This is a genomic window from Bordetella sputigena, assembly GCF_965137885.1.
GTDB lineage: Bacteria > Pseudomonadota > Gammaproteobacteria > Burkholderiales > Burkholderiaceae_B > Bordetella_C > Bordetella_C sputigena.
This window is the reverse complement of the sequence record NZ_CBCSCA010000006.1, coordinates 114018-340084: the sequence shown is the minus strand read 5'-3', so window position 1 is coordinate 340084 and position 226067 is coordinate 114018. Positions and strand designations below refer to the sequence as shown.

General features: G+C 66.1%; 207 protein-coding genes, 2 tRNA genes and 1 pseudogene (2 of these 210 cut by a window edge). 106 read left to right on the top strand and 104 right to left on the bottom strand.

Annotated features, from left to right (window positions below; all coding sequences use genetic code 11):
• Window positions 1-256, bottom strand: the start of a protein-coding gene (mpl, locus tag ACNA0R_RS14460) for a UDP-N-acetylmuramate:L-alanyl-gamma-D-glutamyl-meso-diaminopimelate ligase (RefSeq protein WP_415826703.1). The gene continues 1121 nt to the left of window position 1, outside the view; only the first 256 of its 1377 coding nucleotides appear in the window; its start codon is at window positions 254-256; its stop codon lies beyond the left edge, outside the window.
• 77 nt (window positions 257-333) lie between these two features.
• Here mpl and ACNA0R_RS14455 point away from each other — a divergent pair, with 77 nt between their 5' ends.
• The 9 genes and pseudogenes from ACNA0R_RS14455 to ACNA0R_RS14415 all read left to right on the top strand — a co-directional run bounded on the left by ACNA0R_RS14455 (window position 334) and on the right by ACNA0R_RS14415 (window position 7742).
• The gene (locus tag ACNA0R_RS14455) at window positions 334-870 is read left to right on the top strand and encodes a TlpA family protein disulfide reductase (protein WP_415826702.1); all 537 of its coding nucleotides are present in this window, start codon (window positions 334-336) and stop codon (window positions 868-870) included.
• Between the two features lie 197 nt (window positions 871-1067).
• Entirely contained in the window at window positions 1068-1502 is a 435-nt protein-coding gene (gene aroQ / locus ACNA0R_RS14450; protein ID WP_415826701.1) for a type II 3-dehydroquinate dehydratase, read from the top strand.
• 100 nt (window positions 1503-1602) lie between these two features.
• A pseudogene (locus ACNA0R_RS14445) lies at window positions 1603-1811 on the top strand (acetyl-CoA carboxylase biotin carboxyl carrier protein); the annotation flags it as partial.
• A gap of 1 nt (window position 1812) precedes the next feature.
• Window positions 1813-2058 (top strand): acetyl-CoA carboxylase biotin carboxyl carrier protein (accB, locus tag ACNA0R_RS14440; RefSeq protein ID WP_415826700.1); only part of this gene is annotated, 246 nt, incomplete at its 5' end.
• An 8-nt stretch (window positions 2059-2066) separates the two neighbouring features.
• Complete coding sequence (gene accC / locus ACNA0R_RS14435) at window positions 2067-3413, top strand: acetyl-CoA carboxylase biotin carboxylase subunit (RefSeq protein WP_415826699.1); 1347 nt, start codon at window positions 2067-2069, stop codon at window positions 3411-3413.
• 161 nt (window positions 3414-3574) lie between these two features.
• On the top strand, window positions 3575-4504 hold the full coding sequence (gene prmA / locus ACNA0R_RS14430) for a 50S ribosomal protein L11 methyltransferase (RefSeq protein ID WP_415826698.1): 930 nt from the start codon (window positions 3575-3577) through the stop codon (window positions 4502-4504).
• Between the two features lie 24 nt (window positions 4505-4528).
• Complete coding sequence (locus ACNA0R_RS14425; RefSeq protein WP_415826697.1) at window positions 4529-6007, top strand: DUF3426 domain-containing protein; 1479 nt, start codon at window positions 4529-4531, stop codon at window positions 6005-6007.
• 30 nt (window positions 6008-6037) lie between these two features.
• On the top strand, window positions 6038-6973 hold the full coding sequence (locus ACNA0R_RS14420; RefSeq protein WP_415826696.1) for a carbohydrate kinase family protein: 936 nt from the start codon (window positions 6038-6040) through the stop codon (window positions 6971-6973).
• A gap of 247 nt (window positions 6974-7220) precedes the next feature.
• Window positions 7221-7742: an outer membrane lipoprotein gene (locus ACNA0R_RS14415; protein ID WP_415826695.1), complete on the top strand. Its 522-nt coding sequence runs from the start codon at window positions 7221-7223 to the stop codon at window positions 7740-7742.
• 90 nt (window positions 7743-7832) lie between these two features.
• Here ACNA0R_RS14415 and ACNA0R_RS14410 read toward each other — a convergent pair whose 3' ends face one another.
• The 6 genes from ACNA0R_RS14410 to ACNA0R_RS14385 form a co-directional block, all read right to left on the bottom strand.
• Window positions 7833-8393, bottom strand: a complete 561-nt coding sequence (locus ACNA0R_RS14410; RefSeq protein WP_415826694.1) for a YggT family protein — start codon at window positions 8391-8393, stop codon at window positions 7833-7835.
• A gap of 250 nt (window positions 8394-8643) precedes the next feature.
• Window positions 8644-9147 carry a histone H1-like DNA-binding protein gene (locus ACNA0R_RS14405; protein WP_415826693.1) on the bottom strand — a complete coding sequence of 168 codons (504 nt, stop codon included), beginning with the start codon at window positions 9145-9147 and terminating at the stop codon, window positions 8644-8646.
• A gap of 264 nt (window positions 9148-9411) precedes the next feature.
• Window positions 9412-10593, bottom strand: a complete 1182-nt coding sequence (locus tag ACNA0R_RS14400; protein ID WP_415826692.1) for a ribonucleotide-diphosphate reductase subunit beta — start codon at window positions 10591-10593, stop codon at window positions 9412-9414.
• A 22-nt stretch (window positions 10594-10615) separates the two neighbouring features.
• The gene (locus ACNA0R_RS14395; RefSeq protein WP_415826691.1) at window positions 10616-13549 is read right to left on the bottom strand and encodes a ribonucleoside-diphosphate reductase subunit alpha; all 2934 of its coding nucleotides are present in this window, start codon (window positions 13547-13549) and stop codon (window positions 10616-10618) included.
• Between the two features lie 324 nt (window positions 13550-13873).
• Window positions 13874-14887, bottom strand: coding sequence for a Bug family tripartite tricarboxylate transporter substrate binding protein (locus ACNA0R_RS14390; protein WP_415826690.1), 1014 nt, complete (start codon window positions 14885-14887; stop codon window positions 13874-13876).
• A gap of 41 nt (window positions 14888-14928) precedes the next feature.
• Entirely contained in the window at window positions 14929-15759 is an 831-nt protein-coding gene (locus tag ACNA0R_RS14385) for an alpha/beta hydrolase (protein WP_415826689.1), read from the bottom strand.
• An 87-nt stretch (window positions 15760-15846) separates the two neighbouring features.
• Here ACNA0R_RS14385 and ACNA0R_RS14380 point away from each other — a divergent pair, with 87 nt between their 5' ends.
• Window positions 15847-16743 carry a LysR substrate-binding domain-containing protein gene (locus ACNA0R_RS14380; protein ID WP_415826688.1) on the top strand — a complete coding sequence of 299 codons (897 nt, stop codon included), beginning with the start codon at window positions 15847-15849 and terminating at the stop codon, window positions 16741-16743.
• 258 nt (window positions 16744-17001) lie between these two features.
• The gene (locus ACNA0R_RS14375; protein WP_415826687.1) at window positions 17002-17505 is read left to right on the top strand and encodes a hypothetical protein; all 504 of its coding nucleotides are present in this window, start codon (window positions 17002-17004) and stop codon (window positions 17503-17505) included.
• A 6-nt stretch (window positions 17506-17511) separates the two neighbouring features.
• Here the strand turns inward: ACNA0R_RS14375 and gltX are convergent, their stop codons facing one another.
• Complete coding sequence (gene gltX / locus ACNA0R_RS14370; RefSeq protein ID WP_415826686.1) at window positions 17512-18924, bottom strand: glutamate--tRNA ligase; 1413 nt, start codon at window positions 18922-18924, stop codon at window positions 17512-17514.
• A gap of 58 nt (window positions 18925-18982) precedes the next feature.
• On the opposite strand from gltX, the gene ACNA0R_RS14365 reads away from it, so the two are divergent.
• Window positions 18983-21424, top strand: coding sequence for a bifunctional acetate--CoA ligase family protein/GNAT family N-acetyltransferase (locus ACNA0R_RS14365; protein WP_415826685.1), 2442 nt, complete (start codon window positions 18983-18985; stop codon window positions 21422-21424).
• A 29-nt stretch (window positions 21425-21453) separates the two neighbouring features.
• Here ACNA0R_RS14365 and ACNA0R_RS14360 read toward each other — a convergent pair whose 3' ends face one another.
• Window positions 21454-22137, bottom strand: coding sequence for an alpha/beta hydrolase (locus ACNA0R_RS14360; protein WP_415826684.1), 684 nt, complete (start codon window positions 22135-22137; stop codon window positions 21454-21456).
• A gap of 7 nt (window positions 22138-22144) precedes the next feature.
• Window positions 22145-22693 carry a ribosome biogenesis factor YjgA gene (yjgA, locus tag ACNA0R_RS14355; RefSeq protein WP_415826683.1) on the bottom strand — a complete coding sequence of 183 codons (549 nt, stop codon included), beginning with the start codon at window positions 22691-22693 and terminating at the stop codon, window positions 22145-22147.
• Between the two features lie 60 nt (window positions 22694-22753).
• Here yjgA and pmbA point away from each other — a divergent pair, with 60 nt between their 5' ends.
• The 11 genes from pmbA (at window position 22754) to erpA (ending at window position 32361) form a co-directional block, all read left to right on the top strand.
• On the top strand, window positions 22754-24118 hold the full coding sequence (gene pmbA / locus ACNA0R_RS14350) for a metalloprotease PmbA (RefSeq protein WP_415826682.1): 1365 nt from the start codon (window positions 22754-22756) through the stop codon (window positions 24116-24118).
• Between the two features lie 237 nt (window positions 24119-24355).
• A complete protein-coding gene (locus ACNA0R_RS14345) occupies window positions 24356-25507 on the top strand; it encodes an ABC transporter substrate-binding protein (RefSeq protein ID WP_415826681.1) in 1152 nt (383 codons plus the stop codon).
• A gap of 96 nt (window positions 25508-25603) precedes the next feature.
• Window positions 25604-26485 (top strand): branched-chain amino acid ABC transporter permease, encoded by an 882-nt coding sequence (locus ACNA0R_RS14340; RefSeq protein WP_415826680.1) that lies wholly within the window; start codon window positions 25604-25606, stop codon window positions 26483-26485.
• Between the two features lie 6 nt (window positions 26486-26491).
• Window positions 26492-27358, top strand: a complete 867-nt coding sequence (locus ACNA0R_RS14335) for a branched-chain amino acid ABC transporter permease (RefSeq protein ID WP_415826679.1) — start codon at window positions 26492-26494, stop codon at window positions 27356-27358.
• Window positions 27351-28136 (top strand): ABC transporter ATP-binding protein, encoded by a 786-nt coding sequence (locus tag ACNA0R_RS14330; RefSeq protein ID WP_415826678.1) that lies wholly within the window; start codon window positions 27351-27353, stop codon window positions 28134-28136. Before ACNA0R_RS14335 ends, ACNA0R_RS14330 begins: the two co-directional genes overlap by 8 nt.
• On the top strand, window positions 28133-28843 hold the full coding sequence (locus ACNA0R_RS14325) for an ABC transporter ATP-binding protein (RefSeq protein ID WP_415826677.1): 711 nt from the start codon (window positions 28133-28135) through the stop codon (window positions 28841-28843). The genes ACNA0R_RS14330 and ACNA0R_RS14325 overlap by 4 nt, the downstream gene beginning before the upstream one ends.
• A gap of 207 nt (window positions 28844-29050) precedes the next feature.
• On the top strand, window positions 29051-29479 hold the full coding sequence (rplM, locus tag ACNA0R_RS14320) for a 50S ribosomal protein L13 (RefSeq protein WP_086067027.1): 429 nt from the start codon (window positions 29051-29053) through the stop codon (window positions 29477-29479).
• Window positions 29480-29488: 9 nt separating this feature from the next.
• Window positions 29489-29881: a 30S ribosomal protein S9 gene (gene rpsI / locus ACNA0R_RS14315; protein ID WP_066355857.1), complete on the top strand. Its 393-nt coding sequence runs from the start codon at window positions 29489-29491 to the stop codon at window positions 29879-29881.
• 192 nt (window positions 29882-30073) lie between these two features.
• Window positions 30074-31138, top strand: a complete 1065-nt coding sequence (gene argC, locus ACNA0R_RS14310) for an N-acetyl-gamma-glutamyl-phosphate reductase (protein ID WP_415826676.1) — start codon at window positions 30074-30076, stop codon at window positions 31136-31138.
• Window positions 31139-31185: 47 nt separating this feature from the next.
• The gene (locus ACNA0R_RS14305) at window positions 31186-31866 is read left to right on the top strand and encodes a DUF6776 family protein (RefSeq protein ID WP_415826675.1); all 681 of its coding nucleotides are present in this window, start codon (window positions 31186-31188) and stop codon (window positions 31864-31866) included.
• A 123-nt stretch (window positions 31867-31989) separates the two neighbouring features.
• Complete coding sequence (erpA, locus tag ACNA0R_RS14300; RefSeq protein ID WP_415826674.1) at window positions 31990-32361, top strand: iron-sulfur cluster insertion protein ErpA; 372 nt, start codon at window positions 31990-31992, stop codon at window positions 32359-32361.
• Window positions 32362-32482: 121 nt separating this feature from the next.
• Here erpA and ACNA0R_RS14295 read toward each other — a convergent pair whose 3' ends face one another.
• Together ACNA0R_RS14295 and ACNA0R_RS14290 are read right to left on the bottom strand one after the other, a co-directional pair.
• Window positions 32483-33601: an anhydro-N-acetylmuramic acid kinase gene (locus ACNA0R_RS14295; RefSeq protein ID WP_415826673.1), complete on the bottom strand. Its 1119-nt coding sequence runs from the start codon at window positions 33599-33601 to the stop codon at window positions 32483-32485.
• 23 nt (window positions 33602-33624) lie between these two features.
• Window positions 33625-35043, bottom strand: coding sequence for a M23 family metallopeptidase (locus ACNA0R_RS14290; RefSeq protein ID WP_415826672.1), 1419 nt, complete (start codon window positions 35041-35043; stop codon window positions 33625-33627).
• A gap of 149 nt (window positions 35044-35192) precedes the next feature.
• Here ACNA0R_RS14290 and tyrS point away from each other — a divergent pair, with 149 nt between their 5' ends.
• The 18 genes from tyrS to ACNA0R_RS14200 all read left to right on the top strand — a co-directional run bounded on the left by tyrS (window position 35193) and on the right by ACNA0R_RS14200 (window position 56041).
• The gene (gene tyrS, locus ACNA0R_RS14285; protein ID WP_415826671.1) at window positions 35193-36422 is read left to right on the top strand and encodes a tyrosine--tRNA ligase; all 1230 of its coding nucleotides are present in this window, start codon (window positions 35193-35195) and stop codon (window positions 36420-36422) included.
• 57 nt (window positions 36423-36479) lie between these two features.
• A complete protein-coding gene (locus ACNA0R_RS14280) occupies window positions 36480-37133 on the top strand; it encodes a YbhB/YbcL family Raf kinase inhibitor-like protein (RefSeq protein WP_415826670.1) in 654 nt (217 codons plus the stop codon).
• A gap of 320 nt (window positions 37134-37453) precedes the next feature.
• Window positions 37454-38698, top strand: coding sequence for a serine hydroxymethyltransferase (glyA, locus tag ACNA0R_RS14275; protein WP_415826669.1), 1245 nt, complete (start codon window positions 37454-37456; stop codon window positions 38696-38698).
• Between the two features lie 22 nt (window positions 38699-38720).
• Window positions 38721-39203: a transcriptional regulator NrdR gene (gene nrdR / locus ACNA0R_RS14270; RefSeq protein ID WP_415826668.1), complete on the top strand. Its 483-nt coding sequence runs from the start codon at window positions 38721-38723 to the stop codon at window positions 39201-39203.
• Between the two features lie 7 nt (window positions 39204-39210).
• Window positions 39211-40344 (top strand): bifunctional diaminohydroxyphosphoribosylaminopyrimidine deaminase/5-amino-6-(5-phosphoribosylamino)uracil reductase RibD, encoded by a 1134-nt coding sequence (gene ribD / locus ACNA0R_RS14265; protein ID WP_415826667.1) that lies wholly within the window; start codon window positions 39211-39213, stop codon window positions 40342-40344.
• A gap of 194 nt (window positions 40345-40538) precedes the next feature.
• Entirely contained in the window at window positions 40539-41177 is a 639-nt protein-coding gene (locus ACNA0R_RS14260; protein WP_415826666.1) for a riboflavin synthase, read from the top strand.
• Window positions 41178-41471: 294 nt separating this feature from the next.
• Window positions 41472-43397 (top strand): PrkA family serine protein kinase, encoded by a 1926-nt coding sequence (locus ACNA0R_RS14255; RefSeq protein ID WP_415826665.1) that lies wholly within the window; start codon window positions 41472-41474, stop codon window positions 43395-43397.
• A gap of 10 nt (window positions 43398-43407) precedes the next feature.
• On the top strand, window positions 43408-44673 hold the full coding sequence (locus tag ACNA0R_RS14250; protein ID WP_415826664.1) for a YeaH/YhbH family protein: 1266 nt from the start codon (window positions 43408-43410) through the stop codon (window positions 44671-44673).
• A complete protein-coding gene (locus ACNA0R_RS14245; RefSeq protein ID WP_415826663.1) occupies window positions 44670-46202 on the top strand; it encodes a SpoVR family protein in 1533 nt (510 codons plus the stop codon). Before ACNA0R_RS14250 ends, ACNA0R_RS14245 begins: the two co-directional genes overlap by 4 nt.
• A 98-nt stretch (window positions 46203-46300) precedes the next feature.
• On the top strand, window positions 46301-48151 hold the full coding sequence (locus tag ACNA0R_RS14240; protein WP_415826662.1) for an ABC transporter ATP-binding protein: 1851 nt from the start codon (window positions 46301-46303) through the stop codon (window positions 48149-48151).
• Between the two features lie 65 nt (window positions 48152-48216).
• The gene (locus ACNA0R_RS14235; protein WP_415826661.1) at window positions 48217-49746 is read left to right on the top strand and encodes an ABC transporter substrate-binding protein; all 1530 of its coding nucleotides are present in this window, start codon (window positions 48217-48219) and stop codon (window positions 49744-49746) included.
• A gap of 91 nt (window positions 49747-49837) precedes the next feature.
• Window positions 49838-50761, top strand: a complete 924-nt coding sequence (locus tag ACNA0R_RS14230; protein WP_415826660.1) for an ABC transporter permease — start codon at window positions 49838-49840, stop codon at window positions 50759-50761.
• 4 nt (window positions 50762-50765) lie between these two features.
• Window positions 50766-51629: an ABC transporter permease gene (locus ACNA0R_RS14225; protein WP_415826659.1), complete on the top strand. Its 864-nt coding sequence runs from the start codon at window positions 50766-50768 to the stop codon at window positions 51627-51629.
• Between the two features lie 3 nt (window positions 51630-51632).
• Window positions 51633-53390 (top strand): M14 family metallopeptidase, encoded by a 1758-nt coding sequence (locus ACNA0R_RS14220; RefSeq protein WP_415826658.1) that lies wholly within the window; start codon window positions 51633-51635, stop codon window positions 53388-53390.
• 146 nt (window positions 53391-53536) lie between these two features.
• Window positions 53537-54130, top strand: coding sequence for a cysteine hydrolase family protein (locus ACNA0R_RS14215; RefSeq protein WP_415826657.1), 594 nt, complete (start codon window positions 53537-53539; stop codon window positions 54128-54130).
• A 161-nt stretch (window positions 54131-54291) separates the two neighbouring features.
• A tRNA-Ser gene (locus ACNA0R_RS14210) sits at window positions 54292-54382 on the top strand.
• A gap of 248 nt (window positions 54383-54630) precedes the next feature.
• On the top strand, window positions 54631-55035 hold the full coding sequence (locus tag ACNA0R_RS14205) for a RidA family protein (protein ID WP_415826656.1): 405 nt from the start codon (window positions 54631-54633) through the stop codon (window positions 55033-55035).
• Window positions 55036-55300: 265 nt separating this feature from the next.
• Window positions 55301-56041: a lipopolysaccharide kinase InaA family protein gene (locus tag ACNA0R_RS14200; RefSeq protein ID WP_415826655.1), complete on the top strand. Its 741-nt coding sequence runs from the start codon at window positions 55301-55303 to the stop codon at window positions 56039-56041.
• Here ACNA0R_RS14200 and ACNA0R_RS14195 read toward each other — a convergent pair.
• Window positions 56022-56417 carry an HVO_A0114 family putative DNA-binding protein gene (locus ACNA0R_RS14195; RefSeq protein WP_415826654.1) on the bottom strand — a complete coding sequence of 132 codons (396 nt, stop codon included), beginning with the start codon at window positions 56415-56417 and terminating at the stop codon, window positions 56022-56024. The two genes, ACNA0R_RS14200 and ACNA0R_RS14195, sit on opposite strands and share 20 nt — an antisense overlap.
• A 135-nt stretch (window positions 56418-56552) precedes the next feature.
• Between ACNA0R_RS14195 and ACNA0R_RS14190 the strand changes: the two genes are divergently transcribed.
• Window positions 56553-57194: a DsbA family oxidoreductase gene (locus ACNA0R_RS14190; protein ID WP_415826653.1), complete on the top strand. Its 642-nt coding sequence runs from the start codon at window positions 56553-56555 to the stop codon at window positions 57192-57194.
• A gap of 44 nt (window positions 57195-57238) precedes the next feature.
• Here the strand turns inward: ACNA0R_RS14190 and ACNA0R_RS14185 are convergent, their stop codons facing one another.
• Together ACNA0R_RS14185 and ACNA0R_RS14180 are read right to left on the bottom strand one after the other, a co-directional pair.
• A complete protein-coding gene (locus tag ACNA0R_RS14185; RefSeq protein ID WP_415826652.1) occupies window positions 57239-57973 on the bottom strand; it encodes a glutathione S-transferase family protein in 735 nt (244 codons plus the stop codon).
• Window positions 57974-58016: 43 nt separating this feature from the next.
• Window positions 58017-58955 (bottom strand): LysR family transcriptional regulator, encoded by a 939-nt coding sequence (locus tag ACNA0R_RS14180; RefSeq protein WP_415826651.1) that lies wholly within the window; start codon window positions 58953-58955, stop codon window positions 58017-58019.
• Between the two features lie 388 nt (window positions 58956-59343).
• Here ACNA0R_RS14180 and ACNA0R_RS14175 point away from each other — a divergent pair, with 388 nt between their 5' ends.
• The 14 genes from ACNA0R_RS14175 (at window position 59344) to ACNA0R_RS14110 (ending at window position 75215) form a co-directional block, all read left to right on the top strand.
• Entirely contained in the window at window positions 59344-60909 is a 1566-nt protein-coding gene (locus ACNA0R_RS14175; RefSeq protein ID WP_415826650.1) for an ABC transporter substrate-binding protein, read from the top strand.
• Entirely contained in the window at window positions 60906-62798 is a 1893-nt protein-coding gene (locus tag ACNA0R_RS14170) for a CocE/NonD family hydrolase (protein ID WP_415826649.1), read from the top strand. The genes ACNA0R_RS14175 and ACNA0R_RS14170 overlap by 4 nt, the downstream gene beginning before the upstream one ends.
• 218 nt (window positions 62799-63016) lie before the next feature.
• Window positions 63017-63811 carry a citryl-CoA lyase gene (locus ACNA0R_RS14165; RefSeq protein ID WP_415826648.1) on the top strand — a complete coding sequence of 265 codons (795 nt, stop codon included), beginning with the start codon at window positions 63017-63019 and terminating at the stop codon, window positions 63809-63811.
• A gap of 8 nt (window positions 63812-63819) precedes the next feature.
• On the top strand, window positions 63820-64803 hold the full coding sequence (locus tag ACNA0R_RS14160) for a Bug family tripartite tricarboxylate transporter substrate binding protein (RefSeq protein WP_415826647.1): 984 nt from the start codon (window positions 63820-63822) through the stop codon (window positions 64801-64803).
• Window positions 64803-65951, top strand: coding sequence for an acyl-CoA dehydrogenase family protein (locus ACNA0R_RS14155; protein WP_415826646.1), 1149 nt, complete (start codon window positions 64803-64805; stop codon window positions 65949-65951). Before ACNA0R_RS14160 ends, ACNA0R_RS14155 begins: the two co-directional genes overlap by 1 nt.
• Before the next feature lie 16 nt (window positions 65952-65967).
• A complete protein-coding gene (locus tag ACNA0R_RS14150) occupies window positions 65968-66663 on the top strand; it encodes a dienelactone hydrolase family protein (RefSeq protein ID WP_415826645.1) in 696 nt (231 codons plus the stop codon).
• Entirely contained in the window at window positions 66660-67826 is a 1167-nt protein-coding gene (locus ACNA0R_RS14145; RefSeq protein WP_415826644.1) for a CaiB/BaiF CoA transferase family protein, read from the top strand. Before ACNA0R_RS14150 ends, ACNA0R_RS14145 begins: the two co-directional genes overlap by 4 nt.
• A 33-nt stretch (window positions 67827-67859) precedes the next feature.
• Window positions 67860-68855 (top strand): Bug family tripartite tricarboxylate transporter substrate binding protein, encoded by a 996-nt coding sequence (locus ACNA0R_RS14140; RefSeq protein ID WP_415826643.1) that lies wholly within the window; start codon window positions 67860-67862, stop codon window positions 68853-68855.
• Window positions 68855-69970 carry a mandelate racemase/muconate lactonizing enzyme family protein gene (locus tag ACNA0R_RS14135; RefSeq protein ID WP_415826642.1) on the top strand — a complete coding sequence of 372 codons (1116 nt, stop codon included), beginning with the start codon at window positions 68855-68857 and terminating at the stop codon, window positions 69968-69970. Before ACNA0R_RS14140 ends, ACNA0R_RS14135 begins: the two co-directional genes overlap by 1 nt.
• Window positions 69967-70428: a MaoC/PaaZ C-terminal domain-containing protein gene (locus ACNA0R_RS14130; protein ID WP_415826641.1), complete on the top strand. Its 462-nt coding sequence runs from the start codon at window positions 69967-69969 to the stop codon at window positions 70426-70428. The genes ACNA0R_RS14135 and ACNA0R_RS14130 overlap by 4 nt, the downstream gene beginning before the upstream one ends.
• Window positions 70425-71975 (top strand): long-chain-fatty-acid--CoA ligase, encoded by a 1551-nt coding sequence (locus ACNA0R_RS14125; protein ID WP_415826640.1) that lies wholly within the window; start codon window positions 70425-70427, stop codon window positions 71973-71975. The genes ACNA0R_RS14130 and ACNA0R_RS14125 overlap by 4 nt, the downstream gene beginning before the upstream one ends.
• A gap of 29 nt (window positions 71976-72004) precedes the next feature.
• On the top strand, window positions 72005-72982 hold the full coding sequence (locus ACNA0R_RS14120; RefSeq protein WP_415826639.1) for a Bug family tripartite tricarboxylate transporter substrate binding protein: 978 nt from the start codon (window positions 72005-72007) through the stop codon (window positions 72980-72982).
• A 15-nt stretch (window positions 72983-72997) separates the two neighbouring features.
• Window positions 72998-74170: an acyl-CoA dehydrogenase family protein gene (locus ACNA0R_RS14115; protein ID WP_415826638.1), complete on the top strand. Its 1173-nt coding sequence runs from the start codon at window positions 72998-73000 to the stop codon at window positions 74168-74170.
• 46 nt (window positions 74171-74216) lie between these two features.
• Window positions 74217-75215 carry a LysR family transcriptional regulator gene (locus ACNA0R_RS14110; protein ID WP_415826637.1) on the top strand — a complete coding sequence of 333 codons (999 nt, stop codon included), beginning with the start codon at window positions 74217-74219 and terminating at the stop codon, window positions 75213-75215.
• Here the strand turns inward: ACNA0R_RS14110 and ACNA0R_RS14105 are convergent.
• The 13 genes from ACNA0R_RS14105 to ACNA0R_RS14045 all read right to left on the bottom strand — a co-directional run bounded on the left by ACNA0R_RS14105 (window position 75199) and on the right by ACNA0R_RS14045 (window position 90831).
• Window positions 75199-76197: a Bug family tripartite tricarboxylate transporter substrate binding protein gene (locus ACNA0R_RS14105; protein ID WP_415826636.1), complete on the bottom strand. Its 999-nt coding sequence runs from the start codon at window positions 76195-76197 to the stop codon at window positions 75199-75201. The two genes, ACNA0R_RS14110 and ACNA0R_RS14105, sit on opposite strands and share 17 nt — an antisense overlap.
• 17 nt (window positions 76198-76214) lie before the next feature.
• A complete protein-coding gene (locus ACNA0R_RS14100) occupies window positions 76215-77675 on the bottom strand; it encodes a DUF4153 domain-containing protein (RefSeq protein ID WP_415826635.1) in 1461 nt (486 codons plus the stop codon).
• A gap of 146 nt (window positions 77676-77821) precedes the next feature.
• Complete coding sequence (locus ACNA0R_RS14095; RefSeq protein WP_415826634.1) at window positions 77822-79339, bottom strand: thymidine phosphorylase family protein; 1518 nt, start codon at window positions 79337-79339, stop codon at window positions 77822-77824.
• Entirely contained in the window at window positions 79336-80694 is a 1359-nt protein-coding gene (locus ACNA0R_RS14090; RefSeq protein WP_415826633.1) for an MBL fold metallo-hydrolase RNA specificity domain-containing protein, read from the bottom strand. Before ACNA0R_RS14090 ends, ACNA0R_RS14095 begins: the two co-directional genes overlap by 4 nt.
• Window positions 80695-80740: 46 nt before the next feature.
• Window positions 80741-81622: a ribose-phosphate pyrophosphokinase gene (locus ACNA0R_RS14085; protein ID WP_415826632.1), complete on the bottom strand. Its 882-nt coding sequence runs from the start codon at window positions 81620-81622 to the stop codon at window positions 80741-80743.
• A 208-nt stretch (window positions 81623-81830) separates the two neighbouring features.
• Entirely contained in the window at window positions 81831-82748 is a 918-nt protein-coding gene (locus ACNA0R_RS14080) for a LysR substrate-binding domain-containing protein (protein ID WP_415826631.1), read from the bottom strand.
• Complete coding sequence (locus ACNA0R_RS14075; protein ID WP_415826630.1) at window positions 82745-83593, bottom strand: ABC transporter ATP-binding protein; 849 nt, start codon at window positions 83591-83593, stop codon at window positions 82745-82747. Before ACNA0R_RS14075 ends, ACNA0R_RS14080 begins: the two co-directional genes overlap by 4 nt.
• A complete protein-coding gene (locus ACNA0R_RS14070) occupies window positions 83590-84453 on the bottom strand; it encodes an ABC transporter ATP-binding protein (protein WP_415826629.1) in 864 nt (287 codons plus the stop codon). The genes ACNA0R_RS14075 and ACNA0R_RS14070 overlap by 4 nt, the downstream gene beginning before the upstream one ends.
• Before the next feature lie 6 nt (window positions 84454-84459).
• Window positions 84460-85284, bottom strand: coding sequence for an ABC transporter permease (locus ACNA0R_RS14065; protein WP_415826628.1), 825 nt, complete (start codon window positions 85282-85284; stop codon window positions 84460-84462).
• Window positions 85281-86246, bottom strand: coding sequence for an ABC transporter permease (locus ACNA0R_RS14060; protein ID WP_415826627.1), 966 nt, complete (start codon window positions 86244-86246; stop codon window positions 85281-85283). Before ACNA0R_RS14060 ends, ACNA0R_RS14065 begins: the two co-directional genes overlap by 4 nt.
• A 13-nt stretch (window positions 86247-86259) precedes the next feature.
• The gene (locus ACNA0R_RS14055) at window positions 86260-87831 is read right to left on the bottom strand and encodes an ABC transporter substrate-binding protein (RefSeq protein WP_415826626.1); all 1572 of its coding nucleotides are present in this window, start codon (window positions 87829-87831) and stop codon (window positions 86260-86262) included.
• 34 nt (window positions 87832-87865) lie between these two features.
• Window positions 87866-89407, bottom strand: a complete 1542-nt coding sequence (locus ACNA0R_RS14050) for an FAD-dependent oxidoreductase (protein ID WP_415826625.1) — start codon at window positions 89405-89407, stop codon at window positions 87866-87868.
• Window positions 89404-90831, bottom strand: coding sequence for an MmgE/PrpD family protein (locus ACNA0R_RS14045; RefSeq protein WP_415826624.1), 1428 nt, complete (start codon window positions 90829-90831; stop codon window positions 89404-89406). The genes ACNA0R_RS14050 and ACNA0R_RS14045 overlap by 4 nt, the downstream gene beginning before the upstream one ends.
• 247 nt (window positions 90832-91078) lie before the next feature.
• Between ACNA0R_RS14045 and ACNA0R_RS14040 the strand changes: the two genes are divergently transcribed.
• The 11 genes from ACNA0R_RS14040 (at window position 91079) to ACNA0R_RS13990 (ending at window position 101876) form a co-directional block, all read left to right on the top strand.
• Window positions 91079-91720, top strand: coding sequence for a TetR family transcriptional regulator C-terminal domain-containing protein (locus ACNA0R_RS14040; RefSeq protein ID WP_415826623.1), 642 nt, complete (start codon window positions 91079-91081; stop codon window positions 91718-91720).
• Between the two features lie 92 nt (window positions 91721-91812).
• Window positions 91813-92802, top strand: a complete 990-nt coding sequence (locus ACNA0R_RS14035) for a PDR/VanB family oxidoreductase (protein WP_415826622.1) — start codon at window positions 91813-91815, stop codon at window positions 92800-92802.
• Window positions 92799-94073, top strand: coding sequence for an amidohydrolase family protein (locus ACNA0R_RS14030; RefSeq protein ID WP_415826621.1), 1275 nt, complete (start codon window positions 92799-92801; stop codon window positions 94071-94073). Before ACNA0R_RS14035 ends, ACNA0R_RS14030 begins: the two co-directional genes overlap by 4 nt.
• A gap of 21 nt (window positions 94074-94094) precedes the next feature.
• Entirely contained in the window at window positions 94095-95081 is a 987-nt protein-coding gene (locus tag ACNA0R_RS14025; protein WP_415826620.1) for an ABC transporter substrate-binding protein, read from the top strand.
• 25 nt (window positions 95082-95106) lie between these two features.
• On the top strand, window positions 95107-95931 hold the full coding sequence (locus tag ACNA0R_RS14020; RefSeq protein WP_415826619.1) for an ABC transporter ATP-binding protein: 825 nt from the start codon (window positions 95107-95109) through the stop codon (window positions 95929-95931).
• Entirely contained in the window at window positions 95928-96731 is an 804-nt protein-coding gene (locus ACNA0R_RS14015) for an ABC transporter permease (RefSeq protein ID WP_415826618.1), read from the top strand. Before ACNA0R_RS14020 ends, ACNA0R_RS14015 begins: the two co-directional genes overlap by 4 nt.
• Before the next feature lie 32 nt (window positions 96732-96763).
• A complete protein-coding gene (locus tag ACNA0R_RS14010) occupies window positions 96764-98152 on the top strand; it encodes an FAD-binding oxidoreductase (RefSeq protein WP_415826617.1) in 1389 nt (462 codons plus the stop codon).
• A 13-nt stretch (window positions 98153-98165) separates the two neighbouring features.
• Entirely contained in the window at window positions 98166-99848 is a 1683-nt protein-coding gene (locus tag ACNA0R_RS14005) for a CocE/NonD family hydrolase (RefSeq protein ID WP_415826616.1), read from the top strand.
• Window positions 99845-100669 (top strand): creatininase family protein, encoded by an 825-nt coding sequence (locus tag ACNA0R_RS14000; protein WP_415826615.1) that lies wholly within the window; start codon window positions 99845-99847, stop codon window positions 100667-100669. The genes ACNA0R_RS14005 and ACNA0R_RS14000 overlap by 4 nt, the downstream gene beginning before the upstream one ends.
• Complete coding sequence (locus ACNA0R_RS13995; protein ID WP_415826614.1) at window positions 100666-101448, top strand: cysteine hydrolase family protein; 783 nt, start codon at window positions 100666-100668, stop codon at window positions 101446-101448. The genes ACNA0R_RS14000 and ACNA0R_RS13995 overlap by 4 nt, the downstream gene beginning before the upstream one ends.
• On the top strand, window positions 101445-101876 hold the full coding sequence (locus ACNA0R_RS13990) for a cupin domain-containing protein (protein ID WP_415826613.1): 432 nt from the start codon (window positions 101445-101447) through the stop codon (window positions 101874-101876). Before ACNA0R_RS13995 ends, ACNA0R_RS13990 begins: the two co-directional genes overlap by 4 nt.
• A 20-nt stretch (window positions 101877-101896) precedes the next feature.
• Here the strand turns inward: ACNA0R_RS13990 and ACNA0R_RS13985 are convergent, their stop codons facing one another.
• The 4 genes from ACNA0R_RS13985 to ACNA0R_RS13970 form a co-directional block, all read right to left on the bottom strand.
• The gene (locus tag ACNA0R_RS13985; protein ID WP_415826761.1) at window positions 101897-102427 is read right to left on the bottom strand and encodes a hemerythrin domain-containing protein; all 531 of its coding nucleotides are present in this window, start codon (window positions 102425-102427) and stop codon (window positions 101897-101899) included.
• Between the two features lie 320 nt (window positions 102428-102747).
• Window positions 102748-104367, bottom strand: a complete 1620-nt coding sequence (gene groL / locus ACNA0R_RS13980) for a chaperonin GroEL (protein WP_415826612.1) — start codon at window positions 104365-104367, stop codon at window positions 102748-102750.
• 36 nt (window positions 104368-104403) lie between these two features.
• Window positions 104404-104721: a co-chaperone GroES gene (locus tag ACNA0R_RS13975; RefSeq protein ID WP_415826611.1), complete on the bottom strand. Its 318-nt coding sequence runs from the start codon at window positions 104719-104721 to the stop codon at window positions 104404-104406.
• Window positions 104722-104896: 175 nt separating this feature from the next.
• Window positions 104897-105541: a diguanylate cyclase gene (locus tag ACNA0R_RS13970; RefSeq protein WP_415826610.1), complete on the bottom strand. Its 645-nt coding sequence runs from the start codon at window positions 105539-105541 to the stop codon at window positions 104897-104899.
• 211 nt (window positions 105542-105752) lie between these two features.
• Here ACNA0R_RS13970 and ACNA0R_RS13965 point away from each other — a divergent pair, with 211 nt between their 5' ends.
• Window positions 105753-106574 (top strand): DUF2243 domain-containing protein, encoded by an 822-nt coding sequence (locus tag ACNA0R_RS13965; RefSeq protein WP_415826609.1) that lies wholly within the window; start codon window positions 105753-105755, stop codon window positions 106572-106574.
• 6 nt (window positions 106575-106580) lie between these two features.
• Here ACNA0R_RS13965 and ACNA0R_RS13960 read toward each other — a convergent pair whose 3' ends face one another.
• The 10 genes from ACNA0R_RS13960 to ACNA0R_RS13915 all read right to left on the bottom strand — a co-directional run bounded on the left by ACNA0R_RS13960 (window position 106581) and on the right by ACNA0R_RS13915 (window position 116221).
• Window positions 106581-107114, bottom strand: a complete 534-nt coding sequence (locus ACNA0R_RS13960) for a DUF2244 domain-containing protein (protein ID WP_415826608.1) — start codon at window positions 107112-107114, stop codon at window positions 106581-106583.
• On the bottom strand, window positions 107111-108712 hold the full coding sequence (gene ctaD, locus ACNA0R_RS13955) for a cytochrome c oxidase subunit I (protein ID WP_415826607.1): 1602 nt from the start codon (window positions 108710-108712) through the stop codon (window positions 107111-107113). Before ctaD ends, ACNA0R_RS13960 begins: the two co-directional genes overlap by 4 nt.
• A gap of 565 nt (window positions 108713-109277) precedes the next feature.
• A complete protein-coding gene (locus ACNA0R_RS13950; RefSeq protein ID WP_415826606.1) occupies window positions 109278-110624 on the bottom strand; it encodes a class-II fumarase/aspartase family protein in 1347 nt (448 codons plus the stop codon).
• A gap of 84 nt (window positions 110625-110708) precedes the next feature.
• Window positions 110709-111671 (bottom strand): Bug family tripartite tricarboxylate transporter substrate binding protein, encoded by a 963-nt coding sequence (locus ACNA0R_RS13945; RefSeq protein WP_415826605.1) that lies wholly within the window; start codon window positions 111669-111671, stop codon window positions 110709-110711.
• Window positions 111672-111718: 47 nt separating this feature from the next.
• Complete coding sequence (locus ACNA0R_RS13940; RefSeq protein WP_415826604.1) at window positions 111719-112390, bottom strand: 3-oxoacid CoA-transferase subunit B; 672 nt, start codon at window positions 112388-112390, stop codon at window positions 111719-111721.
• On the bottom strand, window positions 112387-113055 hold the full coding sequence (locus ACNA0R_RS13935) for a 3-oxoacid CoA-transferase subunit A (RefSeq protein WP_415826603.1): 669 nt from the start codon (window positions 113053-113055) through the stop codon (window positions 112387-112389). The genes ACNA0R_RS13940 and ACNA0R_RS13935 overlap by 4 nt, the downstream gene beginning before the upstream one ends.
• A gap of 22 nt (window positions 113056-113077) precedes the next feature.
• The gene (locus tag ACNA0R_RS13930) at window positions 113078-114247 is read right to left on the bottom strand and encodes an acetyl-CoA acetyltransferase (protein WP_415826602.1); all 1170 of its coding nucleotides are present in this window, start codon (window positions 114245-114247) and stop codon (window positions 113078-113080) included.
• On the bottom strand, window positions 114244-114663 hold the full coding sequence (locus ACNA0R_RS13925) for a Zn-ribbon domain-containing OB-fold protein (protein WP_415826601.1): 420 nt from the start codon (window positions 114661-114663) through the stop codon (window positions 114244-114246). Before ACNA0R_RS13925 ends, ACNA0R_RS13930 begins: the two co-directional genes overlap by 4 nt.
• A gap of 22 nt (window positions 114664-114685) precedes the next feature.
• Entirely contained in the window at window positions 114686-115597 is a 912-nt protein-coding gene (locus tag ACNA0R_RS13920; protein WP_415826600.1) for an SDR family NAD(P)-dependent oxidoreductase, read from the bottom strand.
• Window positions 115598-115783: 186 nt separating this feature from the next.
• Window positions 115784-116221, bottom strand: a complete 438-nt coding sequence (locus ACNA0R_RS13915) for a cupin domain-containing protein (RefSeq protein WP_415826599.1) — start codon at window positions 116219-116221, stop codon at window positions 115784-115786.
• 155 nt (window positions 116222-116376) lie between these two features.
• Here ACNA0R_RS13915 and ACNA0R_RS13910 point away from each other — a divergent pair, with 155 nt between their 5' ends.
• Together ACNA0R_RS13910 and ACNA0R_RS13905 are read left to right on the top strand one after the other, a co-directional pair.
• A complete protein-coding gene (locus ACNA0R_RS13910) occupies window positions 116377-116934 on the top strand; it encodes a LuxR C-terminal-related transcriptional regulator (protein WP_415826598.1) in 558 nt (185 codons plus the stop codon).
• Window positions 116935-117021: 87 nt separating this feature from the next.
• A complete protein-coding gene (locus ACNA0R_RS13905) occupies window positions 117022-117669 on the top strand; it encodes a hypothetical protein (RefSeq protein WP_415826597.1) in 648 nt (215 codons plus the stop codon).
• Between the two features lie 26 nt (window positions 117670-117695).
• Here the strand turns inward: ACNA0R_RS13905 and ACNA0R_RS13900 are convergent, their stop codons facing one another.
• From ACNA0R_RS13900 to ACNA0R_RS13885, 4 genes are all read right to left on the bottom strand, one after another.
• The gene (locus ACNA0R_RS13900) at window positions 117696-117932 is read right to left on the bottom strand and encodes a hypothetical protein (protein ID WP_415826596.1); all 237 of its coding nucleotides are present in this window, start codon (window positions 117930-117932) and stop codon (window positions 117696-117698) included.
• 50 nt (window positions 117933-117982) lie between these two features.
• Window positions 117983-118588 carry a YbhB/YbcL family Raf kinase inhibitor-like protein gene (locus tag ACNA0R_RS13895; RefSeq protein WP_415826595.1) on the bottom strand — a complete coding sequence of 202 codons (606 nt, stop codon included), beginning with the start codon at window positions 118586-118588 and terminating at the stop codon, window positions 117983-117985.
• 131 nt (window positions 118589-118719) lie between these two features.
• Entirely contained in the window at window positions 118720-118995 is a 276-nt protein-coding gene (locus tag ACNA0R_RS13890; protein ID WP_415826594.1) for a hypothetical protein, read from the bottom strand.
• Window positions 118996-119213: 218 nt separating this feature from the next.
• Complete coding sequence (locus ACNA0R_RS13885) at window positions 119214-119477, bottom strand: hypothetical protein (RefSeq protein WP_415826593.1); 264 nt, start codon at window positions 119475-119477, stop codon at window positions 119214-119216.
• Between ACNA0R_RS13885 and ACNA0R_RS13880 the strand changes: the two genes are divergently transcribed.
• Both ACNA0R_RS13880 and ACNA0R_RS13875 read left to right on the top strand, forming a co-directional pair.
• Window positions 119467-119634 (top strand): hypothetical protein, encoded by a 168-nt coding sequence (locus tag ACNA0R_RS13880; protein WP_415826592.1) that lies wholly within the window; start codon window positions 119467-119469, stop codon window positions 119632-119634. The genes ACNA0R_RS13885 and ACNA0R_RS13880 overlap by 11 nt on opposite strands.
• A 99-nt stretch (window positions 119635-119733) precedes the next feature.
• Window positions 119734-120000 (top strand): hypothetical protein, encoded by a 267-nt coding sequence (locus tag ACNA0R_RS13875; RefSeq protein ID WP_415826591.1) that lies wholly within the window; start codon window positions 119734-119736, stop codon window positions 119998-120000.
• A gap of 10 nt (window positions 120001-120010) precedes the next feature.
• Here ACNA0R_RS13875 and ACNA0R_RS13870 read toward each other — a convergent pair whose 3' ends face one another.
• From ACNA0R_RS13870 to ACNA0R_RS13835, 8 genes are all read right to left on the bottom strand, one after another.
• On the bottom strand, window positions 120011-121153 hold the full coding sequence (locus ACNA0R_RS13870) for a winged helix-turn-helix domain-containing protein (RefSeq protein WP_415826590.1): 1143 nt from the start codon (window positions 121151-121153) through the stop codon (window positions 120011-120013).
• A 50-nt stretch (window positions 121154-121203) separates the two neighbouring features.
• Window positions 121204-124734 carry a hypothetical protein gene (locus tag ACNA0R_RS13865; protein ID WP_415826589.1) on the bottom strand — a complete coding sequence of 1177 codons (3531 nt, stop codon included), beginning with the start codon at window positions 124732-124734 and terminating at the stop codon, window positions 121204-121206.
• A 234-nt stretch (window positions 124735-124968) separates the two neighbouring features.
• Window positions 124969-126567, bottom strand: a complete 1599-nt coding sequence (locus tag ACNA0R_RS13860; RefSeq protein ID WP_415826588.1) for an argininosuccinate lyase — start codon at window positions 126565-126567, stop codon at window positions 124969-124971.
• A gap of 85 nt (window positions 126568-126652) precedes the next feature.
• On the bottom strand, window positions 126653-128101 hold the full coding sequence (locus ACNA0R_RS13855; RefSeq protein WP_415826587.1) for an amidase family protein: 1449 nt from the start codon (window positions 128099-128101) through the stop codon (window positions 126653-126655).
• Between the two features lie 12 nt (window positions 128102-128113).
• Window positions 128114-129262, bottom strand: a complete 1149-nt coding sequence (locus ACNA0R_RS13850; RefSeq protein ID WP_415826586.1) for an MFS transporter — start codon at window positions 129260-129262, stop codon at window positions 128114-128116.
• 121 nt (window positions 129263-129383) lie between these two features.
• Window positions 129384-132113: a non-ribosomal peptide synthetase gene (locus tag ACNA0R_RS13845; RefSeq protein WP_415826585.1), complete on the bottom strand. Its 2730-nt coding sequence runs from the start codon at window positions 132111-132113 to the stop codon at window positions 129384-129386.
• Between the two features lie 11 nt (window positions 132114-132124).
• A complete protein-coding gene (locus ACNA0R_RS13840; RefSeq protein WP_415826584.1) occupies window positions 132125-133126 on the bottom strand; it encodes a hypothetical protein in 1002 nt (333 codons plus the stop codon).
• Window positions 133127-133436: 310 nt separating this feature from the next.
• Entirely contained in the window at window positions 133437-135719 is a 2283-nt protein-coding gene (locus ACNA0R_RS13835; protein WP_415826583.1) for an ATP-binding protein, read from the bottom strand.
• Between the two features lie 413 nt (window positions 135720-136132).
• Here ACNA0R_RS13835 and ACNA0R_RS13830 point away from each other — a divergent pair, with 413 nt between their 5' ends.
• Genes ACNA0R_RS13830 through ACNA0R_RS13820 form a run of 3 tightly spaced genes read left to right on the top strand, consistent with a single transcriptional unit; the run spans window position 136133 to window position 140078 of the window.
• A complete protein-coding gene (locus ACNA0R_RS13830; protein ID WP_415826582.1) occupies window positions 136133-136807 on the top strand; it encodes a (2Fe-2S)-binding protein in 675 nt (224 codons plus the stop codon).
• 9 nt (window positions 136808-136816) lie between these two features.
• Window positions 136817-137821: an FAD binding domain-containing protein gene (locus ACNA0R_RS13825; RefSeq protein WP_415826581.1), complete on the top strand. Its 1005-nt coding sequence runs from the start codon at window positions 136817-136819 to the stop codon at window positions 137819-137821.
• 16 nt (window positions 137822-137837) lie between these two features.
• A complete protein-coding gene (locus ACNA0R_RS13820) occupies window positions 137838-140078 on the top strand; it encodes a xanthine dehydrogenase family protein molybdopterin-binding subunit (protein ID WP_415826580.1) in 2241 nt (746 codons plus the stop codon).
• Between the two features lie 108 nt (window positions 140079-140186).
• Here the strand turns inward: ACNA0R_RS13820 and ACNA0R_RS13815 are convergent, their stop codons facing one another.
• Window positions 140187-141212, bottom strand: a complete 1026-nt coding sequence (locus tag ACNA0R_RS13815; protein ID WP_415826579.1) for an aldo/keto reductase — start codon at window positions 141210-141212, stop codon at window positions 140187-140189.
• Between the two features lie 347 nt (window positions 141213-141559).
• Between ACNA0R_RS13815 and ACNA0R_RS13810 the strand changes: the two genes are divergently transcribed.
• The 3 genes from ACNA0R_RS13810 to ACNA0R_RS13800 all read left to right on the top strand — a co-directional run bounded on the left by ACNA0R_RS13810 (window position 141560) and on the right by ACNA0R_RS13800 (window position 144672).
• Window positions 141560-142492 (top strand): NUDIX hydrolase, encoded by a 933-nt coding sequence (locus ACNA0R_RS13810; protein ID WP_415826578.1) that lies wholly within the window; start codon window positions 141560-141562, stop codon window positions 142490-142492.
• Between the two features lie 246 nt (window positions 142493-142738).
• Window positions 142739-143557 (top strand): carboxylating nicotinate-nucleotide diphosphorylase, encoded by an 819-nt coding sequence (gene nadC, locus ACNA0R_RS13805; protein ID WP_415826760.1) that lies wholly within the window; start codon window positions 142739-142741, stop codon window positions 143555-143557.
• 101 nt (window positions 143558-143658) lie between these two features.
• Entirely contained in the window at window positions 143659-144672 is a 1014-nt protein-coding gene (locus ACNA0R_RS13800; protein WP_415826759.1) for a tripartite tricarboxylate transporter substrate binding protein, read from the top strand.
• Between the two features lie 12 nt (window positions 144673-144684).
• On the opposite strand, the gene fabI (ACNA0R_RS13795) is transcribed toward ACNA0R_RS13800, so the two are convergent.
• From fabI (ACNA0R_RS13795) to gloB, 3 genes are all read right to left on the bottom strand, one after another.
• On the bottom strand, window positions 144685-145467 hold the full coding sequence (gene fabI / locus ACNA0R_RS13795) for an enoyl-ACP reductase FabI (RefSeq protein ID WP_415826577.1): 783 nt from the start codon (window positions 145465-145467) through the stop codon (window positions 144685-144687).
• A gap of 207 nt (window positions 145468-145674) precedes the next feature.
• A complete protein-coding gene (locus tag ACNA0R_RS13790) occupies window positions 145675-147099 on the bottom strand; it encodes a transglycosylase SLT domain-containing protein (RefSeq protein ID WP_415826576.1) in 1425 nt (474 codons plus the stop codon).
• Between the two features lie 7 nt (window positions 147100-147106).
• A complete protein-coding gene (gene gloB, locus ACNA0R_RS13785) occupies window positions 147107-147940 on the bottom strand; it encodes a hydroxyacylglutathione hydrolase (protein WP_415826758.1) in 834 nt (277 codons plus the stop codon).
• 19 nt (window positions 147941-147959) lie between these two features.
• Between gloB and ACNA0R_RS13780 the strand changes: the two genes are divergently transcribed.
• From ACNA0R_RS13780 to ACNA0R_RS13765, 4 genes are all read left to right on the top strand, one after another.
• A complete protein-coding gene (locus ACNA0R_RS13780) occupies window positions 147960-148721 on the top strand; it encodes a class I SAM-dependent methyltransferase (protein WP_415826575.1) in 762 nt (253 codons plus the stop codon).
• A gap of 25 nt (window positions 148722-148746) precedes the next feature.
• Complete coding sequence (gene rnhA / locus ACNA0R_RS13775) at window positions 148747-149217, top strand: ribonuclease HI (RefSeq protein ID WP_415826574.1); 471 nt, start codon at window positions 148747-148749, stop codon at window positions 149215-149217.
• Window positions 149218-149277: 60 nt separating this feature from the next.
• Window positions 149278-150024, top strand: coding sequence for a DNA polymerase III subunit epsilon (gene dnaQ / locus ACNA0R_RS13770; protein WP_415826573.1), 747 nt, complete (start codon window positions 149278-149280; stop codon window positions 150022-150024).
• Between the two features lie 78 nt (window positions 150025-150102).
• Window positions 150103-150177: transfer RNA gene (locus ACNA0R_RS13765), tRNA-Val, on the top strand.
• Window positions 150178-150412: 235 nt separating this feature from the next.
• On the opposite strand, the gene ACNA0R_RS13760 is transcribed toward ACNA0R_RS13765, so the two are convergent.
• The 8 genes from ACNA0R_RS13760 to ACNA0R_RS13725 all read right to left on the bottom strand — a co-directional run bounded on the left by ACNA0R_RS13760 (window position 150413) and on the right by ACNA0R_RS13725 (window position 160704).
• Entirely contained in the window at window positions 150413-151606 is a 1194-nt protein-coding gene (locus ACNA0R_RS13760; protein WP_415826572.1) for an acetate/propionate family kinase, read from the bottom strand.
• A 47-nt stretch (window positions 151607-151653) separates the two neighbouring features.
• On the bottom strand, window positions 151654-153081 hold the full coding sequence (locus ACNA0R_RS13755; RefSeq protein WP_415826571.1) for a bifunctional enoyl-CoA hydratase/phosphate acetyltransferase: 1428 nt from the start codon (window positions 153079-153081) through the stop codon (window positions 151654-151656).
• Between the two features lie 55 nt (window positions 153082-153136).
• On the bottom strand, window positions 153137-155473 hold the full coding sequence (locus tag ACNA0R_RS13750; protein ID WP_415826570.1) for a DUF3141 domain-containing protein: 2337 nt from the start codon (window positions 155471-155473) through the stop codon (window positions 153137-153139).
• A 56-nt stretch (window positions 155474-155529) separates the two neighbouring features.
• On the bottom strand, window positions 155530-156714 hold the full coding sequence (locus tag ACNA0R_RS13745; protein WP_415826569.1) for an acetyl-CoA C-acetyltransferase: 1185 nt from the start codon (window positions 156712-156714) through the stop codon (window positions 155530-155532).
• A 159-nt stretch (window positions 156715-156873) separates the two neighbouring features.
• On the bottom strand, window positions 156874-157620 hold the full coding sequence (phbB, locus tag ACNA0R_RS13740) for an acetoacetyl-CoA reductase (protein ID WP_415826568.1): 747 nt from the start codon (window positions 157618-157620) through the stop codon (window positions 156874-156876).
• Window positions 157610-158062, bottom strand: a complete 453-nt coding sequence (locus ACNA0R_RS13735; protein WP_415826567.1) for a hypothetical protein — start codon at window positions 158060-158062, stop codon at window positions 157610-157612. The genes phbB and ACNA0R_RS13735 overlap by 11 nt, the downstream gene beginning before the upstream one ends.
• Window positions 158063-158194: 132 nt before the next feature.
• Window positions 158195-158959, bottom strand: coding sequence for an enoyl-ACP reductase FabI (gene fabI, locus ACNA0R_RS13730; RefSeq protein ID WP_415826566.1), 765 nt, complete (start codon window positions 158957-158959; stop codon window positions 158195-158197).
• Between the two features lie 2 nt (window positions 158960-158961).
• Window positions 158962-160704 (bottom strand): PHA/PHB synthase family protein, encoded by a 1743-nt coding sequence (locus ACNA0R_RS13725; protein ID WP_415826565.1) that lies wholly within the window; start codon window positions 160702-160704, stop codon window positions 158962-158964.
• 308 nt (window positions 160705-161012) lie between these two features.
• Between ACNA0R_RS13725 and ACNA0R_RS13720 the strand changes: the two genes are divergently transcribed.
• Window positions 161013-161648, top strand: a complete 636-nt coding sequence (locus ACNA0R_RS13720; RefSeq protein ID WP_415826564.1) for a TetR/AcrR family transcriptional regulator — start codon at window positions 161013-161015, stop codon at window positions 161646-161648.
• 462 nt (window positions 161649-162110) lie between these two features.
• The gene (locus tag ACNA0R_RS13715) at window positions 162111-162557 is read left to right on the top strand and encodes an SRPBCC family protein (protein WP_415826563.1); all 447 of its coding nucleotides are present in this window, start codon (window positions 162111-162113) and stop codon (window positions 162555-162557) included.
• A gap of 61 nt (window positions 162558-162618) precedes the next feature.
• Here ACNA0R_RS13715 and ACNA0R_RS13710 read toward each other — a convergent pair whose 3' ends face one another.
• Window positions 162619-163488, bottom strand: a complete 870-nt coding sequence (locus tag ACNA0R_RS13710; RefSeq protein ID WP_415826562.1) for a YihY/virulence factor BrkB family protein — start codon at window positions 163486-163488, stop codon at window positions 162619-162621.
• Between the two features lie 59 nt (window positions 163489-163547).
• Window positions 163548-164279, bottom strand: a complete 732-nt coding sequence (locus tag ACNA0R_RS13705; protein WP_415826561.1) for an IclR family transcriptional regulator — start codon at window positions 164277-164279, stop codon at window positions 163548-163550.
• A 92-nt stretch (window positions 164280-164371) separates the two neighbouring features.
• Between ACNA0R_RS13705 and ACNA0R_RS13700 the strand changes: the two genes are divergently transcribed.
• The 7 genes from ACNA0R_RS13700 to ACNA0R_RS13670 all read left to right on the top strand — a co-directional run bounded on the left by ACNA0R_RS13700 (window position 164372) and on the right by ACNA0R_RS13670 (window position 171629).
• Entirely contained in the window at window positions 164372-165193 is an 822-nt protein-coding gene (locus ACNA0R_RS13700) for an enoyl-CoA hydratase/isomerase family protein (protein WP_415826560.1), read from the top strand.
• Window positions 165194-165260: 67 nt separating this feature from the next.
• Complete coding sequence (locus ACNA0R_RS13695; RefSeq protein ID WP_415826559.1) at window positions 165261-166244, top strand: Bug family tripartite tricarboxylate transporter substrate binding protein; 984 nt, start codon at window positions 165261-165263, stop codon at window positions 166242-166244.
• A 126-nt stretch (window positions 166245-166370) separates the two neighbouring features.
• The gene (locus ACNA0R_RS13690) at window positions 166371-167366 is read left to right on the top strand and encodes a Bug family tripartite tricarboxylate transporter substrate binding protein (RefSeq protein WP_415826558.1); all 996 of its coding nucleotides are present in this window, start codon (window positions 166371-166373) and stop codon (window positions 167364-167366) included.
• A 70-nt stretch (window positions 167367-167436) separates the two neighbouring features.
• Window positions 167437-168636: a CaiB/BaiF CoA transferase family protein gene (locus ACNA0R_RS13685; protein ID WP_415826557.1), complete on the top strand. Its 1200-nt coding sequence runs from the start codon at window positions 167437-167439 to the stop codon at window positions 168634-168636.
• Window positions 168633-169490, top strand: coding sequence for a citryl-CoA lyase (locus ACNA0R_RS13680; protein ID WP_415826556.1), 858 nt, complete (start codon window positions 168633-168635; stop codon window positions 169488-169490). Before ACNA0R_RS13685 ends, ACNA0R_RS13680 begins: the two co-directional genes overlap by 4 nt.
• 56 nt (window positions 169491-169546) lie before the next feature.
• A complete protein-coding gene (locus tag ACNA0R_RS13675; protein WP_415826555.1) occupies window positions 169547-170653 on the top strand; it encodes a mandelate racemase/muconate lactonizing enzyme family protein in 1107 nt (368 codons plus the stop codon).
• Between the two features lie 37 nt (window positions 170654-170690).
• The gene (locus ACNA0R_RS13670) at window positions 170691-171629 is read left to right on the top strand and encodes an SMP-30/gluconolactonase/LRE family protein (protein ID WP_415826554.1); all 939 of its coding nucleotides are present in this window, start codon (window positions 170691-170693) and stop codon (window positions 171627-171629) included.
• A 60-nt stretch (window positions 171630-171689) separates the two neighbouring features.
• On the opposite strand, the gene ACNA0R_RS13665 is transcribed toward ACNA0R_RS13670, so the two are convergent.
• The 7 genes from ACNA0R_RS13665 to ACNA0R_RS13635 form a co-directional block, all read right to left on the bottom strand.
• Window positions 171690-172364, bottom strand: a complete 675-nt coding sequence (locus ACNA0R_RS13665) for an amino acid ABC transporter permease (protein WP_415826553.1) — start codon at window positions 172362-172364, stop codon at window positions 171690-171692.
• A gap of 11 nt (window positions 172365-172375) precedes the next feature.
• Window positions 172376-173053: an amino acid ABC transporter permease gene (locus ACNA0R_RS13660; protein WP_415826552.1), complete on the bottom strand. Its 678-nt coding sequence runs from the start codon at window positions 173051-173053 to the stop codon at window positions 172376-172378.
• 21 nt (window positions 173054-173074) lie between these two features.
• Complete coding sequence (locus ACNA0R_RS13655) at window positions 173075-173845, bottom strand: amino acid ABC transporter ATP-binding protein (protein WP_415826551.1); 771 nt, start codon at window positions 173843-173845, stop codon at window positions 173075-173077.
• 25 nt (window positions 173846-173870) lie between these two features.
• Window positions 173871-174722 (bottom strand): transporter substrate-binding domain-containing protein, encoded by an 852-nt coding sequence (locus ACNA0R_RS13650; RefSeq protein ID WP_415826550.1) that lies wholly within the window; start codon window positions 174720-174722, stop codon window positions 173871-173873.
• A 133-nt stretch (window positions 174723-174855) separates the two neighbouring features.
• On the bottom strand, window positions 174856-176328 hold the full coding sequence (gene hydA, locus ACNA0R_RS13645; RefSeq protein ID WP_415826549.1) for a dihydropyrimidinase: 1473 nt from the start codon (window positions 176326-176328) through the stop codon (window positions 174856-174858).
• Window positions 176329-176359: 31 nt separating this feature from the next.
• Window positions 176360-177283 carry a dihydrodipicolinate synthase family protein gene (locus tag ACNA0R_RS13640; RefSeq protein WP_415826548.1) on the bottom strand — a complete coding sequence of 308 codons (924 nt, stop codon included), beginning with the start codon at window positions 177281-177283 and terminating at the stop codon, window positions 176360-176362.
• A gap of 101 nt (window positions 177284-177384) precedes the next feature.
• Entirely contained in the window at window positions 177385-178341 is a 957-nt protein-coding gene (locus ACNA0R_RS13635) for a LysR substrate-binding domain-containing protein (protein ID WP_415826547.1), read from the bottom strand.
• Between the two features lie 150 nt (window positions 178342-178491).
• On the opposite strand from ACNA0R_RS13635, the gene ACNA0R_RS13630 reads away from it, so the two are divergent.
• Entirely contained in the window at window positions 178492-179172 is a 681-nt protein-coding gene (locus tag ACNA0R_RS13630; protein WP_415826546.1) for an aspartate/glutamate racemase family protein, read from the top strand.
• Between the two features lie 2 nt (window positions 179173-179174).
• The gene (locus ACNA0R_RS13625; protein WP_415826545.1) at window positions 179175-180581 is read left to right on the top strand and encodes an FAD-binding oxidoreductase; all 1407 of its coding nucleotides are present in this window, start codon (window positions 179175-179177) and stop codon (window positions 180579-180581) included.
• A gap of 75 nt (window positions 180582-180656) precedes the next feature.
• Here the strand turns inward: ACNA0R_RS13625 and ACNA0R_RS13620 are convergent, their stop codons facing one another.
• The 7 genes from ACNA0R_RS13620 to ACNA0R_RS13590 all read right to left on the bottom strand — a co-directional run bounded on the left by ACNA0R_RS13620 (window position 180657) and on the right by ACNA0R_RS13590 (window position 189342).
• Complete coding sequence (locus ACNA0R_RS13620) at window positions 180657-182180, bottom strand: amidase (RefSeq protein ID WP_415826544.1); 1524 nt, start codon at window positions 182178-182180, stop codon at window positions 180657-180659.
• A gap of 4 nt (window positions 182181-182184) precedes the next feature.
• Window positions 182185-183198, bottom strand: coding sequence for an ABC transporter ATP-binding protein (locus ACNA0R_RS13615; RefSeq protein WP_415826543.1), 1014 nt, complete (start codon window positions 183196-183198; stop codon window positions 182185-182187).
• Entirely contained in the window at window positions 183195-184214 is a 1020-nt protein-coding gene (locus tag ACNA0R_RS13610) for an ABC transporter ATP-binding protein (RefSeq protein ID WP_415826542.1), read from the bottom strand. Before ACNA0R_RS13610 ends, ACNA0R_RS13615 begins: the two co-directional genes overlap by 4 nt.
• 15 nt (window positions 184215-184229) lie before the next feature.
• A complete protein-coding gene (locus ACNA0R_RS13605; protein WP_415826757.1) occupies window positions 184230-185150 on the bottom strand; it encodes an ABC transporter permease in 921 nt (306 codons plus the stop codon).
• 89 nt (window positions 185151-185239) lie between these two features.
• Window positions 185240-186175, bottom strand: a complete 936-nt coding sequence (locus tag ACNA0R_RS13600) for an ABC transporter permease (protein WP_415826541.1) — start codon at window positions 186173-186175, stop codon at window positions 185240-185242.
• Between the two features lie 94 nt (window positions 186176-186269).
• A complete protein-coding gene (locus ACNA0R_RS13595; protein ID WP_415826540.1) occupies window positions 186270-187847 on the bottom strand; it encodes an ABC transporter substrate-binding protein in 1578 nt (525 codons plus the stop codon).
• A gap of 55 nt (window positions 187848-187902) precedes the next feature.
• Entirely contained in the window at window positions 187903-189342 is a 1440-nt protein-coding gene (locus ACNA0R_RS13590; protein WP_415826539.1) for a M81 family metallopeptidase, read from the bottom strand.
• 342 nt (window positions 189343-189684) lie between these two features.
• On the opposite strand from ACNA0R_RS13590, the gene ACNA0R_RS13585 reads away from it, so the two are divergent.
• Complete coding sequence (locus ACNA0R_RS13585) at window positions 189685-191145, top strand: N-acyl-D-amino-acid deacylase family protein (protein WP_415826538.1); 1461 nt, start codon at window positions 189685-189687, stop codon at window positions 191143-191145.
• Window positions 191146-191378: 233 nt separating this feature from the next.
• Window positions 191379-191612, top strand: a complete 234-nt coding sequence (locus ACNA0R_RS13580) for a DUF3820 family protein (RefSeq protein ID WP_415826537.1) — start codon at window positions 191379-191381, stop codon at window positions 191610-191612.
• Between the two features lie 17 nt (window positions 191613-191629).
• Here the strand turns inward: ACNA0R_RS13580 and ACNA0R_RS13575 are convergent, their stop codons facing one another.
• The 5 genes from ACNA0R_RS13575 to ACNA0R_RS13555 all read right to left on the bottom strand — a co-directional run bounded on the left by ACNA0R_RS13575 (window position 191630) and on the right by ACNA0R_RS13555 (window position 197777).
• Window positions 191630-192460: an amidohydrolase family protein gene (locus ACNA0R_RS13575; RefSeq protein ID WP_415826536.1), complete on the bottom strand. Its 831-nt coding sequence runs from the start codon at window positions 192458-192460 to the stop codon at window positions 191630-191632.
• A 74-nt stretch (window positions 192461-192534) separates the two neighbouring features.
• On the bottom strand, window positions 192535-193530 hold the full coding sequence (locus tag ACNA0R_RS13570; RefSeq protein ID WP_415826535.1) for an NAD(P)-dependent oxidoreductase: 996 nt from the start codon (window positions 193528-193530) through the stop codon (window positions 192535-192537).
• Window positions 193527-194720 (bottom strand): LacI family DNA-binding transcriptional regulator, encoded by a 1194-nt coding sequence (locus ACNA0R_RS13565; RefSeq protein WP_415826534.1) that lies wholly within the window; start codon window positions 194718-194720, stop codon window positions 193527-193529. Before ACNA0R_RS13565 ends, ACNA0R_RS13570 begins: the two co-directional genes overlap by 4 nt.
• 8 nt (window positions 194721-194728) lie before the next feature.
• Complete coding sequence (locus ACNA0R_RS13560) at window positions 194729-196627, bottom strand: TRAP transporter large permease (protein ID WP_415826756.1); 1899 nt, start codon at window positions 196625-196627, stop codon at window positions 194729-194731.
• A 70-nt stretch (window positions 196628-196697) separates the two neighbouring features.
• Entirely contained in the window at window positions 196698-197777 is a 1080-nt protein-coding gene (locus tag ACNA0R_RS13555) for a TRAP transporter substrate-binding protein (protein WP_415826533.1), read from the bottom strand.
• A 261-nt stretch (window positions 197778-198038) separates the two neighbouring features.
• Between ACNA0R_RS13555 and ACNA0R_RS13550 the strand changes: the two genes are divergently transcribed.
• On the top strand, window positions 198039-199076 hold the full coding sequence (locus ACNA0R_RS13550) for a glycosyltransferase family 2 protein (RefSeq protein WP_415826755.1): 1038 nt from the start codon (window positions 198039-198041) through the stop codon (window positions 199074-199076).
• Window positions 199077-199101: 25 nt separating this feature from the next.
• The gene (locus ACNA0R_RS13545; protein ID WP_415826532.1) at window positions 199102-200673 is read left to right on the top strand and encodes an ArnT family glycosyltransferase; all 1572 of its coding nucleotides are present in this window, start codon (window positions 199102-199104) and stop codon (window positions 200671-200673) included.
• Here the strand turns inward: ACNA0R_RS13545 and ACNA0R_RS13540 are convergent.
• Window positions 200633-201028: a GtrA family protein gene (locus ACNA0R_RS13540; protein WP_415826531.1), complete on the bottom strand. Its 396-nt coding sequence runs from the start codon at window positions 201026-201028 to the stop codon at window positions 200633-200635. The genes ACNA0R_RS13545 and ACNA0R_RS13540 overlap by 41 nt on opposite strands.
• Window positions 201029-201112: 84 nt before the next feature.
• Here ACNA0R_RS13540 and ACNA0R_RS13535 point away from each other — a divergent pair, with 84 nt between their 5' ends.
• On the top strand, window positions 201113-201904 hold the full coding sequence (locus ACNA0R_RS13535; RefSeq protein WP_415826530.1) for a ChbG/HpnK family deacetylase: 792 nt from the start codon (window positions 201113-201115) through the stop codon (window positions 201902-201904).
• Here ACNA0R_RS13535 and ACNA0R_RS13530 read toward each other — a convergent pair.
• The 5 genes from ACNA0R_RS13530 to ACNA0R_RS13510 form a co-directional block, all read right to left on the bottom strand.
• Window positions 201865-202515, bottom strand: a complete 651-nt coding sequence (locus ACNA0R_RS13530) for a GntR family transcriptional regulator (protein ID WP_415826529.1) — start codon at window positions 202513-202515, stop codon at window positions 201865-201867. The genes ACNA0R_RS13535 and ACNA0R_RS13530 overlap by 40 nt on opposite strands.
• Window positions 202512-203432 carry a dihydrodipicolinate synthase family protein gene (locus ACNA0R_RS13525; RefSeq protein ID WP_415826528.1) on the bottom strand — a complete coding sequence of 307 codons (921 nt, stop codon included), beginning with the start codon at window positions 203430-203432 and terminating at the stop codon, window positions 202512-202514. The genes ACNA0R_RS13530 and ACNA0R_RS13525 overlap by 4 nt, the downstream gene beginning before the upstream one ends.
• A gap of 115 nt (window positions 203433-203547) precedes the next feature.
• Window positions 203548-204507: an alpha/beta hydrolase gene (locus tag ACNA0R_RS13520; RefSeq protein WP_415826527.1), complete on the bottom strand. Its 960-nt coding sequence runs from the start codon at window positions 204505-204507 to the stop codon at window positions 203548-203550.
• 54 nt (window positions 204508-204561) lie between these two features.
• The gene (locus tag ACNA0R_RS13515) at window positions 204562-205197 is read right to left on the bottom strand and encodes a LysE family translocator (protein WP_415826526.1); all 636 of its coding nucleotides are present in this window, start codon (window positions 205195-205197) and stop codon (window positions 204562-204564) included.
• Entirely contained in the window at window positions 205194-206120 is a 927-nt protein-coding gene (locus ACNA0R_RS13510; protein WP_415826525.1) for a DMT family transporter, read from the bottom strand. The genes ACNA0R_RS13515 and ACNA0R_RS13510 overlap by 4 nt, the downstream gene beginning before the upstream one ends.
• 148 nt (window positions 206121-206268) lie before the next feature.
• Here ACNA0R_RS13510 and ACNA0R_RS13505 point away from each other — a divergent pair, with 148 nt between their 5' ends.
• From ACNA0R_RS13505 to ACNA0R_RS13495, 3 genes are all read left to right on the top strand, one after another.
• Window positions 206269-207690 (top strand): aminotransferase-like domain-containing protein, encoded by a 1422-nt coding sequence (locus ACNA0R_RS13505; protein WP_415826754.1) that lies wholly within the window; start codon window positions 206269-206271, stop codon window positions 207688-207690.
• A 60-nt stretch (window positions 207691-207750) separates the two neighbouring features.
• Window positions 207751-208104, top strand: coding sequence for a protein tyrosine phosphatase family protein (locus tag ACNA0R_RS13500; protein ID WP_415826524.1), 354 nt, complete (start codon window positions 207751-207753; stop codon window positions 208102-208104).
• 85 nt (window positions 208105-208189) lie between these two features.
• Entirely contained in the window at window positions 208190-208654 is a 465-nt protein-coding gene (locus ACNA0R_RS13495) for a universal stress protein (RefSeq protein ID WP_415826523.1), read from the top strand.
• Window positions 208655-208802: 148 nt separating this feature from the next.
• Here ACNA0R_RS13495 and ACNA0R_RS13490 read toward each other — a convergent pair whose 3' ends face one another.
• The 6 genes from ACNA0R_RS13490 to ACNA0R_RS13465 all read right to left on the bottom strand — a co-directional run bounded on the left by ACNA0R_RS13490 (window position 208803) and on the right by ACNA0R_RS13465 (window position 216966).
• Window positions 208803-210470, bottom strand: coding sequence for an OFA family MFS transporter (locus ACNA0R_RS13490; protein ID WP_415826522.1), 1668 nt, complete (start codon window positions 210468-210470; stop codon window positions 208803-208805).
• A gap of 109 nt (window positions 210471-210579) precedes the next feature.
• Entirely contained in the window at window positions 210580-210837 is a 258-nt protein-coding gene (locus ACNA0R_RS13485; RefSeq protein WP_415826521.1) for a formate dehydrogenase subunit delta, read from the bottom strand.
• Between the two features lie 15 nt (window positions 210838-210852).
• A complete protein-coding gene (gene fdhD / locus ACNA0R_RS13480; RefSeq protein WP_415826753.1) occupies window positions 210853-211716 on the bottom strand; it encodes a formate dehydrogenase accessory sulfurtransferase FdhD in 864 nt (287 codons plus the stop codon).
• Between the two features lie 84 nt (window positions 211717-211800).
• Window positions 211801-214665: a formate dehydrogenase subunit alpha gene (fdhF, locus tag ACNA0R_RS13475; RefSeq protein WP_415826520.1), complete on the bottom strand. Its 2865-nt coding sequence runs from the start codon at window positions 214663-214665 to the stop codon at window positions 211801-211803.
• A gap of 55 nt (window positions 214666-214720) precedes the next feature.
• On the bottom strand, window positions 214721-216340 hold the full coding sequence (locus tag ACNA0R_RS13470; protein WP_415826519.1) for a formate dehydrogenase beta subunit: 1620 nt from the start codon (window positions 216338-216340) through the stop codon (window positions 214721-214723).
• A 71-nt stretch (window positions 216341-216411) separates the two neighbouring features.
• Window positions 216412-216966, bottom strand: coding sequence for a formate dehydrogenase subunit gamma (locus tag ACNA0R_RS13465; RefSeq protein WP_415826518.1), 555 nt, complete (start codon window positions 216964-216966; stop codon window positions 216412-216414).
• A 164-nt stretch (window positions 216967-217130) separates the two neighbouring features.
• Here ACNA0R_RS13465 and ACNA0R_RS13460 point away from each other — a divergent pair, with 164 nt between their 5' ends.
• The 3 genes from ACNA0R_RS13460 to mobA all read left to right on the top strand — a co-directional run bounded on the left by ACNA0R_RS13460 (window position 217131) and on the right by mobA (window position 220140).
• Entirely contained in the window at window positions 217131-218228 is a 1098-nt protein-coding gene (locus tag ACNA0R_RS13460) for a substrate-binding domain-containing protein (RefSeq protein WP_415826517.1), read from the top strand.
• Window positions 218229-218238: 10 nt separating this feature from the next.
• On the top strand, window positions 218239-219384 hold the full coding sequence (gene moaA / locus ACNA0R_RS13455) for a GTP 3',8-cyclase MoaA (protein WP_415826516.1): 1146 nt from the start codon (window positions 218239-218241) through the stop codon (window positions 219382-219384).
• Window positions 219385-219495: 111 nt separating this feature from the next.
• A complete protein-coding gene (mobA, locus tag ACNA0R_RS13450; RefSeq protein ID WP_415826515.1) occupies window positions 219496-220140 on the top strand; it encodes a molybdenum cofactor guanylyltransferase MobA in 645 nt (214 codons plus the stop codon).
• Here the strand turns inward: mobA and ACNA0R_RS13445 are convergent.
• Genes ACNA0R_RS13445 through moaD form a run of 4 tightly spaced genes read right to left on the bottom strand, consistent with a single transcriptional unit; the run spans window position 220135 to window position 222649 of the window.
• The gene (locus ACNA0R_RS13445) at window positions 220135-221340 is read right to left on the bottom strand and encodes a molybdopterin molybdotransferase MoeA (RefSeq protein WP_415826514.1); all 1206 of its coding nucleotides are present in this window, start codon (window positions 221338-221340) and stop codon (window positions 220135-220137) included. The two genes, mobA and ACNA0R_RS13445, sit on opposite strands and share 6 nt — an antisense overlap.
• An 18-nt stretch (window positions 221341-221358) precedes the next feature.
• Window positions 221359-221910, bottom strand: coding sequence for a molybdenum cofactor biosynthesis protein B (gene moaB / locus ACNA0R_RS13440; protein WP_415826513.1), 552 nt, complete (start codon window positions 221908-221910; stop codon window positions 221359-221361).
• Window positions 221907-222392 carry a molybdenum cofactor biosynthesis protein MoaE gene (locus ACNA0R_RS13435; RefSeq protein ID WP_415826512.1) on the bottom strand — a complete coding sequence of 162 codons (486 nt, stop codon included), beginning with the start codon at window positions 222390-222392 and terminating at the stop codon, window positions 221907-221909. The genes moaB and ACNA0R_RS13435 overlap by 4 nt, the downstream gene beginning before the upstream one ends.
• Window positions 222393-222397: 5 nt before the next feature.
• Window positions 222398-222649 (bottom strand): molybdopterin converting factor subunit 1, encoded by a 252-nt coding sequence (gene moaD, locus ACNA0R_RS13430; protein ID WP_415826752.1) that lies wholly within the window; start codon window positions 222647-222649, stop codon window positions 222398-222400.
• A 448-nt stretch (window positions 222650-223097) separates the two neighbouring features.
• On the opposite strand from moaD, the gene ACNA0R_RS13425 reads away from it, so the two are divergent.
• Window positions 223098-224336, top strand: a complete 1239-nt coding sequence (locus tag ACNA0R_RS13425) for a membrane-targeted effector domain-containing toxin (RefSeq protein WP_415826511.1) — start codon at window positions 223098-223100, stop codon at window positions 224334-224336.
• Window positions 224337-224356: 20 nt separating this feature from the next.
• Here ACNA0R_RS13425 and moaC read toward each other — a convergent pair whose 3' ends face one another.
• Window positions 224357-224848, bottom strand: coding sequence for a cyclic pyranopterin monophosphate synthase MoaC (moaC, locus tag ACNA0R_RS13420; protein WP_415826510.1), 492 nt, complete (start codon window positions 224846-224848; stop codon window positions 224357-224359).
• A gap of 176 nt (window positions 224849-225024) precedes the next feature.
• Here moaC and ACNA0R_RS13415 point away from each other — a divergent pair, with 176 nt between their 5' ends.
• A protein-coding gene (locus ACNA0R_RS13415) for a DUF748 domain-containing protein (protein ID WP_415826509.1) crosses the window boundary here: on the top strand, window positions 225025-226067 show its 5' portion. The gene runs 2815 nt beyond the window's last position; only the first 1043 of its 3858 coding nucleotides appear in the window; its start codon is at window positions 225025-225027; its stop codon lies off the right edge, out of view.

The following is a 226067-nucleotide window of genomic DNA, read 5'->3' as shown; positions in this document are numbered from 1 at the left end:
CGCCGGCATCCAGGATAGCTTCCATCAAGGGATTGCCGCGCGACACCACATTGCCGATCACATAAAGGTCGGGGCGCAGCGCCAGCTGTTCCGCGCCGTAGCCCTCGATCAATTCGATTCCCTGTTCCGCCAGTTGCGTGCTCATGGGCGGGTAGACGCCCGCGTCGCAGCCGGTGACCCTGTGGCCGCCCGCGCGGGCGATCAGCGCCAGGCCCCCCATGAACGTGCCGCAGATGCCTAGAATGTGCAGATGCATGTGCTGTTTTCTCCTGCGGGCATTGTAGATGCTCGATACGCGGCCAGCCCCCCGCCGACCGGCGGTAAGATGACACGATGAAACGACGCACTGTTCTACGTACGCTGCTGCTCGGCGGAATCCCGGGCGCTGCTCCGGCGCTGGTCCGCGCCGCGCCAGCCGCGCCAGCCGCCCCGGCCGACTCGTCCGCGGCCGACCCCGGCGCCGGCCTGCTGGCGCAGACCTATCCCGACCTGCAGGGCAAGCCCCAACCCCTGGCGCAATGGAAAAGCAAGCCGCTGGTGGTGAATTTCTGGGCGACCTGGTGCCCGCCCTGCGTCAAGGAGATGCCCGAACTAGACGAATTGCACAAGCGGCATCCGCAAGTCGGCTTTTTGGGGCTGGCGGTGGATACGGCGCCGAACGTCGTCAAATTTGTGTCTAAAGTGCCGGTCTCTTACACGCTATTGGTTGCCGGCCCGGGCGTGATCGACGTCATGCGCAAGCTTGGGAATGCGCCAGGCGGTCTGCCATTTACCTTGGTTTTAGCGGCAGATGGCAGAATTAGAAAGCAGATCCTGGGCCCGGTCGATATTGCCGACCTCGATCGCATGCTCAGCGCCGGCGTGGCTTAACCTCAATAGACAAATAGACGAAATTGTCGTAAAAAGCGGGGCTATTCGAGGTTTTCGCGACAAAAGCCCGCCGGCGTAACCGGCTGGTCATAAGCGCGGACGTTGTGCGGGCGGCACGGCCGTCCGTTTCCGATTCACCCCGGCATACATCGGACGGCGCTGCGGCGCGGCCGCGCCGGTCTTCCAGTTTGGCAGCAATGGCGCAACGCATATTGGTCTTGCACGGCCCCAACCTGAATCTGCTGGGTACCCGCGAACCGGGTATCTACGGCAGTCTCACGTTGGCGCAGATCAATGACGGCCTGGCCGCGCTGGCGGCGGATCTGGGCGTGTCCCTGACGGCTTGGCAAAGCAATCATGAAGGCGCCCTGGTCGAACGTATCCAGGCCGCCCGCGACGACGGTACGGATTTCATCGTCATCAATGCCGCGGCCTATACCCATACCAGCGTGGCCGTGCGCGATGCGCTGGCGGCCGTGTCCATCCCGTTTATTGAAGTACATTTGTCCAACTTGTATAAGCGCGAGCCATTCCGGCATCACTCTTACCTATCGGACCTCGCGGTGGGGCTGATTTCCGGGCTCGGGCCGGACGGCTACGAGGCCGCGGTCCGTTACGCGGCGCGTCACTGATCGCCGCGGCGTTCGACGATTTTCCCCTGTCTCTACAAAACATATCCAGTACGGCGCGGCAGCACGGCCGCCCGTCGTCAACATTCCGGGAAGCACTTCTATGGATCTCCGAAAACTCAAGACCCTGATCGACCTGGTGGCGGAGTCCGGCATCGCCGAACTCGAAATCACCGAGGGCGAAGGCAAGGTCCGCATCGTCAAGTTCTCGCAGACGGTGCAGCCGGTCGCCTACCATCATGTGCCGGAGTCCGCTCCCGCGCAGCAGGCAGCACCGGCCGCCGCGCCCGCCGCCGCCGCCCCGCCCGCCGCNCCCGCGGTGCAGGGCCATGTCGTCAAGGCACCCATGGTCGGAACGTTCTACCGCTCGCCCAATCCGGGCGCCGCGCCTTTCGTCGACGTCGGCCAATCCGTCAAAGAAGGCGATCCGCTGTGCATCATCGAAGCCATGAAGCTTCTGAATGAAATCGAGGCCGACAAGTCCGGCGTCATCAAGGAAATCCTGGTCGAAAACGGCGAACCCGTCGAGTACGGCCAACCTCTGTTCGTCATCGGCTGACTGTTCCCATGTTCGAAAAAATACTGATTGCCAATCGCGGCGAGATTGCCCTGCGCATACAGCGCGCGTGCCGCGAACTGGGCATCAAGACCGTGGTCGTGCATTCCGAAGCGGATCGCGACGCCAAATACGTTCGCCTGGCCGACGAGTCGGTATGTATCGGGCCGCCGCCGTCGCGCGAAAGCTATCTGAACATGCCGGCCATCATTTCCGCGGCCGAGGTCACCGACGCGGAAGCGATCCATCCGGGATACGGCTTCCTTTCGGAAAACGCCGATTTCGCCGAACGTGTCGAAAAAAGCGGCTTCGTCTTCATCGGGCCGCGGCCGGATTCCATCCGGCTGATGGGCGACAAGGTCAGCGCCAAGCGCGCCATGATCGAGGCCGGCGTGCCGGTGGTGCCGGGGTCGGAAGGCGCATTGCCCGACAATCCCCAGGAAATCATGCGCATCGCGCGTGAAGTCGGCTATCCCGTCATCATCAAGGCGGCGGGCGGCGGCGGCGGGCGCGGCATGCGCGTGGTCTATACCGAAGCCGCGCTGATCAATGCCGTCAATATGACGCGTTCGGAAGCGGGCGCCGCCTTCAACAACCCGGAAGTCTATATGGAGAAGTTCCTCGAGAACCCTCGCCATATCGAAATCCAGGTGCTGGCCGACGGCGGCCGCAACGCCATCTGGCTGGGTGAGCGCGATTGCTCCATGCAGCGCCGCCACCAGAAGGTCATCGAAGAAGCCCCCGCGCCGGGCATCGCCCGCCGGCTCATCGAGCGCATCGGCGACCGCTGTGCCGACGCCTGCCGCAAGATCGGCTACCGCGGCGCCGGTACCTTCGAATTCCTCTACGAGAACGGCGAGTTCTATTTCATCGAAATGAACACGCGGATCCAGGTGGAGCACCCGGTAACGGAGCTGATCACCGGCATCGACCTGGTCCAGCAGCAGATCCGCATCGCGGCCGGTGAAAAGTTCATGCTGCGCCAGCGCGACGTGGTCCTGAAGGGCCACGCCATCGAATGCCGGATCAATGCCGAAGACCCGTTCCGCTTCGTGCCCAGCCCCGGCCGGATCACCAACTGGCATACGCCGGGCGGTCCGGGCGTGCGTATCGATTCGCATGCGTTCAATGGCTACTTCGTGCCGCCCAACTACGACTCCATGATCGCCAAGGTCATCACCTACGGCGATACCCGGGAACAGTCGCTGGCGCGCATGCGCATCGCCCTGTCGGAAATGGTGGTGGAAGGCATTTCCACCAATATTCCCCTGCACAGGGAACTGCTGCAGGATGCGCGCTTCATCGAAGGCGGTACCAGCATCCATTACCTGGAACAGAAGCTGGCCCAGCGCCCCTGACGGCGCGATGGGCGCGGGGCTCGCGCGACCGAAAGGCGGCGCGCGGGGCACGTACAATACGGCAAGGCGGCACGGGACGGCATAAGGCGGCACAGGGCCGCGCGTCGAGGCCGCCGGGTACGTCCCCGCAGTCACCGAATACTCAGACGGAAGATCCTTTCATGCGTGAGCTGGTGCTCCATTCTTCGGAGGCGCAGGCCGAGGCCTTGTCCGATGCCTTGCTGGACGCCGGCGTGCTGTCGGTATCGGTGGAAGACGCCGACCGCGATACCGACGCGGAGCAGCCGCTGTTCGGCGAGCCGGGCACCGAGCCCTCCGTCCAGGCCTGGGAGCGCAACCGCGTGGTGGCCCTGCTGCCCGATGGTGCCGATCCGGCGCAGATCATCGAAAGCGTCGGCGCCGGACTTGGCGCCGATTACGCCGGCGCGCTGGCCGGCTGGTCGCTGCGCGACGTGCCGGACGCCGATTGGGTGCGGCTGACGCAGCAGCAATTCGGGCCTATCCATATCGCCGAACGTATCTGGATCGTGCCCAGCTGGCATCGCGACGATCCGGAGGTCCCCGGCCTGGGACGCCCGGAAGAGCAGGGCGGCGGCATCCATATCGAGCTCGATCCGGGCCTGGCCTTCGGCACCGGCAGCCATCCCACCACGCATCTTTGCCTGGCCTGGCTGGAAGCCCAGTTGCCGGCCGGCGCGACGGTGCTGGACTATGGCTGCGGATCCGGCATCCTGGCCATCGCCGCGCGCAAGCTGGGGGCGGGCAGGACGTGGGCCGTCGACATCGATGAACAGGCCGTCATCGCCACGCGCGACAACGCCCGCGTGAATGGCGTGGATCTGCAGGCCATGCTGCCCGACGAATTGGGCGACGGCGCCAGCGACGTGGTGGTAGCCAATATCCTGTCGAATCCCTTGAAGGTGCTCGCGCCCATGCTCTGCGGCCGCGTCGCGGCGGGCGGGTCGCTGGTTCTGTCGGGCGTGCTGGCGCGCCAGGCCGAAGAGGTCTGCGCGGTCTATGCGCGCTGGCTGCCCATGTCCGTCTGGCGCGAGCGCGACGGCTGGGTCTGCCTGCACGGACGCAAGGCCTGAGGACGAACCCGGACGGTAGCGCACATGGCCATGACCACCCGCTGCCCGCATTGCGGCACTGCCTTCAAGGTGGTGGCGGATCAATTGCGCGTACGCAATGGGCTGGTGCGCTGCGGGGTGTGCTCGCGGGTGTTCGACGGCCTGGCCTGCGCGGTCGATGGCCCGGCCGGTGAAGGCGCCTCGCCTCGACCGGTGCCGCGCTCGGCTGCCAATACATCCGTGCCGCGCGTGTCCGCCGACACGCCGGTGCAACTGCCCCCGGAAGCCTCCCCGGTATTGTCGGTCCAGGTCCCGACCGAACCGCCCCAGGCACCGCGGCCGTCCGCGCCGCCGTTGCCTTCGCCGCCCTCACCGGCGCCCGCCGTGTCCCCGCAGCCGCCGGCGCCTCAGCAGCATTTCGCCGAGCCCCCGCACGCCTATCAGCCGCCGCGGCCCTATACGCCGCCGCGCCATCAGCCCGCGCCGCCCGAACCTGCGCCGCCGCCCGACAACCGGGCCGTTCCGACGCCCGCGGCACCGCACCTCATCTCGGCGCCCGCGGCACGACCCGCGGCACCGGCCGCGCCGACGCCTCCGTTCACGCCCACGGCGGCGCCCACGCCACCGGCGGCCCACATGCCGACGGCCGCGCCCGTCGCCGCGGCGGCCGTGCTGCGCGGCCGCGACAACACGCGCCGCCTCGTCTCCGACCCGCGCGAGCCGGTGCTCGGGCCTTATGACCCGTCAGTCTCGCAGGATCCCGACGAAGAAGACACCATCGACTACCGCGAGCCCTATGCACGCGGCCGGTCCATGCCCCATCGCCAGGACGACCCCGATGATGCCCGGTCGCCACGCGATATGGACTTCTCGCGGGACGACCGCGTCCCTATCTATGCGGACCGCGATGCCGTGCAGGAAGACGAGCCCGACTTCGTCTCCATCCCCGGCGAATCGCGCACCCGCTACGACGACCTGACCGATGCCGGCATGGCGCCGCCCATTTTCATGGACGAAGAAGTGCAGCGGCGCCGCACGCTGCTTTCCCGCATCTGGATGGCCGGCGTGCTGATCGCGCTGATCGTCCTGGGCCTGCAGTGCCTCTATATTTATCGGACGCCGATCGCCACATCCATGCCCGCGCTGCGGCCCGCCCTGGAGGCCGTCTGCCGGCAGGTGGGCTGCCAGGTCGGTTATGCACGGCGGCTGGAGCGCATATCGATCACCGCATCATCCCTGCAGCCACAAAGCGGCGTCGCTTCGGAAGACGGCGTTATGCGCCTGACCCTGCGCGTGACCCTGCGCAATCGCTACGACAAGCCGCAACCCTGGCCCGGGCTGATCCTGCAATTGACCGACCTGTCCGACACCGTCGTCGTGCGCAAGGTGCTGCTGCCCGAAAACTACCTGCCGCCGGGCACGCAGGGTCCATTCCCCGCCGGCGGCGAACAGAGCCTGGTCGTGCCCCTGCAGGTCAATGGCCTGCACGTGAACGGCTACCAGCTCGATAAATTCTTCCCCTGACTTCTTTCCTGGATCAAAGGATTCTCTATCATGGCAGCTCCGGTTCTGGTGTGCGGTTCCATGGCGTTCGACACCATCGCCGTGTTCGAAGGCCGGTTCAAGGAACACATACTTCCTGACCGCATCCACGCGCTCAGCGTCTCGTTCCTGACGCCTTCGATGCGCAGGGAGTTCGGCGGATGTTCGGGCAACATCGCCTACAACCTCAAGCTCCTGGGTGGTAATCCCATACCGGTGGCCACCGTGGGCGAGGATGCCGGCGATTACCTGGAACGCCTGTCCGGACTGGGCATCGACACCCGCTTGGTCAAGGTCATCCCGCAGACCTTCACGGCACAGTGCTTCATCACCACCGATCTGGAGGACAACCAGATCGCCGCCTTTCACCCGGGCGCGATGTCGCACTCCGCGGAAAACGACCTGACCGGGACGGCGGCGCAATGGGCCATCGTCGCGCCCGACGCCAAGGAAGGCATGTTCGCCCATGCCGAGCGGCTGAACGCGGCCGGCATTCCCTTCATCTTCGATCTGGGCCAGGCGATGCCGCTGTTCGACGGCGCGGATATGCAGCGCATGCTGGGTCTGGCGCAGGCGTTGACCGTCAATGACTATGAAGCCAGTATTGTCGAGCAGCGCACCGGCAAGACGATCGCCGAGCTGGCGCGCGGCCTGCGCGCCGTCGTGGTGACGCGCGGCGCCGAGGGCGCTACCCTGTGGACGGAAGGCGTGGAGCACAAGATCGAGCCGGTCCGCGCGCAGGCGGTCGTGGATCCCACCGGCTGCGGCGACGCGCACCGCGCTGGACTGCTCTATGGCCTGACCAGCGGATGGAGCTGGCTGGACAGCTGCAAGCTGGCGAACGTCATGGGCGCCATCAAGATCGCCTCGCGCGGCCCCCAGAATCACCAGCCTGCCCGTGACGAAATTAGTAAGTTGCTGCAACAGGCGTACGGCCGGCAGCTGTAGCCGGCCTGTACAGGCCGGCCCCGGTCAGTATGGTGTTTTCCGGGCTCCTTGCAAAACGGGTGTGTGATCGTTTGAAGGAAAAAAACGGGAAAAATGGCGCGGCCTGAAACTTGCGGGCGTTACGGCGGACTAAGCTAAAACAGACGTTGCAACGTATTTCCCGGTGCGTAATTTCGGCAATCCCGCCGAATTCGCGGGAGTATCATCCGTAACGCTGGTATATACCGAACAAGGAGCCCGCATCATTATGAACAATACCGTTCCTTCCGTTTCCTTCAGCCTCGCGCGGGTTCGCGGCTCGCGCACGGCTCGTTGGGTCGCCATCGGCGCGGTGGCCGCATCCGTCGCGCTGGTTTCCGGTTGCGCCAACCGCAGCGCCTCCAGCGCCGTCTATAGCTATGATCAGGCGCAGCGCGAACAGATCGTCCGTACCGGTGTGGTCACGGGCGTGCGGCCTGTCACGATCCAGCAAGACAAGTCCAGCGGCGCGGGCCTGCTGGCCGGCGGCGCGCTGGGCGGCGTGGCCGGCAATGCGGTCGGCGGCGGCAGCGGCCGCACCATCGCCACCGTGGGCGGCGCCATCCTGGGCGCGCTGGCGGGCAATATGGTGGAGAACCGCGTCGGCACGACGTCCGGCCTGGAAATCACCGTGCGCCTGGATAACGGCGAAACCCGCGTCGTGACGCAGGAAGCCGATGTGCCGATCAGCGTAGGCCAACGCGTGCAGGTCATCAGCGGTAACGGACCGACCCGCATTACGCCGATGTAAGCGGCGGCGCGGCATACATGCCGCGCCCGCACCGCGGACTGAATACTTAATAAAGGATGCCTCTAAGTACTCAGAGGTACCTAGTGGCACCTAGAGCCCGAAAGCGGCGTAGGTGATGCGCGTGACCACCATCAGCGCCACCTGCGCCAGCACCAGCAGGACCAGGGGCGAGAAGTCGATCGGCGTGCGGGGCAGTATGCGCCGGATCGGATCAAGCAAGGGGTCGGTCATGGCCTGCAGCACCGGCATCAGCGGCGCGCCTGGATTCACCCAGGAAAGAATGGCCTGCGCCAAGGTCACCCAGACGATCAGGTTGAACACCCACTTGACCACGGTCAGGAAAGAAATCCCCAGCGCCATCGGCAGCGCGGACAGCGGGATGATCATTCCCAGCGACGTTACCCACATCAACAGCAGGTAGACCAGCGCGGTCAACCAGGCCGCGATCAGCGTCGCCCAGTCCACCGCGCCGCGTGACGGCACCAGGCGCCGCAGCGGATTCACCAGCCAATTGGTGGCCTGGTAGATGAATCGCGCAATGGGATTGAAGGGATGCATGCGCACCGCATGCATCCAGGCCCGCGCGATCAGCGCGGCGCCGAAAAGCGTGAAGAGCGTATCGAGCAAGAAACGGGAGATATCGCCGAACATGGCCGCCTGCTTTGTTGGAAAGAAGTATGAAAGGGGTCTTACGGCAGGCCAATTGTCGCACGATGTCATGACCGCGGGCGTTGACATGCATGCGGTGCGATGGCGCAACGCGCGTCTTGCGATCCGGGCGGGTGCAAAAAAGCCGCCTGGCATGGCCAGGCGGCTTCGGTACCACAGTACTGCGATAGCGACCTAAAGGACTTTGAGGACCTTGAGGACCATACGAATCGTACGGTCCTCAAGGAGGTCCTTAAGGACGGCCACCCGTCGGGAAGGGCCACGACGCCGCCGGATTCAGCGCGGTCTTCGCGCCCGGGGCGGCAGCGGTCGAAGGCGGCGTGGCCGGCTTCTTGGCGGCAGCCTTCTTCGCGGCAGGCTTTTTGGCAGCAGGCTTCTTGGCAGCAGCCTTTTTCGCAGGCGCCTTTTTGGCGGCCGCTTTCTTGGCGGGCGCTTTCTTGGCAGCCTTCTTGGCGACCTTCTTGGTTGCTACTTTCTTGGTCGCGGCTTTCTTGGCCGGGGCCTTTTTGGCAGCAACCTTCTTGACCGCCTTCTTTGCTACTTTCTTGGCGGGCGCCTTCTTGACGGCCTTCTTCGCTACTTTTTTGGCAGCGACTTTCTTGACGGCCTTCTTGGCGGCGACCTTCTTGACGGCGGTCTTCTTCACCGCCGCTTTCTTGGCGGGGGCCTTCTTCACAGCTTTTTTGGCTGCGGCTTTCTTAACCGCCTTCTTGGCGGCCTTCTTGGCAGTTGCCATGGCATTGCTCCTTAGGTTCAGGGGTCCCAGAACTTAAACCCGTGCGCCGCGCCGCCTTTTGGCGGAACGATGCCCGGGCTATTCATCGGCGCATACCGCTGCTCCGTACAGGCGACAGCTACTACGATGTGCGCTAATGAATGCGGCACTGCCATTTGATATGGCCCCCGCTCCTTTGGCGCGAGCCATTTCAAATGGCGCCGACAGGCGACACGGTCATCCGCGTCGCCTATCGCTACGTTGCTTCCGACACCCTGGACCGGTTCATTCCCAGCTCAGCGTGCCTCCGGTTTGGTATTCGATGACTCGAGTTTCGAAAAAGTTTCGCTCTTTCTTGAGGTCGATCATTTCCGCCATCCACGGGAAGGGGTTTTCTTCCTGCGGGAACAACGCTTCCAGACCGATCTGCTGGCAACGGCGGTTGGCGATGAAGCGCAGATACGACTTGAACATCGGCGCATTCAGGCCCAGCACACCGCGCGGCATGGTGTCTTCGGCGTAGGCGTATTCCAGTTCGACGGCTTTCACGAACAGAGCACGGATTTCTTCGCGGAACTCGGGCGTCCAGAGGTGCGGATTCTCGAGCTTGATGGTGTTGATCAGGTCGATGCCGAAGTTGCAGTGCATGGACTCATCGCGCAGGATGTACATGTACTGTTCGGCGGCGCCGGTCATCTTGTTCTGGCGACCCAGCGCCAGGATCTGCGTAAACCCGACATAGAAGAACAGGCCTTCCATCAGGCAGGCGAAAACGATCAGCGACTTCAGCAGTGTCTGATCGGCTTCCGGCGTGCCGGTGTGGAAGTTCGGGTCGGCGATCGCGTCGATGAACGGGATCAGGAATTCGTCCTTGGCGCGGATGGACGGAACCTCGTTATAGGCATTGAAGATTTCCGATTCGTCCAGGTCCAGGCTTTCGACGATGTATTGATAAGCGTGGGTATGGATGGCTTCCTCGAATGCCTGGCGCAGCAGGAACTGGCGGCATTCCGGAGCCGTGATGTGCCGGTAGGTGCCCAGCACGATGTTGTTGGCGGCCAGCGAATCGGCCGTCACGAAGAAGCCCAGGTTGCGCTTGATGATGCGGCGCTCGTCCTCGGTCAGGCCGGTGGGGTTCTTCCAGAGCGCGATGTCGCGCGACATATTGATTTCCTGCGGCATCCAGTGGTTGGCGCAGGTGGCCAGGTACTTTTCCCAGGCCCATTTATATTTGAACGGAACCAGCTGATTGACGTCGGTCTTGCCGTTGATGATGCGCTTGTCGGCGACCTTGACGCGCTGGGCGGCCGCGCCCGGCTGCACACCGGCGGCTTGCGCCGGCGCGGCCGCGGGCAGGGCGGCGTCGTCGAAGGCGCCCGTCGACGGGCGCGCGGTCATGCCGCCCGCCGGCTTGGCGGTGGGCTGGCCCGGTTGCAGTGCGACGTTATCGTCTTCCCAATTGATCATGTGAATTCTCCGGAGCGGTCGATTACTGGCAGGCTTCGCACTCTTCGAAGCCGGGGTCGCCCGGCCTCATGGTGCAAACCGCTCCGACGATTTCAGGTTCCGGCAGGGCGGGGGCGGCGGATGCCGTCACCGTACCGGGTTGGCTGCCCGACGCCACGGCATTCAATTCGCCGCCGCGACCGGTGGACTTTTCAGCGCTGGTGGCGCCCAGCGTGCGCAGGTAGTAGGTGGTCTTCAGGCCACGCAGCCACGCCAGCTTGTAGGTTTCGTCGAGCTTCTTGCCCGACGCGCCAGCCATATAGATATTCAGCGATTGCGATTGATCGATCCACTTCTGGCGACGCGAGGCGCATTCCACCAGCCAACGCGGTTCGACTTCGAACGCGGTGGCGTAGATTTCGCGGAGTTCAGCGGGCACGCGATCGATACGGGACAGGCTGCCGTCGAAGTACTTCAGATCGGCCACCATCACTTCGTCCCAGAGACCGAGTTTCTTCAAGTCGCGGACGAGGTATTCGTTAACGACCGTGAACTCGCCGGAGAGATTCGATTTCACGTACAGATTCTGATAAGTGGGTTCGATGCACGCAGATACGCCAATGATATTGGAAATCGTCGCGGTTGGGGCAATTGCCACGCAATTGGAGTTGCGCATGCCGTGCGCTTTGATGCGCGCACGCAACGCATCCCAATCCAACGAAGACGACATATCGACATCGACGCTGCCGCCGCGTTCTTCACGCAGCAGATTCAACGTGTCTTGCGGAAGGATGCCGCGATCCCACAGCGAGCCCTTGTAGGTGGGATAGTGGCCGCGTTCTTCGGCCAACTCGCTCGAGGCCCAATACGCGTAGTAGCACACCGCTTCCATCGAACGATCGGCGAACTCGACGGCGGCTTGCGACGCATACGGCACCCGCATCATGTGCAGGCAATCCTGGAAACCCATGATGCCCAGGCCCACCGGACGATGACGCTGGTTGGAATCCTTGGCCTTCTTGACGGCGTAGTAGTTGATGTCGATGACGTTGTCGAGCATGCGCATCGCGACGCCGATGGTGCGCTTCAGCTTTTCCAGATCGAGTTCGTAGCCGCCGTTGGCGCTGGGCTTCATGTGCGCGACCAGGTTCACCGAACCCAGGTTGCACACCGCGATTTCCTCTTCGTTGGTGTTCAGCGTGATTTCCGTGCACAGGTTGGAGCTGTGCACCACGCCGACGTGCTGCTGCGGCGAACGGATGTTGCACGGATCCTTGAACGTGATCCACGGATGACCGGTTTCGAACAGCATGGACAGCATCTTGCGCCACAAAGTGAGCGCGGGCATCTTTTTGTAGAGCTTCAGATCGCCGCTGGCCACGCGCGCTTCGTAACCCAGATAGGCCTGCTCGAATTCGCGGCCGTACTTGTCGTGCAGGTCGGGGCAATCGGACGGCGAAAACAGCGTCCACTCGCCATTTTCCATGACGCGCTTCATGAACAGATCGGGGATCCAGTTCGCGGTGTTCATGTCATGCGTGCGGCGGCGTTCGTCGCCGGTGTTTTTGCGCAGTTCCAGGAATTCTTCAATGTCCAGATGCCACGTTTCCAGGTAGGTGCATACGGCGCCCTTGCGCTTGCCGCCCTGGTTCACCGCCACCGCGGTGTCGTTGACGACCTTCAGGAAGGGGACCACGCCCTGGCTTTCGCCATTGGTGCCTTTGATGTGGCTACGCAAGGCGCGTACCGGGGTCCAGTCATTGCCCAGGCCGCCGGCGTATTTGGCCAGCAGTGCGTTTTCCTTGATGGCGTCGTAGATGCCTTCCAGATCGTCGGAGACGGTGGTCAGGTAGCACGACGACAGCTGCGAATGCAGGGTGCCCGAATTGAACAGCGTGGGCGTGGAGCTCATGAAGTCGAAGGACGACAGGATCTCGTAGAACTGGATGGCGCGCGCTTCGCGGTCGACGCCGGCTTGCGTTTCGCCCAGCGCCAGGCCCATGGCCACGCGCATGTAGAACACCTGCGGCAGTTCGATGCGGCGGCCGCGGATGTGCAGGAAGTAGCGGTCGTACAGCGTTTGCAGACCCAGATAGCTGAATTGCAGATCGCGCTTGGCGTCCAGCGCGGCGGCCAGGCGCGGCAGGTCGAATTGCGCCAGCTTGGCGTCGATCAGGCTGGCTTCGATGCCGCGCGCGATGAAGGCCGGGAAGTAGTCGGCGTAGCGCTGCTCCATTTGGGCCTGCGAAACTTCTTCGCCCAGGACTTCCTTGCGGATCGTGTGCAGCAGAAGACGCGCGGTGACCTGACTGTAGGCCGGATCTTTTTCGACCAGCGCGCGCGCCGACAGGATGGCGGATTTGAAGACTTCGTCGACGGGGATGCCCTCGTACAGGTTCTTGACCGTTTCCTTCAGGATGGTCTCGGCGTCGATGTAGTCGGACAGTCCTTCGCCCGCGGCTTCGATGGTCGCGCGCAGCGCGGCCAGATCCAGCGGACGCTTGACGCCCTGGTCGGTCACATTCAGGCCGTGGTCGGGCTGCGCGGCGGCGGCCGGCTTCGCGGGTTCCGCGGCGGCGCGTTCCTGCGAACGCTTTTCGCGATACAGCACATAGGCGCGGGCAACGTCGTGTTCGCCCGAGCGCATCAGCGCCAGTTCGACCTGATCCTGGATTTCCTCGATATGGAAGGTGCCGCCGTTGGGGCGGTTGCGCAGCAGGGCATTGACCGCCTGGCGCGTCAGGGTGTCGACCAGTTCGCGCACGCGGGCCGAGGCCGCGCCCTGTCCGCCGTTCACGGCCAGGAAGGCCTTGGTCATCGCGATGGCGATTTTGCTGGGTTCGAAGCCGACGACGGCGCCGTTGCGCCGGATGACCTGGTAACCGGCCCATTGGCCGGAGGCAGGTGTCGATTGGGCATTGTCAGACGGCGGCACGGCGCTCGGCCGGGTCACAGAGGCGATCGAAGTCTGCTGCATGGAAGCTCCTGTGCGTAGTAGAAAAGCGCGACAGACGCCGCGCCTGGATATTCGAAGAATTTGGGGGGAAGGAAGGCGGTTACCAGCGGACGCAGATAGGCCGGATATGCCCCGGCCCCGTCCTTAACCACAAGATGTTGTGTCTAACCCCGACCCCAGGCCCAATTCTAGTGGTCGATCGGGTTAGCTACAAGCTGGAATTGAATCGCGATACTTCTTTAAGTTGTTACGAAGTATATCGTGCTTGGGTTACCTAGTCTGACGGCGAAGTGCCCGCTTCGTACACGCTATTGTCGCATGCGGCTGGTAGCGGCGGCCTGTCGCCTACTGGGGCGTAATCCCCGCCGTCGCGATCCATTGCTTCCAGCGTTCGGCGTCCTTGCGCACAAAAGCGTCGAACTCGGCCGCGTCCATGCGCCTGGGCTGCAGCCCGAGCCGGGTCAGCTTGCCGCGCACCTCAGGATCGTCCACCGCCTGCGCCAGGTAGCGGTTCATGGCCTGGACGATGGGTTCCGGGGTGCCGGCGGGGGCCGACAGCCCCAGCCAGCCCAGGACCACGAAACCCGGATAGTAGGACGACATGGGTGGGACGTCGGGCCAGGCCGGATGGGCCGCTTCGCCCGTCACGGCGATGGCGCGCAAGCCCTTGCCGTCGATCTGCCCCATCGCGGTCAGGTAGTCCACGAAAGCGAAGTCGATTTGGCCGCCGCGCAGGTCGGTGATGATCTGCGTGACGTTTTTGTAGGCGGCGCCATCGATCTGCAGGCCGGCGCGCGCCTTCAGCAGGGCGGACGGCACCTGGGACGACGAGCTGTAGTAGCCGTAGAACACCTTGCCGGGGTGTTGCTTCGCATAATCGACCAGCTGCGGCATGTCGCGAAAGCTGCTGCCCGGGGATACCACCGCGACCGAACCGAAGGTGCCCAGCATCCCCACCTGGCGGAAGTCCTTGAGCGGATCGTAGGGCAGGGATTTATAGAGATAGGGATTGGCGGCCTGGGTGGAATTGGTCGACAGGAGGAAGGTGTAGCCGTCCGCCGGCGCGGTTTTGACCGAGTTGGTGCCGACGATGCCGCCAGCGCCGGGCCGGTCTTCCACGACGACGCTCTGGCCGGTTTTGGCGCCCAGGTATTGCGCGAAGGTACGGGCGGTCAGATCCGCCGCGCCGCCCGCGGCGGAGGGCACGATGATCGTCACGGTGCGATCCGGCCACTCCGCCGCGTTTGCCGCCGGCTCCGTCATCCAGACGCCGCACATCACGAGCGCTGCAAACAGCTTGGTATGGTGTTTCAAGGCAAGCCCCCTTTGGTTGGTGAAAGCCGCGTCGGGCGGCTCCATGTCTCTCTCTATATATATAGTGGGCGCTCAGTGGTGGCCGCTCACCGCGGAAACCGCCGCTCGTACCACTCGCGTATCGCCTGCGCGCTTTCCTGCCAGCCGCGCGCATACATCATGCAGTGCGGCAGCGCCGGCAACAGCCGGTATTCGAAGCCATAAAAATCCGCCACGGCCTTGTCCTGTCCGGCGGGATGGCGGTCGGGGTCGTCATCGCCAGCTTCCAGGCACAAGCCCGGGGCGTCGATGGCCTGCGGCGGAATAGGTACCCGCAGCAGGTAGCGGTCGTTCATCGCCTCGGCGCTTTCCGGGCACAACCTGGCGGCCACCGTCGCGATTTCCTGTTCGCTCATCGCGCCGGTGAAGCGCCGGCGGACGCCGTCCAGCCCCGGCGGCTGCCGGCTTGCGCCGCTCGGCACGGGCGCGATGGCGCGCGCGCCGGGCACATTGCCGGGCGGCGATGGCGCCATCAGCACGACCCCCGCGACCTCGCGCTGACTGGCGGCGTACAGCACCGGCAAGGCGCCCATGCTGTGTCCGGCCAGGACGACAGGCCCGTCGATCAGATCCATGGCCTGCGTCACGCACTCACCGAAGTCGCGCACGCCATGGCGATGGAATGCCGGCGTCTGCGGCAGCCATCCGTGTCCCGGCAGATCCAGCGCCGCGCAAGCGATGCCCAGGCCGGCGAAGTATTCCAGATAAGCCGCGTAGCACCATGCGCCATGAAAAGCGCCGGGCACGAACAGCAGCGACGGCATGCCGGGGCGCTGCGAGGCGCCGATGACGAGCCTGCCATCGCCGGCAGCCAGCGATGGCAAACGGTCGACCAGATCGAAGTCGGGAAGGGCGGCGGGCAGCACGGAGGAGTCCATGCGGCGAATGGTAGGGCGCCCGCCTCGATGAGAAAAATTTATTTTTTCTATCCGATAATAAGTGCGGCAAATATCAGGAAACGCCCGATGAGCCAGCTTCCCGACCTTTCCATAACGCACTATCGGCATTTCCTGCTGGTGGCGGAGCTGCGCAGTTTCCGCGCGGCCGCGGCGCGCGCTTTCCGGTCGCAGCCAGCCTTGTCGTTGTCCATACGCGAAATGGAGCAGCGCCTGGGGCAGCCCTTGTTCGAGCGCGGCGCGCGCGTGACGCTGACGCGGTTCGGCGAGTCCTGCCTGCCGCTGGCGCGCGAACTGGTGGATCATCATGATCGGGTGGCCTTGAGCATAGGCGGCATGGCGCGCAGCGAAACCGGCCTGCTCACCCTGGCCGCCGTGGCGACCGCGGCCTGGCAGTGGTTACCCGATCTGGTGGCGCGCTACCGCGACGCCCATCCGCGGGTGGCGATGCGGCTCTACGACGACAATTCGGAAGGCGTGGAACGCATGGTGCTGTCGGGGCAGGCCGAGTTGGGCGTATGCAGCCCGGTGCTGCGCGACAAGCGCCTGCTGTTCGAACCCATGTGGCGGGATGAGTTCGGCCTGGTGTGCCGCGACGATCACCCGCTGGCCGGCCGCGCATGGGTAACGTGGAAGGAAATCGCCACGCTGCCGATGATCGGCACCGTTGGGCATCGGCAGCTTGCCGGCCATCGCGCGGCCGCCTTTCTGATGGACCCGCCGCTTTTCGTGTCGCACATGATGTCGCTGACCGCGATGCTGGAACGCGGCGTTGGCGTCACTGTCCTGGCCGAACTCGGCAAACCGCCCGATGCGCGCGATCTGGTGTTCGTGCCGTTGCGCCGGCCGCGCATCGCCCGCTCCCTGGGCATCACGCGGCTGGCTGGTCGCACCCTGTCTCCCGCGGCCGCGGCGATGGAGGCGCTGTTGCGTGAAGCAGCAGCGGCGTCGGCGCGCGCGGCCTGAGCGCACGTTGCTGCTTCACGTACCCGGTTCGCGTTTCGACCGCGCGCGCCCCCGCATGCGCGACAGTAGTTCGCATGCATCCGCCGACGAGGCCCGTGGTGCGCTCACAGTGTTGCGCGCTTCGCACAAACCACGCGTGACATGCGCTTCACACAGGCGTGGTCGTTGCGTCTTGCCGCCGCGATATTCAGAATCGACATGTCGCACCGATGCTTTTTTCCGCGCCATGCGGACATCTCGGTCGCCTGTGAGGATTTCATGAGCAGTGCATTTTCGCGTTTCGCCGGCGTTGCCTGCGCCGCGTTCATTCTGGCCGGTTGCGCGACCAAAAAAGAAGTGCCCGCGCCGGCTTCCCAGCCGGCTCCGCCGCCCAAACCCGTGGCCTGCGCGGCCAGCGCCGGGGCCGAGGCATTGGCGGGGACCTGGTATTCGGTGTCGACGCCGCGTGGCGTGGCCGGCACGCAGCAGACGCTGCTGGTGCTCGCTCCGGACGGGAAAATGCGCTATCAGACCCAATTGAAGATACGCAACAAGCTGCGGCCGGGCCTGGACGAAACGGGCTGCTGGACGTTCTCCAACGGCGTGTACACGATGCAGACGACGGAGTCCAATGGCGACCCTGTGGATCCGTCGGACCCCATCTATACGAACCGCTACAGGGTGGAAAGCGTCAACAATTCCACCCTGGTGCTGCGCGATCAGAAAGCCAGCGGCGAGGTGCTGAAGGCGCGCCGGATGCCGCAGGGGTACGTGCTGCGCTGAGCGCGCTCAAGCCAGCGCGCGTTGCAGCCGTTGCAGCACTTTGTCCTTGCCCAGCAAGGCCAGCACCGCGTCGATGGCCGGCGTCTGCGTCTGGCCGGTGACGGCCACGCGCAGGGGAATGGCCAACTGCGGCATCTTCATGCCGCGCGCGGCCAATACCCGCTTGATGGCGGCCGACAACGCGTCCTTGGACCACTCCGCATTGCTCGCCTCGGCGGCGAAATCGCGCAGGGCATCGCGCGCCGTCTCGGTCAGGTGCTGCGCCGCCAGTTCCGCCGGCGCGCCCTCGAACGGACCGCAGAACAGCATCGCGCCGTCGGCCAGTTGTTCCAGCGTTTCCGCGCGGTCCTTCAGCAGCGCCATGACGGCCGTCAGGTCGGCCGCGGCCGGATCGCCGCCGCGGCTCACGATGCGCGGCGCGACCCGCGCCGCCAGCTCCGCATCGGCCATCTGGCGCAGGTAATGGGCGTTGACCCAGTTCAGTTTTTTCGGATCCCACTGCGATGCCGACTTCGACAGGTGCCGCGTGTCGAACCATTCCACCAGCTGTTCGCGGGTGAAAAGCTCGTCATCGCCGTGGCTCCAGCCCAGGCGCGCCAGGTAGTTGATCATGGCCTCGGGCAGATAGCCGTCCTTGTCGTATTCCATGACGCTGACCGCCCCATGGCGCTTGGACAGTTTTTCGCCATCCGGCCCCAGGATCATGGGCACGTGACCATACTCGGGCAGCTCGGCGCCCAGGGCGCGCAGGATATTGATCTGCCGCGGCGTATTGTTCACGTGGTCGTCGCCCCGCAGCACGTGCGTGATGCCCATGTCCCAATCGTCCACCACCACGCAGAAGTTGTACGTGGGCGTGCCGTCGGGGCGGGCGATGATCAGGTCGTCCAGCTCGCCGTTGTCGAAACTGATCGGGCCCTTCACCATATCGTTCCAGGCGGTGACCCCGGTCAGCGGATTCTTGAAGCGCACCACGGGCTGGCGGCCTTCCGGTATCGAGGGCAGGGTTTTGCCCGGCTCCGGCCGCCAGGTGCCGTCGTAGCGCGGCTTCAGGCCCTGGGCGCGGGCGCGCTCGCGCATGGCCTCCACTTCTTCGGGCATGCAGTAGCAGTGATAGGCGGTACCAGCCGCCAGCATCTGCGCCACGACCTCGCGGTAGCGGTCCATGCGGCGCATCTGGTAGAAGGGGCCTTCGTCGGGCTGCATGCCGAGCCAGTCCATGCTATCCAGGATGGCCTGCACGGCTTCCGGCGTCGAGCGTTCCACGTCGGTGTCTTCGATGCGCAGGATGAATACGCCACCGTGGTGGCGGGCGAATGCCCAGGAAAAAAGCGCCGTGCGCGCGCCGCCCAGATGCAGGTAGCCGGTGGGCGAGGGAGCGAAACGGGTGCGGACGCGGGATTTGGAGGTTTGAGTCATTGAAAAGGCCGGCGGTTATATTGCGCGATGGCGGCATTTTAGAATAGGGTAGGCGTCCATGCTTCGACACGCGCTGGCTTCTCTGTTCGATCCGCGTTCCCTGCTCATCATCGCGGACCGGCCCTTGCCGGGCGCGGCGATGCTGCCGGCGCGCCTGCGCGCGCGCACCACCTGCCTGGCTTGCGAACCCGGCGTCGCGCCGGATCTTCCGGAAACCTTGACCGGCCTGGCCGCGGACGAGCGCCCCGACCTGGCCCTGGTCTGCGTCGCGCCGTCCGTATTCGCCGAAACGCTGCGCCGCCTGACGCCACGGGCGCCGCGCGCGCTTATCGTCCTGCCCCACGAACAACCCGACCCCTATCCGCGCGGCACCGTGGCCTTGTGCCAGGCCTGGGCGCAGGAAAACCGCTGCAAGCTGCTGGGGCCGCGCGCCTTCGGCGTGCAGCGTCCGCATGCGGGCCTGAATCTGAGCCAGCATCCGACGCTGGCGCGCGACGGCCGGGTGGCGCTGGTGGCGCAATCGCGCTCCATCATCGCCGCCGTCATGGATTGGGCCGAGGACGTGCATATCGGCTTTTCCACCGCGATCGCGCTGGGCGACGAAGCCATTGTCGGCCTGGGGCCGGTGCTGGACTATCTGGCGACCGATCCGCGCACCGACAGCATCGCGCTTTATCTGGAGGACGTCGGGCCGGCCCGGCCCTTCATCAGCGCGCTGCGCGCCGCCGCCAGCGCCAAGCCGGTGGTGGTGCTGAAGGCCGGGCGCGGCGACGACGATGACGCCGTATTCGATGCGGTGCTGCGCCGCGCCGGCGCGGTGCGCGTGCGCTATTTCGTGCAGCTGTTTTCGGCGCTGAAGGTGCTGGGCTACGCCCGCCGCCCGCGTGGCCGGCGGGTGGCGCTGTTTTCCAATGGCAGCGGGCCCGGCCAGCTGGCGCTGGACCTGATCGGCCCCGACGCCGCGGTCGCGCGCGCCGAACTGTCGCAGGCCACCGTGCAGGCGCTGGAGGCGCTGCTGGAGCCGGGATCCGCGGTGGGCAATCCGGTCATTACCCATGCGCCGCTCACGCCCGACAGGACACAGGCGGTTCTCGATGCGCTGATCGACGATGCCGGCGTGGACGGCGTGCTGGTGCTGCTGGCGCCGGACGCCCTGGCGGACCTGCGCGCGGTGGCGGAAAGGCTGGCGCAGATCGCGCCGCGCGCGCGCAAGCCCATCGTGTCCTGCTTCATGGGCGATGCCGGCATGCGGCCCTTGCGGCGCATGCTGGACGACGCGGGGACGTCCGCCTTCCGCACGCCGGAATCGGCGGCCGACGCCTTCGGCGTGCTCTCCACGCACTACTACAACCAGCAACTGCTGCTGCAATCGCAGCCGCCGCTGCCCCAGGGGCCGCAGCCGGCGCTGGCCGACGCCCAGGCCATCATCGACGCGGCCCGGCGCGATGGCCGGCATGCGCTGACGCCGGCGGAAGCGCGCGACCTGATGGCGGCCGGCCTGGTGCCGATACACGACGCCATGCCCAGCGGCGCCTTCGAGCCGCTGTCGCGTCCCATGGCCATACGCGTCCATCGCGACGCGCGGTTCGGTCCCGTCATCCGCTTCGCCGCGGGCGGCCCGGACGCGGCGCTGGGCATTGCCGATCGCGGCATGGACCTGCCGCCGCTGAACGGATTCCTGGCCCAGCAGCTGATCGAACGCAGCCGCCTGTGGCGCAAGGTGCTGGCGCATCGCCTGAGCATCGCCGCTTTCGAGACGCTGCAGCAGGCGCTGGTACGCGTCTCCGAGCTGATCACCGATGTGCCGGACATCGAAGCGCTGGACATCGACCCGCTGTATGCCGGCGAGGCGCGCCTGTACGCGCGTTCCATGCGCGTCACGCTGACCGCCGAGGCCGCGACGCCATCCCTGCATCTGGGGGGCTATGCGCACATGGCCATCCATCCTTATCCGGCGCGGCTGGTGCAGGTGCGGCGCTTCGAAGACGGCACGCCGTGGGTGGTGCGCCCCATCCGGCCGGAGGACGCCGATTCCCTGCAGGCCTTCATCCGCGAGCTTTCCGAGCGTTCGCGCTATATGCGCTTCGTTTCGATGATGCGTGAGCTGACGCCGCGCATGCTGGCCCGGTATACACAGGTGGATTACGACCGCGAGCTGGCGCTGGTCGCCACCACCGAGCTGCCCAATCCCGCGCATCGCGGCCATCGCCACGATGCGGTGATCGGCCTGGCGCATTATCTGCGCAACCCCGACGGACGCGGCGCCGAATATGCCCTGGTGGTGGCGGATGCCTGGCAGGGACGCGGCCTGGGGCGGCAGTTGATGACGCTGTTGATCGACGCCGCCCGCGAACAGGGGCTGGAGTACATCGAAGGCCTGGTGCTGGCCGATAACCGGCCCATGCTGCGGCTGATGACCAGCCTGGGCCTGAAGAACGATCCCGATCCGGACGACCCGTCCTTGCGGCGGGTCTGGCTGGATCTGGGGCGGCCCGCGTAGGGCGGCCCGCGTAGGGCGGCCCTACGACGCTACTTGATGACTTCCACGAGGAAGTCGCGCATATCGGCGACTTCTTCCGCGCATACGGAATGCTGCATCGGATACGTGTGCCAGCGCACGTCATGGCCCAGCGAGCGCAGCATGTCGCGCGACGCCGTGGCGCGCGCGATGTCGACCACCGGGTCATATTCACCGTGGGCCAGGAAGATAGGCGTGTCGGCATTGGCACCCTGGCGTTCCGCCGCCGCCAGGTCCAGCAGGGGCAGGTAGCCGGACAAGGCCATCATCCCGGCCAGCTTTTCCGGCAGCCGCAGGCCGGTGTGCAGCGTCATGGCGCAGCCCTGCGAAAACCCGGCCAGCACGATGCGCGAGGTCGGAATGCCGCGGGCGTTCTCGCGCGCGATCAAAGCGCGCACGGCGGCTTCGGACTGGCGGATGCCGGCGGCATCCTCGCGGCGTACCAGATCCATGACCAGGATGTCGTACCAGGAACGCATACGCATGCCGCCGTTGATCGTGACCGGCTGCACCGGCGCGTGCGGGAATACGAAACGGATCGCCGGCGTCGCGGGCAGGCGCAGTTCCGGCACGATGGGCGCGAAGTCATTGCCGTCGGCGCCCAGGCCGTGCAGCCAGATCACCGCATGGCTGGGATTCGGGCCGGTTTCGAGTTCGATGCTGTCGAGCAGGTCGGAAGGCGTGTTGGCGGTCATGGGATTCTCAGATCTGCAAGGCTTTCAAGGCCTGGAACAGCGCCCGGTAATGCTTGCGCTTGGGCTCCTGGCCCTGCGCCAGGGCGGCATTGGCGCGGGCTTCCTTGCGCGCTTCGCGTATCAGCGTGCGCAACTGCTGGACATCCACGCCGGGATTGCGCGACAGCAGGTCCGTCAGCGCGTCGTCGTCTTCCAGCAGGCGGTCGCGCAGGTTTTCCAGGCGATGCATCGCCGCCGTTTCCTCGCGCGAGCCGTTTTCCCAGGCGTCCAACTGGCGGCGGATGTCGTCCGCGGGCGCGTCCCGCATGAGCTTGCCGACGTAATGCGTCTGCCGCCGCAGCCCTTCGCGGCTGGTGGTGCGCTGCGCTTCCCGTATCGCGTCGTACAGGCGTTCGGCCAGGGGCAACTGGCGCAGGCGCTCCGGCGACAGGCCAATCAACTGCTTGCCCAGGTCGGTCAGGGCGAGCATCTCTCGCTTGACCTGGGACTTGCTGGGACGATCGTAGCCGTCGTCCTCGTCGTCGGACGTGGCGGCCAGCTCGGTTATTTCTGACATTATGGGCACAGCGGGTTTGCGGACTTGGCTATGATACCCGTCTCTCTCAAGCGAGTTTCAATGGTCAACAATTCCTCCTCCCTGCCAGTCGCCGAAAACCAGGCGCGCTTCAGCGAACTGGTGCAGAGCGTTCTGGCCCATGCGCGCAAGGTCGGCGCCAGCGACGCCGTCGCGGAAGTCTCCGAAAGCCTGGGGCTGTCGGTTTCGGTGCGCAAGAACGACATCGAAACCGTGGAGCAGACCCGCGACCGGTCGCTGGACGTCACCGTCTATGCGGGACAGCGGCGCGGATCGGCCTCCACGTCGGATTTCTCCGATGCCGCCTTGCGCGAAACCGTCGAGGCCGCCTGGCATATCGCCAGCCACACGGCCGAAGATCCCGCCGCCGGCCTGCCGGACGAGGCCATGCTGGCGCGCGATTATCCCGATCTGGCCCTGCACTATCCCTGGACCATAGGCACGGAAGAGGCCGCCGAGCTGGCTTTGCGCGCCGAACGCGCGGCGCGCGCCGTCGACCCCCGCATCACCAATACGGAAGGCGCGTCCATCGGCACTTTCGAAGGCCAGTTCGTCATGGGCAATACCCGTGGCTTCCTGGGCGGCTATCCGTATTCGCGCCACAGCCTGTCCGTGGCGCCCATCGCCGGCCGCGGCAACGGCATGCAGCGCGACTACTGGTACAGCAGCGAGCGCAACGCCGCCAATCTGGCCGATCCGGAAGCCGTCGGCCGCTATGCGGCCGAACGCGCCTTGTCGCGCCTGTCCGCCCGCCGCGTGCGCACCGGCAAGTTTCCCGTCCTGTTCGAAGCGCCGCTGGCGCTGGGCCTGCTGGGGGCGCTGACCCAGGCCGTGAACGGCGGTGCACTGTACCGCAAGGCCAGCTTCCTGGTCGACAGTCTTGGCCAGCAGATCTTCGCGGATCACATCGATATCGCCGAAGATCCGCATATCGTGGGCGCCATGGGCAGCTCGCCTTTCGATGACGAAGGCGTGGTCACGCGTGCCCGCGACGTCGTCACGGCCGGCGTGCTGCAAGGCTATTTCCTGTCCACCTATACCGCGCGCAAGCTGGGCATGCCGACCACCGGCAATGCCGGCGGCTCGCACAACCTGGCCCTGCGCTCCCGGCTGACCGCGCCGTCCGACGACCTGCCGGCCATGCTGAAAAAGATGGGCACGGGTTTTATGGTGACGGAGCTGATCGGCCAGGGGGTCAACTACGTCACCGGCGATTATTCGCGCGGGGCGTTCGGCTATTGGGTGGAAAACGGTGAAATCCAGCACGCGGTAGAGGAAGTCACCATCGCCGGCAATCTCAAGGACATGTTCCGGCAAATCGTCGCCGTCGGCGCCGATACGATCGCCCGCGGGACCAAATCGACTGGCTCGATCCTGATCGAACAGATGGCCATCGCCGGGGCGTGACGGGCGCGTTGCCCGGGGGGGCCGACCGGGACGATGCCGGTCAATGCTGCGGAAAGGCCGCGCTTTGGCTCCCGTTTTGGGCCCTTTTGCTGCGCGTAAGCGTTGCAACCCGCAACAACTCTGGCAATTCGAGTAATAATGGCGGACTTGCCCGCGCCGGCCACGGCGCGGGCCTGCTCATCCAGCGAGGCGCAGATCCTCGCGTAAATACATAACGCCCGTGAGAGAGGCTTTCCCATGAAGACGACATATTCCCTGTTGGCCGCCGTGGTGGCCAGCGCCATCGTGCCCGCCGCCCACGCGGCCGACATCAAGCTGGGCGTGGCCGAGGCCCTGTCCGGCGGCGCCGCGCAGTACGGCATCTCGATCCGCAACGGCTTCCAGCTGGCGGCGGACCAGATCAACGCCGCGGGCGGTATCAACGGCAACAAGATCTCCCTGGTTATCGAAGACGAGCAGGGCAAGAAAGAAGAAGCGATCAACGTCTTCAAGAAACTGATTTTCCAGGACAAGGTCCTGATGACCTTCGGCCCGACGCTGTCGAACTCCGCGCAGGCCGCCGACCCGATCGCCCAGGCCGCCAAGACCGTGGCCTTCGGCACGTCGAATACCGCCGATGGCATCACGTCCATCGGCAACTACATCTTCCGCAATTCGGTCACCGAAGCCGACGTGCTGCCCGCCACCCTGACCACCGTCAAGAACAAGGTCGGCCTGAAGAATGTCGCCGTGCTGTACGGCAATGACGACGTCTTCACCAAGAGCGGCTACGACAACTTCAAGAAGGCTCTCGAAGACCTGAAAATCCCGGTCACCACCACGGAAACATTCGCCAAGGGCGACGTCGACTTCAAGGCGCAGCTGACCAAGATCAAGGGCACCAACCCGGATGCCATCGTGCTGTCCGCGCTGCTGGCCGAAGGCGGTCCCATCATGGTGCAGGCCCGCCAACTGGGCCTGAACGTGCCGGTCATCGGCGGCAACGGCATGAACTCGGTCAAGATCTTCGAACTGGCGCCGGGCGCGTCGTCGAACAATCTGTGGATCGGCAGCCCCTGGTCCATCGAGAACAAGACGCCGGAAAACACCAAGTTCATCGACGCCTACAAGGCCAAGTACAACGTCGCGCCCGACCAGTTCTCGGCGCAGGCCTATGACGCCATGTACATCGTGGCCCAGGCGCTGAAGAAGGTGCAGTTGAAGGGCGACCTGGCCGCCGACCGCGCCGCCGTGCGCGACGCGCTGCCGGACGTGACGTGGACCGGCGCCACCGGCGCCTTCAAGTTCCGCCAGGCCAAGGACCGTGCCGGCAAGCCGGCTGGCTATGACGCCGAACAGGCGCCCATCGTCAGCAAGACGGAAAACGGCAAGTACGTCATCGAGAAGTAAATCCTGTACGCGAGCGCGGCCTGACGGCCGCCTCCGACGCCTTGCGGGCTGCGCCGGCCGCGGTCCGCAAGGCGTTTTCGATTCGGAAGTCCCGGTATGTTGGAACAACAATTCGTCAATGCCCTGTCGCTGGGCTGCGTGTACGCCCTGTTCGCGCTGGGCTTCACGCTGGTCTTCGGCGTGCTCGGCATTATCAATCTGTCGCATGGCGCGGTATTCATGGTGGGCGCTTATGCGGCCCTGTCCATCATTACCAAGCTGGGCATTCCGCTGTGGATTTCCCTGATCCTGACTTTCATCGTCGCGGGAGTGCTGGGGGCGTTGATCGACTGGCTGGTGCTGAAACCCCTGCGTCGGCGCAACGCGCCGCACCTGATCCCGATGATCGCCACGATAGGCGTGGGCATCGTCCTGAATAACGGTATCCAGGGCATCTACGGCGCCAACAACCTGCGCTTTCCGCCGGGCGTGGTGCCCGACGACACGTTGGTCATCGCCGGTATCCACGTCACGGCCATCGAGCTTGCCATCATCTTCCTGTCCTTCGCGCTGATGGCGGTGCTGATGGTGGTCATGCGGCGCACGCAGTTCGGTCGCGCGCTGCGCGCCATCGCCGAATCGCCCAAGGCCGCCTGGCTGCTGGGCATCAATGTCGAACAGCTGTTCCTGCTGACCTCGTTCCTGGCCGGCGGGCTGGGCGGCGTCGCGGGCCTGCTGATCGGGCTGTATTCCAATGCGCTCTATCCGCTGATGGGGCAGCCGATGCTGCACAAGGGCATTGCCGTGATCATTCTGGGCGGCATGGGCGACATCCGCGGCGCCATGCTGGGCGGCCTGTTCCTGGGCTTCGCCGAAGTGCTGTCGGTGGCCTACATCGGCTCCACCATGCGCGACGCCGTGGCGTTCGGCCTGCTATTCCTGATTCTGCTGGTGCGCCCCCAGGGCCTGTTCGGCAAAGTGGTGCAACGCAAGGCCTGATTGATCATGACTGCATTCGATAGTTTCTGGGCCATCTATGGCAATGTGGTGCTGACGCTGGGCACCAACGCGCTGCTGGCATTGTCGATATGGCTGACGCTTGCCTGCGGCATGCTGGCCATGGCGAACGCCGCTTTCATGGGGATAGGCGCCTACACGGCCGCCATCCTGACGATGAATTACGACGCGCCGTTTTCGGTGGCCCTGGCCGGCGGCATGGCGGCCCCGGCGCTGGTGGCCGCCATCATCGGCCTGCCGACCATCCGGCTGTCCGGCGTTTACCTGGCCATGGCCACCCTGGGCTTCGGCGAAGTGGTGCGCGTGACGGTGCTGAACACGGAATCGCTGACCGGCGGTGCGCTGGGCTTGAACGGCATTCCGCAAGTGACCCAATGGTGGCACGTCGCGCTGGCGGTGGTGATCGTGCTGTTCCTGCTGTGGCGCGTGCGCGTGTCCAAGCTGGGGCGGGCCTTCGACGCGATACGGGGCGACGAGACCGCGGCCGGCCTCATGGGCATCAACGTGCGCGCCAATAAGATGCTGGCCTTCATCATCGGCGGCGCCATCGCCGGCCTGGCCGGCGCGCTGAACGCGCACCTGACTTTCTTCATCGGCCCGAACGAATACGGTTTCGACCGGGGCGTGGAAATCCTGACGATGGCGATTCTGGGCGGCATCGGCGGCCTGCCGGGGCCGATCCTGGGGAGCGCCATCATTACCCTGCTGCCCGAAGTACTGCGCGGCTTCAGCGATTTCCGCCTGGTCGCCAATGGATTGATTCTTGTGCTGATCGTGTTATTCCTGCCGCAAGGCATCTGGGATCCCGCGCGTTTCGCGCGCTGGATGCGCAAGGGGGGACGGCGCCATGCTTGAACTGTCCTCCATCTCCATGCGGTTCGGCGGCCTGCACGTACTGCAGGACGTCAATCTGCAGGTGCCCGAAGGCGCCATCTTCGGCCTGATCGGCCCGAATGGCGCCGGCAAGACCACGGTTTTCAACATCATCACCGGCCTGCTGCGTCCCAGCGGCGGTCAGGTGCGCTTCGCCGGCCAGAGCCTGGTGGGCGCGGCGCCGCACCAGATCACGCGCGCCGGCATCGCGCGGACTTTCCAGAACATCCGCCTGTTCAAGGAGATGACGCTGCTGGAAAACGTCGTCGTCGGCGCCTACCGCCATATGCACTACGGCGTGGCCGGCATGCTGTTCAGCCTGCCCGGCTTCCGGCGCCAAGAGGCCAGGGCGCGTGAGCGCGCCTTGGAACTGCTGTCGTGGATGCGCCTGGATCACAAGGCGAACGACCTGGCGGACAACCTTTCCTATGGCGAGCAGCGCCGCCTGGAGCTGGCGCGCGCGCTGGCCACGGAGCCGCGCCTGCTGCTGCTGGACGAACCGGTGGCCGGCATGAATACCGGCGAGCGGGCCGAACTGATGCGCGAAATCGAAGCCATCCGCGCGCGCGGCTACACGATCCTGATGATCGAGCACGACATGCGCTTCGTCATGGGCTTGTGCGAAACCATCGCCGTGCTGAACTTCGGCAAGATCATCACCAGTGGCCCGCCGGAGGCCATCCGTACCAATGAGCAGGTCATCGAGGCCTATCTGGGCCGCGATGACGACGATGACGCCGCGGGGGAGGTGCGCGCATGACCGCCATGCTGGAAATCCGTGGCCTGGAAGTGAACTACGGGCATATCGAGGCGGTGCGCGGCGTCGACATGAGCTTGCAGGCGGGCGAAATCACCGCCCTGGTCGGCGCCAACGGCGCCGGCAAATCGACCACGCTGCTGGCCTTGTCGGGCCTGCTGCCCAAGGCCAGGGGCTCGGTGCTGTTCGAAGGCGAGGACATCAGCCGCCTGGCCCCGCATCAGATCGTGGCCCGCGGCATTGTGCAGGTCCCTGAAGGGCGGGCCATCCTGACCACCATGACGGTGCGCGAGAACCTGGAACTAGGGGCATATCGGCGCGGCCGCGCCGATACCGGCGCCGACCTGGACTACGTGTTCACGCTGTTTCCGCGCCTGAAGGAGCGCCTGGACGGTATCGCCGGCAACCTGTCGGGCGGCGAGCAGCAGATGCTGGCCATCGGCCGAGCCTTGATGGCCAAGCCGCGCCTGCTGCTGCTGGACGAGCCGTCGATGGGCCTGGCGCCCATCGTCGTGCAGGAAATCTTCCGTGCCCTGCGGGCGATCAATGCGGACGGCCTGACGCTGTTCCTGGTAGAGCAGAACGTGCGGCAGGCGCTGAAAATCGCCGGCCACGGGTACGTGCTGGAAAACGGCGCCCTGGCGCTATCGGGCACCGGCCGGGAGCTGCTGGGGCATCCGCGCGTGCTGGAAGCGTACCTGGGCGCTTGACCGCCGCACCGCCCGGTGACGGGCCGGTGCAACACCGCCAGGCCGCAACGCTCATATTTTGAGCGTTTTCATGCTATGATCGACGACTTTCCCTTTCTCCGACCAAGCACGGGCGGCTGATAACGCTTAGGCAGGGCAGGTTAGCAAGGGAAAAACGCACCAGCCGATTTCCGGCGGCGCGAACCAAATTTAGTTCAGGAACCAATCATGAAGACCTTTGTGGCAAAGCCGCATGAAGTCAAGCGTGAGTGGTTTGTGATCGACGCGAAGGGCAAGGTCCTCGGTCGTGTGGCCAGCGAAGTCGCACACCGTCTGCGTGGTAAGCACAAACCCGAATTCACGCCTCACGTAGATACTGGCGACTACATCGTCATCATCAACGCGGCGGACATCGTCGTCACCGGGAACAAGGCGCAAGACAAGAAGTACTTCCGCCACACCACCTACCCGGGCGGCATTCGCGAGACCAACTTCGAGAAGCTGCAGCAGCGCTTCCCCGGCCGTGCCATCCAGAAGGCGGTCAAGGGCATGCTGCCGAAGGGTCCCCTCGGCTATGCCATGATCAAGAAACTGAAGGTGTACGCCGGTGCCGAGCATCCGCACACCGCCCAGCAGCCCAAGCCGCTGGAAATCTAAGGAATCGCCATGATCGGTAACTGGAATTACGGAACCGGCCGCCGCAAGACGTCGGTGGCACGCGTGTTCCTCAAGAAAGGCACGGGCAAGATCGTCGTCAACGGCAAACCCGTCGACGAGTTCTTCGCGCGCGAAACCGGCCGCATGGTCGTTCGCCAGCCGCTGGAACTGACCGGCCATCTGGAATCGTTCGACGTCAAGGTCAACGTCCATGGCGGCGGTGAATCCGGCCAGGCCGGCGCGGTCCGTCACGGCATCACGCGCGCCCTGATCGATTACGACGCCACGCTCAAGCCCGCCCTGTCGCAGGCTGGCCTGGTGACGCGAGATGCGCGAGAAGTCGAACGTAAGAAGGTCGGCCTCCGCAAGGCACGTCGGCGCAAGCAGTTCAGCAAGCGCTAATGTCCAGCAAAAAGGCCGCGAAAGCGGCCTTTTTGTTTATGTCCGGGAAGTCGTTCCCGAGCGTGTCCCCGAAGTTGTCTCTGAAGTCATCCACGTGAAATTCGGGCCCGCCAGCGTATCGGTTTGGTCCATGGGGCCGCCCCGCGCGGCGATACAATCAATCGTCTTTGGAACCAGCAGGAACCAGCAATCATGGCACAAGCATCCAACGCACGCGTCAAGGTCGGCATCGTAGGCGGGACCGGGTACACCGGCGTCGAATTGCTGCGCCTGTTGTCCCAGCACCCCAATGCCGAACTCACCGCCATCACTTCCCGCAAGGAAGACGGCATGCCCGTGGCGGACATGTTCCCCAATCTGCGCGGCCGCGTGAAGCTGGCGTTCTCGACGCCCGACAAAGCGCCGCTGACGGACTGCGACGTCGTGTTTTTCGCCACTCCCCACGGCGTGGCCATGTCGCAGGCGCAGGCGCTGCTGGAAGCCGGCACCCGCATCATCGACCTGGCGGCGGACTTCCGCCTGCAGGACACCGCGGTATTCGAGAAGTGGTACAAGATGCCGCACGCCTGCCCGTCCATCCTCGAGGAATCGGTCTACGGTATCCCCGAACTGAACCGCGACCGTGTGGCCAAGGCGCGCGTGGTCGGCAACCCCGGCTGCTATCCGACGACGGTGGCGCTGGGCCTGGCTCCGTTGCTGGAAAAGGGCGCTCGCCTGGTCGATACGCAGACCCTGATCGCCGACTGCAAGTCCGGCGTCTCCGGCGCCGGCCGCAAGGCCGAGGTCGGCCTGCTGTTTTCCGAAGCCAGCGACAATTTCAAGGCCTACGGCGTGGCGGGGCACCGCCATCATCCGGAAATCACGGAGCAGCTGGAGCGCATGGCAGGCGGCAAGGTCGGCCTGACCTTCGTGCCGCACCTGGTGCCCATGATCCGCGGCATGTATTCGACCATCTATGCCCGCATCCTGCCGGAAGCGCGCGGCACGGATTTCCAGGCCTTGTACGAGAAGCGCTACGAAGGCGAAGCTTTCGTGGACGTCATGCCCGCCGGCAGCTTGCCCGAAACGCGCTCCGTGCGCGCGTCGAACGACCTGCGCATCGCCTTGCATCGTCCGGAAGGCGCCGATCTGCTGATCGTGCTGGTCGTCCAGGACAACCTGGTGAAGGGCGCGGCCGGTCAGGCGGTACAGAACATGAACGTTATGTTCGGCCTGCCGGAAGGCACCGGGCTGGGTCATGTGGCGGTCCTTCCCTGACGGTGGTCGCGCGGCGCGTGCAGGCCCGACCGTAGCCGGAACGGCATATGGCGCGCTCACGTTTGGGGATGGTGGCCGGGGTGCTGGCCATCCTGGTGGTCGTCGGGGGTCTGGCTGCCGGGGTTACGCTGCTCTGGCCGGCCGTCAGCGACCGCGCGGCGGCTCAGGCCCAGATCGCTGCCTTGCGAGCGCAACTCGCCGCTGAACAGGCGCAGGTCCAGGCCCTGGGCGGCCAGTTGGCCGCCTCCGATGCCGACCTGGCCGTGGAGCGGGCAGCCCGCCGCGCCCTGGAAGACAGCCTGGCAGCGTTGCAGGTCCAGGCCGGCCAGTTGCGGGATCGGCTGGCCTTTTACGACCAGCTCTTGCCGGCAGGCCCCGCCGGCACCCTGTCCATACGGGCGGTCGAGATTACCCGGATCCCCGCCGGCCTGCGCTACCGGGTGCTGCTGATGCGCAGCGCACGTCCGGGCCTGGCCCCTTTTGTAGGCAGCTTGCGCTTCGTCGCCCTTGGCACCCGGGATGGCGCCGAAGTGCGATTGCCCTTGGCGCCCTTGCAGTCAGAACCGGGGGCGGATGCGGGAACCCTGGTGCCGCTGGAGGTCGACCAGTACCGCAGCAGTGAAGGGATCCTGGCGCTGCCGCCCGATTTCACCCCGGCGGAGGTCGCCGTCGAAGTGGTCCGTGACGGTATCGTGCAAGCCTCGCAGCAGGCGGCCGTCGCATTTTGATTCAGCGGGTCGCTGCGCTATAGTAAGACCATATCGGGGCGCGAAATATCAAGCAAAGCCCCTCTTTCGAAGCGAATACACCAGGCCCCGTTGGGCCACGCCCCAAAAGGGCAGGAGTCTCAAATGAACGCAGTAACCGAAACCGTCGACCTGCAGTCGGCGCCTCCGACGCCGCTGATCTTTACCGATTCCGCGGCCGCCAAGGTAAAGGATCTTCTGACCGAGGAAGGCAACCCTGAGCTGAAGCTGCGCGTTTTCGTGCAAGGCGGCGGATGCTCCGGTTTCCAATACGGCTTCACCTTCGACGAAGTCGTCAACGAAGACGACACGGTCCTGGACAAGGAAGGCGTGCAACTGCTCGTGGACCCCATGAGCTTCCAGTACCTGGTCGGCGCGGAAATCGACTACAAGGAAGATCTGGAAGGCGCGCAATTCGTCATCCGCAACCCCAACGCCACGACCACCTGCGGCTGCGGCTCGTCGTTCTCGGTGTAAATCGTCGGTGTGGGGCAGGGCGCACGTAGCGCCCGCCCGCATCGGAAACGCATGCCGCGGGATACGCTCAGGCGCGGCGACGCAGCCGCACCCAGGCGTTCGTCCTTGAGCTGCCTGCCTCTCAGGCGGGATACAGGGCGCCCAATACCCTGGGGCCGCGCGCTCCGGTCACATCCGGCAGGCCGGCTGCAATGCGGTGCACGTGCGCATGGGCCAGCCAGGCGAAAGCCAGTGCCTCCATTGATTGCGCCGGAACGCCGTGTGTATCCGTGGCGGCCACGGGCCGGCCCAGGCACTCCGCCAGGTCGCGCATCAGCCCGCTGTTACGCGCACCGCCCCCGCATACCAATATCTCGCTCGTCTCCGGCGCTTCCCGTTCGATGGCCTGCGCCACCGTGCGCGCCGTAAAGCGCTGCAGGGTCGCTTGGATATCCTGCGGCGTCAGGCGGCGGCAATAGCCGTCCCAGGCGTTCAGCCGGGTGTCGAGCCATGCCGCATTGAACAGGTCCCGGCCGGTGGATTTCGGCGGCCGCTTGACCAGCCAGGGTTCACTCGCCAGCAGGTATTCCAGGATATTGGCGTCGACGCGGCCGGCCGCCGCGAAGGCGCCGTCGTCGTCGTAGTTCTGTCCCGTATGGCGGCGGCACCACTCGTCCAGCAGCATATTGGCCGGGCCGGTATCGAAGCCAGTCACCGGCCGTCCCGGCGCCAGCAGGGTGACATTGGCGATACCGCCCAGATTCAGCACGGCGCGCGGCACGTCGGCGGCAAAAATCGCCGCATGGAAGGCCGGCACCAAGGGCGCGCCCTGGCCGCCCGCGGCGACGTCGCGCGTACGGAAATCCGCGACGACGGCGATGCCGGTACGCTCCGCCAGCAAGGCGGGTGCGTTCAATTGGATGGTGTAGCCCAGTTCGGGACGATGCCGCACGGTTTGTCCATGGGCGCCGATGGCCGTAATGTCGGCCGGCGCGTGCCCCGTCGCCGCCAGCAAGCGCCGCGCGGTTTCGGCATAGCATTCGGCAAGAGCCAGCGATGCGCGGGCCGAACGCTCCAGTTCATCGCTGCCCGGGGCATTCAGGGACAGCAGCGTGTCGCGCAGATCGTCCGGCATGGGGAGGCTGGCCTCCGCCAGGACGAGCGGCCGGCCATGTGGGGCGATCCGGGCCAGCACCCCGTCGACGCCGTCCGTACTGGTGCCCGACATCAGCCCGATGTACAGATCGCCCGTCGTGGTCATGGTGGGCTCGGGCGGACGCCGCGTCAGTTGCCGGCCGCGCTGGCCAGCGTCGTGCCGGGCATGGACTGCTGGAACTGCGCCAGCATATTCAGCTGCTGCTTGTAGACGCCGGTCTCCTTGGCGAACGCGACCTTGTCCTTGCCTTCCAGCGCCTGGGCGACCGGCAGATCCACCGACAGCGGATCGACCGGCTTGTCGCCGATGCGGAACTCGTAATGCAGATGCGGGCCGGTGGCCCAGCCGGTCGAGCCGACGTAGCCGATGACTTCGCCCTGCGTCACGCGCACACCCTTGCGGATGCCCGGCGCGATCCGGCTCTGGTGCGCGTACAGCGTGGAGAACTTGCTGTCGTGCTTGATGATGACCACGTTGCCGTAGCCGTTCTGCACGCCGGCGTATTCGACTTCGCCATCCGAGGTGCTATGAATGGGCGTGCCCGTGGGCGCCGCGTAATCCACACCCTTGTGGCCCGTCCACGTTTTGTGGATGGGATGCATGCGCATCCCGAAGGTCGAGCTGATGCGGCTGAACTTCAGCGCGGTGCGCAGGAAGGCGCCGCGCAGGCTCATGCCGTCGAAATCGTAGTAAGACCCCGTCGTGCCGCCGGGCGGCGTGAACCACACCGCGGAGTACATCTTGCCCTGGTTCTGGAATTCCAGCGCCAGCACGCGGCCCGCGCCGGCATAGCGGCCGTCGTGCGAACGGGTTTCGTACACCACGCGGAACTGGTCGCCCTGGCGTAGATTGCGCAGGAAGTCGATCTTGGCGCTCAGAATGTCCGCCATCTGCAGCGTCACCGAGTCCGGGATGCCCGCCGCGTCGGTCGCCGCGAACAGGGACGATTCAATCGTTCCCATGGCGACGCGCACCTGGCGGTCCGTATCCTCGGTCATTTCCTGGGCGACGTAGCTGTCGCCCTTGGGTTCCACTTCCAGGAAACGCGTTACGACCTGGCCGTCGGAATCGTTGCCCGGCGTGTGGATATAGCGCAGCCAGACCAGCTTGCCGTCGGCGTCGGTCGCCGCCTGTACCGACCGGCCCGGATACAGCTTGTAGATGCTGCGCGCGCTGGGATCGTGCGTCAGGAAGACCTGCAGCGCATCGTTGTCCAGGTGCAGGCGTTGCAGCACCGCCGCCAGGGTGTCGCCGCGGCGGATGCGCGTTTCATTGATATAGGGTGCCGGCGAGGCATCGCTGACGCGGTACTCGTCCGGCGACAGTGCCATGACTTTTTCGATGGTGCGCGTCGGCGGCAAGTCCGCGGCATCGGGATGCTGGACCATGCCGACCGCGGCGGCGGCGGCAAACAAACCCAGCGCGGTCGCGAGAATGGCCGCGCGGACGATGCGGGGACGGCGGGAAGGGGGGGCGTAGCTGGGCAGGGTGGGAAGCGTCGACGCGGACGGGCGGCCGCTCCCGGTTTCGTTGGGCCCTGTGATCATCTTCAGAAAAACCCTGGGGGCCACGATGCCCCGTGTGACAGTTGCGTATGATTAGGGCGGTATCCTAGCCGATTCGGCTAGAATTTTCGACAACTTTGTGCTTTTTACATCCTTCTCGTCCTGCCGGACGGGCTAAGCCGTCCCTCGATATGTCCCAATCCGAAGCCCCCATCACCCCCGAGGTTGAAGCCGATCTCCGCGTCGCCAAGCGCGGCTGCGACGAGCTGCTCGTCGAATCGGAATTCGTCCGCAAGCTGGCCCGCAGCCGGGCCACCGGCGTTCCCCTGCGCATCAAACTGGGGCTGGATCCCACCGCGCCCGATATCCACCTCGGCCATACGGTGGTCCTGAACAAAATGCGTCAACTCCAGGACCTGGGCCATACGGTCATCTTCCTGATCGGCGATTTCACGTCCATGATCGGCGATCCCAGCGGCCGCAATAGCACCCGTCCCCCTTTGACGCGCGAACAGATCGAGTCCAACGCGAAAACGTATTACGCGCAGGCCAGCCTGGTGCTGGATCCCGCTCGTACAGAAATCCGCTACAACTCGGAATGGTCGGACCCGCTCGGCGCCCGCGGCATGATCCAGCTGGCCTCGCGCTATACCGTGGCCCGCATGATGGAGCGCGAGGACTTCACCAAGCGCTTCAAGGGGGGAATCCCCATTTCGGTGCATGAATTCCTGTACCCGCTGATGCAGGGCTACGACTCGGTGGCCCTGAAGTCGGACCTGGAGCTCGGCGGCACGGATCAGAAGTTCAATCTGCTGGTCGGCCGCGAACTGCAGAAGGAATATGGCCAGGAACCGCAGTGCATCCTAACCATGCCGCTGCTGGAAGGCATCGACGGCGTGGACAAGATGTCGAAGTCCAAGGGCAATTACATCGGTATCTCCGAGGCCCCGTCTTCGATGTTCGGCAAGCTGATGTCGATTTCCGACACCCTGATGTGGCGCTATTACGAACTACTGTCCTTCCGGACGCTGGACGACATCGCCGCGCTGAAGGCCGCCACCGAAGCCGGTCGCAATCCGCGCGACGCCAAGGTCGAACTGGCGCAGGAAATCGTCGGCCGTTTCCACGGCGCCCAGGCCGGCCGCGACGCCCTGGCGGAGTTCGAGGCGCGCTTCCGCGATGGCGCAATTCCGGAAAACATGCCCGAGATCAAAATCGCCGGCGCCCCGCTGGGTATATTGAAAATACTGCGTGAAGCCGGGCTGGCCGCCTCCGGCGCCGAGGCGCAGCGCAACGTCGAGCAAGGCGGCGTCCGGGTCAACGGTGAAAAGGTGGAAGACAAATCGTTGCAATTGTCCCAGGGCGTGTACGTAATCCAGGTAGGAAAACGGAAGTTCGCGCGTGTTACCTTGGCGTCGTAGGGAATTATCCAGCGCCGCACACGACCCATCCTTTTGGTTTTCTTGAAGGAGGCTGCCATGAAGCTAGCGAGCTTGTCTTTTTCCGATAATGAGTCCATCCCCGAGCGTTATGCTTTCGCGCGGATCGACCCGCAGTCGCATGTCGCGCTGGCCGATAATTTCAATCCCCAGTTCTCCTGGGACGACGTGCCGGAAGGCACCCAGTCTTTCGTCATGGTCTGCCATGATCCGGACGTCCCCAGCAAACCGGACGACGTGAATCAGGAAGGCCGCGTCGTGCCCGCCGACCTGCCGCGCGTGGAGTTCTTCCATTGGGTGCTGGTGGACCTGCCGGCGGATATGCGGGAGATCGAAGAGGGCGCGTTTTCCAACGGCATTACGCCGCGTGGCAAGGGCGGGCCGCTGGCGCCGCATGACGCGCGCCAGGGTGTCAACGACTACACCGGCTGGTTCGCCGCCGACCGCGACATGAGCGGCGATTACTTCGGCTACGACGGCCCCTGCCCGCCGTGGAATGACGCGCTGGTGCATCATTACGTTTTCACGCTGTACGCCCTGAGCGTGCCGCGGCTGGATGTGGAAGGCACTTTCAACGGCAAACAGGTGCTCAGCGCCATCCAGGGCAAGATCCTGGCGCAAGCCTCGCTCACCGGGACGTATACGCTCAACCCGGCGCTGGCGCCGAAAGTCATCGGTACGACGTCGGCTTGACCCGACATAACCCGAAGGCGCCGCGCATGCGGCGCTTTTTTTTCGCCGGGGTATTGCCGGCCGGGGTATTGCCCTGGTGTCGCCCGGGTGTCGCCCTTGGTTCGGCCGTGGGGCGCCTCCCGGCCGGCCGCCCCCGCGGTCCACAGCATGAGCCGCGCTCACCCTGCCATGAGCCGCTTTTCCAGAGAAGCGTCGGTTCGCAAGAAAATCCCGCCGCAGCCCGGTTTTCAGCGCCGCGGCAGGCGAAAAGGCCGGTAACCGCACGGTAAACTATGCGCAATACGCGTTTCCCCGCTTTTTGACTCCGTTCAGGAACCTCCATGTTCGACCGTACCCGTACCATTTCCCAGGTTGATGAAGAAGTCTGGGCCGCCATCCAGAAGGAAAACACCCGCCAGGAACAGCACATCGAGCTGATCGCGTCGGAAAACTACGCCAGCCCGGCCGTCATGCAGGCCCAGGGCACGCAGCTTACGAACAAATACGCGGAGGGGTATCCCGGCAAGCGCTACTACGGCGGCTGCGAGTACGTCGACATCGTGGAACAGCTGGCCATCGATCGCCTGAAGGAGCTGTTCGGCGCCGAAGCGGCCAACGTACAGCCGAACTCCGGCTCGCAGGCCAACCAGGGCGTCTACATGGCGGTGCTCAAGCCCGGCGATACGGTGCTGGGCATGAGCCTGGCCGAGGGCGGCCATCTGACGCACGGCGCCTCGGTGAACGCGTCGGGCAAGCTGTACAACTTCCTGCCCTATGGCCTGGATGCCGATGAAGTACTGGACTACGCCAAGGTCGAAGCCCTGGCGCAAGAGCACAAGCCCAAGCTGATCGTGGCCGGCGCGTCCGCCTATTCCCTGCACATCGACTTCGAGCGCATGGCCCGCATCGCCCGTGACAACGGCGCGCTGTTCATGGTCGACATCGCCCACTATGCCGGCCTGGTCGCCGGCGGCGCCTACCCGAACCCCGTTCCGCACGCCGATTTCGTGACCTCGACCACGCACAAGTCGCTGCGCGGCCCCCGCGGTGGCGTCATCATGATGAAGGCTGAGTACGAAAAAGCCATCAATTCGGCGATTTTCCCCGGCATCCAGGGCGGTCCGCTGATGCACGTCATCGCCGCCAAGGCGGTGGCCTTCAAGGAAGCGCTGCAGCCGGAGTTCCGCGATTACGCCCACCAGGTGGCCAAAAACGCCAAGGTGCTGGCCGAAACCCTGGTCAAGCGCGGCCTGCGCATCGTGTCCGGCCGCACCGAAAGCCACGTCATGCTGGTCGACCTGCGCGCCAAGGGCATCACCGGCAAGGAGGCGGAAGCGGTGCTCGGCCAGGCCCACATCACGGTCAACAAAAACGCCATCCCCAACGACCCCGAAAAGCCCTTCGTGACCAGCGGCATACGCCTGGGCACGCCGGCCATCACGACCCGCGGCTTCAAGGAAGCGGAAACCGAGCTCACCGCCAACCTGATCGCCGACGTGCTGGACGACCCGCGCAACGAGGCCAATATCGCCTCCGTGCGTGAGCGCGTGAACGCGCTCACGGGCCGCCTGCCGGTCTACGGCTGAACGGGCGCGGCGGAGGACCACGGTGCGCTGCCCGTTCTGCGGCCATGCCGATACCCAGGTGATCGATAGCCGGGTGCTGGAAGAAGGCGAAACCATCCGCCGGCGCCGCCGTTGCCAGCACTGCGACAAGCGCTTCACGACGTACGAACGGGTGGAGCTGGCGATGCCTTCCATCGTCAAGCGCAACGGCAGCCGCAGCGAATACGACCAGGGCAAGCTGCGCGCCAGCCTGTCCCTGGCGCTGCGCAAGCGGCCCGTCAGTACGGAAGACGTCGATGCCGCGGTGGCGCGCATCGAGGAAAGCCTGCTGACCAGCGGCAAGCGGGAAGTCCCTTCCGCCTATGTGGGCGAATTGGTCATGAACGAGCTGCGCAAGCTGGACAAGGTCGCCTACGTCCGTTTTGCCTCGGTGTATCGCAGTTTCGAGGACATCGGCGAGTTCATCGAGGCCATCCGCGAAATGCAGGGGCCGCTGTTGTCCGGCAAGCTGCGCAAAGAACCCTGATGCGCCGATGACCGCGGACCAGGATCACCATTGGATGCGGCATGCCCTGGATCTGGCCAGGGGCGTGATCCACACCACCGCGCCCAACCCCAGGGTGGGGTGCGTGATCGTCCGGGATGGGCGCATTCTGGGCGAAGGCGCCACCCAGCCGCCGGGCGGCCCTCATGCTGAAATTTGCGCATTGCGCGACGCCGCCGCGCGCGGCGTATCGGTCGCCGGCGCCACCTTTTACGTCACCCTGGAGCCATGCAGCCATTTCGGCCGTACGCCCCCCTGCGTGGATGCCGTCGTCGCCGCGGCGCCCGGTCGCGTTGTGGTGGCCATGGGCGACCCGAATCCGCAGGTAAACGGAGCGGGCCTGGCCAGGCTGCGGGCCGAAGGTATCCCCGTCACGGTCGGCGTCTGCCTGCCGGAAGCGCTGGCCTTGAACGCCGGCTTCGCCGCGCGGATGAGCAGGGGAACTCCCTGGGTCTGGGCGAAGATGGCGGCCTCCCTGGACGGCCGCAGCGCCTTGCACAACGGGATGTCGCAATGGATTACGGGGCCGGAGGCGCGCGCCGACGGCCATGCGTGGCGGGCGCGGGCCGACGTGGTATTGACGGGCATGGGCACGGTGCGGAAGGACGATCCGCGGCTCACCGTGCGGGACGTCGCCGTGCCGCGACAGCCGCGCAAGGCGGTGGTGGACGGGCGCCTGCAGATCTCCGAAGCCGCCCGCCTGTTCGACGGCGAAGAAGTATGGGTCTTCACCGCCCATGATGACCCCACCAAGGCGGAGCGGCTGCGGCGCCGTAATGCCCGGGTGATCGTGTTGCCCGGCGCGGAGCCGGGACGGGTCGATTTGCCCGCCATGCTGCGCTGGATGGCCCGCAATCACGTGAACGAGGTCCACGTCGAAGCCGGCGCCGGCCTGACCGGGGCGCTATTGTCCGCCGGCTGCGTGGACGAGATCCTGGCGTACATCGCCCCCGTGCTGCTCGGCGACGCGTATGGCATGGTCAAGCTGCCCATGCTTTCCCACCTGGATGCCGCCCAGCGCTTCCAGTTCGTCGATGTGCAGCCGGTCGGCGGCGATGTGCGCCTGCGCGGCCGTTTCGCCGACCGCTGGCAGGCACTGCTGAGTGCTGCTACCCCGCGTTAAGGCCGCTCGCATCGAAGCTTGGCGTTGAAGCTTTATTCGTCGCGGCTATTCCTTTGGCGCTCAACCACCCGGTCCCCATCCGCGCCGTGCGCGTATCCTATCGTTAACCGGCCAACCGGCCTGGGCGCGCCGTATGCGCATATCCGGCGACGGCGCCGATATTCACGTTCAGAGATCTATCCAGGAGCTTTTTTATGTTTACCGGCATCGTCACGGCAGTCGGCCGCATCGTGCAAGTACAGCCTTATGAATCGGAGGACGGCGGCGCCGGCGCGCGCGTGCGTATCGAGGCCGGCACCTTGGGGCTGGCCGATGTGCAGTTGGGCGACTCGATCGCGGTGCAAGGGGCCTGCATGACCGTGGTGGCGCTGGAGGGCAACAGCTTCGACATCGACGTCTCGCGCGAAAGCCTGCGCCTTACCGTTGGTCTCGATCGCCCTGGCGAAGTGAACCTGGAGAAATCATTGCGTGTCGGCGATGCCCTGGGCGGCCACCTGGTTTCGGGCCACGTGGACGGCCTGGGAACCGTCGTGGCTTACGCGCCGGTTGGAGAATCGCGGGAGCTTATCATCCGCGCGCCGAATGAAATGGCGAAATACCTGGCCTACAAAGGCTCTGTTACGGTGAATGGCATTAGTCTCACGGTAAATGGCGTACAGGACGGCAAGGAGGGTAGTGAGATCACCATTAACGTAATTCCTCATACCCAAAACATGACCACGTTGCGTAACGTAAACGTAGGCGACAAAGTGAACTTGGAGATCGATACGATCGCGCGCTACGTCGAACGCATGATGCAGGTGTCCACCGTACCGGGCTCGCCGGACGCCTGAATCAAGCGACCGATTGCAGCAGTGGCGCGATGCTTATTCGATTCGGTATGAGGGAGAACCAAACGCTTTCCAAAAATAATTTCAGTCGCTTTCCCAAGCGGAACTTGAACCGCTTGGAATAGGACTAAATCCTAGGGCCGTAATACCGTTGCGATAGCTGTGTGTGGGGAAAGCAACATAGCGTCACCTCTAATCTGTGTATGGTGAACACCACTGACGACATGGATGCAAATAGGGCACACAATGGGGTTGACGGCCGGCTAGCCCTTTTCTGATGTTGTTGGAGGTATCCCGATGCTGAACATCGTCGAAGGCTTCAAATCGCAGTACGCCCGTGAACAGGAAACCGAGCTCTCGCTCGAGGAATACCTGAACCTGTGCAAGCGTGATCCGATGGCTTACGCCAGCCCCGCGGAACGGATGCTTGCTGCGATCGGTGAACCCGAAATCGTCGACACTCGCAATGACTCGCGGCTGTCCCGACTGTTTTCCAACAGGGTGATCCGGCGTTATCCGGCCTTCAAGGAATTCTTCGGCATGGAGGACGTGATCGCCCAGATCGTTTCGTTTTTCAAGCATGCCGCGCAAGGCCTGGAAGAACGCAAACAGATTCTCTATCTGCTGGGACCGGTGGGCGGCGGGAAATCTTCCATCGCGGAGCGTCTGAAGACGCTCATGGAAGCCTACCCGATCTACTGCCTGAAAGGCTCGCCCGTCAACGAGACGCCGCTGGGGCTGTTCAATCCCAACCGCTTCGCCGACACGCTGGAACAGGATTACGGGATAGCGAGACGCTACCTTAGCGGCATCATGTCGCCGTGGGCCGTCAAGCGCTTGCGCGAATTCGACGGCGATATTTCGCAGTTCCGCGTGGTGCGCGTGAATCCTTCGGTATTGCGCCAGGTGGCCATCGCCAAGACCGAACCGGGCGATGAAAACAACCAGGACATTTCTTCCCTGGTCGGCAAGGTGGATATCCGCAAACTGGACCGTTATTCGCAGGACGATCCGGACGCCTACAGCTACTCCGGCGGCCTGTGCCTGGCCAACCAGGGGCTGCTGGAATTCGTCGAGATGTTCAAGGCGCCCATCAAGATGCTGCATCCCCTGCTGACGGCCACGCAGGAAGGCAATTTCAAGGGCACCGAGGGCTTTTCCGCCATCCCGTTCAACGGCAGCATCCTGGCGCACTCGAACGAATCCGAATGGCAGACGTTCCGCAACAACCGCCATAACGAAGCCTTCCTGGACCGGATCTACATCGTCAAGGTGCCGTACTGCCTGCAGGTCACGGAAGAAATCCAGATCTACAGCAAGCTGCTGCATAACAGTTCGCTGTCGGAAGCGCCCTGCGCCCCCGGCACCTTGGACATGATGGCGCAGTTTTCGGTGCTGACGCGGCTGAAGGAGCCGGAGAACTCCAGCATCTATTCCAAGATGCGGGTGTACGACGGCGAAAGCCTGAAGGATGTCGATCCCAAGGCCAAGGCCCTGCAGGAATATAAGGATTACGCGGGGACGGATGAGGGCATGACGGGCGTTTCGACGCGCTTCGCGTACAAGATCCTGTCCAGCGTCTTCAACTACGACCAGACCGAGGTCGCGGCCAATCCCGTCCATTTGATGTACGTCCTGGAACAGCGCATCGCCCGCGAGGACTTCCCCGAGGACACGCGCCGGCGTTACCTGGAGTTCATCAAGGGTTACCTGGCGCCGCGCTATGCCGAGTTCATCGGCAAGGAAATCCAGACCGCCTACCTGGAATCCTATTCCGAGTATGGGCAGAACATCTTCGACCGCTACGTTACCTTCGCCGACTGCTGGATCCAGGATGAAGAATTCCGCGATCCGGAAACCGGCGAGAGCTTCGACCGGTCGGCCCTGAACGACGAACTGGAGAAGATCGAAAAACCGGCCGGCATCGCCAATCCCAAGGACTTCCGCAACGAGATCGTCAATTTCGTGCTGCGCGCCCGCGCCAACAATAGCGGCCGCAATCCGACCTGGACCAGCTACGAGAAGCTGCGCGAAGTCATCGAGAAGAAGATGTTCTCGAACACGGAAGACCTGTTGCCGGTCATTTCCTTCAACGCCAAGGCGTCGGCGGAGGACAAGAGCAAGCACCAAAGCTTCGTCGAGCGGATGGTCGAAAAAGGCTATACCGAAAAGCAGGTTCGCCTGTTGTGCGAGTGGTACTTGCGGGTGAGAAAGTCCTCCTGAGCGAGGTAGTATGAATTCACTTATCGATCGTCGTCTCAACGGACGCAACAAGAGCACCGTGAATCGCGAGCGGTTCCTGCGGCGCTACAAGACCCAAGTTCGTAAGGCGGTGCGGGACCTGATACGCGAGCGCTCGATCGAAGAGATGGACCAGGGCGGGGAAATCAACCTTCCCGCCCGGGATATCTCCGAACCCCGTCTGCGCCACGGCGCCGGCGGGGATCGCGAAATCGTGCATCCGGGCAACCGGGAATTCGCCAAGGGCGACACCATCGACCGTCCCGATGGGGGCGGCGACGGCGGCGGCCGCGGCGATCCGGGCGAAGGCGATTCGGTGGACCAGTTCACCTTTACCCTGTCGCGGGCCGAATTCCTGAACTTCTTCTTCGAAGACCTGGAACTGCCGCATCTGGCGCGCAATCAGTTGGGCGACGTGCATCAGAAGAAATGGCACCGGGCGGGCTACACCACCACCGGCTCGCCCAGTTCGCTGGCGGTGGGCCGCACCTTGAAGGCGTCCCTGTCGCGGCGCATCGCGCTGAGCATAGGCGCGCGCCGCGAACTGACCGAAGCCGAAGACAAGCTGGAGGACCTCGAAAAGCAGGGCGCCCCGGCGGCGTTGCTCGAAGCGGCCCGCGCGGAGGTCGAATCCGCCCGCGAACGTGTGGCGCGCGTGCCTTTCCTGGACGAAATCGATCTGCGCTACCGGCATCGCGTGTCCGTGGCGGTGCCCATGGCCCGCGCCGTCATGTTCTGCCTGATGGACGTGTCCGGGTCCATGGATGAGAACAAGAAAGACCTGGCCAAGCGGTTCTTTACGCTGCTGTACCTGTTCCTGATGCGCAAGTACGAGCGCGTCGAGCTGGTCTTCATCCGCCATACGGATAATGCCGAGGAGGTCGACGAAGACACCTTCTTCCACGACCCCAAGAGCGGCGGCACCGTGGTGCTGTCCGCCCTGGAGATGATGAACGACATCATCGAAAAGCGCTACTCGCCGTCGACCTGGAATATCTATGCCGCGCAGGCCAGCGATGGCGATTCCTTCGGCGCGGACGCGGCGCGCAGCGCCCGTTATCTGTCCGAGCATCTGCTGCCGGCGGCGCGTTATTTCGCCTATATCGAGATCCACGACACCCACGACGTGCGCAAGAGCAGCCTGTGGGCGGAGTACGAGCGCGAGCCGGCGGAACACTTTGTCATGCGGCGCATCTCCGAACGCGGCGAGATTTTCTCCGTCTTCCATGAGTTGTTCCGGAAGGAGGCCGTAGCATGAGTATCCTGAACAGCCTGGAAGCCCCGCGGGCGGGACGATCGGCGGCGCCGATCTCCACCGGATCGGAGTGGACTTTCGACCTGATCCGCCAGTACGACGAGGCCATCGCCGAGGTCGCGGCGGAATTCAAGCTGGACACCTATCCCAACCAGATCGAGATCATCACGTCCGAACAGATGCTGGACGCGTATGCGTCCGCCGGCTTGCCGGTCGGCTATCCGCACTGGTCGTACGGCAAGGAGTTCATCCGCAACGAACAGGCCTACCGGCGCGGCGTACAGGGGCTGGCGTACGAGATCGTCATCAACTCCAACCCCTGCATCTCGTACCTGATGGAGGAAAACTCCATGGCCATGCAGGCGCTGGTGATTGCGCATGCCTGCTATGGCCACAATTCCTTCTTCAAGGGCAACTACCTGTTCCGCCAGTGGACGGACGCGGAAGGCGTGCTCGATTACCTGGTGTTCGCGCGCAACTACGTCATGGCGTGCGAAGAGCGCTATGGCATCGAAGCGGTGGAAGAGATCATCGATTCCTGCCATGCGCTGTCGTCCCATGGCGTCGACCGCTACAAGCGGCCGAATCCGGTTTCGTACAAGGAAGAGCTGCAGCGTGTCGCCGACCGCGAGGAATACCAGCGCGTGCAGTTCAATGATCTGTGGCGCACCGTGCCCAAGGCGGAGCAACCGGATACCGCCAAGAGAGCGGTGTTCCCGGCCGAACCCGAGGAAAACATCCTGTACTTCATCGAGAAGTACTCGCCCAAGCTGCAAACCTGGCAGCGCGAATTGGTGCGCATCGTCCGCAAGGTGGCGCAGTATTACTACCCGCAGATGCAGACCAAGGTGATGAACGAGGGCTGGGCCACGTTCTGGCACTACACCATCCTGAACCGCCTGCATGAAAAAGGGCTGGTCGACGATGGCTTCATGATCGAATTCCTGCAGAGCCATACCAACGTGGTATGCCAGCGCGGCTTCGACCAGCGCGGCTACGGCGGCATCAATCCCTATGCTTTGGGCTTCGCCATGATGACCGATATTCGGCGCATCTGCGAAAACCCCACTGAAGAGGACCGCCGCTGGTTCCCCGACATTGCCGGCGGCGATTGGCTGAAGACGCTGGACTTCGCCATGCGCAACTTCAAGGACGAGTCCTTCATCTCGCAATACCTGTCGCCCAAGCTGATCCGCGATTTCCGTTTCTTCGCGATCGCCGATCACGAGGAAAATCCTCAGCTCGAGGTCGTCGCCATCCATGATGATGAGGGCTACCGCCACGTGCGCAAGCTGCTGGCGGAACAGCACAACCGCGACAATCTGGTGCCCGACGTCCAGGTGCTGCAGTACAACCGCGATTCGGATCGTTCGCTGGTCCTGCGCCATCAGCAGACGCGGGGCAGGCCGCTGGTGCCCGAGGACGCCGACCAGGTGATGAAGCATCTCGCCCGGCTCTGGGGCTTCAAGGTGCGCATGGAAGAGACGGATGCCGATGGCCAGACGCTGGCTTTCCGGGAATTGACGATCTGACAAGCAGGGTTTCCCCGAGGGCGCCGTGAGGGGCAGGTTGTTCAAGATTTACCGATAAATCGTTAACATCCTGGTTTCCTCACGGTTGCCTTCGTTCCTTGCCTACGCCCCCAGATACGATTTCGCCGCTGCTTTCATTGCGCGGGGTGTCGGTGGAGTTTCCCACCGAGGACGGTGTTTTTCGCGCCGTCGATGAACTTGACTTCGATGTCTACCCCGGCCGCACGCTGGCTATCGTCGGAGAGTCGGGTTCCGGCAAGTCGGTAACGTCCATGGCCATCATGCGGCTGACCGATTACACCGGCGGCCGCATCGTCGGGGGTGGCATCCTGCTGCGCGACAAGGAAGGGCGCGAGCGCGATCTGACGCGCGCTTCCGACGATGATATGCGCGCCATACGCGGCAACGACGTGGCGATGATTTTCCAGGAGCCGATGACGTCGCTGAACCCCGTGTTCACGATCGGCGACCAGATTACCGAGGCCATCATCCTGCACCAGCGGTTGTCGCGGGGCGCGGCGCGCGAAGCGGCGCGGGCCCTGCTGGAAAAGGTGCGGCTGCCCGACGCGGCGCAGATGCTGGACCGTTATCCCCATCAGCTTTCCGGCGGCATGCGCCAGCGGGTGATGATCGCGATGGCGCTGTCATGCCGTCCGCGCCTGCTGATCGCCGACGAGCCGACGACGGCGCTGGACGTGACCATCCAGGCGCAGATCCTGAACACCATCCGCGAGCTGCAGCGCGACCTGGGCACGGCGGTGATCTTCATTACGCACGATATGGGTGTGGTCGCGGAGATGGCCGACGATGTCGTCGTCATGCTGCGCGGACGCAAGGTGGAACAGGGGACGGTGGAGCGTATCTTTCGGGCGCCGGAGCACCCCTACACGCGCGCGCTGCTGGCCGCCGTGCCGCGCCTGGGCAGCATGACGGGCCGCGATCTGCCGCTGCGCACGCCGCAGACCGTGCTGGAAGGTGATGTGCTGCGCGAGGTCGGCGCCACGCACGAACAGGATACCGCCGACTATGGCCAACCCTTGCTGAGCGTCCGCGGCCTGACGACGCGCTTCGACGTGGGCCGCGGTTTCCTGGGCCGCGTCACGCACCGGGTGCATGCCGTGGAAGGCGTCAGCTTCGATATCTATCCTGGCGAGACGCTGGCGCTGGTGGGCGAGTCGGGCAGCGGCAAGTCGACCATAGGCAAGACGCTGCAGCAGCTGGTCGCGCCTACCAGCGGCGAGGTGCTGTATGAGGGTCGGGATATTTTCAGCATGGATCGCGTCGGGCGCCAGCGCCTGCGGCAGCAGATCCAGTACATTTTCCAGGATCCCTATGCCTCGCTGGACCCGCGCAAGACCGTGGGATTCAGCATTGCCGAGCCTATCGTCACGCATGGTCTGCTGGCCGGTGAAAAAGCCATCGTCGCCCGCGTGGCGGAGCTGCTGGAACAGGTCGGACTGCGGCCGGAGCACGCGCGCCGCTATCCGCATGAGTTTTCCGGCGGCCAGCGGCAGCGCGTCTGCATCGCGCGGGCCTTGGCCAGCAATCCCAGCCTGATCATCGCCGATGAATCCGTGTCCGCGCTGGACGTATCGATACAGGCGCAGATCCTGAATCTGCTGATGGACCTGCAGAAGGACAGGCGGCTTTCCTACCTGTTCATCACCCATGACATGGCCGTGGTGGAAAAGGTCAGTCACCGCGTGGCCGTCATGTACCTGGGCCAGATCGTCGAGATGGGCCGCCGCCGCGATGTCTTCGAGACGCCGCGGCATCCCTACACGCGCAAGCTGCTGGCGGCAGTGCCGGTGGCCGAACCGGGGCGGCACATCGATACCACGTTGATCGCGGGAGAGATCCCCAGCCCGGTGCGTCGCGTGGGCGACGCGCCGCGTATCGTGCCGCTGGTCGAAATCGCACCGGGCCATCTGGTGGCCCAGGCGGCCTGACCATCATGGCCCGTTTATCTTTCTTTTTATCGTCATCGACGAACCCAACGTCCCTGGAGGCGCTCATGTTTACCTTCACCAAGACCGCCCGCGCAGTGGGCGCGGCGCTGGCAATCGGCGGCGCGCTGGCTGTCGCGGCCCCGGCTCACGCGGCCGGCACGCTGAACGTGGCCATCACCCAGGATGCCGGCAGTTGGGATCCCATCGATACCTTCGTGACCTGGTGGGGTTCGGTGGGCAGCAATCTGTTCGACGGTTTGACCATGCGCGGCGCGGACATGAAGCTGCAACCGGGGCTGGCCACCAGCTGGGAGTTCCTGGACAACGACACGCGCATCCGCTTCAAGCTGCGCGAGAACGTCAAGTTCCATGACGGCGAACCGTTCGATGCCAACGCGGTCAAGTTCACCTTCGAGCGTCTGCTGGGGCCGGAGGGCGCCAAGGGGCCGCAGCAGTCGAATTACAACTCCATCGACAAGGTCGTGGTGGTGGATGCGCACACCGTCGACTTCATGATGAAGCGGCCCGATCCCGTCATCCTGACCAAGCTGGCGGGTTATGGCGGCATGATCGTCCCGCCCAAGTACATCCAGGAGAAGGGCGACGCGTATTTCAACGAGCATCCGGTGGGGACGGGCCCGTTCAAGTTCGTCGAGTACAAGCCCAAGATCAGCCTGACGCTGGCGCGCAATGACGACTATTGGGGCGGCAAGCCGAAGCTGGATCAGGTGGTGTACCGCTTCATCGCCGAGCCGGCCACGCAGGTGGCCGAGCTGCAGGCCGGCCGCGTGGACATCGCCACCGCGGTGCCGCTGGGCCTGGTCGACACCATCAAGAAGTCCAGCAACGCCAGCATCGTCAGCACCAGCGGCCCCGGCACCGTGGTGGCACGCTACGACACGTCGCGCGGCATCACCAAGGACCGCGACGTGCGGCGCGCGCTGATCATGGCGGTCGATCGCGACGCCATTATCAAGCAACTGCTGCTGGGCTATGCCAAGCCGATCGCCAGCTTCCAGGGCGATCTGTCCTTTGGCTACGATCCGGCGCTCAAGCCGCTGCCCTTCAACCCGGCGGAAGCCAAGAAACTGCTCGCGAAGGCCGGCGTCAAGCCCGGCGCCGCGATCCAGCTGGATATCCGCGGCAGCGACTCGCAGTTCCGCGAGGTGGCGCAGGCCATCGCCGGCTATCTGCAGGGCGTGGGCATCAAGACGACCATCAAGCCCTATGAAACGCCGGTGCTGATCAACGACATCATTCCGCAGGGCAAGACCGGCGAGATGTGGCAGATGTACTGGGGCGGCTGGACCTACGACTACGACAATACCGCCTACCTGATGTACCACAGCGGGCAGAAGTGGAATCCCTACGACAAGGACGCCAAGCTGGACGCCATGCTGGAGGCCCAGCGCAATACCTACAAGGTGGATGAGCGGCAGAAGACGCTGCGCGAGATCGCGGCCTACGTGGCGGACAATGCGCTGGAAATGCCGCTGTATGCGCTGGATACCGTGGTGGGCGTGAACAAGCGCGTGAAGAACCTGACCGTGCCGGGCGATATCCGCTTCCGCTTCGTGGACACCAGTGTCGAGTGATGATGCAACAGTGACGCGATTCCGCGCGCGTCCGCCGGTTCCGGATTGTGCAATCCAGAACTGACGGGCGCGTCAGGCGGACGCTGAAAAGATGATCGGTTTTCTAATCAAACGCGTCCTGCAGGCGGTCTTCGTGATCGTCGCCGTGACATTGCTCGTTTCCTGGGCCGTGCGCATGACCGGCGATCCCGCCATCATGCTGAGCCAGGGCGCGGGCAGCGTCAGTGAGCAGGACCTGCAGAACATCCGGCAGGCATTGGGCCTGAACCGGCCGTTTTCGGTGCAGTACCTGTCGTACATGCATGGCATCTTGACCGGAGACTTCGGGCGCAGCTTCATGGGCGGTACGTCGGTGGCGCATCTGATCGGCGACGCCCTGCCGGCCACGCTGTTGCTGGCCTTCGTGTCGCTGGCGTTGTCCCTGGTGATTTCCATTCCGCTGGGCGTGCATGCGGCCGTGCATAAGGGCAAGGCGGCGGACCAGGCGATACGGATACTGTCGCTGGTGGGTTTGTCCTTTCCGAATTTCTGGCTGGCGCTGATGCTGGTGCTGCTGCTATCGATTACTTTCCCCTTGCTGCCGCCATCGGGGTGGGACGGCCCGATCAGCCTGATCATGCCGGCCCTGACCATGGGCGTGATCCTGAGCGCGACCAATGTGCGCCTGGTGCGCACGACCATGCTGGAAACCTTGTCGGCGCAGTACGTCATGGTGGCGCGCAGCAAAGGCCTGCGCGAACGCGTGGTGCTGTACAAGCATGCGCTGCGCAATTGCTCGATTCCGCTGATCACCTATATCGGCCTGCAGTTCGGCGGGCTGATCGGCGGCATCGTCGTGATCGAGAAAGTCTTCAACTGGCCCGGCATGGGCACGCTGGCCTTCGACGCCATCGCGGCACGCGATTATCCGGTGCTGCAGGGCACGGTGACCGTGCTGGCGCTGGTCATCATCATCGTCAACCTGCTGGTCGATATCGCCTACGGCATCGTCGACCCGCGCATCCGCATACGCTGAACCCATGCAAACGACGCTGACCGAAAACGCGGGCAAGCGGCGCTCGCGCAACCGCTTCCGTTCGCTGGAATTCGTGATGGGGGTGGTATTGACCGCCGCCGTCGTGCTGGCCGTGCTGTTTTCGGGATGGCTGTTCCCCGATGGCGGCGAAGCCATGGACCTGGCGGCGCGCCTCACGCCGCCTTTCCAGAGCCTGGCGCACGTGCTGGGCACCGATCCGCTGGGGCGCGACGTGCTGGCGCGCGTGGTGGTGGGTGGGCAGATATCCTTGACCGCGGGCTTTGTGTCGGTGATCTTCGGCGCGCTGCTCGGCACCGTCATGGGTTTGATCGCCGGCTATTACCGCGGGTTCTGGGACGTGATCGTGATGCGCTTCGCCGACGTGCAGCTGGCGCTGCCTTTCATCCTGGTGGCGATCACCTTCATCTCCATCCTGGGCGGCGGGTTGTTCAACGTGATTTTTTTCATGGTCATTTCGCAGTGGGTGCAGTACGCGCGCCTGGTGCGCGGTCAGGTGCTGGCCTTGCGCGAACGGGAATTCGTGCAGGCCGCTCGCGCCTTCGGCGTACGGGATCTGGCCATGATCCGGCATCACATCGTCCCGAATCTGCTGGGGCCGCTGATCATCCTGATGGCGCTGAACGTCGCCAACAACATCCTGCTGGAGAGCAGCCTGACCTTCCTGGGCCTGGGCGTGGACCCGACGATACCCAGCTGGGGCGGAATGCTGGCCGACGGGCGCACCTATTTGCAGACGGCCTGGTGGGTGAGCGTGTTCCCCGGGCTGGCCATCATGCTGACCGTACTGGGACTGAACCTGCTGGGGGACTGGCTGCGCGATCGTCTCGATCCGACTGGAAAGGTATAAGCCATGACTGTGTTGCTGGACAGGGTTATCGATCGCACGCTGGATGCGTGGGTGCGCGAGTTCGAGGCGGAGGAATACCGCGGCGCGCGCGTGCAGGCCTGGCTGTTCGAAGACGAAGCGGCGCGGCGCGCGGCGGAGCGCCGCTTGGCGGCCGCCGGCGTCACAGCCGTATTCCGCAGTGCGTATAAGCCATTGGTGCATTTCTTCCTGGAAGAGGTGGATGTCGAAGGGCTGGAAGCCGTTTCGGTACGCTACCCCGTACGGCAGGAAGCGGTGCGGCGGCGGTTCACGCTGGAAGCCTATCCCCTGGCGGGCGTGTTGGGCGATGTCGACGTGGCGTTCATCGCCGGCGATGCCGATCTGCATTACGACGTGACGTTGACCTATGCCGATGGCCGCACGGAAACCGCGCGCGTGTTCGCGCCGAACCGCCTGGCCGAGGACCACGCCGGCGTGGTGAACCTGTCACCCACCGGCTGGGTACGCGTCGACGGACGCGCGGACGGCGTAGAGATCGACGAAGCGCGGGCCACGGAGTTCGCCCAGGTATTCGAGGAGATCGTCGGCGCGGTGCGCGCTTATCCGTGGGGCGACAAGGAGCCGTACTTCGAGCGCCTGGACATCCGCGTCGATATTCCGGCCATCGAGCGCGACCTGCATTACCACGACGAGGTGATCAGCACGGTCGAGGCGTTGCATGAAGATTTGTATTTCGGCTTGCTGGAGGTCTTCCAGCGTCATTCCGGACGCCCGCTGGGCAATCGCGGCCTGCAGCCGGGGCAGATCGTGCCGGACGTCCGGTGGGTGGACGGGCCGGCGCGGGTGTTGGTCGAGCTGAAGGCTTTCCCTGTCGCGGCCGTGACGACCCCGGATGGCGCAGGCGCGCCACTGGACCAGGTGGATGGCGCGCTGTCGTTCGGCCGTATCGCCCATGAGATGGGCCTGATCGGCGGCGAGCCTTATACGGCGCGGACGCGGCAGGGCAGGCCGGTGCTCTGTACCTACGTCAAGGGCGCGAACCGGCCGGTCGTGATTTCGGGCGGCCAGCACGCCAACGAGACGTCCGGCGTGGTCGGCGCGCTGCGAGCGGCGCGGGAACTGCGGGATCAGCCGGGCGCGCATTTTGTTTTGTTCGCGTCGGAGAACCCCGACGGGTATGCCTTGCATCGCGAGTTGTGCGAGCACAACCCGCGCCATATGGCGCATGCGGCGCGCTATTCGGCGCTGGGCGATGATCTGGCGTATCGCGAGCGCGCGCCGTGGTATGAGCGTGAGGCGCGCCGCAAGGCTTACGAGATGAGCGGCGCGGAGTTGCACATCAATCTGCATGGCTATCCCGCGCATGAATGGACGCGGCCGTTGTCGGGATATCTGCCGCGCGGGTTCGAGCTGTGGACGGTCCCCAAGGGCTTCTTTCTGGTAATGCGTCATCATCCGGGCCGGCTGGATGAGGCGAATACGCTGCTGTCGCATGTCACGGCGCGGCTGGCGGCCAGGGTGCCTGAACTGGTGGAATTCAATGCCCATCAGATGCGGATGTTCGAAACCCATGCTCTGCAGCGCGGTTTCGAGGTGATGCATGGGATCCCGGTGCAGCGCACCGAAGGCGTGGTGGAAGACGTGCCTTTGGTGTTGATATCCGAATTCCCGGATGAGACGGTTTATGGCGATGCGTTTCGCTTCGCGCATACCGTGCAGATGGAGACGGTGTTGGCGGCGGTGGAGGGGTATCTGGCGATGACGGCTACCGACGGGGGCTAATGTCGGTATTGCTTTGTTGTCGGCGTTTGATTTTTGGCGGTTGGTGGGTGACCCGCGTTTTGTTTTAACGCCCGGTCTCAGCGCGGGAAGGAACTAGGTGGTTTTCGGCCAGTCGATTGATCTTTGACCCGATTAAGGACAGCGCCATGCGACAACCTACTTCCATCTTCCTTGTTCTGGATATGCAGAACGACCTGGTCCATGCGGATGGCCCGAATGGCAAGGGGCCGCTGGCGGAGCAGGTCCAGGGGCGGCAACTGGTCGCGAAGACGGCCAGGGCCATCGCCAAAGCCCGCGCCGCGGGTATCGCCGTGGGGTTCGTGCGCGTCGGGTTTTCGGAGGGATATCCGGAATGTCCGGAAGGGTCCCAGGTATTTTCGGCGGCGCCGCAGCATGGATTGTTCAAGCTGGGGGCCTGGGGGACGGAGATCCATCCGGACCTGGAGCAGCGGCCGGGCGACGTGCAAGTCGTCAAGCACCGGGTCAGCCCGTTCTATTCCACCACGCTTGAGGTGCAGTTGCGCGCGCGCAATGTGCAGCGTATTTACTGCTCCGGGGTGTCGACCCAGGCCGTCGTTCAAGCGACGGTTCGTGACGGGCACGATCGCGATTTTGAAATGATCGTGCTGGAAGATCTCTGCGCGGCGCACACGGCGCAGGAGCATGCCAATTCCATGGGGAGTATCGGGCGGTTCTGCAAGGTGGAATCCAGCGAGACGGTGGTGTTCGCCCATCCTTGAAGGGCAGCCGGGGCGCCGCGGACGCCAGCCGGGCCGGCCTTGGACCGCAAGACAGGCGCCCCGGGAGTCTGCTAGAATCGCGGATTGCCGTTTTTCGGAACGGCAGCAAGACGAAAGGGGCGACGGCCGGATGGCACTCCCCCGCTAGCAGTACCGGATCAGGACAGGTGGCCGAGCGGTTGAAGGCGCACGCCTGGAAAGCGTGTATACGTCAAAAGCGTATCGGGGGTTCGAATCCCCCTCTGTCCGCCAAGAATATTACTCAGTTTGCCCCTGCGTTGCCCCCCAAACCCGCGTGAATATCGATTCCGCGGGTTTTTGTTTGCCTGCATTGACCCATGATGCTCTTTGGGTTGATGGCCATCGGCCAAAACTGGCAACAGTAGCAAAGCGATTGTTTGCCTGTCGCAGACAATGATTCCGCGAGCCGCGGCTTTATCCTCACACCGCGACCTTCTAAAGTGCGTTGCCCTGCAAGCATTTTGAAAGGAACGCTAATCATGACCGCCCGCGACGTAGTCACCCCGGCCCAGCCTCACGCCCTGTACGAGTTGCATCGCTATTCCCCCGCTATCCGCGCAAATGGGCTGCTATTTGTGTCCGGTCAGGTCGGCGCCAGGACCGATGGCTCGCCCGAGCCGGATTTCGATGAGCAGGTGCGCCTGGCATTCCGGAACCTGAACGGCATCCTGTCCGCGGCCGGTTGCAGCTTCAGCGACGTCGTCGATGTGACTGTGTTCATGGTGGATCCGCACACCCATTTTGAACGCGCGTGGGCCGTAGTCGCGGAATACTGGGGCGAGGCGCCCTATCCGACGGTGACCGCCGTCGGTGTGACTTGGCTGGCCGGCTTCGATTTCGAGATCAAGGTGATTGCGAAGCTGCCTGAAGCCGCAGGCTCCTGAGGCCGTCGCAGTTTTCGCTGAAGCGATTCCGGTAAACCATCGGCGCCCACGGCGCGCGCCGTGGTTTCCTCCGTCCATTCCGGATTGTCGTCATCCGGCTGATCAATGGGCTTGTTCATAACGGCGTACCTCCCACTTATTGGCTATCCGAATTGTTGTGACCCCAATTTTGGACTATAACGACGATCGATTGATCGTCGTGAACACGATCAACCTGGGTTGAATGCCCAGGGATCTCGAATAGCCTGATTCAGGGGTACGCATAGTGCGCTCGAAAGAGTCGAGTTTTTGGTGGTCGGTGCAGGGTGAGTGGGTAGAGGAACCCAACAACCGCCGCGGGGGCTTCAGTGGTGTGCAGCGCGTCGTTCTGCCCGAGTCGGGGGACTGCTATTACGTCAAGCGGCAGCGCAATCACCTTTTTCGCAGCGCCCGCTATCCAATGGGACGACCGACACTGTTGCGTGAGTGGCGAAGCATGCGCTTCTGCCAGAAGATAGGGGTGCCGACCGCGCCCGTGGTGTTCTTCGAGATGCGGCGGGACGAGCAGGGCTGGGACGCCATTCTGGTGACGCGCGATCTGCGCGGTTACGTCAGCCTGGATCGCGCCTTTACGGAAGACCTGTGGTCCGCCGAGCAGCGCGCGGCGGCCCTGCGCGCGGTCGCGGCCACCCTGATATCGCTGCATCGCGCGCGCCGCAAGCACGGCCACCTTTATCCGAAGGAAGTCTTCGTCAACCTCGCCGGTGCGCGGCCGACGGTGGCCATCGTGGACTGGGAGCTCAGTCGCTACTGCCTGACCGCTTCGCGGGCAGCCCGGCCGGACGTGCGGCGCATGTTGAAGTCGCTGGCTGGTTCGGGTATGACGCAGGATGAACTGCGCCTGTTCATCGACGAATACCGCGCGAGCGGTATCAAGCTGCCACCGTTGCCGCAGCTGATCGGCTCTTCCGGTGTGCCGGCCGGTGCCACCGGGCCGGACCAGCCTCCTACGAGTCTGCGCGGCTGAAGGCGCTATGGATTCTCGTCGCGCTGGGTAAGTCGGCACGTTCGATATCGACATGGATAAGCGCGTAGGGACATGACAGCGCGCCGGTTTCCGAGTGCGCGATTAGCCCGAGTTTTGCCAGTGCGGTGACGTCATCACGCACACGCTTTATGTCATGGCCTAGACGGCGAGCGAGTTCCCGTACGCCGACGGTACCTGCACTCTGCAGCTCAGCGAGCATTGCCCAACGGTTAGAAGTAAGGCAGGAGAAGAAGGCGCTGGGCGTTTCGAAGTTGAGCGTTTCGCCCTGGTACGTACCCAGCTTCATACGCGCGCCGGCTTCGCGCAAGGCGGTGGCCCAATCGCGGCGAGCGGTGATGGTCAGTTTGCGTTCCACCGTCATTTTCTCCGGTTCACTTTAGCGGTAAAGTCTTTTGCAAATTCAGAAAACACTCCACCGTCAACGGACATGTATCGAGGCGAGCCATACGCTGGTGCCCTTGGCTATCCGTGCTCACTTCGAGGCAAGAGTATGGCTCAATCCCTGAGAATAGATTTCGTATCCGATGTCGCGTGTCCCTGGTGCGCGGTTGGGTTGGCCTCGCTGCAACGGGCGATTGCCAACGTGGGCGATGCGGTGGATGCGCAGATCGTCATGCATCCGTTCGAGTTGAATCCGGATATGAAGCCCGAAGGCGAGGCCTTGGTGGACTATATCGGCAAGAAGTATGGGCGCACGCCCGAGCAGATTGCCGAGTCGCAGGCCATGATCCGCGAGCGTGGCGCGAGTGTGGGCTTCAGCTTTGGTCAGCGTAGCCGCGTCTACAACACCTTCGATGCGCACCGTTTGCTGTTCTGGGCTGGTATCGAGGGCAAGCAGTTGCCGCTGAAGATGGCGCTGTTGCAGGCCTACCATTCCGACGGCAAGGATCCGAGCAACCACGACGTCCTGGTGGAAGCCGCGCAGTCGGCGGGCCTGGATGCCGAGCGTGCGCGTGAAGTGCTGGACAGCGGCCGCTATGCGGACGAGGTGCGCGCCGAGGAGCAGGAATATATGGCGCTGGGTATCCAGTCCGTGCCGGCGATTATCTTCAATCGGAAGTACCTGGTCAGCGGCGGGCAGCCGGTGGAGGCTTTCGAGCAGGCCATACGGCAGATCCTGGAGGAAACGTAAGAAGTCTGCCGTAGCTTGAAGATCGCCGGCGGGTAGCGTTCTTGTCAGGAAACGGCGATAGCGCGTTGTGCGGATGTGCCGTCGTCCGCGCCCATAACGCGCCCATGCATGGCCTGGCAGTGTTGCACCAACCCAGGCTGCGATACGACGTACGCCCGCAGCGGCGTGTCGATGGGATAGAACAGGATGTTCGCGACGAAGCCGTAGATGCTGGCGTCTATGCTGGTCGGCGTGGCGCCGAAGAAGAAGGGCTTGGTGTCGAGCATCCCGGCGATGGCGCGCAGGTCGTCCAGGCCGCGGCGGTAGGCTTCTTCGGGCGCGTAGCGGCCTATGCCCTGGTAGCGGTAGCGCTCGAAGTTGTAGGCGCGGGCGGCGTCCATTTCTGCGGCGGTGACGTTCGGATGGGCGTGCAGGATGGCGTCGCGGAAGGCCGGCCAGTAGCGGTCGTCCTTCCAGCGTGAATAAGACATGGCCCAATAGAGATCGTCCAGGACGCGGTTTACGCAGAAGCCCTGGGTATGCTGCTGCGCGCTCAGGCCGTCGTCGATGGTCAGGGCATGCCGGTCTATCAGGTGCGCGATGATGGCGCTGCTGTCGCCGACGATGATGCCGTCGTCGTCGATGTACGGCAGCTGGCCGTGCGGCGCCTGGCGGCTGTCGAAAATATGTTGATGGATGAAAGGCAGCCCGGTCAGGCGCAGGAAGGCGTAGACCTTCAGGCCGAAGGGATTGTTGTCGGCGACGCCGAATAGCTCGGGGTAGGAATAGAGTGTGAGCATGGACGTTTCCGTTCGGGTCCGGGCCTGCCGCCGTGCGTCCATGCTACTGCGCCGGCATGCCTGTTTCCAGCATCCGATACACGTCCGGCGCGGCGGCCTGTGTGATCGCCTCGACAATGTAGGCCGTCAATGCCGGTACGAGCGGATGCGGCTCCTGGCCTTGCAGCGTGGCGATGCCAAGCCGGTATTCCATGGCGGGGCGGAAGGGCCGCCGTTCGATGTCCGGGTTGTGGTCCAGGCTGGCCAGCAGGCCGTTGACGATGGACACGCCCAGTCCCTGCGCGACGAATTTGCATGCCATTTCCACGGAGTGCACCTCCGCGCGGACACGCGGGCGTGCCCGGGCCTTGCGGAAGACCTGATCGATGTCGTCGCGCAGCGGGCGCTGGCGTCCCAGCAGCACCACGTCGATGTCGTCCAGGTCCGCGGCGGTGATCTCCGACAGTGCCAGCAGCCGATGACCACGCGGAAGTATGCATACCGCTTCGGTGGACATCAGCGGGATCGTGTGCAGGCCGCTGTGTTGCGTCGGCAGGCGCAGCAGCGACATGTCCGCTTCGCGTCCCAGCACCGAGATTTCACCGTGTTCGTAGGCGCCTGAGAAGACTTCCAGCACGGCATCCGGGTGGTCCGCCATGAACCGTCGCGCAACTTGCGGCATGATCAGATGGGCGACTGTGGTGGGCAGCTGCACGCGCAATAGCGTACGCCGCGTGCCGCCCAGTCTCAGCTGGTTGACGTGGCGGTGAAAGCCCGCGGCGCCGGCCATCATTTGTTCCACGTCCGGCAGGAGGTATTCCGCTTCCGCGGTCGGATGCAGGCGACCCTTGCGGCGCACGAAAAGCGCGATGCCGAGATCGGCCTCGAACTGGCTGAGCAGGCGGCTGACGGCGGACTGCGACAGGCCCAGCCGGTCGGCCGCTTCTATGGTCGAACCCGCGGCCATGAAGGCGCGGAAGGCTTCCAGCTGCTTGTAGTTCATCGTCATGGCGTGGGAGGGCAAAGTCGGTATGGGCGTCGAGCCTGGGCCGGAAACCGCGGAGCGCTCGGACAGGGGGCGGGAAACGCCCGTCAGGGTAAACACTTAAATTCCCGCAAAGCGCATAGGCGCATGCGGCGTAAGCATAGCGTTGCGGGTGCGGAAGGATGCACGCAAGATGCGCATGCCGATGGCCGCATGCCGTGCGCGCTGCCCGCGGGCTATCCCGCTTGTCTGCGCGTGGCGTGCGCGCATCGTGTCGGCGCCGGTCGCCTGTCGTAGCCGCCCAGGGAGGTATCGCCAAATGTCCGTGTTCAATCCGTTGCGCCCAAGCGCTGCCCAAACAACGGGGCGCCCTCGCGCCGGGAATCTCAACGCGACGCGGAACGTCATGGTTGCATTGGTCCTGGGATGCTGCGCCCTGGCCGCCACGGCGCCGGCATTGGCCCGCCCGCTGACCATCGCCGAAGCGGCCGAGCCTTCGTCCATGGACCCGCTGTTTTCCCGCACGGGCAACAACCAGCAGGCGGCGGAAAACATCTACGAGCGCCTGGTTTCCACGGACGAGAATATGCAGCTCCAGCCTGGCCTGGCCGTGTCCTGGAAGGCGACGGCGCCCGACACCTGGGAAGTGAAGCTGAGACCCGGCGTGATGTTCCATGACGGTACGCCGCTGACGCCGGAGGACGTGGTCTTTTCCATGCAGCGCGCCGGCGACGCGCCCAACAGCCCGGCCCCGTTCACGGGCGCGGTGCGCAGCATCGCCGGCATGGACATCGTTGACGGCTCGACCATCCGCTTCCATACCAAGGGCCCGGTGCCGGACTTCATGGAGCAGATAGGCTTGGTGTACATCCTGGCGAAGCATGCCGCCGAAGGTCGCAAGAGCGACGACTTCAACAAGGGACCGGCCGCCATCGGCACCGGGCCGTACAAGTTCCGCTCCTGGCAGCCCGGCGATCGCCTGGAGCTGGAGCGCAACGACCATTACTGGGGCAGGAAGCCGGACTTCGAACGCCTGACGATCCGCTATATCAGCAACGGCGCGAGCCGCGTTGCCGCCTTGCTGGCCGGGACCGTGGACCTGATCGACAGCGTGCCGCCGAACGACGCGCCCAAGCTGGCGGCCAATCCCGCGATCAAGGTGTTCTCTTCTCCATCGGCCCGCCTGATCTATCTGGCGCTGGACTCCGCGCGCGATCGCAGCCCCTTCATTACCGACAGCGGCGGCCAGCCCATGGACGCCAATCCGTTGAAGGATGTGCGGGTGCGCCAGGCGATCTCGGCATTGATCATGCGCGAGCCGATCACCGCCCGGCTGCTGAGCGGGGCGGGTGTTCCGGCCGGGCAGATGGTGCCGGAAGGCCTGGGCGGCTACAGCCCCAAGTTGCCCGCGCCGAAATATGATCCCGCGGCCGCCAAGGCCTTGTTGGCCGCGGCCGGTTATCCCCATGGTTTCGGCTTGACCATCCATACCTCCAACGACCGCTTTTTCGGCGATAGCGAGATCGGGCAGGCGGTGGGACAGATGCTGGCGCGGGGCGGGTTGCGGATCAATGGCGTGGTCACCCAGCCCTATAACGTCTATGCCGGCGCCGCCGCCAAGCAGAGCTATAGCGCGTTCATCTTCTCTTATGGCAATAGCACCAGCGACTCGGCCAACGGGCTGACCAATGTGCTGGCCACGTACGATGCCGCCAAGGGCACCGGCGCTTTCAACCGGTCTCGCTATTCCAATCCGGCGTTCGATCGCTTGCTGGACCAGGCCTCGTCGCAGTTCGACCCCGCGCAGCGCAATGCGTTATTGCGGCAGGCCGCCGAAACCGCGTTCAACGATGTGGCCATCGTGCCGCTCTATTTCCCGGTGGTGCAATGGGCCGCGCGCAAGGGCATTGTGTTCCACGCCAATAAGCTGGAACGCACATCGGCGCAGTATCTGGAAGAGGCCAGGCAATGAAGACGGATATCGGAGCGCCCGAGATACTGCGCGATGTGATGGTGCCGATGCGCGACGGCGTGCGGCTGGCAACCGATATCCACATGCCGACCGGGTATCGGGTCGGCGTCGATGCGCCGCTACCGGTCATCCTGGAGCGCACGCCTTACGGCAAGGCGGAGATATCACGGTCGGAACGCATAGCCGGTCGCCAGGGTGTGCCGCGCGCGGAAGTGGCGCGCTATTTCGCCGCGCACGGTTATGCCGTGGTGTTCCAGGATTGCCGCGGGCGCTACGGCTCGGAAGGCCACTTCGTCAAATACCTGTCGGATGGCGAGGACGGCTACGACACCTTCGACTGGATCGTGCGCCAGCCCTGGTGTGACGGGAAGGTCGGCACGATGGGCCTGTCGTACGCCGCCCATACACAGATGGCCGCCGCCTGCCTGAACCCACCGGGACTGGCGTGCATGGTGGTGGATTCGGGCGGCTTTTCCAACGGCTATCAGTGCGGCATCCGGCAGTCGGGCGCGTTCGAGTTGAAGCAGGCCACGTGGGCGTTCAAGCAGGCCCGGCTCAGCCCGGCCGCGCAGCGCGACCCGCTGATCGCGGCGGCGCTGGACCGCCAGGATATCCGGCAGTGGTTCACGCGCATGCCGTGGCGGCCGGGCCATTCGCCGTTGAAATTCGTGCCGGAATACGAGGACTATCTGTTCGAGCAGTGGCGCGCGGACACCTTCGATGACGCGTGGCGGCGCGTGGGTATTTATGCGCAAGGCTACTACGACGCCATTCCCGATATTCCCATCGTGCTGATGTCCAGCTGGTACGACGCCTATGTGCGCACGACCATGGAGAATTACGAAGGACTGACGCGTGGCCGGCGCGCGCCGGTGCGGCTGATCATGGGGCCCTGGCTGCATGGGGATCGCAATACCCCTTACTCCGGCGATGCGGATTTTGGCGAAACCGCGATGCTGGATGGCCATATCGCCGAGCATTGGCTGGCGTTCCGGCTGGCGTGGTTCGATCGCTGGCTGAAAGCGACGCACGACGAGGCCCGCGCGGCGAGCGATCCCGTGGCACGCCTGTTCCTGATGGGCGGCGGCAGCGGACGGCGCCTGGCTTCGGGGCGCTTCGATCATGGCGGACGCTGGGTCCTTGCTTCGGGCTGGCCGGTGCCCGAAGCCGTCGACACGACCTTCTATCTGCATGCGGATGGCAGCCTGTCGCGAGAAATGCCCGTCACGACGGGCGCGCGGATTTCCTACGCGGCCGATCCACGACGTCCCGTACCCACCATCGGCGGCTCGCTGACTTCCGGCGAGCCGGTGTTTTCCGGCGGCGGATTCGACCAGCGCGAGGACGAGCGCTTCTTCGGTTGCGTGCAGCCCGGCATGCCCCTGGCCGCGCGCGATGACGTGCTGGTGTTCCAGACGCCGCCGCTGGAGCGGGACTGCGCGGTGATAGGGCCGATCGTCGTGCGGCTGGCGATTTCCTCGGATGCGCCGGATACGGATTTCACCGCCAAGCTGATCGATGTCTACCCGCCCAGCGCGGACTATCCGGAAGGCTATGCGCTGAACATCACGGACGGCATTTTTCGCTGCCGATTCCACGCCTCCTGGGAGCAGGCCACGCCGCTGCAGCCGGACAAGGTGTATGAGATCACCATCGAGCCCTTCGCCACTTGCAATCTGTTCCAGCAAGGGCACCGCATCCGGCTGGATATCGCCAGCAGCAATTTCCCGAAGTACGACGTCAACCCGAATACGGGCGCATCCGCCGTCGACGGGCGTGTGACGCGCATCGCGGTGAACACGGTGCATGTGTCGCCGGAGCATCCGTCGTCGCTGGTGTTGCCGCTGGCGGAGCCGGCACGGTTGAAGCCGCTCGATGGAACCGCTTGATATCCCTCGGATTGCCTAGATCCGACGCCGTAACCCCATAGCGTATGCCGTCGCGACGCGTCCCTTCCTGCGCGCCGCGCGCGGAGGACTATGCGTTTCATGCATACAGGGGATTACGGCCGTCTATTGGACAGGTTTGACGTCCGGACCTATCTTTCGTCTCCAAGAGGCGGCTGACGTCGCCCACCAAGCCTCATAAAAAGGGGGCAGGAGACAACATGAATAAAGACAATAAGCCTATCCGTAGCGGCATGGGCCGCAGCACGCCGGACCGCATCTTCGTGCAGGGCCGGGACTTGGTGAAGGATGTCATCGGCACGCTCAACCTGGGCGATATGGCCTACCTGGAGATGACGGGGCGCCTGCCGGACGCGCATCAATCGCGGGTCTTCAACGCCATCCTGGTGACGCTGGTGGAGCATGGCATGACGCCCATGGCCATCGCCACGCGACTGGTTTACCTGGGCGCGCCGGAATCCCTGCAGGCCGCGGTCGCCGCTGGCCTTTGCGGTATGGGGTCCACCTTCGCCGGCACCGCCGAGGGCGCGGCGCGCATGCTGCATGAGGCCTGGGAACAGCATGGCGACGAGGACGCCGACGCATTGGGGCGCAGGATCGTCGCCGATTTCCGCGCGAAGGGGCGCGCCATTCCCGGCATCGGGCACAACCTGCACAAGCCACGGGACCCCCGCACGGCACGGCTGTTCGAAGTGGCCGCGCAGGAGGGCCATGCGGGGCGCTACGTCGAACTGATGCAGGCCATCGGACGCCACGCGCAGGCCGCCTACGACAAGCCCTTGCCGGTGAATGCCACGGGCGCCATCGGCGCCCTGTGCTGCGAGCTGGGCATTTCGTGGAAAGCGGCACGCGGCATCGCCGTGATCGGGCGGGCGGTAGGGCTGGTGGGACACCTGGTCGAAGAGCAGGGCAATCCCATCGCGCGCGAGATCTGGCTGCGCACCGAGGAAGAAGCCAGCCGGCTGGACGAGACGCCGGCCGGCGCCGGCGCTTAGGAGACGCCATGTCCATCGCAAGAAAATGGGCCCGCGCCGCGGTGGCCCTGGGACTGCTGCTGGGCGCGCAGGCCATGCAACCGGCGCACGCCGCGTGGCCGGACAAGCCCATCCGCTTCATCGTGCCCTATCCCGCCGGCGGCGGTACGGACATCGTCGCGCGCGCCGTCGGCAAGCGGATGTCCGACAGCCTGGGACAGCCGATCATCATCGACAACCGGCCCGGCGCCAGCACCATCATCGGCACCGAGGCCGTGGCCCGCGCCCCCGGCGACGGCTACACGATAGGGCTGGTCACCGACTCGCACGTGCTCAATCCCTACTTCTTCGGACAGAAGCTGTCCTACGACTGGCGCAAGGACTTCGCGCCGGTGGCGCAGCTGGTTTCCGTGCCCTTCATCCTGGTGGCCAATCCCAGGACCGGTCCATCCACGGTGAAGGGACTCATCGAGGCCGCGCGCGCGCGGCCCGGCAAGATCACCTACGCGTCGATCGGCAACGGCACGCCGCACTACCTCGCCATGGAGTGGTTGCGCGCGCAGGCGAACATCGACCTGGTACACGTGCCCTACAAGGGCGTGGCGCCGGCGCTCGCCGACGTGATGGGCGGACAGGTCGACGTGATGTTCACCGGCATGTCGACCGGATTGCCGCAGGTGCGCAGCGGCCGCTTGAACGGCCTGGCGGTGTCGGGGGCGAAGCGCTCGCCCATCGCCCCGGATATCCCGACCGTGGCGGAGGCCGGCCTGCCCGATTTCGCATTCATGACCTGGTACGGCGTGGTCGCGCCTGCGTCGACGCCGCCCGAACTGGTGGCGCGGCTGAGCGAGGAGATACGGCGGGCACTGCAAAGCCCGGACCTGCAAAAGCAACTGGCCGAGCTGGGTGTCGAGGCGGCGCCGTCCAGTCCCGAGGCGTTCGCGCGCTTCATGGAAGAAGAATCGGTGAAGTACGGCCGCATCATCAAACTGACGGGCGCAAAGGGCGAATAGTGGAATTGACTGAAGAACAGCGGCTCATCCGCGACACGGTGCGCGCGTTGGCGCAGGACCGGTTCGCGCCGGCGGCGGCCGGGGCCGACAAGGAATACCGGCCGCCGGCCGAGAACCTGAAAGTGCTGGCCGGGCACGGCTATACGGGCATCTTCCTGCCCGAGACGTATGGCGGCGCGGGGCTTGGGCTGCTGGAGACGGTGCTGGTGGTGGAGCAGCTGGCGCGTTCATGCGCCAACACCGCGATGCTGTTCTCCTGCACCGACGGCGCCACGCCGCGCGCCATCCTGCACATCGGATCGGAAGACATCAAGCAGCGCTACCTGCCCGCGTTCGCCAAGGCGGAGCGGTACGCGGCCTGGAGCATGTCCGAGGCCAATGCGGGTTCGGACGTGGGCAACGTGCAGGCCAGGGCCGTCAGGCAGGGCGACCACTACGTGATCAACGGCAGCAAGCTGTGGTGCAGCGGCGCGCAGATCGCCGACGTGTTCCTGGTGCTGGTCCGTCTGACCGATGAGCCGGGGATGAAGGGCGTGGGGGCCGTGCTGGTCGAGCGCGCCACGCCGGGGTTCTCGGTGGGCCGCCACCTGGACCTGCTGGGCCTGCGCGGCACGGGCATGGCGGAGCTGGTATTCCAGGACTGCCGGGTACCGGCGGAGAACCTGCTGCTGCCCGCGGGCCGTATGCGCGATCTGTTGCAGGTGCTCGATGCCGACCGCATCATCGGCAATCCGCCCATCTGCCTGGGACTGGCGCAGGCTGCTTTGGCCCAGGCGGTGCAGCACTTGAAGGACCGCGTGCAATTCGGCCGACCGCTGGCCGATAACCAGGGCCTGCAGTGGAAGCTGGCCGACATGGCCATCGACATCGAGGCCGCGCGCGCGCTGGTGTACGAGGCCGCCGCAAGCCTGGACCGCGGCCGGCATTCCGTGGCACAGGTGTCCATCGCCAAAACCTACGCCAACGAAATGGCGGTGCGGGTCACGAACCAGGCCATGCAGCTGGCCGGCGCCTACGGCCTGTCCGAAGAGTATCCGTTCGAGCGTTATTTCCGCGATGCGCGCGGCATGTCGATCGGCTACGGGACCACCGAGATCCATCGCAACTCCATCGCGCGCGAGATTCTGAAAGGCAACTACCTGGCCTGACGCCACCGAGGATTCCATGCATTCTCCTATCGAACCGATCCGGGCGGCGGATGGCCGCGCCTTCCAGGCCTACAAGAGCGTGCCGGCCGTTCCCAATGGCCATGCGGTGATCGTCTTGCAGGAAATCTTCGGCGTGACCGATACGATCCGTGCGGTGGCGGACCGCTACGCGGCGGAGGGCTATCTGGCCTTGGCGCCGGACCTGTTCTGGCGCCTGGAGCCCGGCGTCGAGCTGGCCCACGACAAGCCCGGCGTGGCGCGGGCGTTCGAGTATCTGGAACGTTTCGACGAGGCGGCCGGCATCGAGGACATCGGGCAAACGGTGGCGCATGTGCGCGCCATGCCCGGCTTCTCGGGCCGCGTGGCGGTGCTGGGGCTGTGCCTGGGCGGCATGCTGGCGTACAGGGCGGCCGCCAGGCTGGATGTCGATGCCGCGGTGGCCTTCTACGGCGTGGGCATCGAAAAGCATCTGGACGAGGCCGCCGCCCTGCGCTGCCCGCTGATGCTGCACTACGGCGGCCGCGACCGCTACGCGCCACCCGAGGTCGTCGACCGGATCGAGGCGGCTCTGGCCTCCTCCGGGACCGCCGTGCTGTACCGCTATCCCCAGGCCGACCACGGCTTCTACACGCGCGGCGCGGCGGAGGATGCCGACGCGGCGCACGCGCGCACGCGGCGCTTCCTGCAGGCCGAACTGGGAGCGGCGCGATGAGGGTGCTGGACGGCATGCGGATCCTCGACCTGGGCAACTTCATCACCGCGCCGCTGGCCGGCATGCTGTTGGGCGAGCTGGGCGCCGACGTGATCAAGATCGAGCGGCCGGGCGCCGGCGATCCGTTCCGGTCGTTCAAGGGCGGCCTGTACAGTCCGCAATTCCAGGCGCACAACCGCAACAAGCGCAGTCTGACGCTGGACTATGCGCGGCCGGAAGGCCTGGCTGTGCTGGACCGGCTCGTCGGCGGGGCCGACGCCCTTATCCTCAACATGCGACCTGGCGTGGAAGAGAAGCTGGGCGTGGGCGCGCGGCGGCTGCGGGCGCTCAATCCGCGCCTGGTGTATTGCGCGATCACCGGCTTCGGGTCGAGCGGACCGTATGCGTCCCGCCCGGCCTACGACAACGTGGGCCAGGCGGCCTCCGGCTGGCTGTCGATGTTCCATGCCGGCGCGGATCCCAAGGTGGCCGGGCCGGCGGTGGCCGACGCGGTCGCGGGCCTGTACGCCGCGCTCGGCATCCTGGGCGCGCTGGTCGAGCGCGCGCGTACCGGAGAGGGGCGCGTGGTCGAGGTCAGCATGCTGGAGGCCATGATCGCGCTGGCATGCGAGCCGCTGGGCGCGATGCTGGCGACCGGACAGGCGCCCACGCTGTACGGGCGGGCGGCGATGTCGCAGTCGTACATCCTGACCTGCCGCGACCAGCGCCGCATCGGCCTGCACCTGTCGTCGCTGGAGAAGTTCTGGCGCGGGCTGGCGGCTGCCATCGATCGGCCGGACCTGATCACCGAGTATCCGTCGCGCCTGGACCGCGTCGAACGTTATCCCGAGTTGGCGCGGACGCTGGCCGAGGTTTTCGCGCGGCAGGACCGCGACTATTGGACGCCGCGCCTGGAGCAGCACGACGTGCCGTTCACGCCGGAGCGCCGCCTGGACGAGCTGCGGGACGACCCGCAGGTGCGCCACCAGGGCGTGTTCTATGAACAGGTTCATCCAAGCCACGGCGTCCTGCACGCCGCGCACAGGCCCATCCGCTACGACGGCGACAACCGCAGCGATTTCCTGCCTCCGCCCGACCTGGGCGAACACAGCGATCAGGTCCTGCTCGAGGCCGGACTGTCGGAACAAGAGCTGCACACGCTGCATCAGGCCGGTGTGATCTGAGACGTGTATCGAGGAGTCCACATGAAAGCCGACATGAAAGCCGACACAAAAGCCCAGACGAACATACGGATGCGAATCGCGCGGCTCGTGGCCGCGCTTGCAGTGAGCCTGGCCGGTCCGACGGCACATGCCGCCTGGCCGGAAAAGCCGGTGCGGCTGGTGGTGTCGTCCGGGGCCGGCGGAACCGCCGACATCCTCGCCCGCTCGCTGGCGGAGAAGCTGGGCGCCGCGCTGGGCCAGCCGTTCATCGTGGAAAACAAGCCCGGCGCGGGCGGCCATCTGGGCGCTTCGCAAGTGGCCCGTGCGAAGCCCGACGGCTATGTGTTCCTGGTCAGCGGCAGCCCCACGCATTCGGTCGGGCCGCACCTGTACAAGAATCTTACCTACGAGCCCATGCGCGACGTGCCGCCGGTGGCCATGGTCGCGGTGGCGCCGAATATGCTGGTGGTGAACCCCGACCTGCCCGTCAAGTCCGTAGCCGAGCTGGTGGCCCTGGCCAGGCAGCGGCCCGGTGAACTGACGTACTCGTCCGCGGGTCGGGGCACCTCGGGCCATCTGGCGGGCGCCATGCTGCAAAACATGGCGCACATCCGGATCAAGCATGTGCCCTACAACACCGGGCCCGAGGCGGTCGCGGCGGTGATGGCGGGCAATGTGTCGATGACTTTTTTCACGCTGCCGGGGGTGCTGCCACAGGTACAGGCCGGCAAGCTGCGCGCGCTGGCGGTGACCTCGCGCGAACGCACCTCGCTGGCGCCCTCGGTGCCCGCGGTGGCCGAGGAAGGCTATCCCGGATTCGAAGCGCTGGCCTGGTATGGGGTGTTCGCGCCCAAGGGGACGCCTCCGGAAGTCGTGGCGCGGCTTGGCGCCGAGCTCGCGCGCATCGTGCGGGAGCCCGACATGCAGGCCAGGCTCACCCAGCTGGGCACGGAGCCGCATTACCTGGACACGGCCCAGCTGGAGGCCTTCGTGGCGGTGGAATCGCCCAAGTGGAAGGCCCTGATCGACAGCTTCGCGGAGACGGAGTGATGGATGCTTCGATTCCCGACGCTGAACCGATCACCGGCTGGACCTTGTATGCGCGGCAGCTGGCGTATGCCCGCGCGGTGCAATGGAGCGACATGACGGAAACCGGCGCCAGCTTCGTGGTGCTGCGTATCGAGACCGAATCCGGTTGCGCGGGCGCCGCCGAAGTGGCCGTCAAGCCGACCTGGGTCGGCGCCACGGCGGCCAGCCTGTGCAGCGTGCTGGCCGAGATCTTCGAGCCGCTGGTGCGCGGGCAGGGGCTGGCCGATCCGCGCCGGACGCGCGCGGCGCTCGATGCCATTCCGGGCAACGCACCGGCCAAGGCGCTGATCGACAACGCATGCTGGGACTGGCTTGCCGCGCGCTCGGGCGTATCGCTATGGCGGCAGTGGAACGGGCAGCCGGAGGTGCCCGTCTCGTGGGCCGTGACGCGCCAGGCGCCCGACGCCATGGCGCGCGAGGCGGGCGACATGGTGGCGCGCCATGGATTCCGCACGCTCAAGATCAAGGGCGGGCAGGGCCTCGACGTGGACCTGGCGTGCATGGCCGCGGTGCGGCACGCCGTGGGCGATGGCGTCGCGCTGTATGTGGACGCCAACGGCGCCTACCCGATGGAACAGGCCGGCAACTATGCGCGCGCCATGATCGAGGCCGGCGCGGTGGCGGTCGAAGATCCCTGCGCCTTCGCGCCGGATCGCGCGTTCTCGCTGCTGCAGCAGGCCCTGGATACGCCGTTGCTGGTCGATTTCGGCATGACGGACCTGCGTGATGCACGCCTGTTCCTGGAGCGCGGGGCGCGGGCCTTGAGTATCAAGCCGGGCCGCTTCGGACTGACCCAGGCGTGGCGGATGCGGCATCTTGCCCAGGCGGCGGGCGCCGCCGCGGTGGCCGGCCTGATGGGCGAGAGCGCGCTCGGCAGCTGGGCCGGGCTGCAGTTCGCCGCGGCCATGCCGCGGCCGTTGCTGCCAGCCGAACTGACCTGGTTCCTGGCGATGCGCGAGCAGTTCGTCGCGGACACGCCGCGCGTCGTGGACGGCGCGGTCGCCATGCCGGAGTGGGCTTCCGTGTGCGAATGCGTCGACTGGGCGGCGATGGCCGGTTTCGAGGTGGCCGCATGAACCCGGTTTCGTATCACGACCTGGTCGTCGGCGCGAGCTATCGCAGCACGGCGCGGACGTTGACGCAGACCGATCTGTCTTTGTCATGCATGCTCAGCGGAGACTGGCATCCCATCCACGCGGACGACTCCTATTGCCGCGAACACGGCGTGCCGGGACCGATGTTCCATGGCCCCTACGGGATCCTGCTCGCGATGGGCATGTCGACCCGGCTGCCCGAGTTCGCCGAGCCCGTGATCGGTGCGCTGGGCCTGAAGGAATGGCAGTACCGGCGTCCCCTGGTCCCGGGCGACACCGTGCATGTGCGCACGTCGATCAATGCGAAGCGGATCGCCTCGGGCGGCAGGCGCGCCATCGTCGAACGGCATTTCGCGCTGGTGGACATCCAATCGCGCATCGTCCAGGAAGGATATGCCAGCACCCTGCTGCTGCTTGATCCGGAGGAACACACAGCATGATTCTCGGCGACGTCATCGACCGCAACGCGCGCTGCTACCGCGACCACCCCGCCTTTGTTTTCGAAGGGCGCAGCATCAGCCACGGTGAATTCGCCGTGCGGGTCCGGCGGCTGTGCAATGCCCTGATCGGCATGGGGCTGCGGCGCGGCAGCCGGATCGCCATCCTGGCCCAGAACTGTCCGGAGTATCTGGAGGTGTATGCCGCGGCGGGCACTTGCGGCTTCATTGCCGTGGGCGTGAACTACCGGCTGGCGCAGGCCGACCAGGCCGCCATATTGCGCGATTGCGAACCCAGCCTGCTGGTCTACGAGCCCGGGTATGCCGAACGGGTGGCGTCATTGCGCGGGGACCTGCCGGCGTATGCGCGGGTGCTGCGCCTGGGGACCGATGCGGGCGCCGATGGGTATGAGCAGGCGCTGGCGCGCGCCGGTACCGAGGTTCCCGGCCTGCGTGCCCGTGACGAGGACACGCTGTTTCTTATTTACACCAGCGGCACCACGGGCGTGCCCAAGGGCGTCATGCTGGGCAACGCCGCGCAGGTTGAACAGGCACGCATGCTCGCGCTTACCCATTCGGCCGGGCAGGACGACCGCATGCTGGTCGTGATGCCGATGTATCACATCGGCGGCACTACCGAACTCCTGAGCTATCTGATCTGCGGCGCGACCATCGTGCTGCACGCCAGGTTCGATCCTGGCGAGATCCTGGCCAGCATCGAGGCCCAGCGCGTCACCGCGGCGCACTTCGCACCCATCATGATCCAGGCCATGGTCGACGTACAAGCTGCCACGCCGTACGACGTATCCAGCCTGAAGATGGTGTGCTATGCGTCGGCCCCCATGTCGGTGGCCCTGTCGCGGCGGGCACGCGCGACCTTCGGGCCGATCTTCATGCAGGCGTATGGCATGACCGAGCACGGGCCGGGAACAGTGCTGCTCAAGCATCAACACCTGCCGGACGGCACGCCGCAGCAGGCGGCGCGGATGGCCTCGGCCGGCCAGCCCATTCTGGGCGTGGACATCCGCATCGTCGGCGAAGACGGCGCCGTGCTGCCGGACGGCCGGGTGGGCGAGATCCAGATGCGTTCCGCCGCCCTCATGCAGGGATATTGGCGCAAGCCGCTGGAGACCGCCGCGGCGCTGGCGGACGGCTGGATGAGGACCGGCGACCTGGGCCATTTCGATGCGGACGGCTATCTGTTCATCGTGGACCGCAAGAAGGACATGATCATCTCCGGCGGCGAGAACATCTATTCCCGCGAGGTCGAGGAGGCCCTGCTGCTGCATCCGGCGGTCAGGGAGGCCGCGGTGATCGGCGTGCCCGACGAGAAATGGGGCGAGTCGGTCAAAGCCTTCGTGGCGCTCCAGCCCGGCGCGCGGACGGACGAAGCGGCGCTGGTCGAACACTGCCGCGGCCTCATCGCCAGCTACAAGAAGCCGCGCAGCATCGAGTTCATGGAGGCGCTGCCGCGCCTGCCCAGCACCAACAAGATCGACAAGAAGGCGTTGCGGGCACCGTACTGGCAGGGCGGCCGCCAGGTTGCCTGACGCATCCATAACGCGAAGAGGAGATACGCATGAAAATGTTCAGGATGCTGGCGGCAGGCGCGGCCGCGCTGTCGCTGGGCGCGGCGCAGGCGGCGCCGGACGAAACGTTTCCCGCGAAGATGGTGCGCATCGTGGTGCCGTTCACGGCGGGCGGGCTGGCCGACGTGCTGGCCCGCGGGCTGGCGCAGGAATTGGGCGCGCGCTGGTCGCAGCCCGTCGTGGTGGAGAACCGCCCGGGGGCGAATACCATCATCGCCGCCGAGTACGTGGCGCGTTCGCAGCCGGACGGCTACACGTTGCTGATGGCCAACGATCCCACCGTATCGGCCAACCAGTACTTGTACCGCAAGCTGTCCTATGACCCGGTCAAGGATTTCACGCCGGTGGCCAGCGTGGCGCAGACACGTGAAGTTCTGTTGGTCAGCAAGGACTTTCCCGCGCGCACCTTGCAGGACCTGGTCGCGCAGGCCAAGGCACGGCCGGGCCACGTCACCTACGGATCGTACGGGCAGGGCAGCAAGGCGCATCTGGATGCGGCGGCGCTTTCCGAGCAGGCCGGCATCGAACTGACGCACGTGCCTTACAAGGGCGTGGCCGACGTCATGACGGCCCTGGTGAGCGGACAGATCAACATGGCGATGGTAGGCGTGCCGCCGTCGATTCCCATGGTGCGCGCGGACAAGGTGCGTCTGCTGGCGGTGGCCGCGCCGACGCGCATTGCGGCATTTCCGGACACGCCCACATTCGCCGAGCTGGGTTTTCCCGCGATGGTGGCGCAGTCGTGGTTCGGCCTGATCGCGCCGGCGGGCACGCCGCCCGCCGTGGTCCGCAAGATCGCCGAGGACGTGCGGAATGTGGTGGCGCAGCCCGCGTTCCAGGAGAAGTTCATCACTAGCGTGGGCCTGGAGCCGCTGGGTCAGGGGCCGGAAGCCTTCGGGCGCTTCCTGGAAAAGGACCGGCAGGACTACGAACACATTATCCGCGGCCTGAAGGTCACGCTGGACTGAGCGACGGAGCCGCCCATGGACTTCGAATTGTCCCCCGAGCTGCGCCTGTTGCGCGATTCCGCCCGCCGCTTCGTGGCCGAGGAACTGCTGCCGCTGGAAGCCCGCTACGCGGACGAGCCGGACATCCCGGACGACGTCAGGGCAAGGCTGCAGGACAAGGCCAGGCAGCTCGGCTTCTGGGGCTTCGACCTGCCGGAAGCGGTGGGCGGCGGCGGTGTCGGCGTGGTCGGCATGTGTGTCGTCTTCGAGGAATTGGCGCGTTGCAACGTGCCGTCGTTCCGCGCCCCGACGGTGTTCACGCCCTACCTGGGTCCGGTGCTGTTTCATGGCGACGAGCGGCAGAAGGAGCGGTACCTGATGCCGGTGGTGCAGGGGACCAAGCGCACCTGCTTCGCGCTGACGGAGGCCGGGGCGGGGTCGGACCCGGCCGGCATGAAGACCACGGCGGTGGCCGATGACGGCGACTTTGTCATCAACGGCGCCAAAATCTTCATCACGGGCGCGGACAAGGCCGACTTCGTGCAGCTGTTCGCCCGGACGGTGGTCCAGGGCAAGGACGCAGGCGTGTCGTGCTTCCTTGTCGACCGCGGCACGCCCGGCCTGCGGCTGGGCCAGAGTTTCGAGTTGATGTCGCCGGATCGGCCGTGGGAGCTGCTGTTCGACGACGTCCGGGTGCCGGCGATGCAGATCGTCGGCGGTATCGGCAAGGGTTGGGCGCTGGCGCGGGAGTTCCTCGACATGGGCCGTCTGATCCACGGCCCCAAGGCAATCGGCCGGGCGCAGCGGGCGCTGGACCTCGCCATCGCGTACGCCAACACGCGCCAGACCTTCGGCCAGCCGCTCGCCCAGCGCCAGGCGATCCAATGGATGATCGCGGATTCCACGGTCGAACTGCATGCGGCGCGCGCCATGGTCTACCATGCGGCCTGGAAAGCCGAGCAGGGACTGAACTATCATCTGGAAGCTTCCGCGGTGAAGCTCTACGCGGACGAGATGCTGGTCAGGATCGTCGACCGGGCGATCCAGATACATGGTGGCATTGGGTTGTCGCGCGAACTGCCGTTGGAACTGATGTTCCGCGATGCACGCAGCCGGACCATCACCGAGGGGTCGTCCGAGATGCAGCGGATGATCATATCCACGGGCGTGCTGTCCGGTCGGCAGGGGGTGAACCGCTTCGATACCTGACGCGTCGCGCCGCCACCGCGAATGGGATCGCGCTACGGACACAACGATGAATATCGAGAACATCGATCTGAATCTGCTGGTGGCATTCGACGCAATGATGCAGGAGCGCAACGTGACGCGGGCGGGCGTGCGGGTGGGACTATCGCAGCCTTCGATGAGCCATGCCCTGGTGCGGCTCAGGCAGCTCTGCGGCGACCCGCTTTTCGTCAGGATCAAGACGGGCATGGAGCCCACGCCCTTCGCGCTGCGCATCGCGCCCAGCGTGCGCGCCGGCCTGTCGGTGCTGCAGGCGGGGCTGCAGAACGCCGTGCCCTTCGACCCCGCGCAATCAGGCCGTACCTTCGAGGTATTGCTGAGCGACCTTGGCGAGGTGGTCTTCCTGCCGCGCTTGATGAAGCGTCTGACCGAGGTGGCGCCGGGTATCAGCCTGCGCGTGCTGCAACGGCCGCGCGAAGGGTATCGCGACGCGCTGGAGGCCGAGGAGGCCGACCTGGCCATCGGTTTCCTGCCGGCGCTGTCCGCGGGCTTCTATCAACAGCGCCTGTTCGGCGATCACTATGTCTGCCTGTTGCGGGCCGGCCATCCGCGCATCGGCCAGCGGCTGGACATCCAGCAATTCGCGGCGGAATCGCATGTGATGATAGAGCCGGCGGGGTCGCGGTACAGCCGCGTCTCGCCGCAATCTTCCACCACCACCCTGATCGAGCAATACCTGGAAAAGCAGGGGCTGCGGCGCCACATCGCCTTGCGTGTGCCGCACTTCACGGTGGTGCCCGAGATCATCGAAACCAGCGATCTGCTGGCCGTTATTCCCAGCACGGTGGCGCGCATCATGGCCCCGCAGCGTCGCATCAAGATCCTGCCCCTGCCGCTGGAGACGCCGCCGAGTTTCGAGGTCAAGCAGTTCTGGCATGAGCGCAGCCACCAGGACGAAGGCACGCGTTGGCTGCGCGGCCTCATCGCCGAGCTGTTCATGGAGCAGCGCTCGCCGGTGCCCGCCACGCCCGATTACGATGCTGGACGGCCACTCAGTGGAGCGGCTTGATATTCCGCATCCGCAGCACACTGTTCCAGCGTTCGGTTTCTTCGGCGATGAACGCCTTGAACGATGCGGGTGTGTTGGGTTGCATCGGTGCGGCGAAGCCTTGTCGCGCGAATGCTTCATGCAGCGCGGGGTCCGCCAGCACGGCATTGATGGATTGGTTCAGCTTCGCGACCACATGGGATGGGGTACCGGAGGGAGCGACCAGGCCGCTCCAGTCGCCGAGCTCCAGTCCCGATAGTTGCGGCACGCCGGCTTCAGTCAGGGTCGGCACGCGAGGCAGCGTCGCCAATCGTAGCGGCGACATGACCACGACCGGGCGAAGTCTGTCCGCCTGTATGTGCGGCAGTGCCCCCGCGACAGGCGAGATATACATGTCGATCCGCCCGCCCATCACATCCTTCAGCGCGTGGATGCCGCCGGTGTACGGGACGTGCTGCATGTTCAGGCCTATTTCCTGTTGCAGCAATTCGCATAGCAGGTGCGAGGTGGTCCCCGTTCCCGGAGACGCGCAAGTGAGCGCGCCCGGATACGAGCGGGCCAGGCGCACGACGTCCTGCATGGATGCGATCGGGGCATGCCGGCCGCTGACCATGACGAAGGGTAGCCTTGCGACCAGGCCGACGGGCACGAGATCGCGTGCGAAGTCGTATTTCATGGTGCCGTACATCGTTTTATGGATGGCGTTCGGTCTCCCGCCGAGGAAAAGCGTGTAGCCATCCGGCGCCGCGCGCACCACGTATTCCGCGCCGACATTGCCGCCGGCGCCGGGCTTGTACTGGACGATCACTTTCTGTCCGAGTGCTTCTCCCAAGGGACCCGCGAGCAGACGGGCCAATGCATCGGCACTGCCGCCGGGCGGGAAACCGATCACCAGTGAAACGGGGCGGTCCGGGTATACCGATTCCTGGCTGGAGGCCATCGCCGCCCACGGTATGGCGCTGGCCAGGGCAAAGGCAGCGAGGTCTCGTTTGAAGTGCGGCATGTCGGCTCCGGCAATTTTTACGGGCAACATGCCGGCGGGGCATCGGACGAAGAGCGGTGGCCCGCGTCTGGGCGGTCGGACGGTGCGGTGGGCGGTGCTTCCCCAGCCGCATATGGCGATTTCGATGCCAATGCACGTTGGGCATTGCCGCGTATGGCTTCGGCGTCGGGTCCGCTTTGCTCCTCGGCCAATTCCTGCAGCGCGGACATGCCCCAGCGGGCACCATCGGTCTTCAATGACATGTAGTCGAACTGGTCCGCCGCGACGGCGCCGGCGCGCAGGCGCTGAACCTGGTTGGCGACCATCAGTCGCGCCGGATCGGCGACGGGCGAGAAGATCGCCAGCATCATGGCGATCGCCAGCAAGGTGGCCGCGACGTTGACGACTTCCAGGTGCTTGAGCCATGTCGCGGACCGCAGGACAGCGATGGCATACCCTACCGCGTAGCAGGCCGCGAGCGCGATGGCAGCGGCACCCAGAATGCGATCCACGGTCCATCCATACTGTGTGACGCGCAAGGACAACGCCCAGGCGGCCAGGAAGCACAGCGGAAGCAGCAACAGGGCGCCTATCGTGGCGGCCAGCCGCTTGGCGCGCGATTCACTGTGTTCCGGACTGCCGTCCTGATAACTGCAATTGATCAGGAATACCAGCGCCGCCATGGTCGCGAGCAGCAGGGGCGTAGCGACCCTGGTCTGCCAGAGCGGATCCGGCGAGGTGAATAGCAGGCTGCAAAGAAAGGCGGCCACGATGCCGGTGAGCAGAGGCAGGAGCCAGGAAAACAGGGCAAGGGCGATCGCATGGACGCTCTGGATCAGGCCGGACCGGGTGTCCGTGAGATGCAATGCCGTCGCCAGTGACACGGTGGTGGCGGCGTAGCCAAACCAGACGGTGCCGATAGTCTCGAAGAAGCCGTGCAGTCCCAGCAGCTTGAACAAAGCGGCGCCCAGTATGAGCATCAGCCAGAGCAGGCCGGTGAATGCGATGGCCAGGGCCAGTTGCGTTCCGAGCTTCCAGGCCATGTCGAAATGCCGCTTGTATGGGGCCAAAAGCCGGTGCGCGGCTATTCCGTTGACCACCAGTACCTGCGCGGTGAACAGCATTGCCGCGATGGCCAGGAAAAGCGTGAACCGGGGCCAGGCAATGGCTCCGGCGTCTTCGAGCATCCGGCCCCTGGTGGCCTCGTGATAGCCCAGTCCGGCGATGATCACGGCGCAGGCCAAGGCCCAGATAAAAAGCGCGCGACCGGGCATGTGGCCCAGGCTCACGATGACGATCAGCGGTACGTAGACGGCCATGAGCAGCAATGGTATGAACCATTGCGGGTGGGCGGCTTGCCACGCCCCCTGCGTGGTGGCGCCCAGGCTGAGACCGTAGAGCGCGGCTGCCTGGACCAGCGCGGCGGCCAGCCGGGCCGGAAGAATGGAGCCGCGGTGCGCAGGCCGTGGCGGCGCGGTGAAAGTGGTTTGTTCCTGCATTGGATCTCCTGTTGGCCGCCGGGATGTCCGAAGCCCGGCGGCCGTCCAGCCGCGAAGAGGCGGTCAGGGACCAATGCGTGGTGAATCGCCGCGTGGAGTTTCAATGCGCGCGCCGTGAGGACGGCGCCTTTCAACGGTTGGCGTCCTCAGGCTTCAATGGAGACGATGTCTCCCGCGTGACGGGCGTACTCCAGGGCATACGCCAGTTCGCCGCGCGTCTCGGCATGCAGGAAAAGCCACTCCTGTCCGTGCGCGACCTCGTCGCCCAGCCGCACATGCAGGGACACGCCCGCGGCGGGACGTTCCGGCGCGCCCGCCAGCTTGGCCAGCCGCGATAGCTTGCGGTTGTCGATGTGCGTGACGCGCCCGGCCTGCCGGGTGACCAGGGGCTGTACGTGCGCGGCACGAGGCGGTTCGCGCAACCCGCCCTGGGCAGCGCAAATGCGCTGGAATTTTTCCCAGGCCCGGCCGCTTTCCAGGGTCTGCAGGGCCAGTGCGCCGCCCAGGCCCGGCTGGGCGGCGCCACCCATTTCCAGCACGGCGCCGGCGACCAGCAGTGCGCGCTCACGCAGGTCGCGCGGCTGGTCCGCGTCGTTGCGCAGCACGGCCAGCACGTCGCGGGCTTCCAGCGCCGGACCGATGCCGCGGCCGACGGGTTGGCTGCCGTCGGTGTACAGGCACCGCAGTGTCAGGCCGAAGTGGGAAGCGGTCTGGCCGAGGTGCTCGGCCAGGCGTTCGGCGGCTTCGCGGCTGCGGACCTTGGCCGTGGGTCCGATCGGGATGTCGATGACGACGTGAGTCGAGCCCGCGGCGATTTTCTTGGACAGCACCGAGGCGATAAGCTGCCCCTCGGTATCGATGTCGAGCTCGCGTTCCACGCGCACGAAGATGTCGTCCGCGGGGCTCAGGCGGACGGCGCCGCCCCAGGCGATGCAGCCTCCTTCGCTTTCCACCACGCTTTGCAGCTGTGCGAGGCTCAGCTCGACCGGCGCCAGCGTTTCCATCGTATCGGCCGTGCCGGCGGGCGAAGTGATCGCCCGCGAAGAGGTCTTGGGCATCACCAGTCCATTGGCGGCGGCGATGGCTACCACCAGCGGCGTGGTGCGATTACCCGGAAGTCCGCCCACGCAATGCTTGTCCACGACGATGGGGGCGCGCCAATGCATGCGATCGCCGACGTCGACCATGGCGCCCGTCAGGAAGATGGTTTCATCGATGTCCATGGGCAGCGTGGCCGTCGCCGTCAGAAAGGCCGCCAGCTGCACGTCCGTGTAGCGGCCGTGCGCGACGTCCCGGACGATGGCCGAGAGATCCTGCTCGCTCAAGCGGCGGCCGTGGATGCGTTGACGGACGCCCGCCAGGGATTCGACGACGGGCGCGTGCCTGACCTGCACGACGTCGCCATCGCGTATGCCGAGCGCGTCCCACGCGTCCTCCGACAGCGCGACCTCGTCGGGCGCGAGCAGGTCGCTGTCGATCTGATACAGCATCGCCTGCACCGCGTGGCCGTCCGAGGTGATCAGCACCTGCGAACGGGACGACAGGCCTTCCGCGCGGCAGACGTGGCAGTCGGCGCGCATGACCGCGATGGGCTGATGCTGCGCATGCAGATGCATGCGGGTGGCGCGCAGGGCGGGCGGTTTAAGCGCCGGGATGCTGCTCACAGCGCGTACTCCTGGCCCTGCAGCGGGACCGTGGCGTGCCAGTTGAGCTCACGCTGGATGCGCTCGCGCAGCGCGTCGGAGGCTTCCGGTTCGCCATGGACAATAAATACCCGCCGTGGCGCCTCCTGGAAGCCGCGCAGCCAGCGCATGAGTTCGTCACTGTCGGCATGCGCCGACAACATGGGAAGTTCGGCGACTTCCGCGTTGATCGGCAGCCAATCGCCGTAGATCTTGGTTTCCGTGGCGCCCTCGAGCAGCTTGCGGCCGCGCGTGCCGGCGGCCTGGAAGCCCGAGAACAGCAGCGTATTGCGATGGTCCGTGCCGAAGGCGGCGATGTGATGCAATACGCGCCCGCCGGTGGCCATGCCGCTGGCCGAAATGATCACCTTGGGATAGCGGTTGGCGGATAAGGCCTTGGATTCTTCGACGTCGCGCACGTAGGTCACGGCCGAGCTGGCGGCCTCGTATTCGTGCGGCGACAGCTTGTGTTCGCCGGCGTGGCGGTCCAGCAGCTCGGTGGCGCTGGTGGCCATGGGGCTGTCCAGGTAGATCGGAACGTTGCGTAGCATGCCCGCCTGCCGCAGCTTCCATAGGAGATAAATCAACGTCTGCGCCCGGCCCACCGCGAACGCCGGGATGACGACGGTGCCGCCGCGCCGCACGGTGCGGTCGATGATCGCGCCCAGGGCCGCCTGCGGATCGGCGGTGTCGTGACGCCGGTTGCCGTAGGTGGATTCGATCACGATGTAGTCGGCCCGCGGCACGGGTTCCGGATCATGCATGACGGGGTCGCCGTAGCGGCCCAGGTCGCCCGAGAAGACCAGGCGCATGCCGCCGATATCGATCTGCGCGGTCGACGCGCCCAGTATGTGGCCGGCGCGGCGGAAGGTCAGTTGCGCGCCGCCGGGCAGGGCGAACTCGCGATGCGGCGCCACATTGGAGAAGCGCGTCATGGTGCGTTCCGCGTCGACCGTGCGATAGAGCGGCAGGGCGGGCTGGTGTTTTGAAAATCCCTTGCGGTTGGCGAAGTCCGCGTCCTTTTCCTGCAGGTTGGCGCTGTCCAGCAGGATGAGCTCGGCGACGTCACGGGTCGCCGGGGTGGCATGGATCCTGCCCTTGAAACCGTCGATCAGCAGCCGCGGCAGATAGCCGCAGTGATCAAGATGCGCGTGGGTCAGCACCACTGCGTCGATCCCGGCCGGCGCGATGGGCAGGGACTGCCAGTTGAGTTCGCGCAGGTTCTTCAGTCCCTGGAACAGGCCGCAGTCGATCAGCAGCTGGGTATTGTCGTGGCGTAGCAGGTGCTTGGAACCGGTCACGGTGCCGGCGCCGCCCAGGCAGGTCAATGAGAGCATCGGGGTCCTTTCAGAACATCAAAACTGGGCGGCCGGGCCGCCTGGATCAATCGCGCAGGTCTCGCAATATCGCATCGGCCAGCAAGGGGGTGAGTTCGATGCGGTTGCTGGCATGCGGTACGGTGTCCGTGGATACCACGCGCTCAAAACAGGAGGATACCTGCTCCCACGCGTCCTCGGCGAACACCGCGTGCACGATTACGCATTGCGGCGGCCTCATGCCGGCGAGCTTGGCGCCCGCCGCCACCAGGGTGCGCCCGGACGAAGCGATGTCATCCACCAGGACCGGCGTGCGATCGCGCCAGCGCGCGAGATCGGGCGCTTCGATATCGACCTGGCGGTCGCCGTGGCGGGTCTTGCGCAGCACCACGTGCGGGGCGCCGATGCGGGCGGCGATGGAGCCGGCCCATTGCTCGCTTTCTTCGTCCGGACCGATGATCAGCGGATCCGCCACATTGGCGGCGATCCAGTCGGCCAGGTAAGGCGCCGCATGCAGCGTGGCGGTGGGAATGGCGTAGAGCGCCGCCAGCGCGGGATGGCGGTGCAGGTGGGGATCGACAGTGACCAGGCGATCGAAGGTGGACGATATCACGCGGGCAAAGGACAGCGAGCTGATGCTTTCGCCGGGCTGGAAGCGCTTGTCCTGGCGCATATAGGCAAGATAAGGCGCCACCAGGTTGACTTCGGCGGCGCCGAGGTCGCGCGCGGCGTCGGCCGCGAATACCAGGCTCAGGAAGCCGGGGTCTGGCCGGGCCAGCGTGCAAACGATGTCGACGACCCGGCCGCGCGGATCGCCGTGCAGGCGCACATAGCTTTCGCCGTCGGGGAAACGGCGCGTTTCCACCGCGCCGAGTTCGCCCCCGCACTGGGCGGCCAGTCGCGTCGCGAGCGCCTCATTGCCCGGGAGAGGGAGGATCAGTCTTTGCATGAATGCCGGTTCGCCTGGTTTTTTTGAAGGAAGGCCGCGGAGGCCGTGGGCGTGCCGCCTGGTGCAGCGGGGCGTTCGGATTATCGGCCAAAGGGGCCGCGCCCAGGGAGGCCGCGCACCGGCCAAAGGTTGATATAACGCAAAGGTACTGCGTTTTTACCGCCGGTTGCCGGGATTGGTGTCCGCGCGCCGACGCGGGCGCTTCACATCAATGCTTGCGTCCCGCCGCGGCCAGGACATTGGCGAACACCGTATCGCGCTGCTGCTTCAGGAAAGCGATGAAGGCGCGGCCTACCTTGGATAAAGGCCGGTGGCTGGGATAAAGCAGTCCTACTTTGAATTCCACGGATGGGCGCATGATCCGGGCGGTCACGCCGTCGATGTGGTCCTGGATGCTGAAGGGGTCGGCCAGGCCGACGCCCAGTCCGGCCTGCACCAGCTGGCACACCGCCGCCAGGTAGGAGGTCTCCACCCGCATGATGCGGTTGACCTCATGGACGCTGAAGAATTGGTCCACCAGATGGCGCACGGAGTTGTGGCGCGTCAGCGAGATGAACGGCAGCCCGTCGAAGTCGCGCGGCCCCAGCGCGCCCCGCTCGGCGAGGGGATGGCGCCGGGGCAGCACTGCGTAATAGGGAATATTGCAGAACTCGTCGACGATGATGTCGTCGCGATTGAAGGGCAGCTGGGCCAGGCCGAAGTCGATATGCTGGGCCACGATCCAGTCCTCGATCTTGGGCGAGGTCTGGATGTCCAGCGAAATGCTGACGTCCGGGTGCTTCTGGCAGAAGGCGTGGATGACGCGCGGCAGGAAGCCCAGGCCCAGGGCGGGCATGCAGGCGATGGACAGGCTGCCGACCCGCGAACCGCGGATGTCGTGGGCGTATTCGCGCACCTTGTCCAGGGCGTTGAAGGTGTGCTGCACCTGCTCGTAGATCATCTGCCCTTCGGCGGTCAGCACCAGCCGGCCGTTGGCGCGATCGAACAGCACCAGCTCCAGGGATTTTTCCAGCTGCGAGATGAGCCGGCTGATGGACGGCTGCGATACGCCCAGGAGATTGGCGGCGCCGTTCACGGTGCCGACCAGCACCGTCGCGCGGAACGCCTCCAGCTGCCGGATGTTCATGCCGCGGCCCCGGCGGGCTGGCGCGAGCCCGCCAGCAATGCGCGGGTGTAAGGATGCGACGGCTGGCCGAAGACATGGCCGGTGGGCCCCGTCTCCAGTATCTTGCCGAAATGCATGACGGCGACCTCGCTGCACAGATAGCGCGCCACGTCGAGATCGTGGGTGATCAGCAGCAGGGACATCGATGCTTCGCCGATGACTTCCTTCAAGAGGTTCAACACCTGGGCGCGCACGGACACATCCAGCTTGGACGCCGGTTCGTCGGCGATGATCAGCCGCGGCTCGACGCTGATCGCGCGGGCGATGCTCAGGCGCTGCAACTGGCCGCCGGAGAGCTGGTGCGGATACTTGTCCAGCAGCCCGGCGGCCACGCCCACGCGACGCGCCAGCGACTCCAGGCGTTCACGGCGCGCCTCCGCGTCCAGGCGGCCTTGCAGCCGGAGCGGAATCGCCAGCGAGTCGCGCAGGCGGTATCGCGGATTGAACGAGGACAGGGGGTCCTGCATCACCATCTGGATGCCTGGTTGCCGCCGCGCCCGGGCCGGTCCCGCGCCTGCGTCGCACAGCGCCTGACCGCCGAAGCGGATACGGCCCGAGCTTATCGGCACCAGGCCCAGAATGGCATTGGATAGCGTGGTCTTGCCGCTGCCGGATTCGCCGATCAGGGCCAGGGTGCCGCCCCGCGGCAGCGTCAGGCAGCACTCCTGTACGGCGCTGACCGGCATGCGGCGCCAGCCGCGCCGGATGCGGAATTGCACCGATACGTGTTCGATGTCGAGGCGGGCATCGGGCATGGGCCGGGCTTGCTCCGGAGATGGGCGGGTCGTGGGGATTATGGCATTCATGTCTGTATCTCGGCATCGAGCCGGCCGGCGCGGCGGCGCAGGCGTTCCTTCAGTTCCTCCGGAATCTCGCTCAGGCGCGCATCGCCCCTGGCCAGCGAGCGGGACGACTCCAGCAGCGCCCGCGTGTAGGGATGCCGCGGCTGCGCGAGCACGGCGCGGGTATCGCCGCATTCCGCCAGTTCGCCGTCGTACATGACGGCGATGCGGTCGCAGGCCCGTTCGGCCACCAGCAGATCGTGGGTGATCAGGATGACCGAAGCGCCGACTTGTTCGCGTATCTCCGTCAGCAGATCCAGGATCTGGTTCTCGATGACTTTGTCCAGGTTGGTGGTGGGCTCGTCGGCGATGATGAGCTTGGGCTTGAGCGCGGCGACCAGCGCGATCAGGGCGCGCTGCAGCATGCCGCCCGATAGCTGGTACGGGTAGCTGTGCAGTACGCGTTCCGGGGACTTGATGCCGACGGCCGTCAGCAGGGCGGCCGGGGGCGCGGCCGGGCGCCGCGCCCGCGCCGCGCGTTTCAGGACCTGGTCGAAGTGCCAGCCGATACGCTTGACCGGATTGAAGGCGCCGGTGGGGTCCTGGAATACCATGGCCCAGCCGGTCCCGCGTCCCGCGTCGACGCGGCTGGCGCCGGCATCCCGCATATCCTGGCCGTCGAAGACGAAGCGGCGGCTTTCGCAGCGGGCGTTGAAGGGCAGCAGGTGGGCCAGGGCCAGCGCGGTGACGGATTTCCCCGAGCCGGATTCGCCGATGATGCCCAGCGTTTCGCCCGGCCCGACGTGAAAGCTGATGCCCTTGACGACCAGGGTGTCCGAGAAGGCGACGCGCAGGTCCGCCACGTCCAGAATGGGTTGGGTCATGTGCGTCTAGGCCTTGAGTCGCGGATCGGTCAGGTCGCGCAGTCCGTCGCTGAGCAGGTTCATGCCCAGCAGCGCGAAGGAAATGAACAGGCCGGTCAGCGTCAGGACCCACGGCGCGCGCTGGAAATACTCGCGGCCGTCGGCCATGATGGCGCCCAGCGACGGCGCGGGCGGCTGCACGCCCAGGCCCAGAAAGCTCAGGCCCGCTTCGATCACGATGCCGAACGCAATGCCCAGCGTCAGTTGAACCAGCAGCGGCGGCAGGATGTTGGGCAGGATCTCGCGGAACATGATGGACCGCATGGATTGGCCGTTGACGAGCGCGACGCGCACGTAGTTCTCGTCGCGGACCACGCGCGTCAGATTGCGCGCCAGGCGCACGAAGATGGGCAGGTAGATCAGGGCGATGGCGATCATGGTGTTCATCGCGCCGAAGCCCATGACCACCATCAGGAAGATGGCCAGGACGAAGCTGGGGAAGGAGAACAGGAAATCGGCGATCCGCATGGTGAGCCGGCTGCACACGCCGTCCGAGCGGCCGGCGTAGATCCCCGCGCTGGTACCCGCGATGGCGGCGAAAAGCACGCCCGCGGCGCTGATGGACAGCGATACCCGCGCGCCGTCGAGCACGCGCGCGAGGACGTCGCGCCCCATGGAATCCGTGCCGAAGGGATGCGCCAGGGAAGGCGCCATCATGACGTTGACGAAATCCATGTCGACCGACGAGTACGGAATGCACCAGCGCCCCACGGTAACCCCCAGCAGCGTCAGCAGCACGATGACCGTGCCCACGCAAGCGGCTTTGTGGTGAAACAGATCCGACCACTTCATGATGTTCCATCCCCTTGTGCACGCGGGTCCAGTGCCTGGCACAGCAGGTCGACCACGAAGTTCACCAGCAGTATGCAGACCAGGAAAACCAGGGCGCAGGCCTGCACGACGGGATAGTCGCGCGCGAAGGCGGCATCCACCATCAGGGATCCCAGGCCGGGTATGCCGAAGACGCGTTCGATGACGACGGTGCCGCCGAGCAGATAGCGCGCCTGGATGCCCAGGATGGTGACGAAGGGAACCATCGCGTTGCGCAGCACGTAATGAAGAAACACGAATCGCGGCGGGAAGCCGAAGGAGCGCGCGGCGCGAACATAGTCCTTGTTCTGGTTCTCGATCAGCGCGACACGCAGGATGCGCGTGAATACCGCCGCCAGCGGCGCGCATATGGCGAGCGCGGGCAGGAAGCCGCTATGCAGGGCCTGCAACAGGTTGTCCATGGGCGGCGTGAAGCCATAGGCCGGAAAGACCTGCCACGTCAGCGCGAAGACGAATACCAGCACGTAGGCCAGCCAGAAATCCGGCATAGAGATGCCCAGCACGGCCACCGAGGTGGCCGCCACGTCGATGCTTCGGCCCCGGTAGCGCGCCGCCAGCGGTCCGGCCACGAAGGCGAAGGCCAGCGCCAGCACCATGGCGTAGGCGCCGATGAACAGCGTATTCGGCAGCCGGTCGCGGATCAGCGCCGCGACCGGCTGTCCGCGCGCCACCGACAGCGACGTGCCGAAATCGCCATGCGCCACGCCGGCGATCCAACGCGAAAACTGCCGCGCGACGGGTTCGTCCAGGCCGTTGGCGGCGCGGTAGGCCGCCACCGCCTGCGGGTTGGCCTGCTCGCCCAGCACGATCAAGGCCGGATCGCCGGGCGCGGCGCGCATGGTCAGGAATACTGCCGCCGCGCCCGCCACGCACATCGCGAGCAGCAGCAGCGGCCTGGCCAGGAGACTCCGTAGTGCGGTCATGGCGGATCCTGCATCAAGCCAGTGTCAGGTTCTGGAAGGCATCCCCATAGTTGCCGTAAGGCAGCTGCTCGAACCCCTGCAGGCGCGGCGAGGCCAGATTGTGGATGTTGGAAACGAAGCAGGGCACGGCCGGCATGTCCTCCATGGCCAGGGCTTCGGCACGCTGGTAAATGCGTGCCCGTTCGTCCCTGTCCACCGTGTCGCGACCTTTCTCCAGCAGTTCATCGACGGCCGGATTGCTGTATCCCTGGAAGTTGCGCCATTTGCCGGTGCCCAGCGTTTCGCCCAGGTATTCGTCCGGATCGGTAAGGCCCAGCCATCCCCATACCGCGGCGTCGTAGTCGCCGGCCTTCAGGCGGCTGTAGACCGTATTGGAGTCGTAGACCTCCACGGTGAAGCGCGTGCCGAGCACCTGGTTGACCTGCGCCACCGCGATTTCGGCGAAGCGCTTCCACCACGCCGATCCCCACCCCAGCACCACGCCCGTGGCGCCCGGCTTGTAGCGTGACTTCGCGAACTCGGCGCGTGCGCGTTCGGCGTCGAAGCGGGCCAGTTCGGGCAGACGGTCCTGGCCGGACAGCGAGGGCGGCAGCAGGCTGCCGCTGGCCTTGCCTTCGCCGAACAGCACGGCGTTGACCAGCACGTCGCGGTTGATGGCGAGGGACACGGCGCGGCGCATGTGCGGATCGTCGAAGGGCGCGCGCCGCGTGTTCAGGGTGATGTAGCGGTTGTTCAGTCCGGTCGACCGGAATACGCGGACGTCCTTGCGGCTTTCGAGCGATTTCACGTCGGCGAACGGCGCCGTGCTGGTCAGGTCCAGCTGGCCGCCGAGGACGGCGCGCATCCCGCTGGATTCCTCCGGGATCAAGGGCATGCTGACGCGCGCCAGGCGCGGCTTGCCCGATACGAAATAGGCCTCGTGCGCCTGCAATTCGACGACGCTGTTGGCCTTCCAGTCCATGATGCGGTAGGCGCCCGTGCCGACCGGACGTCGTTCGAATTCGGCCGCGCCCAGGCGCTCGTAGGCGCGGCGGCTGACGATCTGCGAGCCGGTGCGGGTGTTGGTCAGGCTGGACAGCAGGATGGCCCGGGAATGATCCGCCAGGATCTGTAGCCGGTAGTCGTCCAGGACTCGTATCTCGCGAATGCCGCTGAAGCGGCCGCGGTTGGACGATCCGGTGGCGGGATCCGCCAGCCGCTCCAGCGTGAACTTGACGTCGTCCGCCGTCATGTCTGAACCGTCATGGAACTTGACGCCGCGCCGCAGCTTGAATTCGAAGCCGCCGTCGACGGGGGCATAGGATTCCGCCAGGTCCGGCACCAGGCCCATCTGCGCGTCGAATTTGAGCAGGCTGTTGAAGCTGGCCCAGATGACGTAGAACTCGGACAGGAGCGAAGCCTTGGCCGGATCCAGGGTGTTGATCACGTTGAAGCCGGTGATGCCGGCGCGCAGCAGGCCCTGGCTGGCGGCGGACTGGGCCAGGGCCAGGCCGGGCAGCTGCAGCAATGGCGCGGCGGCGGCTGCGCCGGCGCCGCGCAGGAAACTGCGCCGGTGGCGGGAAAAGCGGCGTGGTGCGATGTTCATGGTTTACCCCTTGATATGTAGGTCGGCGACCGGTTCACACGGCGTGTTGCAGTACGGACAGCTCCTGCTTGAAAGCGGCAATTTCCTGTTCGGTCCTGGCGGGCGCCCAGCCCAGCCGGCCGCCCAGATAGCGGCCGATGCGCTCGATATCGGTGTCCTGCAGCGGGTGGTACCACGGCACGCCGGCGCGCCGCATCAGGGCATCGGACAAATGCACGACCATGCCGTGTTCCAGCATGGCGTCCAGCCATGGCGGCGGTGGCCGGTCTCCGCGCAGCGCCGGCAATACGTCGGCCTCCTGCGGACTGGGAAAATCCGAACGGAAATCCGCGACCGTGGCCTTGCCCGTGCGCCGCACGCGCGCGGCGACGGCGTCCGCGATCTCCACGCCCGCCGACCGATGCGTCATGACTGGCCCGCCCGTCATCGCGAATACCTTGTCCAGGCCATCCACCGACAAGTCGTGCAGCACGCGGCTGCGGTTGCCCTTGGGCAGCCGGGCGTCCCAGGTCAGGGGCCGCACGCCGGACCAGGTATGCGCGACGTCGCGCGCGGTCAGGTTGAAGCTGGGAAACAGGTGGTTGGCTTCCGCCAGCAGCCAGTCGCGGTCTTGCGTACTGGTGCGTATCTTGTCCAGGTCGCCTTCGTAAATGAGTTCGGTGGGGCCGATATAGTGGTAGCGGCCCCAGGGCAGGCAGTAGAAGGGCTCGTTCTTCCTGTTGATCGTCGCCACGCCGATGCCGCGGCATTCCGGCGCCAGCTCGACGGCGATGTGCGAGCCCTTGGTGCCCAGTACCTTGGGCGGCTTGCCGGCCCGATGCGGTCCCAGGACTTTGTCGATCCAGATCCCCGCCGTGTTGACGACCGCTTCGGCCTGGACACGCACGCGCGTGCCATCGATAGCGTCGTGCAGCGCGACTTCCCAGCCATCGCCGCGGCGTCCCACCAGTTCCGCTTCGGTGTAATTGAGCACCGTGGCGCCCATGCGGCGCGCATCCAATGCGATATCGACCGTGACGCGCTCCGGCCAGGAAATCTGGAACTCGTCGTAGCTGGCCACGCTGTCCAGCGTATCGAAGTCCCGCAGCGCGTTGACCAGCGGGATCGAGGCGGCCCGCGGCCCCGACAGACGCTGGTAATTCAGCGGGATGCGGCCGCGGTTGTAATGGTCCAGCATCCTGAAGGCCAGATCGACCTGCCAGCCGGAATAGGCGCCGCCCTTGTAGATCGGGAAATACAGCTTGGAAAGCTGCGCGCGCGCGGCTGTCGTGTTGACGAATTCATGGCGTGCTTCGATCGCCAGCCTCGCCATGCGCATGCCGGTGGCCAGCCGCGAGGGGTGCAGCAGGAAGTCCCAGGCCGAACCGCCGGGCGCCAGGTAGCGCAGGCCGCAGTGGAGCAGCCGGCTGGACCGGCTGCTGGAGCCGGAGCCGAAATCGCCCTTGTCCGCAAGCAGCACCTGGAAGCCGCGCGCCGCCAGCTGCTGGGCGCCCGCCGCCCCATTGATGCCGCCGCCGATGATGACCACGTCGAAGCGCCGGCCGTCCAGCGAAGTCAGAGGGAGCCTGGAATTCATGATGCGTCGTTGCTCTCACGTATGAATCGGCTCAGGGGAGCCAGGGAAGAAGCGTCATCGAACAGCCATGCCAGTAGCGGCCGCGCGCGCGCGGCGCCGACGATGCCTTCGAATTTGCGGCGTACCTGCTCAGGGCCGTAGCGACTGCTTTCGTCCCAGGGGTCGCCGTCGGCGTAATCGCATTCCAGGGTCCATGTCGATGCAGCCGTGCGCACCGTGGCGCCGCCGGGCATGGCGCGAATCTGGTTATCGACCATCGCGCCCGCGAAGTCGTCGGCGCGCGCGAGCCGTTCGATGCGGACTTTGTCCCGCAAGGCCAGCGCGGCGGGCGAATGCGCGATCGCGGGGTCGAACCAGCGGGGGCCGGAAGGCACGCCCAGCGCCATCATCGCGACGACGTGGGCATAGCTGAACTGGTGGCTGGCGAAGGTGCGCGGCGATGCATTGCGGAAGCGGCGCGAGTCGGCCAGCGGGCCGGTGTGGATGACGATTTCCCGGATGTCCGCCGGCTGTACGCCATGCCGGGACAGGATGCGGTCCAGCGCGCTCAGCGGCGCATGCATGAAGCGGCAGCAAGGCCAGGGCTTGAAGGTCAGGTCCGGCAGGTGCCAGCGCGCGCCCAGGCCGTCATGCAGCTGTTCCGGAGCCGGCATCGCGGCGCCGCAGGCTTCCGGAATGCCGCCCGGTCCATCGAGGATGTCCGCGAATCCCGTCAGGCCGGCCAGCGCGCTTTCGATGCCGTGCAGCGCGGTGGCCGCGCACCAGCCGGCATCGCAGTACTTGACGTCGGGCAGGTGTTCGGCTTCGGACCACTTGCGTCCGATGGGCAGGGGAATGTTGGCGCCCGCGATGCCCAGCGCCTGCCGCAGTGTCGCGGCATCGAGTCCCGTCGTGCGGGCATAGGCGACGCAGGCCGCGACCACCACCGGCGCGGCCACGCCCCATACCGGCGAAAAGCCCGCGACTTTGCCGTCCTCCACCTGCATCATCGGGCCGACGGCGCAGGCCATGCGGGCGCCCGCCTCGTAGCCCGCGATGACGCCCGCCAGCAGATCCCGCGGCGTGCATGCGTGGGCTTCGGCCGCCGCGATCGCGGCGCTGACCGCGCCAATGCCGAAATGCACGCCGACAGGATAGGTTTCATCGAAGTCGAGAAGGTTGGCGAAACGGGCATTGGCATACGCAGCACGCATAGTCCCCTGCGCGGCCGGCTGCCCGGCTTGGGAGGCGCCTGGCCTGCCCGCGAATAGCGCGGCCACGTGGCCTATCGCCGGCGCCGGCGCCGCCTGGGCGCCGGCCGCCAGGCAGCCCAGCGTATCGACCATCAGCCACCGGCCCATGTCCTGGACGCGGGCCGGCACGGCTTCCAACGCAAGCGTCGAAAAGAATTCCGCGAACCGCCGGGTGCCGTTGCCTGCCGTCATGTGTCCTCGCCGAAAACCCGGAGACGTGTGCTCCGATGGCAGGGATGATCGACGCAGGCCGCTATGAAATCAATGACGAAAATGTCGGTGTTCTATTCGTTTTCCGAATGTCAGGCCAGCTGCTGGCGGCGCACTGGCGGGCAGCGAAGCCAGGGCCGCCCCGGAGGGGTAAACGCGTGCTTGCGCCAAGCTTAGGGAGCTGCCTACCATGACGCCCTTCCGCGCACCTGTTTAAAACCTCCGGTTTATGTCCACGTCCTTGCCACGCATCCAACGCCAGAATGCCAATCGGGAACGCATTCTGGCCGCCATACGTGAGGCCGCGATCTCTGCTTTCGATCAGCATGGCTTTCGCGGAACGTCCACCCAGGACATCGCGACGCGAGCGGGGCTGTCCAAGCCGCAGCTGCATTACTACATCGTCAGCAAGGAAGCGCTCTATCAGGAATTGCTGCAGGATGTGCTGCAGGGCTGGTCGGCGGGATTTATCTTCGAAGAGCGGAATTCCGACCGGCCGGCCGACGTGCTGCGGCAGTACATCCGCAAGAAGGTGGATTACGCGCTGGATTTCCCGGCCCTGTCGCGCATTTTCACGCGCGAACTGCTGGACGGTGGCCCGAACCTGGGGCGGTATTGGCCTATCGCGCTGGCCTCGATCAATCAGAAGGTCGCCATTATCGAGAACTGGATGCGTGCCGGCCAGATCCGGCGCAGCGATCCGCGGCTGCTGCTCATCAACATCTGGAGCATGACGCAGCACTATGCGGACTACGACATCCAGGTGCGCATCATGCTTGGCGTCGCGCCCGGCGCGCCGATGGACCGCGAGCCCATAGTGCGGTCCATCACCGATATGGTGCTTTATTGCTGCGGATTGGTGCGTGACTGAGCGGCGCGGCGGCTCGCTCCCCGGGGAGGGAATTGGCATAGGTATTGCTTATCTGACCAAGTGGTCAAACCATTTAGTCAGAAAACATGGCAATGCCTGCCGCTTCCGATTCCTATCCGCTGAGCCTCGTTGTGAGCGCGGTGGCCGACCTCACGCCGGAGATCCGCGCCTACCGATTGACGTCCGAGGACGGCCGGCCGCTGCCCGCGTGGGACGCTGGCGCGCATCTCGCGATCAGGCTCAGGGACGATCTGGCGCGCGCGTATTCGTTGTGCGGCGACCCGGGCAACACCGATTGCTACGACATCGCGGTTAAACGGGAAGACCAGGGGCGTGGCGGTTCCATGGCGATGCATCGCCTGGGGAGTCCCGGCGCGCTGTTGCGGGCCAGCCTGCCCCGCAACCAGTTCGCCCTGGCCGGCGACGCGCGCTGCCACCTTCTGCTGGGAGGCGGCATAGGGGTGACGCCGCTGCTCGCCATGGCGCGCGTGCTGCATCGCACCGGCCAGCGCTTCCAGCTGGCGTTGTTCTGCCGATCCGAGCGGCATCTGCCTCTGCCGGCGGATTGGCGCGAGGAGCCGTGGGCGGATTCCGTACTGCTTCATTTCGACGACCCCGCGGCGCCGCAGAAGCTGGATCTGTCGGGCCTGCTCGCTGACGTGCCGGAGGGCGGGCATGTGTACTACTGCGGCCCCGAGGGATTCATGCAGGCGGTGCGGGCATGCAGCGGCCACCTGTCCGATACTCAACTGCATAGCGAGCACTTTGGCGCGGCCCCGGCCGTGGGTGCGGGCGCAACCCGCGCGGCCGGCGAAGCCCGTTCCACCGTGGAACTGGTGCTGGCCCGGCAGCAACGCAGCGTTGCCGTGGCGCCTGGCGAGACGCTGGCGCATGCCCTGCATCTTGCCGGCGTGGCGCTGGACACCGTATGCGAACAAGGCGTGTGCGGCTCCTGCGTTACGCGGTATCTGGATGGCCAACCCGAGCACCACGACAGTTGCCTCGATGCCGATGAACGCCGCGAATACGTTGCGCTGTGCTGCGCGACCTGCGCCTCGCCCACGCTGGTGCTCGATCTATGAATACGCCCACATACCTGCACGGCTTGCGCCTGCCCACGTGGCTGGAGGTGCCGCGCGACGCCGCCGGACTGACCGATATTCACATCGCCGGCGGGTATATCACCGGCCTGTCGCCCAGTGCGCCCCAGGCGCCGCAAGGGTCCTGGCCGGTCGGCGGCGCATTGGCGATGCCGCTGCTGGTCGACGCCCATACCCATCTGGACAAAACCTTCACCCGCGCGCGACTGAGCGACATCCAACCCGGCTTGCTGAACGCGATCCAGGCGATGGTGCGTGACCAGGCCCTATGGACCGAAGCGGACGTGCGCGAACGCGCTTCCCAGGGATTGCAATGGGCCTGGGAGGCAGGCGTCGGCCGGTTGCGTACCCATTGCGACTGGCGTGAGCAGCCCGGACGGGAGCCTATGGCCTGGAAGGTCCTGCTGGAGCTGGCGCGGCAGTGGCGTGGGCGGATGGACATCGATTGTGTGAACCTTGCGCCATTGCCCTGCTACGCGAGCCGTGACGACGCCTTGAGCCTGGCGCGGCGTATCGCGCGGGATTCGGACCACGCTTGCCTGGGGGCCTTCGTGCATACCAGTAACTGGGACGCGGATGCGCTCGGACACTTGGTTCGCGCCGCCGCCGATACGGGGCTGCTGCTGGACCTGCATGTGGACGAAGAACTCGCGCCGGAAGCGGCCGGCCTGGCCACCGTGGCCCGGCTGGCACGCGAAACCGGCATGCGGGGGCGCATCGTATGCGGGCATGCCTGCGCGCTCTCCGCCATGCCGCGCGAGCAGGCGCTGCGCATCCTCGATGAGGTGGCGGACGCCGGTATCCGGCTGGTGTCCCTGCCGGCGACCAATCTGCTGCTGCAGGACGCCAGGACCGGATATACCCCCCGCATGCGTGGGTTGACCCTGGTCCAGGAGGCGCGCCAACGGGGCATCCCGGTGCTACTGGCCAGCGATAACGTGCAGGATCCGTTTTGCGCGAGCGGCAGCTATGACCCGCTGGAAGCACTGGGCCTGGGCGCGCTGGCCGCGCAGCTCGGCGATGTCTTCGACGACTGGTCGCAAGCCGTTTGCCGTCGCGATTGGCTGGACACGGACGTCGGCGCGCCGCTGCGCGCGGGCATGCCCGCCGATCTCCTCATCCTTCCCGCGGCCAGCCATGCCGGTTTTCCGTCCCGGGCCTGGCCGCGCCTGGTCCTGCGCCGGGGCGTATTCGTTTCTTCCGTGCCCGCGGGAAGCGCCGTATCCGCGATGCCAGCGGCCCATATCCATTGAATCCATAAGGGGAACTCCGTCATGTCCAAGTTTCGTTCCGTTCTTTCCGGCGTGTGTATAGGCTTGGCGGCGTGCGCGCTGTCCAGCACGGCGCAGGCCGCGGCCTTTACCTACATGACGAACTGGTATGCGCAGGCCGAGCATGGCGGCCTGTACCAGGCCCTGGCACAGGGGCTTTACGCGAAATACGGCCTGGACGTCACCATCAAGATGGGCGGCCCGCAAGTCAATACCGTGCAGATGATGGCTGGCGGCCAGGCGGATTGCGTGATGGGTTCCAGCGATCTGCAGATGCTGCAGACGCGGGCCAGCGGCGTGCCGGTGGTTACGGTAGCCGCGTGGCTGCAGAAAGATCCGCAGGCGCTGATCACGCACGAGGACGTTACGCGCTTCGAAGACCTGAAGGGAAAAACGATCCTGATCGGCGGCGGGGCCTACCGCAATTACTGGCCCTGGCTCAAGGCCAAGTACGGCCTCACCGATGCGCAGGCGCGGCCATATACCTTCAACGTCCAGCCCTTTATCGCGGACAAGAATGCGGCGCAGCAGGCCTATATCACCTCCGAGCCGTTTGCCGTGCAGAAGGCGGGCGTAAAGGCCAATATCCTGATGTTCGCCGATCATGGCTATCCGGCCTATGCCGCCACGGTTACCTGCATGGAAGACACCGTGGCCAAGCGCGCCAAGGATATTTCGGCCTTCCTGCAGGCCAGCGCCGAAGGCTGGAAGAGCTATCTCGCCGACCCGGCGCCGGGCAATGCGCTCATCAAGCGCGCGAACCCCAACATCACCGATGAACAGCTCGCCTTCAGCCTGGGACGGATGCGTGAAACGCAGCTGGTGACCAGCGGGGACGCCGCATCCCTGGGGATAGGCACCATCACGCGGGCGCGCGCCCAGGCCAGCTACGACTTCCTGGTGCGGTATGGCTTGCTCGACCCCGCCAAGGTCAAGCTGGATGACGCCTACGACCTGCGGCTCATACAGGCCATCCATGTCCTGCCGTGATCCTTCACACCGTGGAGATGCCGCCATGTCAGCCGTTCCCGTAACGCTCCGCGCCGCCACAGCGGCAGCGGCGCCCGCCATCGAGGTCCTGTCGGCCGAGATGACCTATCCCAATGGGACGCGTTCACTTGAACCGGTGGACATGAAGGTCGCCGAAGGCGAGTTCGTGACGCTGCTGGGGCCGTCGGGCTGTGGCAAGAGCACATTGCTGAAGATGGTCGCGGGCCTGCTCGAACCTACCGATGGACGTTTGCTGCTTTGGCGCCAGCCGGTCTCCAAACTGGCGTCGACGGGCCGGCGGCTGGCCTTCGTGTTCCAGTCTCCCACGCTGATGCCCTGGGCGTCGGTAGAGACCAACGTCCGCCTGCCGCTGGACCTGGCGCGCGTGCCGCGCAAACAGGCCCAGGACCGGGTGGCGGAAGCCCTGGAGCTGGTGGGGCTGTCCGGCTTTGCCCAGGCATTGCCGCGCGCGCTGTCGGGCGGCATGCAGATGCGCGTATCCATCGCCCGCGCCCTGGCGACGGATCCGGACCTGCTCTTGATGGACGAGCCGTTCGGCGCGCTGGACGAGATCACGCGCATGAAGCTCGACTCGGACCTGCTTGCGCTATGGCAGCGCAAGAAGCTCACGGTGCTGTTCGTCACGCACTCCATCCACGAGGCGGTATTCCTTTCCAACCGCGTGGTCGTGATGGCGGCCCGGCCCGGCCGCGTCGTGGAGACGCACGCCATCGATGAACCTTTCCCGCGCAAACCCGAGTTCATGGTCACCACGACGTTCAGCCGCTACGCGAAGACGCTGCAGGAAAGCCTGCTGCGCGCCAGCGGCGCCCATGAGGAGCGGATATGAGTACAGCCGCCGCCGCGTTCCGGTCATCACGCAAACATATCGCTTACCCCCTCATGGTGGGCATCGTTCTGGTCGGCTTATGGCAGGCCTTGGTGTCGGCCCTGAAGCTGCCTGCCTACCTGGTACCGTCGCCGGCGCTGATGGTGCAGACGCTGTACGTCAACTGGCAGCCGCTGGGCCTGGCGCTGCTGTCCACCTTGAAGGTCACGGTGCTGGCTTTTCTGCTCGCCGCGGTCGCGGGCGTGCTGATCTCCTTCGTATTCGTGCAGAGCAAGGCGATCGAGACGGCCTTGTTCCCTTATGTCGTGCTGCTGCAGGTAACGCCCATCGTGGCGGTGGCGCCGCTGATCATCATATGGGTCAAGGATCCCGTGCTATCGATGGTGCTCTGTGCTTCGCTGGTGGCGCTGTTCCCCATTATTTCGAACACAACCCTTGGACTGCGCAGCGTCGATCCGGACCTGGCGAGCTATTTCAAACTGAACCACGCCACGCGCCGGCAAACGCTGCTGCGCCTGCGGATCCCGAGCGCCTTGCCGTATTTTTTCGGCGGCTTGCGCATATCGAGCGGCCTGGCGCTCATAGGCGCCGTAGTGGCGGAGTTCGTGGCCGGTACGGGCGGGATGGGGGCGGGCCTGGCCTACCAGATTCTGCAGGCCGGCTATCAACTCGACATTCCGCGCATGTTCGCGGCGCTGTTCCTGATTTCTCTTGCCGGCATCGCGCTGTTCGCCTTGATGTCCTGGCTGTCGCGGCGGGCGCTGCGCAGCTGGCATGCGAGCGAACACGAGCAGGACTAGCCGGCCCCCCCTTTTCATTTGGAGTCATTCTCATGCTAGATGCGAACTCGGTCGCGCAGGCCTGCGCGGCGCTGCCCGCACAGTTGCCGGACCTGGATTGGATCACCGAGCCGATCAAGGTAAACCGCTTGTCCAGCGATTTCGCGTGGTTCAGTCCCGTGCTCAAGCGCGCGCTGGCCGGCAAGCGCGCCGACCTGGTGGTGCGTCCGCGCAGCGAAGAGGAAATCCGCCGCGTCGTGGCGGCCTGCGCGCGGGCCGGCGTGCCGGTCACCCCACGCGGGAGCGGCACGGGCAACTATGGCCAGTGCACTCCCCTCCAAGGAGGGGTAGTGCTCGACATGAGCGCCTATGGACAACCCCTCTGGGTGCGCGGCGGCATCGGCCGCGCCCAGGCGGGCGTGAAGCTGGGCGACTTCGACGCCTATGCGCGCGAGCACGGCCATGAGCTGCGCTGGCTGCCTTCGACGTACCGCACGGCGACGCTGGGAGGCCTTTACGGCGGGGGCTTCGGTGGCGCGGGCTCGATCACCTACGGGCCGGTGGCGGCCACCGGCAATGTGCTCGGCGCGCGCGTGATGACCATCGAGCCGGAGCCGCGCGTTCTTGAACTGCGGGCGCCGGACGCGCTGCTGTTGCATCACACCTATGGGACGACGGGCATCGTCCTGGAACTGGAAGTGGCGCTGGCGCCCGCGCAGGATTGGCTGGAGTGCATCGCCGTCTTCGATGACTTCGAGAACGGCCTGCGCTTCGCCGACGACGTGGCGCGGTCGCCGGGGCTGGTCAAGAAAGAAATCAGTTTCCTGGCCGCGCCCATTCCGGCTTATTTCAACGCCCTGGCGGACAGCCTGCCCGCCGGCTGCCACGCCGTCATCCTGCTGGTCCATCCGGCTTCCGAACAAGGCATGCTGGAATGCCTGGCGCGGCGCGGCGGCAGCTTGTCCTACCGCAAAACGGCGCAGGAGGCCCGGGAGAGCGCGCGCTACCTGATCGAATTCACCTGGAACCACACTACGCTGAATGCGCTGAAGCACGACAAGAGCCTGACCTACATCCAGAGCGCCTTCGATCCGAACCGCTATGTGGAGCAGGCGCTGGAGATGGAGTCGAAGCTGGGGGGCGAAGTCCTCATGCATCTGGAGTTCCTGCGCAATCGCGAGGGCCAGCTGACTTGCAGCGGCCTGCAGATCATCCGCTATCGCTCTGATGAGCGGCTGCAGGAAATCATGCAGATACACCGCGACCATGGCGTCAGCATCAACAACCCGCACGTTTACATTGTCGAGGACGGGAAGCAGGGCCGCGTGAATCCCGATATCGTGGCGATGAAGGCGCGGATAGATCCCGACGGCCTGCTCAATCCCGGCAAGCTGCGCGGCTGGGAAGAGCGCACCGCCCATGCGGCGGCCACCCCGGTTTGAGGGGATGTACGCCATGTCGAGATTGACGGTGCAGTCTCCGCAAACGCTGGCCATGCACACGCGCGATGGGGTGCGCCTGGATGCGGATGTCTATCGGCCCGAAGGGAAGGGGCCTTATCCGGTGCTGCTGATGCGGCAGGCCTACGGCCGGCGCATCGCCTGCGCGATCTGCTACGCGCATCCGAGCTGGTACGCCTCGCACGGCTATATCGTTGTCGTGCAGGACATACGCGGCCGCGGTACTTCCGAAGGGGAATTCCTGATCGGCGAACACGACGCGCAGGACGGCGCGGACGCGATTGCGTGGGCGGCCGGCCTGCCGGGCAGCAACGGCCGGGTCGGCATGTATGGGTTTTCCTATCAGGGCTACAACCAGCTGATGGCCGCCAGCGCGGCTGGTCCGGCCCTGCAAGCCATCGCACCCGCCATGACGCCCTGGGATTCGCGCGAGGGCTGGGCCTGGAAACAAGGAGCGCTGCGCCTGCAGAGCACCCTGGGCTGGGCCACGCAGCTGGCGTCCGAGACGGCGCGCCGGCGCGGCGACGCACAGGCCTATGCCGAGCTGATGGCCGCCGCGCGCGCCTTGCCCTTGAACGAGGCGGTCACCGCCTGGCCGCGCTACATGCGGCAGCACGCGGATCTGACCCACTACGCGCGATGGCTGGAAACGCCGGCCGACGACCCGTACTGGCGGCGCATTTCCGCCGCCGCCCATGCGGCCGAGATCGCCGCGCGGCGGATCCCCACCTTCTTCATCGGCGGGTGGCATGACCCTTACAACGAGACCGTGCTGCAGGCATATCGCGACCTGAGCTCGCTCGGCGCCGGGCCGATGCGCATGGATATCGGCCCGTGGGCACATTTTCCCTGGGCGCGGAAGACGGCGGGAGTCGATTATGGCCCCGATGCGGAAACCGATATCGATGCGCGCCAGGTGCGCTGGTTCGATCGCTGGCTCAAGGACATCGACAACGGCATCGATGCCGAACCCCCGATACGCGCGTTCGACCTCGGGCAGAAATGCTGGCGCGCTTTCGACCAGTGGCCGGGGCATGCGGCCCGGTGGGCGCTCGCCGGCAACGGCCTGGCCGCGCTGCGCGTGGGCGACGGCCGCCTGCTGCCGGATGGCGAACCCTGGCCGGCGGAGCCGGGCCAGGACTGCGTCGTCAACGATCCGTGGCGACCCGCGCCGTCCGCCGGCGGGCCTTATGGCACGCCGCCGGGGCCGGTGGATCGCCAGGCGGTAGACCAGCGTCCGGATGTCATGACCTTCGATGCGGCACCGTTGCAGGCGCCGCTCGGCTTGGCGGGCGAGGTCTCGGCCGTCTTGTACCTGAGCTGCGACCAGGCTGATTTCGATGTCTCCTGCATCTTGAGCAGGGTCATGCCGGACGGCCGTTCCCAGGTGCTCGCCGATGGTTACGCCCGGGTGCGCGACTGGCGCGCGGACCGGCCCGTGACCGTGGCGATGCATGCGGCCTGCGTGACGCTGCAAAAAGGCGAGTGGCTGCGCGTGGCGGTTGCCGCCTCGGCGTATCCGGCCTATGCGCTGAATCCCGGCACCGGCGCCGATCCCGCGTCGGTGGCGGCCGTGCAGATGCCCATCACCACGCTGTCGGTGCATTACGGACCCGGCAGGCAATCCGAAGTCCGGCTGACGCTGGATGCCCCTTTCGACGCAAGGAAGAATCCATGACGGCAACGCCATCGACTTGTTCCGTGCCCAGCCGGCTCTGGGTGGAAATGACGTCACCCCAATTCGCCGGCCTGCCCGCCGATACGGTAGCCATCCTGCCGGTGGCGGCCATCGAACAGCACGGTCCGCATCTGCCGGTATACGTGGATGCCTGCCTGAATGCCGGCGTGGTCGAGCGCGCCATATCCCTGGTGCCGCCCGAGGTGCCCGCCGTGTTCCTGCCCATGCAGGCGATCGGCAAGTCGAACGAACACCAGGCCTATCCGGGCACGCTGACCCTGCGCGCCGAGACGCTGATCGCGTTGTTGACCGATATAGGTGAAAGCGTGCATCGCGCGGGACTGCGCAAGCTACTGCTGTTCAACTCGCACGGCGGCCAGCCGCAGGTCCTGGATATCGTGGCGCGCGATCTGCGCGTCAGGCTGGGAATGTTCGTCGTGTGCGCCGCCACATGGAGCTTCGGCTGGCCCGACCGCGAGGCCTTCAGCGAGACGGAGCGTACCCATGGCATCCATGGCGGCGGCAAGGAAACTTCCATGATGCTGGCGCTGCGCCCGGATCTCGTACACATGGAACGCGCCGCTGATTTCTCGCCCGCCAGCATCGCCATCGAGCGCGACTACAAGCATTTGCGCGCCGAGGGCAAGATCGGTTTCGGCTGGCAGGCGCAGGACCTGCATCCCAGCGGGGCCAGCGGCAACGCACTGGATGCGGATGCCGACCGGGGCACCGCCATCGTCGAGCATGCCGCCCGCGGCCTGGCCGAGTTGATCGCCGAAGTCCATGCCTATCCGCTCGATGCGATCCGGAGCGCGTCATGAAGCCGGATGACGACTTGATCCCGCTGGGCAGCGCTCCCCGCAACCAATGGCGCGTATCGGCTACACGAGCGACGCTGGTCCGTGAACCGCGGCCCGCCAGGCCCGTGCAGTTTCCCGCTCAGCCGCAAGCCCTGACCGTGGATCTGGCGCGCAGCGCGCTGGTAGTGATCGACATGCAGAACGATTTCTGCCATCCGCAGGGGTGGCTGGGCTCGGTGGTAGGCGTGGACGTGACGCCCGCCCGCCAGCCTATCGCGCCGTTGGCCACGCTGCTGCCGCGGGCGCGCGGCGCGGACGTGCCGGTCGTATGGGTCAACTGGGGCAATCGTCCCGACCGCATGAATCTCAGCCCGTCCATCGTGCATGTCTACAAGCCTACGGGCCTGGGCATAGGCCTGGGCGACCTGCTGCCGGATCGTCCGGCCCGGGTACTGGAGGCGGGATCCTGGGCGGCCGAGGTCGTGGACGAACTGCGCATCGAGCCGCAGGACATACGCGTCGACAAATACCGCATGAGCGGTTTCTGGGATACGCCGCTGGACGCCATTCTGCGCAACCTGGGCGTGACGACGCTGTTCTTCGCAGGCGTCAACGCCGATCAATGCGTGCTGGCCACGCTGATCGACGCCAACTGCCTTGGGTATGACTGCATCTACCTGGATGATTGCTGCGCGACCACCTCTCCGGATTTCTGCCTGCAAGCCACTCGCTACAACGTGCGCCAGTGCTTCGGCTTTACCGCGGCCAGCACCGACCTGCTGCAAGGACTGACCCCATGATGCCCAAGGCCATCAAGAAAACCATGGACCAGTGTCCGGCCTACCGCATCTCGGCCGGCGATACCAATTACTTCGCCCTGGTCTTCGACGGCGAAGGGGAGAATTGCGATCTGGTCGCCGTGGTGGAGATCTTCGAGCCCGGGGGGCGTACCCCGCCCAATATGCACACCCATGCCCATGAGATGTTCTTCATCCTGGCCGGCGAGGGGCGGGCCTACGCCGACGGGACGGTTCTGGACTTGCGGCAGGGCGACGCCATGCTGGTCAAGCCGGGCACCAACCACGCCGTGGAGAACACGGGCAGCGGCAAGCTGTATTGCCTGACCGTGATGGCGCCCGACGAAGACTTCGCCGCGCTCATCCGCCGCGGAATCCCCGTCAGCCTGACGGAAGACGACCGCGCGGTCCTGCGCCGGGCGATCGTCTAGAAGATGCCACGAAGCGCTGCTCAATGCCGGGCGGCGCGCACGACACAGCCGACGGCCAGCATGGCCAGCGCACCCATGGTGAAGGTCGCCATGGGCATTCCGCGCGCCATGTCGCGGGCGATCTGCGGGGTGCGCGGCGCGGCGAGCTGCAGCCGGCGCTTGGTCATCCGGGCGCCCAGTTCCTGCAGGCGCGTTTCGGAGAACAGGCGTTCGGCTTCCGGCAGCACGACGGTTTCTTCGTCGGCGACGTGGTGGATGACGTCGCGCATCAATTCCATCAGCGTTTCGTCGTAGCGCGGGTCCGCCGGCGTCATGGCGCGCAGGTCGGCGATGAGCCGGCGCATCTCCATATGTTCCGGCACGCTCTTGCGCAGCACCTCGTTGCTGGTGACGGCCTGTACGGCGGGGTAGAAGATTTCCTCTTCCAGCGTGGCGTGGATCTCCAGCGCCGTACAGATGACGCCCACCAGGCCGGCCTTGCGCGACGCGGGCAGGTCCTCGTGGTAGCGGTGGAAGGTGGTCAGCACATGGGTGTGATCCAGCCGGATCATGCTGGTGGCGCGCGGGATCAGGCGGCGGTACAGCGGCTGGCCTCCGGCGTTGTCGGCGGATTGGGCGGCGTCGTAAGGAAGGTCGGTAGCATTCATGGCGGCCTCTCGATCGGGACGGCCGGGAGTCGGCCGATACCGCCGGTCACGCAAGAGCTATTCCTGTCGGTGAGCCTCGCCGCGCTGCCTGGCTATGCGCGTCCAGGCTGGTCCCGGCCGGGACCGGCCCGCCGCGGGGCGGAATGCTGGGCAGAAAAAAGCCGCGTCGCTTGCGGCGACGCGGCAGTCGTGGATCGAACTACCCGATCAGAAGAGGCTGCCCATCAGTAGTCCATCTCCGGCGCCGGGGCCGGGACTTTTTCTTCCTTGGGCAATTCGGCCACCGTCGCGTCGGTGGTCAGGATGAGGCCGGCGATGGAGGCGGCGTTCTGCAACGCGGTGCGCGTGACCTTGGTCGGATCCACCACGCCCGCCTCCAGCAGATCGCCGTATTCGCCCGTCGCGGCGTTGTAGCCGAAGTTGCCGCTGCCTTCCAGGACCTTGGCGACCACGACCGAAGGCTCTTCGCCGGCATTGGCGACGATGGCGCGCAGCGGGGCTTCCAGCGCGCGCAGGACGATGCGGATGCCGGCATCCTGATCCGCATTGGCGCCCTTGAGCTGGCCGATGGCGGTCCGGGCGCGCAGCAGCGCGATGCCGCCGCCCGGCACGATGCCTTCTTCCACCGCCGCGCGCGTCGCATGCAAGGCGTCGTCCACGCGGTCCTTCTTTTCCTTCATCTCGACTTCGGTGGCGGCGCCGACCTTGATGACCGCCACGCCGCCCGCCAGCTTGGCGACCCGCTCCTGCAGTTTCTCGCGGTCGTAGTCGCTGGTGGCCTGTTCGATCTGCGCCTGGATGGACTTCACCCGCGCATCGATGCGCGATTGCTGTCCCGCGCCGCCGATGATGATGGTGTTCTCTTTCTGCACTTCGACGCGCTTGGCGCTGCCCAGGTCTTCCAGCGTGGCCTTTTCCAGCTGCTTGCCGGTTTCGTCGGAGATCACCGTGGCGCCGGTCAGGATGGCGATGTCTTCCAGCATGGCCTTGCGCCGGTCGCCGAAGCCCGGCGCCTTCACGGCGGCCACCTTCAGCACGCCGCGCATGCTGTTGACGACCAGGGTCGCCAGGGCTTCTCCCTCGACGTCCTCGGCGACGATCAGCAGCGGCTTGCCGGCCTTGGCCGAGGCTTCCAGCACCGGCAGCAGTTCGCGCACGTTCGAGATCTTCTTGTCGTGCAGCAGGACCAGCGGGTCCTCCAGCGTCGCGACCTGTTTCTCGGGGTCGTTGATGAAGTAGGGGCTGAGGTAGCCCCGGTCGAACTGCATGCCTTCGACGACGTCCAGCTCATTGTCCAGGGATTTGCCGTCCTCGACGGTGATGACGCCTTCCTTGCCGACCTTCTCCATGGCGTCGGCGATGATCTTGCCGATGGCCGCGTCGGCATTCGCCGACAGCGCCGCCACCTGCGCGATCTCCTTGCCGGTGGAGATGGGCTTGGATTGCTTGCGCAGCGCGTCCACCACGGCCGTTACGGCCTGGTCGATACCGCGCTTCAGGTCCATGGGGTTCATGCCGGAGGCGACATACTTCATGCCTTCCTGCACGATGGATTGCGCCAGCACGGTCGCCGTCGTGGTGCCGTCGCCGGCCACGTCGGCGGTCTTGGAGGCGACCTGCTTGACGATCTGCGCACCCATGTTCTCGAACTTGTCCTTCAGTTCGATTTCCTTTGCCACCGACACGCCGTCCTTGGTGATGACCGGGGCGCCGAAGCTGCGTTCGAGCAGCACGTTGCGGCCTTTGGGACCCAGCGTTACCTTCACGGCATCGGCCAGGATGTTGACGCCTTTGACCACGCGGGCACGGGCAGTGTCATGGAATTTGACGTCCTTCGCGCTCATTTTTCACTCCGAATGCAGGGATAGTGCCGGCCGCGATCACGCGGCTTTCTTCAATTCGCCGGTGCTTTGCTCGAAGACGCCGAAGACGTCTTCTTCGCGCATGACCAGCAGCTCTTCGCCGTCGACCTTGACGGTCTGGCCCGAGTACTTGCCGAACAACACGCGGTCGCCGACTTGAAGCTGCATGGGGCGGACGGTGCCGTCCTGCAGCACTTTGCCGCTGCCGACCGCGATGACCTCGCCTTGTTCTGGTTTTTCCGTGGCGGAGTCCGGGATCACGATGCCGGAGGCAGTCTTGCGCGTCTCTTCGATTCGCTTGACGATAACCCGGTCGTGAAGGGGACGAATCTGCATGATTGATCTCCTAAGCGATGACAGATCACCTGAAAGGGAATCGATGCGTGGTCTTGCGGTGACGCCGGGTCGCCGCGCCGGCCACGCATACGGCGGCCCGTTGGTGGCGGGTCCGCGGACGATGATTTATGGGCGGCGCGCACGGCTTCAAGAGGCCTCGAAAAGCCTCTTTGTATCAGTGTGTATCAGGAAGAATAACGCGGTCCACATAACCCAAGCGGTAGACGAACCGCGTGGCGCGGGCGGTGTCGCAGGCGCGCGGCGAGACGGGACACGGCAGCGCGCGGCCGCCGGCGGCGTCCACCGTGCTGTCTTCGTCGTCCAGCTGCGCCCACAGGCCGGCCTTGCGGGGGCGGAACATCCAGCGGATATAGCCGCGTCGCGCGGCCAATTCGATCAGCTGTTCGCGGTCGGCGGCATCGTCGATCAAGGTTGCCGACTCCGCGCCGGCGCCGGGATAGTCGCCGAATGCGCGACGGCATGCCAGTGCTTCGCTCGCCGGGGCGCCCAGGCGGCGCCAGGGTCTATGGGTTACCCGTTCGACGTCCCACGCCCCGAGCTGCCACGCGGCGTCCAGCATGGCCCGGTCCATCGTCGCGATCGTGTCCCAGGGTTCGTCGATCTGTACCGCCGACCCGGCGACGGGCCGTGGCGGCATGCGCACGCCTGGCAAATGCACCGGCGTTTCGCGGCGGAAGCCGTGCCAGTGGAGAACCAGCAGGACCGGCGTGTCGGCGCGGGCGGCGGTTGCCGCGGTGACCGCGTATAGCGGCAGCCGCATGGCTTCATGATGCGCGGTGATGGTATCGAACAGATCCATGTACAAGCCTCCCAGTGTTGTTCGCAATGGGCCGGCCACGTCGGCGCCGTCCCATGGTTGCGCAGCGCCGGGAGCGGACCGCGGGCCATGTAGGAAATTTAGGCATTTTTGCGCGGCATCACAAGCGCCCGCGGCGCTGTCGACCTGGGCGGGTGCGGAAGATGCTGGGGAGCGCGCGGGCACGCACGGCAAGCGTGCAAGCGAGCGAGGCATGGACCGGGAACCTGTGATGCGCCGCGCGGCGACGCGCTATTCATCTTCCTTTACGTGGGCGGGCTACAGCGTCGGGTTCGCGATGAGCGGCTTTTTCGACGGCATACTGCTGCATCAGATCCTGCAATGGCATCACCTGCTATCCGGGTTGCGTTCCGCGCGCTTTGCCGACCTGCGCGTGCAGATCATGGCCGATGGGTTGTTCCATGCCGTGATGTACCTGATCGCGCTGGGCGGGTTCTACATGCTGTATCGAGCGCGCGCCGATCTGTCGCTGCCACGCGCGGGCCGGCGTCTGCTGGCCAACTTCTGGATAGGATTCGGCGCGTGGCACGTCGTCGATGCCGTGCTCTCGCATTGGGTGACCCGGATACATCGTATCCGCATGGACAGTGCATATCCGCTTGCCTGGGACCTGGCATGGTTGGCCGCCTTTGGGCTGATTCCCCTGACCGCGGGGTGGTGGATGCGCCGGCGCCCCGGCGATGCATCGCCCGCGCGCGGCGGCATGGTGGCGAGCCTGGTAGGTACCTGCCTGCTGGCCGGCACCGTCAATCTGATGCCATTGCGGGGCGGTGGCGATACCTTGACTGTCGTGCTGCGTCCCGGCGCGACGGGAGCGGGGGTGCTGGCGGCCGTGGAAGGCACGCAGGCTCGCGTCGCGTGGGCCGACCCGGCCGGCGCCGTGTGGGTGTTGCGAGGCGACGATAGCCTGGACGCCTGGCGCTTCTACCGCCATGGCGCGATGTACGTCGGTGGCCAGGGGGCGCTGGCCGGCTGCGCGGCATGGCTGGGCACGCGTGCCGGCCGCGCGCTTTGATTCCTATTACCAGCTTTCACGCAGCGCCCGCCGCAGTTGGCGTTCGAAGGCGTCGCGTGCTTCGGCGGATACGTAATGCGCAAGCTCGATGCGGGTGGCGCCGTGATGCAGCCACAGCGCGTCGGGCGCATCTCCGGGCTTGATCAATCTGGCTTGGCTGGACGGAAATATATAGCTGGCATGCCGCAGCCCACGATCCACCTCGATGTGGACGCGCCCGTCCGCGAGGACTTGCACGATCTCGCCGTCGATGGCGTGATGCGCGTAGGCCAGCGCCGCGACGGCGATGCCCAGCAATTCGAATCCGCAGAATATGGGCACCAGCCATAGCCCGCGGATCCAGCAGCCGATCGCCACCAGGGCCGATATCCCCATCAGCAGGCCGATGCCGGTCAGGTATTGCCCGGGGCGCAGGGCGCAATTGCGTTTGAGCCGCCAGCGGCGGGGCCCGCCCGGGCCGTCGTCGCGGGCGAACCGGCTCGTATCCGCCGGGGGCGCGGCGGATAGCAGTTCGTCGATGTCGCCGCGTATCAGCCTCATTTGACTTCGGGGGGCGTTTCGAAAGTGTGGAAAGGCGCGGGCGAGGCTACGGTCCACTCCAGGCCTTGGGCGCCTTCCCAGGCGCTGGCATCCGCTCGCGGACCCTTGCCAGCGTAGCATCGCAGCACGGCGACCAGGAAAATCAGCTGCGACAAACCGAACCAGAACGCGCCTATGGTGGCGATCTGGTGCCAGGTCGTGAACTGCGCGGCGTAATCGACGTAGCGGCGCGGCATCCCGGCCAGCCCCAGGAAGTGCATGGGAAAGAAAGTGACATTGAACGAGATCATGGTCGACCAGAAGTGCAGCTTGCCCAGCCGTTCGTCGTACATGTAGCCGGTCCACTTCGGCAGCCAATAATAGGTGCCGGCGAACAGCGCGAACAGGGAGCCGGCGACCAGGACGTAATGGAAGTGCGCCACTACGTAATACGTGTCATGCACCTGGATGTCGATGGGCGCGACCGACAGGATCAGGCCGGTGAAGCCGCCTATGGTGAATACGAAGATAAAGCCGATGGCGAACAGCATCGGCGTTTCGAAAGTCAGCGAGCCGCGCCACATGGTAGCGGTCCAGTTGAAGACCTTCACGCCGGTGGGAATGGAGATCAGCATGGTCGCGAACATGAAGTACAGCTGCCCGGTAACCGGCATGCCGGTGGCGAACATATGGTGCGCCCAGACGATGAAGGACAGCACGGCGATGGCCGCCACCGCGTAGACCATGGATGCGTAGCCGAACAGCTCCTTGCGGGAGAACGTCGGTATGACGGATGAGATGATCCCGAAGGCCGGCAGGATCATGATGTAGACCTCGGGGTGGCCGAAGAACCAGAACAGGTGCTGGAAGAGCACGGGGTCGCCGCCTTCCCCGGCATTGAAGAAAGCCGTGCCGAAGTGCCTGTCGGTCAGCACCATGGTGATGGTGGCCGCCAGGACCGGCATGACGCCCAGCAGCAGGAAGGCGGTGATCAGCCAGGTCCAGCAGAACAGCGGCATTTTCATCAAGGTCATGCCTGGCGCGCGCATGTTCAGGATGGTCACGATGATGTTGATCGCGCCCATGATGGACGACGCGCCCATGATGTGCAGCGCGAAGATCGCCATGTCCATGCCGGGACCCATCTGGACCGACAGCGGCGCGTAGAGCGTCCAGCCCGCGGCAGTGGCGCCGCCCGGCACGAAGAAGGACGCCGTCAATAAGACGGCCGCCATGGGCAGTATCCAGAAGCTGAAGTTGTTCATCCGCGCGAACGCCATGTCCGCCGCGCCTATCTGCAGCGGCACCATCCAGTTGGCGAAGCCGACGAAGGCCGGCATGATGGCGCCGAACACCATCACCAGGCCGTGCATGGTGGTGAACTGATTGAAGAGCTCGGGCTGGAAGAACTGGATGCCGGGCTCGAACAACTCGGTGCGCAGCAGCAGCGCCAGCGTGCCGCCTTCCAGCAGCATGACGAACGAGAAGATCAGGTACATCGTGCCGATGTCCTTGTGGTTCGTCGCCAGCAGCCAGCGCCGCCAGCCGTGGGGGACGGCATGCCCGTCTTCATGCGCGGGGATGTGGACCAGCCCCTGCCCGGTGGTGTAGGTGCTCATGCGCGTCTCCAGAAAGCCCGCGCGGGGCGCGCAAACGACGCGCCTACACGTTGGGACGATCGGAGTGCGCGCAGGGCGGGCGCCGGTGCGCGTATTTCGTGCAATAGTGGAAAAGCCTGCTCAGCGCGCGGGCGCCGCCGTCGCGGCCGCTAGAAGCCGGTCCCCCGGATTGCCACGACGATGATGTCGCGCATCCATTGCGGCATGGGACCACGTACTTCGCCGACCGTCGATCCGCTCGCGCCCCGGTCGTCCGGCGTTGCCGCGATGGCCCGCGGTGCGCCCTCCGTCGCTTCCGCGTCTCTGGCGTGGCCATATGACATGGCGATTGCCATATATGCCATGCCGGCCACACCGATGGCGGTAAGGAGTTTGTGCGGGTTTATGGGCGGATCGGTCGATAATCTCGGCGACTTGCGCTGTGGAGGACAGGGGCGCCGTGGGAATGATTATGTCGTGAAACCGCGTATTTGGTTACTCAAACCTTTTATATTTGTGCCGATGCAACACCCGGCCTTCGCCGTGCCGGGAAGCGCGTGCGCCGCGGCGCACGCGCGCACCGTTCTCACGACATTCCGAAGCGCCGCATGCGGTCGACCATCTGCGGCGCCGCCCCGAGGTAGTTGGCCGGATCGCACAGGCGGTCGATCGCGGCGCGGTCCAGGTGTTCGGTGACGCGCGCTTCGCGCGCCAGCACATCGGCCAGCGGGCAGTGCTCCGCCAATGCCACGCGGCAGGCGTCATAAACGACGTCGTGCGCGGTCTGGCGGCCCAGGTACGGCGCCAGGCCCATCATCACGGCTTCGGAGACGATCAAGCCGCCGGTCAGGTCCAGGTTGCGCCGCATGCGCTGCGTATCGACCTCCAGCCCGCCCAGCATGAACCTGGCCTGGCGCAGGGCGCCGGCGGTCAGCACGAAGGACTCCGGGATGGCCGACCATTCGATATGCCAGGGGCCGGTGGCGCGTTCGAAATCCTGCACCATGGCGTCCAGCGCCAGGCCGGCATGCTGCCGCACCACCTTGGAGGCGCTCAGCATAAGCTCGCAGGAAATCGGATTGCGCTTCTGCGGCATGGTGCTGGAAGCGCCGCGGCTTTTGACGAAAGGTTCGAAGGCTTCGGCAAGTTCATTGGTCATCATCAGCATGATGTCCAAGGCGATCTTGCCCAGCGATCCCGTCACTAGCCCGAGGAACTGAATGGTTTCGGCCAGACCGTCGCGGGCCACGTGCCAGGTGACGGGTGCCGAGTGCAGGCCCAGTTCCTGCATCAGCGCTTCCTGCACCGCGATGCCTTGCTCGCCCAGCGACGCCAGCGTGCCGGCGGCGCCGCCGAACTGGCCGACCAGCGCGCGCGGGCGCAGCTGCGCCAGCCGCTCGCGGTGGCGCCGTATCATCAACAGCCACACGGCCGCCTTGTAGCCGAAGGTCACGGGCAGCGCGTGCTGCAGGTGGGTGCGGCCGGCCATCGGCGTGTCGCGGTAGCGCAGCGACAGCGCATCGAGGATGCCGTCCAGCTCGGCCAGGTCGGCCTCTATCAGGTCCAGCGCTTCGCGTACCTGCAACACGGTCGCGGTGTCCATGATGTCCTGCGTGGTGGCGCCCCAGTGCAGGTATTCGCCTTCCGGTCCGCACATGCGCGACAGCTGGTGCACCAGCGGCAGGATGGGATAGCCGACGATTTCGGTCTCGTGTTTCAGGACTTCCATGTCCAGCCGCGCGGCATCGGCGCGCGCGGTGATGGCATCGGCGGCGGCCTGCGGGATGATGCCCAGGCGCGCCTGCACGCGGGCCAGCGCGACCTCCGTTTCGACGTAGCGGCGCAGCGTGGCGGCGTCGTCGAACACCGCGCGCATCGCGGCGGTGCCGAACATGTCTTTGAATACGGCGGATTCGATTACGGATATAGGCATGGTGGATGTGATGCTTGGATTGGAATGTGAAGCCCGGCGCGGCCGCCGCCCGGGTAGAGCGGACAGGCCGAGCCGGGCGGATCGCTACTGCAGCTTGATGTCGGCGTCCTTGACCACCTTGGCCCAGCGCGCCGTTTCCTGCTTGATGTAGTCCATGAAGCCGTCCGGCGTGGAGGACGACGGGATATAGCCCAGCTCCTCGACGGTCTTGACGAACTTCGGATCCTTGACGGAATCGTTCAGGGCCTTGTTCAGCTTGGCGACCACGTCGGGCGGCGTTCCGGCGGGCGCGAGCAGGCCGTACCAGCCCTGCACTTCAAAGCCCTTCAGGCCGGCTTCCTGCACGGTGGGCACATCGGGCATCAGCGCCACGCGCTGCGGGCTGGTGACCGCCACGACGTTCAGCCTGCCGGCCTTGGCCAGGTGCAGCGAGTCCGGTCCGGCGAATACCGCGTTCACTTCGCCGCCCATCGCGGCCGTCACCGACGGGCCGCCGCCCTTGTAAGGGACGTGCAGCAGCTTCACGCCGGCCGTGGTGGCGAACAGTTCGGTCGCCAGGTGGCTGGTGTTGCCGTTGCCGGCGGACGCCACCGACAGGCTGCCCGGATGTTCCTTGGCATACTGGATGATCTCGGGCACCGTCTTGGCGGGGAACTTCGGGCTGGTGTAAAGCACCAGCGGCAGCTTGGCCACCATCCCGATGGAGCTGAAATCCTTCACGGAGTCGTAAGGCAGGTTGGGGTACAGGCTGGGATTGATGGCATGGGCGGCCAGCACCATGACCAGGGTGTAGCCGTCCGGCTTGGCGCGCGCGACGTACTGGGTACCGATGACGCTGCCCGCGCCCGCTTTGTACGACACGACGATGGGCACGCCCAGTTTTTCCTGCAGCACGGCCGAAAGCGGGCGCGCCACCGCGTCGGCGGTGCCGCCGGGCGGGTAGGGGATGATCAATTCCACCGGGTGGTCGGGGAAGGGACCGGCATGCGCCGCCGTGGCCAGGGCCAGCGCCGCGGCGCCGACCAGATGCTTGAACAGGTGTTTCATCGTGCTTGTCTCCGATTCGAGTCGTTGATCGTTGTTGCGTGTGTGGGTCAAATGAAAAACAGATCGTCCGCGTAGCTAAGCGGCGCTTCCGTGGCCGCCTGCAGCGCGTCGCGCGTCAGCCCTTCGGCCATCGCGCGCACCACGAAGCCGCGCTGTGGGTCGACGTCGATCACCGCCATATCGGTGTAGACCACGTCGACCACGCCCTTGCCCGTGAGCGGGAAGCTGCACGAACGCAGCAGCTTGGGGCGGCCGTCGCGCGTGGTGTGTTCCATCACCACGATGACCTTGCGCGCGCCGGCCACCAGGTCCATGGCGCCGCCGATGCCGGGGACGGCGTCGGCGTCATCGGTGGCCCAGCTGGCGATATCGCCTTCGGGCGAAACCTGGAACGCGCCCAGGATGGTGGCGTCCAGGTGGCCGCCGCGCATCATCGCGAAGGACAGCGACTGGTCGCAGATCGATGCCCCGGGAATCAGCTGCAGCCGCGCCTTGCTGGCATTGATCAGGTCCTCGTCGCCGGGGTCGCCCTGCGTCACGTCCTCGATGCCGAGGATGCCGTTCTCGCTGTGCAGGATGATTTCCTTGGCGGGGTCCAGGTATTTGGCCACCAGCGTCGGCATGCCCAGGCCGATGTTCACATAGCTGCCCGGCGGAATATCGGCGGCGACCTGCTGGGCCACGCGGTCGCGGCTGAGCTTCTTTACGGTGTTGGTCATTTGCTGTCCTTGCGCACGACGCGCCCGACGAAGATGCCCGGCGTGACGATGGTTTCGGGATGGATCAGGCCCAGCGGCAGGATGTCGTCGACCTGGACGATGGCGGTTTCGGCGGCCATGCACATCACCGGTCCGAAACCGCGTCCAGCCAGCCGGTAGGTCAGATTGCCCCAGCGATCGGCGTGATAGGCCTTGACCAGCGCGAAGTCCGCGCGCAGCGGCTCTTCCTGCACATAGCCCTTGCCCTGGTAGATGCACTGCGGCTTGCCTTCGGCGATCGGCGTCCCATAGCCCGTCGGCGTGAAGAACGGCCCCAGGCCGGCGCCCGCGGCGCGCATGCGCTCCAGCAGCGTGCCTTGCGGCACCAGTTCCAGCTCGATCTTCTTTTCGCGATACAGGGCGGTGAAGACGTCGGCGCCCGAGGACTTGGGATAAGTGCAGATCATCTTGCGCACGCGCCCGGCCGCCAGCAGCGCGGCCAGACCCGTGGTGCCGGTGCCGGCGTTATTGCTGATGATGGTCAGGTCCTTGGCGCCGTGGTCGATCAGCGCATGCAGCAACTCGCGCGGCAGTCCCGAATCGCCGAAGCCGGTCACCATGACGGATGCGCCGTCGCCGATGCACGACACGGCGTCGCGCAGGGTGGGGAATATCTTGTTGATCATGTTCGTCTCGTGCAGAAAGGCCTTACAGCGCCGCCGCGCTGCCCAGGATGGCGGTGGACTGGCTGGACAGCGTGGCGCCGTTGCCGTGTACCAGCGCCACGTCGCAGCGCTGCTGGCGCTCGCCGGCCTGACCGCGCAGCTGGCGCACCGCTTCGATCACCAGGAATACGCCATACATCCCCGGATGGCCGAACGACAGTCCGCCGCCGTTGGTGTTGACCGGCAGTCGTCCGCCCGGCGCGATGGCACCATCGGCGACGAAGCGCCCGCCTTCGCCCTTGGGGCAGAAGCCCAGGTCTTCCAGGAACAGAATGGTGTTGATGGTGAAGGCGTCATACAGGCAAGCCAGGTCGACGTCGCCGGGCGACATGCCGGCCATGCGCAGCGCGCGCGGTCCGGACTCCGCCGCCGCGGTCACCGTCAGGTCTTCCATGCTGGAAATCTGCCGGTGCCATACCGCCGTGGCGTTGCCCAGTACATAGGCCGGCGGATGCGGCAGGTCGCGGGCACGGTCGCTACGCACCAGCACGAAGGCGCCGGCGCCGTCGGTCAGCAGACAGCAATCGCGCACCGTCAGCGGATCGCAGACCATGCGGGCGTCCAGCACGTCCTGGATCGACAGCGACTCGCGCGAATACGCTTCGGGATTCAGCCGCGCCCAGGCGCGCGCGGCGACCGCCACTTCCGCCAGCTGTTCGCGCGTGGTGCCGTATTGCGCCATGTGCCGCGCGGCCGCCAGTGCGTAGGCGCTGATCGGCTGCATGGGTTCGTAGGGCGTTTCATAAGGCTGCGGGTCCAGCACCTGGCGCATTTTGCCGACGGCGGCGCGGTTGACCGTGCCGGTGCGCTGCGTGCTGCCGTAGCAGACCAGCACCGCGTTGCAGACGCCCGCGGCCAGCGCCTGGATGGCGGGCAGCAGATGGGCGACGAAGCTGCTGCCGCCCAGCATGGTGCTGTCGATGAAGGCGGGCCGGATACCCAGGTACTCGGCCACCGGCATGGCCCACATGGTGGCCGACGCGCTGCAGGTGCACAGGCCGTCGATGTCGGACATGCGCAGACCGGCGTCGGCGACCGCGCGGGCCGCGGCCTGCGCCAGGATTTCCATTTCGGTGTAGCCGGCGGCCGAACCCATGCCTGCCTGGCCCACGCCCACCACGGCGGCGGCGCCGCGCAATGCGTTCGCGCTCATCGTGTCTGCTCCAGCAGCGTGAATATCACAAGGTTCTGCTCGCCTTCGCGCCGCAGCCCGGCGCGCACGCGGTCGCCGATGCGCGGCGCGGCCGGATCGACGTCTTCGATGCGGCTCATCATGCGTACGCCTTCGTCCAGATCCACCAGGCACAGGTTGCGGTCCCCGCCGGCCTGCGCCGGGCGGCGCATGACGGTGGTGGAGTACACCGTGCCGGTGCCCGATGGCGCGACCCAGTCGAATTCCTGGCCGTCGCAGGCGGGGCAGGCAATGCGGGGATAGAACACCGCCTTGCCGCAGGCGCGGCAGCGCGGAATGCGCCAGTCGCCCTCCTGCAGATAGCGGAAGTACGTTTGTTCGGGGCCGAGCGGGCCCGTGGGCGCGCTGCTGTCGCGCCCGCTAGTGTCGGTGGCCATGCGTATTCCTGGTCGAAAAGAGTCAGATAGGGTCCCAGCTCACCACGTCCGGCGAACGTTCCAGTGCGAAGAAGCTGGAACGCATGGCGGGAATGGCGATCTCGGCGATGCTTTGCGGGGTCCAGCCTTCGCTCATATGCACCGACCGGATCGGGCGCGGCTGGCTGAACAGCAGGATTTCATTGGCGCGGACGCCGAATATCTGTCCCGTGACCTGGGCGGCGGCGTCGCTGGCCAGGAAGACGGCCATGGGCGCGATCTTGCCGGCTTCCATTTTCTTGAGCTTTTCGACGCGCGCGGCCTCTTCGGGGGTCTTGGCCGGGATGGAGTCGGTCATGCGGCTCCATGCGAAGGGCGCGATGCAGTTGGAGCGCACGCCGTACTTCTGCATGTCCAGCGCGATCGACTTCGACAGCGCGACGATGCCGAGCTTGGCGGCCGAATAATTCGCCTGGCCGAAGTTGCCGACCAGGCCGGATGTGGACGTCATATGCACATAGGCGCCGCCGTTCTGGGCGCGAAAGTGCGGCGCGGCGGCCCGGCTGACGAAGAACGTGCCATGCAGGTGCACGTCTATGACCGAGCGCCATTCGTCTTCTTCCATGTTGTGGAAGAAGCGGTCGCGCAGATTGCCGGCGTTGTTGATGACGGCATCGATGCGGCCATAGGTATCGAGGGCGCAGGCGATGATGCGCTGCGCGCTGTTCCAGTCCGATACGCTGTCGCCGCAGGCGACGGCGGAACCGCCGGCGGCGCGCAGTTCGGCGGCCAGGCCTTCCGCCACCCCGGCGTCGCCGCCCTGGCCGGACAGCGATACGCCGACGTCATTCACCACCACGCTGGCGCCGGCTTGCGCCAGCGCATGCGCGATCCCGCGTCCGATACCGCCGCCCGCGCCGGTCAGCACCACCACTTTGTCTTTCATGTCGCCCATCCACCTGGAGCGGCATGGCGGGTATCGCTATGTCTCGCTCCTATATATGTATATACATAATATTAAGTACTGGACATATTTGGTGTCAATAGGGCGAGGGAGCTTCAGGCCGGGACGGAAGCTCCCGGCCGATAGGGGCAGGGCGACCATGGGTCGGCGGCACCGCTGCCTGGGCCGCGCGGCGCGTCAGGTCCAGGCGCCCGGCCGCGGCACTTCGCACGGACCGGTTACCGGGACGCTGGTGAAGTCCGCCGGTCCGACGACCTCCAGATACTCCATGTCCGGCGAGTAGTCGAACAGGAAGTGGCGGATGCCGGGCCGCTGGTGCACACAGTCCCCCGCGCTGACCAGCGTTTCCCTGTCTTCGTACATGAAGCGCGCCCATCCCTTCAGCATGTAGACGATATGGAACTCGGCGCCGTGGATATGCCATCCCGTGCCGGCCTCGGGCGCTTCATTCGCCCTGACCAGCTGGGCGATGACCTTGCCGCTGGTCGCCTTGGCGATTCCCAGATCCCGGTACACGAAGAAATCGCGTAGCCCGCCCGATCGAAACTCCGTATCCCCCGGCCGCACGTGCGAAAAAAATGTAGGAAAATCCCCGCCTGCCTTTTGGTTTTCCATTGCCTGTCTCCAGTAAGAAGAAAAGACCCGAGCGATCATGCTCCAAGGCACTGTAGGAGCCGGCAAAGGCAGCGGCAATACCGTAAAACTACGTTGGCGCAGATGTGATGGCCCCGCCGGCGGCGCGGGCCCATTCCCGGTCTGGAGATCGAGCGATGAACCCCGACATAGACTACAAAGAGGTCCTGATGCGCGCGCCGGTGGGCATGTGCGTGTCTCGCAACCGGGTCATCCAGTTCGCCAACCCCGCGCTTGAAGACATGTTCGGCTACGACGCCGGCGCGCTGGACGGCGTGTCCTTCGAATTGCTTTATCCGTCGGTCGCGGAGTTCACCCGCACCGGCCGGCGCCTGCTGCGTCTGCTGGGCGACACCGACGCCTACTCGGATGAACGCATCATGAAGCGCCGCCAGGGCGAGCTGTTCTGGTGCCATACCGCGGGCCGGTCCCTGGTATCCCAGAATCCCCACGCGGCTGTCATCTGGGTTTTCGAAGACCTGAGCGCGAAGCGCCCCGTCGCCTCCGGGCTGACCGCGCGCGAACGCGAAATCGCCGCGCTTATCGCCGAAGGCAAGACCAGCAAGGTCATCGCCCGGCAACTCAACCTGAGTCCGCGTACCGTCGAGATGTACCGGGCCAGGCTCATGACCAAGTTCGCCGCCAAGACCTCGGCCGGCCTGATCCACAAGCTGATGAGTTTTTCCGCGGCTTAGGAAGCGCGCGGATCGCGCTTTCGGAAATCCCGTATTGCCGCGAACGGCGCCCGGCCGTATGGTCCGCGGCCCAAGGAGAACTCACGCATGCCATTCCATCCGCCATTCAAACAGTGCTTCGAACGAGGCGACCTGGTGTACGGCCTGGCGCGGCAACGCAGCCGGTACGCATTCGACTATCCGCAGTTCCGCGATGCACAGGACTATGTCGGCGAGACCGGCGAACCGAACTTCAGCCGCATCGACCAATACGCGGCCATCGCCACCGAGCGCTGGGAGCAGCAGTATTTCAAGAAGGCCGTGCCGCCCAACCAGGCGGACTTCCTGGCCAGCATCGAGCGGCATCCCAAGTACCGCAAAGCCTTGTCCGCGAAGCAGGCCACGGTGCAAGCCGTGGCGCGCAAGTGCAAGGCGGGCCTGGCCTGGGCCGCCGAATCCCGAATATCGGTCCACTTCGTGCTGGACCAGCTCGATATGGCCCAGGTGGTCGGCAAATCCCACCCGCGCGATAAGGACGCGAAGTCGTACACCGGCTGCGAACTGCGGTGGGTGTATAGGAACCGGCATAACCCCGCCGTACAGCAGGCCATCCAGTTCTGGCGGGAAGGCGCGCCCACGCTACCGCCGTGGGTGGGCGACGGCGCGCGGGTATGGGCTGCCTATCATCCTGCCCGGGAATACGCCGGGCCGCCGGCGCGCTTCTTTCCCTCGCTGTTCGCCTGCTGGTTCGGCTAGACCCGTCGAAGCCGCGCCGGCCACGCTCAGCCGCCCACGGAACGGTTCTGCGCCGTTCCGAGCACGTCGTCCACGCGGTCCTCGTAAGCGGCGCGCGCCGCGGGCGGCCATGCGCCGCCGTGCTGATCCATCCAGCCCAGCACATCCACCTTGATCTGCGCGATGAAGGTCTCCGGGTCCTGCTGCTGCCGGGCGATGATGCGCACGAGTTCGGACAGAATGCGGGCGTCCGCCACCCGCGGCGCGAAGTCGGGTTCCGTCATGGCCACACCTTGTTTTCGGGGTTGCGATCGGGTTCGCCGCCTGTCCGCGATCAACTGACCGACGGCGAGCCGACCTGGGTCGCGGACAGCGACGTATTCAGGGTATAGACCGCTGTCAGCGAACATTCCGCCAGCACCGCGTCCTGCATGGCCTTCAGCACGTCGGCGGCCTTGAAGCCGTCCGCCAGGTCCAGCGTCGGCACGGACAGGGCATATACCGTAAAGCGGTAGCGATGCGGGCGGCCATCGTTCCAGGGAGGCGCGGGGCCACCGTAGCACAGGCCCGCGCCGTCCTCCATGCCGGGCATGCCGGCGTAATCGTTGTGGCCCAGCCTGCCGGGCGACACGGCCTTCGACGGCGACAGGTCGCCGCCCTGCAGCGGCGCGAACGCGCCTTCGTCGACGTCGCGCACGCCAGCCGGCAGGTCGACCAGCACCCAATGATAGAAAAGCGCCCGTTCGCTGTCGTCGTCGAAGACGACACCCGGCTTGTTGATGCCGGACGTGTCGGTCGGCGCATCCAGGTCCGCGCAAAGCAAGGCGAACGATGCGGTGCCCTCCGGGACGTCATCCCAGGCCAGATGCGGATTCAGGTTTTCCGCCGGCACCAGCGTCGTGGGACCGTCATTGCGGCGCAGGGCATACCGGTCCGGCATGGCCTCTCCGTCCAGAAATGAAAGACTGTTCAGTTTCACTATTCCGCCGCTGCAATAGTCGTGGGATACGCCCACTACGTTGGGTGGCCGCGCGATATGGCGCCACGGCGCGCACAGCGCAATCATCGTACCTATTGTTGTGTCCGCGCAATATGCCCGGCGGCGCGCAGGGCGCCGGAGTCGACGATGACAGCGCCGGCTTGTGCCGCACCCAGCTGTTGCGCGACGGCATGGATGGCGCGGAAGTTGGCGCGATAGGCTTCCAGCATGCGGCGGTCATCGCGGTCCGCGCCGAAGTACTCGGCCAACGCGCCGCCGGTGATACGGGCGGCGCGCTTGCCATCGGGAAAATGCATCGAGAAGTGGACGTCGCCGCCGTCGACACGCGCGTCGGGATCGAAACTCATGGCTGCTCCTGGGTCGTCGCGCCGGACGGGCGCATGGTCGCTATGCAAGCGCCATGCTTAAGACGGGCAGGGCAGCGTATCCCTTGCGCAGTGAAACGAAGCTCATCCGTGGCAAAAACTGCCCGGCTGGGGCGGGCGGCGCTTTACCTCAGGGCGCCGGCTTCACGCCATGTGCCGCGAAGCGGCGGCCAGGGCCGGTGTGTTCGTGCATCGGGCCTTCAGCCCAGGGTGGATGGCCCGGCGTGGCTTCTCCGGGCCGCCGTGGTTTCCTCGCGCGACAGCGGGACGGGACCGTAGGCGTCGCGGGCGCCGGTTTTCAGGCCTTCCGGATGCCGCGCGACTTCCTCGAGCATGGCGGCCATGTCCAGGGCGGCGATGTGGGTGGACGAAACCGCGACGCCGCGTGTGCGGCCGCCGGTGCCGGCCGCATCGGCGGAGGCATCACACGGTTGATGGGCGATACAGGATTGAATGCTTGACATCGTTTCTCCATTCGGCAGGGATTGCCAAAAAAAAAGCGTGGCCAAGCCGGGCGGGTATGACCACGCGCCCTATGTGGACATGCCGGGCCTGGAATTCCCTGCCGAATGGCCGTTTAAGATCGACACGCTTGATTTCTCGCAAGGCCGCGCAGGGTAGGCGGGGCACGCTGCCGCCAGGACCCGTTTGTGTGCGACGTGGTACAAGCATAGGCGCCCGGAGCCTCATGTCCGGAGCGCTGCAACCGCCGGAATCCATATGAAGAAAACCGATCTTGAAAAGAACAAAGGGCTGAAACTGATGGGCAAGCTGAACGCCGCCGTGCCGCCCGGGCGCTATGCCGGCGCCGCGCCGGTGCCGGACAGGCGCGAGCAGCGCAAGCTGGACCAGGCTGCGGGGCTGGTGCCGTTTCCCGTCAAGCTCAAGCAGCCCCTGATCGACGCCCTGCGCGCCAGGGCGCAGGCCGATGGCGTCGGCGTCAATGACCTTGTAAACACCCTGCTGGCCGACGCGCTGAAAGACTGACGATGGCGTGTCACCCGCCTAGCTGGAAGCGCTCGAAAGGCCCCAGGGCGTCTTCGATCGCGACCTTGATGTCGGCCCGTTTTTTCGTCAGCCAGGTCCACTGCTTGACGAGGAGCTTGCGTGCCTGCCTGTCCGTCTTCAGATCGATCGCGGCGACGATCTCGTCGCCCGCCAGTACGGGCAGGGCAAAGTAGCCCATTATGCGCTTGGCCGGCGGTACGTAGGCTTCGAAGCGGTGCTCATAAGCGAAGAACAGGTGCAGCCGCTTGCGCTGGATGACCAGCGGGTCGAATGGCGACAGCAAATGCACCCGTGGAGGTTCGTCCGCGGCGGGCGGCGTGTCCAGCGTCGCGGGGTCCGCCCAATGCTGCACCGTATGGCCGTCGATGTGGACCGGCACCAGCCCCTTGCCGCGCACGCGCGCGGCGATGCGTTCGGCGACCGGCGCTTTCATTGGCAGGTTGCCGTAGCAGATGGAGTCCAGGCTTACCATGCCCTGCGCGCGGATGGCGCGGTCCAGCAGGTATTCGGCGAACTGCCCCTGCGTGGCGGGTCGCGGCCGCCGCGGCCAGGCGAAATGGCGCTGCGCCAGTTCATAGGTTTTGAGCATGCCTATGCGCCGGCTGATGGTCAGGTCTCCGGTCAGGAAACCCAGGCGCAGGGCGCGCTTCGATGGCTTGCGGCTACCCCAGGGGTGGGTTTTTTCGACCAGCTCTTCATCGATGTCGCGGATCGACAGGGCGCCTTCCTTGCGAATGCGTTTGATGAGCGCGGCATAGTCCTCCGCGGCCACGGTGGTAAAGGCGTCGGGCGGCGCCGTGCGATAGCGCGCCATCGCCGGCATGAAATAGCGGTAGTGCGCCGTCGGCACGTAGGACAGCGCGTGCGTCCAGTACTCGAACACGGTCTTGTCCAGGGACTGCGCGCGCTCCAGGTCCGAGCGCTGGTATGCCGGAATGCGGCTGTAAAGAATGTGATGATGGCTGCGCTCGATCACATGGATCGTGTCGATCTGTACATAGCCCAGGTGTTCGACGGCCTTGCGGGTGGCTTGCGGCCCGGCGCCGAAGGGCGTTGACCGGTCCAGGCACTGGGCACGCAGCCAGATCGCCCGCGCGTGCGCGGGGGCCACGGCGTAGGAGGATTTGCTCAAGATGGCTCCGGTGTCGCCGTACGGACTGGACGGCGGTCAGGCCTCCTATTCTATTGTGTGCTCCCCGGGGATTGCGGCAAGCGGTTCGCGCGCGGGATCGTCATGATCCGGATGTCGTTCAGCACCAGGTCCGGCGTGGCCGGCGTCACCGTGCCCGAGAGATCGTCCCCCATCCAGAATTCCCTATGGTCGCGGATCCGTACCTGGCTGGCGGTGACGGGGTGGCGAATGGTCAGCCAGGCGCCTTCCGCCCCGACATCGATGGCGTCGAGTATGACGGCGGCGCCTTTTCTCAACAGAATGACAGGGCCGCCCTCTTCCAGCGCACGTTGCAGCATCGGCAGGGTTTCCTTGTGGGTGGCGCCGTTGGTATAGGTCGTGACGGCGGCGCTTTTCAATTGGGCGCTCAGCAACAGCATCGTGTCGTGGGCGGGATCGCCCGTGCGTGGCGGGTTTGCGCGCAGCCGCTGATAGCTGTCCAGCTGTTCCAGTACCTGCGCGGGCGTTTTGCCTTCGGCCAGTAGCATCTGGCCGCAGGCCTCCGCGTCGCCCAGGTGATCCGTGGCGGGGATCATGTACTGGGACTGCGGGCCCTCGCGCAGCGCGTAGATGGCGCGGCCGGCGTCGTAGGAGGAAACGGCGCGTTCGCCCACGGTGTAGCTCACCGCCCCCGTCGCGGCGTCGTAGCGATAGCCCGCCAGGATTTCGTCCAGCGCGCCGGCATGCGAATAATCCGGGATGCGGCTCAGCGAGCGCACGAGCTCTCCATCCAGCAGCTCCGGCGTAACCGTGCCCCCAGAATAGCCGCTGGGAAGCCGGCGGACCTGGCCATCCGGCCCTCGCACGAAGTAGTTCTTCCTGGCGTGTCCAAGCAGGTTCGGATAACGCGCGCGGATGGCGTGCGTGAAAGGCTCCAGGCGCAGGTGCAGCCTGCCGGGCGGAATGCCGGCGGAAGGACTGAAGGGCGAGGGGGGGACGGGAGACGCGGTGGCCGACGAGGCGGCGCTCGATACGCTCGCCGCCGCGGAGCCCGGTATGGACGAGGTATCGAACGAAGATCTGGCGCTTGACGATCTACCGCCCGATGACACGCCACTGGATGACGCGGCGCTCGATGCCGTGCTGCCGCCCCGGATGATCCGCGTCACGCGTCCGCCGCCCTCCAGTACCGGGATACTGGCATGTCGCCACAGGGCCGTGTCCGGATCGTAGGCCAGCCGGTGGACGATGACGTCCGGCGACACGGTTTCCGGCGGCACGGCATGCCAGATGGGGCGCGAGTCGGTCGATGTGGCCAGATCGGCGACGACCTCGATATAGTCGTCGCCGATGCGCGCGTAAGTCCTGCCCTGCAGAACGATGGCGCCGTTCGCCCCCGCCCGCTGTCCCTGCAATTGCGACACCACGTCCGGCGTGCCGACCCGATAGCGTCGCAGGATATGGACCGGCAACGATCGATAAAGCAGATCGCCCGGGCCGGCCAGCAGCACCGCGCCGATACGCCGCCCGTTGGCCGGATCGTATTGGGTGTAGGCGCGGGCGCGGCCCAGTTGCTGCAGCCGTAGCGCGCCGCCGGCCTCGTCACGCGCGATGACGGATGGAATGGCTTCGATGGCGTCGTCCACCGGTCCCGTCGCGGGTCTGGTGCGCGGGCCCGGCAGACGCCACTGGCCATCCGCGATCATCGGTCCGCGCAGCTTGTGTGACGCGGTGTGGAGGCTGCTCGCCATTCCGGGGTGCGAGGCGTACATGCGTGCCGCCAGCCGTTCGGGGTCCAGCGACAGGATGCGCGCCCAGCCTTTGACGATGCCTCGCGCGGCTTTCTGGCGAAGCGCTTGCAGCAGGGGCGCGGAACGCGTGAGTCCGTGCAAGCCGGCCCTGCCCGCCATGCGCGAGCCCAGCATCGTGACGGTCATCGCCAGCTGGGGGGACTTCAGCGCCGTGGCGAGTGTCAGCAGGCCTTGCCTGCCTAGCTTCACGCCCAGGCCCGCCAGGCCGGCGCCCAGCCACAGCGTCGAAATCAAGGACAGCACTTCGAGGCCGCTGGTGACGATGGCGGCTTCCACGTCGCCGCGCCGCGCGGCGTCGATGGTGGGACGGGAGGGAATCAGGCTGCGCAGGAATTCCATCATCTGATCGTGCGAGTTCTTGCCGCGCGCGGCGGGGCGCAGTGTTTCGATTTCGGTGCGGAACCACGCCGCCAGGGTGAGCTCCAGGCTGGAGGCTTTGCCTTCGGCCATCTCCCGTATCGCTACCCCGCTGCGATAGGGAGGCTGGAAAACCCGTGCCAAGGCGTCTTCGCCGAAGACCAGCCCGCGGTTTGCGTCCACCCATGCGTCGATCGAAATGCCGGCCGGAAGTTCGCGAGCCAATGAGCTTTGCGACGACACGAAGAACCGCCGTGGCGTTGCGCCCATGGCATCCGGACGGACCGTGTAGATGAACCCTTGCGCCTGGATGGTCGTCGTCGGCTTGCGTACATACTGCACGACCCCGCCGCGCATGGGCAGGACGCCCGGTAGCGCGCTTTCCAGCACGGGGCGCGCGACGGATACCGCGGCAGACGACAGATCGATGCCGTTTTCCCTGGCGTGCAGGAGCAGGCGGCAGCGAGTCAGGATCGCCATCTGCGTCGCGGCGTCGCGTTGATAGTCGTCGAAGCGCTTGTTGAACTCCGCGTCCAGCGATGCCGGCAGCCTGCCCGCGATCTCCCGCATCTGCTCCGGCGTGGGCCGCGTATTCGCGTCGGTCAACAATCTTGCGGGGTTCGTGTCCGCGAGCGTGTCGGCATGGAAATAGCGTAGTGTGGGCGTCGAGGGCTCGTCGTTCGTCAGGGCCGGCGTCGGTACGATCGCGAGGCCGGGGAAGTGTATGTGTTCGATGCGCGGATGATCCGGATTCAAGCCCGCTGCCTTCAACAGCGCATGGGCTGTCCCCATGCGGGTCGGGACCTCCAGGGCGGCAAGCTTGCCCAATGCTTCATAGAAGGCGATTTCCTGCGCGAACTCCGCGCGGATAAAGGCATGGAGCCGGTCGGCCAATTTTTCGGGGTCCGTATTCGCCAGGTCGGCGTCCTCGATGAAGCCCGCGGCGTGCGCGGCGACGACCAGCAGCGATACGTCCAGGCCCGTGCCCGACGCCAGGCCTTCGATCAGCGCCTGTTCCCCCAGGGCCGCCAGTTCTTCCGGCGTGTGGTCATGCGACGGAACGTCCAGCGATCGGGCGACTGCCTCGCCGACCTTCAAGGTCATCCAGCGGCGGCTGGTCCTGTCGATCGTGCCTTCAGGATTGGACTGGGCCTGGGTGGCGCTGGACGTGTCCATCCGCGCCAGCAGCAGGCCCCAGGTCATGATGTCTGCAATGCCGAGTTCGGGTATGTCCGCGTCGGGGACGTCCACGGAGTGGGTCTGCATGTGAGGGGTTTCCGAATGTCGCGCAGCGACGCGCGCCATCGTCCTTGCCACGCTATTGGCGTCCGCCGCCTCCATGGCGTCGCCGGCACTGCCGCGCGCCGGCGACGTTCCATCGAAAAACATCCTGGCGACGCCGTGCACATTTGGGGCGATGACGAACACGCTCATGCTTGAATCTCCGCGAGATAAAGAAAATGCGCCCCACCGGCGGCGAAAAACCGTACGGTGCGGCGCAAGGAGCGGGTTGGTAAAAGCGGTCGAGAGAAGGTTCCGCGGTATCGATTCCCACGTGGACCGGCTTTTTTCAGACCGCCCAAGGGGGCTTTTTCGGGGTGGGGCGGCCCAAACGAAAAACCGCGCATGGCTGCGCGGTTCATGGATCGATGCAACGCCGCGGCGAAGTTACTTGGCCGGCGGAGCGCTGGCCACCAACTGGTTGAAGTCCTTGTCCAGCCGCCCCAGCGCATCGTCGATGTGCGCGCGCCGCTGCTTGATCCAGTCGGCCTGGGCCGATAGCTTCGCGCGGGCTTCTTTCAGCATGCGCTCCATTTCCGCCGGCTGCGGCCCGCCCGAAGTCGCGCGGCTCTTGACGATGGCCACGGGGTCGAGCGACGCGCGGAATTCCGCCTCCGTCATGGGCAGCTCCTGCGGATACTTGCTGCCCTTGACCACCTCGGCATAAATGCGTTGGGCATCCGCGTACTTGAAGTCCAGCGGCTTGATATTGTTCTGGCGCGCGTACTCTACGACGTCGGAGGCGAAATGATGGCCCTCGCGGAACGGCAGCTTGTACTTGCGCATCAGCAGGTCGGCCAGTTCCTGCGATGCCGTCCAGTCGCTGTTCAGTTCTTCCAGCGCGCGATCCGGGCTGATCACCAATGCCTTGAGCACGCGATCCCATTTTTTCAGCGCCTTGATGGCGCTATCCACCATGGCCGAGTTCTGTTCGACATCCTTGGGGTCGGGCATGCCCGGCGTGATGTTGTGGGTCTGGATGATGGGACCCATCGCCAGCGTGATGGCTGTCGACGCATCGCTGCGCGTGGAGTTCAGCAGGCCCGGGTTGCGCTTCTGCGGCATCGCGCTGGACACGTAGGTATTGCCGCCGCCTTCCTGCAACAGGATCCAGGGCCGCGATTCCGCGTACTGCGTCATGACGTCTTCGATGAAGTTGCTCGTATGCAGCGCGATGCTGGTGACGATGGAGGAAACTTCCACCGGCTCGTCCATCGAGGAAATCTGCGAGGCGTCATAAGCGTTGTCGACCAACTGGCTGAAACCCAGATAGTCGGCCATGCGCTTGCGGTCCAGCGGCCAGCTGGTGCCGTTCAGCACCGTGGTGCCCATGGGCGAGCGGTCCACGCGCGCGTAGGTCTCGCGGATGCGTTGGGCGTCGCGATCCAGGCCCGCCGCATGGCCCAGCAGATAGTGGCCATAGCTGTTGGGCTGCGCCGCCACGCCGTTGGTGTAGTTGGGAACGATGGTGTCGACGTGCTTGGCCGCCAGGTTCACCAGCGTGGTCGACGTCGCGTTCAATTGATCGGCCAGTTCCAGCAGTTTGTCGCGCAGGATGGCCGCGCGATAGGTCGCGTGCATGTCCTGGCTGGAACGTCCCGCGTGCAGCAGCGTGACGTCCAGGCCGCCTGCCTTGATCAACAGGGGTTCGAAGGTGATGACGGTCGACGGCCGCTTGCCGCCTGGCTGATCGCCATCCTGGATGACCTTGGCGACGGCGGCGGCCAGGCGCGGCGCCATGGATTTATCGAGCAGGCCTTCGTCGGTATTGATGACCGCGGTGGCTTTATTGATCTCCCCCAGCCAGAAGAACTCGTCGCGGCCGGGCGCCTTGGCCGCGCGCTTCGCGACGGCGGCCTGCGCCGGCGCGGCAGGCGTGCCAGGGGTTTCCGCGGGCGCGGGTTGCGCCGTGGCCAGGGTGGTGCAGCAGGCAAGTGCGACGAAGAGACAGGTGGGAGCGAAGCGTCGTGCGGCGGTTTGTCTCATGATGCCCTCTTCTTGTGATTGGGGGCTCAATTCTATAGAAGTCGGCCTGTCGGCAGGCTGGCCGCGAGCGTCGCCAAGGACCCGGCTAAGGGCGTCGCGCGGCGACGGAGAGTATGGCTTCCAGCGTCAAGCCGATCTCCAGCAGCCGCCGATCGCCGTGCGGCGGGCCGTCGATTTCGATGCCGACGGCCTGGCCCTGTTCCGTATAGCCCGCCGGCAGGGTCAGGCCCGGCAAGCCGGCGTTGCTGGCCGGCAGGGTATTGCGCAGATAGGCATAGTTGGCCGATATCGGCTGGTCGTTCAGCGCAACGATGCCCGCCATCGCTCCGAGCTGTCCGGCGACGGTGATGGTGGTCGGCAGGATGATGCCGTCCAGCTTGTGTTGGCAGAACTGCTCCAGGAACAGGCGGCGCAGGGCCGGCCGGTGCGTGCGAATGGCCGCCTCGTACAGGTCGGGCGACACGCGGTGCGGCGAGGACGGCGCGATGAAGTTTTCGATCAGGGCGCGTACATCGTCGCCCGCCGTGTGGCGGGCCAGATCCTCCATGGACAGCCCGGTTCCATGGGTGCGCAGATAGCGCTCCATGGCCGGCCAGAATTCGGCGAAGCCGATGGCGGTGCCCGTGGTATCGCTCAGCTGGCCCAGCTCCGGCATGCGCAGTTCGATCAGACACACGCCGCTGTCTTCCAGGCGCCGCAATGCGTGCTGCATGAGTTCATGCACCTGTGCATCCAGTCCTTCGAAAAAAAAGCGCGGCGCCATGCCCAGGCGTATGCATTCCGGCCGCGCTGCCATGGCCGGCCGTTGCGTGCCGGTGATGACCTGGTCCAGCAAGGCCACGTCGGCCACCGTCCTGGCCATCGGGCCCGGGGTGTCGCGCGTCGGGCTGACGGGGGCTATGCCGTCGCCGGGATACCGGCCTACCGTGGGGCGCAGGCCCACGATGCCGTTCAGCGCCGCCGGGATACGGATCGAGCCCGCGGTATCGGTGCCGATCGCGCCGTAAGCCAGGCCCAGGGCCACCGCCACCGCGCTGCCGCCGCTGGAGCCGCCGGCCAGCCGCGCCGGATCGCGGGCGTTGCGCACGTCGCCGAAATACGCGTTGTGCGACGTTACGCCCAGCGACAGCTCGTGCATGTTGGTCTTGCCGACGAAGAAGGCGCCTGCTTCGCGCAGGCGCCGGATGACCGTGGCGTCGCGCGCGGGCCGGAAGCCTGACAGGGCGGGCGTGCCGGCCGTGTTCGAAAAGCCGGCGACGTGCACATTGTCCTTGACCGCGATGGGCACGCCCTGCAAGGACATCGGCGCCAGCGCGTGGGCCGTCTTGGCGCATTGCGCGGCCTGATCCACCGGGCTTTCATAGGCGGACGAGATGAATGCGCCGAAATGGCTGCAGCGCGCATGGCGCGCCCGGGTGGCGTCGAGCAGCTCATGGACGCGTATGGCACGGCGACGCAGGGCGGCAATAGCCTGTGTGAGCGTGAAATCGGCGACGTCCGCGGGCAGCGCCGCGGCACGGAAGGGTAATAGCACGGTGTTTCTCCTTCAACGCTGGCGCTGGCGAAGCACGAGATAAAGCGCGAAATTCGCCACGCCGAAACCGAGCATGACAAGTCCGAACGCGGCCGGCCGATGCGCCGTCAGGGGGCCTATCGTCTGCGCCGCGAGCGCCGCGCAGGAAAGCTGCAGAAAGCCCGCCAGCCCCGAAGCGCTGGCGGAGTGCCCCGGCACCGCGCCTATCGCCGCGGCGGTGCCGATGGGCAGCAGGAAGCCGTTGGCGAAGGTCAGCGCGGATATGCCGGCCAGCAACAGGATGGTTGATGCGGGCAACAGCGACAGGCCAGCGCCCAAGGCGAGCCCGGCGCATAGGAACAGGCGGCAGCCGTGGCGGTACAGCGCCTGGCCGCCGACGCGCGGCGCCAACGCGCGCGCGACGCTATTGCCGGCCACGTAGGCGACGGAAAGGCTGATGTAGGTATAGCCGAGCGCGCCCGGGGCCAGGCCCTGGTCGAGCAGCAGGAAAGCCGACTCCGACAGGTAAGCGAAATAAGCGCCCTGCGATACCGCGATGATGGCGGTGTTGAAGCGGAAGTCCGGCGAACGCAGCACCACGCCATAGGCGCCCCAGGTCCGGCGCGCCCAGCTCCCGCGCGGCGCGCGCACCGCGAGGCTTTCCGGCAGCCTCGCATAGACCAGCAGAGCCAGCAGCACGCCGAACGCGGCGGTGAAAAGGAAACACGACCGCCAGCCCAGCGCCGCGTACAGCTGTTGCCCCAGCACGGGCGCCAGCGCGGGCGACATGCCGACGACGATGGAGATGCTCAGGAAGAAGTTCCTCAGGCTTTCGCCGCGATGAAAGTCGGCCGCGACGGCGCGGCCGACGACGATGGCCCCGCAGGCGCCGATCGCCTGCACGACGCGCCACGCCAGTACGACGTCGTAGCGGTCGGTGTAGGGAATGGCCAGCGACGCGGCGGCGTAGGCGGCCAGCGACGTCAGCAAGGGAATGCGCCGGCCGAACGCGTCCGATAGCGGACCGTGGATCAGGTGGCTGGCCGCCAGGGCATACAGGAACACGCTGAACATGGCCTGGATTTCCGTGGCGTCGCGTTGATACACGCGCGACAGCGCCGGTACGGCGGGCAAAAAAATGTCCGTGGCGACGAAGCCGCACACGGACGTTAGGGCGATCATCAGGGGCAGGTGGCGTGGGGCGGGGCCGCATCCGGCCGGGTCGCGCCCGGCTGGGTCGCGTTCGCTCCGGCCGCGGTCGGCCGGGTCATCCGTGGCCTGGCCGCGCCTGGCCGCCGCCCCGCTACGCCACGGCATGGGTCTTCCCTTGCAAGGAGCGCTGGATCGCGGCTTCGATCAAGGAGGCGATATATCCGGCGACGGGCTGCCGGTATATCGAGTAGTGATCGGCGGGCACGTCCTGCACGTGCAGCCATTTCAACAGCGGCGGCCATCCCTGCAGGCTGTCGCGCGCGTTGCCGGTGCCGCGGACGAATAGCGCCTGGCCTTCGAAGGCATCGCGCGGCGCATGGGTGCCGGCCGCGTGGTTGTTGGCGATCCATATCGCCAGCCCTTGCTCCACGTCGCGCAGCGTGGCATCCGCGGGCAAGTGTCCACCCCGTATGCCCATGGCCAAGAGCATCAGGTTGCGTTCGTTTTCCGGCATCGCGGCCAGTTCGCTCCTGGACGGTGCCTGGGCGCCGCCATCCACCAGTTTGCGCGCGTAGCTGGCGATGAAGTCCTGCGTGCCTTCGCCACTGGGCTGGCTGATGTAAGTGTCCAGCAGGACCAGCAGCGGCGGCTCGACGCCCTGCGACTGCAGATGTACCGCCATTTCGTAGGCGACGTTGCCGCCGAAGCTGTAGCCGCACAGTATCGGCGGATTGTCCGGGTCCTGCGCCAGGACCTGATCTGCATAGCGCCGCGCCATGCGCCGCAGGTCGGTTTCATACAAGCCATCCGCATTCAGCGGTTCGCAGGCGATGCCATAGGACTCCATGCCTTTGGCGGATTCCGCGATGTCGCGATAGCACCAGATGCCGCCGCCCGCCGGATGGACGAACCACACTTTGGGCGCTCCGGACGGACCGCCCAGTTTGGCGAACCCGGTCGGCAGCCGGCGCGAGTTGGCGTCGCGGGTGGCTTCGATCATGCGGGTCAAGGCGCCCAGCGTGGGTTGGGCGAACAGGGCGCTGGCCGAAAGCTGCAGGCCGAAATCCTGGTTCAGGGCGGCGACCAGCTGCATGGCCAGCAGCGAATGGCCGCCGGCGCGGAAGAAATGACTGTCGTCCGCGGTGCTGTGCGGCAGTATCCGGGACCATGCGGCCCGTACACGGACGGCCACCTCCGACGAGGCGGCATCGCGCGGTGCGGCATTGTGTGGCGCCGGATCATGCGGCGCGGCATCGCGCGGTGCGACATCATGCGTCGCGCGGGCATGCCGCGCGGTGGCCGTCGGGGGCGACGGCCGCTCTGCTTCCGGCCTCTGCGCGGCCGCCGCGCGCTGCGTGCTCAACACGCGCAAGGCGGCACGGTCACGCTTGCCATTGGGCAGCAGCGGCAGGCGCTCCAACCGCGTATAGATCGCCGGCTGCATGTAGGCCGGCAACGCCGCGGCCATGGCCGCACGGACGCCGGCCTCGTTCCAATCGTGCATGCCGGCTTCGACGAATACTTCGATCTGCTGGGCATCGTTGACGATGGCCATGGCGCCGCGCAGCGCCGGCGCGCAGCGCGCGACCGCGGATTCGATTTCCTCCAGTTCTATGCGCAGTCCGCGCAGCTTGACCTGGTTGTCGGTGCGCCCCAGAAAGACATAGTCGCCATGGCGGTCGAGCGCCACCACGTCGCCGGTTCGGTAGGTACGTCCGCCTTGACGCGATATGCCGAAGCGGTCCGCCGTCAGGGCGGGCTGGCCGTGATAGCCGGTGGCGACGCCCGGCCCGTCCACGGTCAATTCACCGGAGCCGTCCGGTGTGTCGCGCTCGATGTGGAACGTGGTGCCGGGCAGCGGCCGTCCCAGGGGAACCGGGTCGCGCGTATCGCCGTCACCAGGTTGGCAAAGATGGAAGGCGCACTGCACCGTGGCTTCCGTCGGTCCGTACAGATTGACGATCGGAATGGGCAGATGCGCCTGGACTTGCGTGACCAGCCGGCGCGGCAGGGGCTCGCCGCCACAGAGCAGCAATCGCAGACTGGCCAGATCGCGCAGCGCCGCCGGCTCGGCCAGGACCTGCAGCATGGCCGGCACGACCTGCAGCAGGGTGACGCGATGCTGCCGCGTCGCCTGCGCGATGGCGGTGGGGTTATTGTCGGCGATCACCATGGTGGCGCCGACCATCAGAGGCGCCAGGTATTCCCACACCGATGCATCGAAAGCCGTCGAGGTTTTCTGCAGGAAAACGTCGTCCTGGCGGCATGCGAACTCGCGCACGAACCATTGCATCTGGTAGGCGAGGGCGCCGCGGGATACCACGACCCCCTTGGGTCGGCCCGTCGATCCGGAGGTGTACAGCACGTACGCGGGATCCGCGTCGTCGGCCGCGCGTGGCTTTTCGACGCCCGTCGTGTCGACGCCCGGCGTGTCGCCGCCCGGCGCCGCGACGCCCGGCGCGTCAACGGGCTGGCCGCCGTCGCCGACTGGGAGGTCGGATGCCGTCAACTGTTCGATCAGCAAAGCATTGTCCGGACTGATGTGGCGGTTCGCCGCGTCGCTGATGACGTAGCGCGCCCCGCTGTCCGCGATGAACAGCGCAAGCCGATCCCTTGGATATGCCGGATCCAGCGGCAGATAGGCCGCGCCGCATTTCAGGATACCCAGCATCGCCGCGACCCATTCGACCGAGCGGTCCAGGGCGATGCCGATCACGGCGCCGGGTCCCGCGCCCTGGGCGCGCAGGCGGGCTGCCACGCGCTCCGAGACGGAGCGCAGTTCCGCGTAGCTGCAGTCGTGGCCGCCATGGCGGATGGCGGAATGCGCGGGCATGGCCCGGGAAACGAGATCGAAATGATCGAGAGGGAAAGGCGTGCGCATGTGGCCTCCCCTTAGCCGTTGACGACGCGCGGCCGGTCGTCGGCGAGGTACTGCGCGTGTTGCGCCAGGGAGCGGACGTTGACCGTCTTCATCAGCCAGCGATTGCGCAGCGCCTCCGGCTCCAGCACCAGCCCGACGTCCTTGCTGTGCAGGCAATCGTTGTTGGCCGCGCCCACCAGGTCGCCGGGCAGAATCTGCACGCGCTTTTTCAGCTTGTGCAGCGCGGCGATCAGCGTTTCCACCGCGCGGCTGGCGCGTTCGGTGAGACCGCGTGTGCGGTTTTCGAAAAAGCGCAGGTCCGTCGGCGTCGCGCCGCCCAGTACCGGATGTACGTCCGCCTCGCCCAACTGCACCTTGCTGTTGTGCATCGTCAGGTCGTCATAGGGCGTGTGGAACTCGTGCTGGCGCAGATCCGCGCAGATATCTTCGCCCAGAAAGGCGAGCAGGTCCTTGTTGCGCACATAGCACGTGTAGATCTGGTTGCGCGGCGATGCGCGCAGGCCCAGGATGTTGACCCAGTCCGGGCGGACGAAATGATTGGCCAGGTCCTTGTGGAAGTAGATGGGCTTCAAGGCCTTCTGGGATTGGCTTTCCGCCAGGCTCTTCTGCGGATGGATGTCCTGGAAGATGTCGCCGTCGTTGACGTTGGCGTAACCGATGGGCTCCTGCCCCATCAGCTTGGCGTAGAGCAGCAGGAACGCCTCGGCGACGTAGGTGTTCTTGCGCTCGCGCTTGTCGTGCACCGGGCTGTCGAAGTCCAGATAGGGCAGCTCGGCATCGATCGGGCAGTTGCGCAGGACGACATAGGGGTTTTCGTAGCTGTCGACGCGCTGGCGTGTTTCGCAGCAATCCAGGAATGCCTTGGGCACCTGGCCATTGCGAATGACGGCGTCTACCCGCTCTTCGAAACCGCCATAGTCGGCATAGGGATTGGCGTCGATGGCCGTCAGGGCGCGCTGTAGATCCGCGCAGTCCTGGGGGGTGAAACAAAAGTCGACGGTTAATTCCATCATGGGAAACCTCGTGCGGCAGAAGACCGGATGGGCATATCCGGTTGGCGGGCGCAGACTATGGGAGCGCCGGAGGATTCACATGACGTCCGATGGAATATCGGACAGCGTTACTTTGTGCCTGTCCTAACTCGGACCGACCTGATGCTGCCGGGCAGGGCCGATGTGCGAGATCGCCCTGGTTTTCCGTTTGGGCTACGCTCGACTACCATTTTTTTTAGCGAATAGTCGGATAAGTAGGAATATTTTGAAAAATAACCTCTCGCGGAGAGGTGCCGGTTGCCTGGAGGTCCGGCAGGCCGGCGTGGCCGCCTTACATCGTGCCTTGCAGGGCAAGCCGTTGCAGGCCTTCCATATCGAAGGTCTCCACGCATTTGGCGACTTCGTCATAGAAGACCTTGTATTGCGGGTAATCCGCGCGCGTTTCCAATATCCAGTTTTCGATCTCGGATAGCTCGCCGTCGTGGGCCAGCCGGGACAGTACCAGGCGCACCGCCAGCGGCGGCGCTTCCAGTTGCGGACCTTGGGCGGCGTGCGTGGACGTCTGTCCTATGGGGTGCGTGGCGACGGCGGAGGCGTTCACCAGCTTGATGGGGAGGGTCAAGGAGAAGCGGTTGCCGCGTTCGGGTGCGCTTTCCACGCGGACGTCGCCGCCCATGGCATGGGTGATCTGTTCGACGATGAACAGGCCCAGTCCCAGCCCGGATTCGCGGCGATGCAGTTGCCTGAAAGCCAGGAAGATGTCGCGCTGGTTCTCCACCGAGATATGCGGGCCGTCATTGAAGACGGACAGTCGCAATTCGGCTTGCCGCCCCTCGGTGCGGCGTACCTGTGCCTCGAATTTCACGGTGCCGCTGGTGGTGAATTTCGCAGCGTTGCCGAGCAGATTCAAGACGGCTTGCCGCACGCGCTTGGCATCCACCAGCACCAAGGCGGGCAAGGTGGGCGCGGGCACGTATTCGAAGCTGTTGCGCTGGTGGATGCACAGCGCGATGCCGAAGTGCGCCAGTTCTTCCAGCAGCAGAGGCAGGTCCACCTCTTCCGGCTGGACGGCGAAGGGCTCCAGCTCGAGCTTGCCGTAGGCGAGCACTTCTTCGATGAGGCTGAACTGATGACCGACGCTGCGCTCGATGACGTCCAGATAGGCGTGCTGGGTGGGCGCGGCGGCCTGGCGCAGCAGGCGGACGTAGCCGCTGATGATGGCCAGTGGCGCGCGCAAGTCGTGCCCTACATAGCTCAGGATCATGGCCTGGTCCGCAACAGTGGATTTCTGCCCAGTGCTGGCGGGTAGGTCGGCGGCGGGAATGGCCGGGCTGGCGGGCGCGGCAGGCCAGGCAGGCTTCGGGGGCGCGAGCGGTGGCGCCGGCGTACGGAGCGGCGTCGCGGCGCGCGGTCGCCGCCACATTGCGAACTGGCCCGCGGCCCACAGCGTCAGGACAGTCACGTTGCCCGCCACGGCAAGCAAGGCCAGCGGCGGCGAACCGGAATCCAGCAGCATCGCGTTCGGCATCAGGGGGAAGGGCAGGACGGGGCCCATGGTTCTGACGACGGCGTCGACGACGATGAACAGCGCCGACAAGGCCAGCAAGGCGGCCGTGGTCCGGGCGCGCCGGCTGGCCGGTGTGGCGGGCGCGGTGCCGGCCCGGCGTACGAGCAGCGCGGCCGACGCCAGCATGCAGGCGGCCAGGGCGCCGGTAACGCCTTGGTATAGCCAGAGACAGGCGCGGATGGGCAGCGCCATGGGCGGCGGCAGGAGCATTGCCGCCAGCAGGCCGATAGACAGGCACGCGATGGCCAGCGGGTAAACGCGCGTGCCGGGTATGGCCACCGCTTCGCTGCTGGCCGTGCGGCGGACGAACATCGCGCACAAGGCCAGGTACAGGACGTCGAGCGTCAACTCCAGCCGATACCCCCACGTGGCGTCCAGAGGCCATAGCAGTCGCTGCAGGTAATCCCGGCCGGCGGCTTCGCGGACGACGGCGCCGGCTCCGATCGCCGCCAGCCAAAGAAAAGGCGCGCGCCGGGCCAGGATGGCGACCAATAGCAGGCACCAGACGAGTGCGCCTCCGGCCCCGATCAACACGCTGTCCGCACTCGTTGTTACGGAAGCCGCCGTCTGGAACAAGCGCTGCGTATAAAGGACGGGATCGAGCGAGAAGGCCGTATGGCTTTTGATTTTTATCCACACGCGAACCGATTCGTCGCGTCCCAGGCTCAGGCGTAGCGTCGGAAAGCGCGTCAGGTCCTGCTGCTGCAGGATGGGAACTTGCGTACCGGCGCGCGTGTGCGATAGTTCGTCGCCGTGTTCGACGAAGAAATCGACGCTCTCCAGGTTGCTCGGTCCGGCCACCAGCTTCATGCGGTTGACCGCGTTCCATGGGTTGCTGATGGTCAGTAGCAGCCACCACGCCGAATCGGGATGCGGAGCGGCCCGGTTTTTTATCTCCGCTGCCTGGAAAATCCGGGGATTCTCGGCTTCGAGCGCGCGTATCTGCTTGAAATCGAGGCGGCCTCCGCGGTCCTCGTAGGCGGTAATGAAGGGCCCGAGGGCAACGGCGAATTCGTGCTCGCCCGGCAGGAAAAAAGTATTGGCCATACTGGCATTCGCCGGCAGCCATGTGCCTAGCAGGAACGCCAGCAACAGAATGGGTTTGAGGACGCGCGTTGTGAGTGCCCGCATCGGTTGTTCTAGGCCCTGGGATAGACTCGGTACGCAATGCAGGTGTGTCGAGTCCATTTGGGCTAGATCACCAGAAGGACACGTTAATCGGCCAATACTGCAATAAATCCCCGCATTGCGCCAGGGGGCTGTCAGACCATAACAGCCATAACAGGCGCGATGTGCTTCGTATAGAACCGCAAAAAACCGATATGTCTCGGCACGCGCCGGTGCGGATTTTTGCGGGCTCCGGAATGGGTGTTCTTCGCGGGGGCTGGGTACGCATCTTGCCGATGGCCGTGGTTTTGCCCGGCAGCTGTTCCGCATTGCTGCATCCTACGGAGATATTCATGTCATCTTCTCCCTCTACGCCCGCGCGTCCCCCGGCCGATACCGGCAAAGACTTGAATCGACCGGCGCGCCGGACGTTCCTGGCCGGAGTGGGCGCGGCCGGCCTGTCCGCCAGCGCGGCGGCGCATCTGGTCGCCAATGTCGCGGCCAAGGGCGCGCCCGCCGCCGACGCTCCTCCCACCGATAAACCGGCCGCCACCGCGCCGGAAGGAACGATACCCATGCGTCTTTCAGTGAATGGCCAGCTTCATGAGTTGAACCTGGATCCGCGCACGACCCTGCTGGATGCGCTGCGCGAGCATCTGCACCTGACTGGAACCAAGAAAGGCTGTGATCACGGCCAGTGCGGGGCATGCACGGTACACGTGAACGGGCGCCGCGTGAATTCCTGTCTGAGCTTTGCCGCCACCCACGAAGGCGACGCGATCACGACCATCGAGGGCGTGGGGCAGCCGGGACAATTGCATCCGATGCAGGCGGCATTCGTCGAGCACGACGGCTACCAGTGCGGGTACTGCACGTCAGGCCAGATCATGTCCGCCGTTGCATTGCTGCGCGAGCCCTGGGGCCCCGCGGATGCGGACGTGCGCGAAGCGATGAGCGGCAACATCTGCCGCTGCGGCGCTTATCCAAATATCATCGCGGCCGTCCAGGACGTCCGTCGCAAGGCCTAGGAGGACACCATGGAAATGTTCCAGTTGACGCGCGCCAGCGACGTCCAGGACGCCGTGCGGGCAGGCGCGGCGGCGCGGACGGCGCAGCAGGGGGCCGATATACGGTTCCTGGCCGGCGGCACGACCCTGATCGACCTGATGAAGCTGGACGTGGAGCGGCCCGGCCGCGTCATCGACATCAGCCGGCTTGCCCTGGACCGCATTGAACCGCGGGATGGCGGCGGCGTGCGCATCGGCGCCATGGTGCGCAATTCGGACCTGGCCAACGACGCGGTCATCAAACGCGACTACGCGGTGCTGTCACAGGCGCTGCTGGCCGGAGCGTCCGCGCAGTTGCGCAATATGGCGACCACGGGGGGCAATCTGCTGCAGCGCACGCGCTGCGTGTACTTCCGCGACACGGCCGCCGCGTGCAACAAGCGCAACCCCGGCACGGGCTGTTCGGCCATCGGCGGCTACAACCGCAATCTGGCCGTGCTGGGCACCAGCGAGCATTGCATCGCCAGCAATCCGTCGGACATGAACGTGGCCTTGATGGCGCTGGAAGCGACCGTGCATATCGAGGGCGTGCAGGGCGCGCGCGCCGTGCCGATCGGCGACTTCTATACCTTGCCTGGCGATACGCCGGACCGCGAAACCGTGCTGCAGCCAGGCGACCTGATCACGCACGTGACCCTGCCCGCCCCGGCGCCCGGTAGTCGTTCGGTCTACCTGAAGCTGCGCGACCGCGCGTCCTATGAGTTCGCGCTGGCCTCGGCGGCGGTGGTGACGACGGTCAGCCAGGGCAGGATCTCGCATGTGCGGGTGGCGCTGGGCGGCGTCGGCACGCGGCCATGGCGATCGCCGGAGGCCGAAGCCGCCCTGCAAGGCCAGGCGCCCGGCGAGCAAGTGTTTCGCGCCGCCGCGGACGCGGCCCTGAAGGATGCACGGCCGCAATCGCAGAATGCCTTCAAGATCGAGTTGGCGCGGCGTTGCCTCGTCCATACCCTGAAACAGGCCACGCAGGTCGCGTAGAACAGGAGCCACAGTCATGAGCACAGTTGCAGAAAACCGTGGTGAACGTGCCGCGCGCGCCGCGGACATCATCGGCCGCGCCACGCCGCGCGTGGACGGGCCGCTGAAGGTCAGCGGCAAGGCGATGTATACCTCCGATTTCAATTTTCCCGGCATGCTCTACGCCGTGCCGGTGTGCAGCACCATCGCCAATGGCCGCATCGAATCGCTGGATCTGTCGGCGGCGCAGACGATGCCGGGCGTGCGCCTGATCCTGCATCGCGAGAACGCCGGCAAGCTGTACCGCGTGCAGGGCGCCAAAGTGGATGAAGGCAGGCCGCCTTTCCACGACGACGTGATCCGCTACTACGGCCAGTATGTCGCGGCGGTGATCGCCGATACCTTCGAGCAGGCCACGGCCGCCGCGGCGGCCGTCAAGGTGCGCTACACGGAGGACAAGCCGGCCGTCGCCACGCAGTTGTCGGCGGATACCGACATCAAGGTGGGCAGCCAGCGCGGCCAGGCGCAAGCCGCGTACGATAGCGCGGCGGTCAAGGTCGACCACACCTACGTGACGCCGGTGGAAACGCATAATCCCATCGAATTGCACGCGACCGTGGCGGTGTGGGACGGCGAAAGCTATACGCTGTACGAGACCTCGCAGGCGGTGGACAACCACAAGGCCGTCATGGTGCAGGCGCTCGGTACGACGCCGGACAAGGTGCGAGTGATTTCGCAATTCCTGGGATCCGGCTTCGGCGGCAAGCTGTGGCCCTGGCCGCATTGCATGGTGGCCGCGGTGGCGGCGCGTCAGCTCGGGCAGCCCGTGAAACTGGTGGTGACCCGCCAGATGATGTTCCAGAACGTCGGCCATCGGCCCATCACCCAGCAGCGCATCCGGCTGGGCGCCACGCCGGACGGCAAGCTGCAATCGCTGCAGCAGGATTACCTGAACCAGACGTCGATACTGGACGATTACGAGGAAGACTGCGCCGAGGCCACGCCGCACATGTACAGCACGCCCAACCTGCGTGTGACCTCGGCCCTGTGCCGCCGCAACATGGGCACGCCTACCGCCATGCGCGGCCCGGGCGCCGTGCCGGGCTTGTTCGCGCTGGAATCGGCCATGGACGAACTGGCGGTGGCGCTGGACATGGATCCTGTTCAGCTGCGGTTGAAGAACGAACCGGACCATGACGAAGGCAATGGCCTGCCGTTTTCCTCGCGCCACCTGACCGAATGCATACAGCGGGGCGCGGAGAAATTCGGCTGGGCCCGCCGCACGCCCGGGGTCGGTTCCATGCAGCGCGACGGCAAGATACTGGGCTGGGGCATGGCCTGCTGTTCGTGGCTGGGCGCGCGGCAGCCCACGCATGCCAGGGTGGAGCTGCGCGCCGACGGGTCCGCGCACGTGGCCTGCGGGACGCAGGATATCGGCACCGGCACCTACACCATCATGGCGCAGCTGGTCAGCGCCGAAACCGGCATCGCGCCCGAGCGCATCGACGTGGCGCTGGGGGATACGGCGCTGCCGCCGGGACCGGTGTCCGGGGGTTCCACCGTGACTTCGTCGGTGATCCCGGCCGTGTTCCAGGCGACGCGCGCGGCAGTGAAATCCGTGCTGCAGACCGCCTGCAAAGGCGATGAGCCCGCCTTTCCCGACCGCAAGCCGGAAGACCTGGCATTCACCCGCGGCTATGTGCACCTGAAAGACCAGGCGCCCGAAAGCGGCAGGCCTTTCGCCGAGATCGTGGCCGGCGCGGATCTCCGTGCGATCGCGGGGGAGGGCAGCGAGACCGCCGGCAACTTCGGCAACGATCCCTTGAAGCGCAAGTACTCCATCAATTCCTATGGCGTGCATTTCGTCGAAGTGGAGTGGCAGCCGGAGATCGCCCGCCTGCGCGTCAGCCGGGTGGTCACGGTGATCGACGCCGGACGCATCCTGAATCCGCGGCCGGCCCGCAATCAGATCGAAGGCGCGGTGGTGATGGGCGTGGGCATGGCGCTGTTCGAGCACACGACCTACGACGAGCGCAGCGGCAAGCCGGCCAACAGCAATCTGGCCGACTACATCGTTGCGTCGAACGCCGATACGCCGGAGATCGACGTGACCTTCCTGGACTATCCCGACCCCGTGCTGAACGAGCTGGGCGCGCGCGGCGTGGGCGAGATCGGGCTGGCCGGGACGGCGGCGGCGATCACCAATGCCATCTACCACGCGACCGGCGTACGGGTGCGCGAACTGCCCGCCATGATCGAGGACTTGATGCAGGCATGATGTGCAAGGCCCGTGGAATCCGCGCGTTCGCGGAATCCACGGGCCGGTTCTCGCGCCGGCGGCGGTCGCCGGCGTCACGGGAGGCCGTGCCAGCCTGCGCCTCGCCGCTCACACCGGCGAGGGATTGCGCTCCGCGAATCCGACCTGGTGCCAGTACGGGTACGCGCGGTCGACGGCGCTGGCGGCGTCCAGCCTGGCGATCTGTTCGGCGGTCAGGTTCCAGCCCACCGCACCCAGGTTCTGGCGCAGCTGGTTTTCGTCGCGCGCGCCGATCAGCACCGTGCTGACGGTGGGCCGCTGCAGCAGCCAGTTCAACGCGATCTGCGGGATGGTCTTGCCCGTTTCGGCGGCCACTTCATCCAGCGCATCCACCACGCGGTACAGATATTCGTCGGGCACCGGGGGGCCGAAGTCCGCCGTCTTGTGCAGCCGGCTGGTCTGCGGCAGCGGCTGGCCGCGGCGGATCTTGCCGGTCAGGCGTCCCCATCCCAGCGGGCTCCAGACCACGGCGCCCACGCCCTGGTCCAGGCCCAGGGGCATCAGTTCCCACTCGTAATCGCGGCCGATCAGGGAGTAGTAAGTCTGGTTGGCCACGTAGCGCGGATAACCGTAGCGGTCGGCGGCAGCCTGCGATTTCATCAGGTGCCAGCCCGAGAAGTTCGACACGCCCGTGTAGCGGATCTTGCCCTCCCGCACCAGCGTATCCAGCGTGGACAGGACCTCTTCGACCGGCGTGCGGGCATCGAAGCCGTGCAGCTGGAACAGGTCGATATAGTCGGTGCCCAGGCGCTTGAGCGCATCGTCGACGGCGCGGATCAGGTGAAAGCGCGACGAGCCCACGTTGTTAGGCTCGTCATCGAAGCGGAAGGTGGCCTTGGTGGACAGGATGACTTGGTCGCGCCGGCCCTTGATGGCCTCGCCCAGGATGGATTCGGAGGCGCCGCGCGAATAGATGTCCGCCGTGTCGAACATCGTCACGCCTTCGTCCAGGCAGATGTCGATCAAGCGCCGCGCTTCGGCGACGTCGGTCTTGCCCCACGCTTCGAACAACTCGCCTTTGCCGCCGAATGTGCCGGTCCCAAAGCTCAATACCGGGACCTTGAATCCCGATGCACCCAGATGTCGATATTCCATGTGTGGCCTCTGTGTAGAAGTACGGACAATGCGCGCCCTGGCCGGACGGCGTCGCGCGCTGGCAAACCAGCATACTGCCGCGGGCGCGCGCCGGGAAAAACCCCGGCCATGGCGAAACACTTGTACGTCCGGGGCAAGAATGCGCTCCAGACGCCAGCGGCATTCCCGCGGCACGTCGCCGGTACAACCGACGGCGTCGGCGCTACGCGGGATGGCAGGTTCGCGGCCGGGTTGTGGTTGTGCGCCGGGGCGCCGGCCGCTGTGCGGGTATCCATCCATTCGTATAATGCGAAGCCGCGCGGCCATCCGCCGCAACCCGCGGCAATGTCGCCTCATCCTGCGTACCCTTGACCGAATCCATCGAAAGCCGCGTTTCCGCCGAACTTGTCGCCGTGCTGGTCGCGGTGACGGACGGCCAGCCTCGCGTGTTGACCACGGACGATGCCCGCGCATTGCCCGCCGGTCCTTTCCAGTCCAGCCACCGGTCCTTGCAGGCCGGCCTGCGGGCCTGGGTGGAGGCGCAGACCCATCATCCGCTGGGATACGTCGAACAGCTGTATACCTTCGCCGATCGCGATCGGGCGGATCAGCCGGATACACGCATCATCTCGGTCAGCTACCTGGGCTTGACGCGGGAGCTGGCGCAGACCGGGGGCGCGGGCGTGGGCTGGCAAAGCTGGTACCGCTATTTCCCATGGGAAGACCGGCGTGAAGGCGCGCCCGCTTTCGCCGCATCGGTGATCGAACCCCGTCTGCGAACCTGGGCCGCGAGCGGCCCGGCGGCGCAGCGCGGCCGTCGCTATGACCGCGTCGCCATTACCTTCGGCCTGGACGGCGCGGGTTGGAACGAGGACATGGTGCTGCAGCGCTACGAGCTGCTGTATGAAGCGGGGCTGGTGCCGGAAGCCGGCCGCCGGCCGATCCGGCCCGCGTTGCCCGGCACGCCCATGATCCACGACCATCGGCGCATCCTGGCGACCGGCATCGCGCGGCTGCGCGCCAAGATCAAGTACCGCCCCGTGGTGTTCGAATTGATGCCCGAGGAATTTACGCTGCTGCAGTTGCAGCAAAGCGTGGAAGCGCTGGCGGGCCGTGGCCTGCACAAGCAGAATTTCCGCCGCCTGATCGAACAGCAGGAACTGGTGGAAGAGACCGGCGGCATGACCAGCGGCACCGCGGGACGGCCGGCAAAGCTGTTTCGCTTTCGGCGCGACGTCATGCTGGAACGGGCGATCTCCGGCAGCAAGTTGCCGCTGGCGCGAGAGCCGCATCTGGTCTAGCGGCCGGCTGGCGAGCCGCATGTCACCCGCGGCGGACTGCGAAAAAATTCGTTGACAGGGGTTTATGCTCAGAAATAGTATAAGTCCATCCCCTCTTTCGCTTATCCCTTTCACTTTGCCTAATTAATACTCAAAATGAGCATAAGCACATTGCCGCGCCACCCGGGCGCGCAGCAGGGCAGCACGGCACGTCCGGTCGTGGGAATCTCCGATGCGCCGCGCACGGTTTCCCCCTTGCCCGCCATCATGCTGGAACCCGTGGTACGGGCCGCGCTGCTGGAGGACCTGGGCCGCGCGGGCGACATCACGACCGACGCGATCGTCGATCCGGACAGGCAGTCGCGGCTGCGCCTGGTGGCCCGCAAGGCCGGTGTGCTGGCGGGGCTGGATCTGGCGCGCATGGCATTCACGCTGACCGATCCGCGCATCGAGTTCCTGCCGGGCCTGCGCGATGGCGCGCGCCTGCGTCCGGGCGATGAAATTGCCGTGGTGGCCGGGCCCGCGCGCGGCATTCTTACCGCTGAACGCACCGCGCTGAACCTGCTGTGCCACTTGAGCGGCGTGGCGTCGGCCACGGCCGCTATCGCCGACGCCATACGCCCTTATGGGACGCGCGTCACGTGCACACGCAAGACGCTGCCCGGCATGCGGGCGCTGCAGAAATACGCCGTACGCGTGGGCGGCGGCAGCAACCATCGATTCGGCCTGGATGACGCCATGCTGATCAAGGACAACCATGTGGCCCTGGCCGGGGGGATACGACCGGCCGTGGAACGTGCGCGCGCGGCGGCGGGCCACCTGGTCAAGATCGAGCTGGAGGTCGACACCCTGGCCCAGCTGGAAGAGGCGCTGGCCCTGGGGGTGGACGTCGTGTTGCTGGACAACATGGAGCTGGCGCAATTGCGCCAGGCCGTCGCCATGGCCAAGGGCCGCGCGGTGACCGAGGCCTCCGGCGGTGTAACGCCGGAAACCGCCCCGGCGATCGCGGCGACCGGCGTGGATTTGATCGCCATCGGCTGGATCACGCATAGCGTGCAGGTGCTGGATATCGGGCTGGATGCCTGACGGAGCCGTCGATGAATATCTTGCAGCGGCGCGAACGGCGCCGCGTGGCGGGCCGCCCAGGCGCGGCCCGAACCGTCATCGGCCGGCGTTTGCGCGGGGCGATGCTCGGATTGGCTGCCCTGCTGGCGGCCGGCGGCGCGCTGCGTGCCGCCGGCGGACAGAATGCCGCCGGACAGCCGCCCAATGTCGCCGCGATAGCGCCGGAGGCGGCGGCGCGCGGCTATCCGTCGCGCCCCATCACCATCATTGTTACCTTTCCACCGGGCGGCGGCACCGATCTGCTGGCGCGGCGCCTGGGCGCGGCGTTGCAGCACGACCTGGGGCAGACCGTCGTCGTGGAGAACCGCCCGGGCGCCAGCGGCAACATCGGCGCCCGCGAGGTCGCGCAGGCCGCGCCGGACGGCTATACCCTGTTGATGGTCAACAGCTCCTACGCCATCAACCCCGGCGTGTACCGGGACTTGCCGTTCTCGCCCAGGCATGACCTGAAAGGCGTGATCAACGTCGCCTTCGTGCCGTCCGTACTGGCGGTGCCGGCGGGCTCGCCTTTCCACAGCCTGGCGGATGCATTGGCCGCGGCAGGGCAGGGCGGCAAGGCGCTGACCTACGCATCCTGCGGCAATGGCACGCCGCAGCACCTGGCCGGCGAGATGTTGCGCATCGCCAGCGGCCGGCCATTGCAGCACGTGCCCTACAAGGGCTGCGGGCCGGCGCTGACGGATATGCTATCGGGGCAGGTGGGCGTGGGCATCATTACCGCGTCCAGCGCGGCGCCCTTCCTGGCATCCGGCAAGTTGCGGGCCCTGGCGGTCACGTCGCCGCAACGCAGCGACCTGATGCCGTCGGTGCCGACAGTCGCGGAACAGGGCTTCCCGGGCTTTTCGCTGGATCAATGGCACGGCCTGCTGGCGCCCGCCGCGACGCCGCCGGCCGTCATCGCCCGGCTGAACGCCGCGGTGGCCGCGATCATGAATCGCGCCGATACCCGCCAGGCGCTGCTGCAGCTCGGCTACAGTCCGACGGCTAGTACGCCGCAGGCCTTCCAGGCCTTGATCGAGGAAGACATCGATCGCTTCGGGCAATTGACGGCGCGCATCGGGCTGCACGCCGATTGAGCCCGAGCCGCCTTATTCCATGCCGGGGACGATGGTCGAAAAGCCGGCGTCCACGTGGGTGATTTCCCCCGTCACGCCCGCCGCGAGATCCGACAGCAGGAAGGCCGCCACATTGCCGACGTCGTCGATGGACACATTGCGGCGCAGCGGCGCGTTGTTTTCGACGAACTTCAGGATGGATGAAAAGTCCTTGATGCCGCTGGCCGCCAGCGTCTTGATGGGACCGGCCGAGATGCCGTTGGCGCGTATGCCTTGCGGACCCAGCGCCGTCGCCAGGTAGCGTACGCTGGCTTCCAGCGATGCCTTGGCCAGGCCCATGGTGTTGTAGTTGGGCACGACGCGCTCCGCGCCCAGGTAGGTCAGCGTCAGCACCGAGCCATTGCGGCCTTTCATGAGCGGCAGCGCCGCCTTGGCCATGGCGGGGAAGCTATAGGCGGAGACGTCGTGCGCCACGCGGAAGCCTTCGCGCGAAAGCCCTTCCAGGAAGTCGCCGGCGATGGCCTCGCGCGGCGCAAAGCCGATGGAGTGCACCAGGCCGTCCAGCCCGTCCCAGCGCTGGGCCAGTTCCGTGAAGGCGGCTTCGATCTGCGCGTCTTCCGACACGTCGCAGGGCAGCACGATGTCGCTGCCGAATTCGCCGGCGAATTCCGTGACACGGTCCTTGAAGCGATCGCCGACGTAGGTAAACGCCAGTTCGGCGCCTTGGCGGTGGCAAGCCCGCGCGATGCCATAGGCGATGGAGCGGTTGGACAGCACGCCCGTGACCAGTATGCGTTTGCCGGCTAGAAAGCCCATTTGTCGTATCCTCGAAACTGAAACCGGTATTTTAGGTGAAGGCCGCCGGCGATGCGCCGGCGGCGTGGCGCATCGCTCGACAGGGGCCGCGCGGCAAGCAGGAAACGCGGCGGGGCCCAAAAGAAAACGCCGGCGCGATCACGCCGGCGTCCACGTCGGGGAGCGCCTTGTGGCGCGGCCCCCGGGCAAAATGCGCTCAAGCCTTGCTCAACCGCGCACGTTCGTGCCCGGCACCCGCAGCGTGCTGCCCACCTTCAGCGCATTGCCCTTCAGATTGTTCAGGGCACGCAGCGCATCGACGGTGGTGCTGTACTGCCGCGCCAGCGAATACAGCGTGTCGCCGGATTTGACCTTGTGCTGGCGGACGTTGGGCCGCGGCGCATTCATCTTCGCCGACGCTACCTGCGCCGTGGCGGAGCGTACCGAGCCGCGCTGGGCCGGGACGCTTCCCGTGGCCGGGCCGGCGGTATCCAGCGACGCCACCTGCACGCCGCCGCGCGCCGGCACCAGCAGATGCTGCGCCATGGCGATGCGTTTCTGGCGCGACGGGATGTCGTTCAGGCCGCGCAGCGTGGCTTCCGAGATGCCGAAGCGGCGCGCGATGGAGGCATAGGTGTCGCCCCGCTGCGGCTGGTAAACCTTCCAGCTGGACAAGTCGCCCTTGTAGTTCTCCATGTTCGCGTTGAAGACCGCGACGCGGTCCGCGGGCAGGATCATGGACGCATGTTCGCCGCGGATCACCGGGCGGTTGAAGGACGGGTTCAAGGCCTTGAATTCGTCCACCGGCATTTCGGCCAGGCGCGCGGCGACTTCGATGTCGATGTCGCGGTTCTTTTGTACCGTGGCGAAATACGGCGTGTTGTCGACCGCCGGCAGGACGACGGCGTACTTGTTCGGATTGGCGATGATGTTCTTGATCGCCTGCAGCTTGGGCACGTAGTTGCGTGTCTCGTCCGGCATCTGCAGCGACAGATAGTCGGTGGGCAGCCCCGCGGCCTCGTTCTTCGCCATGGCGCGCTGTACCGAGCCTTCACCCCAGTTGTAGGAGGCCAGGGCCAGATACCAGTCGCCCTGCATTTCGAACAGGTTTTCCAGGTAGTCCAGCGCGGCATTGGTGGAGGCGATCGGATCGCGGCGTTCGTCGCGCCACCAGTCCTGCTTCAGGTTGTAGTGCTGGCCGGTGGCGGGCACGAATTGCCACAGGCCCGAGGCCTGCGCGCGCGACAGGGCCGAGGGGTTGTAGGCGCTTTCGACGAAGGGCAGCAGGGCCAGCTCGGTCGGCATGCCGCGCCGGTTGATTTCGTCGGTAATGAAATACAGATACTTGCCGGCGCGTTCCGCCATGCGCTGCACGGCCTCCGGATGCGAGGCGTAGTAGTCGGTCCATTGATCGACCAGGGGATTGTGCAGATTGGGGATGGCGAAACCGCGGCGGATGCGGTCCCAGACGTCGCGCGGCGGGTGGGTCAGGTCGATGGTGCGCGACGTGACCGTGGCGACGTAGCGGGTCGGATATCCGGGTTGCTGGGTGTCGAGGTCGGCGGCGTGTAGCTCTGTCTGTTTGTGCGTCGTTCCCGCGCATCCTGCCAGTACGGCCAGGACCAGGGGAAAGATTAGCCGGAACAATTTCATCAGTGGTTCACTTGAAAATGTTTTTCCATTCGCGAAGTACGGCGAATACTTCGACGGGCGAGTTTAGCGAACGCCCAGCATGTGCTGCGGCAGCCTGGGTAATTTCAACTTGCCGGGTACGCAGGAACGGATTGGTGTCCCGCTCCAGCCCGATGGTCGAGGGAAGCGTGGGAATACCTTGTTCGCGTAGTTGCTGGGCCCGCTGGTACCACTGTTGCAGGGTGCGGTTGGCCGGATCGACGGCCTGTGCCCATCGCAAGTTGGCAAGAGTGTACTCGTGTGCGCAGCAAACTTGTGTTTCAGCCGGTAATGTTACGAATTTAGCGAGGGAGTCGGTCATTTGCGCCGGCGTGCCTTCGAACAGCCGCCCACAGCCGCCCGCGAATAGGGTATCCCCGCAGAAAAGCACCGGTTCAACGCCCGCGGCCCGGCCGTAATAGGCGATGTGGCCGGCCGTATGGCCGGGCACATCCAGCACGTCCATCGCCAGATCCAGTTCCTCTATGCGGACCTGGTCCCCTTCGCTCAGGGCGATATCGCGGCGCGGCAGGGTCTCATGCGCGGGGCCGTATACGACCGCCCCGGTGGCGAGCGACAATTCCAGCACGCCGCCGACGTGGTCCGGGTGGTGGTGCGTGAGTAGAATGGCGCGCAATCGCAGCCCGCGTTCGCGCAGCGCGCGCAGTACCGGTTCGGCCTGGCCGGGATCGACCACGGCGGCCAGTCCCTGGCGCTGCATCAACCAGATGTAGTTGTCGGAGAATGCCGGAACCGGTACCAGCGAGGCGAACGACGCAGGTCCGGGTACATCGACGCCGGCGGGGGCGGAGGTGGCATGCATCATCAAAGGAACCCATAGCGTGGCAGAAGAAAGTGCGCCGATTGTAGAACTGGCAGAGTGGTTTCAGACGCCGCCCGGCCAGTATGTGCTGCGTTGGGAGCAGGCCCAGTTCGATGCGGTGGTGGCCGATGTGTTCGGCTATAACGCCTTGCAGGTGGGGCTGGCGGAGCTCGATCTGCTGCGCAATAACCGTATGCCCTTCAAGGCCTATGTGGGCACCGTCATGCCGGACGCCGAGGTCGCGGCGCGCTGGCAGGCCTGCGCGCTGGCCGATCCGCGCGCCTTGCCGTTCGCGTCGCAGAGCATAGATTTGCTGATTCTGCCACATGCCTTCGAGTGCACGGATGCGCCGCACGACGTGCTGCGCGAAGTGGAGCGGGTGCTGATGCCGGAAGGGCGGGTGGTGATTTCGGGCTTCAATCCATGGAGCCTCTGGGGCGCGCGCAACCGGATGCCGGGCATGGAGCCATGGCTGCCGCACGCGCCGTCGGCGCAGGTGTCGCTGGCCCGCGTGAAGGATTGGCTGAAGCTGCTGTCCTTCGAGGTCGATCGGGGCCGCTTCGGCTGCTATGCGCCCGCCTGCCAGACCGATATCTGGCTGCAGCGCTGGCGCTTCATGGAAAAGGCCGGCGATCGCTGGTGGGCGGTGTGCGGGGCGGTGTACATGGTGTCCGCCGTCAAGCGCGTGGCGGGCATGCGGCTGATCGGTCCGGCCTGGAAGCAGAAGCGCCCGGCGGCCGCGGCGGCGTCGGTGGTGGCGAATCATCGCTCGCGGATCTGATAACAATCAATGATGGATGGCAGTAATGGCAGGTGTGGAAAGCAAGACGGAGGTCGTTGAACTCTGGACGGACGGCGCGTGCAAGGGTAATCCCGGCCCCGGGGGCTGGGGCGTCCTGATGCGCTCCGGCGCCCACGAAAAGACCTTGCATGGCGGCGAACTGGCGACCACCAACAACCGCATGGAGCTCATGGCGGTGATCCAGGGGCTGGCGGCGTTGAAGCGTCCCTGCCAGGTGACGATACATGTGGATTCGCAGTACGTCATGAAGGGCATGATGGAGTGGATCGCCAACTGGAAGCGGCGGGGCTGGGTCACGGCGGATAAGAAACCGGTCAAGAATGCGGAGCTGTGGCGCCAGCTGGACGAGCAGGTGGCGCGCCATCAGGTGTCCTGGCGCTGGGTGCGTGGACATGCCGGCGACCCCGGCAACGAACGCGCGGACCAGCTGGCGAACCTGGGCGTGGAAGAAGCCAAGCGCGGGCGGGCGGCATAGGGCGCCGGGCATCGCTTCCGCCGGTGTCCGGCGCGGCGCCGGCCGGGTACACTAGCGGCCATGCGTCAAATCATCCTCGATACCGAAACCACCGGCCTGGAGCCCGCCCAGGGCCATCGCATCGTCGAAATCGGCTGCCTGGAAATCGTCAACCGCATGGTCACGGGCAACACGATGCACGTGTACCTGAACCCGGACCGCGAAAGCGATCCCGAGGCCTTGGCGGTGCACGGCCTGACCACCGAATTCCTGTCGGACAAGCCGCGTTTCGAGGACGTCGCCGACGAACTGGTCCGTTTCCTGGACGGCGCGGAAATCATCATCCACAACGCCGCCTTCGACACCAAGTTCATCAACGCCGAGCTGGCGCGCATCGGCCGTTCGCCGATGCACGAATTCTGCGCGACCATCACCGACTCGCTGCTGCATGCGCGGGAATTGCATCCCGGCAAGCGTAATTCGCTCGACGCGCTGTGCGAACGCTACGGTATTTCGAACGCGCACCGGACGCTGCACGGCGCCTTGCTGGATGCGCGTCTGCTGGGCGAAGTCTGGCTGGCCATGACGCGCGGCCAGGACGCGCTGCTGATCGACGTCGACGAATCCGAAGGCAAGGGCCAGAACGAAGGCATCGTGCTGGCGCGCTTCGATGCGTCCGGCCTGCCGGTGATCCGCGCCAGCGCGGAAGAGCTGGCGGAACATGAGGCCTACATGGCGGCGCTGGACAAGTCGGCCGGCGGCGCCTGCCTGTGGCGGCAATGGGACCCGGCGCCGGTGGTGGAGGAAGCCCAGGCCCAGGCCGCGTAGGGCCGCCGCGCCAGGCGCGTGTCGTCCTGGTGATTTGCCATCACTGAAAACCACATGCTAGAATCGCGGTCTCTCTTGGGGCGGTTAGCTCAGTGGTAGAGCACTGCCTTCACACGGCAGGGGTCACTGGTTCGAACCCAGTACCGCCCACCAAAGATCCCGATAGAGAAAAAAAGAGAAAAAGAGAAAAAATTGCCGGCAAATGCCGGCTTTTTTCGTTTCTGCTGGGGTTTTCGTGGTCCTGTAGCCTTACTTGCCCTCTCCCGGATCGGGGCATTGGCCACCTATTTGCCACGCCGCGTGAGTAGGCGCGCCTGGGCCGCCTGGAACATTGGAATGCGGGCTGCCTATGTTGCAGACACGCCCGCAAGGCCTCATTCGTGAAATGTTATCGCGTCAACTCGCCCAGTACTTGGAGGCTGGCCCGCGCGGCGATCCATTCTTCGTTGGTGGGCTCCACAACCACGGTGACCAGGCTATCCTCCGCGGAGATGATAGGGTCGTTCGCCTCATTGGCGTCCGGATCCAGGCGCAGCCCCAAGAAGGACAAGTCTTTGCAGATACGTTGCCGGATTTCGGCACTGTGCTCTCCTATGCCGGCGGTAAAGACCAGGACGTCCAGATCGCCAAGTACGGCAGCTAATGCGCCGATTTCGCGAACAATGCGGCGCTGATAGAGCGCAAGTGCCATCCTTGCACGCTCCCCCACCTCATCGTCGCGTGACTCCAGCGGTAAGAGAACAGGCGGGTCGGCCGATATGCCGGATACGCCAAGCAGGCCAGACTCGTGGTACAGCATGTGCCCGACTTGTTCGACCGTGAGGTTTTTGATTTCCATCAGGTAAAGCAGTGCGCCTGGGTCCAATGCGCCGCAGCGCGTGCCCATCATCAAGCCATCCAACGCCGAAAACCCCATGGTCGTGGCGACGCTCTTGAGATCCTGCATGGCACACAAGCTGGCACCGCTGCCAAGGTGAGCGGCAACCACACGCTTTCGAGCCTCGTCGCCCAGGCGTTCCTCTAGCGCGATGGACAGGAACTCGTACGACAGCCCATGGAAGCCATAGCGGCGCAGGCCGTGCTCCCAACTGGCATAGGGTAGAGGGAGGAGCTGTTCCACCTTGGGCAGCGTCTGGTGAAAGCCCGTATCGAAACAGGCGACTTGCGCCAGTGTCGGGCGGATCCGCAACAGCACGTCGATCGCCTCCAGCGCGAAAGGTTGATGCAGCGGCGCCAGGGGAATGTAGCTTTTGAGGTCCGCGAGCACCTGGTGATCGACGCGAACCGGCTCGAAGTACTTGCTGCCGCCATGCACGACACGGTGCGCGATCGCCCTCAGGGGCCGGCCCGAAAGTCGGGCGTCCACCCTTTCACCGATATACGTCAATGCGTCGTGATAGGGAGACTGGGCGCCGAGGGTGATCGTATCGGGCGCACGGCCGGTCTCTTCGAACGTGGTCGTGGATCGGCCAATGCCCTGGACCTTGCCGCCCCAGGCGGGAGTGCGAGGCAGGGGCGCCTGGGCACCGTCGAAAAGCGCGAACTTGATGCTTGACGAACCGCAGTTCAGGACGAGAATCATCCCGCCCTCGATGGGGGAGGGATTGGTGGAAGGATCTGGTGCAGGGGTCACGGTGGCGATTCCTTGTAGTGCGCTGCCAGCAGAACGGCCACGGCACACGATGCAAGCCGGGTTTCGCGCGAATCGGCGCGGCTAGTGAGAATGATGGGCAATTTGGTGCCGAGCACGATCCCCGCACTTGCGGCGTGGCCCATGTATTCGAGCTGCTTGGCCAGCATGTTTCCGCTTTCGAGATCGGGCACCACCAGGATATCGGCCTGTCCGGCCACCTCTGAGACGATGCCCTTGACGTGGGCGGCGGCCGGCGACACGGCGTTGTCGAAGGCGAGCGGGCCGTCGAGCAAGGCCCCGGTGATTTGCCCGCGGTCGGCCATCTTGCACAGCGCCGCCGCGTCCAGCGTGGCGGGCATCTGGGCGTTGACCGTCTCGACGGCCGCCAGGATTGCGACCCGCGGTTGCACAATGCCGATGGCGTGCGCCAGCTCGATCGCGTTTCGGATGATGTCCGCCTTGGCATTGAGATCCGGCGCGATGTTGATCGCCGCGTCGGTGATGATGAACGGGCGCGGATAGGCGGGGGTCTGCATGATGAAGCAATGGCTTACACGGCGCTCCGTTCGCAGGCCGGCCGCGCTGGCGAGCACCGCCGACATCAATTCATCGGTGTGCAGGCTGCCCTTCATGATCGCCTGGACGGCGCCTTCGCCCGCCAGCCGCGCGCCCGCCGCCGCCGCGGCATGGCTGTGCGGCACGTCTTCGATCGTCAGCCCCGCCAGGTCAAGCCCCGCATCGCTGGCGATCGCGGTGAGTTTGGCTCGGGGAGCGACGATCACCGGATCGATCAGGCCCGCCTCGCGTGCATCGATCGCGGCGCCCAGGCTCACCGCGTCGCACGGGTGAACCACGGCAACGCGCAGCGGGCCGAGCGTGCGGACATGGTCGAGAAGGCGCTTGAGCCCCTGATCCTTCGGCATGTCGATCCGGATATCGGGGATGCTATCGCGCTGTAGGGCGATGCGCTCTGTCGGCGCTTGGACTTGCGCTTCGCCGTCGATGATGACGTCACCGCGCTGGTTCGTGCATTCGCAATCCATGCGCAGCCGCTTTCTCGCCGGATCGCGCTCAACGACGGTCACGGTCACGCGCAACGTGTCGCCGACCCGGACAGGCCCCATGAACCGCAAACTCTGGCTGCAATAGACTGTCCCCGGCCCGGGCAGCCGTGTGCCCAACACGCCGGAGATCAATGCGCTACCCCACGTGCCGCTGGCGATGACGCCTTGAAGCGGTTCGGCAGATCCGGTGGTGGCCGAGTCAGTCTGCTTGGGATTCAGGCCACCAGCCAACAAGGCAAAGAGCCGAATGTCTTTATCCGTGAGCGTTCGTTCCGTACTGGCAGTGTCTCCCACCGCAATTTCGTCGAACAGCCGGTTGGTGAGTGTCTGTAGGGCGTCGCCGGTTGATGAGTCGGACATGTTCAGCTCTCGAGGACGGTGGCGCGGTCAAACGATCGCGTGGTCGAGAGTGTGCTCATTTGCGCTCCTTGCTTGTGCGGCGACTGACCGCTCCATTCTTGCGTGGGGATACCACCTTGATTGGACTGGCCTCACGTCGGATCGTTGTTGCACGCCCGGTCGGCGCCGGCTTCGGCGAAGGCATGGGTGAGCCCGGTGCGCTCGCCGATTCCTTGGCCTGTGCGCTACGTTCGAAGAGATCGAGCATCGCCGCGAGCGTGCATGCTTCCTCCGCCGAAAGGTCGCCTTCATGGTTGACCAGTTGCTCAATGGAGTGCGCGACAGCTCTGATGTCCTCCGGTGCCGCTTCCCGCAGGAGCGTGGGCAGGGTGGCAATGCTCGCGTCGGGATCTTCGCTTATCAGCAGCGCCTGCTGCCGGATAATCTGCCGGAATGACGGCATGTCTTTAACGGACACGGAGGTGGGGTGGTGCAATTCGATGGCATATTGGAAATGACGACTGTTGGTGACGCCACGCTGGCGCAGGACGTAGAAGATGGTGCGAATGCCTGCCTCCAATAGCCCGCCGTGCGAGATACTGGCGTGCCGGTGGGCCTTTTCCTGAGCGACAAACGCCCGGTGCTCGGGAGAATCGCCCGGCCGTGGGCGGGCCGGCTGCTCCGGGTGTGCCATGCTGCCGGCCAAAGCTTGCAGCGCGGGCGAACCGAAGATCGTTTCAAAGCCAATGCGGTAGAGCTCGTCTCGATGGTCCCGGTACCGGTCCAGGGCGTGCTCGATTGCATCGGAGGCCTGTTTTTCCCATTGAAGAAACGGGTTGTCCGCGCTGACGGCGGCACGTTCCGCTTTGATCTTTTGTGCGGCCTCCTCGACGGTGTCAGCCAGCGGATGCTCGCTCGACCACCATTCGAAGGAAAGACGTAGCGGATGCAGCAGTTGCATCCAATGCGCGGAGTACGGCGTTGCGAGCGCCTTGACCAGAGGCTGGACGAAAGCACGGTACAGCCCGAGGTTGATCTCCGAGAGCCGCGCGGCGGCGTTGAAGCGGCGCTCCGAGGCGAGATCGCTCTTGACGATTGCACGCACGTCCTCGATGTCCCGGCGGTGGATGGACATCAAGTATTTGTCGTCGACGTACTGGGCGGCGTCGGCTTGCGGCTGCTCATCGACCGTTGCCTGGTACAGGCCTGGGGGCAGCAGGTCGATCAGGTCGATGGAGTTGGCGAACTCGCGATGCTCTTTTCGACCGACGCTGGAGGACACGAAGATGCCGAGATGACCGATGCTGTCGTGGGTCGCATAGACGATGGTCTGGTCGTGGCTGACGAGATCGTCTTCATTACGGTAGAGATCGGTCACCCAGCCCAGCGCCTGAGCGGGCGGAGTGATATTGTCCCGGTAGGAGCAGAAGACCACGATCGGCGAGCGGATGTTGCGCAAGTCGACGCGCATGCCGTCGGAGGTGATGAGCTCGGCCGTGGCCAGCTTGTTGCCGATGAACAGGTTGTCGACGATGTACTGCATCTCCACGTCGTTCAAGAAGACGTGGCCGCCCCAATACTTCTCGAAATCTAGGTAGCGCGGCCCTTCCGTATCGACTTTCGCATAGACGTTGTACTGCTTGGTCCATAGCGTATTGGCCGGATCGAGATTTTCGAAGTTTTGCACTAGCCAGGCGCCGTCGAAGCGCCCGGCGCCCAGGTCACTGGTCAACGCCGTGAGCCAGCTGCCGCCAAGCAGCCCGCCGGCATAGCGCATGGGATTGTCGCCGGCCCAGTAGGACAGCGGGGTACCCGCGACGATGATGGGCCCGAAGAGGTCCGGCCACAAGGCGGCGGTCATGAGCACCTGCCATCCCGCCTGGCAGTTCCCGATGACGGCGGGCTTGCCGTTGTGCGTGCCGTGCAACTCGCCGACACGGCGCACGAACGCCGCTTCGGCGTGGATGACATCCTCGATGGTTTGGCCGGGTACGGGATCGGGTAGAAAACCGATGAAGTAGCAGGGATGGCCTGCCCGCATGGCGGCGCCGATTTCGCTATCGGGCTTGAAGCCGCCGATTCCCGGCCCGTGCCCCGCCCGCGGGTCCACCACGATGAAGGGCCGTTTTGCAGGGTCGACCGGTTGGTCGGGCGGTGGAACAATACGCGCAAGCGCGTAATTGACCGGCCGCGCCAACTCGGCTCCCGACATGACCAGCTCCGCGGCGAAGTGAAGCACATTGGGAGCCGTTTCCGCCAAGTGCTTGCGGTATTGGTCGCCGCGCTGTCGCCGGATATCCGCATACAGCACCGTTCGCTGCGCCGCATCCGTCACATAGTCGATGAAGGCGCGTCCGAGCGCCGTTGGGTCCAAGGGCAAGTCCGCCTGCGTCGCGCTAGGTTCGTTACTCATATCAAAGCCTTATGGTGAAGCGTCCGCCTTGCCGTATCGAAACGCGCTCGAAGGATTTAGAGCGACTCGAGCGCCAGCGCGATGCCTTGGCCTCCGCCGATGCACAGGGTCACGATGCCGCGCCGCAAGCCGTCTCGACGCATGGCGTGCAATAGCCGGGTCGTCAGTACGGCACCCGTCGCTCCGATGGGATGCCCGTGCGCGATCGCGCCGCCATCCACGTTGACCGTGTCTTCGCGCAACCCCAGCTCGCGGATCACGGCAAGCACGATGGCGGCAAATGCTTCGTTGATTTCGATACGCTCGACATCGCCGATTTGCCATCTGGCGCGCATCAACGCCTGCTTGACGGCTGGAACCGGGCCGAGGCCGAAGAAACCCGGCTCGACGGCTCCCACGCCCCACGCCACCAGTTTGCCCAAGGGCTGGACGCCGTGGGTTTCGACCCAAGTCGCATTGGCGACCACGAGCGCGGCCGCGCCGGTGTTCAGGCCAGGCGCGTTGCCGGCGGTAATGGTTCCCTCCCGACGGAAGGCGGGCTTGAGCTTGGCCAGGGTTTCGACCGTCGTGTCGGGACGATTGTGTTCGTCCTTCTCGAAGACGGTGACGCCCTTGCGGCCGGGAATCTCCACGGGCACGATCTCGGCATCGAAGTGTCCCGCGGCCTGGGCGGCCGCAAAGCGGGTTTGGCTTCGCAATGCCCATTGGTCCTGCGCTTCTCGTGTCAGGGCATAGCGCGTTACCAGGTCCTCGGTGACCCATCCGGAGTGCTGATCGCAAAAGGCGTCATTCAGGCCGTCGTGCAGCATGCTGTCGACCAATGCGCCATCGCCCATGCGGTAACCCCACCGCGCGTGCTTGGCCAGGTAGGGAGACTGATCCATGTTCTCCATGCCTCCGGCCAGCACGACTTGGGCATGGCCCAGCAATACTTCCTGGGCCGCGCTGGCGATTGCCTGTGCGCCGGAGCCGCAGACGCGGTTGACGGTCATGGCCGGTACGTTCACCGGCACGCCCGCGCCAATCGCGGCTTGGCGCGCCGGATTCATTTTGGAGCCCGCTTGTACAACCTGGCCCAGGATGACGGCATCGATGTCGTCACCCTGGACCCCGGCGCGGCGCAGGCTCTCGCGCAAGGCAGTCGCACCCAGGTCCACGGCGCGGATGTCCTTGAGGGTGCCGCCGTAGGTGCCGATGGCCGTTCGCACCGGGGCGCAGAGGAATATTGGTGACTTGTTCACGAAACGCTCCAATTTTGAATAGGAGGCGGGTTCAAAGGCGTGGCGCTTTTGGTCCCGGCTCCGCGGAGTGACGAATCGGCGCGGTCGCGTAGCGTCAATTCGGGATGTGGCACGGCAGAGCGGCGCACTGGGCACGCCGCAGGCGCCTGCCGCTTCGACTCAATACATGTGTTGCCCGCCGTTCATCGCCACGTTGCTGCCCGTCATGAAGGCGGCTGCATCGCTACAGATGAAGGCAATCAATTCGGCGATCTCGCTGGGTTGACCCAGCCGGCCCACGGGGATCTGTGGAATGATCTGTGACTCCAGGATGTCCTTCGGGATCTTGGCCACCATCTGCGTGTCGAGATAGCCCGGCGACACCGTGTTGACAGTCACGCCCTTTCGAGCGACTTCGAGCGCCAGTGATTTGGTAAAGCCATGAATGCCTGCCTTGGCCGCCGCATAGTTCGTCTGGCCGAATTGCCCCTTGCTGCCATTGACCGAGGAGATGTTGACGATACGGCCCCAGCCCCGTTGCACCATGCCGTCGAGAAACGGCTGGGTGACGTTGAACATCGAGTCCAGGTTGGTCCGCAGCACGGCGTCCCAATTTTCCTTGGTCATTTTGCGCAAGGTGCCATCGCGGGTAATGCCGGCGTCATTGATCAGAATGTCGACTTCCAGCCCGTCGGCCCGGATCCTGGCCGCCATGTCGCGGCAGAAGTCAAAGTTGGAGACATCGGATTCGTAGATTCGGAACGAGTAGCCGCCCTGGGACTGCTCGCGCAGCCAGTCGTCAACACGAGGGTTGCCCAGGCTGTGGGTGACGATGACGGCGTGGCCCGCGTCGTGCAATCGGCGAGCGATCGCTTGACCCAGGCCGCTCATGCCGCCTGTTACGAGGGCGGTGCGCTTACTGGACATTGGACGCCCCTTTTTTGGGAGTGGTTGCCGCCGCCCAGTTCGTGCCCCAGTTCTTGAAGTACTCGAGGAACGGCAGCTTGATGTTAGTGGTATCGGTGCTGCCAATCGCCGCTTTTTGCCAGGACTGGATCGCCTGTTGCAGCCCGTTGGTGAAAGCCCCTTGGGCTTCGATGGCCTGTTGCGTGCAGTTCTGCGTATCGGCGAAGCGCTGTTGCAGCTGACGCCAGAAGGCCTCGCTGGGTAAGGTCGCCAACGTTTGCCAATTTTCCGTCTGGGTCAGATTGCCGATCTCCGCCTTGTATTCGTCGATGCCTTCCTGGCTGACGCGCGAAGAGAGTTCGAGCCAGCGCTGTCCATTCTCGTGCAGCAGTTGGGCGATTCGCAGGTGCAGTTCGAGGCTGGCCTTGAGCAGGCCGAGGGGCAGGGTGTTATCGATGGCCACGTGATTCTCCTTGACAATTCAATTGCTTCGGTCGGAAGCGGGAAGAGGGGCCCTCTTTCTGACCCCAGGCATGGTGTGAGACGAGTACAGACCGGCGCGGTGGTGCGTACTTCATATGGCCGGGTGAAGCATTCAGTTGATGATGTTGTAGCCTCCGTCGACAAAATGTATGCCGCCGGTGATGGCGCGCGCGCCATCGCTGGCCAGAAATGCGCAGAGTGGCCCGACGTCATCGATCGCCAACGGGCGCTTCAAGGGGGAACGGCTCGTGCTTTCGGTCACGAGTGCGTCAAATTCGGCGATGCCCGAAGCGGCACGGGTCACGATGGGGCCGGGAGAAATGGCATTGACCCGGATGCCCGCGGGGCCGAGTTCGCTCGCCAGGTAGCGCACGCTCGCTTCGAGTGCGGCCTTCACCGGGCCCATGATCCCGTAGTGGGGGATGACCGCCTCGCCGCCCAGGAAGCTCACGGTGAGCAGGCTGCCGCCCGCGGACATCAGCGGTTCGGCATGGCGGGCCATGCGTATGAACGAATGGCAGGAGATGTCCATCGCCAGGGCGAAACCGTCACGGGAACTGTCGGTCACGCGACCTTGCAGATCTGCTTTCGGTGCGAAGGCAATCGAATGCAGGAGGAAGTCCAGCCCGCCCCATTGCGCGCTGATGGCGTTGAAAAGTGTCGCCATCTGTCCGTCATCGGTCACATCCAGGGGCATGCGCAACGTAATGTCGAGTTGATCCAGCAGAGGCGCCACGTGGGGTTGCGCCTTTTCGTTGAGCCAGGTGGCGGCGAGCTGCGCGCCCTGCGCGCGGGCGGCCCGGGCGCAGGCCCAGGCAATGCTGCTTTCGTTGGCGATGCCCACGATCAGGCCCCTCTTGCCATCCAGCGATGCCATGGCTATTTCTCCCTCACATAGGAGCCCGGAGCATCTTCGATCGGCATGTAGCCGCGCGAGGCGCAGCCCAGCGCCGGCGGATCGACGAGCTCGCCGGAACGCCCTTTGAGCCAGGTGAGCCACGCCTGCCACCAGGAGCCGGACTGGACCTCGACCTTTTGTGCCCATTCTTCGGGCGAGAGATACCCGCCGCCCTGTGGGCGCGTGGCGATCTGATATTGCCGTCGCGGGTGTCCCGGCTCGCTGACGATGCCGGCATTGTGGCCGCCGGTGGTGAGCACGAAAGTAATCTCGGCCGGGGACAGATAGTGCAGCTTGTAGACCGAACGCCAGGGGGCGACGTGATCCTTGACGGTGCCCACGCAGAACGTCGGCAGATCCAGGGTGCTCAATATGATCGGGCGCCCGCCCACCGGATAGCGGCCGTTGCTCAGGTCGTTGTCGAGAAAGAGCCGGCGCAGGTACTGCGAGTGCATCTTGGCGGGCATGCGCGTGGCGTCGGCGTTCCAGGCCATCAGATCATTCATCGGCCGGCGATTGCCCAGCAGGTACTCTTCCACCAGCCTGGACCAGAGCAGGTCATAGGGTCGAAGCATTTCGAATGCCGCGACCATTTGGTCGGCCCGCAGGTAGCCCGACGCGGCCATTTGCGCTTCCAGCAGGCTGACCTGGCTCTCATCGATGAAGAGCCCGAGTTCCCCCGGCTCGCTGAAATCGGTCTGCGCCGTGAACAGGCTCAGCGAGGCCAGCCGTTCCCGTTGCCCGTCGCGGACCATGGCCGCCGCGGCGATGGCCAGCAGGGTGCCGCCGAGACAATAGCCTGTGGCATGCACCTTGCGTCCCGGCACGATGGCCTCGATCGCTTCGAGCGCGGCCTGAAAGCCGTCCTGGAGGTATTCGTCCATGCCCAGATCGCGCTCGGGCAGGCCGGGGTTCTTCCACGAGATGCAAAACACCGTGTGCCCCTGCGAGACCAGGTAGCGGACCAGGGAGTTCGACGGCGAGAGATCCAGGATGTAGTACTTCATGATCCATGCCGGCACGATCAGAATCGGCTCGGGATGTACCTTGCCGGTAGCCGGCGCATACTGGATCAGTTCCATGACCCGATTGCGTAGCACCACCTTGCCGGGTGTGACCGCCACGTCGCGTCCGACGACGAAGTCTTCCACCCCGGGCGGCGGCAGGGCGGCGACCTGTCGTCGAATATCGTCGAGTAGGTTGTTCATGCCGCGCACAAGATTGGCGCCGGACTCCTCCACCGTGCGCGTGAGCGCGACGGGATTGGTCAGGAATTGGTTGCCGGGGGAGAAGACGTCCAGCCACTGCCGGGCGGCAAAGGCAACGACGTTCTGGTGATGCGGCGCCACGCCCCAGATGCCGGTGGTGGCCTGGTCCCACCAGCGTTGGTTCATCAAGAATCCCTGGTGCAGCAGACTGTACGGCCATTGCTGCCAGGCGGGGTCGCGAAAGCGCCGATCCTGGATCGGCGGCCCGACTTGGGCCGGTGCTTTCAGCGGCCCAAGTCGGGCATATTGTTTAAGGTAATCAATAAGCTGCTCAAGCTGATCGGCGAACAACTGCGCGAGCTGTAGCTGCTTGCCGGGCGAGCGCGCGAGGTGAGTGGCCCAATCCGCCGCCGCCAGTAAGGCGGACTCGGGCGAAAGCGAAGTCCATATTCTTGCCCACAGCGCGTGTGCGCGTGCGTCAATGGAATCGGGAGTGGCGGCATGCGCGTCGGGCACAACTTCCCCTTGCTAAAGAGCTTCGAGCTCAATAATTGACAGTGCCGCTATGTTGCTGCTTGTCGCACTCTCGGACATTGACGCAGATCAACTAACGACCTATTGGTCGTTAGCGGCAGTATATCCAAACGTATAGCGCCGCACAATGACAGCCATGCTCAGCTACGCTGCGGTATGCATCACTTAACGACTTTTTAGTCGTTAAGTGATGGGCACGCGTACCGCTACAATTTCGCAGCGACAAGTTGGTCCACAGGCTGTTCGGCCGCCACTTGTTTGGCTTTCTCCTCCGCGTCAGGATGATTTTTATGAGCACAACCACTGGTGGCGCGACGCGAAAGCGTGTTCGACTGCAACCTGAAGTCCGCAAGGATCAGATCTTGGATGCCGCATTGGCGGAGTTCGGCGCGCATGGTTTTGCCGCCACGACGGTAGACAGAATTGCCGCCCGGGCGCAGTTGTCAAAGGCTGGTGTCTACGCGCATTTCGCCAGCAAAGATGAGATCTTCGAGACTTTGCTGATGCGCATGCTCACGCCATCCTTCCCGGCACGGAACTGGTGCCCTGGGCCGGATCGAACCGTGGAGGAGATCGTCGACGCCTATATTGACGACACCTACGCCAAATTCAGGGATCCACAGGTGGCGGCGGTTCTGCGGCTGTTGATTGCGGAGAGCGGGCGGCTTCCCCATCTCGTGCGCCGCTGGCGTACCGAGGTTGTCCAGTCTTATCTGGATGAACAGCAGCGCATGATCCGTCGCCTCGTCGCCGAGGGGCGTATTCGTTCAAGTCCACTAACTGACTACTTTGATATCGTGACGTCGCCGATGGTGCAGGGGTGGGTGATGTATTTCATCTTTGGCGACGACTTTGCTCGACGTGATTTGAAGAAACTGAAAGAGGCGCACCGGCGGCTTTTGGCGGACATGTTGAAGATATCTTGATACAGGATCGATCGATCTCGATCGGCTGTCCGCGTGAGCCCGCACGGTTGCGTCTCGGAACGACCCCCGTGTTGGTGAGCTTCCTCATCGTCATGGCCGGCGCGCGTTCGGGCGGGACGTCGAACAAGGGGAGGTCGATGACACGCGCGACCAATCGCAGCCTGGTCGTCAATGACAGCGACGGCAGCTCCAAGGCAAATTGCGGCTTCCCGCATCCTGGCTGGCGCTGCTCCGGGCTCTCCTCCCGGGCGCTCGGGGGAGCGGTCGGTTCCTCGCCGGCGTCCGCCCCCTGCGCTTTCCACGGACCCCGCGGGTGCCGGGCCCGCACTGGGCAGGGATGTTCGATCTCCTATGCCGAGTGGAAGGGTTTTCCCTAGCAGGTCGTTTGTCGATTTGCCTGTCGATTCAAGCGCGCGCCGTTCGTCGTACAGATACATCCACTCTGCTGCGAGGCAAACCACCATGGCGACCGGAACCGTCAAACTTCATCGTGTGTTGAAAGCTCCCCCGGAGCGCGTGTATCGGGCTTTTCTCGAGCCGGACGCGATCGCGAAATGGATTCCGCCTTATGGCTTTACCTGCCAGGTCCATCACATGGATCCGAAGGTGGGCGGGACGTACAGAATGTCTTTCCGTAATTTCGGCACGGGCGCCACCCATTCCTTTGGCGGAGAGTATCTGGAGCTGGTGCCCAACGAGAAGATCCGCTATTCCGACCAGTTCGACGATCCCAATATGCCGGGGAAGATGCAGGCGACGATTTCGTTGCGGCAGGTGGCGTGCGGGACGGAGCTCAGTATCGTCCAGGAAGGGCTGCCGGAGGTGATCCCGGTGGAGATGTGCTATCTGGGCTGGCAGGAATCGCTGGCGCAGCTGGCGAAGCTGGTCGAGCCGGATATCCAGGAGTGACCGGCGCCAGCCGGGTGAGCCTGATACTGGGGAATGACGCTCGCGCCCAGCAGGGCAGGGCTCAGGCTGGCTGCCTGGCCATGCCGCGGCGCGAGCCGTGTTCGTTGGCGTAGACCCAGGTGAACTCGGCGCCCAGCAGGAAGACCTGGGCCGCGTAGTACACCCAGATGAGCACGACGACCAGCGACCCGGCCGCCGCATACGAGGACGCGACGGACGCCTTGCCGACGTAAAGCCCGATCAGGAATTTGCCGATCTCGAACAGGACGGCCGTGACGAAGGCGCCGGTCCACACGTCATGCCAGGCCACGGACGCCCTGGGCATGAAGCGATAGATCATGGCGAACAGCACGGTCATGATGGCCAGCGCGACCACGGTATTGATAACCTGGAGCAGCACCTCCCAGCCGGGCAGCAACCCCGCCGCCCAGCTGCCCATGGCGCCGAGCATGGCGCTGATGATCAGCGACACCATGAGGAGGAAGGCCAGCGCCAGCACCAGGCCCAAAGACAACAGGCGGGCGCGGATGGTGTTCCAGATACCCGATTTCTTTTCGGCCGCCGGCACTTCCCAGATACGGTCCAGGGCGCTCTGCAATTCCGCGAATACCGTCGTGGAACCGACGAGCAGCACGACCACGCTGGCGATGGTGGCGAAGATGCCTTGCGCCGGTTCCTGCGCACCCTGGACGACGCTTTCCACGGCCTTCGCGCCGTCCGCCCCGACCAGCGCGTTGATCTGCTCGAACAGCTGCCCCTGCACCGCCTCGCGACCCCAGAAGAAGCCAGCCACCGCGATCACGATGATCACCAGCGGGGCCAGCGAGAAGACCGTATAGAAGGCAATGGCCGCGCCCATGCTCGGCGCGTAGTCGTCCAGCCAGGCATTGACGGCTTTCTTCGCCAGGTCGTAGAAGTGTTTGATGCGCATGGCAGGGCTCCCCCGTTCGAATCGTGGCGCACCCTGCAAATGCTGTGCCGCCAGGGGCGTTACCTGGAGGGTGGCGGATACTCCCCGCCGAGCATGGTCGTGAGTTTGCGCGCGGCCTGGATGACCGGCTTTTCGTAGGCGGCGTCGAAGCGGTCGGCGGGCATGGTCAGTGTGAGCGCACCCAGGAATTCGCCGTCGGGGTTGAAGACGGGAGCGGCGATGCCGGCGATTTCGGGGATGCGGTCGCCGACGAGTACGACGACCTGCTCGCGGCGGATGCGGGCGTACATGGCGCCCGCGGCGCCGGCGTAGGCGGTGATGATGCGGCCGCCGGCGCCGCGGTCCAGCGGCAGGAGGTCGCCGGGGCGGATATGGTCGCGCACGGGCCGCGGTGAATCGACGCGGTGCAGGCAGAGGCGGCGGTCGCCCTGGCGGACGTGGAAAGCGGCGCTTTCCTTGGTCTGTGCGACCAGCTCGCGCAGCGCGGGCATGATGACCGACTCCAGCGAGAACGATGCCGCATAGATCTGGTGCAGGCGGACGATGCCGGCGCCCAGCGCATAGCGCCCGTCGGCCTGACGCCGGACCAGGTGAGCGTGCTCCAGCGAGGCGAGCAGGCGCAGGACGGTGCTTTTGTGCATTTCCGTCAGAGCGGCGATCTCCGCCAGGCTAAGCAGGGGCGTGGCGGCCGAGAAGACGGCCAGCACGGATAGCGCGCGGTCGACCGCCGCGACGCCGCCTTCGGCGGCATTCCGGTCGGCAAGAGAGGGTATGGCGGATTTGCGCGGCATGGGTCAGGCAGGCTTGCGCGGGGCCGGGCGGATTGACATCCGCGGCGGACCCGTACATCATAGATAGAACGATATTCTATCTAATGAAACTCATGGAGACAAGACCGGAGGCAGCGCCGGCGATGGATAGCGGTCCGGCCAAGCTCGACGCCATGGCCGCAAGCGCGTCGCCCGCGTCGATCGCCGCGGGCCCGGGCACTGTCATCGTCGAGCACCGCGAAGGCTGGGCTCTCATCCGGATCGCCCGCGAAGCCCGGCGTAATGCACTGGATCGCCGTACCCGCATCGCGCTGTTGCGCGCCTTTGATTCCCTGCAAGGCCAAGCGCGCTGCATCGTCCTGACCGGCACCGGCGGCAGCTTCTGCGCCGGACTGGACCTGAAGGAGCGTGCCGGCGAGCTGGCGGCGGGCCAGCGCGATACGTCGGGCGACGAGTGGATCGCCGTGAACATGGCGATACGTCGGCACCCGGCCGTGTTCATCGCGGCCGTCAACGGCATGGCGCTGGGCGGCGGGATGACGCTGGTGAATTCCTGCGATCTGGCCCTGGCATCCGAGGATGCCTGGCTGGGATGCCCCGAGCTGGCGTCATCGGCCTATGCCGGCGCGGCCGGGCCGACCGGCATGTTGTCCTGGCCGCGCAAGCGCGTGGCGTGGATGCTGTTGACCGCCGAGCGTATCGACGCGCATACCGCCGAACGCTGGGGCGTGGTCAATGAGGTCGTCGCGGCCGACCGGCTGCTGGCGCGCGCGGGGGAACTGGCCACGCGTATCGCCGGGTTCGACGTCGTCGCGCTGGAAGAAACCAAGAAATCGCTGGACCACGTGCCCGCCCAGGTTTCCGATTGGGAAGGCGCCATGCGCTACGGCCAGACAGTGAACGCCACGATACGCGCACGCCGCGAAAACGAATAGGTAATCGTCCACGGCCGCGCCACGGCCGTCCCGTTTTTCATAAACAGAGCATCCATCAGGAGACACCATGAACCCACACCGCCGCACCCTGTTGGCCGGCATGGCGGCCGCGCCGCTGCTGTCGCTGCCGGCGATCTCACGCGCGCAAGGCAAGTATCCCTCCGGCCCCATCACGCTGATCGTGCCGTTCCCGCCGGGCGGCGGGACGGATGCGTCGGCGCGCACGATCGCGCAGGCCATCACGCAGCTGACCGGCTGGAACATCGTGGTGGAGAACCGCCCGGGCGCCGGCGGCAATATCGGCCTGGGACTGCTGTCGCACGCGAATGCGGACGGCATGACGATAGGCATGGGCCAGACGTCCAACCTGGCCATCAATCCCTCGCTGTACAAAAGCATGCCCTATGACGCGCGCAAGGATTTCGCGCCCATCGCGCTGGTCTCGGGCCAGCCCATGATCCTGGTGGTGCGCGAAGGTTCGCCGCTCGCTTCGCTGAAGAGCCTGGTCGAGGCGGCCAAGGCCAATCCCGGCAAGCTCAATATGGCGTCCGCCGGCATCGGCACCGTTGGCCATCTGGCGGGCGAGATGTTCGCCAACCAGGCCGGAATCAAGATTTTCCATGTGCCGTATCCCGGCGCGGCGCGCGCGCTGGCCGATTTGGCCGGCGGCCAGGTGGACCTGTATTTCGGGACGCCGGCCAGCGTGCTGCCCCTGATCCAATCCGGAAAGCTGCACGCTGTGGCGGTGACCTCGCAGCAGCGACTGCCCGCCGTCAAAGACGTGCCCACCATCGCGGAACTGGGCTATCCGGGCTTCGAGGCGGAAGACTGGAAAGCGCTGGTCGCGCCGCGCGGCACGCCCGCGGCTATCGTCGAGAACCTGAATCGCGCGACGAACGAAGCGCTGAAACAGGCCACGACGCAGCAGCGCTTTGCCGCGGAAGGCAGCGTCACTTTGGGCGGCAGCGTGGCCGATGCTTCCAAGTTCATGGCCAGCGAGTACGACCGCTGGGGCAAGGCGGTGCGCGATTCCGGCACGAAGATGGAATAAGCGCCCGGCGAGAACCGGCTGTCCGCGATGCTGGCCGGCATCCCGGCGGGCGCCGGTGTCCGCCACGCGGCGCCGCCAACGGCACGCTGGCAACAAGATCCGATCGAACCAAGACAAGGAGATAACATGAAGCAAACCTGGCTTTCCGGGACGCGGACCTGGAAGACCCGCCTGTGCGGCGCGCTGCTGGCCCTCTGCGTGGCCGGCGCCGCGTCGGCGGCGGACGACTATCCCAGCCATCCTATCAACATCATCGTGCCCTTCAGCGTGGGCGGCTCCACGGACCTGGTGGCGCGCCTGGAAGCGAAGGCCCTGGGCCAGGAGCTGAACACCTCCGTGGTGGTGGAGAACCGCACGGGTGGCGGCGGGGTGATCGGCTGGGGCGGCGCGGCCCGCTCCGCGCCCGACGGTTATACGCTGCTGACGCAGGAGATGTCGTATGCCATCGCGGCCCGCCTGATCAAGAACCTGCCCTATGACCCGAACAAGGCCTTTACCAACATCACGACGCTGGTCCAGGTGCCGCACGTGCTGGTCGTGCATCCGTCCGTGCCGGCGAAGACGGTGCAGGAGTTCATCGCGCTGGTGAAGGCGCATCCGGACAGGTATTTCTTCGGCTCCGGCGGCGTGGGCACGAACACCCATCTGGGCGGGGAACTCTTCAACAGCCTGGCCGGCGTGAAGATGTCGCATATCCCCTTCCGCGGCGCGGGCGCGGCGCTGCAGGACCTGCTGGCCGGCCGCGTGCAGGCGATGATTACCTCGGTGCCCACCGCGCTGGCGCAGATCCGCTCCGGCAAGCTGCGCGCGCTGATGGTGGCCAGCGACCATCGCATCGAGGTGCTGCCCGATGTGCCCGACGCCAAGGAATCCGGCCTGCCGGGCATGGATATGCAGTTCTGGGTGGGCTTTGCCGCGCCGGCCGGCACGCCCAAGCCGGTCATCGACAAGCTGAACGCGGCGATGGTGAAGTCGCTGCAAAGCCCGGACATGCGGGCGCAACTGCGCGATCTGGCGCTGGAGCCCGTCGGCAGTACGCCGGAACAGGCGGCCAAGCTGGTGCGCGACGAGATTGCGCGCTGGCATGCCGTGATGGAGAAGGCCGGTATCAAACCGGAATAGCATGTGACGCAAAGGCGTGGCGCCGCGAAGATGCGGACCGCCACGCCGCCGTATCGAAGAGGAACCCTACATGTCCAAACCCCTGGCAGGCATACGCGTGCTGGATCTGACCAATGTGCTGGCCGGACCGTTCTGCTGTCATCAGTTGGCGCACATGGGCGCCGATGTGATCAAGGTGGAGACCCCGGGCAGCGGCGACCTGGCGCGCCAGCTGGGCGCCGATCCCGAGCTGAACAAGGCCCATATGGGCGTGTCGTTCCTGGCCCAGAACGCGGGCAAGCGGTCGATCTCCGTGAACCTGAAGCATGCCGCCGGCAAGGAAGTCTTTCTGCGCCTGGTGCGCGAGGCGGACGTGCTGGTGGAGAATTTCCGGCCCGGCGTGATGAAGCGGCTGGGGCTGGGCTTCGAGGTGCTGCGCGAACATCGGCCGGACCTGGTGTATTGCGCGATCTCGGGCTTCGGACAGGACGGGCCCTTGAAGGATTATCCGGCCTACGACCAGATCATCCAGGGCATGTCCGGGGTGATGAGCATTACCGGCGATCCGCAGACCGCCCCGTATCGGGTGGGCTATCCCATCGCCGACACCATAGGCGGCATGACGGCGGCCTTCGCCGTGGCGGCCGCGCTGGCGGAGAAGCCGCGCACGCAGGCACGGTTCATCGATGTGTCCATGCTGGAAGCGACGATGGCGACCATGGGATGGGCGGTGTCGAATTTCCTGGTGGCGGGCCGCAAGCCCGGCCCGATGGGCAACGAGAACATCACCGCCAGCCCGTCCGGTACGTTCCAGACGGGCGAGGGGCTGCTGAACATCGCCGCCAACAAGCAGGAGCAGTTCGAAGCCCTGTGCCGCGTCGTGGGACGCGAGGACTTGATCGCCCATCCCGATTACGCCGAACGGCATGCGCGGCTGCGCAATCGTTTTGCGCTGAAGGCGGAGCTGGAATCCGCGTTGGCCGCGCGCGGCGCGCAGGCCTGGTGGCCGCTGCTGACCCAGGCGGGCGTGCCGTCCGGGCCGGTCTATACGGTGGAACAGGCGCTGGCGCATCCGCAGATCAGCGAACGCGGCATGGTGGCGACCTTTCCGGACGTGCCGGGCGTGGGCCGCGACGTGCGCCTGGTGCGCACCGGCTTCAAGCTGGACGGCGCCGCGCCGGCCGTGGACAACCCGCCGCCCATGCTGGGGCAGCACAGCGATGAGCTGCTCGCCGAACTCGGCTATGGCGCCGAGGAGATACAACGACTGAAGAAAGAGGGGGCGATATGAGCGCGGGTGAATTGAAGGACGAGGGACTGGAAAGCCGCAAGTGGTGGCATACGGAAATCACCGACATGCAGCCGGGCGTGATCCGCTATCACGGCTATGCCATCGAGGACCTGATCGGCAATGTGGGCTTCGCGCAGATGGCCTGGCTGATGCTGCGCGGCGAACTCCCTACGCCGGGACAGGGGCGTTTGCTGGATGCCGCCCTGATGGCGGGCGTGGACCATGGTCCGCAAGCGCCCAGCATCGCCATCGCGCGCATGGCGGCGACCTGCGGCGTGGGATTGAACAATGCCATGGCCTCGGCGGTGAATGTGCTGGGCGACGTGCACGGCGGCGCCGGCGAGCAGGCGGTCGAGTTGTATGAAGACGCGGCGGCGCGCATGCGCGGCGGGGCATCGCGCGAAGCGGCGGTCAGCGCGGCGCTGGATGCCTACATAGAAAACCACGGCAAGTTCGTGTCGGGCTTCGGCCATCGTTTCCATCCCATCGATCCGCGCGCGCCGCGGCTGCTGGCGCTGGTCGATGAGGCGGCTCGCGCGGGCGAGGTCAGCGGCGAGTACGCGGGCATCGCGCGCGCCGTCGAGGCCGAACTGGCGGCGCGCAAGGGCAGGACCATCCCGATGAACATCGACGGCGCCACCGCGGTGATCTATGCGGAACTGGGATTCCCCGCGCCGCTGGCGCGCGGGCTGTTCTGCCTGTCGCGATCGGTGGGCATCCTCGCGCATGCCTGGGAGCAGACGCGCCAGGGAGGACGCAACAAGGGGCCGATCCCGCGGCAGTACATTCCCTTGTACGAAGGCCATCCGCCGCGGCCGGTGCCGGCGCAAGCGTTGCGCGAGCGCCAGGGCTGACCCTTGCCGGATGCGGGCGCCATGCGCGGCGGCCCGGACGACATAAAGGAGACGCCATGCGCATAGAACGTATCGAAGCCATTCCCCTGCGGATGCCGCTGCCGCGGCCCTTGAAGGCCGCGACAGCCTTCATCACGCATCGCTGCACGGTGCTGACCCGCGTCTACACCGACCAGGGCATCGTCGGCGAGTGCTTCGGCAATAACGAGGACACCGGGCAGGCGGAAATCCTGCGCCTGATCCGCGACGAACTGGCGCCCGTGCTGATCGGCCGCGACGCCTTTCTGGTGGAGGCCTGCTGGGAAGCCATGCAGCCCGCCACGCGCGACATCCTGCGCGACCGCCGCATGGCGATACGCGCCATCGCCTGCATCGATGCGGCCCTGTGGGATGCCGTGGGCAAGGCCTTGAACGTGCCGCTGCACAAGATGTGGGGCGGCTATGGCGACGACGTGGCGGCGTATGCGATGGGCGGCTACTACCGCGCCGAGGATGACCTGGCCGGCGTCGCGCGCGAAATGGAAGCCTTGCGTGAGCAGGGCTTTGCCGGCTGCAAGCTTAAGGTCGGCGCGCTGTCGCCGCGGGCCGACGCCGAGCGCGTGCGCGCCGCTCGCGATGGCGCCGGGCCGGGCTTCAAGTTGATGCCGGATCCCAACCAGGGCTGGAACTATGAGCAGGCGCTGACCTTCGCGCGCCTGGTGGAACCGCTCGATATCTTCTGGCTGGAGGAGCCCTGTCATTGGGCCAACGACCGCCAGGACCTGGCGCGCCTGCGCCGCACCGTGCCCGTGCCCATCTGCGCGGGGCAGAGCGAGATCAGCGTGGCGGGCTGCCGCGAGCTGATGGCGGCGGGCGCCATCGACATCTGCAATTACGATCCCAGCTGGGGCGGCGGCCCGACCGCCTGGCGCAAGGTGGCGGCGGTGGCGCAGGCCTACGGCGTGGGCGTGCTGTCGCACCTGGAGCCGCAGGTTGGCGCGATGCTGGCGGCTTCCGTGCCCAATGGCATCGGGGTGGAAGTGATGCAGCCGAACCGCGACCCGCTGTATCACGCGCTGGTCGCCAATCGTCCCGCGATCGCGAATGGGCGCCTGCGGCTGCCCGACGGGCCGGGTTGGGGACTGGAGCTGGATCCCGACGTGGAACGACGATTGGCGGTTTGAGCACAACAGCCCTTCGGAAAAGAATTCAGGAAGCACTATGTGGAACATGTCTTTTACTCCCCCGGTCGTGATCGAAGCCCGTCCGTTGACGCGGCTGCCCGACCGCTTTCGCGAGCCTCGCGAGAACGCGTGGGCATCGGCGAACAAGCCCGGCCATCGCGTCGACAGCTTCCTGGAAGGACCGTCCTTCGATCGTGACGGCAACCTGTATGTGACTGACATCCCCTATGGCCGGATCTTCCGCATCAACCCGGCGCTGGAGTGGGAGCTGGCAGCGGAATACGATGGCTGGCCGAACGGCATTGCCATCCACGCCGACGGTACGCTATGGATCGCCGATTACCGGCGCGGCATCCTGCGCCTGGACCCGCGCACCGGCGCCATCGATACGCCGCTGGGGCATCGCAATTCCGAGGGCTTCAAGGGCCCCAACGATCTGACCTTCGACAAGGCGGGCAACCTGTATTTCACCGATCAAGGGCAGACCGGGCTGCATGACCCCAGCGGCCGGGTCTACCGACTGGCGCCGTCGGGCCGGCTGGATCGCCTGCTGGACAACGTGCCCAGCCCGAACGGCATCGCCCTGGATCGCAGCGAGGCCTTCCTGCACGTCGCGGTGACGCGGGGCAATTCGGTATGGCGCGGGCCGCTGCTGGCGGATGGATCGCTGTCCAAGGTCGGCGCCTTCCGTACTTTCTTCGGAACCAGTGGGCCGGACGGACTGGCGGTGGACGCCGATAACCGGCTGGTCGTCGCGCATGCCAGCCTGGGCGGCGCTTTCCTGGTGGAGCCGAATGGCGACGTGACGCACTTCATCCGCAGTCCCATGGGCGGAACGGTGACCAACATCGCGTATCGGCCTGGTACTTCGCGGTTGGTGATGACGGAATCGGCCAGCGGGACGGTGCTGGAAGCGGAGCTGCCCGCGCGGGGGCTGCCGCTGTTTTCGCATGGGTCGGCGCCGCGGCGGGACTAGACGCGGCCGCGCGCGGCGGTCCGTACCCGCATCACCGACGCCGTATCCCGGCCGGTTCGATCACCGTGTCGCCAGATGCCGGTGCTCCAGCCGGCTCAGCAGGCGTACCACCGGCCACAGCAGCGCCAGATAGAACAGCGCGGCCAGCACGATGGGCGAAGGGTTGTACACCAGCGACTGCGCATCGCGCGCGACGCGCAGCAGCTCCGGCAGCGCGACGGCGCTGGCCAGGGTGGTCAGCTTGACCACTTCCAGCGTATTGCTGATCAAGTCCGGCATGACGTTGCGCGCGGCCTGCGGGATCTGCACGTACCAGAGTGTTTGCGCCGCGCTCAGGCCGGTGGAACGCGCGGCCTCGATCTGGCCGCGCGGCACGCTCTCCAGCCCGGCGCGGAAGACCTCCCCATAGTAGGAGGAGTTATTCAGCATGAAGCCGATCGCCACCGCCAGCAGCTTGGGCAGGTCCAGGCCCAGGAAAGGCGCGCCGAAGTAGATGAAGATCAGCAGCACCAGCGGCGGCAGGGCGCGGAAAAAATCGATATAGACGGCCAGCAGGAAGCGGGTCCAGCGCCGTTTCAAGGTGATGGACAACACGCCTATCGCCAGCCCCGATGCCAGGCCGACGGGGATCACGATGGCCGACAGCAGCAGTGTGCGGCCCAGGCCCTGCAGCAGGTAGGGCGCGACGCTCAGGTAGATGTCCAGGTTGAAGAAGTTCTGCAGCAGCTGATCCATGGTCGTCTACCTCAGGTTTTCCAGCGGAACCGCGTTTCCACCCAGCGCCCCAGCAGCACGACCGGAATGAAAATCGCCAGGCAGGCGATGGCGCCCAGGGTCAGCGGGGTGGCGTTGCCGGCATTGCTGCTGGCCGACTGCGCGTTGTTCAGGACTTCGCTCAAGCCGACCACGGATCCCAGGGCCGTGCTCTTGGTGATGGCGATCAGGCGGTTGGTGAGCGGCGCCACGGTCAGGCGCGTTGCCTGCGGCATGACGACGTGGATCATGGTCTGCAGCCAGCCCAGGCCGGTGGCGCGCGCCGCTTCGGCCTGGCCGCGCGGGACCGACAGGATGCCGGCCCAGAAGATTTCTTCGGCGAAGGCGGCCAGCACCAGCGTCAGCGATAGCCAGGTCGCGGTGAAGGCGGACATGGCCAGGTTGATGTACGGGAATGCGAAGAACAGCACCATGATGACCACCAGCGGCGGCAGCGCGCGCAGGACGTCCGCGAAGCAGATGATCGCGAAGTTCAGGGGGCGCAGGTGCAGGGCGCGCAGCACGGCCAGCACGAAGCCCAGCGCCAGTCCGCTGACCGCCACGGCGACGCCCAGCTGCAGCGTGATCCACATGCCGGCGAGGATGTCGGGCAGGTAGCGCCAGGCGACGTCGGCGTTGAAGAAGGAAAAGGCGAAGGCTTTCAGGTCCATGGCGGCGTATGTCTCGCAATGCTAGGCAGCCTGCGTGTCTGTTTTCTCCGCGCCGCGATCGTCCAGGTGCGCCAGGAAGCTGCGCGTGCGCGGATGCCTGGGCGCGCCGAAGACCTGTTCCGGCGGGCCTTCTTCGACGATCACGCCGCCGTCCATGAACACCACCCGGTCGGCGGCGGCGCGGGCGAAGGCCATTTCGTGGCTGACCACGACCATGGTCATGCCGTCGCGCTTCAACTCGCGCATGACGTTGAGCACGCCGCCCACCAGTTCGGGATCGAGCGCGCTGGTGGGTTCGTCGAATAGCACGATCTTGGGCCGCAGCGCCAGCGCCCGCGCGATGCCGACGCGTTGCTGCTGGCCGCCCGATAGCTGGTCCGGATAGGCGTCGCCGCGATCCGCCATGCCGACGCGCCGCAGCGCTTCCAGGCCGCGCTGGTCGGCTTCCGCGCGGCTCAGCTTCTGCACCTTGCGCAGGGCCAGCGTGACGTTGCCCAGGACCGTCATGTGGCGGTACAGGTTGAAGTGCTGGAACACCATGCCGATGTTCTGGCGGATGCGGTTCAGGTCGGCGCCATGCTTGGTGATCACGTCGCCGTCGACCACGATCTGCCCGGAGGTGGCGGTTTCGAGCTGGTTGCAGCAGCGCAGCAGGCTGCTTTTGCCCGAGCCCGATGGCCCGATGACGAACACCAGCTCGCCGCGCCGCACGTCCAGGTCGACGCCCTTAAGGACGGTGTTCTGTCCATAGGACTTGTGCAGTCCGACGATCCGCAGGATGGGGCGTTCCATATCAGTTATCCAAGGCGCCGCACGTCTAGCATTTCAGTTGTACAGGGCTTGCGTCGTAGCCTTCCAGGCCCGGCACGCCCTGGCCTTCGCCCACGGTGGCGGCGGCGGAGCCGGGCGCCGGCTTGAAGCCGAACCATTTCTGCGCCAGCGCCGACACGGTGCCGTTCTGCTTGAGGCATTTCAGCGCCGTGGATATCTTGTCGCGGCCGGCCTGGTCGTCCTTGCGGAAGGCCAGTGCCCATACCAGTCCGGTCTGGATGGTGTACGTTGTCTTGACCGCGGGATTCTGCTTGGCGGCCCAGGCGCTGACGGTGTTGCCGGCCAGGTTGGCGTCGGCGCGGCCGGATTGCACGGCCTGCACGGCGTCGGCATTGGTGGCATAGACGTCGTACTTGAAGCCGTATTTCTCCGCGTTGTCGCGCGCCCAGCTTTCATAGGCCGAGCCCTTGTTCACCGCCAGAGTCTTGCCTTTCAGGTCCTGCAGGCCGGTGATGTCCGGCTTCGATTTGGCCACCAGGAAGGTGTAGTCCGTATTCAGATAACCTTCCGAAAACAGCAGCGATTTGGCGCGCTCCGGCGTGGCCGTGGTCGGCGCCAGCACGAAGTCGTACTTCTTGGCGTTCAGGCCGGGAATCAGCGCCGAGTACTCCGTGCCCTCGATATTGATGGTGGTGCCCAGCTGCTTGGCCAGCGCCTCGCCCAGATCGATATTGAACCCCTGCAGGCCGCCCCCCAGCTTGGGCATGGCGTGCGGCGCGAAAGTGGCATCCACGCCGGTGACCAGGGGCTGGGCGCTCCAGGCGGTGCCGCAGCAGGCGGCTGTGAGCAGGATGCCCGCCACGCGGGCGGCGGTCGTTGAGAAGGCAGTGCGTATCATGGTCAGGTCCTCTGTGAAGGCGGCCCAGTGGGCAGGTCGTAAAGGCAAGTCGTATTGGCGGATCGCGACGGCTACTTGCCAGGGCGGCTTGTCAGGCGGCTGGAAGGGCGCGGCGGAAAAAAATCTGGCGCTCTCAGACGCCCTGGGAGAAGACCTTGCGCATGATGCTGTTGGGGTTGCCGTTCAGACGCTGGCGCAGCACGGGTTCCGGCGTGCCGCGCTTCAGGAACTGGCCGCTGCCGCGTTCCACCCGCAGGCTGCCGTCGCGTATCACGACGCGGCCGCGGCTGGTGACGATCTCGGGCCAGCCGCGCACCGTGCGGCCTTCATAAGGCGTGTAGCCCACCTGGTCGTGCAGCATGCCGGCGCTGATGCGCACTTCGCGTTCGGGATTCCACACCGCGATGTCGGCGTCGGCGCCCACCGCGATGGTCCCCTTGCGCGGATGCAGGCCGTAGGTGCGGGCATGGTTGGTGGAGGTCACCTCGACGAAGCGCTCTACGGTCATCCGGCCCGTCAGCACCCCTTCGGAGAACAGCAGCGGCATGCGCAGCTCCAGCCCCGGCACGCCGTTGGCCATGTCCTTGAAGGTGGTCTGGTCGCCCTTGGGCAGTTTGCCGCTGGCGTCGAAGCGATAGGGGGCGTGGTCGGACGAATACATCTGCAGCGTGCCGTCCAGCAGGCCGGCCCACACCGCCTGCTGCGAGGCGGCGTCGCGCGGCGGCGGGCTGCAGCAGTACTTGGCCCCTTCCAGGCCATCGCGGTCCAGGTCGTCCTGCGTCAGGAACAGGTACTGCGGGCAGCTTTCCGCCAGGATCGGCAGGCCCAGGGACTGCGAGGAATGAATCACCCGCACCGCTTCCAGTCCTGCCACGTGCACGATCAGCAAAGGCACGTCCATCAGCCGCGCCAGGGCGACGGCGCGATTCGTGGCCTCGCTTTCCGCGATCGGGTCGTGCGCCACCGCGTGGTATTTGGGCGCGGTCATGCCGCGCTCCACCAGCCGGCGGGCGATCCAGCGGATCATGTCGTTGTTCTCGGCATGCACCATCACCAGCGCGCCTTCGCGGTCGGCCACTTCCAGCACGTCCAGCAGCTGGTAGTCGTCCAGCTTCAGGCGGTCATAGGTCATATAGACCTTGAACGAGCTGACGCCGTCGCGGATCAACCGTGGCAGATCGTGCTTGAGCGCCTGTTCCGTGGGATCCGACAGGATCAGGTGAAAGCCGTAGTCGATGACGGCCTTTTCAGCGGCGCGTCGATGATAGTCGGCGACCACGTCCGGAATGGCGTTGCCGCGGTGCTGCGCGGCGAAGGGAATGATGGTGGTGGTGCCGCCGAAGGCGGCCGATACCGTGGCGCTGTAGAAGTCGTCCGCGCACATGACACCCATGCCCGACAGCTGTTCGACGTGGCAATGGCTGTCGATGCCGCCGGGCAGCACCCAGCGGCCGCTGGCGTCGATGTCCTCGCGGCCCGGCGCCAGGTTTTGCGCGACGGCGGCAATGATGCCGCCGCGGATGCCGATGTCCGCGTGAAAAGTCTCGGATGCCGTGCTGACGCGGCCATTGCGTATGGTCAGATCGAATTCGCCGGACGCAGCCATGGGGTGATTCCTCGTTCGTGATGCAAGGGGTTCATGCGATGCGCTGGGCGCCGGCGACGTCCAGCGACAGGCCGACGCGCCGCACCGTGGCTTCCAGTTCGGCGGCGGTGACGGGGTCCATGCGCATGCCGGGCGCGCGCAGGGCATTGCTGCGGATGGCGCCGCGGCGCTGGTAGATGTATTTGCGCAGCGCCAGCCCGATCTTGGGCTGGAATTCGTAGCGGATCAGGGGGCAGTAGCGGTCGAAGATGGCGGCGGCGCCGGCTTCGTCGCCCGCCGCGTGTTTCTCATAGATCGCCGCCAGGATTTCCGGGAAGGCGAAGCCGGTCATGGTGCCCGCGGCGCCGCGTTGCAGTTCTTCCAGGAAATACACGCCGCCCAGGCCGCCGAAAATCTTCATCGGCGCGTCGCCGCACAGTTCGCGGATGCGCGTGATCTTCTGGCCGACCGGCGGTTCTTCCATCTTGATGGCATGCACACCGCCTTCGCGCGCCAGCCGCGCCACGACCTCGGGGCGGATCTCGGTGCCGAAGGAGTCGGGGAAATCGTGAATGACCACCGGGATGTCGACGGCTTCGGCGACGGCCTTGTAGTAGTCGAACAGCACGGCGTCGCTGGCGTTGTCCAGCGGCGCCGCGAACACGGCGGCCGCGCCCAGCTCCTGCGCCTCGCGCGCCTGCTCGATGGCGCCGGCGATGCCCAGGCCGCGCACGCCTACCCACACCGGAACACGGCCATTGGCGTGATCGACGAAGGTCTTCAGCACCAGCCGGCGTTCCGCGGCCGACAGTTTGTGCAGTTCACCCAGGAAACCGAGTATCGCCAGGCCCTTGATGCCGGTGGGCAACAGGAAGTCCACCAGGCTGCGGATGCTGTCGGTGTCGACTTGCAGTGCATCGTCGAACGGCGTCGGGCAGATGGTGAAAACGCCATGGGCGTCGGGTGCGGCGGTCATTTCGTCTCCAGGTCGGTCGATTGCCCGGCCAGTCGCGCCGGGCATGGATGACCATCCTAAAGGCAGTCCCGCAGAACTCCACTTGTTTTTTTATTGGCGTCCTATAACACGCCGTTAATTTCGGGTTTGCCCGGATGCCAGGGCTTGTTGGCGGGACCCAGCTCGAATCCCTGGTTGCGCATGGTCTTGCGCAGGGTGTCGACGAAGGCCTGGGCCAGCTGGGACAGCGGCTCGAAGCGCGACTGCAGCAGGCTGGCTGTCAGCACCTTGGATTGGGCGATGGGCCGCACCACGAACTCGCCGGACGTCCGGCTGCGCACGGAAAACTCGTCGACGATGGCGATGCCGGCGCCGGCCTGCACCAGCGAGCAGGCGTTCTGCGGCGAGCTCACTTCCACCGCCAGCCGGCGCGGTTCGCCGGCTTCCTGGTACATCTGCTCGACCAGGGCGCCGAAGGGTGTGTCGACGCCATAGGAGATCAACGGATAGGGCAGCAGGTCCTGGATGGTCAGCATGGACCGGTGCGCCAGCGGATGGTTGTAGGGACAGATGCAGACCAGCCGCGCTTCGCCTATGGGCTGGGCGACCAGGTTGGGGTGCTGGGCCGGCAGGATCACGACGCCGATCTCCGCCCGGTTGTCCAGCAGCATCTGGGTCAGCGGGCGAAACGACAGGGCCTGGAAAGTGACCTTGACATCTTCGTGCTCGGCCCGGAACGCCGAGATCGCCAGCGGAATCAGCATGTGGCCGATGCTGGGGCTGGAGACGACGTGCAGGATGCCGCTGCGGCGTTCGGCCAGTTCACCCGCCAGCTCGCCGACGCGGCGCACGCCGGCATAGACCGTTTCCACTTCGCGGAACAGTTGCCGCGCCTCCGGCGTGGGGTACAGGCGTCCCTTGATGCGCTCGAACAGACTGAAGCCCAGGCGCTGCTCGGTATGCGCCAGCAGGCGGCTGACGGCCGGCTGCGACACGAACAGCAGCTTGGCCGCGCCGCTGATCGAGCCGGTGGTCATGACGGCGCGGAATACTTCGATCTGCCTGAGATTGAGCAACATGGCGTTAAGGGTGGTGGAAGGACGGCGGCGCCGCGCGCCATAACAACATGTTAAGCGGGGCCGACAAAATGACAATGCAGCCTGTCCCGGGCGCGCTGATAGACTCAATCCGGGGAGCCCCCAGCCTAGGCCCGTCGCGCGAGGAAAACCATGGAAAGGACGCTGTACGTCATCAACCCGAATTCTACCCAGGCGGTCACCGACGCTTTCGATGCCGGCCTGGCGCCCCTGCGCGTGCCCGGCGGACCGCGCATCGAATGTCTGACCTTGCGTGAAGGCCCGCCCGGCATCCAGACGCAGCTGGACGTGGAGAGCGTCACCCTGCCGTTGGTGCGCATGGTGCAGGGGCTGGACCGCGAGCATGGCGCCGCCGCGGCCGGCTACGTGATCGCCTGTTTCAGCGATCCGGGACTGCACGCGGTGCGGGAGGCGACGTCCAAGCCCGTGCTGGGCATCAGCGAATGCGGCGTGCTGACGGCGATGACGCAGGGCCAGCGGGTCGGCGTCATCGCCATCCTGCGGCAGTCGATCCCGCGTCACGGCCGCATGTTCGGCGCCATGGGGGTCGCAGGCCGTATCGCGGCGGAATTGCCGCTGGGTCTGGGCGTGGTGGAGCTGGCGGACGCGGACCGCACGCGCGCACGGCTGGCGGACGTGGGGCGGCAGTTGCGCGACACGCATCAGGCCGACGTCATCGTGCTGGGCTGCGCCGGCATGGCGGCCTACCGCGAGTGGCTGCAGGCCGAGCTGGGCCTGCCGGTGGTCGAGCCGACCCAGGCCGCCACCGGCATGGCGATCGCCCGCATACTGCTCGATTCCGCGGCACGCTAGGCATGGAGAGCGAACTGATCCGCCGCCTGGCCCATGTGGTGGGCGACGACGGCCTGGTGTTGGACGAAGCGGCGCAGGCGCCCTATGTGGAAGACTGGCTGCGCAAGTGGCGCGGCCGCACGCCGGTGGTGGTCAGGCCGCGCAATACCACCGAGGTCGCCGCGGTCATGCGCCTGTGCCGCCAGAGCGGCACGCCGGTGGTGCCGCAGGGCGGCAATACGGGCATGAGCGGCGGCGCGGCGCCGGACGACAGCGGCGCGCAGGTCATCCTCAGCCTGAATCGCATGAAGCGCATCCGCGAGGTGGATCCGGTCAACAATACGATCACGGTGGACGCCGGGGTGCTGCTGGCCGAGGTGCAGAACGCCGCGCGTGACGCGGACCGCTACTTTCCCCTGAGCCTGGGCGCGGAGGGCAGCTGCACGATAGGCGGCAACCTGGCGACCAACGCCGGCGGCACGGCGGTCCTGCGCTATGGAAACACGCGCGATCTCGCGCTGGGCCTGGAGGTGGTGCTGCCGGACGGCCGCGTATGGAGCGGCCTGCGCGGGCTGCGCAAGGACAACACCGGATATGACTTGCGGGGGCTGTTCATTGGCTCCGAAGGGACGCTGGGCATCATCACCGGCGCGGTGCTGAAGCTTTATCCGCGGCCGCTGGGACGCGCGACGGCGTGGATAGGCGCCGGGTCGCCCGACGCGGTGGTGTCCCTATTGTCGCGGCTGCAGACGCGCTGCGGCGAGCGCCTGACGGCGTTCGAGATGATGTCGGCCTGCTGCGTGAAGCTGGTGTGCGACCACGTCAGCGGGGCGGCCTGCCCCTTGGCGGGCGAGCATCCCTATTACGCGCTGATCGAGCTGTCGGACGCGGCGCCGGAAGGGCTGGCGGAGCTGCTGGCGCAGTCGCTGGCGGGGGCGCTCGACGATGGACTGATCGCCGATGCGGCGATCGCCACGAACGAGTCCCAGGCCAAGGCCATGTGGCGCTTGCGCGAAGGGATTTCGCAGGCCCAGGTGCGGGCGGGCAAGGCGGTCAAGCACGATATCGCCTTGCCGATCTCACGCCTGGCCGCGTTCATCCAGGAGGCCGATGCCGCGGTGTCGGAGGAGTTTCCGGGACTGCCCATCGTCAACTTCGGGCATGTGGGAGATGGCAACCTCCACTACAACGTGCTGCTGCCGCTGGACGTGGCGCATGACGAGTACCAGCGATTGACGGCGGGCTTGAACCGCTGCGTGCATGACCTGGTGGTGCAGCGCGAGGGCAGCATCAGCGCCGAGCATGGCGTCGGGCGGCTGCGGCGCGATGAGTTGCGGCGCTACAAGTCCACGGTGGAGATGGACCTGATGCTGATGATCAAGCGGGCCCTGGATCCGGACCAATTGATGAATCCGGGGAAGCTGCTGTAGGCGGCGGCCGCGGTATGACTTCCGCGCGGGCTCGCCGGGACCGCACGGTTGCCGGTTGTCCAGCCCGGCGTCTTGCTAATCCAGCGTGGGAAATACGATCGGCTCGCGCGCTTGCTCGAAGGCATGGGCCAGGGCCAGCAGGCGCGCTTCGTCATGCGGCGCGCCCATGAACGAGATTCCCACCGGCACGCCGGCGCGCGCCATGCCGGCCGGTACGCTGATTTCCGGCAGGCCGGCGGCGCTGGCGATGTACAGACCCGCGTATGCGTTGCCGGGATAGGCGACATAGCCGGGATCCTGGCGGTCGTAGCGCGGCGATGCGGGGCAGGACAGCGTCGGGAATATCATGGCGGCCAGATTGTCGTCGTGGCAGCTCTGCACGATGGCGGCGCGATAGCCGGCCAAGGCGGCTTCGTCCTGGGCGCGCCGCGCGGCTGTCCGCGTGCGTGCCTGTTCCAATGCCCGGCGCATGCCCGCCAGCGTGCGCGGATTCACTTCCCGATCGGGGCGGGCCGCGGACCAGGTTTCGGCCGCCGCCAGCAATTGCGCCATATCGCGCGGACCGCCGCCTATGCCGGCGGCCAGATAGGCATCGAGCTGCGCGGGCCACTCCGCCTCGGCCAGGGGCGCCAACAGCTCGGGATAGATCGTCCGCAGGTAGGCTGATTCGGAAGCCGCGGGCACGGAAGGTGGGGCGGGCAGCGTCAAAGGCACCAGCGTGGCGCCGAGGCCGCGCAGCAGCGCTTGCGCGTCCTGCATGATGGCGCGCACCTCATCGTCCTGGCCGGGATAATCGACCAGCACACCGATGCGGGTTCCACGCGCGGCGGCGGACCCCGCGCGCAAGGCGTCCGTGTAGACCGCACCATCGGTAACCGAAGCCGCGCCCGCCAACACGCCGAGCAGCAGCGCCGCATCCCGCACGCAGCGGGCCATCGGCCCCACGGTGTCGAAGGACAAGGCCAGCGGCAGCACGCCGTCCACCGGCACCAGACCCTGCGTCGGCCGCAGGCCGGCCAGTCCCGTGACGCAGGCCGGCGCGCGCACGGACCCGAAGCTGTCCGTACCCAGCGCGGCCGCCGCGAAACCCGCCGCCACCGCGGCGGCGCTGCCGCTGCTGGAGCCCGCCGCATTGCGCGCGAGGTTCCACGGGTTCAAGGTCAGCCCGCCCAGCGAGCTATAGCCATAGCGGCCGTTGGAGCAGGCCAGCTCCGACATATTCGCCTTGCCGAGCACGATGGCGCCGGCATCCCGCAAGCGGCGCACGACCTCCGCATCGCGCGCGGGCCGATGATGTGTCAGCGCCGCGCAGCCGGCCGTGGTCGGCAGACCCAGCACATCGATATTGTCCTTGACGACGATGGGTATGCCATGCAGCGGGCCTCGCACGAATCCGGCGGCGCGTTCGCGGTCCAGCCGCAGCGCACGATCCCGCGCGTCGGGCAGCAGCGCCGTCATGGCGTTGATGCCCGCGCCACCTTGGTCGTGCGCGGCGATACGCGCCAGGAAAGCGTCGACCACCCGCGCGGCCGTCGTCGCGCCGGCATCCAGCGCGGCGCTCAACCGGGATAGAGAAAGCGTGGTGGGATCCCGCACCATGCATTCACCGGAAGTGGCAGGCCACCAGCTGGGTCGCGCCGGATCCGCCGTCGGGCACCGGCCGCGGCGTCAGCGCCGGCCGTTCGCGCCTGCAGATGTCCTGCGCCAGCGGACAGCGCGTATGGAAGCGGCAGCCGCTGGGCGGATTGGCCGGGCTGGGCGGATCGCCGCGCAACAGCTTGCGCTGGCTGCGCACATGGGGATTCGGCACGGGCACCGCCGATAGCAGGATCTCGGTGTAGGGATGACGCGGCTGCGCGAACAGCGTGTCGCGGTCCGCCAGCTCCACCACCTGCCCCAGATACATGACGGCGACGCGATGGCTGATGTGCCGCACCACGGCCAGGTCGTGCGCGACGAAGAGATAGGCGATGCCGAATTCCGCCTGCAGGTCCGTCAGCAGATTGATGACCTGCGCCTGCACCGACACGTCCAGCGCCGACACCGGCTCGTCGCAGACGATCAGCTTGGGACGCAGCGCCAGGGCGCGCGCGATGCCCAGCCTTTGCCGCTGGCCGCCGGAGAACTCGTGCGGAAACTTCTTCATGGCTTCCGGACGCAGGCCCACCTTGGAGAACAGCCATGCCACGCGTTCCTCGCGCTCGCGCGCCGCGTGGCCCGGGATGCCGCTGAAATTGCGCATGGGTTCGGCCACGATGGCGCCGGCCTTCATGCGCGGATTCAGCGATGCATAGGGGTCCTGGAAAATGATCTGCATATCGCGCCGGCGCTCGCGCATTTGCGCGATGTCCAGCCGGGCGATGTCCTCGCCGTCCAGCTTCACCGAGCCGGATGTCGGCTCGATCAGCCGCAGGATGGACTTGCCGGTGGTGGTCTTGCCGCAGCCCGACTCGCCCACCAGCGCCAGGGTCTCGCCGCGCGCCAGGTCGAAGGACACGCCGTCCACCGCCTGCACGGTGGGGCGCTTGCGCCCCAGCCAGCTCGATGAGCCGGGGTAATGCTTGACCAGGTCGCGGACCTGCAGCAGCGGCATGTCCGTCGTATTCGCAGTGCTCATGCCGTCGCTCCTTCCATGACGGTGGCTTCGACCTGTTCCGCATGGAAACAGGCCACCACGTGATCGCCGCCCAACGACCGCAAGGCCGGCGTTTCGCGGTGGCAGCGTTCGGTGGCGTAGGCGCAGCGCGGGGCGAAGCTGCAGCCCACGCCCAGCTGGGTCGGCGGCGGCACCATGCCGGGGATCTCGGTCAGGCGGCCCGCGTGGTTCATCGCCGGCATGGAAGCCATCAGCGCCCGCGTATAGGGATGCAGCGGGCGATCGAACAGCTCGGCCACCGGCGCTTCCTCCACCTTGCGGCCGGCATACATCACCACCACGCGATGGCAGCATTCCGCCACCACGCCCAGATCGTGCGTGATCATGACGATGCCCATGCCGAACTTTTCCTGCAAGCCGCGCAGCAGCTCCAGGATCTGCGCCTGGATGGTGACGTCCAGCGCCGTGGTGGGCTCGTCGGCGATCAGCACTTCCGGATTGCACGACAGGGCCAGCGCGATCATCACGCGCTGCCGCATGCCGCCGGACAACTGGTGCGGGTATTCGTTGACGCGCCGTTCCGGTTCGGCGATCTGCACCAGCCGCAGCATGTCGATGGCGCGCGCCATTGCCTCGCGGCGGCCCACCTTCTGGTGCAGCACGACGGTCTCGGCGATTTGCCGACCGACCGTCAGCACCGGATTCAGCGAGGTCATCGGCTCCTGGAAGATCATGGATATCCGGTTGCCGCGAATCGCGCGCATCTGCTTTTCGCTCAGGTCCAGCAGGTTGGTGCCGCGGTAGCGCACCGCGCCGCCGGCGAAACGCGCGGGCGGCATGGACAGCAGCCGCATGATGGAAAGCGCGGTCACGCTCTTGCCGCAGCCGGATTCCCCGACCACGCCCAGCGTCTGGCCGGCGCGCACCTGATAGGACACGCCGTTGACGGATTTCACCGTACCGGCCACCGTATCGAACCAGGTCGAAAGATTGTCCACGTCCAGCAGGACCGGCGCGGACGACGTTTGTTCGGTCATGTCGCTGCCATTCCTTTACAGTTGGTTCGCCAGGCGCGGGTCCAGCGCATCGCGCAACCCGTCGCCGACCATGTTGATCGCCAGCACCGTCAGGGCCAGCAGCGTGCCGGGATACAGGATGACGGTGAACGCCACCGCCACGAAGTTGCGGCCTTCGGCCATCATGTTGCCCCAGCTGGGTACCTGCGCCGGCACGCCCACGCCCAGAAAGGACAGTACGGCTTCGGTCAGCACCGCCGTGGCGGCGATGAAGGTGGCCTGCACCACCAGCGGCGTCACGATGTTGGGCAGGACGTGGCGCAGCAGGATCACCGGCAGCCGCGTGCCGATGGCGTGCGCGGCTTCGACGAACAATTGTTCGCGCAGGGTCAGCGCGAGCGAGCGCACCAGCCGCACCACGCGCGGCACTTGCGGAATGGTGATGGCCAGGATGACCGTGGACAGGCTGGCGCGTATCACGGCCATCAGGGCGATCGCCAGCAGGATGTCGGGGATGGCCATCATGCCGTCCATGACGCGCATGATGATGGCATCGGCCCAGCGTATGAAGCCCGCCATCAGGCCCAGCAGCACGCCCAGCGCGGTGGCCAGCGCCGCCACGGAAATGGCCACGATCAGCGACACGCGGCCACCCCACACGGCGCGGCTGAATACATCGCGGCCCAGCGCATCGGTGCCGAACCAGTGTTCCGCCGACGGCGGCTTCAGGCGCTGCAGCGGATTGATGGCGGTGGGGTTGTGCGTGGCGATCCAGGGCGCCGCCAGCGCCAGCGCGGCCACGGCGATCAGCAGCGCGATACCCAGGATCAGCGTCGGATGCTTGCGCAGCCAGCGCCAGCGCAGCGAGGGCGGCGGCTCGATGGCGGCGGCCGCCACCGCGGCATCCGCGCCGGATGGCAGGTTCGCCGACGTGATCAACCCGGCGCCGCCGGCCATGGCCGGCGGGCTCGACAGCCCTGGATCCGGCGCGCCGGCCGGACGGGTCGTGGAAATGTTTTCGGACATGGCGTGTTCCCGGAACCGCTTCAATAGCGTATGCGTGGATCGAACAAGCGATAGCTCAGATCGATCAGCAGATTGATCAGCACGTAGACGCCGGCCGACAGCAGCAGCACGCTCTGGATCACCGGATAGTCGTGATGCTGCACCGAGTCGATCACCAGCCGGCCTATGCCGGGAATCGCGAAGACGGTCTCGGTCACCACCACGCCGCCGATCAGCAGCGCGATGCCCACGCCCACGGTGGTGGCGATGGGGATCGCGGCATTACGCAGCGCATGGCCCAGCACCGGCAGCACGCCCAATCCCTTGGCGCGCGCCGTGCGGATGTAGTCTTCGTGCAGGACTTCCAGCACGGTGGCCCGCGTCATGCGCGTGATCAGCGCGATGTACACCAGCGCCAGGTTCACACAGGGCAGGATCAGGCTGCGCAGCCAGGGCCACGGGCCGCTGGCCAGGCGCGTATAGCCTTGCACCGGCAGCCAGTGCAGTTGCACCGCGAAGCCGTAGATCAGCAGATAGCCGACCAGGAAGACCGGCACCGAAAACGCCAGCACGGCGAACACCATCACCAGCCGGTCTATCCAGGTCCCGGCCTTGTACGCGGCCAGCACGCCCAGCGGGATCGCCACGACGATGGACAGCCCCATGGTCAGTAGCGCGATCGACAGCGTGGGCTCCAGGCGTTGCGCCAGCAGGCGGGTGACGGGCACCTGCGTGAACAGCGAGGTGCCCAGATCGCCGCGCAGCAGCCTGCCGGCCCACAGGAAGAATTGCTGCCACAGCGGCTGGTCCAGCCCCAGCGCCACGTGCAGGCGCTGGATGTCCTCCGCCGTGGCCAGGTCGCCGGCGATCAGCGCCGCCGGATCGCCGGGCGACAGGTGTATGAGCAGGAAGACGATGACCGCCACCACCGCCATGACGGGCAGGGTGGCGAGTATGCGCCGTATCACATAAGCCATGAAAACTCCTGGCGTTGATCGCCATGTCGGCGGCGCGGCATCGCGTCCGGCNNGCGCCNCGCGCGCCAGGCGCGATNCCGCGCCGGTGCCTGCCTTATTTGTCCAGCACCCACACGTTCGGCAAGCCCCACAGCAGGTCGCTGTGCTTGACCGCCTTGCGCACCGCGTGCACGCGGTTGTACTGGCCCACGGCGATGTAGGGGATGGCCTCGTAGGCGCGTTCCTGGAACTTGTCCAGCAGCTGCTTGCGCTGCGCCGGATCGGTGGCGGCGATCCACTGCGCGCGCAGCTCGTCCAGCGGCTTGTCGCAAGGCCAGCCCGGCAGGCTGTTGCCGCAGGCCGCGCCCAGGTAGGTGTTGTTGATCGGCGAGTTCACGTTGTAATCGGCCGCGGAAGACATATAGATGCTCCAGCCGCCCTTATCCACCGGGTTCTTGCTGGCGCGGCGCGCGGTTTCCGTGGCCCAGTCCATGGACTGGATATCCAGGTTCATGCCCAGGTCCTGCATGGCCTGGATCGCCACCAGCGTGGCGGAGTTCAGGTAGGCCACATCGGTGGGCAGCAGCACGGCGATTTTTTCGCCCTTGTAGCCCGATTCCGCCAGCAGCTTCTTGGCCAGCGTCATATCCACCTTGCGATAGGGCTCGGCGCCGGCGCTGGTGTCGTTGGGGCTGCCGCAGATGAAATACGTCGCGCAGTAGGCCATGCGCATATCCGCGGGATAGCCCATGGCGGTCACGAACTTTTCCTGATCGATGGCATGGCGCAGCGCCTGGCGGGCCTGCACCTTGTCGAAGGGCGGATTCAGGAAGTTCATGATGATGTAGGCCTGCGACTTGCCGGTCACGCCGACGTGGATATCGCTGTCGCCGCGCAGGGTCTCGATATAGTCGGGCGGCACTTCCTCGATCATGTCGACTTCGCTGTTCTTCAGCGCGGCGATGGCGCTGTTGGAGTCCGGCAGGATGGCCCATTCCACGCGATCGACGTGGGAAGTCTTGTTGCCGGCCAGGCCGGACGGCGCATCCTTGCGGCCGACGTAAGCGGGATTGCGCACGAACACCAGCTTGTTGCCGGGCACCCATTCGTCGCGCTTGAACAGATAGGGCCCGGATCCCACCACTTCGTTCAGCGGCGCGGTATCCGGCATCTTGGCCAGCCGTTCCGGAATGATAAAGGCGGGATAGCTGGCGACCTTGGCGAGTCCGTCCAGCACGGGGCCGAAGGGTTGGTCCAGCGTCAGCGTAAACGTCTTGTCGTCGGCCGCGGCCCATTTGCCGCCGGCCGCCACCATGGCGCGGCCGATGTTGTCGCGCTTTTCCCAGCGCTGCAGCGACGCCACCACGTCGGCCGACCGGACCGGATTGCCGTCGCTGAATTTCAAGCCGTCGCGCAGGGTGAAGGTCCAGGACTTGCCGTCGGGCGAGGTCTTGTAGCTGTCCACCATCTGCGGCTGCGGATTGCCCTTGGCATCCGGCGCGAACAGCGTGTCGTACACCATGAAACCGAAATTGCGGGTGATGTAGGCCGTCGTGAAGAAGGGGTCCAGCACCTTCAGGTCGGCGTAGGGCACCAGCCGCAAGGTCTTGCCGTCCGCGTGAGCGGGGGCCCCGGACAGGCAGGCAAGCGCCATGGAAAAGGCGGCGAGCGCGGTATGGATGCGGCGTTTCATGGGACAGCTCCGTTAGCGATGGCTGGGAAAGAATGCGAGCGTACCGCCGTGCGCCTTACAGCGGCCACTTCGGCATGCGGATTTTCTTGTAGGTCAGGGTCTTCCAGTCGGGCGTGGCCACGCCGGGCGCGCCGACGTAGATCACATGTTTGGCGACCTTGGAAAACGAGGCATGGAAATGCTGCGCGGATTTCACCACCACGATCTTGCGCGCCGTCAAATCGCAGCCGAGCTGGGTGAACAAATCCGTGTTCATGGCCTGGTTGCGGTTGGACACCAGCACGATCTGGACGCCGCCGGCCTGCACCAGGGCGCAATCGCCCATGGGCGTGGGGCTGCCCGTCAGGCCGGTCATGGTCATATTCCGGCGCAGCGCAAGCACCGTACAGTCGGCATCCACCGGCGCGCCGGACAGCGGGCCGATCTTGCCGCCCAGGCGCATGGGCAGGGTCGCGCCTTCCCCCGCGTCGAAGGCGATGCGCACCGCCATCGGGTCCCACAAAGGGCCGAGCGCGGCGTTCTGGATACCGCGCTCCAGCAGGCGGCGCAATACATAGGTCGAATCGCCGGGAGCGCCGCTGCCGGGGTTGTCCGCGCGGTCGGCCAGCACCACCGGCGCGCCATCGAAGGCCAGCGCTTCGTCGAGGGCCTGGTCCACCGTGCGGTAGTGCACCAGCAACTGCTCGCGCTTGCTGATCAGTTCGTCGGCCAGCTGGCGCGCCAGGCTGTCCGCGCGCGCCTGGTCGCCGTCCGTATAGACCAGCACCTTGGCGCCCATCTCCGGTACGTCGCCGGTGGCGAAGCCCATGGAAAACGATAGCGACAACACGCCGTCCTTGCCTTCCATGGCGCGCAGCTTGTTGACGAAACCCAGCGCCGGTTCGCGCGTGGTGTGCATCGGCACCACCATCTGGCAATCCACCAGCGCCGCCACGGGCCGGGTCCGGCCCAGGGCCTTGTCGGCGCACAGGTCGAACAGCTGTTCGGCGCAATGCACGATGTCGGTGTGCGGATATTCCTTGTACAGCACCACCACGTCGGCGCTTTGCACCATCAGCGGGGTCAGGTGCGCGTGCGGGTCCAGTTCGGTGCCGATGACGACGTCCGGGCCGACGATGGCGCGCACGCGGGCCAGCAGGTCGCCTTCGCAATCGTCATAGCCGTCGGCCACCATGGCGCCGTGCAGGCCCAGCAGCACGATGTCGACGGGCAGGGCCGCGCGCAGGTCCGCCAGGATTTCCTCGCGCAGGGTTTCGTAGGCGGAGCGGGTAGTGATGCCGCTGGGCTGGGCGGTCGTGACCAGACCTTCCTTCAGCGTCCATCCCAGTCGCGGGCAGCGTTGGCGGGCGACCCATAGCGGGGCGCCCTGCGACGTCGGCATGTCGGGATGCGTGCCGGCCGGATAGTATTCCCGGCCCCGGAACGAATCGATGCTGGTCGGCAGGGGCGCGAAGGTATTGGTTTCGGTGCCGAGGCCGGCGCTGAAAATACGCATGGTATGAGGGTCCCCTTGGACGTGGCATCTGGGGCGCATCATGCCGTTTGCCCGGCCCGGGGTACAAATAGCAATTCCGGCACAGGGCATAACCATAGGTTATGCAACGCTATATCTATTAGGGTAAACGCGTACGATTTGCCACGGGGAAAGCGCATGTCGAGGGGGTGGCATACCTAAAGGTTATGCAGTGATGCCCCTTTTGCATTGGCCGGACGGCGTCCGGCGGCGCACAATGCTGCCGTGCCGTTGCCGGCGCCACGCAGTCCGCGCGCCGTCGCCCGGTGACGGACGGCGAGGCCGCCCGCGCCGGCGTATCAACTTACGAAGGATCGCCACCCTATGAACCCGCAGCAGCCCTATGACCTGATATTGCAAGGCGGCGACGTCGTCGACGGCACGGGCGCGCCGCGCCGGCGCGCCGACGTCGGCGTGCGCGGCGGCCGCATCGCCGATGTCGGCGATCTGGCCGCCGCGGCCGCGACGCGTCGCATCGATGTGACCGGCCTGGTGGTGGCCCCCGGCTTCATCGACAGCCACGCGCACGACGATCGCGCGGTGCTGGATATGCCGGACATGCTGCCCAAGGTATCGCAAGGCGTCACCACCGTGATCAATGGCAACTGCGGCATCAGCCTGGCGCCGCTGCGCGGCGGCGAAACGCTGGTGCCGCCGCTGAACCTGCTGGGTCGCGGCGACGCTTACGGCAGCTTTGCCGAGTACCGCCGGGCGATCGACGCGACCGCGCCGGCGGTGAACGTGGCGGCGATGGTGGGACATTCCACTTTGCGCGTGATGCGCATGGGCGACGTCACGCGGCCGGCCACCGCGGCGGAGATCGCCGCCATGCGCGACGACGTCGAGCAGGCGCTGGACGAGGGCGCGCTGGGCGTCTCCACGGGTACCTTCTACCCGCCGGCCGCCGCGGCGCCGGAACAGGAAATCATCGCGGTCTGCGAGCCCATGTCCCGGCTCGGCGGCATCTATGCCACGCATATGCGCGACGAGGGCGATCGGGTCATGGAGGCGATCGAGGAAAGCCTGCGCATAGGCGCCGCGCTGAATGTGCCCGTCGTGATCTCGCACCACAAACTGGTGGGCAAGCATAACCACGGACGATCGGTGCAGACCCTGGCGCGCATCGGCGAGGCGGCGCGAGCCCAGGCGGTCTGCCTGGATTGCTACCCCTACGATGCGTCGTCCACCATCCTGCGGCCGGAACGGGTGGAGATCTGCGATCGCACCATGATCACCTGGTCCGAGCCGCATCCGGAAGCGGCGGGCCGTTATCTGGAAGATCTGGCGCGGGAGTGGGGCTGCGGCGCGCGCGAAGCGGCGGAGCGTTTGCTGCCGGCCGGCGCGGTCTACTTCATCATGGACGATGGCGACGTGCGCCGCATCCTGCGGTATCCGGACACGATGATAGGCTCGGACGGCCTGTCCAGCGAAGGCCGTCCGCATCCGCGGCTATGGGGCACTTTCCCTCGCGTACTGGGGCACTACGGACGCAGGCTGGGGTTGTTTCCGCTGGAAAACGCCGTCCATCGCATGACGGGGCTGACCGCCATGCGGCTGGGCCTGCGCGATCGCGGCCGTATCGATGCGGGCTGCCATGCCGATCTCGCGGTATTCGATCCGGACACCATCATCGACAACGCCACCTTCGACGCGCCGACCGAAGCGTGCACGGGCATGCGCCACGTATTCGTCGCCGGTATCGCCACCTGGCAGGACGGCGCCGCCACCGGCGCCCGTCCCGGACGCTTCATCGCTGATCGTCCCTCACTGTCAATTCGCGATTAGTTGAACTTGGAGCGCGGCGCCCGTCGAGGAGGACGCGCGGTCTGCACGACATGAGTCAGATCATCTGCATGACCGATAGGCTGAGCGGTCAACGCCGCCGGGTCAGCGTTCTCGTACTGCGTGGGCGGACGATTATCCGGACTTAACCGGGACAGTAGGAGGCTGGTCGTGCTGACGCGGATCGTGCGGCGCACGACCGCATACAATCACCGGCCGTCGTTCGATACCGCGCCATGAACCCCGAAGATCTCAAGCTGCTGGTCACCTGGACCATGCCTTTCGGCAAATACAAGGGCCGCCTGCTGGCGGACCTGCCGGGGCATTATCTGACCTGGTTCGCGCGCGAGGGGTTTCCGCCGGGGCGCTTGGGGCAGTTGCTGGGGCTCATGCACGAACTGGACCACAATGGGCTGAAGCCTTTGCTGGACCCCTTGCGGGAAGGCGGGGCGCCGAAGCGGCCCGGGTGATCCGCGTGGCGGCCAGCTCAGAACCCGTACAGCCGCGCGGGATTGTCCACCAGTATCTTGCGCCGGACCGCTTCGTCCGGCGCCCAGCGTGCCAGCAAGTCCAGCATGTCCGCATTGTCGGGCGCGTCGGCGCGGCCGGGATGCGGATAGTTGCTGGCCCACAGGCAGCGATCCGGCCTGGCGGCCGCCAGGCCGGCGGCCAGCGCGCCTACGTCGTCATAGTGCGGCGGTCCGGATTTCGATGTTTCGTAGGGCGCGGATAGCTTGACCCAGACGTGGCCGCGGTCCAGCAGGCGCAGCAAGGCGCGGAAGCCGGGATCCGACGGCGCGACCGGCGTCAGGTACTTGCCGTTGTGGTCGATGCTGAGCTGGCAGGGCAGGGCGGCCAGCCTTTCCTCGTAGCGTGGCAGCTCACGGCCGTCCAGTTGCAGATTGATCACCCAGCCCAGTCCGGCGATGCGTTCGGCCATGGGTTCCAGGTCGTCCCATTGCATGACGCCGCCGCTATTGGGAATCATCATGAAGCGCACGCCGCGCACGCCGGCCTCGTGCAGCGTCCGCAGTTCGCCGGCGGGCGTATTCACGGGCAGCGTGGCGATCATCCGCGCCGATCCTTGCGCGAGGTTCAGTGCTTCCAGCGCGCAGCGGTTGTCGAAACCGTAGCCGGTGGCCTGCACGATGACCGCGCGTTGCAGGCCCAGGGCCTGGCGGACCCGCAGGTAGTCGCTCCAGGAGGCCTGCGGCGGGCCGAAGGTGGCGGTAGGCGCGAGCGGATAGCGCTGCAGCTCGTAGATATGGATGTGGCAATCGCAGGCGCCGGCCGGCGCTTTGAGCAGCGGTGTTTTCATTTGTTGTCTCGTCCTGACCCGGTGGTGTTGTTCAAAGCTGCCGTCCCGTCGCGCCTCTGTCCCAACGAGGGCGGTCAACGGCGCAGGCGGCCCAGGCGTGTGGCCCGCGCCGCGTTGACCGCATGCGGCGGCACGGCGCCCGTGACGATGGCGCGCACCTGCGCCACCGTGTCCATCGCCTGATGCTCCGCCGCCTGCGGCGTCAGGCCGCCGACGTGCGGCGTCGCGATGACGCGTGGGTGGGCGGCCAGCCAGGACGAAGGCATCTGGTCTTGCGCGCGCCCGACGTCCAGCGCGCAGCCGGCGATGACGCCCTGGTCGAGCGCGTCGCGCAGCGCGTCCTCATCGACCAGTTCGCCGCGCGACGCGTTGATGAATATCGCATCGCGCTTCATGCGCGCGTAGGCATCGCGGCCCATCAGGTTCGCCGTTTCCGGCAGCGCGGGCGCCAGGCACACGACGTAGTCGGATTGCGCCAGCAGGGTATCCAGGTCCACCTGGCGCATGCCGTCTTGCAAGGCCTGCGGTTGCGGATCCTGGACCAGCACCCGCATGTCCAGCGCATGGGTAATGCGCGCCAGGTAGCTGCCGATATGGCCGTGCCCGATGATGCCCACGGTCGCGCCGCGCAGTTCGCGGCCCATGATGACCGGCGCCGCTTGCCCGCTCCAGTAGGCGGCCGCCGCGCGGCTGATGTGCCGGCTGGCGTCGATCATGACGCCGACGATCCATTCCGATACCGAGGCGTCGAAGCCAGGCGTGGCGCGCGTGACCAGCACGCCATGGCGATCGGCGGCGTCCACGTCGATGTTGCGGATGTCCACGGCGACGCGGCAGAAGGCGACCAGATCGGGCAGGGCGTCGAACACGGCGGCCGGCGCCGCGGCCAGGCGGCTGGACACGATGATGTGGCAGCCCTGCGCCAATCGGATCAAGTCCTCCGGCGTGGTGGGATCGGCGCCGGGATTCAGGCGCACGTCGCCCAGCTCGCGCAGGGCGCGCAGTGCGCGGTCGCCGTAGTAATTGGCCAGGGCCTGCGGGGAGTGCGTCAACAATATGGTCGGGGTCATGCGGATGTTTTCCTTGGGGACCGCGCGCGCGGGCGCGGAGAAACTGCGGCCGGCGTCCCGGCGGCCGGCGCTCCGGCGGCCCGCGGTTCGCTGGCCCGCGATCCGGACGCCGGTGGTTTCGCGGCACGGGATCTTGCCGTCGATCCGGCGACGGCAGGCGGCGGCGCCACGGACTGCCGTTCGACCAGCCGCGGCTGGAACAGCACTTCGCGCGCGGGTAGCGCGGGCTGGGCCAGCCGTTCGACGACCATGGCCACCATGGCCCGCGCCATATCGGCGCTGGGCATCTCCACCGTGGTCAGCGGCGGATTGGCGTAGGCCGTCATGACCAGATTGTCCATGCCGACCACCGACACATCGCCGGGCACCGACAGCCCGGCGCGATGCAGCCCGGCCATCAAGCCCAGCGCCATCATGTCGTTGATGGCGATGATGCCGGTGGGACGCGACTTCATCGACGCGATGCGGCTGGCCATGGCATAGCCCTCATCCGCCAGGTTGGAATCGCCATAGCCCGGCCGCGTGGCGCCTTCCAGCACCTGCGCGTGCCCGGCCAGTCCGGCCTCCCGCGCGGCCTGCAGAAAGCCCTGGCGCTTGAGCGTGCGGCTGACCGTCTTGACGTCCGGCGTCACCAGCGCCAGGCGCTGGTGGCCATGCGCGACCAGATGCCGGACCGCCAGGCGCGACGCCAGCATATTGTCCGGCGATACGTGGTCGATCCGCGACCGCGTATCGCCGTCGCCGCCGCGGTCGTAGCTGACCACCGCCAGGCCGCGCGCTATCGCGGCTTCCAGATGATCCTCGTCGGTGCGCGACGACGCCAGGATGACGCCGCGCACACCGAGCGAAATCAGATCGTCGAAGGTGCGCGATTCCTGCTGCCGGTCGCGGTGCGTATTGCCCAGCAATACGCGGAAGCCGTGGCCGTCGCGCGCGGCGGCCTCCACGTGGACCGCGAGTTCGCCGAACATGGGATTGGCGGTGGACGGCACCAGCAGCCCGATCAACGGCGCATAGCCCGTCTTCAGCTGGCGCGCCACCAGATTGGGCCGGTAGTTCAATTCCCGGATGGCGTCCTGCACCCGCTGAAAGGTATCGCGGCTGAGACGGTCCGTGCGGCCGTTCAGTACGTTGGACACCGAGCTTACCGACACGCCCGCCAGCGCGGCCACATCCTGGATCGTCGTCATTGCCTCTCTCAAGCCATGTTCATCATGCGTGGCACCCACAGACTGATCGCGGGCACGAAAATCAGCACTATAAGCATGATCACCAGCAGGATCAGGTATTTGACCATCGGCCGCGATACCTGCTCGACGCGCGTGCCCGTCATCGCGCAGGTGGCGAACAGGCCCAGGCCGAAGGGCGGGCTGAACAGTCCCAGGCCCATGGCGATCACCACGACCGTGCCGAAGTGCAGGGGATTCACGCCCACCTGCTGCGCGATCGGCGTCAGCAGCGGTCCGAAAATGATCAGCGCCGGCGCGCCTTCCAGGATGGCGCCGAACACCACCATCAGCGCCGCCGACACCAGGATGAATGCCGTGCTGCCGTAGTCGTGCGCCAGATGCGTCATGGTGTCGGACAGGAAGCTGGGCAGCTGCTGCACCGTGAGCGCGAACGCCACGCTGGACGCGGCGGCGATGATGAACAGGATGCCGCCGGCCATGGACGCCGCGCGCACGAACAGCGCCACGACGGCGCGCGGCGTCAGCTCGCGGAAGGCCAGGGCGCCGGCGATCAGCGCGTACACCACCGCGAAGGCGGATACCTCCGTCGACGTGGCCACGCCCGACGTCACGCCCTTGCCTATCATGCCCACCATCACCAGCGCGATGAAGGCGCCGCCCAGCAGCTGCGGCCAGGGCATGCGCACGGGGAAGGCCCGCATGGGATCGACCTTTTTGCCGAACCAGATCGCCATGGCCGACAGGCCGGTGGCCAGCACCGCCGCCGGCACCAGCCCGGCCAGGAACAAGCCGCCGATGGAGATGTTGGCGACGAAGCCCATGATGATCAGGTTTACGCAAGGCGGTATCGTTTCCGCCATCACGGCCGAAGACGCCAGCACCGCCGCGGTTTCGTTGACGTCCTGTTCCGTACGCCGCACCGCCGGCACTACGATGCCGCCCACCGCGGCGATATCGGCCAGCTTGGATCCCGATACGCCTGAGAAGAAAGCCGTCGCCAGGATGGATATCAGGTTCATCGAACCGCGCACCCGGCCGAACATACGCACCAGCAGCTCGATCAAGCGCGTCGACATGCCGTTGGACTCCATGATCAGGCCGGCCAGCACGAAGAAGGGGATCGCCAGCAGCACGAAGTGATCCATTCCCGCCATCACCTGCTGCGAATAAATGATCAGCGGCAGCGACGGATCGGCCAGGAAATACACCAGCGAAGACAGCGCCAGCACAAAGGCGATGGGAACGCCCGCGACCAGGCTGAAAAGGAAAGCCAGGGTCAGCAGCAGCCATGGACGTATGACCCAGGCCTCGGGCATATGGCCATTCCACGCCCAGACCGCCACGCACAGGCCGATGGCGCCGGCCAGCGTGCCGTAGACCGCGCGGCGCGGTCCGCACAAGGCATTGGCGATGCCGACCACCGTCATGAACAGCGCGCCCACGAAGACCGGCAGCACGCTGAGCCACTGCGGGGTGCCGATGGGCGTGGTGACGTTCACCGAATCCTGCAGCAGTTCCCACGACGAATAGCACAGCGCGGCGGACGTTCCCGCCACCGCCCAGCCGCCCAGCTGCACGGCGGGATCGCGCCAGGACCGCGGCAGCAGCCCGCGGAACACGTCGATGCCCACATGCTGGCGGCGCGCCAGCACGGTGGCGCCGCCCAGGAACACCAGGGTCACCATCAGGCCGCGCGCCGCTTCCTCCGCCCAGTCCACAGGACTGTGCAGGAAGTAGCGCAGGATGACCGAGACGAAGACGACGGCCACGTCCACCGCCAGTACCAGTCCGCAGAAGTGTTCGATGATGCTGCAGATGCGCGCCAGCCAGCGCGATTGCGTCCCGCTGCCTTGCGCGGCGGTGTGGGCCGCCGCCGTGCCGGCCCCTGCCAGTACATGTGCGTTCATGCTGTCCTCCAGCCTGACCCGCGGCCGCATCGCGGCCTGGTCGCTGCTGCGTTCCAGATTCATCCGGCGCTCAGGCGCGCGACTTATTGATGATGTCCAGCATCGGCTTGGTGACCGGGTACTGCGAGGTCACGCTGGGCCATAGCTTTTCTTCCATGGCCTGGCGCAGCTGTTGGCGCTCGCCGGGATCCATGGGATGGAACTTGATGCCCAGTTTCTCCAGCTCGGCCAGCGCCTGTTTGCCCTTGCTGCCGGCGACCTGGCGCTGGTAAAGCGATGCTTCTTCCGCCGCCTTCAGGAAGGCGGGCTGCAGGTCGGCCGGTACCTTGCCCAGGCCGCGCTTGCCGATCGCCGTGATCGAGGGGCTGAACAGATGATTGGTCAGCCAGCAGTTGCTGACGACTTCATTGAACTTGCTGGACAGCACCGTCGCGGCGTCATGCTCGAAGCCATCCACCACGCCGGTCTGCACGGCGGTGTAGAGCTCGTTGATGGGAATGGGCGTCGGTATGGCCCCCATCAGCTTGAAGGTCTCCACGAAGATGGGCGTGGGCAGGACGCGCAGCTTGACGCTCTTCAGGTCGCTGTCGTGCTCCACCACTTTTTTCGTATAGACGCTGCGCGCGTTGAAATGGTTGCCCCAGCCGATGAAGGTGCAGCCGGTGCGCGATTGCAGCAGCTTGTTGAACTGTTCGCCCACGCCGGCGTCGACGGACTTGTTGACGTGTTCCCAGCTGTCGAACACGAAGCCCATGTCCAGCAGCGCCAGCTCCGGCAGCGCCGTCGCCCAGATCGAGCTGCCGGTGATCATCATGTCGATGGATCCCAGGCGGACCTGCTGAACTACGTCCGACTCCTTGCCCAACTGGCCGTTGGGAAAGATGTCGACGCGGATGCGGTCGCCGACCGACTGCTTCAGGTCGGCGGCGAAGCGCTCATACCAGATGTACTGGGCGGATTGCTGGTCGGCGGGCTGGGATATCGAGCAGCGCAGGGATACGGCGGCGGGGGCCGCCAGCAGGCCGGGGGCGGCAACGGCGGCCGCGGCGCCGGCGGCGGATTTCAGGAAGCCGCGGCGCGACAGGACGGGCCGCGGGGCGGCAATGCCGGCGCCGGCCGCCGGCAAGCGTGGAAATGCTTGCGATTTCATGGGGTTGTCTCCGATTTATAGGTGTAGGTATAACGATTTACTAAATCGTTCTACGCATCCTAGGTGTTTTGCCGTTTCTTTACAATAGGGGCCCCCCACAGGCTGGCAGGGACGCGCGCCGCCACAGGCGCCGCCTGGGAAATTTCCCACGACGTAATGCGCAGGCTTCGCGCGTTCCTTTCCTTTCTCGCGCGGAGCGTCATTTCATGAAAATTCGACGCCCTCACGGCGATACTGCGGCGCAGCAGTTGCCACCCTGCGATCGCCATGTACATCGAATCCCGCTCCGAAGCGTTTGCCGCGCGCACGCTCCCCGCCGAATTCCTGCCGCCCAGGCCGGACATCCGCGACATCCGAATTTCCTGCGTTGTGCCCTGCCTGAACGAATGCGACAACCTCAAGGTGCTGTTGCCCGCGCTGATGGCACTGCTGGGCAAGCTGTGCACGTCCTGGGAAGTCATCGTGACCGATGACGGCAGCAGCGACGGTACGGCCGAACTCATGCATAAGTGGGCGGCCATCGACGGCTTCCGCTATGTGCGGCTGTCGCGCAATTTCGGCAAGGAAGCCGCGCTGAGCGCCGGCCTGGAAGCCTCCACCGGCGACGTCGTCATTTCGCTGGACGCGGACATGCAGCATCCGCCCGCCCTCATCCCCGAGATGCTGGCGCGCTGGCGCGCGGGCGCCGACATGGTCTATGCGGTGCGGGAAAACCGCGATGCCGAATCCTGGTTCAAGCGCGTCGGCTCGCGCCTGTTCTACCGCATGCTCAGCGAAGAGCGCGGTGTCGATGTGCCGGCCAACGCCGGCGATTTCCGCCTGATGGACCGCCGCGTGGTGCAGGCGCTCAATGCGCTGCCCGAACGCACGCGCTTCATGAAGGGCCTGTATGCCTGGGTGGGATTCGAGGCCGAGGCGCTGCCCTATACGCCCGACGCGCGGGCGCATGGCGCCAGCCACTACAGCAAGCGCAAGCTGTTCAAGCTGGCCTTCGCCGGCCTGACGGCATTCACCACGTGGCCGCTGCGCCTGGTCAGCATGATGGGCCTGGCGTTTTCGCTGATGTCGTTCGCCTACGGGGTCTACCTGGTGGCGGACTTCCTGATGTACGGCAACGCGGTGTCGGGCTGGACCACCATCGTCGCCGCCCTGATGTTCTTCGCCGGGATCAATCTGCTGTCCCTGGGCGTCGTGGGCGAGTACGTCGGCCGCATCTTCGACGAAGTCAAGGGACGTCCCCTATATGTCGTTCGTGAACAGCGCGGCAGAGTTTTCACTGAAAAGAATAGTTCCCGATAACATGTTGCGTGTGCTCGATACATGGATGCGCCGTCTGGAGGCGCTGTCCAAGGGTTGGCTTTTCCTGCTGACCGGTGTGTGGCTGCTGTGGTTGTCATGGCTGCGGCCGATGACGCTGCCGGATGAAGGCCGCTATGCCGGCATCGCCTGGGAAATGATGCGCAGCGGCGATCGCGTCGTGCCCCTGCTGAACGGCATGCCGTTCTTCCACAAGCCGCCGCTGTACTACTGGCTGGCATCCGCCGCCTTCGATGTGTTCGGGGTGCATCCCTGGGTCGCCCGCCTGCCTTCGTGGCTGGCCGCCTGGGCCGCGGCAATGGCCGTGTATGTCTTCATGCGCCGCTACCGCGGCGCGCGGACGGCGACGATTGCCCTGATGGTACTGGCCACGCAGCCGTTTTTCTTCGGCGCCGCGCAGTTCGCCAATCTGGATATGCTGGTGGCCGGCATGATCACGCTGACCACGGTGGCGGGCGCCGCGACGGTGCTGAACGCCGTGCGCGGCCAGCCCTGGCGTTCCCTGGCCGTGGCGACCGGCGTACTCGCCGCGCTGGGCGTGCTTTCCAAGGGCTTGATCGGCGTGGTGCTGCCGGCCGGCATCCTGTTCATCTGGATCGCCGTGCTGCGGCAATGGCGCGGCCTGGCCGCGCTGCTATGGCCGCCCGCCATCGCCGCCTTCCTGGCGGTGTGCCTGCCCTGGTTCTGGGCCATGCAGCAGGATTTCTCCGGCTTCTTCAACTATTTCTTCATCTACCAGCAATTCGATCGCTTTGCCGAAACCGGCTTCAACAATCGCCAGCCCATCTGGTTCTACCTGCCGGTACTGGCGGGCCTGATCCTGCCCTGGACCTTCTGGCTGGGCGCCGTATTCCGCAAGGCTTTCTGGACGGCGGAACAGGACGACGCGCGCGCCGTGCGGCTGCTGCTGGGCATCTGGATCGTGGTGGTGCTGGCCTTCTTCTCGCTGCCCGCATCCAAGCTGGTGGGTTACGTGCTGCCGACGCTGGCCCCGTTGGCCGGCCTGGTGGCGGAGGTCATCGCCTCCGGCCTGGCGGGCCGCGATGCCGACACCACGCGCCGCGGCTATCGGGCGTGCCAGGCGGTGGCGATCTCGCTTTGCGTCCTGATGACCGTGTTCGTGGCCATCTATTCGTCGCCCACGTCCGCCCCCATGGCGCGGCGCGCGCGCCCCGAATTCAAGGCGGGCGACCAGATCGTCATGCTGCATGCCTATGCCTACGATCTGCCCATGAATATGCGCGACACGCGGCCCGCCTGGGTGGTGGACGACTGGAGCAATCCCGACATCCCGCTGCGGGACAATTGGCGCAAGGAGCTCTATGACGCTGGCCAGTTCCGCCCCGATGTCATGAAAGACACGCTGATTTCGATGCACGAATTGCAGGCCCGCCTTTGCGTGGCGCCGGCCGGCCAGGCGTTCTGGTTCTGGGGCAATCCCGCCGAGGACCAGGAAACCTACCCCGCGTTGCGCGGCGTCGCGCCTTTCGCGGTAAACGGCAAGCGCGCGCTGTGGCGCGTCGTGCCCGACGCGGCGTTCAGGTCGCGCTACTGCGACGGAATGCCCAAAAACGGCTGAAGACGAAGGTCAGCACGGCGATGGCGATCAATACCAATCCGAGCAGGACGTCGTACCGCAGCGTGGTATGGCGCAGCAGCCAGGCGTATGCGGCTTCATTGATCAGGAAGCCCGCCGCCGAAATGCAGAAGAAACGTAGCGCCGCCACGTGCCACGCGCTCGTCTGATGCCGGAAAGTGAGGCGATAATGACCGCTGAACGAAACACCGAACGCCACCAGCCATCCGACCACGTTGGCGGCCAGCGGTGGCGCGCCCAGGCCTTCCACGCAGGCGACGGCGGTTATCCAGTGGGTGGCGGCGGCCGCGCAGCCAACGGCGACGAACCAGCTCAATTGTCGGATCAGGGTCCGCATTCCAAAACTTCCATGGCGATGATGTTGCAAGAGCCCACGCACGCGGGCAGCAGGCGCATTGTCGTATGCGCGGACGATTTTGGCATGAGTGCCGCCATCGACGACGGCATATTGGCGCTGGTGCGCGCCCGCCGCCTGAGCGCGGTCGGTTGCCTGGCGCAGGCGCCTTCTTTCCGCGCCGATGCGGCCAGGCTGCGCGAACTGGACGTCGATGCCGGCCTGCACTTGAATTTCACCGAGACGCTGGGCGCGGCGGGACTATACCTGCCTTTGCCGCGCCTGATCGTCTGCGCGTATGCGCGCCTGTTGAATCGCGGACGCGTGCAGCGCCAGATCGAACGCCAGCTCGATGCCTTCGAATCGGCCATGGGCCGCATGCCGGACTTTGTCGACGGGCATCAGCACGTGCACCAGCTGCCGCAGATACGCGATGCCTTGTTCGAGGTGCTCGCGCGCCGCTATGCCGGCCAAGGCCCTTGGCTGCGCGATACGGCGCCCGGTTGCCTGGACGGCGTGCCGACGCCGCTGCGGCGCAAGGCGCGCATCATCGCGGCCTTGGGCGCCCGGCCCTTCGCGCGCGCGGCGGCGCAAGCCGGGCTGCGCACCAATCGGCGCTTTCTGGGCGTCTACGATTTCCAGGGCGGGGCGCAGGCGTACGACAGCCTGTTCAGGCTCTGGGTGCGCAACGCCGCCGAAGGCGACCTGCTGATGTGCCATCCGGCGCTGCCGTCCGGGGGCAGGCAGGGCATGGATGCGCAGCGCGGCGCGGAATACCAGGTGTTGTCCAATCCGGCGCTGGACGAATGGATGGCGTCGATCGGCGTGCGCGTGGCGCGCTATGCGTCGATGACCTTGCGCGCGAACCCTTCCAGATAATCCATCAGCGTATCGGCGGCGTGCGCGGCGGCGCGCTCGTTGCCGCCGGCGATCGCCTGCGCCATGGCCAGGTGGTGACGCGCGCCTTCCATCACGTCGCCTTCATGCTGGTAGGCATACCAGAAGCGCCGGCATTGGATCAGCAAGGGGATGACCGCGGTGACGGCGGACGTATTGCGGCAGGCCTCGTGGCAGGCATGATCCAGCATCTGGTCGGCGCGCATGTAATCGTCCAGGTTGCCGCCTTCGGCCGCTCGCATCATATGCGCCGCGCAGTCCAGGATCGCGGCGCGCTGCGGCGGGGTCGCGCGCCGCGCCGCGGCCGTGGCGATCAGTTGTTCCAGGGCGCGGCGCGTCTGCAACAGGTCCAGATGGTCGGCGAGCTGCACGTTGGACACGCGCAGCCCGCGTCGCGGCTCCTGCATGATCAGTCCCGCCGAGACCATGCGCAGCAGCGCTTCGCGCAGCGGCGTGCGGCCCAGCCCGGTGCGCTGCACCAGTTCGGCTTCGACCACCGGCGTGCCGGGCTGCAACTGCAGGGTGGCGATCATGCTTTCCACCGCGTCGTAGGCGACGTCGGCGGCGCGGCGTTTGGGCGGCTCGGCGCTCATGCGGGCGGACGCGAGCGGAACTCCTCCGGCCGCTTTTCCAACGCCGCGCCGACGATGGCTTCGACGCGCGCCCGTTCTTCGCCGGCCAGCGGCAGGCGCGGACGGCGCACGAATTCGTTGCCCACGCCGGCCAGGGTTTCGGCCAGCTTGATGTTCTGCACCAGCTTCGTCGATACATCCAGGTGCAGCAGCGGCGTGAACCATTGATAGAGCTTCAGCGCCTGCGCCCACTCCCCCGCCTTCATCAGGTCGTACAGCGCTACGGTTTCGCGGGGGAAGGCGGTGACCAGGCCGGCCAGCAGGCCGTCGGCACCCAGGGCCAGTGCCTCGAACGATAGATCGTCCACGCCGATGAACAGCTGGTAGCGCGTACCCAGCGCATTGCGCAGGTCGGTGATGCGGCGGATGTCGTCGGTGCTTTCCTTGATCGCCGCCAGCCATTCGCAGTCGGCCAGCTGCGCCATATGCTCGGGCTTCAGGTCCACCCGGTATGCCACCGGATTGTTGTAGATCATGCAGGGCTTGCGCGCCGCTTCGGCGATGGCGCGGACGTTCTGCATGGCTTCGCGCGCGTCCGCGACGTAGAGCACGGAAGGCATCACCATGAACCCGTCCACGCCCAGGTCGACGGCCGCCTTGACGTAGCGCAGCGCATCGCGCGTGCTCGTTTCCGAGACATTGGCCAGCACGGGGATGCGGCCGGCGCTGACTTCCACCGCGGTGTGCGCGATAGACAGCTTTTCGTCCATCGACAGCGTGCTGGCCTCGCCCAGCGATCCGCAGGTCACCATGCCGTGCACGCCGTTATCGATCAGGAAGGCGAAATGCCGGCGCATTTCCTCGTGATCCAGCGATTCGTCCTCACGGAACTTGGTGGTGACGGCGGGGAATACCCCTTGCCAGCGCATACGGTTCAAGTCGATCTCCATCGGAAGCGGCGCTTGCCGGCGCCGATGGGGCAGTCTACTGGCTGCTTAATATATTTACAACGTTGGCCGTTCGGCGGGGGGGCGTTTCCCGATTCGCTTCCGCTCAAAGGGGTTCGGGCCCGCCCCGCCGGTTCGATGCACGCGCGTCCAGGGCCGGTTGTTGCGGCATGGGCGTGCCGCGGTATGCGGCCGTGGCGTCGTGCACGAAGGACTCGACCGCCTGGTCGTATACCGGGCCGCTGCGCACGGCGCCGGAATGCGTGGCGCCGTCGATCTTCACCAGCCGCTTGAGATTGGGCGCCACCTTTTGCACGGCGGCGAAAAGCTGGTCGCTCATGGTGTGCGGGACCACGCGGTCTTCGGTGCCGTGCAGGAAGAGCACCGGCGTCGTCATGTCGGCAAGTTTGTCCAGGGAGTCGAAGGGCTGCGTGACCAGCAGGCTGGCGCCCGGCACCCAGCCCCATTTGAGCGTCTGCAGCATGGCGGCGATGCTGGTGAAGCTGGATTCGACGATCAGGCCGGCGATGGGCGGCATGTCCTTGCGCGACGCCAGGTCGATGGCGATGGCGCCGCCCAGGCTGTGGCCGTAGACGAAGCGCCTGGCGGGATCGGGTTGGCGCCTGGCCAGCTCGCGCAGCGCGGCGGCGGCGTCCTGGCCGGCGCTTTCCTCGGACGGCAGCATCTGGGTGGAGTCGCCGAAGCCGCGATAGTCGATGGCCAATACCGAATAACCCAGGCGCGTCCAGCTGGCCATGCGGAAGGCGCTGCCGTTCAGATTCCAGCGGGCGCCATGCAGATACAGCACGGTGGGCGCCTGCCGATCCGGGCTTTGCCAATACCAGGCGCGGACGTGCTGGCCAGGGGCCACCGCCAGGTCGAAAACCCGCGTGCCGGCGGGCGGCTCGCTGAACCAGCGCTGGTCGCCGCGCGCCGGCGAGAAAATGGCCTCGCGCTGCCAGGCGTCAAGTTGCGTGCAGCCGACGACGGCGGCGCTGGCCAGCAGCGCGCACGCGAGCGCGCGCCGCAGGCTGATACGGATGGGCAATCGGCGGGAACCGGGCATGGACGATAGACCTGCCGCCGCCGCGCGGGTTCCCGACGATGAAGGTGGCCGCGACTAGGCGGCCGATCCCATCAGTTCCTGCGCGATCGGGTAGAGCGACAGCACCAGCAGCACCGCCATCGTCAGATTGAAGGCGCGCACGGCGCCCGGCCTGTGCAGCACCCGCCGCAGCGCCGTGCCGAAGGTCACCCATACCCCGATGGCGGGCAGGTTCACGACGCCGCAGACGATGGTCGCCACCACCAGGTTCATGAAGAATCCGGCCTCTGGAATATAGGTGGCCGCCAGGCCCACCACCATGACCCAGGCCTTGGGATTGATCCACTGGAAGGCCGCCGCCTGCAGAAACGTGAACGGCCGCGCCCGCTGCCCGCCTTCACGGATCTCGCCCGCCGTGGCGATTTTCCAGGCCAGGTACAGCAGATAGGCGGCGCCGCCGTACTTCAGCACGGTGTACAGCAGCGGCACGCTGTGGAATAGCGCGCCCAGGCCGGCGCCCACCAGCAGGATCATCAGCGAAAAGCCGATATTCACGCCGAACATATGGGGCAGCGTCCGCCGGAAGCCGAAGTTCAGTCCCGACGATGCCAGCATGATGTTGTTGGGGCCGGGCGTGATGGAGCTGACCAGGGAAAACAAGGCCAGCGGACCCAGCAGGCTGGCGGAAAGCAAGGGGATGGCGTCGGTCATGCTTGGGCCCTCCGCGCCGCCGCGGCGCGCGCGCCGGCGATCACGGCGATGACGGCCAGCGCGAACGCCAGCGTGGCGGGCGTAACGTGTTCGCCGAAGAACAGCGCGGCGGCGCAGACGGTAATGAAGGGCTGCAGCAACTGTATTTGCCCGACCCGCGCGATGCCGCCCCGGGCCAGCCCGTGGTACCAGGCAAAGAATCCCAGGAACATGGAGCCGAAGGACAAATACGCCAGGGCCGCCCACACCGTCGGCGAGGGCGCCGCGGGCGCCTGCGCGGCCAGCCAGGCCACCGGCGCGGCGATGAAGGGCGCGCTGAAGACCAGCGCCCAGCAGATCGTGCGCCAGCCACCCAGGGTACGCGATACGCGCGCGCCTTCGGCATACCCCATGCCGCCCAGCGCGGTCGCGACCAGCAGCCAGAGGTCGCCGGCCCGCGGCGCGCCGCCGCCCTCGCGCAGGGCGAACGCCGCGACCAGCCCGGCACCGGCCATCGCCCACAGCCAGAAGCGCCCCGGCGGCCGCTCGCCGCTGCCCAGGGCGGCGAAGGCCGCGGTCGCCAAAGGCAGCAGGCCGTTGACCACCGCCCCGTGCGCGGACGGCACCGATTGCATGGCCAGCGTGGAGGCCACCGGCCAGCCCACGACCACGCCGAGGGCGGCCAGAATAACGCCGGACATTTCCTCGCGCCGCGGCAGGCGGCTGCGCGTCAGCCACAGCAGCAGCCCGGCCGGCACGGCCGCCACCACGGCGCGTCCCAGGCCGACCAACAGGGGATCGAGTTCCGCGACCGCGATGCGCGACATCGGCAGCGTCAGGCTGAACACCAGGATCCCGACCAGCGCCGCGCCATAACCTTCCCAGCCATGCGGGGCGGTGTTGGAGGATGAGAGGGCGGCGGCGGAAGAGGGCAGGCGCGGCATGGCAAGGCGTCCGTGGATGAGGGAGATGACACTCTACGGACAGTTTCCGGTACAGTACCGATACACTTCACCGGTTCAACGGAATAACTGGCCTGGTCCCTGCTCCATGACACTTTCCGACTCCAACTCCGTTTCCGCCTGGCGCCCGGTGCGCGGCAACGACGTTACGCTGGCGGCGCAACTCGCCGACGACCTCGCGCGCCGCATCGCCGACGAGGGGCTGCGCCCCGGCTCCCGTCTGCCGTCGATCCGCGTCATGGCGCAGCAGGCCGGGGTCAGCCGCTTTACGGTGGTCGAGGCCTATGATCGCCTGGCGGCCAGCGGCCTGGTGCAATCGCGGCGCGGCGCCGGCTTTTTCGTAGCCGCGCGCGATACCGCGCGCGCCGCCGCGGCGGTGCCGGCGGCCGAGGCGACACTGGACACGCCCACGCGCATCGACATTTCATGGCTGCTGCGCAGCATGTTCCGCGAGTCCAGCACGCCCGGCATGCCGGGCGGCGCCGGCCTGCTGCCGCCCGAATGGCTGGATGCCGACATGATCGCCGGCGCCGTGCGCGCCGTGGGGCGCACCGTGCGCGGCAACTTCCTGTCCTACGGCCAGCCCCAGGGCTATCCGGCGCTGCGCCAGCAGATCGCCGCGCTGTTGCAGGGGCTGGGCGTTCCCGCGCATCCCGATCACAATCTTTTGACCACCTGCGGCGTCACCCATGGCCTGGATCTGGTCGCCCGTCTGCTGGTTGGGCCGGGCGATACGGTACTGGTCGAAGACCCGGCATGGTTCGTCATATTCGGCCGCCTGGCCGCCGTCGGCGCGCGCATCATCGGCGTGCCGCGCACGGCGGCCGGCCCGGATATCGAAGTCCTGGAAAAGCTGGCCGCGCAGCATCGGCCCAAGCTTTTCATCATCAATAGCGTGGTCCACAACCCGACCGGACACACCTTGTCCGCCGGCGCGGCCTACGACGTTCTGCGCATCGCCGAACGCTACGACTTCCAGGTGATCGAGGACGACACCTATTCGGAACTGCATCCCGGCAATGCCATGCGGCTGTCGGTGCTGGATCGCCTGAATCGCGTCATCCTGGTCGGCGGCTTTTCCAAGATGCTGGCGCCCAGCCTGCGCGTGGGCTATGTCGCCGCGGCGCCCGCGCTGCTGCAGAAACTGGCGGACCTGAAGATGCTGGCCGGGTTGACCACGCCGGAATTGGGCGAGCGCGTGGTCCATCGCATCCTCGCCGACGGCCAGTTCCGCCGCCATGTGGAGCGGGTGCGGGCCCGCGTGGACGATGCGCGCGAACGCTGCGCGCGCCGCCTGCTCGACCTGGGCCTGCGGATACCGGAGCTGCCCCACGCCGGCATGTTCATCTGGGCCGACTGCGGCCGCGATAGCGAAAGCCTGGCGCGCGCCGCCGCGGAGCGCAATATGCTGTTGGCGCCCGGGTCGCTGTTTTCGCCGTCGCAGGCGCCGACGACCTACATGCGCTTTTCCGCCAGCATGGTGGACAATGCGCCCGCCTGGCAGTTGTTGCGGCAGTTGATGCGCGATGCGCCGGCGGCGCGGTTATCCTAAGGCCCACGCCCACGCCAAGCGCGAGGCCTACCATCAGCCCCACCTTCAAGGAAGAACATCATGTCCGTTCCCATCAATCGCCTGACTCCCGAGTTCGCCGTCGCGCCGCAGCTGTCGCCGGACGATATGGCCGCGGTGGCGGCCGCGGGCTTCAAAAGCGTCATCATCAACCGCCCGGACTATGAAGGCGGTCCGGACCAGCCCACCGCGGCGTCCGTCTCTGAGGCGGCCCTTAATGCCGGCTTGCAGGTCGAGTACCAGCCCGTGGTCAGCGGCGGCATGACGGCGGACGACGTGGCCACCTTCGCGCGCCTGCTCGAAAAACTGCCGCAGCCCGTGCTGGCCTACTGCCGCACCGGCACGCGCTGCACCAATCTTTTTGTTGCGTCGCAACAGTCGGGCGCGCCGCGCTGAGTCCGCGTCCGGGACGGTGCTCTGCCGCGCCAGGCGCTTTTCCGGTAGGATGGTACGCACACACCATCCGTGTAAGGAGCTGGACATGTTCAAAAAAATCCTGATTCCCACCGACGGGTCGCCGCTGTCCGCCCAGGCGGCGAACGCAGGGGTTTGCTTCGCCCGCTCCGTCGGCGCGGAGATCGTCGCCCTGCACGTCACCCAGCCTTTCGCCGCGACCATCGGCTTCGATGGCATGGCGGCCGCCTATGCGATTACCGACGAAGACTACGAGAAAGCGTCCGCGGAGCAATCCAAGCGCTACCTGAAGGCGGTCCTGGACCGCGCCGAGACCGCTAACGTCAAGGCCACCTCGCGCGCCATTTCGAACTTCAACGTCGCCGACGGCATCGTGCATGCCGCCCAGGAAAACGGCTGCGATCTGATCTTCATCGGCAGCCACGGCCGCAGCGGCCTGTCGCGCCTGCTGCTGGGCAGCGTCACGGCCAAGGTGCTGTCGCTGGCCCATGTGGCGGTGCTGGTGTATCGGGTCAAGGAAGAAAAAGCCTGATCCCGGCGCCGCCTGGTGCCGCACGGCGTCGCCGTGCATGAAAAAACCGCCGCTTCCCGTTGGGCAAGCGGCGGTTTTTTTGGGGATTGTCCGGCTCCGCGGCTGGCGCGATAACCGGTCAGCGATAACCGGCCGGGAGCACGGCGGGCTAGCGGAACAACACCACCGCCTGCTGCAGCGTGACCCAGATGCCCCAGGCCAGCGGGATGCCCACGCAGGCCCAGCCGAAGGCGATCGCTGCCTTGGGCGTCCTGAACGTCGATGCCGATTCGCCATGCACCGCGCTGGCGGCCGCGCGTTCGTGCGCGAGCATCTTTTCGCGCGCCAGTTCTTCGTCGGTCATGAAGTGCTTGGGATTGACCGGGCGGATGGCCAGGTTGCACAGCAGGCCGATCACCAGCAGGCCGGCCAGGATGTACATGGTGATGTCGTAGACCTGGGCGCGCGGCACGCCGATGGACAGCTGGTATTCGCGCACATAGCTGATCAGCACCGGCCCGAAAATGCCGGCCGCCGACCACGCGGTCAATACCCGCCCATGGATCGCCCCCACCATCTGCGTGCCGAACAGGTCCGCCAGGTAGGCGGGCACGGTGGCGAAGCCGCCGCCGTACATCGACAGGATGATGCAGAAGGCGCCGACGAAGAGCGCGAGATGGCCGGCGTGCGCGGACCACGGCACCGACGCATACAGCACGACGCCCAGCACGAAGAACGTAAGGTACGTCATCTTGCGGCCCAGTTTGTCCGACAGGCTGGCCCAGACGAAACGGCCGCCGATGTTGAACAGACTGAGCAGGCCGGTGAAACCGGCGGCGATCGTGGCGATCGCGGCCAGTTGCTCCTTGTTCAATTGCGAGAATGTCAGCGCGTCCTGGCCGATCAGCTTGCCGGCGAACACTTCCTGCAGCAGCGGCGACGCCATGCCCAGGATGCCGATGCCGGCCGTCACGTTCAGGCACAGCACCCACCACACCAGCCAGAACTGCGGCACGCCCCAGATCTTCTTCACATGCACATGGCCGTGCGTGATCATGGCGTTATTGGTCTGCGCGACCGGCGGCGTCCAGCCGGCCGGCTTCCAGTTGCTGGCGGGCACGCGATAGGACAGGGCGCCGGCCACCATGAAGACCGCGTAGATCACCGCCAGCGTCAGGAAGGCCTCCCACACGCCGGGCGACGCGGGCGTCGCGTAGTGGCGCATCAGCAGATTGGCCAGCGGCGCGCCCACCATGGCGCCGCCGCCGAAGCCCATGATGGCCATGCCGGTCGCCATGCCGCGCCGGTCGGGGAACCATTTGATCAAGGTGCTGACCGGCGAGATATAGCCCAATCCCAGGCCGACGCCGCCGATCACGCCGGAGCCTGCCCACAGCATCCACAACTGGTGCATATAAATGCCCAGCGCCGATATCACCAGGCCGCCGCACCAGCATGTGGCCGACACGATGCCGGCCTTGCGCGGGCCGGCGCGTTCCAGCCAACCGCCCCATACGGCCGCCGAACATCCCAGCAGGACGAAGAACAGGATATAGGTCACCGTCATGCTGGAGATGCGCCAATCGCAGCTGGTGGTGAACAGTTCCTCGAACAGACTCATGCCGGCCGGGCAGGCCAGCGCGGTGGTGCCGCCCAGCGCCTTGGAAAGCGGCAGCCAGAATACGGAAAAGCCGTAGGCCATGCCGATGCAAAGATGGATGGCCAGGGCCGCCGGCGGCACCAGCCAGCGGCTGAAGCCCGGTCCCGCGATGGTTCTTTCCTTGTCCAAAAAGCCGGGTTTGCCGGCCGGAATGTCCAGCGTGGTCGCTGTGCTCATGTCTTCTCCCAGGTCTTTGGTTTTGCGGCAGGCCGAGCGGGATCGCCGCGCGGCTGCCGGTTTTTCTGCTTCGTTTTTTTGCTTCGATTTGCTGCGTCGTTCCGCGGCTTCAATGCGCCGCTTTTTTAGGTGTCAGGCGTTCACGGTTCAGGGTCACGGCTTCCCGCACGATGGGGCTTAGCGTGACGTCCTCGGCGACGCCGTCGGGATGGCGTTGCAGGAAAGCCAGCAGCTCCGTCCGCATGCGTGGTTCCCAGAATTTCTGTATGTGATTGGCGACACCTTCGATCGCCTCCGGGCGGTCGGGCATGGCGTCGAAAAAGTCGCCGATGCGGTTGGCCATGCGGATCAGATTCGCGCTTTCCATTCTTTGCTCCAGTCTTCAGGCGGAGATGCGTTCTTCGTGCGCGTACAGCGTCGTGTCGTCATCCCGCATGAAGCCCAGCAGGGCGATATTCAGGCGGTCTGCCAGCCGGCGCGCCAGGGCGGTGGGCGCCGATACCGCGGCCAGGACACCGACACCGGCGGCGGCCGTTTTCTGCACCATTTCAAAACTTGCGCGGCTGGAGACGACGATCATGCCCAAGGCCGCCGCCGGGGCGCCCTCCGGTCGCCGCGCCAGCGCGCCTATCAGCTTGTCCAGCGCGTTGTGGCGGCCCACGTCCTCGCGGACCAAGGCAAGCGCGCCATCGGCATCGGCCCAGGCGGCCGCGTGCGTGGCGCCGGTGAGCGCATGCAGTGCCTGGCATTCGCGCATCGCGCGCATGGCGTCCAGCACTGCGCGCGCGGCGATCGGCGGGCCGGACGGCACCGGCGGGATGTCGCGCAGCACTTCCGGCAGCGTCTCCACGCCGCACAGGCCGCAGCCCGTGCGTCCCGACAGGGCGCGGCGCCTTTCCTTGAGCCGGGCCGCGCAGGCGCTGGCTATGGTCAGTTCCAATACGACGCCGTCCTCGCTGATGCGCGCCTCGATGTCGCGCACGTCGCGCGCGTCGTCGATGATGCCTTCCGTCAGGGAGAAGCCGATGGCGAAGTCTTCCAGGTCCGCCGGCGTGGCCAGCATGGTGGCGTGGCTGATGCCGTTGTATTCGAGGGCGATGGGCGTTTCTTCCGCCAGTACGTCGTCGTCGAAACGCGGCTCCGCCACGCCGTTCCGGATGCGCAGCACGCGCGCCCGCGTCGAGGCTGGCGGCAGATCGCCGCCTGCTGGCGCCGCGGCCGATACCGCGTCGCCGGGCGTCGGCATGTCGGGGCGGGCGGGAAAAGTCTCTGTCGTCATATCGCTGGTGCGGGGCCTCATGCGCGGGACGGCACGGTCTGGGCGTCAGCGCTACTTGCCCGCCGCCGCCGGTTCACGCTCCGCCAGCAGCTTCTGCTGGATGTCGCTGAAGCGGCTCCATTGACGCTGCCATTCCGACGGCTGCGACACCCGCATCACCTGCACGGCCGTGACCTTGTATTCGGGGCAGTTGGTCGCCCAGTCGGAATTGTCCGTCGTCACTACGTTGGCGCCCGATTCCGGAAAATGGAAGGTGGTGTATACCACGCCCGGCTGCACGCGATCGGTCAGCACGGCACGCAGCACCGTTTCGCCCGAGCGGCTTTGCACGCCCACCCAATCCCCATCGGATACGCCGCGGTCCTCGGCGTCCTGCGGATGCATCTCCAGCACGTCCTCCGCATGCCACACGACGTTGGGCGTGCGGCGCGTCTGCGCGCCCACGTTGTACTGCGACAGAATGCGGCCGGTGGTCAGTAGCAGCGGGAATTTGCGCGTGCTGCGTTCTTCGGTGGGTACGTATTGCGTGATGATGAACTTGCCCTTGCCGCGCACGAACTCGTCGATGTGCATGATGGGCGTGCCTTCCGGCGCCTCATCGTTGCAGGGCCATTGCACGCTGCCCAGGCGGTCCAGTTTCTCGTAGGTCACGCCGGAGAAGGTAGGCGTCAGGCGCGCGATCTCTTCCATGATTTCGCGGGGGTGGCGATAGTTCATGGGATAGCCCATCGCATTGGACAGGGCCATCGTCACTTCCCAATCGCCCATGCCGTTGCGCGGCTCCATGACCTTGCGCACGCGCGAGATGCGCCGTTCCGCGTTGGTGAAGGTGCCGTCCTTTTCCAGGAAGGACGAGCCCGGCAGGAAGACGTGCGCGTACTTGGCGGTTTCGTTCAGGAACAGGTCCTGCACCACGATGCACTCCATCGCCGCCAGGGCGGCCGCCACGTGCTGCGTGTTGGGGTCGGACTGCACGATGTCCTCGCCCTGGCAGTACAGGCCCTTGAAGGTGCCGGACAGCGCGGCTTCGAACATATTGGGGATGCGCAGGCCGGGTTCCGGCTGCAGCGTCACGCCCCAGGCGCGCTCGAATTCGCCGCGCACCACGTCGTCGGAAATATGGCGATAGCCCGGCAGTTCGTGCGGGAAGGACCCCATGTCGCAGGAGCCCTGCACATTGTTCTGGCCGCGCAGCGGGTTCACGCCCACGCCTTCGCGGCCGATATTGCCGGTGGCCATGGCCAGGTTGGCGATGCCCATGACCGTGGTCGAGCCCTGGCTGTGCTCGGTCACGCCCAGGCCGTAGTAGATCGCCGCATTGCCGCCGGTGGCGTACAGGCGCGCGGCGCCGCGCACGGCGGCCGCCGGCACGCCGGTGACGGCTTCCATGGCTTCGGGCGAGTTCTCCGGCCGCGATACGAACTCGCGCCATTGCTGGAAGGCCTTGGTTTCGCAGCGTTCGGCGACGAAGGCTTCATTGATCAGGCCTTCGGTGGCGATCACGTGGGCCAGCGACGACAGCAGCGCCACATTGGTGCCCGGCCGCACCTGCAGGTGATAGTCCGCCTTGATGTGCGGCGAGCTGACCAGTTCGATGCGGCGCGGATCGATGACGATCAGGCGCGCGCCCTGGCGCAGGCGGCGTTTCAGGCGCGAGGCGAAGACCGGGTGGCCGCTGCTGGGGTTCGCCCCCATCACCACCACGACGTCGGAGAACATCACCGAATCGAAAGTCTGCGTGCCGGCCGATTCGCCCAGGGTCTGCTTCAGGCCATAGCCGGTGGGCGAATGGCACACGCGGGCGCAGGTGTCGACGTTGTTGGTGCCGAAGGCGGCGCGCACCAGCTTCTGCACCAGCCAGGTTTCCTCGTTGGTGCAGCGCGAGGACGTGATGCCGCCGATGGCGTCGCGGCCATGCCGGGCCTGCAGCCGCTTGAATTCGGACGCCGCATACGAGATTGCCTCGTCCCAGGACACTTCGCGCCACGGGTCGGTGATGCTCTTGCGGATCATGGGCTTGGTGACGCGTTCCTTGTGCGTCGTGTAGCCCCAGGCAAAGCGGCCCTTCACGCAGGAGTGGCCGCGGTTGGCCTGGCCGTCCTTCCACGGCACCATGCGGACGACTTCCTGGCCTTTCATTTCAGCCTTGAAGCCGCAGCCCACGCCGCAATAGGCGCAGGTGGTGATCACCGAGTGCTCGGCCTGGCCCATCATGATGACGGTCTTTTCTTCCAGCGTCGCGGTGGGGCAGGCCTGCACGCAGGCGCCGCACGAAACGCATTCGCTGTCCAGGAACGGCTGGTCCTGGCCGGCGGAAACGCGCGAGCCGAAGCCCTTGCCGGAAATCGTCAGCGCGAAGGTTCCCTGGGTTTCCTCGCAGGCCCGCACGCAGCGGTTGCAGACGATGCACTTGGACGGGTCGTAGGTGAAATACGGGTTCGATTCGTCCTTGGCGTCATTCAGGTGATTGGCGCCCTGGTAGCCGTAGCGCACGTTGCGCAGGCCGACCACGCCGGCCATGTCCTGCAGTTCGCAATCGCCATTGCTGGGACAGGTCAGGCAGTCCAGCGGATGGTCGGAGATATACAGCTCCATCACGCCGCGGCGCAGGTCGTGCAGCTTGGGCGTTTCGGTGCGCACCACCATGCCTTCTTCGACCGGCGTGGTGCAGGAAGCCGGATAGCCGCGGCGGCCGTCGATTTCCACCACGCACAGGCGGCAGGAGCCGAAGGCTTCCAGGCTGTCGGTGGCGCAAAGCTTGGGGATGTTGATGCCGGCTTCCGCCGCGGCGCGCATCACCGAGGTGCCGGCCGGCACGCGGATTTCCTGGCCGTCGATGGTCAGGCTGACCTGCTTTTCGGATACGCGCGCCGGCGTGCCGTAGTCCCGGTCTCGTTTGATGACGGTTTCCAACATGGTGGAGTCTCCAATCTTTCTTCACCGGCCCTGGGTGGTCCCCGGCCCGCGAAAGTCAAAGGTGCGGCGGACGGGCGCCGGTGTCGACGGCGGCCAGGCCGGCGGGATCCGGGGCTTGCGGTGAAAGACCGAAATCCTGGGGGAAATGGTCGAGCGCGGACATCACGGGATACGGCGCCATGCCGCCCAGCGCGCACAGCGAGCCGCCCAGCATGGTGTCGCACAGGTCGCGCAGCAGATGCACCTGCTGGGCGTGATCCGCGCCGCGCGCCGCGATGCGATCTATGGTTTCCACGCCGCGCGTCGAACCGATGCGACAGGGCGTGCACTTGCCGCAGGATTCGATGGCGCAGAATTCCATGGCGTAGCGCGCCATCGATTGCATGTCGACCGTGTCGTCGAAAGCCACCACGCCGCCGTGGCCGATCATGGCCGAAATCCTGACGTAGGCTTCGTAGTCCAGCGGCACGTCCCACTGCGATTCCGGCAGATAGGCGCCCAGCGGGCCGCCCACCTGCACCGCGCGCAGCGGCCGGCCGGAAGCGCTGCCGCCGCCGAAGTCGTAGAGCAGTTCACGCAGCGTCAGGCCGAAAGCCTTTTCCACCAGGCCGCCTTGCTTCAGGTTGCCGGCCAGCTGGAAGGGCAGGGTGCCTTGCGAGCGCCCCACGCCGAAATCGCGGTAATAGGCGGCGCCGCGCGCCAGGATGATGGGCACCGTCGCCAGCGAAATCGCGTTGTTGATGACGGTGGGCTTGCCGAACAGGCCGGAGATCGCCGGCAGCGGCGGCTTGGCGCGCACCACGCCGCGCTTGCCTTCCAGGCTTTCCAGCAGGGAAGTTTCTTCGCCGCAGATGTAGGCGCCGGCGCCTTTGCGGACTTCCAGATCGAAGCGCGTGCCGCTGCCCAGGAGGTCGCCGCCGAGCCAGCCGGCGGCGCGCGCCCGCGCGATGGCCGCTTCCAGCGCGGCGATCGCGTGCGGATATTCCGAACGGACGTAGATGTAGCCCTGTGTCGCGCCGACGGCGATGCCGGCGATGGCCATGCCTTCGATCAGCACATAGGGATCGCCTTCCATCAGCAGACGGTCGGAGAAGGTGCCGGAATCGCCTTCGTCGGCGTTGCAGACGATGTACTTCTGATCGGCCGGCGTGGTCAGCACCGTTTTCCACTTGATGCCGGTGGGAAAGGCCGCGCCGCCGCGGCCGCGCAGGCCCGACTGCTGCACTTCATCGACGACCTGCTCCGGCGCCATGTTCAGCGCGCGCCGCAGGCCTTGCAGGCCGCCGTGCGCCTGGTAATCGTCCAGGCTGAGCGGGTCCGTGATGCCGCAGCGGGCGAAGGTCAGGCGTTCCTGGTTTTTCAGATAGGGGATGTCTTCCGTCAGGCCGTGGGCCAGCGGGTGGACGGCGCTGCCGGGCTGCGCCTGCAGCCAGCCGGCATCGAACAGCGCGGCAACATCCTCGTCCTGGACGGGGCCATAGGCCATGCGGCCGGCCGGCGTCGCGACTTCGACCAGCGGCTCCAGCCACAGCAGGCCACGCGAGCCGTTGCGCACGATGCGCACGGCCTGCCCGCGGCGCGCGGCCTCGGCTTCGATAGCCCGAACGACGTCATCCGCGCCCACCGCCAGCGCCGCGGCGTCGCGTGGGACGTAGAGGGTGACAAGCGTGCTCATTGGTATGCCCTCCTGTCGCTGCGCGACTCCCTCCCCAAGGGAGGATTCGCGCTTGGGGCGGCCCGGCGCGCTCATGCCCCCTCCTTGACATAGCCAAGGATGGTGTCGAAGCGCTTGGGCGTGAGGCGGGCATAGGGCACGCCGTCGATCAGCATGGCGGGCGATTGCGCGCACAGGCCCAGGCAGTAGACCGGTTCGAGCGTGAACGCGCCGTCGGGGCTGGTGGCGTGGAAATCGCAGCCCAGCTTCTTGCGCGCATGGGCGGCGATCTGTTCGCCGCCCATGGCCTGACAGGACTCCGCGCGGCAGACTTCGACGACGTGGCGTCCCGGCGGCGTCTGGCGGAAATGCGGATAGAAGGTGATCACGCCATGCACTTCGGCCCGCGACAGGTTCAGGGCCTCGGCGATGGGTTGCACGGCTTCGGGCGGGATACAGCCCAGTTCATGCTGCACCGCGTGCAGTATGGGCATCAGGGCCCCCGGCACGCCCTGGTGCGCCTGGATGGCGCGCGCGGCCGCGGCGACGGCGGGATGGGCGGATAGCGCGGCGGCCTGGCTGGCGAGATCGCCCCCGCGGGCGCCCGCATTGGATGCCAGGTCGGCCCTGGCTTGACCTTCTCGCATGGAGACGGACTCCTGTCACATCGATTTCTGGCGGCGCCGGTATCTCTAATATGTGTTTTGGAACATAATAAGAGGCGCCGTTGTCTCTAAGACAGGACTGTATCGCCGGCAGCTGCGCGTTTCAATATGTACTTTATTTCCTATTCAGATCGAGGAAATCGACCATGGCCGATACCGGCTTCCGCGTCGCGCTGCGCCCGGGATGGTGGCTGACCCAGGGCGGCGCCGATCATGACGGCGTGCCGCTGCAGGAAGCGCTGGCGCTGCTGTCGGCCATCGATGCGGTGGGCCACATCGCCGGCGCCTGCCGCGCCTGCGGGCTGTCGTATCGGCACGGCTGGGGCATACTGCGCCGTTTCGAAACGGTCTTCGGCACGCCCTTGCTGATCACCCGCCGCCGCCAGGGCACCGAGCTTTCGCCTTTCGCGCAACGGCTGCTGTGGGCCAACCGCCGCATCGAGGCCCGCCTGATGCCCATGCTGGACAGCCTGGCGTCCGAACTGCAGGAAGACCTGGAAAAACTGCTGCCCGAAAGCGGTCCGCACCTGCGGCTGCACGCCAGCCACGGCTTCGCGGTGGAGGCCCTGATGCAGCACATAGGCGGCGGCGCGGCCAATCTTGAACTGCGCTATCGCACCGCGACCGAGGCGCTGGCGTCGCTCGACAGCGGGGAGTGCGACCTGGCCGGTTTCCAGGTGCCGCAGGGCGATTTCGAAGCCGATATGCTGCGCTATTACGCCCAATGGCTGGATGCGGAAGAGCATCTGCTGGTGCATCTGGCGGTGCGCAACACCGGGCTGTTCGTCATGGCGGGCAACCCCAAGGGCATCCGCGGCGTCGCCGATCTGGCGCGCCAGGACGTGCGCTTCGTCAATCGCCAGATCGGCTCCAGCACCCGCCAGCTGGTGGAACTGATGCTGCGCCGCCTCGACATCGCGGTGGCGCAGGTGAACGGCTACGAGAACAGCGAATTCACGCATATGGCGGTGGCGGCCCATATCGCCAGCGGCATGGCCGATGCGGGTATAGGCGTGGAAACGGCGGCGCATCGCTTCGGCCTGGATTTCATACCGCTGGCGCGCGAACGCTACTTCTTCGCCATCCGCAAGCCCGCGCTGGAACAGCCGGCCATGCAAGCCTTGCTGGCCATCATGCGCGGCGCGGACTACAAGGGCTACGTGGGCCAGCTGGTCGGCTACGACGCCAGCGAAACGGGGCGCATACAAACCCCGCGAGAGGCCTTCGGGCCGGAAAAGCTATGATCACGGCATCATGTCCAAAGTCATCTATCTGACGGATCACCGCTCGCAGGCAGCGATAGGCCAGGCGCTGGAACCGGATCAGGTCGGCGGTCCATCGGCGCCGGGGCGGGCCTTGCCGGCACCCGGCCAGCCCGTGCTGGATACGCGCGCCCGCCCGCTGCGCGATCTGCGGATTTCGGTCACCGATCGCTGCAACTTCCGCTGCACCTATTGCATGCCGCGCGATGCCTTCGACAGCAATCACGTTTTCCTGCCGCATGCGCAGCTGCTGTCCTTCGAGGAAATGACGCGCGCCGCCGCGGTCTTCGTGCGCCTGGGCGTGCGCAAGATCCGCCTGACCGGCGGCGAGCCCCTGCTGCGCAAGAACATCGAAACCCTGGTCGGCATGCTCGCCGCGCTGCGCACGCCGGAGGGCGCGCCGCTGGAGCTGACGCTGACCACCAACGGCAGCCTGCTGGCGCGCAAGGCGCGCGCGCTGAAGGACGCCGGGCTGAACCGCGTGACGGTGAGCATGGACGCGCTGGATCCGGCCATGTTCGCGCGCATGAGCGATACCGATTTTCCGGTGGCCGACGTGCTGCGCGGCATCGATGCCGCGGCCGAGGCCGGCTTGACGCCGGTGAAGGTCAACATGGTCGTGCGGCGCGGGATGAACGACGACCAGATATTGCCCATGGCCCGGCATTTCCGCGGATCGGGCCATATCCTGCGTTTCATCGAATACATGGACGTGGGCAGCACCAATGGCTGGAACATGACCGAAGTCCTGCCCAGCGCCGACGTCATCGCGCGCATCGGCGCGCAGTTTCCGCTGGCGCCGCTGCAGACGGATGCGATGGGGCGCGTGGCGGAGCGCTGGGCTTATGCCGACGGCGCCGGGGAAATCGGCGTGATCTCCAGCGTGACCCAGGCATTCTGCGAAGGCTGTACGCGGGCGCGCCTGTCGCCGGAGGGGCGCCTGTTCCTGTGCCTGTTCGCCAGTCGCGGCTACGACTTGCGCGCCTTGATACGCGGCGATGCCGACGACGAGCGGCTTGCCGCGGCGATCGCGGGCATCTGGGGCGGCCGCGGCGACAGTTATTCCGAAGGGCGCCTGGCCGCCACGCCAGAAGCGCGGCAGGATAGAAAGATAGAAATGAGCTATATCGGCGGTTAGGGTCAGCCTGCCTGGGAGGCGTCCGGCTGCGCCGGCCCAGGGACTATCCGGCGGCTCCGGGCGCGGCGCGTGCGCATGCGCGCGCGCTGGCGCATACGAGAGGAGGCTTCCATGAACGCGCAAACAGGCCGGCCGGCGGCAACGGCCGGGCAGGACCACATCGAGGCGGCGCGCATCGCCGGCCTGATCCTGGCGGGTGGCCGCGGCTCGCGGATGGGCGAGGTCGACAAGGGATGTGCCTTGCTGCGGGGCCGGCCGATGGTGGAACACGTCGCCGCGCGTTTCGCACCGCAGGTCGGCGCATTGTTGATCAGCGCCAACCGGAATCTGGATCGTTATTCGCAGTACGGCAAGGTGGTGGCGGACGACCCTTCGCACGGGCATTGGCAGGGTCCATTGGCCGGCGTGGCCGCCGGACTGGTGGCGTCGCGCTGTCCCTGGATCGCCACCACGCCTTGCGACGTGCCTTTCCTGCCGCTGGATATGGTGGCCCGCCTGTGCCAGGCGCTGGAAGCGCCCGGCAACGGCGCCCGTCTGGCGGTCGCGTGCATCGGCGGCAGGCGGCAGCCCGTGTGCATGCTGCTGTCGCGCGAGCTTTTGCCGGACCTGCTGGGATATCTGGCCGAAGGCGGCCGTAAGGTCGACGCCTGGCAGTCGCGCGTCGGCTGTGTCGAAGTGCCCTTCGACGATCAGCCGGATGCCTTCCGGAACGTCAATACCGAGCGCGACCTGGCCGACGCAAACGGCGCCTCATGAGAGCCAGTGCTTGAAGTCGTAGTAGGCGACTTTTTCGCCGTCGTAGACGGTGTGGCCGGCGGGGATGCGCGCCAGCCCGGTGGCCCAGGGCAGCGAACTGACCACGCCTGAGCTCTGCCGGTCGAAGGCCTGCAGTTCGCCGACGCCGCCATTGTTGACCTCGCGCCGCACGCGCAGGAATTCCTCGCGGCTGTCGTGGCGCGGCGCGTCGGTGCGCAGCGTCAGCATGCTGACCTGCGGGAACAGGTCGCGCCGGCCTTGCATGCGCCGCAGCAGCGGCGACACCAGCACCGTGAACACGGCGAAGGCCGATACCGGGTTGCCGGGCAGGCAGACCACCGGCTTGCCGTCCACATGCGCCATGGCGACCGGCTTGCCCGGTTTCATGCGCACCCGCCAAAGGTCCAGCGCCGCGCCCATGCTTTCCAGCACCGGCTTGACCAGATCTTTGTCGCCGACCGATACACCGCCGATGCTCACGATCAGATCGCAGTCGCGCGCCAGTGTCCGGAAGGCCGACTTCAGCGCCGCTTCGTTGTCTTCCGCGTGCAGCACATGCGTGGCCTGCGCGGCCATGCCTTCCACCAGCGCCGCCATCATCGCGCCGTTGGAGTTGTAGATTTGATGCGCGCCGCGCGGCTGGCCCGGCGGCACCAGCTCGTCGCCGGTGGTCAGGATGCCGACGCGCACCGCCGGATGCACGGTGACGCGCGCGATGCCCTGCGAGGCCAGCAGCGCGACCTGTGCCGGCCCGATGCGCGTGCCGGCGGGCAGCAGGGGACTGCCCGCGGCGGTGTCCTCGCCGCGCCGGCGCACGTGCTGGCCGGGCCGGGGCGCTTGCGTGATGGTCAGCTTGCCATCGGCTTCACGCGTGTCTTCCTGCATGACCACGGTATCGGCGCCCGGCGGCATCAGGCTGCCGGTGAACAGCCGCGCGGCATGGCCGGGTTGCAGCGGCTGCGGCGCATGGCCCGCGTAAACGATCTGGTCGATGGGCAGCGCGACGCCGTCCCGATAGTCGGCATGGCGCAGCGCATAGCCATCCATGGCGCTGTTGTCGGCCGGGGGAAGGTCCAGCGTCGCGGTCAGGTCCTGCGCCAGCACCAGGCCGACCGCATCGCGCAGCGCGGCTTCGGTAGTGGCCGTGGGGCGCGGCGCGCCGTTGGCAAGGCGGGTTTGGGCGTCGTCGAATTCCAGCATGTCGTGTCGGCTCGTATGTCAGTTGCGGCCGTGCCGCTCGCTGTATTCCAGCGCCTTCTTCTGCAGATGGCTGGCGAAATTGCAGGGCTTGTGACGGCTGTCCAGCTGTTCGCGCAGGATATGGTTCCAGGCCGTTTCGCAGGCGCCGGTGGATCCCGGCAGGCAGAAGATCACCGTATCGTTGGCATACCCCGCCAGCGCGCGCGACTGGATGGTGGAGCTGCCGATTTCCTGGTACGACACATGGCGGAACAGTTCGCCGAAGCCGGTGATCTCCTTGTCCAGCAGCACCGACACCGCCTCCGGCGTGGAGTCGCGATGCGAGAAACCCGTGCCGCCCGTGATCAGGATGACCTGGACGCGCGGATCGGCGATCCATTCGCTGACGACGCGGCGGATTTCATAGATGTTGTCCTTCACCAGGTCGCGCCGCACGCAATCGTGGCCGTCGCGCGCCAGCGTTTCCGACAGCCAGTTGCCGGAGGTGTCGTTGCCCGCGGTACGCGTGTCGCTGACGGTCAAAACGGCGCACGCCAGGGATGCTTTTTTATCTTCCTTGTGCTCGCTCATGGGGTTTCCTTCGATGAAGCGCTGCCGCCGGCATCCCACGACTGGGTCCGGTCATGATCCGATTGGCGTTGTTCCACCCAGAAGCTGCGGCCGCTGGCCAGGGTTTCGCGCTTCCAGAAGGGCGCGCGCGTTTTCAGCGCGTCGATGATGTATTCGCAAGCCCGGAAAGCATCGCCGCGGTGCGCGCTGGCGGCGCCGACGAAGACGATCTGCGCATTGCGCGGCAGGGCGCCCACGCGGTGCGCGATGACGAAATCCAGCACCCGCCAGCGCTTCATGGCCTGCGCGCCGATATCTTCGAGTTCGCGCTCGCACATGCCTGGATAATGTTCCAGGAACAGCGTTTCGGTGGCTTCGTCCGCCGAGAAATCGCGGACGTAGCCGGTGAAGGTGACGATGGCCCCGGCGGCGGCGCCGGCGCGTTCGCGCAGCGTGGCCTGCAGGGCCGCCGCGTCGAAGTCGGCTTCCTGGACGACGACCATGGCGATCAGCCTCCCGTGACGGGTTCGAAGACGGCGACTTCGTCGCCGGGCCGTATGGTCGCCGTCGGCTTGACGTGGGTCTGGTTCACGGCGAGCTTCAGCCGCGCGGCGGGCGCCAGCTGCGGGTAGCGCTGTTCCAGGCTGCCCAGCAGTTCCGAGCCCGTGATGGTGTCGGCCGGCAAGGACCAGGCTTCCGCGCGGCGGCCGGTCAGTTCGGCGACGCGCGCGAAATACAGAAGTTGGATGGCCGGGTTCAAGCCGGGGTTCAGATTCGATCCGCTCACCGCGCACCTCTGGGCCAGCGGCCCGAAATCGTCTGCATGCTCTGCCCTGTGATGCCCATGCGCCGCCGCGTCGTACAGCGGCCGGTCAGGCCTGGCCTGCCGGGCGTGGTCCGCCAGGCGGCCTGCCAGGCGTCGCCGGCGGGTCGCGACCCGCCAGGGATGCTGACGGGCGCGGGCTTCCAGGAGTCCGCATTCTACCCCTTCGCGCGCGCGATGATGCGCGGATGCGCTGCGCGCCATGGGGGCGGGCGAGGCCGCGCCAGGCTGCATGAGCCATATGAGTATCCACGAGAGCGGCGGTGGATTCGTCCGCGCGAGGGCACTTTTTCCTTGCCGATGCCGCATACCGGCCCGTGGGGCGCCAGGGCGGCGCCCCCGGATGCCCGGGGCACGCCGCGTCGCCCCGTCTGGAACTGAATCTATGCTTCTCAACGCTTCCCCTCTTACCCCCCCCTACGTCGATTCGCTGTCGCGAGCCGACATGCTCGCTGTCGAACGGGTCGACATGCCACCCGCCAATACCATGGCGTCGGACACGGCGGCCGGCAGCCGCAAATACGAATTGAGCGCCGACGACCGGCCGGTTCTAAGAACGCTGGTGGAGATGCTCCTGACCGGCGAGCTGCGCATGATGGACGCCGGATCCTACCCGGAAGACTGGTTCTCCGAGCCGCCGTTGTTTCCGGAAATGTATTCCGTCATGTGGCAGCATGAGTACAGGCGCCGCGCCCTGCGCGAGGACGCCGCGGCGTTTTTCGAGAGAATCGGCCAGGAAGGTCCCTCTCCGGAAACCCGCCTTGCCGGCGAAATCCCGGATACCGGCAGGATATCCGGCAAGGCATTGAATGCCCGATTCCTTGAGCTGCTGGACGGATCCGGCGGACTGGTGGTCGGGGAAGCGCACTCCCACCCTGGCGCCAGGAAGCTTCTGATGGACAACATGCAAGCCCTGGAGCAGCGTGGCGTGCGGCGCCTGTATCTCGAGCATGTATTGACCGACGTCTACGGCCCGGATCTGCGCGCCTTGCATGAGTCGCCTCATCAGGAGGTATCGGCCGACCTCGTCCGGTACCTGGAGCTCCAGACCGCCGACCAGAGGGTGCCGTTCGAAAGCGTCGATCCATTATTGGCGCGCCAATACTCGTATCGGACACTGGTCGAAGCCGCGCAGCGTGCCGGCATCGAAGTCGTCGCCATCGATTGCGCGGCCAGCTACTTCCTCAGGAACTACAGCAGCGGACGTTACGACCGGTTCAAAATGATGAACTACTACGCGAACCTGGTGATGCGCGAGAAAGAGCAGCGGGCTTCTTCCACCGACGTCCCCGGCGCGAGCGGAAAGTGGATCGCGTTGGTCGGAACCGGGCATGTCAACCGGTTCGCCGGCACGCCAGGGCTGGCCGAGCTGATGGGCGTCGCCGGTGTCGTCGTCGCGGACGGGACGCGCAACCGCATGGCGCCGGATCCCGGCTTCGAAACCTACGTGCCGGGACTCGATGGCAAACAGCGGCAACAGGCGGATGTGTTGATCGAAGTGGATATGTCAACCCCGCGCAGATTACCCGGCGACCTGCTCGTCACGGCGCTTCGCTATCTGTCCTGTTACCCGGCGCGCGGGCACCGGCCTGGCGACGACGACGGTCCTTATCGCGCATCCTAGCGGCCGGGCCTGGGGCGCGGTCAGCCATCCGCGCGCCACTCGCCGCTCTTGCCGCCGGCCTTGTATTCCAGGCGGATCTGCTCGATGACGATGCCTTTGTCGGCCGCCTTGCACATGTCGTAGATGGTCAGGGCCGCCACGCTGCAGGCGGTCATGGCTTCCATTTCGACACCGGTGCGGAAGTCGGTGCGGCAGGTGGCGCGGATGTCGATACTGTGCGCCGCGTCGTCCAGCGCGAAGTCCACGCCCACGAAGGACAGCGGCAGGCTGTGGCATAGCGGGATCAGGTCGGCGCAGCGCTTGGCGGCCAGCATGCCGGCTACGCGCGCGGTGTTCAGGACCTCGCCCTTGCCCTGGCCGGGCTGCGTCAGCAGGCCGTAGGCGGTCGGGTTCATGCGTACGCGGGCGGCGGCGATGGCCACGCGGGCGGTCACGGCCTTGCCGCCGACGTCGACCATGCGGACCTGGCCGGATTCATCGAGATGGCTCAAGGCCGGGGAGGAGTTGGACATGCTGATACATCCGCCGTGGGGCGCCTGTTCAAGATTTGAAACGAATTCGCGAGCGGAACGTAATTCCTTGATGTTGCACTCAATCGCGCCCTGAAGCAGGGGCGGCGCTGCCTATGATAATGGACGCCATCCGGCCCCGGGGGCGATAATGCCGCAACTTGCACAGGAGACGCTGGATGCCCCGGTATTTGCCCAGAATTCGATTCACGCGGCGGTTTTTGCGGATCACTGGGGCGGTCGTGGGGTTCGTGCTGTTGCTGCTGGCGCTGGCCGCCTGGCAGGTGCCGGAAGTGACGCGGCGCGTGCTGACGCGCGACGTGGCGGGCATGCTGGGGCGCGATGTCCAGGTCGGCAAGATCACTTTCAATCCTTTTTCCCTGACATTGCGCGCGCATGATCTCGCGGTCGTGCAGCCGGCGGGCGCCCCGCCCGCGCCCGCGTCGCCAGCATCCGCGTCACCAGCATCCGCATCCACGTCTGCGTCTGCCGCGCCCGCGTCGCCCGCGTCGGCTGCGCCAGCAGGGGCGGCGCCCACGCCTGCTGCGTCAACAACGCCCGCGTCAATGTCCACGCCGCCGCTGCTCGCCATCGCGGAAGTCGATGTCAGCCTCTCGTGGAAATCGCTGTTCTGGTTCGCGCCCGTGGTGGACGCGCTAGTGGTGCGCGAGCCGCGGCTGGCGCTGGTGCGCGATGCGCAGGCGCATTTCAACTTCACCGACGTCCAGCAGAAACTGGCCCAGTTGGGCGGCGACAAGCCGCAACCGCCACCCGGCAAGGACGAACCCTTGCCGCGCTTCTCGCTGAACAATATGCGGCTGGAAAACGGCGCCGTCACGATGGACGACCGCGTCACGAACCGCAAGCAGGTGATCGACGAAATCGCGCTGGGCGTGCCTTTCATTTCGAACTTCGGCTATGCGGCCGATATCGATGTGGTGCCCAAGTTCCATGCGCGCATCAATGGCAGCCCGTTCGATCTGAACGGCACGGCGCGGCCGTTCGACGTCACGCCGACGTCGACCTTGGACGTGGTGTTCAGCGGCCTGGAGCTGGAAAAGTGGGCGGACGCCTGGGGCGTGCCCTTGCCCGTCAAGCTGAATCGTGGGTTGTTGGATTCCGACCTGCATATCGTGTTCGAGCAGCCCAAGGACGCCGTGCCCAAGCTGCGCATCACCGGCGGGATCAGTCTGCGCGATCTGGATCTGCGGGAGGCCTCCGA

Excerpts from the sequence above, each read along its gene's own strand:
- ACNA0R_RS14455 (WP_415826702.1), top strand. The coding sequence starts at position 334 with ATGAAACGACGCACTGTTCTACGTACGCTGCTGCTCGGCGGAATCCCG.
- aroQ (WP_415826701.1), top strand. The coding sequence starts at position 1,068 with ATGGCGCAACGCATATTGGTCTTGCACGGCCCCAACCTGAATCTGCTG.
- accC (WP_415826699.1), top strand. The coding sequence starts at position 2,067 with ATGTTCGAAAAAATACTGATTGCCAATCGCGGCGAGATTGCCCTGCGC.
- prmA (WP_415826698.1), top strand. The coding sequence starts at position 3,575 with ATGCGTGAGCTGGTGCTCCATTCTTCGGAGGCGCAGGCCGAGGCCTTG.
- ACNA0R_RS14425 (WP_415826697.1), top strand. The coding sequence starts at position 4,529 with ATGGCCATGACCACCCGCTGCCCGCATTGCGGCACTGCCTTCAAGGTG.
- ACNA0R_RS14420 (WP_415826696.1), top strand. The coding sequence starts at position 6,038 with ATGGCAGCTCCGGTTCTGGTGTGCGGTTCCATGGCGTTCGACACCATC.
- ACNA0R_RS14415 (WP_415826695.1), top strand. The coding sequence starts at position 7,221 with ATGAACAATACCGTTCCTTCCGTTTCCTTCAGCCTCGCGCGGGTTCGC.
- ACNA0R_RS14410 (WP_415826694.1), bottom strand. The coding sequence starts at position 8,393 with ATGTTCGGCGATATCTCCCGTTTCTTGCTCGATACGCTCTTCACGCTT.
- ACNA0R_RS14405 (WP_415826693.1), bottom strand. The coding sequence starts at position 9,147 with ATGGCAACTGCCAAGAAGGCCGCCAAGAAGGCGGTTAAGAAAGCCGCA.
- ACNA0R_RS14400 (WP_415826692.1), bottom strand. The coding sequence starts at position 10,593 with ATGATCAATTGGGAAGACGATAACGTCGCACTGCAACCGGGCCAGCCC.
- ACNA0R_RS14395 (WP_415826691.1), bottom strand. The coding sequence starts at position 13,549 with ATGCAGCAGACTTCGATCGCCTCTGTGACCCGGCCGAGCGCCGTGCCG.
- ACNA0R_RS14390 (WP_415826690.1), bottom strand. The coding sequence starts at position 14,887 with ATGGAGCCGCCCGACGCGGCTTTCACCAACCAAAGGGGGCTTGCCTTG.
- ACNA0R_RS14385 (WP_415826689.1), bottom strand. The coding sequence starts at position 15,759 with ATGGACTCCTCCGTGCTGCCCGCCGCCCTTCCCGACTTCGATCTGGTC.
- ACNA0R_RS14380 (WP_415826688.1), top strand. The coding sequence starts at position 15,847 with ATGAGCCAGCTTCCCGACCTTTCCATAACGCACTATCGGCATTTCCTG.
- ACNA0R_RS14375 (WP_415826687.1), top strand. The coding sequence starts at position 17,002 with ATGAGCAGTGCATTTTCGCGTTTCGCCGGCGTTGCCTGCGCCGCGTTC.
- gltX (WP_415826686.1), bottom strand. The coding sequence starts at position 18,924 with ATGACTCAAACCTCCAAATCCCGCGTCCGCACCCGTTTCGCTCCCTCG.
- ACNA0R_RS14365 (WP_415826685.1), top strand. The coding sequence starts at position 18,983 with ATGCTTCGACACGCGCTGGCTTCTCTGTTCGATCCGCGTTCCCTGCTC.
- ACNA0R_RS14360 (WP_415826684.1), bottom strand. The coding sequence starts at position 22,137 with ATGACCGCCAACACGCCTTCCGACCTGCTCGACAGCATCGAACTCGAA.
- yjgA (WP_415826683.1), bottom strand. The coding sequence starts at position 22,693 with ATGTCAGAAATAACCGAGCTGGCCGCCACGTCCGACGACGAGGACGAC.
- pmbA (WP_415826682.1), top strand. The coding sequence starts at position 22,754 with ATGGTCAACAATTCCTCCTCCCTGCCAGTCGCCGAAAACCAGGCGCGC.
- ACNA0R_RS14345 (WP_415826681.1), top strand. The coding sequence starts at position 24,356 with ATGAAGACGACATATTCCCTGTTGGCCGCCGTGGTGGCCAGCGCCATC.
- ACNA0R_RS14340 (WP_415826680.1), top strand. The coding sequence starts at position 25,604 with ATGTTGGAACAACAATTCGTCAATGCCCTGTCGCTGGGCTGCGTGTAC.
- ACNA0R_RS14335 (WP_415826679.1), top strand. The coding sequence starts at position 26,492 with ATGACTGCATTCGATAGTTTCTGGGCCATCTATGGCAATGTGGTGCTG.
- ACNA0R_RS14330 (WP_415826678.1), top strand. The coding sequence starts at position 27,351 with ATGCTTGAACTGTCCTCCATCTCCATGCGGTTCGGCGGCCTGCACGTA.
- ACNA0R_RS14325 (WP_415826677.1), top strand. The coding sequence starts at position 28,133 with ATGACCGCCATGCTGGAAATCCGTGGCCTGGAAGTGAACTACGGGCAT.
- rplM (WP_086067027.1), top strand. The coding sequence starts at position 29,051 with ATGAAGACCTTTGTGGCAAAGCCGCATGAAGTCAAGCGTGAGTGGTTT.
- rpsI (WP_066355857.1), top strand. The coding sequence starts at position 29,489 with ATGATCGGTAACTGGAATTACGGAACCGGCCGCCGCAAGACGTCGGTG.
- argC (WP_415826676.1), top strand. The coding sequence starts at position 30,074 with ATGGCACAAGCATCCAACGCACGCGTCAAGGTCGGCATCGTAGGCGGG.
- ACNA0R_RS14305 (WP_415826675.1), top strand. The coding sequence starts at position 31,186 with ATGGCGCGCTCACGTTTGGGGATGGTGGCCGGGGTGCTGGCCATCCTG.
- erpA (WP_415826674.1), top strand. The coding sequence starts at position 31,990 with ATGAACGCAGTAACCGAAACCGTCGACCTGCAGTCGGCGCCTCCGACG.
- ACNA0R_RS14295 (WP_415826673.1), bottom strand. The coding sequence starts at position 33,601 with ATGACCACGACGGGCGATCTGTACATCGGGCTGATGTCGGGCACCAGT.
- ACNA0R_RS14290 (WP_415826672.1), bottom strand. The coding sequence starts at position 35,043 with ATGATCACAGGGCCCAACGAAACCGGGAGCGGCCGCCCGTCCGCGTCG.
- tyrS (WP_415826671.1), top strand. The coding sequence starts at position 35,193 with ATGTCCCAATCCGAAGCCCCCATCACCCCCGAGGTTGAAGCCGATCTC.
- ACNA0R_RS14280 (WP_415826670.1), top strand. The coding sequence starts at position 36,480 with ATGAAGCTAGCGAGCTTGTCTTTTTCCGATAATGAGTCCATCCCCGAG.
- glyA (WP_415826669.1), top strand. The coding sequence starts at position 37,454 with ATGTTCGACCGTACCCGTACCATTTCCCAGGTTGATGAAGAAGTCTGG.
- ribD (WP_415826667.1), top strand. The coding sequence starts at position 39,211 with ATGACCGCGGACCAGGATCACCATTGGATGCGGCATGCCCTGGATCTG.
- ACNA0R_RS14260 (WP_415826666.1), top strand. The coding sequence starts at position 40,539 with ATGTTTACCGGCATCGTCACGGCAGTCGGCCGCATCGTGCAAGTACAG.
- ACNA0R_RS14255 (WP_415826665.1), top strand. The coding sequence starts at position 41,472 with ATGCTGAACATCGTCGAAGGCTTCAAATCGCAGTACGCCCGTGAACAG.
- ACNA0R_RS14250 (WP_415826664.1), top strand. The coding sequence starts at position 43,408 with ATGAATTCACTTATCGATCGTCGTCTCAACGGACGCAACAAGAGCACC.
- ACNA0R_RS14245 (WP_415826663.1), top strand. The coding sequence starts at position 44,670 with ATGAGTATCCTGAACAGCCTGGAAGCCCCGCGGGCGGGACGATCGGCG.
- ACNA0R_RS14235 (WP_415826661.1), top strand. The coding sequence starts at position 48,217 with ATGTTTACCTTCACCAAGACCGCCCGCGCAGTGGGCGCGGCGCTGGCA.
- ACNA0R_RS14230 (WP_415826660.1), top strand. The coding sequence starts at position 49,838 with ATGATCGGTTTTCTAATCAAACGCGTCCTGCAGGCGGTCTTCGTGATC.
- ACNA0R_RS14225 (WP_415826659.1), top strand. The coding sequence starts at position 50,766 with ATGCAAACGACGCTGACCGAAAACGCGGGCAAGCGGCGCTCGCGCAAC.
- ACNA0R_RS14220 (WP_415826658.1), top strand. The coding sequence starts at position 51,633 with ATGACTGTGTTGCTGGACAGGGTTATCGATCGCACGCTGGATGCGTGG.
- ACNA0R_RS14215 (WP_415826657.1), top strand. The coding sequence starts at position 53,537 with ATGCGACAACCTACTTCCATCTTCCTTGTTCTGGATATGCAGAACGAC.
- ACNA0R_RS14205 (WP_415826656.1), top strand. The coding sequence starts at position 54,631 with ATGACCGCCCGCGACGTAGTCACCCCGGCCCAGCCTCACGCCCTGTAC.
- ACNA0R_RS14190 (WP_415826653.1), top strand. The coding sequence starts at position 56,553 with ATGGCTCAATCCCTGAGAATAGATTTCGTATCCGATGTCGCGTGTCCC.
- ACNA0R_RS14185 (WP_415826652.1), bottom strand. The coding sequence starts at position 57,973 with ATGCTCACACTCTATTCCTACCCCGAGCTATTCGGCGTCGCCGACAAC.
- ACNA0R_RS14180 (WP_415826651.1), bottom strand. The coding sequence starts at position 58,955 with ATGAACTACAAGCAGCTGGAAGCCTTCCGCGCCTTCATGGCCGCGGGT.
- ACNA0R_RS14175 (WP_415826650.1), top strand. The coding sequence starts at position 59,344 with ATGGTTGCATTGGTCCTGGGATGCTGCGCCCTGGCCGCCACGGCGCCG.
- ACNA0R_RS14170 (WP_415826649.1), top strand. The coding sequence starts at position 60,906 with ATGAAGACGGATATCGGAGCGCCCGAGATACTGCGCGATGTGATGGTG.
- ACNA0R_RS14165 (WP_415826648.1), top strand. The coding sequence starts at position 63,017 with ATGAATAAAGACAATAAGCCTATCCGTAGCGGCATGGGCCGCAGCACG.
- ACNA0R_RS14160 (WP_415826647.1), top strand. The coding sequence starts at position 63,820 with ATGTCCATCGCAAGAAAATGGGCCCGCGCCGCGGTGGCCCTGGGACTG.
- ACNA0R_RS14150 (WP_415826645.1), top strand. The coding sequence starts at position 65,968 with ATGCATTCTCCTATCGAACCGATCCGGGCGGCGGATGGCCGCGCCTTC.
- ACNA0R_RS14145 (WP_415826644.1), top strand. The coding sequence starts at position 66,660 with ATGAGGGTGCTGGACGGCATGCGGATCCTCGACCTGGGCAACTTCATC.
- ACNA0R_RS14140 (WP_415826643.1), top strand. The coding sequence starts at position 67,860 with ATGAAAGCCGACACAAAAGCCCAGACGAACATACGGATGCGAATCGCG.
- ACNA0R_RS14135 (WP_415826642.1), top strand. The coding sequence starts at position 68,855 with ATGGATGCTTCGATTCCCGACGCTGAACCGATCACCGGCTGGACCTTG.
- ACNA0R_RS14130 (WP_415826641.1), top strand. The coding sequence starts at position 69,967 with ATGAACCCGGTTTCGTATCACGACCTGGTCGTCGGCGCGAGCTATCGC.
- ACNA0R_RS14125 (WP_415826640.1), top strand. The coding sequence starts at position 70,425 with ATGATTCTCGGCGACGTCATCGACCGCAACGCGCGCTGCTACCGCGAC.
- ACNA0R_RS14120 (WP_415826639.1), top strand. The coding sequence starts at position 72,005 with ATGAAAATGTTCAGGATGCTGGCGGCAGGCGCGGCCGCGCTGTCGCTG.
- ACNA0R_RS14115 (WP_415826638.1), top strand. The coding sequence starts at position 72,998 with ATGGACTTCGAATTGTCCCCCGAGCTGCGCCTGTTGCGCGATTCCGCC.
- ACNA0R_RS14110 (WP_415826637.1), top strand. The coding sequence starts at position 74,217 with ATGAATATCGAGAACATCGATCTGAATCTGCTGGTGGCATTCGACGCA.
- ACNA0R_RS14105 (WP_415826636.1), bottom strand. The coding sequence starts at position 76,197 with ATGCCGCACTTCAAACGAGACCTCGCTGCCTTTGCCCTGGCCAGCGCC.
- ACNA0R_RS14100 (WP_415826635.1), bottom strand. The coding sequence starts at position 77,675 with ATGCAGGAACAAACCACTTTCACCGCGCCGCCACGGCCTGCGCACCGC.
- ACNA0R_RS14090 (WP_415826633.1), bottom strand. The coding sequence starts at position 80,694 with ATGCTCTCATTGACCTGCCTGGGCGGCGCCGGCACCGTGACCGGTTCC.
- ACNA0R_RS14085 (WP_415826632.1), bottom strand. The coding sequence starts at position 81,622 with ATGCAAAGACTGATCCTCCCTCTCCCGGGCAATGAGGCGCTCGCGACG.
- ACNA0R_RS14080 (WP_415826631.1), bottom strand. The coding sequence starts at position 82,748 with ATGAACATCCGGCAGCTGGAGGCGTTCCGCGCGACGGTGCTGGTCGGC.
- ACNA0R_RS14075 (WP_415826630.1), bottom strand. The coding sequence starts at position 83,593 with ATGAATGCCATAATCCCCACGACCCGCCCATCTCCGGAGCAAGCCCGG.
- ACNA0R_RS14070 (WP_415826629.1), bottom strand. The coding sequence starts at position 84,453 with ATGACCCAACCCATTCTGGACGTGGCGGACCTGCGCGTCGCCTTCTCG.
- ACNA0R_RS14065 (WP_415826628.1), bottom strand. The coding sequence starts at position 85,284 with ATGAAGTGGTCGGATCTGTTTCACCACAAAGCCGCTTGCGTGGGCACG.
- ACNA0R_RS14060 (WP_415826627.1), bottom strand. The coding sequence starts at position 86,246 with ATGACCGCACTACGGAGTCTCCTGGCCAGGCCGCTGCTGCTGCTCGCG.
- ACNA0R_RS14055 (WP_415826626.1), bottom strand. The coding sequence starts at position 87,831 with ATGAACATCGCACCACGCCGCTTTTCCCGCCACCGGCGCAGTTTCCTG.
- ACNA0R_RS14050 (WP_415826625.1), bottom strand. The coding sequence starts at position 89,407 with ATGAATTCCAGGCTCCCTCTGACTTCGCTGGACGGCCGGCGCTTCGAC.
- ACNA0R_RS14045 (WP_415826624.1), bottom strand. The coding sequence starts at position 90,831 with ATGACGGCAGGCAACGGCACCCGGCGGTTCGCGGAATTCTTTTCGACG.
- ACNA0R_RS14040 (WP_415826623.1), top strand. The coding sequence starts at position 91,079 with ATGTCCACGTCCTTGCCACGCATCCAACGCCAGAATGCCAATCGGGAA.
- ACNA0R_RS14035 (WP_415826622.1), top strand. The coding sequence starts at position 91,813 with ATGCCTGCCGCTTCCGATTCCTATCCGCTGAGCCTCGTTGTGAGCGCG.
- ACNA0R_RS14030 (WP_415826621.1), top strand. The coding sequence starts at position 92,799 with ATGAATACGCCCACATACCTGCACGGCTTGCGCCTGCCCACGTGGCTG.
- ACNA0R_RS14025 (WP_415826620.1), top strand. The coding sequence starts at position 94,095 with ATGTCCAAGTTTCGTTCCGTTCTTTCCGGCGTGTGTATAGGCTTGGCG.
- ACNA0R_RS14020 (WP_415826619.1), top strand. The coding sequence starts at position 95,107 with ATGTCAGCCGTTCCCGTAACGCTCCGCGCCGCCACAGCGGCAGCGGCG.
- ACNA0R_RS14015 (WP_415826618.1), top strand. The coding sequence starts at position 95,928 with ATGAGTACAGCCGCCGCCGCGTTCCGGTCATCACGCAAACATATCGCT.
- ACNA0R_RS14010 (WP_415826617.1), top strand. The coding sequence starts at position 96,764 with ATGCTAGATGCGAACTCGGTCGCGCAGGCCTGCGCGGCGCTGCCCGCA.
- ACNA0R_RS14005 (WP_415826616.1), top strand. The coding sequence starts at position 98,166 with ATGTCGAGATTGACGGTGCAGTCTCCGCAAACGCTGGCCATGCACACG.
- ACNA0R_RS14000 (WP_415826615.1), top strand. The coding sequence starts at position 99,845 with ATGACGGCAACGCCATCGACTTGTTCCGTGCCCAGCCGGCTCTGGGTG.
- ACNA0R_RS13995 (WP_415826614.1), top strand. The coding sequence starts at position 100,666 with ATGAAGCCGGATGACGACTTGATCCCGCTGGGCAGCGCTCCCCGCAAC.
- ACNA0R_RS13990 (WP_415826613.1), top strand. The coding sequence starts at position 101,445 with ATGATGCCCAAGGCCATCAAGAAAACCATGGACCAGTGTCCGGCCTAC.
- ACNA0R_RS13985 (WP_415826761.1), bottom strand. The coding sequence starts at position 102,427 with ATGATCCGGCTGGATCACACCCATGTGCTGACCACCTTCCACCGCTAC.
- groL (WP_415826612.1), bottom strand. The coding sequence starts at position 104,367 with ATGAGCGCGAAGGACGTCAAATTCCATGACACTGCCCGTGCCCGCGTG.
- ACNA0R_RS13975 (WP_415826611.1), bottom strand. The coding sequence starts at position 104,721 with ATGCAGATTCGTCCCCTTCACGACCGGGTTATCGTCAAGCGAATCGAA.
- ACNA0R_RS13970 (WP_415826610.1), bottom strand. The coding sequence starts at position 105,541 with ATGGATCTGTTCGATACCATCACCGCGCATCATGAAGCCATGCGGCTG.
- ACNA0R_RS13965 (WP_415826609.1), top strand. The coding sequence starts at position 105,753 with ATGGACCGGGAACCTGTGATGCGCCGCGCGGCGACGCGCTATTCATCT.
- ACNA0R_RS13960 (WP_415826608.1), bottom strand. The coding sequence starts at position 107,114 with ATGAGGCTGATACGCGGCGACATCGACGAACTGCTATCCGCCGCGCCC.
- ctaD (WP_415826607.1), bottom strand. The coding sequence starts at position 108,712 with ATGAGCACCTACACCACCGGGCAGGGGCTGGTCCACATCCCCGCGCAT.
- ACNA0R_RS13950 (WP_415826606.1), bottom strand. The coding sequence starts at position 110,624 with ATGCCTATATCCGTAATCGAATCCGCCGTATTCAAAGACATGTTCGGC.
- ACNA0R_RS13945 (WP_415826605.1), bottom strand. The coding sequence starts at position 111,671 with ATGAAACACCTGTTCAAGCATCTGGTCGGCGCCGCGGCGCTGGCCCTG.
- ACNA0R_RS13940 (WP_415826604.1), bottom strand. The coding sequence starts at position 112,390 with ATGACCAACACCGTAAAGAAGCTCAGCCGCGACCGCGTGGCCCAGCAG.
- ACNA0R_RS13935 (WP_415826603.1), bottom strand. The coding sequence starts at position 113,055 with ATGATCAACAAGATATTCCCCACCCTGCGCGACGCCGTGTCGTGCATC.
- ACNA0R_RS13930 (WP_415826602.1), bottom strand. The coding sequence starts at position 114,247 with ATGAGCGCGAACGCATTGCGCGGCGCCGCCGCCGTGGTGGGCGTGGGC.
- ACNA0R_RS13925 (WP_415826601.1), bottom strand. The coding sequence starts at position 114,663 with ATGGCCACCGACACTAGCGGGCGCGACAGCAGCGCGCCCACGGGCCCG.
- ACNA0R_RS13920 (WP_415826600.1), bottom strand. The coding sequence starts at position 115,597 with ATGGGCGACATGAAAGACAAAGTGGTGGTGCTGACCGGCGCGGGCGGC.
- ACNA0R_RS13915 (WP_415826599.1), bottom strand. The coding sequence starts at position 116,221 with ATGGAAAACCAAAAGGCAGGCGGGGATTTTCCTACATTTTTTTCGCAC.
- ACNA0R_RS13910 (WP_415826598.1), top strand. The coding sequence starts at position 116,377 with ATGAACCCCGACATAGACTACAAAGAGGTCCTGATGCGCGCGCCGGTG.
- ACNA0R_RS13905 (WP_415826597.1), top strand. The coding sequence starts at position 117,022 with ATGCCATTCCATCCGCCATTCAAACAGTGCTTCGAACGAGGCGACCTG.
- ACNA0R_RS13900 (WP_415826596.1), bottom strand. The coding sequence starts at position 117,932 with ATGACGGAACCCGACTTCGCGCCGCGGGTGGCGGACGCCCGCATTCTG.
- ACNA0R_RS13895 (WP_415826595.1), bottom strand. The coding sequence starts at position 118,588 with ATGCCGGACCGGTATGCCCTGCGCCGCAATGACGGTCCCACGACGCTG.
- ACNA0R_RS13890 (WP_415826594.1), bottom strand. The coding sequence starts at position 118,995 with ATGAGTTTCGATCCCGACGCGCGTGTCGACGGCGGCGACGTCCACTTC.
- ACNA0R_RS13880 (WP_415826592.1), top strand. The coding sequence starts at position 119,467 with ATGCTTGACATCGTTTCTCCATTCGGCAGGGATTGCCAAAAAAAAAGC.
- ACNA0R_RS13885 (WP_415826593.1), bottom strand. The coding sequence starts at position 119,477 with ATGTCAAGCATTCAATCCTGTATCGCCCATCAACCGTGTGATGCCTCC.
- ACNA0R_RS13875 (WP_415826591.1), top strand. The coding sequence starts at position 119,734 with ATGAAGAAAACCGATCTTGAAAAGAACAAAGGGCTGAAACTGATGGGC.
- ACNA0R_RS13865 (WP_415826589.1), bottom strand. The coding sequence starts at position 124,734 with ATGAGCGTGTTCGTCATCGCCCCAAATGTGCACGGCGTCGCCAGGATG.
- ACNA0R_RS13860 (WP_415826588.1), bottom strand. The coding sequence starts at position 126,567 with ATGAGACAAACCGCCGCACGACGCTTCGCTCCCACCTGTCTCTTCGTC.
- ACNA0R_RS13850 (WP_415826586.1), bottom strand. The coding sequence starts at position 129,262 with ATGATCGCCCTAACGTCCGTGTGCGGCTTCGTCGCCACGGACATTTTT.
- ACNA0R_RS13845 (WP_415826585.1), bottom strand. The coding sequence starts at position 132,113 with ATGCGCACGCCTTTCCCTCTCGATCATTTCGATCTCGTTTCCCGGGCC.
- ACNA0R_RS13840 (WP_415826584.1), bottom strand. The coding sequence starts at position 133,126 with ATGATGGAATTAACCGTCGACTTTTGTTTCACCCCCCAGGACTGCGCG.
- ACNA0R_RS13835 (WP_415826583.1), bottom strand. The coding sequence starts at position 135,719 with ATGGCCAATACTTTTTTCCTGCCGGGCGAGCACGAATTCGCCGTTGCC.
- ACNA0R_RS13830 (WP_415826582.1), top strand. The coding sequence starts at position 136,133 with ATGTCATCTTCTCCCTCTACGCCCGCGCGTCCCCCGGCCGATACCGGC.
- ACNA0R_RS13825 (WP_415826581.1), top strand. The coding sequence starts at position 136,817 with ATGGAAATGTTCCAGTTGACGCGCGCCAGCGACGTCCAGGACGCCGTG.
- ACNA0R_RS13820 (WP_415826580.1), top strand. The coding sequence starts at position 137,838 with ATGAGCACAGTTGCAGAAAACCGTGGTGAACGTGCCGCGCGCGCCGCG.
- ACNA0R_RS13815 (WP_415826579.1), bottom strand. The coding sequence starts at position 141,212 with ATGGAATATCGACATCTGGGTGCATCGGGATTCAAGGTCCCGGTATTG.
- nadC (WP_415826760.1), top strand. The coding sequence starts at position 142,739 with ATGCTGGAACCCGTGGTACGGGCCGCGCTGCTGGAGGACCTGGGCCGC.
- ACNA0R_RS13800 (WP_415826759.1), top strand. The coding sequence starts at position 143,659 with ATGCTCGGATTGGCTGCCCTGCTGGCGGCCGGCGGCGCGCTGCGTGCC.
- fabI (WP_415826577.1), bottom strand. The coding sequence starts at position 145,467 with ATGGGCTTTCTAGCCGGCAAACGCATACTGGTCACGGGCGTGCTGTCC.
- ACNA0R_RS13790 (WP_415826576.1), bottom strand. The coding sequence starts at position 147,099 with ATGAAATTGTTCCGGCTAATCTTTCCCCTGGTCCTGGCCGTACTGGCA.
- gloB (WP_415826758.1), bottom strand. The coding sequence starts at position 147,940 with ATGCATGCCACCTCCGCCCCCGCCGGCGTCGATGTACCCGGACCTGCG.
- rnhA (WP_415826574.1), top strand. The coding sequence starts at position 148,747 with ATGGCAGGTGTGGAAAGCAAGACGGAGGTCGTTGAACTCTGGACGGAC.
- dnaQ (WP_415826573.1), top strand. The coding sequence starts at position 149,278 with ATGCGTCAAATCATCCTCGATACCGAAACCACCGGCCTGGAGCCCGCC.
- ACNA0R_RS13760 (WP_415826572.1), bottom strand. The coding sequence starts at position 151,606 with ATGATTCTCGTCCTGAACTGCGGTTCGTCAAGCATCAAGTTCGCGCTT.
- ACNA0R_RS13755 (WP_415826571.1), bottom strand. The coding sequence starts at position 153,081 with ATGTCCGACTCATCAACCGGCGACGCCCTACAGACACTCACCAACCGG.
- ACNA0R_RS13750 (WP_415826570.1), bottom strand. The coding sequence starts at position 155,473 with ATGAGTAACGAACCTAGCGCGACGCAGGCGGACTTGCCCTTGGACCCA.
- phbB (WP_415826568.1), bottom strand. The coding sequence starts at position 157,620 with ATGTCCAGTAAGCGCACCGCCCTCGTAACAGGCGGCATGAGCGGCCTG.
- fabI (WP_415826566.1), bottom strand. The coding sequence starts at position 158,959 with ATGGCATCGCTGGATGGCAAGAGGGGCCTGATCGTGGGCATCGCCAAC.
- ACNA0R_RS13720 (WP_415826564.1), top strand. The coding sequence starts at position 161,013 with ATGAGCACAACCACTGGTGGCGCGACGCGAAAGCGTGTTCGACTGCAA.
- ACNA0R_RS13715 (WP_415826563.1), top strand. The coding sequence starts at position 162,111 with ATGGCGACCGGAACCGTCAAACTTCATCGTGTGTTGAAAGCTCCCCCG.
- ACNA0R_RS13710 (WP_415826562.1), bottom strand. The coding sequence starts at position 163,488 with ATGCGCATCAAACACTTCTACGACCTGGCGAAGAAAGCCGTCAATGCC.
- ACNA0R_RS13705 (WP_415826561.1), bottom strand. The coding sequence starts at position 164,279 with ATGCCGCGCAAATCCGCCATACCCTCTCTTGCCGACCGGAATGCCGCC.
- ACNA0R_RS13700 (WP_415826560.1), top strand. The coding sequence starts at position 164,372 with ATGGAGACAAGACCGGAGGCAGCGCCGGCGATGGATAGCGGTCCGGCC.
- ACNA0R_RS13695 (WP_415826559.1), top strand. The coding sequence starts at position 165,261 with ATGAACCCACACCGCCGCACCCTGTTGGCCGGCATGGCGGCCGCGCCG.
- ACNA0R_RS13690 (WP_415826558.1), top strand. The coding sequence starts at position 166,371 with ATGAAGCAAACCTGGCTTTCCGGGACGCGGACCTGGAAGACCCGCCTG.
- ACNA0R_RS13685 (WP_415826557.1), top strand. The coding sequence starts at position 167,437 with ATGTCCAAACCCCTGGCAGGCATACGCGTGCTGGATCTGACCAATGTG.
- ACNA0R_RS13680 (WP_415826556.1), top strand. The coding sequence starts at position 168,633 with ATGAGCGCGGGTGAATTGAAGGACGAGGGACTGGAAAGCCGCAAGTGG.
- ACNA0R_RS13675 (WP_415826555.1), top strand. The coding sequence starts at position 169,547 with ATGCGCATAGAACGTATCGAAGCCATTCCCCTGCGGATGCCGCTGCCG.
- ACNA0R_RS13670 (WP_415826554.1), top strand. The coding sequence starts at position 170,691 with ATGTGGAACATGTCTTTTACTCCCCCGGTCGTGATCGAAGCCCGTCCG.
- ACNA0R_RS13665 (WP_415826553.1), bottom strand. The coding sequence starts at position 172,364 with ATGGATCAGCTGCTGCAGAACTTCTTCAACCTGGACATCTACCTGAGC.
- ACNA0R_RS13660 (WP_415826552.1), bottom strand. The coding sequence starts at position 173,053 with ATGGACCTGAAAGCCTTCGCCTTTTCCTTCTTCAACGCCGACGTCGCC.
- ACNA0R_RS13655 (WP_415826551.1), bottom strand. The coding sequence starts at position 173,845 with ATGGAACGCCCCATCCTGCGGATCGTCGGACTGCACAAGTCCTATGGA.
- ACNA0R_RS13650 (WP_415826550.1), bottom strand. The coding sequence starts at position 174,722 with ATGATACGCACTGCCTTCTCAACGACCGCCGCCCGCGTGGCGGGCATC.
- hydA (WP_415826549.1), bottom strand. The coding sequence starts at position 176,328 with ATGGCTGCGTCCGGCGAATTCGATCTGACCATACGCAATGGCCGCGTC.
- ACNA0R_RS13640 (WP_415826548.1), bottom strand. The coding sequence starts at position 177,283 with ATGACCGCCGCACCCGACGCCCATGGCGTTTTCACCATCTGCCCGACG.
- ACNA0R_RS13635 (WP_415826547.1), bottom strand. The coding sequence starts at position 178,341 with ATGTTGCTCAATCTCAGGCAGATCGAAGTATTCCGCGCCGTCATGACC.
- ACNA0R_RS13630 (WP_415826546.1), top strand. The coding sequence starts at position 178,492 with ATGGAAAGGACGCTGTACGTCATCAACCCGAATTCTACCCAGGCGGTC.
- ACNA0R_RS13625 (WP_415826545.1), top strand. The coding sequence starts at position 179,175 with ATGGAGAGCGAACTGATCCGCCGCCTGGCCCATGTGGTGGGCGACGAC.
- ACNA0R_RS13620 (WP_415826544.1), bottom strand. The coding sequence starts at position 182,180 with ATGGTGCGGGATCCCACCACGCTTTCTCTATCCCGGTTGAGCGCCGCG.
- ACNA0R_RS13615 (WP_415826543.1), bottom strand. The coding sequence starts at position 183,198 with ATGAGCACTGCGAATACGACGGACATGCCGCTGCTGCAGGTCCGCGAC.
- ACNA0R_RS13610 (WP_415826542.1), bottom strand. The coding sequence starts at position 184,214 with ATGACCGAACAAACGTCGTCCGCGCCGGTCCTGCTGGACGTGGACAAT.
- ACNA0R_RS13605 (WP_415826757.1), bottom strand. The coding sequence starts at position 185,150 with ATGGCCGGCGGCGCCGGGTTGATCACGTCGGCGAACCTGCCATCCGGC.
- ACNA0R_RS13600 (WP_415826541.1), bottom strand. The coding sequence starts at position 186,175 with ATGGCTTATGTGATACGGCGCATACTCGCCACCCTGCCCGTCATGGCG.
- ACNA0R_RS13595 (WP_415826540.1), bottom strand. The coding sequence starts at position 187,847 with ATGAAACGCCGCATCCATACCGCGCTCGCCGCCTTTTCCATGGCGCTT.
- ACNA0R_RS13590 (WP_415826539.1), bottom strand. The coding sequence starts at position 189,342 with ATGCGTATTTTCAGCGCCGGCCTCGGCACCGAAACCAATACCTTCGCG.
- ACNA0R_RS13585 (WP_415826538.1), top strand. The coding sequence starts at position 189,685 with ATGAACCCGCAGCAGCCCTATGACCTGATATTGCAAGGCGGCGACGTC.
- ACNA0R_RS13580 (WP_415826537.1), top strand. The coding sequence starts at position 191,379 with ATGAACCCCGAAGATCTCAAGCTGCTGGTCACCTGGACCATGCCTTTC.
- ACNA0R_RS13575 (WP_415826536.1), bottom strand. The coding sequence starts at position 192,460 with ATGAAAACACCGCTGCTCAAAGCGCCGGCCGGCGCCTGCGATTGCCAC.
- ACNA0R_RS13570 (WP_415826535.1), bottom strand. The coding sequence starts at position 193,530 with ATGACCCCGACCATATTGTTGACGCACTCCCCGCAGGCCCTGGCCAAT.
- ACNA0R_RS13565 (WP_415826534.1), bottom strand. The coding sequence starts at position 194,720 with ATGACGACGATCCAGGATGTGGCCGCGCTGGCGGGCGTGTCGGTAAGC.
- ACNA0R_RS13560 (WP_415826756.1), bottom strand. The coding sequence starts at position 196,627 with ATGAACGCACATGTACTGGCAGGGGCCGGCACGGCGGCGGCCCACACC.
- ACNA0R_RS13555 (WP_415826533.1), bottom strand. The coding sequence starts at position 197,777 with ATGAAATCGCAAGCATTTCCACGCTTGCCGGCGGCCGGCGCCGGCATT.
- ACNA0R_RS13545 (WP_415826532.1), top strand. The coding sequence starts at position 199,102 with ATGCGCCGTCTGGAGGCGCTGTCCAAGGGTTGGCTTTTCCTGCTGACC.
- ACNA0R_RS13540 (WP_415826531.1), bottom strand. The coding sequence starts at position 201,028 with ATGCGGACCCTGATCCGACAATTGAGCTGGTTCGTCGCCGTTGGCTGC.
- ACNA0R_RS13535 (WP_415826530.1), top strand. The coding sequence starts at position 201,113 with ATGAGTGCCGCCATCGACGACGGCATATTGGCGCTGGTGCGCGCCCGC.
- ACNA0R_RS13530 (WP_415826529.1), bottom strand. The coding sequence starts at position 202,515 with ATGAGCGCCGAGCCGCCCAAACGCCGCGCCGCCGACGTCGCCTACGAC.
- ACNA0R_RS13520 (WP_415826527.1), bottom strand. The coding sequence starts at position 204,507 with ATGCCCGGTTCCCGCCGATTGCCCATCCGTATCAGCCTGCGGCGCGCG.
- ACNA0R_RS13515 (WP_415826526.1), bottom strand. The coding sequence starts at position 205,197 with ATGACCGACGCCATCCCCTTGCTTTCCGCCAGCCTGCTGGGTCCGCTG.
- ACNA0R_RS13510 (WP_415826525.1), bottom strand. The coding sequence starts at position 206,120 with ATGCCGCGCCTGCCCTCTTCCGCCGCCGCCCTCTCATCCTCCAACACC.
- ACNA0R_RS13500 (WP_415826524.1), top strand. The coding sequence starts at position 207,751 with ATGTCCGTTCCCATCAATCGCCTGACTCCCGAGTTCGCCGTCGCGCCG.
- ACNA0R_RS13495 (WP_415826523.1), top strand. The coding sequence starts at position 208,190 with ATGTTCAAAAAAATCCTGATTCCCACCGACGGGTCGCCGCTGTCCGCC.
- ACNA0R_RS13490 (WP_415826522.1), bottom strand. The coding sequence starts at position 210,470 with ATGAGCACAGCGACCACGCTGGACATTCCGGCCGGCAAACCCGGCTTT.
- ACNA0R_RS13485 (WP_415826521.1), bottom strand. The coding sequence starts at position 210,837 with ATGGAAAGCGCGAATCTGATCCGCATGGCCAACCGCATCGGCGACTTT.
- fdhD (WP_415826753.1), bottom strand. The coding sequence starts at position 211,716 with ATGCCGACGCCCGGCGACGCGGTATCGGCCGCGGCGCCAGCAGGCGGC.
- fdhF (WP_415826520.1), bottom strand. The coding sequence starts at position 214,665 with ATGTTGGAAACCGTCATCAAACGAGACCGGGACTACGGCACGCCGGCG.
- ACNA0R_RS13470 (WP_415826519.1), bottom strand. The coding sequence starts at position 216,340 with ATGAGCACGCTTGTCACCCTCTACGTCCCACGCGACGCCGCGGCGCTG.
- ACNA0R_RS13465 (WP_415826518.1), bottom strand. The coding sequence starts at position 216,966 with ATGCGAGAAGGTCAAGCCAGGGCCGACCTGGCATCCAATGCGGGCGCC.
- ACNA0R_RS13460 (WP_415826517.1), top strand. The coding sequence starts at position 217,131 with ATGGCCGATACCGGCTTCCGCGTCGCGCTGCGCCCGGGATGGTGGCTG.
- moaA (WP_415826516.1), top strand. The coding sequence starts at position 218,239 with ATGTCCAAAGTCATCTATCTGACGGATCACCGCTCGCAGGCAGCGATA.
- mobA (WP_415826515.1), top strand. The coding sequence starts at position 219,496 with ATGAACGCGCAAACAGGCCGGCCGGCGGCAACGGCCGGGCAGGACCAC.
- ACNA0R_RS13445 (WP_415826514.1), bottom strand. The coding sequence starts at position 221,340 with ATGCTGGAATTCGACGACGCCCAAACCCGCCTTGCCAACGGCGCGCCG.
- moaB (WP_415826513.1), bottom strand. The coding sequence starts at position 221,910 with ATGAGCGAGCACAAGGAAGATAAAAAAGCATCCCTGGCGTGCGCCGTT.
- ACNA0R_RS13435 (WP_415826512.1), bottom strand. The coding sequence starts at position 222,392 with ATGGTCGTCGTCCAGGAAGCCGACTTCGACGCGGCGGCCCTGCAGGCC.
- ACNA0R_RS13425 (WP_415826511.1), top strand. The coding sequence starts at position 223,098 with ATGCTTCTCAACGCTTCCCCTCTTACCCCCCCCTACGTCGATTCGCTG.
- moaC (WP_415826510.1), bottom strand. The coding sequence starts at position 224,848 with ATGTCCAACTCCTCCCCGGCCTTGAGCCATCTCGATGAATCCGGCCAG.